Origin of the sequence: Sphingomonas rubra (assembly GCF_900115745.1) — a bacterium.
GTDB classification, from domain to species: domain Bacteria; phylum Pseudomonadota; class Alphaproteobacteria; order Sphingomonadales; family Sphingomonadaceae; genus Sphingomonas; species Sphingomonas rubra.
The window spans coordinates 219828-385993 of the sequence record NZ_FOXP01000002.1 but is presented as its reverse complement, the minus strand read 5'-3'; the positions used below and the strand labels follow the sequence as shown (position 1 = coordinate 385993).

Here is a 166166-nt window from a genome sequence, read left to right as displayed (position 1 = left end):
GCCGGCACCACTTCCTCGCCGGCTGCCGCGGCGGTCAACGCGCCCTGGTTCATCAGCCTGCGCCACGTGAAGACCTGGCTGCCGCTGATGCCATGCTGCCGGGCGACGAGCGACACGCTCATGCCGGGCAAATACGTCTCCTCGACGATCCGGACCTTCTCTTCCGGTGTCCATCGCCTCCGGCGCTGAACACCGGAAAGGACCTCGCCGTCATTGTAACGCCTGGTCGTACCGTCAGTCATATGCCTCACTCTTATCCAAGAGCGAGATCCTGTCAGGTCATTTAGGGGGCCACCTCAGGCGCTTTGCCCACGCTCGAGGGGCGAGTGTCGCGAGCATGTCGAGCGTCTGGCTTGTTGTTATCAGCATGGCTGTTCCGTTCACCCCGGCAGTTGACCACAGCGGCGCCGACCATTCGCCGGGAACTTCAGACATTCACAAAATGGAATGCGCTGGCGAGCCGCTCAATTCCGGTTCTCGCCCCCGTACAACCCGCGCTGGAACCCCAAGAACGTCGAGCGTATTTCCGCCACCGATCCAAGCTCGCGCACGGCATCCATTGGTGTGCCGTATTTCAGTTCCAGCAGCGCGGGCAGCTTACCGTCGTCCAGCTCGCTCTCGCCAACTACCGCATACTGCGCCAGCACGAAGTCGAGAAAGTCTCGCTGCTTGTCGCCGTATCGGGAAAGGATCGCGTCGCGGCGGGTGTTTGCCCGCTCGCTCCGTTTCAGCGGCGGGCGTGCATAGGCGATGAAGGCCAGGACGTCGAACAGGTCGCTATCCTGCGCGTCGGCAGCGCGGCGGATGCCGTCTAGCGCCTCGCCGGTAAAGCCGCGTTCGGCCAGCCCTTCGACAAGCTCGCGTCGCGTGTCCGGCTGGCTCCAGAGGGCGCGCAGCTCATCCTCATTGCGGAACAGGTCGGGTAACTGGCCGAACAGCTCTTCGATGAACTGCTGCGCGGACATAGGACGCCCGTCCACGCTCCAGAAAGTTGTGGCGCTAATATGCTGGAACGCGCGTTCCTTGCCGTCCGCCAGCCGGATCACCAGCTTGGACTTGGGCGGCTCAGGGTCCGGCCCGGGTTCGGGCAGCACCGGCGGATCGCCTTCCGGCTTCCCGTCGCGCGGTCCCTTGGGCGGCTCAGGGGCCAGCGGCTCGCCATCCCATTCGGGATCGTTGAAGTGCTCATAGGCCTTCACGAAATCGAGGATCGTGAAATAGTCCTTGCCGTCGAACAGGCGCGTGCCCCGCCCGATGATCTGCTTGAACTCGATCATCGAATTGACCGGGCGCATCAGCACGATGTTGCGGACGTTCCGCGCATCGACCCCGGTGGAGAGCTTCTGCGAGGTCGTCAGAATCGTCGGGATGGTCTTGTCGTTGTCCTGAAATGTGCGCAGCCACTGGTCGCCGATCGCGCCGTCCGAAGCGGTAACGCGGACGCAATAGTTCGGGTTGGTGCTGGTCTTCACCTGATTGATCAGGTCGCGGACGATGCCGGCATGTTCCTGCGTCGCGCAGAACACGATCGTCTTCTCGCGCTGGTCGATCATGTCCATGAAGGTGCGGACGCGGTACGCCTCACGCTCGCGGATTTCGATGGTGCGGTTGAAGTCGCCTTCGGTGTAGCGCTTGCCGTCCTCCACCTCGCCTTCGACCACGGCATCGTCGGAGGTATAGACATATTCGTCGATCGTCGTGCCGATCTGGCGGACTTTGAACGGCGTTAGATAGCCGTCGTTGATCCCCTCTTTAAGCGAGTAGGTGTAAACCGGCTGGCCGAAATACGCGTAGGTATCGGCGTTGTTCTTGCGCTTCGGCGTGGCGGTTAAACCGATCTGCACGGCGGGCGCGAAATAGTCGAGGATCGCGCGCCACTCGCTTTCATCCTTCGCGCCGCCGCGATGGCACTCGTCGATGATGATGCAGTCGAAGAAATCGGGCGGATAATCGCCGAAGTAGGGCGCGGGATCGCCGTTAGCGTCAGTGCCGCTGGTGAAAGTCTGAAAGATGGTGAAGAACACGCTTGCGTTCTTCGGCACCGCGCCCTTCTTCTTGATGTCGCTCGGCGTAATCCGCGCCAGCGCACCATCGTCGAAGGCGGAGAAGCTGTTGTAGGCCTGATCGGCGAGAATGTTACGATCGGCTAGGAACAGGATGCGCGGGTGCCGTGTCGGCTGGCCCAATGCCTTCCAGTCGGAGAGGTTCCAACGGGCATGGAACAGCTTCCACGCGATCTGGAAGGCGATGGCGGTCTTGCCAGTGCCGGTGGCGAGCGTCAGCAGCACCCGGTCGCGGTTCTCGCTGATCGCCTCCAGCACGCGCTCGATGGAGTTATGCTGGTAGTAGCGCGGCTCGAAGCGCCCGCCGCCGGTTTCGTAGGCGACGGCGGCGAAGCGGTCGCGCCAGCGGTTCGCCTCGGCAAAGGTGGCGTCCCACAGTTCCTGCGGTGTGGGGTAGGCATCGACCAGCCCTTCCGCGCCAGTTGACATGTCGATGCGGTAAATCTGCTTGCCGTTACTGGCATAGGCGAAGCGGCATTGCAGTCGGGCGGCATAGTCCTTCGCCTGCCCGACGCCCTCGGTATAGCTCTTGGTCGCCGCCTTGGCTTCGAGCGTCGCTAGCTTGGTGTTGCGATAGACCAGCACATAGTCGCAGGAGAGCGCGCGGGCGCGCTTTCCCTTGCCCATGAGCCGGCCGGGCGCGATCACCTCGCGTCGGGTACGGCTGCCATCGACCACACCCCAGCCGGCCTCGCGCAGCGCGGGGTCGATCAGTTCTGCGCGGGTTTCGGCTTCGTTCAAAGGAGCAAGGCCTCCTGCCCACCGACGCGCTTGGCTGTGCCGTCTGGCACGATGTTGTTGTTACGGATGAAGCGGATTGCGTCGTGGAACCTAGAGGGGTCGAAGCGTAGCTTGTCGCGATGCCATCTATCACGAGCAGCCAGCACGATGTCGTCATCCGTTGCTGCGCATCGGTCTATGATCAGGTTGTTCCACGCCGCATATGTCGTAGCAATCAACTCGGCAAAATCCCGGTCCATATCGACCAGCAACTCAATCGCTTTTTCGACGGCCGAGCCGGCAATGGCCGTTCTCGCTTCTTTGATCATTCCCGAATATGCCGACAGTTTCTCAAAATCATGGCCACCGCCGCTTCGTTTGTTGAAGCGAAAGAAATGCTGTGATCTTGCCCAGTCCCATGTGGCATGGCGGTGCGTTGCATCGTCGGGTCCTGCCGCCTCACGCGAAGGCTGGCGACCAAGATCAACGCTGCCAATCGCCTCAACCATGTGCAGGATTTTCTCCGCCTTCACGGTGCCAAAGTTTCGAACGCGATTTTTTGCGACGTGCCGTTCGTAAGCAAATGCAACGACTTTTGCAGCGAACGCCGGTGTTGCGAAGTCGCTATCCAACGCGGCAGCCGTTTTGGCCTTTGACGTCAGCTCGCCGGAAAATGCGCGGTGGAGAAGGGATTGCTTGAGAGCGGCCAAAGCCTCCAACCGTGTTTGTCGGTTGGCCTCCCATTTGCCAATCTGTTCAGCTAATTCATCCAGTTCGGCCACCAACCTTTCCCGCTGATCCATCGGCGGCAGAGGCACCGGTATCTGGTTCAGTGCTTTCTGGTTCAATTTGGGTTGGGCCATACCGCTCACCCATGGCGCGACGCTGATCGAGTTGATGTAAAACTCGACGAGCCGTTGCGTTGCCATGTCATCGAAGTTCAAGATGTGGGCGTGGTTGTTCACCCACGCCTTGCCCGTGATCGAAAAAGCGATGGGATAGGTGCGCATCAAAAGGTTTGCGCCATCTTCGGAAACCAGCAGTAGATCGTCATCGAAAAGATGGTCGCGAACGCTGTCTACCTGACCTGACGCGCCATAGTATGGAATATCACCGGCAATCCGATCGGATTTTGTGACGGGCCGCCGAAGGTAGTCCCAGTTTTCCGAAATGTCAGTAAGCCGATAGATCGCCCATCCGTCGTCAGTGTGATCAAAGCTTTCACGAAATGCCGCATCAAACAACTCCCGCGCGTTGGCGAGGTTCTGCTGGGCGTTGGCGCTTGCGATCGCGATGGCGGCGAACGCCTCATCCAGCACCGCCACAATCCGATGCTGTTCTTCGAGAGGCGGCAGGGGGATTGCCACCGTAGCCAAGGATTTCTGCGTGATCTGAGGCTGCGCTACGCCTGTGATTGTCTTGGCAATCGCGTCCGAACCGTCGAGGAAGTACCGCAGGAACTCCTTCGATAGCCGATGGTCTCTCGGCTTAATTACCATCGCGTTGCCAGTGATCCACGATTGCGGCTCCGAGACGTTCACCGAACCACATGAACCACGACAGCCTAGGAGTACTTCGCTCTCTTCGTGGTTGTAGGAGTGATAGCGGCCTATGACGCCGTTCGCGCCATAGACGGGGAACGCCCCGTCGTTGTCCATGTCCTTCCGCCCGATGGTTTGCGGCTGATATGCGCGGCAGACCTCAAGCAGCGGAATCATTTGCCATCCGCTCACAGCAGTTCCCTCACCCGCGCCAGAATCTCCGCGCTGTCGGCATCCAGCGCAGCGATCTCGTCGAGTATCTCCTGCGGGCTGCGCAGCGCCTCGGCTTCGGGCGCATTGGGATTGCGTACGGTCAGGTCAAAGGTCACGGGATCGAGCGTGTCCGCCGCCACGCTCCACGCGTTCGGTCCTTCGGCGAAGCTCGCCTGCCGTTCGATGAAATCCGCCATGTCGGCATCATTCAGCGGGTTGGTCTTGCCCATATTGCGGCCGGGGTCGAGCCGGTAATACCAGATGCTCCGGGTCGGCTCGCCCTTGTCGAAGAACAGCACCACGGTCTTGACGCCCGCGCCTTGAAAGGTGCCGCTAGGCATGTCGAGCACGGTGTGTAGGTTGCAGCTTTCCAGCAGTTCGCGGCGCAGCGCCACGCTGGCATTGTCGGTGTTGGACAGGAAGGTGTTCTTGATCACCACCGCCGCCGATCCGCCCGCCCGCAGCGACTTGATGAAGTGCTGGAGAAACAGATAGGCGGTCTCCCCGGTCTTGATCGGGAAGTTCTGCTGGATTTCCGGGCGCTCCTTGCCGCCGAAGGGCGGGTTGGCCAGGATGACGTCGAAGCGGTCCTTTTCCTGAATGTCCAGCACCGGTTCGGCCAGCGTGTTGGTGTGGACGATGTTGGGCGCTTCGATACCGTGCAGGATCATGTTCATCGTGCCTATGACATAGGCGAGAGACTTCTTTTCCTTGGCGAAGAAGGTGCGCTTCAGGAGCCGTTCGCGATCGGCCGTCGTCTTCGCCAGCGGCAGGAGATAGTCATAGGCTTCGCACAAGAAGCCACAGGATCCGGCCGCGCCGTCGTAGATTGTGTCGTTCAGCGTCGGCTTCACCACCTTGATCATCGCGCGGATCAGCGGGCGCGGAGTGTAATATTCCCCGCCGTTGCGACCGGCATTGCCCATGTTCTTAATCTTGGCTTCGTACAGCTCCGAAAGCTCGTGCTTCTGCGTCTGGCTGCCGAACGACAGCCCGTCGATGGCGTCGATCGCGTCGCGCAGCGAGTAGCCCGACTGGAACTTATTGCGGATTTCGCCGAAAATCTCGCCGATCTTGTATTCGATGGTGTCGGCGCTGGTAGCTCGTCCCTTGAAGCTTTCCAAATAGGGGAACAGCTCGCGGTTCACATAAGCGATCAGGTCCGGCCCGGTCTTCGCGCGGTTGTGATCGAGCCGGCCAGCGGCATCCTTCGGCGCGGCCCACAGGCCCCAACGATGCGCAGCGTCGATGATCGGCGTATAGACCTGTCCGCGCAGCTCGGCATCGGTGGCGCGAGCCGCCTCTAGGTCGTCAAGATATTTCAGGAACAGCAGCCAGCTCGTCTGTTCGGTGTAGTCCAGCTCGGACGCGCAGCCGGCCTCCTTCCGCAGAATATCGTCGAGGTTCTTGAAGGTCTGTTCGAACATGGCATGGGGCTAGCAGGGGCGGGCACTGGGCGACAAGCTCATCGCGGCCCGAACCGGCTTAGGTCGCGTGCCATCGCGGCCTTCACGAGCGCGTCCATGATGCTGCGCTGGATCAGCTCCGGGCAGATGCCCAGGTCGCGATGGTTCTGCGCTTCATCGAACTCCCACATGGCAGCGGCGGACAGCAGCAACTGATCCTCATCCGCCAGTCCGCTGGAGTAGGATGCAAGATATGGATATACGTCTTGCTCCCAAGCTGTGCGAAGCGGCCCATGCGGCCCCTCTTGCCACTCGTGGCAGAACTCATCCCAGCGAGTGCGATGGCCGGCATCTCCGTAGACGCCAGCAGCCTTGGCGCGGCGTAGCGTGTGAATGATTCTGTTGGCCGTCCTGCCGTTCAGCGCGCGTGCGTAGGCGCGTACCGCTTTGAACGCTTGCTCTTCAAGATCGTCGAGTTCCATCGCGTCCACTCACTATAGGTCGCTGCGGTGAGCGCCAAACCGGCGGCGCATCCAGCCGGTATGTCTCGGGACGACCGTCAAGCCGAGAAAAAAGGAAGGCACGTCGTCCAGAGCCGTGTCGCGAATTAGCAACTTTCGCAGCTTTAGCAGCCGCCTCCCGCTGATCACGCGCGGGCGCTGCCCGCCGCCAGCCGCACAACGTTGCCGGCATTGTCGCCGCAGAAGCTCGCCCAAGCGTCCATGAGCCCGCGTCGCTTGTTGAACAGGTCGCCGCGCCGGTATGCGGCTTCGGCCTTGTTCCCGATCGTGTGCGCCAGCGCCATTTCGCAAACCTCATGCGGAAAGCCGGTCGTCTCGCTTGCCCAATCGCGGAACGCGGAGCGAAAGCCGTGCGCCGTCACGGCCGAGCCCATCCGGCGCAACAGCATCGCCATTGCCATGCTCGACAACGGCTTGCCGCCCTTGGCGCTCGGGAACACAGGGTCGGTTGGCTTTGCCTTTGCGGCATCGCGGGCAGCATACAGGCCGCGCAGAAGCTCCACAGCGGGCGCAGAGAGGGGCACGCGATGTTCACGGCCCGCCTTCATGCGCCTAGCCGGCACGGTCCACACGGCGCCCTCCAGGTCAATTTCCGTCCATGTCGCCCCAAGCACCTCGCCAGAGCGGGCGGCAGTCAGGATCGCATATCCCAGCGCCCGCGCTGCCGTCGCCTCGCGCCCGCGTAGATCGGCCATGAAGGCTGGCACGTCCGCATAGGGTAGAGCCGTGTGGTGCCCGCGAGATAGCCGCTGCCGTTTTGGCAAGAGCTGATCAAGGTGGCCGCGCCAGCGGGCCGGGTTCTCGCCGGACCGCAGCCCCTTTGCCTTGGCCGCATCAAGCACGTTCTCAATCCGGCCCCGCAGCCGCTCCGCAGTCTCGGGCGTCCGTTGCCATAGCGGTTGCAGTACCTCCAGAATGTCGCGCGTGCTGATCGTCTCCACCATGCGCGGGCGGATAGGTGCGGCATACTTCGTGAGCGTCATCGCCCACTGAGCGGCATGCTTCGCGTTGCGCCACGATGGCCGCATGGCTTCCACATAGGCGTCGGCGACCTCGCCGAACGTCTGCCGTTCCTGCTTCTCGCGCGCGGAGCGGGGATCGCCGCCACTGGCGAGGATCGTCCGCAGCGTGCCGGCCTCCTTGCGTGCGTTCGCCAGCGACAGGTCGCGCCCGCCGCCAAGACCAAGCTCCGTCCGCTTGCCGTCGCGCGTGTACATGAACACCCAGCGGCGCCGGCCATTCGGATCGACCGACAGATACAGCCCGCCGCCATCAGAGTGCCGGCCGGGAGCCTTGATTGTCGCCGCCGTGCGCGGGTCCAGCTTGTTGAGGGTGCGCGTCGCCATGTCCGGTCCTACTCCGGCCCCACTGCCGGTCCCACTTTCTATGCCGGATTTAGGCGAACGTCCATAAGTGATGCTGGACAATGCAGCAGTGAAAACCGGTTCCTACAAGGAGATGGAGAGGCATAAGCGCACGTCAGCAACCAATCGCGGACAATAGGTTTGGCGGACACCCTCTCCGCCAGTTTTCCTCGGGGATATAACGCGTTAGCCTTCATTGGCAGCCATCGTGCCGACTACTGTGCCCATTGTTCGCTTGGCTGTGCGCGACCGTGGGCGATCATTCGAGAAAAGCTCAAAGCGCAGCTACTGCTTGTTCAACAACGGCAAGGCATGCGCGTCGCGACGTGGAACGGCTCCATACGCGAGCATTCATGGCGGAGTGCCGCCATTCCGCTTCCGGAGACACGGCAGCCCCCCCTACGTCCGGAACTGGCCGCCGATCGGCTGATCGCCGCGTGACCAATATCACCCGCTCCCCGAGCTTGTCGCTCTCCGCAAACCTCGCGGTTTTGAGAGGCTTGCTGCTTTCAGTCGGGAATAGGTTGCGGGAAAGTGAGCCTCCAGGGCGACTGGCCGCACGACCAGCAGGGGCGCCTCTCTCGTTGGGCGTTCCCAATCGGGAAACTCTCGGTCGTCTCGATCGCCCTTCCCAATCAGGAGGTCTGGTGTAGCCGGATCATCACGTATTTTGGGGCCTCGGCGAGTACCATGTTTTCCCTCATGGTTCCCAATTCTCCTTATGGTTCCCGGCTCAAGCTGCGGGGCTCGTCGTAACCTTGTCGATGACAGCTATGCAGACCCCGCCTCCATCCGCTTCCAATCCATCGGCGACGACGCCATGGTGGCGGGCTACGAAGAAGCCGGCCAGGGATTACCTTGTTGCGATAAAGCTTGCCGACCTCGCGATGCTGGCGGGCGTCTCGGTCTCCACGGTGTCACGCGCGATGGCAGGTTTTCGCGTAGGAAGATGCTTCGGCACCCTCCTGACTGATCTTGATCCAACCCTGATGCGTCCGGTCACCACAATCACGAGGTTCACGTGAACGAACGGCAGAAGTTGGCAAATGCGAACGAGAGATCCGAATGACCGAGATTGGGTCGGTCCGCCTATTCGGATGGGGCTATCAGTCCATTTCAGCGAAGTGGCTCTGGTACGTTTCCTCAACGAGGACACGGTCCCGCTCACTCGTCATTGCCGCCTTTGAGCGCTCTGCCGCATCGAAAGCTTCTTGTTTGATGAGCGGTCGGACCGGCTCGGCATGTCGAGCCAATGCAGCAAGAGCTTTTTGCAGCCTGATGCTGACTTCAACGATCGCCGCCCCATCGCGCGCGATCGGACGGCACCAGTCGTCGAACAGTTCGGCAAGGCGGATCGGCGGGACATGGACCCGTGCGGGCAGCGGTGTCCCCTCGCTCGTCCGATGATCAGCCAAACGTAACATCACGCGCGCGCTCGCTTCGATCACGGCAATAGCCGTTCCGGGATCGTTGACCGCCGGCGACAACGCGCGTGACGCGATCTCCGAGAGTACCACCAGGCCAAAGCGTGGATCGTGATCGAACGTGCGGTGGTGAGACAGGGTGAACGCCTGTCGGACCTTATCGACCGCGGTGTCGTCGCAACTGGCTGCCACCAGCGCGATCGGCCGTTCGGGTTCGACGAGCTTGCCGGGTAGTGCCAGGACATGGATATCCGCACCGATCGCCTGTGCCAGCCTTCCCAGCACCGCGACGTCGACATGGGTGACCCGCGCCATCGACCTCGGCATGACGGGCGTCATGCCGCGAGCATCGGGCTGCGTGTGCTCGGTGCCGAGCGCCAGCGGTACAGCAATCGTGTCGACCGCTGCCATCGCCGCCCGCTCGACCCGATCGATCGTGTCGGACACGCGTCCGAACCGCGCGATATGCTCGATCCAGCGTAGCAGGGTGACGACGATGAAAAGGATGACGGCGATCGTACCGACCAGGAGGATCACGCGGCCGGTCTCGCCATACAGACCCGTCGACAGCGCGATGATGCCAACGATGGCGAACAAGAAGCTGCCGAGGAAGGTCGCGAGCGTGTTCTGCGCCGTGCTGTCGTCGATCAGCAACTGGACCGCGCGCGGCGTGATCGTGCTGGTTGCGCCGGAATAAGCTGACACCATCGCGGTCAGCGAGAAGGTGGTCACCGCCAGCATGCTCGACGCCAGGATCGTCAGGATGCCATCGACCGATTTCGCGCCGATGGTTGCGGCAAACTGGTAGGAGATGCTGTGTCCAACCAACGCGCCTGCGAGTGCGAGTGCGCCCCCGAACGCGCTGACCAATGCCGCCCTGAACCACATCCTGCGTGTCAGCAGGCGGATGAACCACTGCCACCGCGTCAATGCCATTCCCCTTCAAGCATCCAAGCATCGGCGAGCTGCGCCGGTTCCGGGTGGGGCCGTCTCAACGCCCTGTCCTGGTCGATTCAGTCGGCCTCCAGCGGCGGAGCAGCTGTGGCATGATCACTCCTTGAGCAAAGATGGAGAAGGTAATCACGCCAAAGGTGATCACGACGATCTCACCCCCTTTGGCGACACTGGCGGACACCGCCAAGGCAAGCGCCAGCCCAACCGCGCCCTGCAGGCCTCCCCATACTAGGTGATGCTGATAAATCGCCGGAGGCCGCAGCCTAGATCGTGCGAACGGTAGGGAAAGTGGATAGACTGCCGTGCGCGACCGATCAGGGTAAGGATAATCGCGCCAACCAGAGGCAGCGATACCAATGCGATGGGTTGGTGTGCCTCGTGGCTGCCGATAAGCAGGAACAGGCAGGAGTTGGCGAGAAAGGCGGCATAGGCCCAGAAGTCCGGCACGTGCTGGCGGCCCCCGAAGCGGTCAGTGCCTCACCATCCGCGATGCCGACGAGGATCGCGAAGCCAACCGCGGCAACACCATCGTTGAGCAAGCTCTCGGGCTCGACCATCATGCTGAGCCGCGGTACCGCTTTCATCTCCTTGAACGCGGCGATCCCTGACACCGGGTCGATAGCGGCAATCCCGCTCCAAGCACATTTCAGTCCGGCAGCAGATGCCCGCCCGCCGTCACCACCGCCGCACTGATCGCCACACCGGCAAAGGCGAGCACGATCGTGAGTGGCATCTCCCCTGAAGATCACCGATCCCGTGTCGGTGTGGGCGATCCTCAACATGGATATTATCGCCAAGGTGGTCTACGCGTTCTACGCGGCCGGAACTTTGAGAAGGCACTGCACGAACACGCCCGGCAAGCGTAAACCGCGGCATCGCCTTGTTGATAGCGGGGGCGGTTGCGGTCGCTCCCGCCCCTTTGCCGGTCAAACTGGCGTTCGCAATCCTCGGCATCAGGGGTCGTGGGCGTAGTCCATCCCGCAGGCGACCTCGCCGTGGTTGAGGGTCGAAGGCGCCTTCTATTCCTAATTGCCTACGGGCTTGTCTCGACGGCGACGCTGCTATGGTGGATTTCCGACCCGGCAATTGAACTTCCCGCTTTTCTCGCCGCCTCCGCCTTCCACTTCGGCATAGGAGATGCGCCCGATGGTTCGATGGGAGAACGCATCGCGCGCGGCGTTGCGCTCGTCGCGGCGCCAGCGGCTCTTTACGGCCAAGAATGTGCCGCTCTGCTGCAGACGGCGCGAGGATCGTCCACCGACTAGACGGTCGCCGCACCGGTGCTGGCCCTCCTCGGAGGCGCGACCGGATCGATCCTGCTCGTTCTGGCGTGGCAACGCCGCGACGCACGCCTCGCCGTGGGCACAGGTTCGCTTCTGCTGGTGCCCCCTGATCGGATTCGCGGTCGGATTCCTAGTTCTCCACGCCCTGCCGCAGACGACCCAGCGTCGCGATCAGCTCGGGTGCCGCAGCACCATTGCCTATCTGCGTTCCATGCTGCCCGTTTTCTCGGCGGCTTTGATAATCTCAGGCGTCGTCGCCGGTATGCTGCTGCACGTCGATCTCAGCGACATACGCGGATTATTCGCAGGCATCGCGGCACTTGCGGTTCATCACCTGCTCGTGACCCTGTGTCTGGGGGGTGGGGAGGTGTTGCGTGGGCCGCCGCATCAAGCCATCGACATGCCAGCGCGTGACCGCGTCGCCAGACGTTCAGGAGCGGATGTGACGGACCAAGACCTCCTTCCCGGCAGCCTGCTGCGGCGGCCAGGCGAGATCCGAGCGGACGCCCGTTTCCGAGGCTGTCAGATCGATGACCCCCAGCTCGCGCGGGTGCTGTCGCCGGACGCACCGTTGCTGGTGCTGCACGCAGGCACGATCCACGCCGAAGGCCCGGCGTGGCAGGCATCGCACCGGCGGCTGCTGTTCTCCGACGTGCCGAACCGACGCCTGAATGCCTGGTACGAGGAGGACGCGCGCGTCGAGGTGGTGATCGACGCGACCTGGTTCATGAACGGGAACGCCGTCGCGGCGGACGGGTCGGTGTGGCACTGCGAGCATGGGCGCCGGTGCATCAGCCGATCGAATTCGGACTTCGACGGCGAGCCCGTGCCGATCGTTACCCATTTCGAAGGCAGGCGGCTCAACTCCCCCAACGACGTGACGGTGGCGCCGGACGGGTCGATCTGGTTCACCGATCCGATCTTCGGCATCGTCATGCCAAGCCAGGGCGCGCTCGCCCAGCCCGAGCTCGATCATCGCAGCGTATATCGTTTCGACCCCGCGCTCGACGAGCTGACCAGGGTTGCGGACTTCGAACAGCCCAACGGCGTCGCGCTGTCGGCCGATGGCGCGACGCTCTACGTGTCCGACACGTCGCTGTCGCTCGGCGAGGTGCCTGGCTTCTCGGCCGGGTCCAAGCACGAGGTGGAGCGCTTCACACGCCGGTCGGACGGCGGGTGGGGAGGACGGGCCCGCTTCTGCAGGACCGATCACGGCTATCCCGACGGCTTCGCGACCGACGAGAGGGGCTGGTTGTGGGTGAGTGCCGCCGACGGCGTTCACGTCTGGTCCGCCGAGGGGGTTCGGCTGGGCTTCGTGCCGATCGGCGCCACCGTGTCCAATCTATCCTTCGGCGGTTCCGATGGCCGCCGCCTCTTCATCGCGGCGGGCAGCCGTCTGCTCGCGCTCGACCTGGAAGCCGGAACATGACTTCTCCCATCGCGGACTACGCTCTGATCGGCGACGGGCGCACGGCGGCGCTGGTCTCGCGTGCCGGTTCTATCGACTTCCTGTGCCTTCCCCATTTCGACAGCGACGCGTGCTTCGCTGCGATGCTGGGCGATCAGGGGAACGGCTGCTGGCAGATCGCGCCCACCGGCTTCGTGACGGGGGTCGAGCGTCGTTACCGCGGCGACACGTTGATCCTGGAAACCGATCACACGACCGAGAGTGGCGCGGTGCGCGTCACGGATTTCATGCCGTGGCACGATGGCGATCCCATGGTGATCCGGACGGTCGAGGGCCTGTCGGGCGAGGTCGAGATGGCGAGCCTGCTGCGGCCGCGCTTCGACTACGGACGCGTGCCGCCGTGGATGCGATCGTTCGACGGTGGCTTGTGCGCCGATGCCGGCCCGCACCAAATTGTGCTCCACGCACTTTGTGCGCTCGAGGTCGCGAATGGAGATGCGCGCGCCACCTTCAGCGTGAAGAAGGGCGAACGGCTCGCGTTCGCGCTGTCCTACGCACTCTCCTACGCGGACCTGCCGAAGAAGCCGGACACGACGTCACTGCTGAAGCAAACCGACAAGGCATGGCGAGATTGGATCGGCCGGTTCGAGGCGCCCGAGCGCTGGGCCACGCCGCTCAAGCGTTCGCTGCTGACGCTGAAGGCGCTGATCGACCGACGCACCGGCGGACTGGTGGCGGCCGCGACGATGGGACTGCCGGAAGTCCCCGGTGGCGCGATGAACTGGGATTACCGCTTCTGCTGGCTACGCGACGCGACCTTCACGCTCACCGCACTGCTGAACGCGGGGTTCGGCAAGGAGGCGGTGCGCTGGCGCGACTGGATCCTGCGCGCGATCGCCGGCGACCCGCGCGACATGCGCATCATGTACCGGATCGACGGTGGGCGCCGACTGCGGGAATATGAAGCGACGTGGCTGTCCGGGCATGGGGGCGCGAAGCCCGTGCTGGTCGGCAACGCGGCGTCGGCCCAGACGCAGCTCGACGTCTACGGCGAGCTGATCGACAGCTTCCACGTCGGTGCCCGCGCGGGCGTCGAGCGCACGCCGCGCGACATCGCGGTGGAGATCGCGCTGATCGAGCATCTGGAGGGCGCCTGGGACAAGCCGGGTGCGGACATATGGGAGAGCCGCGGCGACCCGGGCTGTTACACCTATTCGCAGGCGATGGCGTGGGTCGGCATCAACCATTTCGTCGAGAGTGACATCATGCGCGCGGCGGCGGGCGAGGAGTTGGTCGGGCGGATGCGCGGGTTGAGGACGCAGATCCACCAGACCGTGTGCGAGCGAGGCTATTCATCCGGCGCAGGGCACTTCGTGCAGCGCTACGACGGCGAGACGCTCGATGCGTCGCTGCTCCTGCTGCCCCTGGTCGGATTCCTCCCAGCCGGGGACCCGCGTATCGCTGGCACGATCGCGGCTGTGGAGCGCGAGTTGATGGAAGGCGGGCTCGTTCGGCGCAAGGCGGCAAAGGGCGACGGTCATGATGAAGGCGCGTTCCTGGCCTGCTCATGCTGGCTCGCCGACTGCATGACGATGCAGGGGCGGCGCGACGAGGCAACGACGATCATCGACCGCGTGATCGGCCTCAGCAATGACGTTGGGCTTCTGAGCGAGGAGTTCCACGTCCCCACACGTCGGCTGATCGGCAACGTGCCCCAGGCGCTAACCCATCTGGGCGTGGTCAACTCCACCCTGTTCCTGTCACGCCCGGTGGTGCAGCGCGGCGCGGTCTGATCAGCCGCCGGTCTGATGCAGATGCCCGTTCGGGTCCCGCAGCAGCGCCGGCAACTCGCCGTGCCAGACGATCCGCGTCGCTGCGACGTCCTCGACCGCGACGGGCTCGGACGACGCGCCGGATGGTCGGCGATAGTGCAACAGTTCGACGTGAGGAGGAGCCGCGGTCGGCTTCATCGGCACGACATCGGCGACAGGGCTTTCCAGGCCGTCGAGTGCCGCCTGCTCGCCGCCCTGATTGACTGTGGCGTCGCCCCGGGTCAGGCCGTGAGCGGTGTAGAAGGCTTCGCTCGCGGCCCGGTCACCGGCGACGATCGCGCTGTGATCGATGCCGAGCATTCCGCGGCCGCGCCAGCCCTTCTCCGCTGCGTCGGGGAAGCTGAGCAGTTCGAGCGGGTGCCCTTCCGGATCACGAAACTTGACCGCGGTGACACCGCCCGAGGACCTGGGCAGGGTCACCGGTCCGGCATCACTGATCAGCGTCGCACCAGCCGACCGGGCGCGTGACCAGGCCGCCTCCACATCGTCGGTGACGAGTGCGAGGTGCTGGAAACAGATCGAGGCCGCATTCGCGTCGGGGGGATAGGCGCGGCCAGGCCGATCGTAGCGGTCGAGCTCAACCGTCGCCTCACCCAGCCGCATGGACCAGCGCACCCCTGCGCCCATGACACCGAGCATCGCCAACTCATCCGCGTCGATCGGTCGCGGATTACCGACGGTAAAGCCGAGCGCCGCGTAGAAGGCGACGAGGACCTCCGGCTGCTGCGTCACGAGGCGAAACGCCGCGATGCGTGCGAAGGTCATGTGAAATCGCACCGCCCGACCGGGTCGCGGTGTAGTTGCACCGTCATCAGGCGGCATGGCTCGTCCCCGATCGTGCCGGACTTGTGCCCCTTTTTGCCGTCCCTCTCGACGCAACCCTGATCGCCTCCGAAGGAGAATTCTCCTGGCCCCTGCTCGATGCGGGTGCCGTCCATCGCTTCGATCCACCAGCGGCCCGACAGCACGACGATCCACTGCGGCGCGGGGTTCTCGTGCCAGTCTCCAACCCAGCCCACCGGCTGGACGGTGAAGACGACGGTCGCCTCGCCACGCTCCATCTTGTCGTTCCACTGCGGATCGGCGGGCCCCACGCCCTTTAGCTCATAGTCGGTCAATGCGCACTTGCTGAACCGGCTGACGCCCTCGTCGTCGACGTACAGGTGCTGATAGGGAACGGAGGGCTTGGGACCGGCGTCGGACATCATGTTATCTCCCGTAACGATGACTGGACGCGAAGGGGGCGTCGAGGAACGGCTGGAGCCCCGATCCATCGGTGCCGACGACGAGGAGGAGGAAACCGGCGCCGAGCGACAGATTCTTGAGGAAGTCCCAGAACAGGGTGCGTCCCCTGCCGCCCGGATCGGCAAAGAAGTCGCCCGGCTTCCAGAACTGCTTGTAAAGGATCGCCGTCACCGCGCAGTAGCCTGCGACCACGAAGGCCGCGGCCCGGTCGGCGACGCCGAGCACGATCGCGCCGCAGCAGACGATCTCGACAAACAGGCCGACCATCAGCACGGCGATCGCCAGCTGACGCGGCGAGAAGACCTGCTGCGCCTGCTTCACGGCGTGGTTGAACGACAGGATCTTGTCGAGCGCACTGAACGGCAGGAACAGCATGACGATGCCGTAGCGCACGATCAGCGCGGCAACGGCCGCAGTGGTCACAGCCGCGCCTCGATGATGCTCGCGACCCGCAGCGCGTTGGCGATGATCGTCAAGGTCGGGTTGACCGCGCCGATCGAGGGAAAGAAGCTCGCGTCGGTGACGTAGAGATTGTCGACCTCGTGCGCGCGGCAGTCGAGGTTGAGGACCGAGGTCGACGGATCGGCGCCGAAGCGGCAGGTGCCTGCCTGATGGGCGGTCCCCGACAAGGGTATGTCCTTGCCGAGGTACAGCGAGCGCTCGACCAGCACCGCGGGCCAGCCGATGTCGGACAGTATCTGCTTCAGCTTTGCCTTGAGGCGATCAAACGATTTCTCGTTCGTCTCGGTCACGTCGAGGTGGACCTGCCCGTCCTGATAATAGACCCGGTTCTCAGAGATCGGCAGGTCCTCGGTCTGGAGCCAGAAATCCATCGAATGCCGCGCTATCTCGGCAAAGGGCATGTCGGGCAGATGCTTTACCAGCGCGGCCAGCGGTGCCTCGCCCTTGATCTGGTCGGCGTGGCTGGTGGCGCACATCTGGATAAGACCGAGCGGATGCGGATAGTCTGGGTCGCCGCTGTCAAAGTAGAAGTCGCTCAGCGCCAGCGTCTTCTGGAACACCGTCTCGTTGACGTGCTTCATCACCGCCATGACGATCGACATCTCGTGCCGCATATAATTTCGGCCGACCTGATCGGAGCCGTTGGCAAGGCCGTTCGGATGCTGTTCGTTGGCCGAACGCAGCAGCAGCAGCGCGGACGACAGCGAACCGCAGGCGACGACCACCGTGTCCGCGCTGTAGCGTTCCTGCCGACCGCCACGCTCCACCAGGACGGTTTCGACGCGTCGCCCGCTCGCGTCCGTCTCCAGTCGTTCCGCATAGGTACCGGTCAGCAGCGTCACATTCGGGTGATCCGGAGCATCGGATCGACGCACATCACCTGCGCGTCCGCCTTGCCGTTGAGCAGGCACGGGAAGCCGTCGAAGTAGGAGCAGCGCATGCACACGCTGGTGGGGGTGGCGAACCCGTCCTCCTTCTGGTCGAGCAGGATGCCGAGCGGCAGGTGGAACGGGTGCAGCCGCAATTGGGTCAGCTTGTCGGAAAGCTCCTGCACCTTGGGCTCGTGCCTGACCGGCACAAAGGGATAAGCGGTGCTGCCGGGATCGAGCGGGTCCTCGCCGCGGCGGCCGTGGACATGGAACAGCGCCTCCGCTTCGTCGTACCAAGGTGCGAATTCCACGTAGGAGAGCGGCCAGGCCGGCGATAAGCCGCCCGCGTGATGGACTTCCTCGATGTCGCGTTCACGCAATCGAAACAGCGCGGAGCCGTAAACCTTGGAGTTGCCGCCGACGTTGTAGTGGAGCTACGGCGCGAACGTTTCGCCGTCCTTGTTCACCCACTGCTCGTCGGCCTGATATTTGCCGTCGACGAACACCGCCTGCGCGCTCCAGTTCGCTTCCTCGCGCGGCAGGTAGTCGCCGCGCTCCAAGATCAGGATGCGCTTGCCCGTGGGTGCAAGCCGTTGAGCGAGCGCCGCGCCGCCCGGCCCGCTGCCGATCACGATGAGGTCGTAATGGGTGTTCTCGGCCATTCACGCGTCCGCTGCGAGGTGATGCCATCGTGGCAGAGCCGGAACCCCAGCGACGAAATGCTGTTCCCAACCTCGATCAATTAGGAGCGCAGCATGGGCAGAGTCGTCGTCGTCACCGGAGCTGGTGCTGGAGTAGGCCGCGCCACCGCCGAGAAGTTCGCGAGCGAAGGCTATGACGTCGCGTTGCTGTCGCGCGACCCCGATCGGCTGGAGCGCGCAGCCGAGCAGTTGCGACGCCACGGCGTGCGGGCGTTGCCGATCCCGACGGACGTCGCGGATGCGGCCGCGGTGGAGGCGGCGGCCGACCGCACGGAGCGGGAGCTGGGACCGATCGATGTGTGGGTGAACGTGGCGATGGCCACGGTCTTCGCCCCGGTCGCGAAGCTGACGCCGGAGGAGGTGGAGCGCGGCACCCGCGTCACCTATCTGGGGCAGGTTCACGGCATGATGAGCGCGCTCAAGCGGATGCGGACGCGCCGGGGGACGATCGTCAACGTCGGCTCCGCGCTGGCCTATCGGTCGGTCCCGCTCCAGTCGGTCTATTGCGGCGCCAAGGCAGCGATCCGCGGCTTCACCGACTCGCTGCGCTCCGAGATCATCCACGACAAGATCGACGTGCATCTGACGATGGTCGACCTGCCGGCGGTGAACACGCCGCAGTTCGATTGGGCGCTCAACAAGATGGGCAGGAAGGCGCGCCCGGTCGCGCCGATCTTCGAGCCCGAGGTGCCCGCACGAGCGATCTTCTACGCCGCCACCCATAAGCGCCGTGACGTGTGGCTGGGCTTCTCCTCGGTGAAGGCAATCCTCGGCAACCGGGTCGCACCGGGGCTGATCGACCGCTACCTCGCCAAGGCCGGTTATGCGGGGCAGCTGACGGACGAGCCGACGCCGGCGAACGCCCCGTCCAACCTGTTCGAGCCGGTACCCGGCGACTTCAGCGCGCACGGTCGGTTCGACGACAGCTCACGGCGGCGAAGCATCGAGTTCTTCACCGATCGCCATCGGATGGTCTTCGTCGCGGCCGTCACGGCGGGGCTCGGCTACCTGACCCACGGTGCGGCCAGGCGTCTGGACGTCTGATGCCAGCAGGGAAGGTCAGCGTTTCAGGAGGGTGATCTTCCCGGTCGGCCCGAGCGTGATCTGCGAGGCGTGCTTCTCGCTCGACATGGCTGGAGCGTCGCCTCACCGACGGGCAAACCTATCGGGAGAGGCGTTCCGCTGCACTGGCGGAGTGGCAGGTGCTCGCCGGCTAGGCCCCTGCCCTCAACGACCGATATGCATCGTGTGGAGAGCGGTTCGCACTAGACCGACAGCACCATCGTTGGCGATCGCAGGTGACCATCAGGGAACCACGGTAGATAGAGGGACACCCTCGCCGCCACCGGCCTGCCGGCCACGCCTGTCGAGCCGATCCCGCCAACTCTCGATGTGGCCCCGGCGATCGGCAGTCCGCGCCTGTTGCGCGACGACGTCGACAGCATAAAGGCAGTCGAGGCCGATTGACTTTGGCTGCGCAGCGACCTAACCGGCCCCTTCTTCCCCGCCCGGCACGTGTCGGGCGCGGGGCTACGCATTTGAAAGAGACAAAGGCCATGTTCGCAGTCGTGCGCACGGGCGGCAAGCAGTACCGCGTCGCCGCCGGAGACAAGATCGTCGTCGAGAAGATCGACGGGGATGCCGGGGCGTCGGTCACGCTGGGCGACGTGCTGCTCGCCGGCGAGGGTGCCGAGCTGAAGGCGGTGGCGGGTCTGACCGTCGCGGCCGAGATCGTCGCGCAGGCGAAGGCCGAGAAGGTCATCGTGTTCAAGAAGCGTCGCCGCCACAACTACCGCCGCAAGAACGGCCATCGCCAGAACCACACGATCCTCAAGATCGTGTCGGTAGGCTGAAGCGCGCGAACAGGAGTTACTCGACATGGCACATAAGAAAGCAGGCGGTTCGTCGCGCAACGGTCGCGATTCGGCCGGCCGTCGTCTCGGCGTGAAGAAGTTCGGTGGGCAGGAGTGCCGCGCCGGCAACATCCTGGTCCGTCAGCGTGGCACCAAATTCTATCCCGGCACCAATGTCGGCATCGGCACCGACCACACGCTGTTCGCGCTGGTCGACGGCCATGTCGCGTTCGCCAAGGGCAAGAACGATCGCAGCTTCTGCTCGGTCGTGCCGATGGCACAGGCAGCCGAGTAACATCGGGCAACCACACCGGGTTGCCCACCAGGGCACCCGGGGTTCCGGATCAGGAACCAACCAAGCAAGGGAGACCGGGTGCCCCGGCCTCCCTTTTTTCGTGCTCCTTTCATCCGCATTGTCGCCGGCCCGTCACCTTGGTGTGCCAGCGGCGACGCGACGCGAGGAGGAAGACACGAGATGTTCGCGCGGACGGAGAGACTGACGCTACGCCCGGCCTGGCCGGAGGACGCCCCCGCCCTGACGGCGGCGATCGGCCACGAGCAGGTCGCGCGCATGCTGGCGCACGTGCCCTACCCTTATACCTTGATCGATGCCGACGCGTGGATCGGCGCGCCGCGCGGCGCGCACGAACCGCGCTTCGTAATCGAGACCCGCGAGGGCGATCGGCCGCAGCTGGTCGGCGGCATCGCGATCGTCGACGAGGGCGGCGGACCCGAGATCGGTTACTGGTTGACGCCGGCGTGCTGGGGCCGCGGCTACGCCACGGAGGCGGGCCGCGCCGTGGTCGAGATGGCGCGCCATGCCTTGCCGATCCGCCGGCTGGGCGGGCGGCACTTCACCGACAATCCCGCGTCCGGCCGTGTCCTGCGCAAGCTCGGCTTTCGACCCACGGGGGTCGCCGCCACGCTCCACTCGCGCGCGCGCGGCACGTCTGCACCCAGCGTCGAGTATTTCCTGGATCTCGACGCCGACGCCGAGCCGCTGCCGATGGCGGCGTAGGCGTGGACCGCGAGGGTGGATCGACCTCCATCGATCCGTCCTCGCCCCTGGTCACCCTCCCCAGCCCCCGCGCGAGCTCGCCCGGCCACCGAAGCCGCCGCGCGACACGACGGAACTGCGCGTCTGGATTCGCGAGGTCGTCACCGGCGTCGTGATCGCGCGCGATCCGACCTGGTAGCGGTAGCCCCGTCCGCCATAGCCGCCATTGTACAGCCACGCGCCGGAGCCGGTGTAATAGCGATCGTCGCGCCGGTCGCGGTAGAGGCCGCCGTAACGGTAGCCACCCCCGTTCGCGAGCTGCCCGATCAGGAAGCCGGTGAGCAGCGGCGTGAAGAAGCTCTGATTGCCCTCCGTCCGCACGGCGCACGATCCGCTGCCAAACTGCTCCTCGCACACGTCCTGGTCGGCGAAGCGCGGGGCGGCGCGATTGTCGTCGTTGTTCGCGGTGCGCTGCGCATCCTCGCACTGCTGCCGGTTGTAATCACCGCTCGCGACGCACTCGCCGACGGAGGTGAAGGCGGCGACCTCGGTGGGCGCGCCGAATTGCCGACGGGAAAGCTCCTCGGGGCTCGGGTCGCAGCCGGACAGCATCGCGGCGGAGCCGATGGCGGTCAGGCCGGCGGCGGCGGAGCGCATGCGACGGGGCGTTTGGTGCATCGCGCCGTTCCTCAGTAGGTCATGCTAGCGGCGTTGAGCAGGCCGACGCCGATCGAGGTGGCACCAAGGTACACGCCGCTCGCCACGTTGCCCGCTTCGATCCGCGCGACCATGTCGCGCACCACCACGCGGCGCACGACGAGCGAGGCGAGCACCTGGACCACGCCGGCGAGCACCGCCCAGGCGACGAACTCGACCGGGTCCGCCGTCTCCGTCAGCGCGGAGGCGAGCGGCAGCGCGAAGCCGATGATGGCGCCGCCCAGCGCCAGTGCCGCGGCGACGTTGCCCTCCGCGATCAGCCGCGCCTCGTCGTACGGCGTGGAGATCTGGTAGAGCCGCTTGAACACCGCCAGCAGCAGGCAGGCAAGGCCGAAGGCGAGGACGAAATGCCCCGCCGCGTACAGGAACACGTCGGTATAATAGTTCATGCTTCCCCCCTCAGGCGCCGAACTCGGCCGGCCCGAGCGGCAGGCCGACCATGATCTCGTGCGTGTAGTCGCCGCCCTCCGGCTCCATCGCCAGCGCGAGCAGCAGTTCCAGTCCCGCGGGACGGAGATCGCGGGCGTAGAGCATGCAGGTCTGCCGGATGTGCCGGACCGGCTCGGCATCGCGGTCGTAGTAGACCGCTTCCCACAGTTGCACGGGCGGCTGCTCGCGATCGTCGTCCTCGTACCAGTAGCGGCGGAACGGCGGCAGGCCGTCCTGCTCCCAACGCGGTCGCGCCAGGCGACGCAGAAACGCCTCCTTGTCGCCGCGGTCCGCCGGATAGTCGCTCGACCATGGCCGAAACAGCGTGAAATCGTCCGCGTCCGATCCGTCGGCCTGCTGGCTCACCGCCTGCAGCATCAGCTCGTCGTCGGTGTAGAAGCGGTGCACGTGGCTGCCGTCGTCCAGCCTGACAATCCCTTGGGCGGTGATCTCCAGCGTGTCGCGGTCGAGCTGGAAACCGCTATTCTCCAGCATCCGCCAGGCGAGCGGGTCGAGCGTCACCGTGCGCCCGATCGTGATGTTGCGCACCTCGGCGAGACGCGACGGACGCGCGCGATCGCCGCTGCCGAACAGGGCCTTCCAGATCATGAAGCGAGCCGCTCCTTCGCGGGGAATAGGTGATCGACGTCGAAGCGGGACGGCCCATCGCCCGCGGCGAGGTCCGTCTCCCCTGCGCCACGTCCCGGCGCCCGGCCATCGGCATCGTGCTCCGCCATGTTGCAAGTGCTGCGGGGTCGTGCTTGGTGTGTCAAGCGACGAGCAGCGGGAAGGACGAAGCATTGGCGCAAAGTTGGACAATCGAGGAACTCGCCGACGCGCTGCGCGGTCACGGCGACGAGTTCGCAGTCGAGGCGGTCGGCGGCGACGAGCCGGTGCTGCACGTCGTCATGCGCGAGCACGGCGACCTCGCCGTCTTTCTCAGTGCCGCGGGCGACCAGATCGTCGTCTCCACGCTGTTGTGGCCGGTCGACGAGCAGCAGGACGCGGATGCCTTCAACCGCTTCGTCCTCAAGGCGCAGAAGGTCGTGCCGCTGTCGAATTTCGCGATCACGGAAGTGGATGGACGCGACTATTACGAGTTGGTCGGCGAATTGGCGGCGCAGTCGCCGATCGAGATGATCGTGCTGGAGTTGCGGGTGCTGGCCGACAACGCCATCTCCGCCGCCGACGATCTGCGCACCGCGTTCGCCGCCTGAAGGATCACCAACGCATGTCCATGTGGAATCAGCTCGTCACCCTGCTGCGCGGCAGCGCGCACGAGGCGGGGCAATCGGTCGTCGACAAGCGCGCGCTCGTCATTCTCGACCAGCAGATCCGGGATGCCCAGGCAGCGCAGGGCAAGGCGCGCGACGATCTAGCGACGCTGACCGCGCGACGCCGGCTGATCGAGAAGGACCTCGACGCCCTCACCGCCCAGCGCGGCAAGTACGAGGCATCGGCGCGCGCCGCCATGCAGCGCGGCGACATGGACCTGGCGCGCGAAGTGGCCGAGCGGCTCGCCTCCATCGAGTCCGAGCAGGCGACCAAGACGCCGCAGATCGCCGACATGCGCGGCGCCGAGGATCGTATCCGCGGCATCATCAAGCAATCCGACGGCAAGATCCAGGCGCTCGCCCGCGAGGTGGAGGTGGTCCGCGCCAACGAGAGCGTGCAAAAGGCGCAGGCGAGCGTCGCCGCCAGCTACGGCGGCACGATCTCGTCGATGGGCTCGGCGGCGGACAGCCTGAAGCGGATCAAGGAGCAGCAGGCGATCCGCGACGAGAAGTTCCGCGCCTCCGCCGAGCTGGAGGACATGCGCACCGGCGCCGACCTGGACGCCAAGCTGCGGAGTGCCGGCCTGCTGGAGGGATCGAGCAGCGCCGACGATATCCTGCGCCGGCTTTCCGGCCCGCAGGACGGAGGCGAGGCGACCCGCCTGCCGGGCGCGGAACCGCGCGCGCTCCCGCGCGAATAGCGCCGCCGTGGAACGCGTCGTCGTCGCGGAGCGCCCGGACTGGCGCGATACCGCGGAGCGGATGGGCTTCACCTTTCACCATCTCGGCGGCGAGCGGTACTGGGACGAACGCGCCTGTTATCGCTTCTCGCTCGACGAAGTGGAGAAGGAGATCGAAGGCCCGAGCGGCGAGCTGCACGCGATGTGCCTCGACCTGGTCGACGAGGTCGTGCGCAGCGAGTCGCTGATGGAACGGATCGCGATCCCTACAGCGCATCGCGACCTGATCACCCGCAGCTGGGCCGCCCCCGCGCCCTCGCTCTACGGCCGTTTCGACTTCAGCTATGGCGGGCATGGTCCGGCCAAGCTGCTGGAGTATAATGCCGACACGCCGACCAGCATCTTCGAGACGGCGCTGTTCCAGTGGCAGTGGCTGGAGGACATGATCGCGGCCGGCACGCTGCCGACCGATGCCGACCAGTATAACCGCCTGCACGACGCGCTGGTCGGGCGGATGGGCGAGATCCTGACGACGGGCAGCTTGCTCCACTTCGCCAGCGACGCCGACCATCCCGAGGATCGTCAGACCGTCCGCTACCTGGAGGACGTCGCCCGGCAGGCCGGATTGGAGCCGCAATTCGTCGCGGTCGACCGGATCGGTGTCGACGCCGATGGCCGCTTCGTCGACGAGGACCGCACGATCATCTCTGCGATCTTCAAACTCTATCCATGGGAGGACATGCTGCGCGAGCCCTACGCCGCGCACCTCGCCACCGCCCGCGCGCTGTTCCTGGAGCCGGCCTGGAAGGCGATCCTCTCCAACAAGGCGATGCTGCCGCTGCTGTGGGAGCGGCATCGCGGCCATCCCAATCTGCTACCGGCGGCCTTCGCCGACGATGACGCGGGCGTCGCGGCGATCGGGCCGCGATACGCGCGCAAACCCTTTTTCTCGCGCGAGGGCTGGGACATCGAGCTGGTCGACGGCGAGGCGGTGGAGCGCGGGCCGGACGGCGGTTACGGTGGCGAGGGTGCGATCGTGCAGGCACTCGCGCCGCTGCCGGTGTTCGACGGCTTCCGGCCCGTGGTCGGATCGTGGATCGTGGGGGCCGATCCCGTCGCGATGTCGATCCGGGAGGACGACGTCGCCATCACCCGCGACAAGGCCCGGTTCGTCCCCCACGTCATCACGTGATCCAGCGGCTAGCGATCGACCGGTCGGCGTTTCGCGGTTCAATGGCGGGCACGTGGCGGGAGCGTTGCGTCAGGAAAGCCAGCCGCCCGTGAAGCCCGCTCGCCGCAGACCGCGCCTGATGTCCGCCCGGTCGCGCATCGCCGACCAGACCAGACCGGAGCGAGCATTCTCGATCATCGCGACGATCGGGCCCTGGTCGATGCCAAGATAGTCGTCGTCCACCCAGCAGAGACCGGCGTGAACCCGGCCCTTGCGCACGGGCAGACGAGGATCGGTCAGCGTGGGATGAAAGCTGTCGAGGAAGCCGTAGCGGCTCCACACGGCCGCACCGTAACGCTGGCGGATGGTGGCGAGCGCCGGCTCGACCAGTTCCGGCGCGAACGGCAGCGATGCGGCGACGGCCGTCGCTGCCAGCGTGCCGTCGTCCTGCCCGTCCGGAAAGCCGACCGGGCCGCGCGCGCCGTAGCTGCCGATCCGGCGCTCGCGGCCACCTGCCGTCACCACGAGATCACCGGGGCCGTCGCACGCGGTCAGGCCCCAGACATTCTCGCCATAGCCCGCCCAGCCGCCGGGATTGCGGATCGCATAGTCGCGCTGCGCCCGCGTGGCGCGGCGGCTGTTCTCGAAATAATCGAAGCCCGCGTCCCGCATCGCCGCGTCGCGGATGCCGCGGAAATCGATCCAGACGTGGCTATACTGGTGCCAGAAATGCGGCGCGCCGGCGAGGTGGCGGGCGGTCCCCTGCCCTCGCCAACTGTCGGGATAGGTCGCGCACCAGGCAGTCCACGCGTCCGCCCCGACCGCGTGGCTCGGTGAGCCGAGCGCCAGCACGTAGAGCAGCATCGCCTCGGTATAGCCGTTCCAGCGGCGGGCGATGAAGCCGGTTTCCGGATGCCAGCCCATCGACAGGCGCGGGTCGTCCGCCCGGTCCTGCGCCCATCGCCAGTCGACGCGCGCGTAGAGCCGGTCGGCGAGTTCGCGGATCTCCCGCTCGGCCGAATCGGCGCGGTCGAACCAGGTGCCGGCGAACAGCACGCCCGCCATCAGTAGCGCGGTGTCGATGGTCGACAGTTCGCAGCGGGCGAAACGATGGCCGCGGGTCATGTCGAGGAAATGATAGAAGAAGCCCTTGTGGCCCGCCACGCCCGTGGCTGCCGGTCCTTGCGGCAGATCCCAGAGGAAGCGGAGCGTCGCCAGCGTGCGGTCGCGCGCCGCCTCCCTGTTCACCCAGCCGTTGACCACGCCGATCGGATAAGCGGTGAGCGCGAAGCCGATCGCCGCGATCGACGCGAAGGACGGCGTCGGCCAGCGATCGGGCGCCAGGCCGGTGCGCGCGTCGGTCGTGTCCCAGAAGAAGCGAAACGTCCGCTCTTCCAGCTCGACGATCGGGTCGGGCGTGCGGGCGAGCAACGCGGGTGCGGCCAGCGCCGCAGTGGCGCTCGCGAACAGGGTACGACGAGTGAGCATGATGATGGGGGGACGGCGTGCCACCGACACGCCGTCCGGACAACCTCCTAGAAGCGGTAACCGACGCGGAACTGGAAGCGTCGCGGCAGAGTGAGGAGACCCGTGGCGCTGGTCAGGTCGGCCGCCTGCAACTCGTCAAAGGCCTGCCCCGTGGCCGGGTTGACCTGATTGTTGAAGAATCCGTCGAAGCCCGTGTAGTTCTTGTTGTTGAACACGTTGAAGAAGTCGACCGCGAAGGTCACCTCGTTCTCACCGAATAACCGCTGCCTGTTCTGCAGCGTCAGATTGACTTCGCAGAAGGCGAACACACCCTTGATGCAGGTCTTGCGGGCGTAGCGCGATGTCACCCGGCCGCGAGTCGGATCGCTGGCATCGAACACCTGATATGCTTGACCGCTCCCGAAGGTGGACAGGGTCGAGAACTGGAAGCCGAGTGGCAGGTCGGCGATGCCCGACACGACGACGCGATGACGCTCGTCGCCGGCGCGCGGACGCCAGCCGTAATCGTCGGGCGTGATACCATCCAGGCTGAACAGGTCGCCACCGTTCTGCTCACCCTTGGAGAAGGTGTAGTTGAGGTTGAAGCCCCAGCCCGACGCCTCACTGTAGTTCTTGTCGAGCGTGAAGTAGAGTGCCTTGTAGCGCGTATCGAGCCCGTCATAACCGATCAGCGCGTTGGCGAAGCCGAACGGCTGGAGCGGCGCGGTGTTGCAGCAGCCGCCCAGGCCGTTGTTGGAGCGCGTCGCGAACAGATAGGTGTAGCCGTTCTTGCCGCGGATGTACGATCCGGTCAGCGACGCCTGGAAGACGCCGATCCGCTGGCGCACGCCGACCGAGAACTGGTCGGTGCGCGGCAGCTTGGCGTCGTTCTTGTTCGCGAACAGCTCGGGCAGGCCCGTCACCGCGTTCTGACGTAGTGCGGCGAGGTTGGCAGGATCGAGGTAGCTGCTGTTGAACACCACAGTCGGCAGCCCGGTGCCGGGAATGGCATTGCCGCTCGCGTCGGTGGACGGATTGCGCCGGTCTCCATCGCGCGAGAAGTAGAAGACGCCTGCCTGATACTGGTTGCGGAAGACTTCGTCCAAGCTCTGGTTGAAGACGTTGCGGTCGTAGTAGCGGCCCGCACCGCCGAAGATGACGGTCGACTGGTCATCCTTGATGTCCCAGGAGAAGCCGACGCGCGGCTGGAACGCCTTCCAGAATGGCTGGCGATCGTTGCCGTTGGTGATGTAGTCCTCGGGATCGAAGTAATAGGTTTTGGGCAGCGCGCGCAGTGCCGCCGCGGCCCGGTCGCTGGTCACGTAGCCGTTGTTGAACGGGTTGGTCTCGTAATCCCAGCGCAGGCCCAGGTTGAGCTGCACCGTCTCGGTCACGTCCCAATCGTCCTGGATATAGGCACCGATCTGGGTGTCGGAGGCGAACACGCGCGGGTTGCCGAGGCCGAGCCGCACTTCCGAGGGGAAGGTGAAATCGACGTCGTCGGCGATGACGTTGGGCGTGTTGTTGTTGTTCTGGCGGTAGATGTAGCGGCCGGCGGGCGCGTCGGTGCGGTTGATGGTGAAATCGACCACGCCCATACGCACGCCGCCCTTGATGACGTGACCGTCCAGGCCCGAATAGGTCAGATCCTCGCGGCCGGTCCACACCTCCTGCACGTACTGGCGCGTCGAGTCCTTGCCGCCGAAGGTGATGACGCCGTCAAAGAACTGGCTTGGCAGGTCGGGGTTGAGCGCCGCCGGGTTGAAGTCGGAATTGACGTAGGAGAGGTTCAGCTCGTTGACGAAGTCACCGCCCGTATAGGTCCATTTGCCCAGATAGCTGTCGACGTTGTTGCGCTTGTTCTCCGCCGCCTCGAACGCGGTCTGGCCACCGAAGCCCTGGATGTCGGTTTCCTTGCGCTTGGAATAGCTCAGGTCGAACACCTGGTTGTCGTCGGGCGTGAAGGTCAGCTTGCCGAAGTAGAAGTCCTGGCGGAACGGGCTGACGAACTGTCCCTCGAACCGGCCGAAGCGGGCGAGGTTCTCGGGCGTGCGATTGCCGACCCGGACGGTAAAGGCGCGGTTCTGGTCGTTGCCTTCATAGGCGCCGAAGAAGAACAGCCGGTCGCGAATGATCGGGCCGCCGAGCGAGAAGCCGTATTGCCGGCGCTCGAACTCGGGCTCCGGATTGCCGTCGCGCTTGTCGAAGATCGACTTCGCCGTGAGGCTGCGGTCGGTGTACTGAGCGAACGCCTCGCCGTGGAACTCGTTGGTGCCCGACTTAGTGATCGCGGTGACGATCGCGGCGCCCGCCTGCTCGTATTCGGCCTTAAAATTCTGGGTCAGCACGCGGAACTCGCCCACCGCCAGCTGGCCGAAGGGATTGCCGCGGCTGTCCTGCTGGCCGGCGACGCCGCCTTCCAGCACCTGGTTCTTCAGGCTGACGCCGTCGATGAAGACGTTGACGCCAGCGCGCGTCGAGGCGCCCGACTGGATGCCGCGGTTGGTCTCGCTGTCGACATATTGCACGCCGGGCGCGAGCGCCGCGAAGGCAAGGAAGTTGCGGTCGGTCTGGGGCAGCGTGCGGATCTGCGCCTGGCTGACGTTGGTCGCGACCTCGCTGGTGCGCGTCTCCACCAGGCGCGATCCGGTGACGACGATCTCGCCCGCCTCCGGCGTGTCGGCGGTGTCACCGGCGGCGGGCGCCTCACCCGCGGCCGGGACGGCGGGCGCGGTCGTGAGGCGCGCGTCGAGCGTCGCCGACTGGCCAATCGACACGATCACCCGCTGGCGGAACGTGCCGCCGTTCGCGCCGGTAACGGTGATCTCGTAGGTGCCGGGACGCAGGCCGTTCAGCGCGTAGTTGCCGCGCTCGTCGGCGGTAGCGCGCAGCGTCTGACCGATCGCGGCATTGACCGCGACGACGCTGGCCGCGGCGGCGGGTACGCCGGCGGCGTCGGTCACCTGGCCGCGGATGCTGCCGACGCTGGTCTGCGCCGCGACGGGCGCGACGGCGATGACGGTCGCGCCGAGCGCGGCGCTGCCGAGTAACAGGCGCAAGGCCATGGTCCTGGTCATGATCGTTCCCCTTGTTCGAGCCCGTTCTTCGGGCTTTCCTGATGCGAGACGGTGGAGCCGCGGACGACCAGCAGCGGCCGCCGCCACTCCAGCCCGGCGTCCGGCGCCTCGGCGATGAGGCCGCCGACCCGCTCCACGGCGCGGCGGCCGAGCGCATAGGCGTCGGCGCTCATCGTGGTGATGCCGGGGGAGACGAGGCGCGCGAGCGGCACGTCGTCGAAACCGCCGATTGCGATCTGGCGCGGCACGTCGACACCGGCGTCGCGCAGCGCGATCAGCGCGCCGATCGCCATCTGGTCGTTGGCGGCGAAGATCGCGTCCACCTGGTCGATGTCGTGGAGCAGCGTGGCGACGGCGGCGGCCCCCGCCTCCTCGCGGAAGTTGCCGGGCAGGACGCGCGTCGGCAGCCCCGCCGCCGCCATCGCCGCCTCGTAGCCGCGCACGCGCCCGTCGGCGTCGACGTTGCCGGCCGGCCCGGCGACGTGGACGATGCGGCGGCGGCCGAGGGCCAGCAGGTGGCGCGTCATCTCTCCTGCCCCCGCCTCGTTGTCGACGCGCAGTTCGGCGCGCGGCTCGTGATGCGGCGCGCAGTTGACCAGCACGGCGCTCACCCCCGGCGGCAGGTGCGAGAAGAGGATGTCCGGGTCGATCTGCGGCGCCATCACCACCACGCCGTCGACCCGCCCGCGCATCGATCGCAGGGCGACGCCGCCGCGGTTCGCGTCGGCATGCATCGTCGACAGCAGCAGTTGCAGCCCGCGCCCGGACGCCTCCACGTCCATGCCGCGCAACAGCTCGGAGAAGAACTCCCCGTGCATGTCGGGCAGGATCACGCCGATCGTATCGGTACGTGCCGCACGGCTGAGCATCCGCGCGCCCGCATGGGGAACATAGCCGAGCCGAGCGATCGCCTCTACGACCCGGTGACGGAGAGCGGGACGGACGTTGGCACCGCCCGACAGCACGCGCGACACGGACGCGACCGATACCGCGGCCTCGCGTGCGACGTCCCTGATCGTGGCCTGGGCCACCGCCCGTCCTCCCTCTCGGACGTCGCCGATCCAGCGGCGCCCTTGTTCTTTGTAACCGTTTACAGCAGAGTGGAACCGGTTACAAGCAGGCGTGCGATGGCCGTTGTCGCGGCCTGTGCTAGAGCCAGGGGCAGAGGAGACGGCATGCGCGAGGCACGGGTTACACGGCGGTCGGTGATCGCGGCCGCGGCGCTGGGTAGCGCCTGGGCGGCGACGCCGCTACGCGCGGCGTTGCAGGCGGTGGCGGGCACTCCCCTGCCCGCCGCGGCACGCGACGCGCTCGCACGGATGACGATCGCGGAGAAGGCGGGACAGCTGTCGATCATGGCCGCCGCCTGGGGCGGCAACGCCGCCGACGCGCTCAACCCGACCCGCCCGAGCGATGGCTTCGCCGCGCAACTCGCCGACGTGCGCGCCGGCCGGCTGACGGGCGTGTTCAACGGCAACGGGGTCGAGATGGCGCGGCAGATGCAGACCGCCGCCGTGCGGGAATCGCGCCTCAAAGTGCCGCTGATCTTCGCCGCCGACGTGATCCACGGCTTTCGCACGATCTTCCCCGTGCCGCTGGGCGAGGCGGCGAGCTTCGAGCCTGATCTGGCGCGGCGCACCGCGCGCGCGGCGGCGGTGGAGGCGACGGCGGCCGGCATCGACTGGACCTTCGCGCCGATGGTGGACGTCGCTCGCGACAGCCGCTGGGGCCGCACGGTGGAGAGTTCGGGCGAGGACGTGCTGCTCGGCGAGATCATGGGCGCGGCGCGCGTCCGCGGCTTTCAGGGCACGCGCGGCCTGACCGCCGACGACGCGGTAATGAGCTGCCCCAAGCATTTCGCCGCCTATGGCGCGGCCGAGTCCGGGCTCGACTACAACAGCGTCGACCTCTCGGAGCGGACGCTGCGCGAAGTGTATCTCGCCCCGTTCAAGGCGGCGTTCGACGCCGGCGCGGCGACGACCATGGCCTCGTTCAACGAGATCGCCGGCATTCCGGCGACCGCCAACCGCTTCCTGCTGCAACAGGTGCTGCGCGACGAGTGGCACTGGAGAGGGCTCGTCGTCTCCGATTATACCGGCGACCTGGAGATGGTCGACGCGGGCTATGCCAGGGATGCGCGCGATGCGGCGCGGCTGGCCTTCCTCGCCGGCGTCGACATGAGCATGCAGAGCGGCCTCTACCGCGACCATCTGCCCGCGCTGGTCGCGGCGGGCGAGGTGCCGATCGCCCGTGTCGACGAGGCGGTGACGCGCGTCCTCCAGCTCAAGGCCAGCCTGGGGCTGTTCGACGATCCGTTCCGCCGCATCGATGCCCGGCGCATGAAGACGCGCGTCCTCACCCCCGGCCACCGCGCGCTCGCCCGCGAGGCGGGGGTCAAGTCGATCGTGATGCTGAAGAATGACGGCGGGCTGCTGCCGCTGCCGCGCTCGGGCAAGCGGATCGCGCTGATCGGGCCGTTCGCGGCAGGCAAGCACGACCTGATCGGCCCGTGGAATGTCTACGGCACCGACGAGGAGGCGATCGACCTGGCGACCGGGGTGCGCGCGGCGATGGGCGCGAACGCGACCGTCACCGTCGCGGCCGGATCGGGGATCGAGGAGCCGATCGCCGGCGGCATCGAGGCGGCGGTGGCCGCGGCCCGCGCCGCCGACCTGGTGGTGCTCGCGATCGGCGAGAGTCAGGTCATGTCGGGCGAGGCGCAGTCGCGGCTCGACATCGTCGTGCCGCCACCGCAGCAGGCCCTGGCCGAAGCGGTGGCGGCGACGGGCAAGCCGGTCGTCGTCGTCCTGAAACACGGCCGCGCGCTCGCGCTGACCGGCGCAGTGCTGGAGGCGCCGGCGATCCTCGCGACCTGGTTCCTGGGCAGCGAGACCGGCCACGCGATCGCCGACGTGCTGTTCGGCCGCGAGAGCCCGTCGGCGCGGCTGCCGGTCAGCTTCCCCTATGCCAGCGGGCAGGAGCCGTATCACTACGATCACAAGGCGACCGGGCGGCCGAACGGGCCGGGACCGCTCCAGCCCTACAAGGCACGCTGGCGCGAGGCGCCCAACGCGGCGCGCTTCGCCTTCGGCCACGGGCTGACCTACGGTGACGTCGCCTATGCCGACCTCGACCTCGGCAGCGGCACCATGGCCTGGGACGGCGCCCTCACCGTGCGCGCGACGGTGACCAACCGCGGCCGGCGCGCCTGCGAGGAGGTGGTCCAGCTCTACGTCCGCGACGTGGTGGCCAGTGTCACGCGGCCGATCCGGCAGCTGCGCGGGTTCGAGAAGGTTCGCCTCGCACCCGGCGCGCGGCGGGTGGTGAGCTTCACCCTGCGTCGCGGCGACCTGTCGTTCATCGGCGTCGACAACAGGCCGGTGGTCGAGCCCGGCCGTTTCCAGCTTTGGATCGCGCCCTCGGGCGAGAGCGATGGCGTCACCGGAAGCTTCGAGTTGGTAGCGGCGTAGGTGACGGACGCCGATCCTGCTGCGGCGCAATCCATCGGCGGCATCCGCCGACACGACGGGATCGGTCGTGTCGGCGGATGCCCCTCGAACGGCGTCGCTCCGGGTTGATCGGTGGTGCCCCTGGCCGGACTCGAACCAGCACGCCTCGCGGCAACCGATTTTGAGTCGGTCGCGTCTACCATTTCGCCACAGGGGCAGCGGTGGGCACGGCTAGCCGGGTGAGCGGCGTCGCGCAAGCCGTCGCCGTCAGTTGCGCGGTGGCTGACGGCGATAGCTGAGCGCCTCGGCGACGTGGAGGCGCGTCGCCGCGTCGCTGCCGGCCAGGTCGGCGATCGTCCGGGCGACGCGCAGGATGCGGGTATAGCCCCGCGCGGTCAGCCGCATCGCCTCCGCGGCCTGGGCGAGCAGGCGGCGGCCCTGCTCGTCCGGGGTGGCGACGGCGTCGAGCAGGGGGCCGTCCGCTTCCGCGTTGGTGCGCACGGGGTGGTCGCGGTAGCGCTCCGCCTGCACGGCGCGGGCGGCCGCAACGCGGGCGGCGACCTCGGCCGATCCCTCGGCGGGCGGCGGCAGCACCAGGTCGGCGGCGGTGACCGCGGCGACGTCGACGTGGAGGTCGATGCGGTCGAGTAGCGGCCCCGACACCTTGGCCTGATAGTCCGCCGCGCAGCGCGGCGCGCGGGCGCAGGCGAGGCCGGGATCGCCGAGATGCCCGCAGCGGCACGGGTTCATCGCCGCGACCAGCTGGACCAATGCCGGGTTAACCATGAGCCGCCCTGAATAGCCGCTCTTGGGAGCGGCGCGGCAGCGCGCGAACGTCCGGTTGTGGTGGGAAGCGGACACTGGCGCGATCGCAAAATCCGGGTCCGCTAGGGTCAAAAGCGAACCCGCATCGGACAGATCATGCAGGAAAATGAATTCCGCATAGTTTGTTGCCGTCTGGATCGCGAAAATAGGCGAGTTCGACTGTCCCCAGCGATGCCGTATGACGCGGGCCGGGCGGGGCTTCGATCGAGGTGCCGCCGTTGGCGACTGCGGTATCATGAAGCTGCTTCACTTGTTCAGGCGAGTTGCACGAAAAGGCGACGGTGCTGCCGTTGGCGACGCTTGCCGGTTCGTCGTTAATCGGCTGGCTGACGATGAAGTTGGTTCCGTTGCCATTATTATAGATCAGCCGCGTATGGCCGCTGTCGGCGATGTTCCGCGTCCCTTCGCCTGCCCCCAAAGTGGCGAGCACCGTGTCGTAGAAGCGCTTCGACCGTTCAATGTCGTTCGAGCCGACCATGGTGTGAAAAAGCATGCGGGCTCTCCTTCGGGCTGATCGACTTCCGACCGCCACTAGCCTTCTCACCTAATCGGCCCATAGGACGCGGTCACCCCCCCCCGTCGTCCAAACGTCCGCAATTGGGCGTAAGCGGAACGTCCGCTTTTGCGCCCAAAAGCTGCAGAACGCACGTAAAAGTGCGACTTTCGCGCCCTGCCCTTCAGTTTACGTGCATTGCAGGCTTGACGCGGGGAAGAGAGACAAGAAGCGGCTCTTCGCAGCGCCCAACCCCCACGTTTAACCCGCTTCGCGTAAAAAAATCGCGTCACCAGTGTCACCCTATGGAATAGATCCCTTCACATTCTGTTATCTAACACCTAACTGACCCCACATGGAAGCTCTGCTCGACACACCTGCCTCCGATGCACCCGCGCCTTCGCCTGACGAGGCGACGCCCATCACCATCAAAGAAAAGTGGCAGGGCGCGGTGACGCAGGGCTCTGGCTTTGTTGCCGTGCCAGTCGCGCTGCTCAGGCTACAGTCCAAATACGACCTGACGCCCACTGACATGCTCGTGCTGATCAACCTCCTCGCGCATTGGTGGGACCCAGCACGAGCGGTCTATCCACGCTCCACCACGATCGCGAAGCGCATGGGCGTGGATAAGCGCACCGTTCAGCGCGCTACGCAGAAATTGGAGAATGCCGGCCTTCTTTCGCGCGACATTACCGAAGAAGGTCGCCGCGTTTTCAAGTTCGACCGTCTGGTCGAGAAGCTCGCCCGTGATGTCCCTGCCGCCTACGTGATCCAGGCGCAGGAAACCCACGGCTCGTAGATCGCGTGGCATCCGCCCCCGCCCCGAAGCCTCAACAGGAGGTAATTCCGGCCAAGCGGGCGGCGGGGAAACTCACGCCGGTGGAACGCGTCATCGAGCGCAGCGACATCAAGATCGACGTCGCAGCGTGCATTAGGAACACGTTCTATGGCGTAGCCCTGGTGATCTTCGCGGTCGGCTTCGTCATGTATCCTGAAACGCTATCGCTACCGAACGCGGCGCAGACGATCGCTCGCATCTTCGTCAGATAGCCACAGTTTTCTGCGATTTCCGACCGCTCCTTTTCAGTTTACGTGCGTTGCAGGCTTGACGCGCGCCGGAAAGGTCACGTGCGCGTTGGCGCGGGCGACGCTGACCGTGCCCGTTTCCAGCGGCTGGCGCAGCGAATCGAGCACCGTGCCGCCGAACTCGGGCAGTTCGTCGAGGAACAGCACGCCGAGATGCGCCAGGCTGACCTCGCCCGGCTTCACCTTCAGCCCACCGCCGGTCAGCGCCGCCATCGAGGCGCTGTGGTGCGGATGGCGGAACGGACGCGTCCGTGTCAGCCGGCCGCCGGTGAGCGTGCCGGCCACCGACTGGACCATCGACACCTCCAGCGCCTCGGCAGGGTCGAGCGGCGGCAGGATGCCCGGCAGGCACGCCGCCATCAGCGACTTGCCGGCGCCCGGAGGCCCGCACATCAGCAGATTGTGACCGCCGGCGGCGGCGATCTCCAGCGCGCGCTTGGCGGTTTCCTGGCCCTTCACCTGAACGAGGTCGGGGCCGTGCCCCGCCTCCTCCACCTCGCCCGCGGCGGGTGCGGGCAACAGGCCATGCCCCTTGAAGTGGTTGACCAGGGCGAGCAGGTCGGGCGCGGCGACGACCTCGACCGATCCGGCCCAGGCCGCCTCGGACCCTTGCGCCGCGGGGCAGACGAGCCCCAGCCCCTCCCCGCTGGCGTGCAACGCCGCCAGCAACACACCCGGCGACGGCGCGATGCGCGCGTCCAGACCGAGCTCGCCCACCACGACGTAGTCGGCGAGCGTTTCCACGTCGACGATCGCCATCGCGCCGAGCAACGCGAGCGCGATCGGCAAGTCGAAATGCGATCCCTCCTTGGGCAGGTCGGCGGGAGACAGGTTCACCGCGATCCGCTTGGGCGGCAGCGCCAGGCCGAGCGCCGCGATCGCGCCGCGCACCCGCTCGCGGCTCTCGCCCACCGCCTTGTCGCCCAGACCGACCACGTTGAAGGCGGGCAGCCCGGGGATCAGCTGCACCTGCACCTCGACCGCGCGCGCCTCCAACCCCAGATACGCCACCGTCCGGACGATCGCCGTCATGCCCTGCCCCCGTTCACGCGCGCGACCGTCGGGGCGGTCGATCCCCGAGTCAATCGAACGGCTCTTCGCAACAACGACCATATTGACCATATCGCCGTCATGCCCCGCCCCGTCCGCCATCCCGCCATGCGCCTGGGCCAGCTGTCGGCGGGCACCCTGCTGATCCTGCTGGCGCCGCTGACGGCGCCGCTGCCCGGCCCCGGCGCGACGGTCATGTTCGTCGCCGGGCTGGTGCTGGTGCTGCGCAATTCGGCATGGGCCCGGCGGCGGTTCGTGCGCGCCAAGCGGCGCTGGCCGCGCGCGGGGGCGTTGGCGGATCGGCTGATGCGCCGCGGCAGCGCGCTGCGACGTCGCGCGCGAGCGGCCCTACCGCGTTGACCCTGGCCCGCGTTGACTTGGCGGCGGAATTGCGCTTATGCGCTCCCAGCAAGGTCGCCCGTCGTGGCGGCCCTTTTCCGTTTGAACGAATTACCTGAGGAATGAACGATGAAGCGCACCTTCCAGCCGAGCAATCTGGTCCGCGCGCGCCGGCACGGCTTTCGCTCGCGGATGGCGACGGTGGGCGGCCGGGCGGTGATCCGCGCACGCCGGGCGCGCGGCCGCAAGAAGCTGTCGGCCTGACCGACCTGCCGGGCGTCGCGGTCGCGACGCTCACCCGCCGCAAGGATTTCCTGGCGGCGAACGCGGGCCGGCGACAGCCCATGCCGGGCTTCGTGCTGCTGGTCCGCGACCGGCGCGATGCCGATCCCGCCATGCGGGTCGGCTTCACCGTTACCAAGAAGATCGGCAACGCGGTCGTCCGCAACCGCATGAAGCGGCGGCTGCGTGCCCTGGCGCGCGAACTGTTGCCGACCGCCGGCCATGCCGGCGCCGACCACGTGCTGATCGGCCGCGATGGCGGCGTCGAGCGCGACTACGGGCTTCTCCGTGCCGAACTGACCAAGGCGCTTGCCAAGATCGGGCGCAATCCCGAAGGCGCATCGCGGCCGCCACGCGGCAAGCCGAAACGGTGATCGCGCGCCTGCTCATCCTCGTCGCGCGCGGGTGGCAACTGGGCCCGTCGCTGATCCTGCCGCCCTCCTGCCGCTTCCAGCCGTCCTGTTCGGCCTATGCAATCACCGCGCTTGCCCGCTATGGCGCGGTGAAGGGGGGCTGGCTGGCGGCGAGGCGCATCGCGCGCTGCCATCCCTGGGGCGGCTGCGGGCCGGACCCGGTACCCTGACAGATTGGGGCAAGTGACTTGAACAACGACCGCCAGAATTTCGTGCTGTTCGCGGTGATCGCGGCGCTGATCCTGTTCGGCTGGCCGCTGGTCCAGAACCGCTTCTTCCCCACCGCCAACCCGCCCGCGACCAAGATCGTCGATGGCAAGCAGGTGCCGCTGCCCAAGCCCGGCGCCGATCCCACCGCCGACACGCCCGCCGCGATCCGCGACCGCCAGGTCGTGTTGGCGGAGACGCCGCGCGTGCGGATCGAGACGCCGACGATGCGCGGCTCGATCAACCTGCGCGGCCCCCGCATCGACGATCTGGTGCTGGTCGACTACAAGGAAACGGTCGCTAAGGACTCGGCGCCGATCCGCCTGCTCTCCCCCGCGGGAGCGCCGGACGCCTATTTCGCCGGCTTCGGCTGGCGCGCGGACGGGCTGGCGACGCCGCCGGCAGGCACGGTGTGGTCCGCCTCGTCGCCCGTGCTGGCGCCGGGACGGCCGGTTACGCTCGATGCGACGGGCGCGAATGGCCAGCGCTTCCGCATCCAGCTGTCGGTCGACGACGGCTACATGTTCACCGTGCGCCAGACGGTGCTCAATGCCGGTGACCGGGCCGTTCCGGTCGCGCCCTACGGCTTCGTCAATCGTGCCGGCGTGTCCAAGGACCCGGACAGCTGGACGATCCATACCGGCCCCATGTCGGTCAACAACGGCGCGGCGCATTACGGCCCTAACTTCGAGGATCTCGACACCGGGCCCGAGCGCTTCACGACCAAGGGCGGCTGGCTGGGGTTCGCCGACAAATACTGGCTAACCTCGCTCGTCCCCGACCAGTCGGCGACCTTCGAGGGGCAGTTCCGGTCGACGCCGAGCAAGGGATATCAGGCCGACTTCACCGTGCAGCCGCGCGTGGTACAGCCGGGCCAGGCGCTGACCCAGACCTCGCGCTTCTTCGCGGGTGCCAAGGAAGTGCGGCTGCTCGACCGCTACACCGACCGGGAGAACGTCGCCCAGCTCGACTATGCGATCGACTGGGGCTGGTTCCGGATCGTCGAGAAGCCGATCTTCTATTATCTCGACTGGCTGTTCCGCATGGTCGGCAATTTCGGCGTGGCGATCATTCTGCTGACGCTGACGATCCGGCTCGTGATGTTCCCGATCGCGCAGCGCCAGTTCGCCTCCATGGCCGCGATGCGCGCGGTACAACCGAAGATGAAAGCGCTCCAGGAGCGGTACAAGGACGACAAGGTCCGGATGCAGCAGGAGGTGATGGCGCTGTACAAGGCGGAGAAGGTCAACCCGCTCGCCGGCTGCCTGCCGACGCTAATTCAGATCCCGATCTTCTACGCCCTCTACAAGGTGCTGATGCTGACGATCGAGATGCGGCACCAGCCGTTCATCCTGTGGATCAAGGACCTGTCCGCGCCCGATCCCGCGACGATCCTGAACCTGTTCGGCTACATCCCCGTCACGCTGCCGCATTTCCTGGCGATCGGCGTGGTGCCGGTGCTGCTCGGCGTGTCGATGTACTTCCAGTTCAAGCTCAATCCGCAGGTGATGGACGAGACGCAGGCGCAGATCTTCAAGTTCATGCCCTGGGTGCTGATGTTCGTGATGGCGCCGTTCGCGGTCGGCCTGCAAGTCTACTGGATCACCACCAATTGCGTGTCGATCCTGCAGCAGCGGCTGCTCTACGCGCGCCACCCGGGCCTGCAGCAGCCGGCGGCATGAGCTTCACCGACGAGGAGATCGAGGCCGCGCGGAAGACCTTCGCCGGCCCGGTCGCGTTCCTGAAATCCGCGCCGAAGCTGGAGCACCTGCCGCCGCCGGACGTACCGGAAGTGGCGTTCGCCGGCCGTTCCAACGTGGGCAAATCGTCGCTGCTCAACGCGCTGACCAACCGCAACGGCCTTGCCCGCACCTCCAACACGCCGGGGCGGACGCAGGAGCTTAACTTCTTCGACGTGGGCGACCCCCTCGCCTTCCGGCTGGTCGACATGCCGGGCTACGGCTTCGCCAAGGCGCCCAAGGACGTGGTGCGGCAGTGGCGTTTCCTGGTAAACGACTATCTGCGCGGCCGCGACGTGCTGAAGCGTGCGCTGGTGCTGATCGATTCGCGCCACGGCATCAAGGACGTCGACCGCGACATCCTGGGCATGCTCGACAAGGCGGCGGTGAGTTACCGCCTGGTCCTGACCAAGGCGGATAAGGTCAAGGCGACCGACCTCGCCGCCGTTCGCCAGGCCACCGCCGACGAGGCCCGCAAACGCCCCGCCGCGCATCCGGAGATCATCGCCACCTCGTCGGAAGGCGGCATGGGCATCGCGGAACTGCGCGCCGCGGTGCTGGAGGCGGTGGCGGCCTGAGGGCCGCCCCGCCCCGCTCTCAGATCGCACTGTCGTCGAGCGGCTCGGCGGTCGGACGTGATCGGAACGGGTCGAAGCTGTCGGGGAGCGACTCCAATACCGGCTGCGGCAGGATGCGCCCGACCTTTTCCACCGCGGCGCGCACGTCAGGGGCGGATCGTATTGCCTCCGCGACCGGCTCCGTCAGCTTCTCATAGGGAGTAAAGGCGTCGGGCTTGATCGGTTGAACGAAGCGCATCGCCCAGTCGCGGGTGCGTTCGTCTGCCAGGCGGCGGACGATCAATGCTCGGCCCATGGCGGCGTCGCGGTGGCAGAGGTGGAGCTGCATCGCCGGCCCGGGCATCACCGCCTCCGCGATCAGCACCCCGGCGGTATCCTCCTGCGCCTCGCCGGCACGACCCAGCCCGGCCAGCGCACAGGCGCGCATCGCGCGGACCTGCAACGTCGCCGAGCTGTTGATGCTGGAGCCCAGCTGCTTCGCCCGGGCCAGAAAGGCGTCGGCCCGGCTGAGCGTCGCTGCCCAGCCGAGCTGGTTGGCGTCGAGCATCATCCGGGCGGCGAGGATGTTCAGGTCGCTTCCGCCATTGTTCGTCGGCATCGCCGCGGCCACCTTGTCGAGCAGCGCACGCGCATCGGCCGGCCGACCCACCTTGACCAGCGAACGCGCGACCACCGGCGTCAGGAACTCGGTGCCCTCCCGGTACTCGCCGGGCACGATCCGGTCAAACATCGGCAGGAACAGCGACACGACCGCCGGATAGGCACCGAGGCTCGCTAGTTGGCGAGCGTAGGCCGTCGCCGTGTCGAAATCGTCGGCCGCCGTCCAGTCCGCGCGCAGCTCCTCCAGATAGCGGCGCGACTGGCCGTCGAGCGTCGGCGTCGCCCATTCCGCGATGCGCGGCCACAGGGCCTGATAGCGGCGGTCGACGTACAGCGTCAGCAGGTCGTCGGGATCGCCGATCGCGGTGACGCTCTGGATCGCGAGGTCGTCCCGCTTGGCCCGCACCTCGCCGTACGTTCGGGCGAGCGCGGCGCTGGACCGTTCGGGCGCGAGGCTGGTGGCGAAACCGATCTCGCCCAGCCGGGCGTTGATCCGCTCGGCCCGCTCGCGATCGCCCAGGTCGAGCAGGCGACCGGTCAGTGCCGACATGACGTAATGGTGGCTCAATCGCGCGCGCTCCGGCGACTCGCGGCTCGCCTGCATCCACAGGTCAGCGGCGCGCTGCGGCGATCCCGCGAAGGTCAGGATGTGCACGGCGAGGAGCTTGGGCCGAGGATCGTCGGGCAGGAGGCGCATCGCCTCCTCCACCGCGGTGACGGCGTCGCCGACCCGGTCCTTGCTGGCGAACACGGCCGCGCGCGCCGCCTGCACCATGCCGCGCAGCGGCGTCGGCCGCGGCAGCTTGGCGAGCACCGCGTCCAGCCGCGCCAGATCGGGCGGGTTGCCGGCGACGGCCGATGCCGCCTCCGCCATCACCGCGCGGTCGGCGGGATCGACCGTCATCTGCAACGGATCGTCGGGCTCCGCCGCGACGGGCGCCGCGACCGTCGTCAACAACAATCCCCCCAACCATCCGCCGACCCGCATATCGCTGCCCCCTTTCGCCCTTTGTGGCAGCAGACCATGGCTTGCCCCGCCTGTCCATCCCACCGTTGCCGCTGGCCCACGCAGGCGATAGGTCGGCGCGCATGAAGCTCATCATCGGCAACAAAGCCTATTCGTCCTGGTCCCTGCGCGGCTGGCTCGCCGTGCGGCAGTCGGGCCTCCCGTTCGAGGAAATGGTCGTGCCGATGTACGACGCCGACTGGAACCAGCGGCGGCAGGGCGATGAGTTCGCGCCCTCGTCCGGCAAGGTGCCGATCCTGTGGGACGGCGAGGCGGTGGTGTGGGACAGCCTGGCGATCGTCGACTATCTCGCCGACAAGGTCGGCCGCGACCGGTTCTGGCCGGCGGACGAGGCGGCGCGCGCGATGGCGCGGTCGATGGCGGCGGAGATGCATTCCTCCTTCCCCAATCTCCGGCGCGAGCATCCGATGAACATCCGCCAGGTGTTCGAGGGCAAGCGGCCGAGCGACGCGGTGCTGGTCGAGCTGCACCGGATCATGGAACTGTGGGCGCAGGCGCGCGCGCGGTTCGGTGGCGGCGGCGACTTCCTGTTCGGGGAGTTCGGCGCGGCGGACATCATGTTCGCGCCGGTCGTCACCCGCATCGTCACCTACCAGCTGCCGATCGCGCGTTTCGCAGCCGGGTACATGCAGGCGGTGCTGGGCCATCGTTTCATGCAGGACTGGATCGCGGGCGCGCAGGAGGAGGAATGGGTGCTCGAACAATATGAGCAGCCGGCCCAGTCGTGATGACCGATCCGGTCGCGCTGGCCGCCGCGCTGATCCGGGCGGAGAGCGTCACGCCGGCGCGCGGGGCGGTGTTCGACGTGCTGGAGGAGGCGCTCGCCGCGATCGGCTTCGCGGTCGAGCGTTTCGTCGCGGGCGAGGCGCCGGACGGGCCGGTCGAGAACCTGCTCGCCCTGCGCGGCGAGGGCGGGCGGCACCTGGCGTTCGCCGGCCATGTCGACGTGGTGCCGGCGGGCGAAGGCTGGACCGGGTCGCCCTGGTCGGGCGAGGTGCGCGGCGGGCTGCTCTACGGACGCGGCGCGGTGGACATGAAGGGCGCGGTCGCCGCCTTCGTCGCGGCGGCGGACCGGCAGCGCGGGGGCACGCTGAGCTTGGTCGTCACCGGCGACGAGGAGGGACCGGCGACGTTCGGCACGGTGGCGCTGATCGAGCGCATGGCCGCGCGGGGGATCAGGCCCGACTGGTGCCTGGTCGGCGAGCCGACGTCGGCACGGACGCTGGGGGACACGATCAAGATCGGGCGGCGCGGGTCGGTCAACATCTGGATCGAGGTGGCCGGGCGGCAGGGGCACGTCGCCTACCCGCACCTCGCCGACAATCCGGTGCCGCGACTGGTGCGGCTGCTGGCCGAGATCGACGCGGTGGTGCTCGACCGGCGCAATCGCTGGTTCCAGCCGTCGAACATCGAGGTGACCGACCTCCATGTCGGCAATCCCGCGACCAACGTCATCCCGGCATCGGCGCGGGCGCGGCTGTCGATCCGCTTCAACGACGAGCAGCGCGGCGACGCGCTGGTCGAGCGGATCGGCGCGCTCGCGGCGGCGCATGGCGGCACGGTGACCGCCCGCGTATCGGGCGAGGCGTTCCTGACCGAGCCGGGGCCGCTGTCGGACGTCGTCTCCGCCGCGATCGAGGCCAGGGTGGGGCTGGTGCCGGAACTGTCGACGACCGGCGGCACCTCCGACGCGCGCTTCCTGTCGCGACTGTGCCCGACGGTGGAGTTCGGGCTGCTCAACGCGACGATGCACCAGGTCGACGAGGCGGTGGCGGTGGACGACCTGCGCGCGCTGGCCGACATCTACGCCGACGTGATCGCGCGCAGCGTCACACTTGCTTGACTCGATTGACCCCTGGACGAAAACAGTTCGGGTCGACCGTTTCCGAATGAGCGATAATGAGAAAGAGCGAGCGTATTATCCGTACCGAGTATAAGCCGATCGGCGGCTGGTAGGACAGTGGAAAGACCCGTGTCGCTGCGCCCGCAGGAGCACCGCGCGGGCGGCATACCCAAGGCGGCACGTTTCGCGTAGAGCGGGGCCATGCTGATCCTGGGGCTGGAATCATCCTGCGACGAAACTGCCGCCGCGCTGGTAACCGGTGACCGACGCGTGCTCGCGCACCGGCTCGCCGGGCAGGAGGCGGCGCACGCGCCGTACGGCGGCGTGGTGCCGGAGATCGCCGCGCGCGCGCATGTCGAGGCGCTGCCGCCGCTGATCGAGGCGGTGTTCGCCGATGCCGGGCTGACGCTGGCCGACGTCGACGCGGTCGCCGCCACCGCCGGACCGGGGCTGATCGGCGGCGTGATGGTGGGACTGGTCACGGGCAAGGCGCTGGCCCACGCCGCGAACAAGCCGCTGGTCGCGGTCAACCATCTGGAGGGACACGCGCTGAGCCCACGGCTGTCCGATCCGGACCTCGACTTCCCTTACCTGCTGCTGCTGGTGTCGGGCGGGCATTGCCAGTTGTTGCTAGTCGAGGGAGTGGGCGCGTACCGCCGGCTGGCGACGACGATCGACGACGCGGCGGGCGAGGCGTTCGACAAGACGGCCAAGCTGCTGGGGCTCGGCTTTCCCGGCGGCCCCGCGGTGGAGCGGGCGGCGGCGCTGGGGAACCCGCACGCGGTGCCCCTGCCCCGCCCGCTGAAGGGCGCGGCCGAGCCGCATTTCTCCTTTGCCGGGCTGAAAAGCGCGGTGGCGCGCGCGGTGGGCGAGCATTCGTCCGAGGATCTGGCTGCGTCGTTCCAGGCGGCGGTGGTCGACTGCCTGCTGGACCGCACCGCCCGCGCGCTGGCGGCGGCACCGCAGGCGTCGACGCTGGTGGTCGCCGGCGGCGTCGCGGCGAACGCGGCGGTGCGGGGCGCGCTGAGCGACCTCGCCGCCGCGCATGGGCGCCGCTTCGTCGCGCCGCCGCTGTGGCTGTGCACCGACAATGCGGCGATGATCGCCTGGGCGGGAGCGGAACGGTTCGCGGCCGGGCTGGTCGATCCGCTGGACGTGGCGGCACGGCCGCGCTGGCCGCTCGATCCCGGCGCGGCGCCGGTCAGGGGCGCGGGGGTGAAGGCATGAGAATCGGCGTGATCGGCGGTGGCGCCTGGGGCACCGCCCTGGCGCAGGTAGCGGCGCATGGCGGGCGCGAGGTGCTGTTGTGGGCGCGCGAGGCGGAGGTGGTCGCGTCGATCACCGACGAGCACGTCAACCGGTCGTTCCTGGGCGGCGTCGCCCTGTCGCCGTCGATCCGCGCGACGGGGGAGCTGGGCGAGCTGGACGCGGTCGACGCGTTCCTGGTGGTGGCGCCGGCGCAGCACGTCGGCGCGGTGCTGGCCGAGACGCCGGTGCGCGGGCGGCCGCTGGTGTTGTGCGCCAAGGGGATCGAGGCGGGCAGCCGTCGGCTGGTCGGCGAGGTCGCGCGGGCAGCGCACCCGGATGCGGCCGTGGCGGTGCTGTCGGGGCCGACCTTCGCGCACGAGGTGGCGCAGGGATTGCCGACCGCGGTGACGCTGGCCTGCGAGGATGCGGGGTTGCGCGCGAGGCTGGCGGAGCGGCTCGCCAGCCCGCATTTCCGTCCTTACGCGTCCAGCGACGTGATCGGCGCGGAGATCGGCGGCGCGGTCAAGAACGTGCTGGCGATCGGCTGCGGCGTGGTCGAGGGCGCGGGCCTGGGCCAGAACGCGCGGGCGGCGCTGATCGCGCGCGGTTTCGCGGAGATGACGCGCTTCGGCCTGGCGCGCGGCGCGCGGGCGGAGACGCTGGCGGGACTGTCGGGACTGGGCGACCTGGTGCTGACTTGTTCCTCGACCAGCAGCCGCAATTTCTCGCTGGGGGTCGGGCTCGGCCAGGGACGGGCGGCTTCGGCGCTGCTCGCCGACCGGCGCACGGTGGCGGAAGGGGCGTTCACCGCGCCCGTGCTGGCGCAGGCGGCGGTGGAGGCGGGGGTCGACATGCCGGTGACCGAGGCGGTGTGCCGGCTGCTCGACGGCGCGGAGGTGGAGGCGGTGATCGGCGACCTGCTGGCGCGGCCGCTGAGGGACGAGGTGGCGTAGGCTCCTGCGAAGGGGGTGGTCGCGAAACTCCGCTCGTCTTCCCCGAAGGCCGGGGGCCAGAGGGGTGAGGTTTGCAAGTAATTCGATCCGTTACCCAGCTGGGCCCCGGCCTTCGCCGGGGAGGCGGAGAGAAGCTGCGGTATCGCAACGTCATACGTCGCCACGACGTGGATGCTTTAGCGCAGCGCCCTCGCCGCCAGTGCCGCGCAGTTGGCGTCGGTGGCGACGGGGCCGCTGTTGCCGCTGATCCGGTTGCCGATTGCCTTGAAGATGTTGCCGATCGACTTGACCTGCGGCGGCACGGTGAGCGTGGGCTGCTGGAGCGTGCCGCCGACCCGCACCGAGCCGGGGATGCGCAGGATCACCTCGCGCTTGGGCGCGCCGCGCAGGGTGAAGGCGAGCCGTTCGTCGGGGAAGGTCACGGTGCCGCTGCCGGTCAGCTGGCTGATCGCGGTGTCGACGATCACCGGGTCGCCGCGGCCGGTGCCGCCCCGCATGTCGAGCCGCGCGACCAGGCAGCGCAGGCCCGCGCGATCGCCCGCATCGGCGAGCAGCGCCCGCCCCGCGTCAAACCCCAGCGCGGCGGCGTAGCGCGCAGGCAGCGATCCGTCGCGCGCGACGAAGCCGAGCGAGCCGCTCGACCGGCCGACGGCGGCGCGGATGGTGTCGCCATCCCCCCGCAGCCGGGCGCGCGCCGCGATGCGGCCGGTGATCTGGCCGCCACCGGCGAAGGTCGCGACCCGTCCGTCGGCGAGGGCGAGGTCGAGCGTGAGCGTCGGCACCGCGCGGTCACCGCGCTGGTCGATCACGGCGCGCCCGGTGACCACGCCCTGCGCGATCCGCATGCGCAACGGCGCGAGGGTCAGCAGTTGGTGATCCATCACCATCACGCCGCGCATGTCGATCACGGTTTCCGACCCCTCGCCGATGATCGAGTGGACGCGAAAGGCGAGGCGACCGTCGGTGGAGTCGATCCCGCCGATGTCGATGCGCGTGTTGGGGACGAGACGCGGGCCGATCCGCGCCTCCAGCGCACGCCCCTCGGCGCGGCCTCTTGCCGAGGACAGGTCGTCGAAGGCGAAGCGGCGCGATTCCAGCGCGCCGTCGATCTTGTTGCGGCCGTCGACCTGGTCGACGGTGAGGCGGCCGGCGAGGTCGGAGCGACCGATCGTTCCCTTGAGGTCGGTGATCGTCCAGCGGCGGTCGTCGTGGCGGACGTGCGCGCGCATCGCGGCGGGGCGGGTGGCGAACAGCCCCGCCTCGATCACCGCGTCGATATATCTCAGGTCGGCGGCGCGGGCGGTGACGTCGAGCGTCATCGCGCCGGTGTCGAGCGCGCGGTCCATGGTGCCGCTGGCGCGCATGGCGAGCGCGTCGCCGTCGATCCGCGCCCGGAACGGCCAGGCGCCATCGCCGATCGCCGCGCCGGCGAGCGAGACGCGCACGGGGGCGCCGCGCACGGCCCCCTCCCCCGTCCCGCGCAGCCCGCGGACGGGATCGGCGGCGAGGCGCAAAGTGACCTGCCGGTCCTGCTTGGCATCGGCGTAGGAGACGATCGCGTCGCGGATCGTCAGCCCGGACAGCGAGGGGCGACCGCCGCCGCCCTGTTCCTCGCCCTTGCTCCAGTTGGTGCGACCGCGCGCGTCGCGGACCAGGGCGAGGCGGACGCCGTCGGCGACGACGTCGCACGGGCGGAAGGCGCCGATGAGGAGCGGCCAGACGGGGAAGGTGACGGTGACCGCGCGGACGCGCGCGAGGTCGCCCTGCCCCGCCCAGGCGGCCTGCGGCACGCGCACGTCGCGGATCGCGACGGTGGGGGTGAAGCCGAACAGGTCGACGCGCTCCATCGCGCCGATCGTCACCGGGCGACCGAACCGCTCACCCGCGCGCGCCTCGATCGTGGTGCGGAGCATGCCCCAGGGGAAGAAGCCGAGTGCCAACAACAAGACCAGCAGGATGCCGCCGATCCAGCCGGCGATGCGGGCGAGGCGCGGGGAAGAAGGCATCAAAGGCGGGACGCGCCGTGCCGCCGTTCGTTCCGGCAGCGATCCGGTTTTCTGCGGTGACCCGGAACACGAGAAAGGCGCGGCCCCAGGATTATCGTTCGCCCTGAGCGACGTCGAAGGGCATGAGTCTTACCTGTGCTGCACGTCGATCAGCACGAACGGATCAGGGTAGGCCACGCGGACGGCGGAGCACGATGTAGAGCGCGCCGTGACCGCCGTGGCGCGGATGGGCGCCGCGCACGGCGGCGATCGAGTCGGCGAAGCGGGAGGCGGCGAGCCAGTCGGCCACCGCCGCACGGATCGCGCCGCGCGCGTGCGGGCGCTCGCTCTCCGGCCGGGGCGGCTTGCCGGTGACGAGCAGCAGCACGCGGTCGCCGCGCCGGACCGCGCGGTCGAGCCCCTGGTCGAGCAGCGCGTGCGCGGAGGCGAGCGTGTGGCCGTGCAGGTCGATGCTGCTGTCGGGCAGCACCATGCCGCGGCCGAGCTTCTTGTCCCACGATCCGTCGAGCGTGTTCTGCGGTTGGCGGTCGGGTTTCTGCTTCGGTGCGGCGATCGGGGTGCGAATGATGGGAGGCGTGCGGACGCGCTGCGGGAAAAGCATCGCGGCGAAGGTCGCCCGGTCGCTGGGACCATCGCGGAAATCGCCCTCACCCGTCCCGCCCAGTCGTGCCGGACGTGGTACTTCCTGCTCGCGCTGAGGGAGCGAGACGGGGACGATGGCGGCTTTCAGCGGGCGGACGGAGGCCATCACCCGGCCCCAGGCCGCCGCCTCGTCAGGGTTGAGGCGGCGCAAGGCCCGCGCCCGGGTTGAGCCGCGCGAGCGTGCCCGCCGGCAGCAGCAGGAACGCCGTGCCGCGCCCGGACATGCCGCCCGCGGTCAGCTCCGCGTTCGGGCCAGCGCCCCAGAAGGTGTCGAAACGGTTGGCGCCCTTGATCGCGCCGCCGGTGTCCTGCGCCACCCACAGCCCGCTGGCGTCGGCCCGGTCGAGCGACAGGAAGACGGGCGCGCCGAGCGGCACGAACTTGGGATCGGCGGCGGCGCTGACCTGGCCCGTGACGGCGTAGCCCATCGCGCCCTGCGGCGGGCCGTCCAACTCACGGAAGAAGACGAAGCTCTTGTTCTCGCGCATCAGCGCGCGCCCCTGGTCCGGGTTGGCACGCAGCCAGGCGACGATGCCCTGCATCGACGCCTGTCCGGGTGCGAGCAGGCCCCGCTGACGCATCAGGCTGCCGATGCCGGTATAGGCGCGGCCGTTCTGCGTGTCGTAGCCGATGCGCAGCACCCCGCCGCCGTCGGGCAGCCGCAGCCGGCCGGAGCCCTGGATCTGGAGAAAGAACATCTCCACCGGGTCCGCCGCCCAGGCGATGACCGGCGCGGTGCGGGCGAGCGCGCCCTCCTCGATCTGCGTGCGGTCGAAATAGGGAACGAGGTTGCTGCCATCGACGCGGCCGCGCACCTTCTTGCCCTTGAGATCGTCGGAGAAGCGGCCGAGATCGACGTCGATCAGGTCGGTCGGGCGGCCGTAGACGGGCACCTCGTAGCCGGGGCGCCGCTCCAGCGAGCCGCGGATCTCCGGCTCGTAATAGCCGGTCGCGAAGGCGCGGCCGTCGCCGACCTGCACCGCCTCCAGATACTGCGCGAAGAAGGCACGCGCGTCGCTGCCGGCGCTGGCCGCGGCACAGGCGGGCCGCCAGTCGGCGCCGCGCGTCAGGCCCGACGTGTCCGTCCGCCGCATAAGCCCCGGACAGGAGCGCGCGAAGGCGATCCGCGCCGCCTCCGCCTGCGCAGGCGTGATCGGCAGCGAGGCGATCGGCGGCCCGGCGACCAGCCCGGCCGTGGCGGCCGTCGTCGCCCCGGCGACCGGGTAGACGGTTTGCGCCGCGATCGGCGTCGCCGCGACGATGCGGCCGTCCGATGGGCGCACGTTCTGCGGCTGATCGGGCCGGGCGAGGTAATGCACAGGACGCGCCGGCGGGCGGGAGGACGGGCGTACCGGCTCCGCCGTATCGGCGACCGTGCCGGGCGGCACGATGCGACCGCCACAGGCGGCTAGCGCGAGCGCCAGTGCGATGGTTCCGGTAAGGCGCCCTGCCCTGCTGCGCACGCCGCTCACGCCTCGTCGGTGTCGGCGAGCTTCCAGTTCGGGTCGGCGCTCTTCAGCGTCCGCACGAACGTCCAGGCGTCGTGCGTCTCCACCGCGTCGGTGAGCGAGCCGGCGACGACCTGCCCCTCGGCGCCGCGGGTCACGGCGGCGATGTCGGCGTCGAAGCGCACGGTGATGCGCGCCTCGCGGCCTTCCAACGTCGCGTCGGAAATTACCGCGCGCTCGATGCGGACCAGACGGTTATCCAGCGTCTCGCCCGCCTCGGCGCGCGCGGCGATCGCGTCGGCGAAGGCGGCGAGCACCGGCGCCTCGACCAGGTCGCGCAACGTCGCCTCGTCACCCTTCCAGAACGCTTCCAGGATCATCCGATAAGCGGACTGCGAGCCGGCGAGGAACTGCGCCACGTCAAAGCCGGGCTCCCCCGCGACGATCGCGCGCAAGCCGGCCTCGGCCGCAGGCTCGATGTTGCGGGTGGGCAGCGCGCGCGGCTCCGCCGTCGCCTCGATCGTGCGCGGGGCGGCAGCCACCGCCGGACGATCCTCGGCCGTGCGCGGCAGCGGCTGCTGCTCGTGCCCGGTGCGCTTGCCCAGCACCCCGTACAGACGCAGCGCCAGAAAGGCGGCGATCATCGCGAACACTACAACGTACAGCACCAGGCCTCCGATCTCGCCCGCAACATAGGCGCGTCGGCCCCGCGATACAAACCCGGCAGCGTTGAAACCGCGCGGAGGCGCTGCTAGGCGCGGGGCCAATCGAACCGAACGCGCGTCGCCGCCGGTTCGCTCCCTTTCTGCCCAAAGGAAAACGCTTCATGGACGCCAACACCCTCGACGCCGGGCAGCAGCCGCTGGCGAACGGCGCCGATACCGGCCCGGCGATCGGCCTGATCTCGCAGTACATCAAGGACCTGTCGTTCGAGAACCCGAACGCGCCCGCGATCTTCCAGGTGCAGAACGCCCCCGCGATCGACGTGCAGTTCAACATCGGCACCGGCCAGGTCGGCGAGGAGGTGCACGAGGTGGTGCTGAAGATCGACGTGCGGGCCGAGGTGGACGGCCAGGTCGCCTTCATCGTCGACCTGTCCTACGCTGGGCTGTTCGGCGTCCGCAACGTGCCCGACGAGCATCTCCAGCCGTTCATGCTGGGCGAGGCGCCGCGCCTGCTGTTCCCGTTCGCCCGCCGCGTGCTGGCCGACGCCGTGCGCGACGGCGGCTTCCCGCCGCTGCTGCTGGAGCCGATCGATTTCGGTGCGCTCTACCTGCAGCAGCAGGCGCAGGCTCAGGGCGGCCAGGCGGGTGAAGTCGGCCACGCGTAAGCCGCTCCTACCTTCGTCATGCCGGGCTGGACCCGGCATCCATCGTTCCGCAGGAGCAGCCATGTCTGGGTACGCGGAACCATGGACCCTGGATCAAGTCGAGACCTCTGCGAAACTCCTTCGTCATGCCGGACTTGTTCCGGCATCCACCGTGCCGCAAACCAATAAGCTGTTGATTTCTGGGCGCCATGGACCCCGGATCAAGTCCGGGGTGACGAAGAAGAATTATCCCTCGAGGAGTTTCGCAGAGATACCGATCAAGTCCGGGATGACGGAAGAATGAGACGGGTCGCATGAACCTCACCCGCGCGCTCGGCTCGGTCGGCGGGCTGACGCTCGCCAGCCGGGTGCTGGGCCTGGTCCGCGACACGCTGTTCGCGCGGTTCATCGGCGCGAGCTTCGCGTCCGACGCCTTCCTGATCGCCTTTCGCCTGCCGAACATGTTCCGCGCGCTGTTCGCGGAAGGCGCCTTCTCCGCCGCGTTCATCCCGATGTTCAACCACAAGGTCGCGGCGAAGGACGGCGGCGGCCTGAAGGACGGGGTGCGTTTCGCCGAGGACGCGTTGTCGGTGCTGCTGCCGGTGCTGATCGTGATGACGATCGCCATGGAGATCGCCGCCTGGCCGGTGACCTGGCTGCTGTCGGGCGGGTTCAACGATGCCAGCGCCGACGAGTTCGCCTTCGCGGTGGAGCTGTCGCGGATCACGTTCCCGTACCTGCTGTTCATCAGCCTGGTGTCGCTGCTCGGCGGCATCCTCAACTCGCTGCACCGTTTCTGGGTCAATGCGGCGGCGCCGATCCTGCTCAACCTGACGCTGATCGCGGCGCTGCTGCTGTTCCACAGCCACGAGCCGCTGTTCACCGCCCGCAACCAGGCGATCGCGGTGACGGTGTCGGGCGCGCTCCAGCTGCTGTGGCTGATCCACGCGTGCCGCCGGGCCGGCATCGTGCTTCGCCTCAAGCTGCCGAGCCTCAACCCCGACGTGAAGAAGCTGCTGTCGCTGATCTGGCCCGCCGCCGCGGGCGCGGGCGCGGTGCAGATCAACCTCGTCGTCTCCACCGCGCTCGCCGCGACGCTGCTGCCGTCCGGCTCGGTCAGCTACATCTATTACGCCGACCGGCTCAACCAGCTGCCGCTGGGGCTGATCGGCATCGGCCTCGGCACCGTCCTCCTGCCCACCATCTCGCGCCATCTCGGCCGGGGCGAGGAGGCGGAGGCGATGGCGACGCAGAACCGGGGCATGGAGCTGGCGCTGTTCCTGACGCTGCCCGCCACCGTCGCGCTGATCGTCTGCGGCGTGCCGATCATCGCGGCGCTGTTCCAGCACGGGCGCTTCGACGCGGTCGACAGCCTCTACACGGCGCAGGCGTTGGCCGCCTTCTCGATCGGGCTGCCGTCGTACATCCTCGTCAAGGTGCTGACGCCCGGCTATTACGCGCGCTCGGACACCAGGACGCCGGTGCGCTACGCCACCGTGTCGATGGCGGTGAACCTCGGGCTCAACCTCCTCTTCATCAAGCCGCTGGGGCATATGGGCCCGCCGCTGGCCACGGCGATCGCCAGCACGGTCAACGTCGTCCTCCTCTACCGCACGCTGGCGCGGCGCGGCCAGTTCGTCGCCGACGCGCAGCTGCGCCGCCGCGCGCCGCGATTGGCGGTCGCGGCGGTGCTGATGGGTGCGGTGATGTGGTTCCTCGATGTCCTGTTCGAGCCGTACGTCGTCGGCACCAGCGTCGAGCGCTGGGGCGCGCTCGTCGTGCTGGTCGGCGCGGGCGGGCTGGTCTACGCCGCCGCCACCGTCGTCACCGGCGCCGTGCGCGTCGCCGAACTGAAGCGGCTGCTCCGCCGCCGTTCCACCTGAAGGACCTGATCTTGCGCGTCGTCTCCGGCATTCAGCCCACCGGCAACCTCCACCTCGGCAATTATCTCGGCGCGATCCGCCAGTGGGTCGACATGCAGGACCGGGCCGAGTCGCTGTTCTTCCTGGCCGACCTGCACGCGCTGACCGTCGTGATCGACCCAAGGGAGTTGGCGTCGAACACGATCGAGATGGCCGCGACGCTGATCGCCGCCGGCATCGATCCGGACAGAGCGATCCTGTTCAACCAGGCGCGTGTTCCCGCCCATGCCGAACTGTGCTGGCTGCTCCAGGGCACCGCGCGGATGGGCTGGCTCAACCGGATGACGCAGTGGAAGGACAAGGCGGGCAAGAATCGTGAGGGCGCTAGCGTCGGGCTCTTCACCTATCCCGTGCTGCAAGCCGCCGACGTGCTCGCCTATCAGGCGACGCACGTGCCGGTCGGCGACGACCAGAAGCAGCATCTGGAGCTGGCGCGCGACATCGCGACCAAGTTCAACCAGGATTTCGGCGTGGAGCTGTTCACCCTGCCCGAGCCGTTCATCTCCCCCGCCGCGCCGCGCGTGATGAGCTTGCGCGACGGATCGGCGAAGATGTCCAAGTCCGATCCCAGCGACGCCTCGCGGATCAACCTGGTCGATTCGGACGACGTGATGGCGGGCAAGTTTCGCAAGGCACGCACCGATGCCGAACCACTGCCCGCCGAGATGGCCGGCCTCGCCGAGCGGCCGGAAGCGCGCAACCTCGTCACCATCTACGCCGCGCTGGCCGGGACGGGTGGCGACGCGGTGCTGGCCGAGTTCGCCGGCCAGGGCTTCGGCCAGTTCAAACCCGCGCTCGCCGACCTCGCGATCGCGACGCTCGGCCCCATCCGCGACCGGATGGTCCGGCTGCTCGACGACCGTGACCATGTCGCGGTGACGTTGGAGAAGGGCGCCGAGCGTGCCCGTACGCTCGCAGGCCCGACCTTGCTGGCGGCGCAGAAGGCGATGGGGCTCCAGGTCTGAACAGCAGGGCGACCGCGCGCCAGAGATAGACCAGCACCGCCCTCCACTGCCGGAGGGCGGCGCGGATCACGCTTCCAGTTCGCGCAGCAACACGCGTACCGCGGCGTCGATGTCGCGATCGGTGTCGCGCAGTTCCTCGACCTTGCGTACCGCGTGGATCACCGTCGAGTGATCGCGCCCGCCGAACTTGCGGCCGATCTCCGGCAGCGAGCGGGTCGTCAGCCGCTTGGACAGGTACATGGCGATTTGGCGCGGGCGCGCGACTGCGCGGCTGCGGCGGGCGGAGACGAGGTCGAGCGGCTTCAGCTCGAAATGCGCGGAGACCAGCTTCTGGATCTCCTCGATCGTCACCCGCCGCTGCGCGCCGCGCAAACTGTCACCCAGCGTCTGGATGGCAAAATCGAGGTCGATCCGGTCGCCCGTCAGCGAGGCATAGGCGACGACGCGATTGAGCGCGCCCTCCAGCTCGCGGACGCTCTGGTGGATGCGCGCGGCGAGCAGGTCGAGCACGTCCTCCGGCACGCGCGTATCGGGCAGGTCGGCGACCTTGCGACCCAGGATCGCCCGGCGCAGCGGCAGGTCGGCCTGCTTGATGTCGGCGACGAGACCGGCGCCTAGGCGGCTGACGATGCGCGGCTCGACCCCGTCGAGCGCCTGCGGACAGCGGTCGGCGGCGATCACCAGCCGCTTGCCGGTGCCGACGATCTCGTTGATCGTGTGGAAGAACTCCTCCTGCGTCGCGTCCTTGCCAGCGATGAACTGGAGGTCGTCGATGATAAGCAGGTCGGCCGAGCGCAGCCGCGCCTTGAAGGCGTAGGTGTCGCGCGCGCGCATCGCCGCGACGAAATCGAACATGAACCGCTCGGCCGACATGCACAGCACGCGCGCGGCCGGTCTTGCCGCCAGGAAGGCGTGCGCGATCGCGTGCATCAGGTGCGTCTTGCCCTGCCCCGTGCCGCCGTGGAGGAACAGCGGCGAGAAGCGCGGCGGGCCGGGCTCCGCGATCGTCATCGCGGCGTTGAACGCGACGCGGTTGGCGGCGTCGACGACGAATCGGTCGAAGGTGTAGCGCGGGTCGAGCGACGGACGGTCGACGGCGGCCTGCGCCGATGGCGCCGCGGGTGCCGGCGCGGGCGACTCGACCGCGGCCGGGGTCGCGATCGCCGCCGGAGCCTCGACCAGGGGCGCGGGCGCCGGCTCGGCGGTCAGCGTGGCCACCGGCGCGGCGATGCGCGTCTCGACGGTGCAGCTGCGCACGTGCGGCAGATATTGGCGGAACTCGAGCAGCAGCCGGTCGGCATAATGGCTGCGCACCCAGTTGGTCATGAAGGCGGACGGCAGCGCCAGGCGCACGGCGTCGGGCTCGTCGCCGGCGATCAGCTCGATCGGTTTCAGCCACTGGTCGAACAGCCGGGCACCCGCCTGGTCCCGCAGCGAAGCGCGCACGCGATCCCAGGCTCTCGCCTGCTCGCTTGCCACACCTCCCTGCCAATGCATCACGCGCGCGTTTCCCCGTTGGCGAAAGCACGATGCTCCGCCTGGCCTGGACCGACAGACAAAAAGCCCCCGAGGGCGGCCGACACGGCCTCCCGGCTCCTGCACATCTGGTTTGATGCGGGCGGTGGTCACCGCCTGCCCGACCTTGTTAGAGGCGGCCGGCGCGAACGATCAAGACGCGAAATCGTCACATTCGGCATTGACACGCGGAAACGCGTCGAAAATCTCACAAGCCGCTGTTTTCACTCATGTTTCTACAAACGTTCCGCCGTTCGGAGTCGGCTGAATCGATTAAAATGGCGGTTTTCCGCCATTGCCGAAACCGTTCCCGGCGAGCCGGCCGGGGGCACGAAAAAACCCGCCGGGATCGCTCCCGACGGGTCTCGATTTCCGCCGTGGCGGACCGGCTTAGGCGAGCCCGGTCACCGCCTTGGTCAGGCGCGAGAACTTGCGGCTCGCGGTGTTCTTGTGGAGCACGCCCTTGGCGACGCCGCGCTGCAGCTCCGGCTGCACCGCCGTCAGCGCTGCGGTGGCCGCCGCCTTGTCGCCCGACGCGAGTGCCGCCTCCACCTTCTTCACGAAGGTGCGGATGCGGCTGACGCGGGCGCCGTTGATCTCGGCGCGGCGCTCGTTGCGACGGATACGCTTCTTGGCTTGCGGCGTGTTCGCCATGCTGGTTCGGTCCTCAGGTATTCAATGGGATGGGAGGCGTCGGGAACACCCGGCACCTCGGCAAGGCGACGCCCTTAGGCAAATCGGCCCTGCGGGTCAACTCCGCTGGCATCTCGGACACCAGAAGGTCGAGCGCCCCGATTCGGCCCGCCGTTTCACCGCTCCGCCGCAGGCGCAGGGCTCGCCCTCGCGGCCGTAGACCAGGAACTGCTTGGAGAAATAGCCGAGCTCGCCGTCCGGCGCGGCGAAATCGCGCAGGGTGGAACCACCCGCCTCGATCGCCGAGACCAGCACCGCGCGCACCGCCTCCGCCAGCCGCTCGAGTCGCGGCAGCGAGATGCGGCCCGCCTCCCTCGACGGCGCGATCCGCGCCATGTGCAGTGCCTCGCACACGTAGATGTTGCCTAACCCTGCGACGATCCGCTGGTCGAGCAGCATCGCCTTGATCGGCGCGGCCCGGCCGGCAAGCGCGTCCAGCAGATAGGCGGCGGTGAAGTCGGGCCCGAGCGGCTCCGGGCCCATCGCCGCGAAGGGCGGATAGGCGTCCACCGCGTCGGTGCGCAGCAGATCGAGGAAGCCGAACCGGCGCGGGTCGTTCAGCGCCAGGCGGCGCCCGGCCTCCGTCTCGATCAACAGGTGATCGTGGGCGAGCGGCTCGGCCGGATCGACCCGCCAACGGCCCGACATGCCCAGGTGAAAGACCATGGTGTCGCCGCGGTCGGTATCGACCAGCCCGTATTTGGCGCGGCGGCCGAGCGCGGTCACCACCGCGCCCTGCATGCGCTGGCGCAGGTCGGGCGGGATCGCCTTGCGCAGGTCCGCGCGGCGCGGCTCGACGGTGGCGAGGCGCTGGCCGGCGAGCACGGGCGTCAGGCCGCGGACGGTGGTCTCGACTTCGGGGAGCTCGGGCATGGAGTGGGAGATAGGGCGTCAGCGGCGTGCGCGTCACCCCTGCCGCTTAACCGTCACCCCGGACTTGATCCGGGGTCCATCGTGCGGCGGGCGTAGCGGCTTGAAGCTAAAGCGTTGACCTCGTGGAGCCATGGACCCCGGATCAAGTCCGGGGTGACGAACGAGGGGAACGTGGCCGCGCCTCAAACCACCTTTGCCACCGCCCGCCCCGCCCGCTAGGGCCACCCGCATGACCGACACCGTCTCCTTCGGCTACGAAGACGTCGCACCCGCCGAGAAGACCGCCCGCGTCGGCGGCGTCTTCACCAGCGTCGCCTCCTCCTACGACCTGATGAACGACGCCATGTCGGGGGGCATGCACCGGTTGTGGAAGGACCGGTTCGTCCGCCGGGTGAAGCCGCGCGCGCACGAGCAGATCCTCGACATGGCGGGCGGCACCGGCGACATCGCCTTCCGGCTGGCGGCGAGCGGCGCGTCGATCACGGTGTCCGACATCAATCCGGCGATGCTGGAGGTGGGCATGGAGCGCGCCGCCAAGCGCCGGCTGGACGGGCTCGTCTGGTCGGAACAGAACGCCGAGACGCTGACCTTTCCCGACCGGTTCTTCGACGCTTACACGATCGCCTTCGGCATCCGCAACGTGACGGACATTCCCAAGGCCCTGCGCGAGGCGCACCGCGTGCTGCGGCGCGGCGGGCGCTTCTACTGTCTGGAATTCTCCACCGTCACCTGGCCGGGCTTCGCCGACGTGTACGATGCCTATTCGCATCACTTGGTGCCCAGGCTCGGCCAGTTGCTGGCGCGCGACGCCGACAGCTACCGCTACCTGGTCGAATCGATCCGCCGCTTCCCGGACATGCCGCGATTCGAAGGCATGATCCGCGACGCCGGGTTCGTGAACACGGCCGTGGAGCCGATCATGGGGGGCCTCGTCGCGATCCACTCCGGCTGGAAGATCTGACCGGCACGTGACCGCCTCCACCACCCATGTCTGGCGCCTGCTGCGCTGGGGTCGCATCCTCGCCCGCCACGGCGCGCTGAAGGGCATCGAGCGCGATCCCAACACGCCCCCGCCGCTCCGACGGCTGGTGCGGCTCGCCCGCGTCGGTGCGCGCGTACCCACGGTGCCGCGCTACGCGGACGCGTTCCAGGCGATCGGCCCCGCCGCGATCAAGCTCGGCCAGACGCTCGCCACCCGCCCCGACATCGTCGGCGAGGATGCGGCGCGCGACCTGCTGCGCCTGCAGGACCAGCTGCCCGCGGTGCCGTTCGAGACGATCCACGCCGCCATCTCCGCCAGCTACGGCCGCGATCCGGCCGGGCTGTTCCAGCGCATCGAGCAGACGCCGGTCGGTGCCGCCTCCATCGCGCAGGTGCACCGCGCCGTTACCACCGACGGGCGACAGGTGGCGGTCAAGGTGCTGCGGCCGGGCGTGGAGGAGGATTTCGCCCAGGCGATCGACACCTATCAATGGGCCGCCGCGCAGCTCGAGCATCTGAGCCCGGAAGCCAGGCGCCTGCGCCCGCGCCTGACCATCGAGAATTTCCGCCGCTGGAGCCTGCGCGAGCTCAACTTCCGGCGCGAGGCGGCATCGGCTTCCGAACTGGCCGAATCGATGACGGCCGAGCCCGACTTCGTCGTCCCCGCGGTCGACTGGGCACGCTCCACGGCACGCGTGCTGACGATCGAGTGGATCGACGGCATCAAGCTGTCGGACCGCGAGGCGCTGATCGCCGCCGGCTACGACCTGCCCAAACTCGCCCAGACGCTGGTCCGCGCCTTTCTGCGCCAGGCGATCGCCGAAGGGTTCTTCCACGCCGACATGCACCAGGGCAACCTGTTCGCGCTGCCCGGCGACAGGATCGCCGCGATCGATTTCGGCATCATGGGCCGGATCGACCGGCGCGCACGGGTGTGGCTGGCGGAAATCCTCTACGGCCTCATCACCGGCAACTACAAACGCGTGGCGGAAATCCATTTCGAGGCGGGCTACGTGCCGCCGCACCACAATGTCGCCGAGTTCGCCACCGCCCTGCGCGCCGTCGGCGAGCCGATGCGCGGCCTGCCGGTCAAGGACATGTCGATCGGCATGATGCTGGACGGGCTGTTCTCGATCACCCGCGATTTCGACATGGTGACGCAGCCGCACCTGCTGCTGCTCCAGAAGACCATGGTGATGGTGGAGGGCGTCGCGACCAGCCTCGACCCCGAGATCAACCTGTGGGATTCGGCCGCGCCCTTCGTGCGCGAGTGGATCAGGACCGAGCTGGGGCCGGAGGCCGCGATCGCCGACCGGCTGATCCTCGATTTCCGCACGCTCGCCGGCCTCCCCGACCTGATCCGCCGGATCGAGGCGCGCTACCCCGCGCCCGGCGGCGAGCCGCCTGCGCTCCCCTTGCGCGAGGTGGAGGTGGTGCGGCTGGGCGGCGGCTGGCGCTACGGCGTGGTCGCCGCGATCGCGGCGGCGGCGGGCGTGGCCGCGACGCTGATCTTTGGATGACGGCGCAGGCCCGCGCACCGATCTGGTCGACCGGCCCGACCCGCTTCGCCGGGCTGGCGCCGGTGCCCGCGCGGATCGTGCTGGTGCTGTTCGCGCTGCTGCTCGCCGCCTGCCTGTCGGCCGTCGATGCGCCGGGGCCGCGGCCGAGCACGCCGGGCGCCGCCGTCACGCCGGGGCGGACCGACCTGCTGCTCTACCAGTCGATCGTCGACGGCGTGCGCCAGGGTGGCGATTACTACGACGTCGCCGCCTCGGCGCAGCGGGTGGGCCATTATCCGCTGCGGCCGTTCTTCACGATGCGGCTGCCGACGCTGGCGGTGGTGCAGGCGAGCCTGCCGCCCCGGCTGGTGCGGACGTTGCTGCTGCTGCTCTGCGCCGCCACGGTGCTGGCCTGGACGCTGCGGCTCCGCCCCGCGATGGGCCGGCCGCTGCCGGTCGTTGCGGTGGCGCTGCTCGCGGTCGCGGGCCTCTACGTCAATCTCGACACGGGCCAGATCGTCTTTCACGAGGTCTGGGCCGGGCCGCTGATCGCCCTGTCGCTGGCGCTGCGCCGTCCCGGTGACGGGCTGGTCGCGATCGCGCTGGGGCTGTGCGCGATGCTGATCCGGGAGACGGCGCTGCTCTACGCGCTGGTCATGCTGGCGGCGGCGTGGCGCGAGGGGCGGCGACGCGAGGCGCTCGGCTGGCTCGCGTCGATCGCGGTCTTCGCGGTCGTGCTCGCCGCCCACGCGCGTGCCATGTCGCTGCTCGCCGGGCCCAACGACCTCGCGTCGCAGGGGTGGAGCGGGCTGGAGGGATTCGGCTTCTTCGTCCGGCTCGCCACCATCTCCTGCGCGCTGGACATGGTGGCGCAATGGCTCGCATCGCTGCTGATCGGCGCGGCGTTGCTCGGCTGGGCGGCGTGGCGCGATCCGACGGGCACGCGCGCGACGGCGACGATCGCCGCCTATGCCGCGCTGATCGCCCTGTTCGCGCGCAGCGACAATTTCTACTGGGCGCTGGCGATCACGCCGCTGCTGCCGATCGGCCTCGTCTTCGCACCCGGCGCGCTCCGCGATCTCGCCGTCGCCGCCGCGGCCCCGGCTACGGGCACGCGCCGCATTACGGTGACGCGTATTGTGCGGTAAGGAGGCGCGATGAAGCGCATCCTCCTGGTCGTCGGCGGCGGCATCGCCGCGTACAAGGCGTGCGAGCTGGTCCGCCTACTCCGCCGGCGCGGCCACGCGGTGCGCTGCGTGATGACGGAGGCGGCGCATCATTTCGTCACTCCGATGACGCTCGCCGCGCTCTCGGAGGACAAGGTCTACACGACGCTGTGGGACCTGAAGGACGAGGCCGAGATGGGTCATATCCAGCTCAGCCGCGAGGCGGACTTGGTGGTCGTCGCCCCCGCCTCCGCCGACCTGCTCGCGCGAATGGCGAACGGGCTGGCGGGCGACCTCGCCACCACGCTGCTGCTCGCCACCGACAAGCCGGTGCTCGCCGTCCCTGCGATGAACGTGCGGATGTGGGGCCACGCCGCCACGCGGCGCAACGTCGCGCAGCTCCGCGCCGACGGGGTGACGGTGATGGAGCCGGACGAGGGGCCGATGGCGTGCGGCGAATACGGTCCGGGCCGCCTGCCCGAGCCGGAGGCGATCGGGGCGGCGATCGACGCGATGTTCGCCCCCGCCGCCCATGCCCCCGCGCGAGGCCCGCTCGCGGGCGCGCACCTGCTCGTCACCGCCGGGCCGACGCACGAGCCGATCGATCCTGTCCGCTACCTCGCCAACCGCTCCTCCGGACAGCAGGGTTTCGCCATCGCGGGCGCGCTGGCGGCGCTCGGCGGACGGGTGACGCTGGTCGCCGGGCCGGTGGCGCTGCCGACGCCCGCCGGGGTGACCCGCATCGACGTGGAGACCGCGCGCGAGATGGCGGCGGCGGTCGACGCCGCATTGCCCGCCGACGCCGCGGTGATGGTCGCCGCGGTCGCCGACTGGCGCGTCGAGACTGCGGCGCAGAAGATCAAGAAGGGCGACGCGGCCCCTGCCCCCACCCTCGCCCTGGTGGAAAACCCCGACATCCTCGCCACCCTGTCCCGCTCGCCGCGCCGCCCGCGCCTGGTGGTCGGCTTCGCGGCGGAGACCGAGCGCGTGATCGAGCACGCCACGGCCAAGCAACGGCGCAAGGGGTGCGACTGGATCGTCGCCAACGACGTGTCGGGTGACGTGATGGGGGGCGACGCCAACGCCGTCGACCTGGTCACCGCCGACGGCGTCGAACACTGGCCGCGCGCGCCCAAAGGCGCGGTTGCGGAAAGGCTCGCGCATCGCATCGCCGATGCGCTAAAGGACTGACGCATGACGGCGATCACCATCGCGCTGCAACGGCTGCCGCACGGGGCGGACCTGCCGCTTCCCGCTTATGCCAGCGCGGGCGCCGCGGGCATGGACGTGGTGGCGGCGGAGGACCTGACGCTCGCCCCCGGCGCACGCGCCGCGGTGGCGACCGGCTTCGCGATCGCCATTCCCGATGGCTACGAGGTGCAGGTGCGCCCGCGCTCCGGCCTGGCGCTGAAGCACGGCATCACCTGCCTCAACACGCCCGGCACGATCGACCATGATTATCGCGGCGAGGTGAAGGTCATTCTGGCCAATCTCGGTACGGAGCCGTTCGCGGTGGTCCGCGGCGAGCGGATCGCGCAACTCGTTCCCGCCCCCGTCCAGCGCGCCGTGCTGGCGGAAGTCGCGTCGCTCGACGCTACGCAGCGGGGTGCGGGCGGCTTCGGATCGACCGGACGGTGATCGCCGCGATGCTCCTCCAGGCGGCGGTGGCACCGGCGCCGATGCCGCCGCATGACTGGGCGCCGCTGCCCGTCTTTCCGCTGCCGCGCGGTGCGACGACCAGCGACGGCGCCACCTTCGTGCGGGGCGAGGTGGCGGCGGGCCGCTGCGCGGTGCCGCCCGTGCACCCGGACGGCACGCGCATGGTCGCCCCCGTCGCGCTGCTGGTGGCGCCGGGCGGCACCGTGTCGCGGATCGTGCCGCGGGCGATCGGCTGCTCTACGGTGGAGCAATATACCGTCGGTTACCTCCTGTCGCTGACCCGCACCCTGCCCGCCGGCGCCGCGCCGCTCGCCCCCGGTTGGTACCGGGTCGCCGTCTCCTACCGGTGGTGACGCTCTCCGGCGTGCATCTCTCCGATGGGGAGCTTGCCCGCTACGCCCGCCACATCGTGCTGCGCGAGCTCGGCGGCGCCGGGCAGAAGCGGCTAAAGGCGGGCCGCGTCGCGGTGATCGGCTGCGGCGGCATCGGCGCACCCGCCATCCAGTATCTCGCCGCCGCCGGCGTCGGTCGCCTCGTGCTGATCGACGACGACGCGGTCGACGTCTCCAACCTCCAGCGTCAGGTGATCTTCCGCACCGCCGATCTCGGCGCGGGCAAGGCCGCCGCCGCCGCCGCCGCCGCGCGCGCGATCAACCCGCACGTCGTCGTGGAGCCGGCCCGCGCCCGCATCGACGCCGCCAACGCTGCGGCGTTGCTGGACGGGGTCGACGTGGTACTGGACGGCTGCGACAATTTCGCCACCCGCCTCGTCGTCGCCGACGCAGGCCTCGCCGCCCGCGTGCCGCTCGTCTCGGCGGCGGTCGGCCAGTTCGAGGGACAGCTCGGCGTGTTCCGCGGATGGGAGACGGCGCTTCCCTGCTACCGCTGCTTCGTCGGCGCGGAACCCGAGCGGCCCGAGGCGAGCTGCGCGGAGACGGGCGTGCTCGGCCCCGTCACCGGCGTGCTCGGCAGCCTCGCCGCGCTGGAGGTGCTGCGCGCGCTCGCCCCGTTCGGCGACGATCCCGCGGGCAAGCTCCTCCTCGTCGACCTCCTCGCCCTCCGCTTCCGCACCGTACGGTTGCCCAAGGATCCGGGCTGTCCGGCTTGCTCGTGAGGCGAGAGGTTCTCGCGCCGAGACGCGGAGAAGAATGGTTCACACGGAGGCGCGGAGACGCAGAGAAGAAACACCGAAGGCTGCCGCGCTCCTCGCCGCCGCAGGCCGCCCTTCACCGTACCGAATTTAAAAGGCGCGACAAGCACGCCAATCGCACCCCCTCCGCGCCTCCGCGTGAACCACCCTTCTCTTCTTAGCGCCTTGGAGGATGATGGCCACGAATTGCCCCCTCCACGTTCGCCCTGAGCGAAGTCGAAGGGCAGGCCGCAAGCGAGCGACTCGTGGCCTGTGCTTCGACTTCGCTCAGCACGAACGGTGAGGGTGGCGGATCAAGGAGCAGTCATCATGCTTCGCCCGAGAACGAACCACCTACCCCGCGAGCAACGCCGCCGCGAATCCCCGCACAGCCGGCCCGATATCCTCGCGCGCCAGCGCCAGCGCCAGGTTGGCCTGGATGTACCCCGCCTTGTCGCCGCAATCATACCGGTCGCCGACGAAGGTGACGCCGTGGAACGGCTGTTGCCCGATCATCTGCGCCATCGCGTCGGTCAGCTGGATCTCGCCGCCCGCGCCCGCCTCCTGCGCGTCGAGGATGCGCATCACCTCCGGCTGGAGGATGTAGCGGCCCGGGATCATCAGGTTGGACGGCGCCGTGCCCGCCTTCGGCTTCTCGATCAGCGCCGTCACCTCGGTCAGCGCGCCGTCCCGGGCACCGGGCGAGATGATGCCGTACTTGTCCGTCTCCTGGTCCGGCACTTCCAGCGCGCCGACGACGTTGCCGCCGACCTGCTCGTAGGCGGCGACCATCTGGTTCATGAAGCCGGGCGTGCCGACCATCAGCTCGTCCGGCAGCAGCACCGCGAACGGCTCGTCGCCGACGATCTCGCGCGCGCACCATACCGCGTGGCCCAGCCCCAGCGGTTCCTGCTGGCGGATGTAGACGGGGCTGCCCGGCTCCATGCGAATACCCTCGATTGCGCGCAGCGACTTGCCGCGCGCGCGCATCGTGTCCTCCAGCTCGTAGGCGATGTCGAAATGATCCTCGATCGCCGACTTGTTGCGCCCGGTCACGAAGATGATCTGCTCGATCCCCGCCTCCAGCGCCTCCTCGACCGCGTACTGGATCAGCGGCTTGTCGACGACCGTCAGCATCTCCTTGGGCATCGCCTTGGTCGCCGGCAGGAATCGCGTGCCCAGCCCCGCCACCGGAAATACCGCCTTGCGCACCCGCTTGATCGTCACTGAACTCTCCCTGTCTCTCTGGCTCGCGTAGCGTCGCGCCTATTCGGTCGCAACGATTGACCGGTCCTTAAATGGTCAACGGCTACTCCGGCTCCATGATCACCATCCTCCTCGTCTTCGGCACCCGGCCCGAGGCGATCAAGCTGTTCCCCGTCGTCCGCGCGCTGGCGGCGACGCCCGGCTTCCGCGTGCGCACCTGCGTCACCGCGCAGCATCGCGGGCTGCTCGACCAGGTGCTGGACCTCGCCGATCTCGTGCCCGACATCGACCTCGACCTGATGGAGCCGGGGCAGAGCCTTGATCGGCTCACCGCGCGCCTGCTCGCCGGTCTCGGCGAGGCGATAGACGTCGAGCGGCCCGACCTGGTCGTGGTCCACGGCGACACCGCCACGGCGATGGCCGGCGCGCTCGCCGCCTATTACCGGCGCGTTCCGGTCGCGCACGTGGAGGCGGGCCTGCGCTCGGGCGACATCCTCCATCCCTGGCCCGAAGAGGTGAACCGCCGCATCGTCGCCGCCATCGCCGCGCATCATTTCGCCCCCACCGAGACCGCCGCCGCCGCGCTGCTCGCCGAGACGATCGACCCCGCCACCGTCCACGTCACCGGCAACACCGTGATCGACGCGCTGCGCTGGACGGAGGCGCGCATCGCCGCCGATCCGTCGCTCGCCGCCGGGCTCGACGAGATCGCCGCGCGCTTCGCCCGCAAGCGGCTCCTCCTCGTCACTACCCACCGGCGCGAGAATTTCGGCGGGGGGATGGAGGCGATCGCGCGTGCCATCGGCCGCATCGCCGACCGGCCGGACGTCGCGGTCCTGTTCCCCGTCCACCCCAATCCGGCGGTCGGCACGGTGATGGAAGCCGTGCTGGGTGATCGCGCCAACGTCGCCCGCGTCGCGCCGCTCGATTACCCGCACTTCGTCCGCGCGCTCGGCCTGTGCACGCTGGTGCTGACCGATTCGGGCGGCGTGCAGGAGGAGGCACCCGCCTTCGGCAAGCCCGTCCTCGTCATGCGCGAGACGACCGAGCGGCCGGAGGGTGTCGCGGCCGGCACCGCGCGCCTGGTCGGCACCGACGAGGGCCGCATCGTCGCCGAGGTCACGCGGCTGCTCGACGACGACACCGCCTACGCCGCCATGGCGCGCGCGCACAATCCGTTCGGCGACGGCCAGGCGGCGACGCGGATCGCGGCGCTGCTCCGTCACGCTTATGTGCGCGACGACCCGGTAGTGGTCGAGCTGATCGATCCCGCCGCGCGCGCCGCGCCGCCGTCGATCGTCGTCGCGCGCGATTGTGCCCCGCAGCTGGTGCGCCTATAGGCCCCGCTCCCCCGAACAGTTCCGCGTGCCCGTGCTCAAGTCCTTTCTCCGCAAGAAGAAAACGCCCCAGTTCCGCGTGCCCGACGGCGAGCGCGTGTACGCGGTCGGCGACGTGCACGGATGTGCCGACCAGTTCGAGCAGCTGCTCGCTATGATCGACGCGGACGACGCCGCGCGCGGCCCTGCCGATACCACGCTGGTGCTGCTTGGCGATCTGGTCGACCGTGGGCCCGACACGCGCGGCGTGCTGGAGCACGCGATGCGGCGCGCCGCACACCCCCGCTTCGCGCTGCTCAAGGGCAATCACGAGGAGATGCTGCTGCGCGCCGCCGCCGGCCATCGCCCCTCGCTGCAACTGTTCAACCGCTATGGCGGGCGCGACACGCTGATGAGCTACGGCGTCGATCCGGTCGCCTATGACGAGGCTTCGTTCGAGGAGCTGGAGGCGCTGATCGTCGCCTCCGTGCCGGCCGCGCACCGCGCCTTCCTGGATGCCGGGCGACCGCATCTGACCGTCGGCGATTACCTGTTCGTCCATGCCGGCATCCGCCCCGGCGTGCCGCTCGCGGACCAGGTCGGGGCCGACCTGCGCTGGATTCGCGACCCGTTCCTCGGCCATCGCGGATCGCACGGCGTGATGGTGATCCACGGCCACACGATCACCGACGAACCCGACGTGCAATCCAACCGCATCGGTATCGATACCGGCGCCTATGCCGGCGGCCCGCTCACCGCGATCGGGCTGGAGGGCGAGGAGCGCTGGTTCCTGACGGCGTAGGTCGCCCGCCCTGCCGTCGATAGGCTGACGGACCGTTGCGAGAACGCCCTGCCATCGTGGGAACGGCTGGACGCTTCACACGCCCCCGGCCGTCACCCCATACCCTGCCGCCCCCAGCCGCTCCGCCAGATCGGCCAGGCACGCGTCGACCAGCGCCGCGTCCGGCCCGCGCACCACGAAGTTCGCGCCGACCCGGCCCTCGCGGAAGAAGGGGTAGCTGCCGATCGCGACACCGCCGCGGCCTTCGTCGTTCCACTGCTTCTCGCACGCGCGCAGCAGGTCGGCGACCTCGCTCTCCGCGATCCAGCCGCCGATCGATCTGGACACCACCGGGCGGCCGCCCTCCAGCGTGCCGGTCAGCGCGTCGAGCATCCCTGCGGTGATGTGCGGCACGCCCGCCATGATGAAGATGTTGTCGATCCGGATGCCCGGTGCGCCCGACACCTTGTTGACGATCAGCCCTGCTCCCTCCGGCACCCGCGCCATCCGCGCGCGCGCCTCCGTCAGCCCGCCGCGCGTCGCGTAGTAGCGCTCCAGCACCGCCATCGCCTCGGGATGATGGACCACGCCGACGCCCAGCGCCGCGGCGATCGCGTCCACGGTGATGTCGTCGTGCGTCGGCCCGATGCCGCCGGTGGTGAACAGGTAATCGTTGCGCGCGCGCAGCTGGTTCACCGCCTCGACGATCGCCTCCTCCCAGTCGGCGACCACGCGCACCTCGACCAGGCGGATGCCCTGCACGTTCAGCCAGGCGGCGACCTGCGCGACGTTCCTATCCTGCGTGCGGCCCGACAGGATCTCGTCGCCGATCACGGCGAGCGCGGCGGTCCAGATGCGTTCGGAGGGATCGGCCATGCCCCGTCGATAGCCTCGCAAAACCGCCGCCGCCACGCTATATCGCCGCCCATGACCGATTACGTCACCGTCACCTCCGACGCGCCGGACGCGCGCACCGGCGCCATCAAGCTCCACGGCCCCGCCGCCTTCGCCGGCATGCACGCCGCCGGCCGGCTCTGCGCGGAAACGCTGGACATGCTGGTGCCGCACATGGTGCCGGGCGTCACCACGGCGGAGATCGACCGGCTGATCTACGATTTCGTGCTCGCCCGCGGCGGCGTGCCCGCGACGCTCGGCTATCGCGGCTATACCCACTCGACCTGCATCTCGATCAACCACGTCGTCTGCCACGGCATCCCGAGCGACAAGCAACTGAAATCGGGCGACATCGTCAACGTCGACGTTACCCCGATCCTGGACGGCTGGCACGGTGATTCCAGCCGCATGTACCTGATCGGCGACGTGCCCTTGAAGGCGCGCCGGCTGGTCGAGGTGACGTACGAGTGCCTGATGATCGGCATCGAGCAGGCGCGCCCCGGCAACCGCATGGGCGACGTGGCGAACGCCATCCAGCGCCACGCGGAGAAGCATCGCTACGGCGTGGTCCGCGATTTCTGCGGCCACGGGCTCGGCCGCCTGTTCCACGACGCGCCGGAGGTCGTCCATGTCGGCAAGCCCGGCACCGGGCCCGAGCTGCGCCCCGGCATGATCTTCACGATCGAGCCGATGATCAACATCGGCCGCCCCGACGTGAAGCTGCTCGACGATGGCTGGACCGCCGTGACGCGCGACCGCTCGCTGTCGGCACAGTTCGAACACTCGATCGGCATCACCGAGACCGGCTGCGAGATCTTCACCGCCAGCCCGAAAGGCTACGACCAGCCGCCCTATAGCTGATGGACCCGCCGCTTGTTGGCGGGTTTCGCCGACTTTAGGTGCATATCACCAGTCGCTGGACAAGGCGGAAAACCGAAAATCCTGCTACACCAGTGTGTTACTCGACTGGCACACCTCCTGCAAAGCATCGGATACAGGCAGCCTCGCCTGACCGATCTGGGAGGAACCACCATGAAGACCATCATCCTGCTCGCCGTCGCTGCCACGTCCGTCGCCAGCACCGCCCATGCGAACGTCAAGTCGGTCGCACCGAAGAAGCCGCAGTATCACGCCACCTACGACGCGAAGCGCGACTGGTACTGCCTGACCGACAAGGCGAACCCGGTCACCACCGGCACCCGTATCCTGCCGCGCGAATGCCGCTCGGCCGATCGCTGGGCGGAGCTGGGCCTGACCGTGGAGCGCAAGCGCTGAGAGGTTGCGCGAGCCGCCAGGGGACGACGCCGGACGATCATCATCCGGCGTCTCACCCCACGATCAGCCGACCATGCGGAACGTGTAGCTATACTGCCGCTGCGCCGCCCCCGACACCTCGCCGATCGTGACCGTATACGACACCCCCGCCTGCAACCCCGCCACCTTCCACTGCACGTTGTTCGGCAGGCCGTAGCCGGCCGTATCGCTCGTCTGGTTCGACACCGCGAGACTGCCGTTCGGCCCGGTGACCGTGATCGTCGCGCGGCTGAAATCGACACCCGCATTGCCGCCGCGTCCGCTGGTGCTCGCCACGACCGAGAAGGACAGGTAATCACCCGCGCCGAAGTAACGCACCGGGTAATCGCCGTACGGATAGGCCACGAACCCGGGCAACCCGGTCGGCACCGCGGTCCCGCCGGTGAAACCGACCACCCTCAACGACGCCGCCTCCGACACGCCGCCGGAGCCTAGCTGCGTCACCCGGCCGTAGCTCGCCTTGCCGAGGAACGGGTCGAGCATCCAGCGGCGATGGCCGATGCTCGCCGACCCGCCCTCGCGCAGCCAGCCGGCGAGATAGTCGTCCTCGGTATAGGTGATCCGCGCCGCCGAGGAAAAGTTGGAGAACAGGTTGCTCGATCCCGCGCCGCCCGCGCCCGCCGCCGTGTAGCATTTCCACGTCGTCGGCGGCGTATGGCTCAGCTGGTTGTTGGCGACCATCATCAGCGACGATTCCGCCTCCGCCTGATCGTCCGCGTCGGAATAGGTGACCGCGGGCAACCGGTGCAACGCGCGGATAGCGTTCAGCCGCGCCAGCAGGTCCGCCTTCACGCTCGCCTTCAACGTCCCCGCACGACAGTTCGCCACGTCCGGCACCACGTCGTACAGATCGGCCAGCGTCCGCGCCCCCGATACAGGCGTCGGCGTGGGCGTCGGCGCGGGGGTGGCGGTCGGTGCCGGCGTGGGCGTGGGCGTCGGCGCGACCGCCGGTCCGGTGACCACGCCCACCGCCGACGACGCATCCGCCCCGCCGGATTCACCCCCACATGCCGTCAGCACCAGAATCAGGCCAGCGCCCGCGCACCGATAAGCCTGCCTCATCGTCCCCACCTCTTGACCCCAACCACGACAATCGCTTGCGCCACAATGATTTAGCATCGATGAACATGCTCGATCGCGGGCATGAGGCGAGGCGCGCGCGCGACGAACTGCTGCAATCGCGGCGAAGAGCATCCAAGATTGGCCGGGGTGACGCGGATCGGCAGGGTCGCTACAGCCGCGCCCATGACTGCAATCACGCCCGACATCGTCGCCGAGCACGGCCTCTCGTCCGACGAGTATGACCGCCTGCTCCACGCCCTCGGCCGCGAGCCGAACCTGGTGGAACTCGGCATCTTCTCGGTGATGTGGTCGGAGCATTGCTCCTACAAGTCGAGCCGCATCCACCTGAAGAAGCTGCCGACCACCGGCCCGCAGGTGATCTGCGGCCCCGGCGAGAATGCCGGCGTGATCGACATCGGTGATGGGCAGGCGGCGATCTTCAAGATGGAGTCGCACAACCACCCCTCGTACATCGAGCCGTATCAGGGGGCCGCGACCGGCGTCGGCGGCATCCTGCGCGACGTGTTCACCATGGGCGCGCGTCCCGTCGCCAACCTCAACGCGCTGCGCTTCGGCCGGCCCGACCATCCCAAGATGCGCCACCTGATCTCGGGCGTTGTCGCCGGCATCGGCGGCTACGGCAATTGCGTCGGCGTGCCGACGGTCGGCGGCGAGGTGAACTTCCACCCCGCCTATGACGGCAACATCCTGGTCAACGCGATGACCGTCGGCGTCGCCGATCAGGACAAGATTTTCTACTCGGCCGCGTCGGGCGTCGGCAATCCGATCGTCTATGTCGGCTCCAAGACCGGCCGCGACGGCATCCACGGCGCGACCATGGCCTCGGCCGATTTCGGCGACGATGCCGATGCCAAGCGCCCCACCGTCCAAGTCGGCGACCCCTTCACCGAGAAGCTGCTGATCGAGGCGTGTCTCGAACTGATGGCGACCGACGTGATCGTCGCCATCCAGGACATGGGCGCGGCCGGCCTGACCTCCTCCTCCGTCGAGATGGCGTCCAAGGGCGGCGTCGGCATCGAGCTGGTGATGGACGACGTGCCCCAGCGCGAGGAGGGCATGACGCCCTACGAGATGATGCTGTCCGAGTCGCAGGAACGGATGCTCATGGTCCTGAAGCCCGGCCGCGAGGCGGAGGCGGAGGCGATCTTCCGCAAATGGGAACTCGACTTCGCCGTCATCGGCCGCGTCACCGATACCGGCCGCATGGTGCTGCGCTGGAAGGGTGAGACCGTCGCCGACATCCCGCTCGGCCCCCTCGCCGACGAGGCGCCGCTCTACGACCGGCCGCACACCGCCCCGCCGCCACCCAAGGCGCTGGTGAACGTGCCCGAGAGCCGCGACATCGCCGCCGACCTCCTCACGCTGATGGCCTGCCCCGACCTCGCCTCGCGGCGCTGGATCTGGGAACAGTACGACCACATGGTCGGTGCCGACACCGTCCAGCGTCCCGGCGGCGACGCCGCCGTGGTCCGCGTCCACGGGACCGACAAGGCGCTGGCGATGACCACCGACTGCACGCCGCGCTACTGTTTCGCCGATCCGGAAGCGGGCGGGCGCCAGGCGGTGGCGGAGGCGTGGCGCAACCTGTCGGCGGTCGGCGCGACGCCGCTCGCCATCACCAACTGCCTCAACTTCGCCAATCCGCAACGGCCCGAGATCATGGGCCAGATCGTCGGCTGTCTCGACGGCATGGCCGACGCCTGCCGCGCGCTCGACTTCCCGATCGTGTCGGGCAACGTCAGCCTCTACAACGAATCCAAGGCGACCGGCGGCGGCTCCGCCATCCTGCCCACCCCCGCGATCGGCGGCGTCGGCCTGCTGCCCGACTGGAGCAAGTCGGCGACCATCGCCTTCAAGGGCTCGGGCGACATCATCCTGGTGATCGGCAAGCGCGGCGGCCATCTCGGCCAGACGCTGTGGCTGCGCGAGTGCCACGGCCGCGAGGAAGGCCCGCCGCCGCCCGTCGACCTCGTCGCCGAGCGGGCCGCCGGCGACCTGGTGCGCGAGGGCATCCGCTCCGGCGCGCTCACCGCCGTCCACGACGTGTCCGACGGCGGCATCGCGGTGACGATCGCCGAGATGGCGCTGGCCGGCAACATCGGCGCGATGATCGACCGCAAGCAGCCGTTCGACTGCGCCGGCAGCTTCTTCGCCGAGGATCAGGGCGTCTACATCGTCACGATCGAGGATCACGCGATGCTCGACTTCCTGGGCCAAGCGCACGCCGCCGGGGTCGAGGTCGAGCCGATGGGCCGCACCGGCGGCAAGCGGCTGATCTTCGAGCGGCCGAACCGCGACGACGTGGTGTCGCTGGGTGACCTGCGCGCCGCGCACGAGGGCTTCTTCCCCGCGCTGATGGCGGGCTGATGCGCCGGTTCGCCGCCGCGCTCCTCTGCCTGGCGGCGCTCGCCGGCTGCCAGGTGCGGCAGGGCGGCGGCGGCCTGACCTTCTCCGCGCCCGAGCCGCGCGCCGACGTACCCTATGTGCCGACCCCCGACGCGGTGGTCGCGGCGATGCTCGACATGGCGAAGGTCGGCCCCGGCGACGTGCTGATCGACCTCGGCTCGGGCGACGGCCGCATCCCGATCGCGGCGGGGGAGCGCGGCGCCCGCGCGCTGGGCATCGAGATCGACGGCGATCTAGTCGCCCGCGCCCGCGCCCGCGCGCGCGACCGGGGCGTGTCGGAGCGCGTCGATTTCCGCCGCGAGGACCTGTTCGGCGTCCGCCTGCGCGATGCCACGGTGGTGACGCTCTACCTGCTCCCCGCCGTCAACCAGCGCCTCCGCCCCAAGCTGCTGACTGAGCTTCGCCCCGGCACGCGCATCGTCAGCCACGCCTTCGACATGGGCGACTGGCCGGCCGAGGAGCACCGGCTGGTCGAGGAGAAGCACGTCTATCGCTGGACGGTGCCCGCCACCGCCGGCGGCGACTGGCGCCTCGTCACCGCCGACGGTCGCGCCCGCGCGCTCAACCTCGAACAACGGTTCAGCGCGGTGAGCGGCACGCTCGACGGCCGGCCGCTGACGGGCGCGACACTGGTCGGCACGCAGCTGAGCTTCACCGCGGATGGGCAGCGATACCGGGCGCTGGTCGGCGATGCGGCGATCGAACCCGATCCCGCCGCGTCGCCCGGCACCGTCCGCGGCTGGCGCGCCACCCGCGTCGAGGGATGAGCGGAACGCGCATCGCCTCGCTGGATTTCCTCCGCGGCGTCGCGGTGATGGGCATCCTGGTCGCCAACCTGCCCGCCTTCGCGCTGCCGCGGGCCGCCTATTTCTCACCGCTCGCCTGGGGCGGCACCGCGCCCGCCGACATCGCGGTCTGGTTCGCGACCTTCGTGCTGGTCGAGGGCAAGCTGCGCGGGCTGTTCTCGTTCCTGTTCGGCGCCTCGCTGCTGCTCGTCATCGACCGCGCCTGCGACGACGCGGCCGGCGTCCACTTCCGCCGCATGGCGGTGCTGTTCGCGATCGGCTGCGCGCACCTCTACCTCGTCTGGTGGGGTGACATCCTGGCCCATTACGCGCTGGTCGGCGCGCTCGCCTACATGGCCCGTCGGCTGTCGGTGCGCTGGCTGGTCGCGCTCGGCCTCGGCGTCCTCGCCTGGACGTGGATCGGCGACGTCGTCGGCACGGCGATACTGTGGCGGAGTGCCGCGCGCGCGACACCAGCGATGGTCGCGACGTGGGACGCGTTCGCGGCCAGCTTCGGCGTGCCGCCCCGCCCCGCGCTCCTCGCCGAGATCGCCGCCACCCGCGGCGACTGGGCGGACGCGCTCGCCTGGCGGTGGCGCCACGCCACCGGCCCGCTCGTCTCGCTGACGGTGGTCGGGCCGGAGACGATGAGCGCGGTGCTGCTCGGCATGGCAGGCTATCGCTCGGGGTTCCTGACGGGCACCTGGCCGCGCGCGCGGTATCGCCGCTGGGCGGTCGCCTGCCTGGCACCGTCGCTCATCGGCTACGCGATCCTCGGTCTCGCCACGCTCGCGCACGGCTTCGATCAGCGCTGGGTGTTCCTCGGCTCGGTCGGCGCCAGCCCGCCGCTGCGGACGCTGGGCTTCGTCGGCTACGCGGCGCTGCTGGTGCCGCTCGCGGGCGACGGCTGGTGGACGGCGCGTGTCGCCGCGGCCGGTCGCGCCGCCTTCACCAACTACCTCGCCACCAGCGTGCTGATGACCGCGATCTTCTACGGATGGGGCCTCGGCCAGTTCGCCGCCTGGCCGCGCGCGACGCTCACCGCGCTGGTGCCAATCGCCTGGGCGGGGATGCTGCTATGGTCGAAGCCGTGGCTCGACCGACGTCGCTACGGCCCGCTCGAATGGCTGTGGCGCAGCCTGGCCCGGGGTCGGCCGCAGCCTATGCGCTACGCCGACCGAAGCCGCCCACCGGCCGGCGCGTGACCAGCGGATTGGCCTCGCGTTCCAGCAGGGTCATCGTCTGGTCGAACAGCGGGCGCAGCCGCGCGACCAGCTCCACCGCCTCGTCCGGCGTGTCCTGATGCTCGACGCAGTCGCGCGCGATCCCCTCGATCTGCTCGGCCAAGAGAGCGAGCGGCTCGGCCCCGAACTGGCGCGCCTCGCCCTTCAGCGTGTGCGCGGGGATCACCATCGGCGCGGCCGAACACGCCCGCATCGCCGCCTCGACCGCCGCCACCGACTTCACGCCGTCCTCGCGGAAATAGCCCAGGATGCGCACGAACCCCGTGCCCAGCTCGGCCCGCGCGGCGGCGTAGACCGGCCAATCCACCAACGTGCTGCCTTCGAACGACACCGGCTACCTCGCATAGTGTTACGGCCGAGGCGTTAGCGCGGATCAGGTAAACAGGACGTTGTCGGAGTCCGTTCGGAAATGCGCTGAAGGCGCATTTCGGCGGCACGAAACTGGCTCTTTCGCCAATTTTCTAAAAAGCCTCTCAGCCCTTCGAATCGAACGGATTCTTCGGCGCCCGCAGCGACAATCGCACCGGCACCGCGCCAAAGCCCAGTTCCTTGCGCATCGAATTGACCAGGTACCGCTCGTAGCTGGCGGGCAGCTGGTCGACGCGGGTGCCGAAGATCACGAAGCTCGGCGGCCGCGTCTTCACCTGGGTGACGTAGCGCATCTTGATCCGCTTGCCGCCGGGCGCGGGCGGCGGATTGGCCTCGATCGCGCGCTCGAACCAGCGGTTCATCTCGCCCGTCCCGACCCGCTTCGACCAGGCGTCGCGCACCTCGACGGCGGCGCCCAGCAGCTGGTCGATCCCCTTGCCCGTCGCCGCCGACACGGTGATGACGGTGACGCCCTTCACCTGGCTGAGTCCGTCCTCCAGCGCGCGTTTGACGCCGTTGAACAGCGACGACGCGTTCTCCGCGATGTCCCATTTGTTCAGCGCGACGATCAGCGCGCGCCCTTCCTGCAGCACCTTGTCGGCGATCCGCAGATCCTGCGCCTCCAGCCCCAGCGTCGCGTCGAGCAGCAGCACCACCACCTCGGCGAAGTCGACCGCGTGGAGCCCGTCGGCGACCGACATCTTCTCCAATTTGTCCTGCACCTTGGCGCGCTTGCGCATGCCGGCGGTGTCGATCAGCTTGACCCGGTGGTCCTCGCCCTTCAGGTCGCGCCACAGCCAGTCGACCGCGATCGAATCGCGCGTGATGCCGGCTTCCGGCCCGGTGATGAGGCGGTCCTCACCCAGCATCTTGTTGATGAGCGTCGACTTGCCCGCGTTGGGGCGGCCGACGATCGCCAGCTTCAACGGCGCGTCGGGGCTGAACGCGTCCTCGTCCTCCTCCGGCTCGGCCTCGCCCTTGCCCTCCAGATGGGGCAGCAGCGCATCGAACAGGTCGCCCACGCCCTCGCCGTGCTCGGCCGACATCTGCACCGGATCGCCGAAGCCCAGGCTGAGCGACTCGATGATTCCCTGGTCTCCGGCGCGCCCTTCCGCCTTGTTGGCGGCGAGCACCACCGGCGTCGACGACTGCCGCAGCCAGCGCGCGATCTCCTCGTCGAGCGGCACGATGCCGGCGCGCGCGTCGAACAGGAACAGCGCCACGTCCGCCTGCGCGATCGCCGCCTCCGTCTGGAGGCGCATGCGGCCCGGCAGCGTCTGCGCGTCGTGATCCTCGTAGCCGGCGGTATCGATGACGCGGAAATCGAGCCCGACCAGATGCGCGTCGCCCTCGCGCCGGTCGCGCGTCACACCGGGCCGATCGTCGACCAGCGCGAGTTTCTTGCCGACCAGGCGATTGAACAGCGTCGACTTGCCGACATTGGGTCGGCCGACGATCGCGACCACGGGAAGTTTGGGCATGACCCGCGCCCTAGCGGACGTGCGCGCCTCCGTCACCCCGAGGATCATCGGCCCAGTACACGCAGGGCCATCGCAAACTACTCGTCACCCCGAACTTGATCCGGGGTCCATCGTGCCGCGTACTTATCAGCCGTTGATCTCGCGGCACCATGGATGCCGGGTCGAGCCCGGCATGACGGAAACGTTCTGCGAAAGGCTCGCCGTCCTCCGGGGAACACAGCTCGGCGAGCGGCCGATCATCTCACCGGAACGCCGTGACCTGCCCGCGCTGGTCCACCGTGTACAAGGTCGAATTCGCCACCACCGGCGGCAGCGCGAACGATTCGCCGGTCTCGATCGTCTGGCCGACCTGGCCGTCGGTCGGCGCGGCCGAGACGATCTGGCCGCGGCTGTTGGTCAGTACCAGCCGATTGCCCGCCAGTACCGGCCCGAACCAGGTGATCGCCCCCGTCCGCTTCTTCTCGTTGCGGAACCGCGGCAGCTGCGCGATCCAGCGCGCCTTGCCGCTCGCGCGCGACAGGCAGGCGAGCCGCGCATCGTCGGTCACCACGAACAGCCACTCGCCCGCGATCCACGGGGTGGAGATGCCCGCCAGGTTCTGCTCCCACAGACGCTGGCCGGTGGCGAGTTCCAGCGACACCATGCGCCCGCCCTGCCCGACCGCGTAGACGCGCCCTTCCTCGATCACCGGCGCCGCATCAATGTCGGCGAGGCTGGATACCGAGGTGGTGATCGACGTCCGCGACAGCGCGTCCTGCCACAGCACGCGCCCGTTCTCGTACCGATAGGCGCTGAGCTCCCCGCTGGAGAAGCCGGCGACCACCGACCCCTGGCTCGCCGCCGGCGCGCCGACGCCGAACACGCCCTGCGTCTCCAGCGTGCCCGACTGCGACCACTGCACCTTGCCGTCGGCCTGGTTCAGCGCGAACAGCTGATTGTCCTGGCTCAGCACGTACACCGTGCCGTTGGCGATCGTCGGGCTGCCGCGCAGCGGCCCGCCCGGCTTGGCCCGCCACAGCTCCTTGCCGTCCGCCGCGTTCAGCGCCACCACGTCGCCGACGCCGTCGGTCGCGTAGACCTTGCCGTCGTCGTAGCTGACGCCGCCGCCGAACCGCGACGGCCGGTTCGCGTCGGAGACGGTGATGTTGGTCGTCCACAGCGACGCGCCGGTGCCCGCGTCCATCGCGTGCACGGCGGCGTCGACGTCGATGATGAACAGCTTGCCCTCGGCGATCACCGGCGTCGCCGCCAGCCGCTCGCGCTGCGAGCCGCCGGGGATGGTCGCCCGCCACGCCTGCGCAGGCGCGGCGGCGAGCGCCAGATGCCCCATCGACTTGGCCGCATTGCCGCCCGGCTGCGCCCAGGCGTCGTTGGCCGCCGCGGCGGGCAGCGTCACGACGACGTCGGCCAGGCTCTTGTCCGTCTCGACGTCGTTCTCCGATGCCAGGATCGGCACGCGCTGGCCGACCGTCGGCGTCTTCTTCGGCCCGCCCTTGAAGATGCCGCAGGCGGAGAGCGCCATCAGCGCGGCGACCATCACGGGCGCGCGGAAATGCTTGGTCATCGGCTGGGTTCCTGGACGGCGGGGGGAGCGGGCACGGCGTCGACCCCCAATACGCCCGCCATCTGAACCGCGCGTTGACGCAAGGACGCGGGCGCCCCCTCGTCGCGGGCGATCTGCCCGAACAGCTGCCCCGCCGCCGCGCGCTGGCCCAGGCGCAGCTGCGCCACCGCCATCATCTCGCCCGCGCTGCCCAGCCAAGGGCTGCCCGGTACCGCCAGCGGGCGCATCCGCTCGATCACCACCTGCGGCTTCAGCGTCTCGAACTCGGCCGCGGTCTGGCGGATCAGCGCCAGGTTACGGAACGCGTCGTCGACGCCCGTGTCGTTGGCGACCGAGGCGAACTTCGCCGCGGCCCCCTTCAGGTCGTTCTTCTGGAGCAGGATGTCGGCCTGGGTGAAGATCGCCAGCACCCGGTATCCGTCACGCTTCGACTGTGCGAGCTCGGCCAGGGCCGGCTGCGCCTGCGCCGCCTGGCCCTGGCTCAGCTGGTCGAACGCCGCCTGCATCCGCTCGCCCTCGACGCCCGCCGCCTCGCGCTGGCGGTGCTGCCAGTACAGCCAGCCGCCGAACGCCAGCAACAGCACGACCACCGCCGCCGCGACCGCCTTGCCCCAGCGTTGCCAGAAACGCGCCATCCGCTCGCGGCGATATTCCTCGTCCACCTCGCGGATGAACACCTCGGTGCTGGCATTGGGCGGCAGGGCCAAGAAACGGCTCCGATTGGTTGATGGGACGTGAAACAACGCCGCATAGCCGCGCTCGCGGCGGAACGGAAGCGGGCGGACGATCAGTCCTTGGGCGCGTATACCTGATCGGGTCCGGGGAACTGGCGCGCCCTCACCTCCGCGGCGTAGCGCGCCGCCGCGTCGCCGACCCGCCCGGCGAGATCGTCGAAGCGCTTCACGAAGCGCGGCACCCGCTCGAACAGGCCCAGCATGTCCTCCGCCACCAGCACCTGCCCGTCGCACCGGGCCGAGGCGCCGATGCCGATCGTCGGGCAGGCGACGCTCTCCGTGATCGCCACCGCGATCGGCTCCACCACCCCCTCGATCACTACGGCGAAGGCGCCCGCCGCCGCCACCGCGCTCGCGTCCGCGACGATCTTCGCCGCCTCCGCCTCGCTGCGCCCGCGCGCGCCGTAGCCGCCGAGCGCGTTCACCGCCTGCGGCGTCAGGCCGACATGGCCCATCACGGGCACGCCCCGCTCCGACAGGAAGCGGACGGTCGGCGCCATCGCCTCGCCCCCCTCCAGCTTCACCGCCGCCGCGCCGGTCGCCTTGAGCAGGAACGCCGCGCTCTCGAACGCCTTCTCCGGCGACGCCTCGTAGCTGCCGAACGGCATGTCGATCACCACCAGCGCGTGGTAGCTGCCGCGCACCACCGCCGCCCCGTGCGCCGCCATCATCTCCAGCGTCACCGGCACCGTCGACGGCAGGCCGTAGACCACCTGACCCAGGCTGTCGCCGACCAGCAGCATGTCGCAGTGCGGGTCGAGCAGTTGCGCCGTCCTGACCGTGTAGGCGGTCAGCATCACCAGCGGCTCGCCCCCCTTGCGCTTGCGGATCGCGGGCACCGTTAGCCGTTTCAGCGGCGCGGGCGTCGGGTTGGCGCGGCTGGTCGCGGTGTCGATCGTGTAGGTCGTGGACATGGCTTATTTCTCCAGCGCCGCGGCGTAGCGATCGGGCGAGAAGCCGGCGAGCAGCGTCTCTCCCTCCTCCAGGATCGGCCGCTTGATCGCCGACGGATGCGCCAGCATCAGCGCCACCGCGCGCTCGGCATCGATGTCCGTCTTGTCAGGCTCGGGCAGCTTGCGGAACGTCTGCCCCGCGCGGTTGAGCACCGCCTCCCACCCGAGCCGCTCGACCCAGCCGCGCAAGGCTTCTTCCGGCACGCCGGCCTTCTTGTAGTCGTGGAACGCGTGTGCGCGCCCCTGCGCGTCGAGCCAGCTGCGCGCCTTCTTCACCATGTCGCAGTTCGGGATGCCGTAGAGGATCATGCGGGCGCTTTATCCTAGCCAGCCCCCACCGTCACCCCGGGCTCGTCCCGGGGTCCAGGGCCAAGCAGCGCCATCGTCCGTGGCTCTGGATGCCGGGATGAACCCGGCATGACGTCGATGGTGACATCCCCACCGCTCACGCGTTACCCCGCCACCATGTCCCATCCCTTCTTCTCGCTCCACCGCCAGCGCATGATCCGCGTCGCCGCCGCGACACCCGCCGCGACCGTCGGCGACGCCGCCGCCAACGCCGCCGCGACGATCGCGCTCGCCGCCCAGGCGCACGAGCAGGCCTGCGACCTCGTCGTCTTTCCCGAGCTCAACCTTTCCAGCTACGCGATCGACGACCTCCACCTGCAATCCGCGCAGCAGACCGCCACGCTCGCCGCAATCGAGTCGGTCCGCGCCGCCTCCGCCGATCTCAAGCCGCTCCTCCTCGTCGGCGCCGCGATCGAGCGGAACGGCCGCCTCTACAACACCGCCGTCATCATCCACCGCGGCCGCGTCCTCGGCGTCGTGCCCAAAACGTTCCTGCCCAACTACCGCGAATATTACGAGAAACGCTGGTTCGCGCCCGGCGCCGGCCTGACCGGCCTCTCCATCGGCCTGAACGGCGCGGAAATCCCCTTCGGCACCGACCTGCTGTTCGCCGCCGACGACCTGCCCTTCCTCACCCTCCACGCGGAAATCTGCGAGGATTACTGGGCGCCCACCCCGCCCTCGACGATGGGCGCGCTCGCCGGGGCGCTGGTCTGCTGCAACCTGTCCGCCTCCAACATCGTCGTCGGCAAGGCGCGCGAGCGGGCGCTGCTCGCCGCCTCGCAGTCGGCGCGCGCGGTGTGCGCCTATGTCTACGCCGCCACCGGCGTGGGGGAGAGCACCACCGACCTCGCCTGGGACGGCCAGGGCCTGATCTACGAACTCGGCGAACTGCTCGCGCAGAGCGATCGCTTCGTCCGCGGCGATGCCGACCGCCTGACGATCGCGGACGTCGATGCCGAGCGCCTGATCCAGGAGCGTACCCGCGTCGGCACCTTCAACGACGCCGCCGCCCTTGCCGGCCATCCCGAGACGCGCTTCCGCCGCATCGGCTTCACCCATGGCCTGGACGAGCGCGACACCGGCCTGCGCCGCGCCATCCGCCGCTTCCCCTTCATCCCCAACGACCCCGACAAGCGCGACGCCGACTGCTACGAGGCGTACAACATCCAGGTCGAGGGTCTCGCCAAGCGCCTGGAAGCGTCGGCCGCGAAAACGCTGGTGATCGGCGTCTCCGGCGGGCTCGACTCGACCCACGCGCTGATCGTCGCCGCCAAGGCCGCCGACCGGCTCGGCTGGGAGCGCACCCGCATCCTCGGCTTCACCATGCCCGGCTTCGCCACCGGCGAGGGCACCAAGGCGAGCGCCTGGGCGCTGATGCGCGCGCTCGGCATCACCGCCGAGGAGATCGACATCCGCCCCGCCGCGCACACCTTGCTGCAAGGCATCGGCCACCCCTTCGCCAGCGGCGAGCCGGTCTACGACGTGACGTTCGAGAATGTGCAGGCGGGGCTGCGCACCGATTACCTCTTCCGCCTCGCCAACCAGCGCGGCGCGCTGGTGCTCGGCACGGGCGACCTGTCCGAACTGGCGCTCGGCTGGTGCACCTACGGCGTCGGCGACCAGATGAGCCATTATGCCGTCAACGCCGGCGTGCCCAAGACGCTGATCCAGTTCCTGATCCGCTGGTGCATCCGGACCAACCAGTATGACGAGGCGACCGATCAGGTGCTCGCCACCATCCTCGCGCAGGAGATCAGCCCCGAACTCGTCCCCGCCGACGCGGAGACCGGCGCGCTGCAATCGACCGAATCGATGATCGGCCCCTACGCGCTCAACGACTTCTTCGCCCATTACGTGCTGCGCCACGGCCTCGCCCCGTCGAAGATCGCCTTTCTCGCGCATCACGCATGGCGCGACGCGGCGGCGGGGCGCTGGCCCGCCGACTTCCCCGCCGACGCGCGCCTCGCCTACGACCTACCCACGATCCGCCACTGGCTGGAACGGTTCTGCACGCGCTTCTTCCAGACCTCCCAGTTCAAGCGATCCGCGCTGCCCAACGGGCCCAAGGTCTCCGCCGGCGGCGCGGTCAGCCCCCGCGGCGACTGGCGCGCCCCCGCCGACGGCACCGCCCGCGTCTGGCTCGACGAGATCGCCGCCAACGTGCCGTAACTGTCGTCACCCCGGCCCCTTCGGCGAAGCTCAGGAGAGCCTTGTCCCGGGGTCCAGGGCCGCAATCGCAGCGCTCGCGGCTCTGGATGCCGGGACGCGCCCGGCACGACACCCGACTCCGTAACATTTTCGCCATATTGCCAAGCCCCCCGCTCACGCGCATGGAACGCCTCCGATGACCGTTCCCGCGCCGGACGGGTCGCGCGATCGGCGGATCGAGGACCCCTCCAATCTCTGGCTGATCCACCCGCTCGGCCGCCGGCTGCTGCCCGCCGCGCTGCGCCTGGGCGTGTCGGCCAACGCGGTGTCGATGATCGGCCTCACGCTCGGCACGCTCGCCGCCCTCGCTTATGCCGATTTCGAGCGCTGGCCGATGGCGGTGCTCGGCCTGGTCCTGTCGGTCGGCTGGCTGGTCGCCGACGGGCTCGACGGCATGGTGGCGCGCGCCACCGGCACCGCGTCGCCGCTCGGCCGCCTGCTCGACGGCTTGTGCGACCACGGCGTGTTTATCCTGATCTACGTGGCGCTCGCCTGGCGATGGGGCACCGCCGGCGGCTGGGCGCTCGCGATCGCGGCCGGCGCCGCCCACGCGGTGCAATCGTCATTGTACGAGGGGGAGCGCGCCCGCTTCCACCGCCGGCTGAAGGGAATAGCGCAACCGCGACCGCCCCGGTCCGCCGGCGGCGCGCTGCTTCGCGCCTATGATCGGCTCGCCGGCATTCCGGAACGGCTCGCCCGTCCCTTCGAGCACCACCTGGCGGAGGCGAGCGACCCGCGCGAGGTCGGTCGCCGCTACGCGGACCGCGCCGTCCCGGCGATGCGCCTGCTGTCGCTGGAAACCGCCAACGTCCGCGTCCTGGCCATCTTCGTCGCCTCGCTGCTCGGCGACCCGCGCATCTTCTGGTGGTTCGAGATCGTGCCGCTGTCGGCGATCGCCATGATCGGGCTTGCGTGGCACCGCCGCGTGGAGCAGGGGCTGGTCTTTTCAACACTTTCGCCCGCGGCCGACAATTCGGCGCGGCTTTTCGTCAAGGAACAGGGACAGTAATGGGCTCCATCCGCATCGCCATCGTCGGCATCGGCAACTGCGCCTCCAGCCTCGTGCAGGGACTGGAATATTACCGCGAGGGCACCAACGACACGGTGGGGCTGATGCACTGGGAGATGGGTGGCTACCGCCCCGCCGACATCACCGTCGTCGCCGCCTGGGACGTCGACAGCCGCAAGGTCGGTCGCGACGTGGCGGAGGCGGTGTTCGCCAAGCCCAACTGCACCGCCGTGTTCGCCGCCAACCTGCCCGCCACCGGCACGATCGTGAAGATGGGCGCGATCCTCGACGGCGTCGCCGACCACATGGCCGACTACAAGGACGAGCGTACCTTCGTGGTCGCCAACGACACGCAGCCGTCCAAGGAACAGGTCGTCGCCGAGCTGAAGGCGTCGGGCGCCGACGTGCTGATGAACTACCTGCCCGTCGGAAGCCAGAAGGCGACCGAATTCTACGCCGAGTGCGCGCTGGAAGCCGGCGTCGCCTTCGTCAACAACATCCCCGTGTTCATCGCCTCCAACCCGGAATGGGCGGCGAAGTTCGAGGCGGCGGGCGTCGCGATCATCGGCGACGACATCAAGGCGCAGCTCGGCGCGACGATCGTCCACCGCGTGCTGACCGACCTGTTCGCCAAACGCGGCGTGAAGCTGGACCGGACCTACCAGCTCAACACCGGCGGCAACACCGACTTCCTCAACATGTCCAACCACCGCCGGCTGGAATCGAAGAAGATCTCGAAGACCGAAGCGGTTCAGTCGGTCGCGGCTGAGCGGCTGGAGGACGACAACGTCCATATCGGCCCGTCGGACTACGTGCCCTGGCAGAACGACAACAAGGTCTGCTTCCTGCGCATGGAGGGCCAGCTGTTCGGCGGCGTGCCGATGAACCTGGAGTTGCGCCTGTCGGTCGAGGATTCGCCCAATTCGGCCGGTGTCGCCATCGACATGATCCGCTGCGCCAAGATCGCCCGCGACCGCGGCGTCGGCGGCGTGATCGACCCTGCCAGCGCCTATTTCTGCAAGCACCCGCGCACCCAGATGACCGACGACCTGGCGCAGGTCGAGGTCGAGAAGTTCATCGCCGCGGCGTGAGTGCCGACGCCGCCTTCTCCTTCGTCACCCCGGGCTTGTCCCGGGGTCCAGGGCCCCAAACGACATCGCCTGTAATCCTGGATACTGGGTCGAGCGCGGCATGACGGGGATCACCACCGCCGTGCTCCTCGCCGCCGGCGAGGGTAGTCGCCTGCGCGGGTCCGCCGCGTCCAAGCCGCTCTGCCCGGTCGCCGGCCGCCCGCTCATCGACCACGCGCTCGCCGGCCTGGCCGAGGCGGGCCTGACCCGTGCGATCGTCGTCCTCGGCTATCGCGCTGCGGATATCGAGGCGCACCTCGCCCGCCGCGCCTGGCCGCTCGCTGTGGAGACCGTCCGCACCCCTGACCATCGCCGCCCCAACGGCGTCTCCGTCCTCGCCGCCGCCGACGCGCTGGCCGGCGAGGATGCGCTGCTGGCGATGTGCGACCACCTCGTCTCCCCCGCCCTCTACGCCCGCGTCGCCGCCGCAGGCTCCGGCGAAGGCCTCACCCTCGGCATCGACCGCCGCCTCGGCCACCCCTGGATCGACCCGCTCGACGTCACCGCCGTCGCTACCGCCGGCGATCGCATCGACGCGATCGGCAAGGGTCTGGCGCCGTACGACGCCTACGACACCGGCGTCTTCGCGATCGGCCCCGCGTTGCTCGCCGCACTGACGACGCTTCCCGACCCGCAACTCACCGACGGCGTTCGCCTCTTGGCCGCGCAAGGCCGCGCCGGTGTCGTCGATTGCAGCGACCTCGACTGGATCGACGTCGACGACGCTCCCGCCCTGGCCAAGGCCGAGGCATGGCGCGTGGCCCTCGCCGCCTGAGTGCTCACGGCGGGCGTGAGAACTACCAGCTGACCCGCACCACGGCGCCGGAAGGTGCGTCCACCCCAGGAACCGCGATCACCGCCTCCCCCACCCGCACCATCCCCGGCCCGACCGCCTCGCCCACCACCTGTCGCACCGGCAGCATCGCCGCGGGAGATCCCTGTCCGACGACCCGTCCGTCCTCGATCCGGACGAGGTGATCGCCCAGCAGCCGCGCCTCGTCCTCGCTGTGCGTCACGTAGAGCATCGGCAGCCCGAACCGCTGTTTCAGCGCCGCGACGAAGCGGAGCACCTCCGCCCGCCGCCCCGCGTCCAGCGCCGACACCGGCTCGTCGAGCAGCAGCAGGTCCGGCTGGCTCAGCAGCGCCCGCCCGATCGCCACCCGCTGCCTCTCGCCGCCCGACAGGTCGCGCGGGGACCGGTCGAGCAGGTGCCCGATCGCCAGCACCTCGATCGCCTCGTCCCAGCCGATCCGCCGCTCGCCCGTCGTCCGCCGCCACCCGTAACGCAGGTTGCGCGCGACCGAGAGGTGCGGGAACAGCCGCGCGTCCTGGTGCACCACTCCGATCCGCCGCCGCTCAGGAAGCACGAACACGCGCGCGCCCGTGTCGGTCAGCACCCGTTCGCCCACCACCACCAGCGCGTCCGCCGCCCGCGCGATGCCCGCCACCACCGCCAGCGTCGCCGACTTGCCCGCCCCCGACGGCCCGAACAGTACGGTCACGCCGTCCGGCGGCCCCTCGAACGCCACGTCCAACGCGAATCCACCGAGCCGCTGCCGAGCCGCGACCCGGATCATCGCCCTATCCGGCGCCGCTGCACCCGCAACAACAGCTCCGACAGCAGCAGTCCGCCGAGCGCGACGGCGAACGAGATCGCCGACAAGCGGGCCGCCGCCCCCTCGCCGTCCGGCACCTGCAACGCGGCGTAGATGGCCAGCGGCAGCGTCTGCGTCTCGCCCGGAATGTTGGCCGCGAAGGTGATGACCGCGCCGAACTCCCCCAACGCCGCCGCGAAGCCCACCACCGCGCCCGCGACCAGCCCCGGCGCGGCGAGCGGCAACACGACAGTGAATGCCCGGTCCCACGGCCCTGCGCCCAGACTCCGCGCCGCTTCTTCCAGCCGCAGGTCGACCGCTTCGATCGAGAGCCGCACCGCGCGCAGCATCAGCGGGAACGCCGACACTCCCGCCGCCAGTGCCGCCCCCGCGCTGGTGAAGGGCAGTTGCACGCCCCAAGTCGCGTCCAGCCAGCGCCCGATCGGCCCCTGCGTCCCGAACACCAGCAACAGCACGAAGCCGACCACCACGGGCGGCAGGATCAGCGGCGCGTGCAGCACGGCGTCGAGCAGCACCCGCCCCGGAAACCGCGTCCGCGCCAGCAACCACGCGAACAGCACCGCCGCGACCAGCCCGAACCCCGTGGCCTGCCCCGCGATCAGGAGGCTGAGCCGCAGCGCCTCCCACTCCTCCGGTCGTAGCACGCTCAGCCGGGCACCCGAAAACGATACCGGCGGAAGGTCGCGCGTGCCCGTCGCCCTTGCAGGTAGCGGAAGAACGCGGTCGCCCCCTGCCCGCCGCCGCGCACCACCGCGGCCGGATAGACGATCGGCGCGTGGCTGGCGGCCGGGAACACGCCCACCACCCGCACCCGCCGCTCGGCCGCCGCGTCGGTCTCGTACACGATCCCCAGCGGCGCCTCGCCCCGCGCGACATAGGCGAGCGCCGCGCGCACGTCCTGCGCCGGCGCCAGCCGCCCCGCCACGCGGTTCCACACGCCGAGCCGGGTCAGCGCCTCCTTCGCGTATTTGCCCGCTGGCACCGAGGCCGGGTCGCCGACCGCCAGCCGCCCACGCGGCCCGAGCGCCGCCGCCAGGGGGAAGCCCGGCCGGACAGCCAGCCGGGTCGCGCTTCGCACCGGCGCGATCAGCACCAGCCGCCCACCCGCCACGTTCGCCCGCAGGCCCGGCTGCAACCGCCCGGCCTGCTGCAACCGATCCATCCACGCCGTGTCGGCCGACACGAACACGTCCGCCCGCGCACCCGCCTGGATCTGCTGCGCCGCCGTGCCGCTGGACGTGAACGAGAAACGCACCCGCTGCCCGGTCGCCGCCGTGTACGCCCGCCCGATCTCGCCCAGCGCATCGGTCAACGACGCCGCGGCGAACACCGTCAGCGGCGGCCTGTCCTGCGCCGCCCCCGGCACGGCGACCGCGGCGGCGAGGAGGCCGAGAAGCGACCGGCGGGTGAGCATGCGACCTCCTGCTATACGGCGCCGGCTATACCGCCCGCTCCCCTTGGCGCAACCAGGCTGGCAGGCCGCGCCCGATCACGGCTAGGATGGTGCCATGATCCTTGCCCTGCTCCTCGCCGCCGCCGCCCCCTCGCTCTCGCCCGCCGAGGCGACGATGACCCGCACCGTCGACGCCGAGTACGAGCGCTCGGTGGCGTTGCTGAAGGAGCTGGTCGACCAGAACAGTGGCACGCTCAACCTGCCCGGCGTGGAGGCGGTCGGCCGCACCATGCGCCGCGAGCTGGAGGCGCTCGGCTTTACCGTCAGCTGGAAACCGATGGCGCGGGTCAAGCGCGCCGGCCACCTCATCGCCGTCCACCGCGGCGCACCCGGCACCAAGCGCCTCCTGCTGATCGGCCATCTCGATACCGTGTTCGAAGCCGACTCGCCCTTCCAGCGCTTCGTCCGCCGCGGCGACGAGGCGGAGGGCCCCGGTGCCGGTGACGACAAGGGCGGCATGGTGGTGATGCTCGCCGCTCTCCGCGCGATGCAGGCCGCCGGCACGCTCAAGGCGGCCAATATCGAGATCGTGCTGACCGGCGACGAGGAGGATTCCGGCGATCCCAACGCCATTGCCCGCGCCGACCTGATCGCCGCCGGCAAGCGCGCCGACGCCGCGCTCGATTTCGAGGGACTGGCGGTGGAGGACGGCCGCGACATGGGCTCGATCGCGCGCCGCTCCTCGAACGGCTGGACCCTGACGACGACGGGCCGCACCGGCCACTCGTCCGGCATCTTCTCCGCTCCCGTCGGCGACGGCGCCGCGTTCGAGCTGACCCGCATCCTCCAGCGCTTCCGCCAGGAACTGCCCGAACCCAATCTCACCTTCAACGTCGGCCTGCTGGCGGGCGGCGCCACCGCCGCCCTCGACAAGGACGGCGTCCGCGCGACCGCGACGGGCAAGAGCAACATCATCCCCGCCACCGCCGTCGCCCGCGGCGATTTCCGCACCTTGAGCGAGGAGCAGACCGCGCGCGTCCGCACCCGCATGGCCGCGATCGTCGCCGCCCACGCGCCCGGCACCGGCGCCACCATCGTCTTCGAGGAAGGCTATCCCGCGATGCCGCCGACGCCCGGCAATCGCGCGCTGCTCGACCGCCTCAACGCCGTCAACCGCGACCTGGCGCTGCCGCAGATGGCCGCGCTCGACCCGCTGAAGCGCGGCGCGGGCGACATCTCCTTCGTCGCCGGCGACGTCGACGGGCTGGTCGGCCTCGGCCCATCCAGCCGCGGCGACCACGCGCCGGGCGAGACGGTCGACCTCGCCAGCATGCGCCGCCAGGCCAAGCGCGCCGCGATCCTGATGACGCGGCTCAGTCGCGAACGCCGGTGAAGATGGCCGCCCGCTCCCTCCGACGGACGCGAGACATGCAGATGGTTCGTCACCCCGGACTCGATCCGGGGTCCATCGTTCCACACACGCTGGAGCCGTTGGTCGCGCGGCACGATGGATGCCGGGTCAAGCCCGGCATGACGGAAGGTGTACAGGGATCGCCAGCGTGCGGCGGGATACCCGGATAGCGCCCTTCCCTTACGCCCCCGTCGCCTGCACCAGCGACAGCCCGCCGTCGATCACGATCTCCGCGCCGGTGATATACGCGCCCGCCGGCGAGGCGAGGAACACCGCCAGCTCCGCCACCTCCTCCGGCTTGCCGGCGCGCTTCATCGGAATGTGCGACTCCAACTCGCGCCGATATTCTTCGTCCTCCATCGCGCGCTCGTTCATCGGCGTCAGGATCATGCCCGGCGCGATCGCGTTCACGGTGATCCGGTCCGCCGCCACCTCGATCGCCAGCGTGCGGGTGAGCCCCGTCTGCCCCGCCTTGGCCGCGACATAATCCGCCCCGCCGCCGCGCACCGCGAAGGCATGGACCGAGGTGACGTTGACGATCGCCCCCGGCCGCTTCGCCCATTGCAGGTCGCGCACGAACCGCCGCGAGGTCAGGAAACTACCCGTCAGATCGGCACCGAGCACGCGCGTCCACTGCGCCGTGCTCATCCGCGACACCGGCACGCCGGTCATGTTGAGGCCGGCGGCGTTGACCAGCACGTCTGGCAGGCCGAGCGCGGCCCCGACCGCATCGAACGCCGTCTCCACCTCCGCCTCGACGCCCACGTCGGCGCTCACCACCATCGCACGCCGGCCGAGCGCCTCCACCGCCCGGCGACAATCCTCGCCCGACCCCGGATCGCCGTGCACGCCGATCGCCACATCCGCGCCCGCCCTGGCCAGCGCAAGCGTGCACGCCGCGCCGATCCCCGACGCGCCGCCCGTCACCATCGCCACGCGCCCCGACAATCCCGTATCCACCATCGTCTCTCCCGCTTGGATGACGGAACCCCGCAGAGGGGCGAAACGCTCCCGGTGGCGGGCCAAACCGGATAGACCCTCACCCGATCCTCCCCTGGCAGGGGAGGTGGCATGCCGCAGGCATGACGGAGGGGTGTCGCCGGTGGTTGACGGCGCTCCCCTTCGTACCGGGGACACTCCACCACCATCCCTCGGATGATCCCTCTCCACTCGCAGGGGAGGATCGACCCCGGACGCCGATCCCGCCTAGTAGCTGTACGCCTTGGGCAACGCCGCCTCGCCGGGCGTCAGGTAGCGGTCGCGCAACCGCGTCTGGCGCGACTGGGTCGGCTGCGCGCGGCCGTCGATCCAGATCGCCTGCGGCGCGGAGGCGAGTTCCAGCGGGTCGCCGCTCCACACCACCACGTCCGCGCGCCGGCCCGGGCGCAGCGAGCCGATCTCGCCGCCCATGCCCAGCACCTCGGCGGGGCGAGAGGTGATCGCCGCGAACGCCTGGCCCCAGTCGAGCCCGACCGATCCCGGCACCTTGGCGATCGCCACCAGATTGCCGGCATATTGCTTGATGATGTGCTCGCCCGGCGCGTCATTGGCGCCGATCGTCGAGATGGCCGTGACCACGCCCGCGCGCGTCAGCCGCCCGACGTTCGATTCGGTCGCCGCCACCTGCTCGAACGAGGCGGGCAGGTCGGCAAGCGCGGCGGCGATCACCGGCACGCGCGCGGCGGCGATCTCGGGCGCCACCATCCACGCCTCGGTCGCCCCGACCAGCACCAGCTTCATCCCCGGATAGGTGCGCGGCAGCGCCAGCACGGCGCGGATGTCGCTCGCCCGCTCGACATGGACCAGCAGCGGCGTCTTGCCGTCCAGCACGTCGAGCAGCCCTTGCACGTCGGCGCGCTTGACCAGCGCGTCGCGGCTGCGCCCGTCGAACGCCGCCGGATCGCGCCGGTAATCGCGCGCCTGGGCGAGCGCGTCGCGCAGGGCCGCATAGGCCGCCGGCCGACTGCCCCCCGCGATCCGTCCGCCCGCCTCGCCCAACTCGACATATTGGAACGCCCGCGCGCGCGTCACCGGATCGGGATCGGCGCCCAGGTCGATCACCGCGCCCTGCCCCGCGAAGATCGATCCCGCCGCACCCGGCGCGACCAGCGCACGGGTGACCCCGCCCAGCCGCTCGTTGCCGATCGCGATCGAATCGGGATTGATCGCCGCCGCCACGTCGATCCCGGCGTTGAAGGGAGAGGTGCGCGCCGATAGGTCGTTCGACTCCTCCACGCCGTCCGCGTCGAGCAACCCCAGATCGTTCGGCCCGGTGACGAGCCCCGGCGTCACCCATTTGCCGCGCGCGTCGACCACGGTCGCGCCGGCCGGTACCGCCACGCCCGCACCCGCGGCGACGATGCGGCCGCCCGCGAACACCACCGTGCCGTTCGGGATCGGCTGCGACCCGTCGCCCAGCGCGACGGTGCCGCCGGTGATGGCGACCGTTTGTGCGGCAGCGGGAGCCGCGACGAACGCGGCGGCGGCGAGCAACAGCGCCTTCACTTCACCTCTCCCGTCATGCGCGGATCGCGGCCCGGCTGGCCCAGCTCGAAATCGCTGATAGGTCGCCTTTTGGGGTCGAGTGCGTCGTAGAGCAGCGCACCGTCCACCCACACCTTCTCCGGCCGGGTGTAGACGCTGAACGGATCGCCGTTCCACAGCACCACGTCCGCCATCTTGCCCGGCTTCAGGCTGCCGGTCCGCTCGGCGATGCCCAGCGCCTTGGCCGGGCCGTAGCTCAGCCACTCCCACGCCTCCGCATCGGGCACGTCGATCCCCGCACGCCGGCCGGAGGCGAGCGCCTTGGCCACCTCCTGGTTCAACCGCTGGATGCCGTTCTCGTCGTCGGAATGGATCATCGCGCAGGCGCCCGCCTTGTGGAGCAGCGCCAGATTCTCGCCGATGCCGTCGTACGACTCCATCTTGAACCCGTACCAGTCGGCCCACACCGCCGCGCAGGTGTCGTTGGCCTTCAGCAGGTCGCCGATCTTGTACGCCTCCACCGCGTGGTGGAACGCCGTGACGCGGTATCCGAACTCCTTGGCCATATCCATGACGATGGCCATCTCGTCGGCGCGATAGCAGTGGTTCTGCACCCTGATCTCGCCCGACAGCACGCCGCGCAGCGTGTCCATCGCGATGTCGCGGTCGGGGGCCTTGCCGCCGTTGGTCTCGTACGCATCCCAGTCCTGCCGGTACTTGGCCGCCTTGGCCCAGGTCGCCCGGTCGACCGCGACGTTGCCCATCCGCGTCGAGGGCTTGCGGTTCTTGCCGCCATAGACGCGCTTGGGGTTCTCCCCGCACGCCATCTTCAGGCCGTAAGGCGCGCCCGGGAACTTCATGCCCTGCATCGTGCGCGCGTAGACGTTCTTCAGCACCACCGATCGGCCGCCGAACAGGTTCGCGGAGCCGGGCAGGATCTGCAGCGTGGTGACGCCACCATTGGCCAGCGCCTTGCCGAAGCCGGGGTCCTGCGGCCACACGCTGTGCTCCGCCCACACGTCGGCCGTCACCGGATCGGTCGCCTCGTTGCCGTCCGAATGCGCCTGTACCGAGGGCGTCGGGTAATCGCCCAGGTGGCTGTGGATGTCGATGATACCGGGCGTCACCCACTTGCCCGCGCCGTCGATCACGGTCGTGCCGGCGGGTGCGTCGACGTTCTGCCCGACCGCGACCACCTTGCCGTCGGCGAACAGCACCTGCCCGTTCTCGATCCGCCCGCCCTCGCCGTCGTAGATCGTGACGTTGCGCACCAGCGTCGGCACGCCAGGATAGGCACGATAGGTCGAGGGGAAAGGATCGTGCGAGTAGCCCTTGTTCAGCCCCGGCGCGCGCTGCTTCTCCGCCGCCACCTTCCTGCCGCTCGCGTCATTGTCGCCGGCACTCTGCGGCCGCGCGCCACTCTCGGCACACCCCACCAGCGCGAGCGCCATCGCCACGCCCGCCAACCCCGTCGCCCGCATCCCTGATCCCCCCGTGTCGTTGCGGGCGATCGTAGAAGCGGGACAGGGTTACGTCCACATGATGCGCATCAAGCAAAAGGAGCGCCGGTCACCCGACGCTCCTCTTATCTCATCATCGTCATGCCGGGCTCGTCCCGGCATCCAGGGTCACGAGCCATGACGCTGCTTGGCACTAGATGCCGGGACGAGCCCGGCACGACGGCGGATCACGCCGCCGCGCCGTCCTTCTGCTTCTCGGCGTACACCCGGATCGGCTCCTTGGTGCCCGCAACGACATCCTTGTCGATCATCACCTCGTCCACGCCCTCCATCGACGGCAGGTCGAACATCGTGTCGAGCAGGATGCCCTCCAGGATCGATCGGAGCCCGCGAGCGCCGGTCTTGCGCTCGATCCCCTTCTTCGCGACCGACACCAGCGCGTCGTCGGTGAAGCCGAGCTCCACGTCCTCCATCTCGAACAACTTCTGATACTGTTTCACCAGCGCGTTCTTGGGCTCCTTCAGGATCTTGACCAGCGCGGTCACGTCCAGATCCTCCAGCGTCGCGATCACCGGCAGACGACCGACGAACTCGGGGATCAGCCCGAACTTCAGCAGATCCTCGGGCTCGGTCTGGCGCAGCACCTCGCCCGTCCGCTTCTCCTCCGGTGCCGCCACGAACGCACCGAAGCCGATCGACTTGCCCTGCAATCGGTCGCCGATGATCTTCTCGAGACCCGAGAACGCACCGCCGCAGATGAACAGGATGTTGGTCGTGTCCACCTGCAGGAACTCCTGCTGCGGATGCTTGCGCCCGCCCTGCGGCGGCACGGAGGCGGTGGTCCCCTCCATCAGCTTGAGCAGCGCCTGCTGCACGCCCTCGCCGGATACGTCGCGGGTGATCGACGGATTCTCCGCCTTGCGGCTGATCTTATCGATCTCGTCGATATAGACGATCCCGCGCTGCGCCCGCTCGACGTTATAGTCGGACGCCTGGAGCAGCTTCAGGATGATGTTCTCGACATCCTCGCCGACGTAACCCGCCTCGGTCAGCGTCGTCGCGTCGGCCATCGTGAACGGCACGTCGAGGATGCGCGCCAGCGTCTGCGCCAGCAGCGTCTTGCCGCAACCCGTCGGCCCGACCAGCAGGATGTTCGACTTGCTGAGCTCGACATCGGCACCCTTGGCACCGTGGTTGAGCCGCTTGTAATGATTGTGCACCGCCACCGACAGCACGCGCTTGGCGCGCTTCTGGCCGATCACGTAATCGTCTAGGACGTTGCAGATCTCCTGCGGGGTCGGCACGCCGCCGTCCTTCTTGGAGACGAGCGCCGACTTGGTCTCCTCGCGGATGATGTCGTTGCACAGCTCGACGCACTCGTCGCAGATGAAGACGGTGGGACCCGCGATCAGCTTGCGCACCTCGTGCTGCGACTTGCCGCAGAACGAGCAGTAGAGGGTGCTCTTCGAGTCGCCACCGCTCAGCTTCGTCATTCAAACCTTCCCTGGGGCGAAGCGCCCCTGCCCTTGGTGGGCCGGGCATGGTAACCCGACCGATACGCAAACCACAATGCCCGAACAGGACTAACCGGCGTCAACCGACACCGGGTCGCCGCCTCAGGCCGCTGCCGCCAGATCGTCGGTCGGCACCGGACGCTTGTCGAATACCTGATCGATCAGGCCGAAATCCTTGGCCTCCTGCGACGACAGGAAAGTGTCGCGGTCCATGCGCCGCTCGATCTCCTCCAGCGGCTGGCCGGTATATTGCGCGTACAACTCGTTCATCCGCGCGCGGATGCGGAGGATTTCCTTGGCCTGGATCTCGATGTCTGACGCCATGCCCTGCGCGCCGCCCGACGGCTGGTGGATCATGATCCGCGCGTTGGTCAGCGCCACGCGCATGTCCTTCTCGCCGCTCGCGAGGAGGAAGCTGCCCATCGACGCCGCCTGGCCGATGCACACCGTGCCGACGCGCGGGCGGATATACTGCATGGTATCGTGGATCGCCATGCCCGCCGTGACGACACCGCCCGGCGAGTTGATGTACATGAAGATGTCCTTCTTCGGATTCTCCGACTCGAGGAACAGCAGCTGCGCGGTGATGAGGCTCGCCATGCCGTCCTCGACCCCGCCCGTCACGAACACGATCCGCTCGCGCAGCAGGCGCGAGAAGATGTCGAAGCTGCGCTCGCCGCGGTTCGACTGCTCGATGACGATGGGAACGAGCCCGGCCTGCGTCTGCTGCAAGCCCATGCCGGCGGACGCCAGCTTGCCTGCGAAGTCGCCGGTCTCGAACGGATTGTGCATGGGGAACTCGCTGATGTCTGGAAGAGGCCCCTATGTCGCGCGGGTGCCTGCCTAGTTCAAGCCCCGCGAACGGGGCGCCGGCAGCGACAGATAGGCGAGCCGCTTCACCTCGCGTCGCCCGCGCACCACCGTATCGAGGATCAACCCCGCGAACAGGTTGAGCGCCGCCAGGATCATCAGCCCGGTGACCAGGATCGCAGTGGGAAAGCGCGGCACCAATCCGGTTGCCACGTAGGTCACCGCCAGCGGCACCGCCAGCAACACCGCCAGTGCCGCCATCGCCCCGCCGATCCCGCCGAAGAACCACAAGGGCCGCTCGATCCGGTACAAGGTCGCGATCGTGCGCAGGATGCGGAACCCGTCGCCGTAGGTCGACAGCTTGGAGTGCGAGCCTTCCAGCCGTGCGCCATACGCCGTCTCCATCTCCGCGGTCGGCATCTTCAGCTCCAGCGCGTGGACGCTGATCTCCGTCTCGATCTCGAACCCGACCGACAGCACGGGGAAGCTTTTCACGAACCGCCTTGAGAACACCCGGTAACCCGAGAAGATGTCGGTGAAACTCCGCCCGAACAATCGCGCCAGAATGCCGGTCATCATCCGGTTGCCCAGCACGTGGCCGCGCCGATACGCCTCACTCTCGGCGTGGACCCGGCTGCCGACCACCATGTCGCACTGCTCGTCGCGCAACCGCGCCACCAGCGCCGGTGCGGCACCGGCGTCGTAGGTCGCGTCGCCGTCCGCCATGACGTAGATGTCGGCATCCACGTCGGCGAACATCCGCCGCACCACCGCGCCCTTGCCCTGGATACGCTCGGTCCGGACGATCGCGCCCGCCGCGCGCGCGACCTCGACCGTCCGGTCGCGGCTGTTGTTGTCGTAGACGTAGACGGCCGCCCCCGGCAGCGCCGCGCGGAACGCCGCCACCGTCTGCGCGATGGCGGCCTCCTCATTGTAGCAGGGCAGCAGGACGGCGATCGTCGGCTCGGTCATCGTCCCCCCTCTACGTCATGCCGGGCTCGTCCCGGCATCCAGGGCCACGAGCGTCGAACTGCTTGGCTCTGGATGCCGGGACCAGGCTCTCCTGAGCTTCGCCGAAGGGCCCGGCATGACGGAGACCGCTGTTACGCCTCGTCCGTCTTCGCCTTCTTGGCGCGCGGCTTCTTGGCGGGCGCCGCATCGGCGGCCTGCGCACCCTCGGCGCTCTCCGCGGCCTCGGGCGAGGCCTCGACCACCTGCGTCTCCGCCTCGATCGGCGCGCCCTTCTTCGCCTTCGCCTTCTTCGGCGCCGCCGGAGCCTCCTCGCCCTCGACACCGGCGTTGTCACCCTTGGCAGCGGGCTTCTTCTTCGCCTTGGGCTTCTCGCTCACCGCCTCGGCACCTTCGTGCGCGTGGTCGTGATCGCCATGGTCGTGGCCATGATCGTGACCGGCATGGTCATGGTCATGGTCATGATCGTGGTTGTGCACGTGCGTGCCGGTCGAGAACCCGTCCTCGCTCTCGATCGCCGCTTCCAGCTCCTCGCGCGTCGTCTCGCGGTCGGTCACCTCGGCGCGCTCGAACAGGAAGTCGACGACCTTGTCCTCGTACAGCGGCGCGCGAAGCTGCGCGGCCGCCATTGGCTCCTGCTGCACGTACTGGATGAAGCGCTGGCGATCCTCGGGGCCGTACTGCTGCGCGGCCTGCATGATGAGGCGCTGCATCTCCTGATTGCTGATCTCGACGCCGTTCGCCTGGCCGATCTCCGACAGCAGCAGCCCCAGCCGAACGCGACGCTCGGCGATCTTGCGGTAATCGTCGCGCTCCGACTCCATCTCGGCGCGCGCCGCCTCCGGATCGGCCTCGTGGGTCGCCTCATGCTCCAGCTGCGACCAGATCTGGCTGAACTCGGCCTCGACCATCGACGGCGGCACCGGGAAGTCGTGACCCTCGGCCAGCTGGTCGAGCAGCTTGCGCTTCATGTGCGTGCGCGTGAGGCCATTATGCTCCTGCTCGATCTGCCCCTTGATGAGGCCGCGCAGCTGCTCCAGGCTTTCCAGCCCCAGATTCTTCGCCATGTCGTCGTCGATGCGGCTCTCGCCGGCGGTCTTGACCGACTTGACGACCAGGTCGAACGTCGCCGGCTGCCCCGCCAGCTCCTTGGCCGGATATTCCGCCGGGAAGGTGACCGAGATCTGCTTCTCGTCGCCCGCCTTCACGCCGACCACCTGATCCTCGAAGCCCGGGATCAGCTTGCCCGACCCGATCTCGACGGCCATGTCGGTGCCGGTGCCGCCCTCGAAAGCGACGCCGTCCGCCGTCTTGCCGACGAAGTCGACGGTGACGAGGTCGCCCTGCTCGGCCGCCTTGTCGCCCGCGTCGTCCCAGCTCTTGTTGCCGGCCGCGAACTTCTCCAGCTGCTCGTCGATCGCGGCATCCGCGACCGGCACCGTCAGCCGCTCCAGCTTCAGCGCGTCGATCGCGGGGGCCGGCACGTCGGGCAGCACTTCCAGCTCGACCTTCACCTCGGCGTCCTTGCCGTTGGCATAATCCTCGCCCAGCTCCACCGTGGGCTGCATTGCCGGGCGCAGGCCCTGGTCGGCGATCAGCTGCTGCACGCCGTCGCGGATCGCGGTGTTCAGCGCGTCGGCGGCCAGCGCCTCGCCGTGCATCTTGCGCACCAGATTGGCCGGCACCTTGCCGGGACGGAAGCCGGGCATCCGCACCGTCGGCGCGACGCGGCGGACCTCGGCGTCGACCTTGGCGGTGATGTCGCCGGCCGTGATGGTCAGCGTATAGGCGCGCTTCAGCCCCTCGTTCAGCGTCTCGACAGTCTGCATTTCCGGCCTTCGATCTGGAGAAAATTCGCTGGCGACCCGCCGCGTGCGCCAACGGCGGGATTGGTGCGGGCGAAGGGACTCGAACCCCCACATCTTGCGATGGCAGGACCTAAACCTGCTGCGTCTACCAATTCCGCCACGCCCGCACGGACCCGCCGATGGGCGCGCGTCTATACCAGCCGACCGCGACTCGGCAAGCGTGCAAGGCAACCGGCCGCGTCGGCGATGCGTTGAGGGGCGGTAAGGAGAGCGAACCATGGCGACCCAGCCCCCCACCGAACTGCCCATCCCCGACAGCCAGCCCGCCGATCCCGGCGCGCCCCCGCCCGAGATCGCACCGCCCGGCCCGGACATCGACCAGCCCTCGCCCGGCACGATCGGCGATCCCGGCACCTCGCAACCGGCGGAGATCTGATCCATGACCGACGCCAATAGAGACGGGCGCGGCGAAGGCCGGCCGGAGGATCACGCGGGCACCGACCCCAACGCGCCGCCGGCCGCCCGCGACGACGACGCGCGCAGCGACATCGAACAGGCGGTCGAGTCGCGCGCCGACGCGGTCGAGCGCGGCGAAGGCGGCCCGGAGCCTGATCCCATGACCAAGACCGGCGACTATTCCGGCGTCAGCGGTGACGGCGGCGAGGTCAAGAACCAGGGCCTGACACAGCAGTAACGACGGTGGGAGTGGGAGGAGCGATCGGTCCTCCCACTCCTCCGTCATGCCGGGCGCGATCCGGCATCCAGCCGCTCACGAAGCCTCCGGATCACGATGACCGAACGGTCACCCCGCCCGGAATGGATTCACCGTCCTCAACTCACCTTGACCGAGGGTCCCGGGATCGTCGCCGTCGCCACCAGTGCCCGGTAATCCGCCAGGTTGCGGTCGAAATAATGGATCACCGGCGCCTCGTACGCGATCAGGTACAGTCTGCCCCCGACGATCGCCCCCGCGGCCTCGCCCTGCCGCTTCACCTCGTCGCCTTGCAGCGCGAAGCTGTAGCGGAAGCGGAAACCCGGATTGTCGGCGAAGCGTGCCGGTTCGATCCCGTCGATCTGGAACAGCGTCGACCCTCCGGCGATCCGGTAACTCTGCTCGAACAGCTGCGCCACGTCGGTCGCCAGCATGTTGGCGGCGAAGCGCGGCAACGGCTTGTTCTTCTTGTCGACCTCCTTGAACAACGTCTGGTCGCCCGCGATCCCGCCGTAGAAGGTGACCTCGTTGAGCGGCAGGCCGTCCAGCGTCCACGCCTCCGCGTTGCGGCCGGGACGCGACTGCGCGCGGTTCCAGTCGATCGCCGGCGTCACCGTCAGCACCGATTTCGCCACCGTCACCGGCTTGGCATGTTCGACCAGCTTGTACGCCCACCCCGGCGCCGCCGCGAGCGCGAGCGCCGCCACGACCGTCATCGACTTCTTCATCCCGCTTCCCCCGCCAGCATCGCGATCATCGCCCGGTCGCCCGCCTCCGGCCGCTTGGCCAGATAGGTCTTGAGCGCCGCCCGTCCCTCGTCCTCGCGCCCCGCGCGCAGGGCAGAAAGACCCAGCCCGCGCCACGCCTCCACCGGCGCATCGGCCAACGCCACCGCCTGCCCGTAGAACCCCGCCGCCTGGGCGAGGTCGTCGGGCCGCCCGCGCTGCCGGTACAGTTCGCCGCGCGCGTAGAGCAGCTCCGCCATCCACCCGTCCTCGGCCAGGTGGCCGAGCAGATATTCGGTGGCGCCGAAATCGTTGAGCTTGACCTGATCGTCGACCAGCTGCGGCCACCACGGCTTCAACGCCGCGCGATACGCCCCACGCCCGTCGGTGCGTTCCCCTGCCGGCTGCGCCGCGGCGAGCGCGCGCAGATTGGCGACGCGCTCGGCCGTCGGCGGGTGGCTCGCGAACAATCCGCCCGTTCGATCCTTGCGACTTTTCGTCCCGCGCGCCGCGGCGGTCGCGTCCTGCTCGGCGCGCAGCTGCTCCCACACCCGCGCCGCCTCGCCCGGATCGTAACCGGCCTTGGCCATCAACGGGATCGATCCCGCGTCCGCTTCCCGCTCCATGTCACGCGAGAAGGAGTAGACCGATCCCAGCACCCCGATCTGCACCGCGGTGACGGCGGCAGCGGCGGCATAGCCCGCGACCGGGATCATCGACAGCCACGCCACCGCGTTCGCCTTGGTCTTGGCATCGCGGAAATTCCGCAAGCTGTGGCGATACTGGTAATGCGTGAACTCATGGCCCAGCACGGCCGCCAGTTGCGCCTCGTCGCGCACGCGCAGCAGCAGGCCGGAATAGACCATCATCGTGCCGTTGGGCATCATCGCCGCGTTGAAGTCCGCCGTCCGCAGCAGGTAGATGCGCACGCCCGCGCATGCCTCTGCCCCCACCGTGCGACAGAACACGCCACGCACGTACGCGTTCAGCGCCGGGTCGCGCAGCAGGAAGTTGGACGTCTTCAACTGCCGCTCGGCCTCGTCGACCTGCATCCACAGCCCGCGCTCGTCCTTGTCCTGCGGCAGGTAGCCCGCCGCGACCGGTTCCTTCAGCCCCTGCCCCGCAGCGGGCATCGCGCCGAGCAGCGCCAGCGCCGCCGTCAGCGCCGTGCGCGCCCGTCTCACCGCGCTGCGACCGCGGCGGCGGGCGCCCCTTCCTTGGCGGGAAAGCTCTGGAGCAGTTGCCCGATCCGCTTGGTCGCGCCCTCGTCGGTGCGCGGGTCGCCGCCCGATCCCGGATCGACGTTGAACCAGACGAGATTGCCCGTCTTCAGGTCGACCAGCGCGGCGTAGCTGGCATGGACGCCCGCCGGCACGAACGCGCCGAACAGCCCCGCCATCACCGCCTGCATCACCTTGCGCCCGGCCGAGCCGTAGGCGTCCTTGGTCCACAGGAACAACGCGTAGTCCCCGCCCGCCACGCGGGAGAGCTGCGTCGCGCCCGGTCCCAGCGTCCAGTCGAACCGGTCCTTCTTGGTCGGCAGCTTGGCGAGCGGGTTCATCTTGTGCTCGACCACCGCACTCGCGACCGCGCGGAACAGCGACTGGTAATCGGCGACGAGCTGCGCATTCTCGCCCAGCTCGTCGGGCAGGAAGACGACTTCGTTGCCGCTCGCCTTTTGGTGCGTCGCCAGCGTCTGCGACAATTTGGTGCGCGCGGTCGCCGTCCACTCGGCATTGGGCTCCTGCACCCCGCCCATGCCCATCGTGCCGACCTCGACGTCGGGCCGGAACACGACGATCTTCGCCGGTTGTCCCGCCGGGAAGCGGAACGCCTTGTCCACCTCGACCTTGGCCTCGGCCGTGCCCGACACGGCGAACCCCGACACCGCGAGCAACGCCGCCGCGACCATCACCTTCCAACGCATGGCTACCCCCCGGTTGCCTCCCGATAACGGCAGGCTAATCCGAGGGCCTCGCGTCAGGCAAGCGCCTTCTTCAGCAGATCGTTGACAACTACCGGATTGGCCTTGCCGCCCATCGCCTTCATCGTCTGACCGACGAAGAAGCCGAACAGCGCCTCCTTGCCCCCGCGGAATTGGGCGAGCTGGTTGGGGTTCTTCTCCAACACCTCGGCGATCACCGCCTCGATCGCGCCGGTATCGCTGGTCTGCTTCAACCCGCGCTCGGCGACGATCACGCCCGGATGCTGGCCAGTCTCCAGCATGATCTCGAACACCTGCTTGGCCAGGCTGCCCGACAGCGTGCCGTCGGCGATCAGCGTCAGCAGCTCGGCCGCCTTCATCGGCGTCACCGGCGATTCGTCGATCCCCTTGCCCAACCGGTTGAGCGCGCCGAACAACTCCGACGTCACCCAGTTCGCCGCCTGCCCGCCCGGCGCACCCGCCGCCAGCAGCGCATCGAACCAGCGCGCGCTCTCCACCTCGGCGGTCAGCACCCCCGCCTGATACGCCGACACGCCCGTCGCCTCGTAACGGGCCCGCTTGGCATCGGGCAATTCGGGCAGCGACGCGCGGCATTCCTCCAGGAACGCCTCATCCAGCTCCAGCGGCAACAGGTCGGGATCGGGGAAGTAGCGGTAATCGTGCGCGTCCTCCTTGGACCGCATCGACCGCGTCGCGCCCGTATCCGGATTGAACAGCCGCGTCTCCTGGACGATCTGCCCGCCGTCCTCCAGCACCGCGACCTGCCGTTTCGCCTCATGCTCGATTGCCTGCATGACGAAGCGCACCGAATTGACGTTCTTGGTCTCCGTCCGCGTGCCTAGCGGCTCGCCGGCTTTCCGCACCGACACGTTCACGTCGGCGCGCATCGATCCCTGGTCCATGTTGCCGTCGCAGCTGCCGACGTAGCGCAGGATCGACCTGAGCTTCGTCAGGTAAGCCCCTGCTTCCGCAGGCGAAGCCATGTCCGGCCGACTGACGATCTCCATCAGCGCGACGCCCGACCGGTTGAGGTCGACATAGGACCGCGTCGGATGCTGATCGTGCATCAGCTTGCCCGCATCCTGCTCGACGTGGATACGCTCGATCCCGATCCGCTTCACCACGTCCGGGTTCTTGTCGTCGGGGCTGACGTCCAGATGCCCCTCGCCAACCAGCGGGTGGTACAGCTGGCTGATCTGATACCCCTGCGGCAAGTCGGCGTAGAAGTAATTCTTGCGGTCGAACCGTGACCAGCGGTTGATCTGCGCCTGGATCGCCATGCCCGTGCGCACCGCCTGGCGGATACACTCCCGGTTAGGCACGGGCAGCATCCCCGGCATCGCCGCATCGACCAGCGACACCTGCGTGTTCGGCTCCGCCCCGAACGCCGTCGCCGATCCGGAGAACAGCTTGGCGTTCGACATCACCTGCGCATGCACTTCCAGGCCGATCACGACCTCCCACTCGCCGGTGCGGCCTTTGATGCGGTAGCTGGTATCTGTCATCGGTCTGCGATGCCGCGACGGGCGTCCGTTTTCAATCGTGCCGTTGCCTGATGGTGCCGACCGTCATATCACGGGTGAGATGAAGATCGTCCTCGACACCGATGTGTTCGTCGCGGCGCTACGCAGCAGCACGGGGGCCTCGATCGAGCTGCTGCGGTTGGCGAGAGTTCGCAAGGTCGCCATCATCGTCTCGGTGCCATTGGTGATCGAGTACGAAGCCGTGGCTACCCGCGACACGCAGCTGACAGCATCCGGCCTGAGCGTGCACAACGTCAACGCCATCCTCGACGTGCTGGTGGACATGGCCGTAAGAACGGCGATCGACTACAGCTATCGACCGGCGACGCGCGATCCGAACGACGACTTCGTGCTGGAAGCCGCGGTGAATGGGCGAGCGGACGCGATCGTGACGTTCAATCGACGCGACTTCGGCGATGCTCCCAGCCGCTTCGGAATCGCGTGCCTCCTCCCTCGGGAGGCGCTGGAGAGAGCAAGGAGAGAATGAGATGAACGATCCGGCGACCTACCCACTGCGATTGCCGCGCTCCATCAAGGATGCTGTCGCCCGTGCCGCCCAGCAGGATGGCATCAGCATGAACCAGTTCATCTCCAGCGCGGTGGCAGAGAAGCTCGCCGTGTTCGAAACGCTTGGTTACCTTGAAAAGCGCGCTGCCCGAGCCGACTACGAAGCCTTCGATCGCTTCCTGAGCCGTTCGGGCGGCGAGCCCCCACGCGATGGTGACGAGCTACCAGACGGATACGTGTCGATCCGCTAAAGCCCGCTCACCACCACGCCGCCGGACGCTCAGTGAAGCCGGCGCGCTCCTCGATCGCCAGTCCCGCGTTCAGCACCCCTTGCTCGTCGAGCGCGCGCCCGATCACCTGCAGCCCCAGCGGCAGCCCGGCCGCGTCCAACCCACCCGGCACGCTCATCGCCGGCAGCCCCGCCAGCGACGATGGCACCGTGAACACGTCGTTCAGATACATCGCGATCGGATCGGCCGATTTCTCGCCCAGCGCGAACGCCGCCGACGGCGCGGTCGGCGTCAGCAGCAGGTCGCACTGCTCCCACGCCCGCTCGAAATCGCGCGCGATCAGCGCGCGCACCTTCTGCGCCTGCGTGTAATACGCGTCGTAGAAGCCGGCCGACAGCACATAGGTGCCGATCATGATCCGCCGCTTCACCTCCGGGCCGAAGCCGTCCGCCCGTGTCGCCGCGTACATATCCTGCAACCCCGCGCCCTCGGGCAGGTCGCGCAACCCGTACCGCACGCCGTCGTACCGCGCGAGGTTCGACGACGCCTCGGCCGGCGCGATGATGTAATAGGCCGGTAGCGCATATTTGGTGTGCGGCAGCGACACCTCGACGATCTCCGCCCCCGCGTCGCGCAGCCAGCCGATGCCACGGCTCCACAGCGCCTCGATCTCCGCCGGCATCCCCTCGACCCGATATTCCTTGGGAATACCGACCCGCTTGCCCTTGAGATCGCCGGACAATCCCGCTTCCCAGTGCGGCACGTCCAGGTCGAGCGAGGTCGCGTCCTTGGCGTCGAACCCCGCCATCGCCTCCAGCATGATCGCGCAATCGCGCACGTCGCGCGCCATCGGTCCCGCCTGGTCGAGCGACGACGCGAACGCGATCGTCCCCCAGCGCGAACAACGGCCATAGGTCGGCTTGATGCCGGAAATTCCCGTGAACGCCGCCGGCTGCCGGATCGAGCCGCCCGTATCCGTCCCCGTCGCGCCCGGACACAGCCGCGCCGCCACCGCCGACGAAGATCCGCCCGACGACCCGCCCGGCGCCAGCGGGGCATTGCCGCCGTCCGACCGCCGCCACGGCGAGATGACGTTGCCGAACGCCGACGTCTCGTTGGACGAGCCCATCGCGAACTGGTCCATGTTGAGCTTGCCCAGCATCCCCGCGCCCGCGTCCCACAAATTCTGCGACACGGTCGATTCGTACGGCGGCACGAACCCGCCCAGGATCTCGCTCGCCGCCGTGGTCGCCACGCCCTTGGTGCAGAACAGGTCCTTCATCCCGATCGGCACGCCGGCGAGGGGCTTCGCCTCCTCTCCCGCCGCGCGCGCCGCATCGGCCGCGTCGGCGGCGGCGAGCGCGTGCTCCGGCGTCTCGACCAGGAACGCGTTCAGCGCCTTGGCCTTGGCGACGTTGGCGTTGAACGCCTCCGCCACCTCGCGCGCGGAAAAGGCGCCCGAGCGGAACCCGTCGCGGATACCGGCAATGCCGAGGTCGGTGAGGTCGGTCATGCCAAGGTCCACATCGTCGAAGTCATGAAAGAAGCGCCGGCGACCGACACCCACCCGTCACCCCGGCCCCGTGCCGGGGTCCACCGTGCCGCGCATCCATCGATCGATGCTCCTGCGGAAAGGTGGATGCCGGAACGAGTCCGGCACGACGAAGAAGAGAGAAGACTGCCCCTCACTCGATCACCTTGGGCACCGTGAAGAACCCGTGCTCCGCCTGCGGCGCATTCGCCATCAGCGCCTCGCGGATGCCCCCACCGGTCAGCGGATCGGCGTTCACCACGTCGTCGCGCAGCCGCAGGTGGTTGGGGATCACCGCCGTCATCGGCTCCACCCCGCTGGTATCCACCTCGCCCAATTGCTCGATCCAGTGGAGGATGTTGTCGAGCTCGGGCGCGATGCGGGTCGCGTCCTCCTCGGTGATGGCGATGCGGGCGAGGCTCGCGATCTTCTTGACGGTGGCGGTGTCGACGGACATGCCCCGCGGCTAGCATCGCCGCCGCCCGCGGCGCAACCTCTGCCGACACGGAGCCTCCTTTGGCGCGCAAGTTCCTCTACGCGATGGTCGTCCTCATTGTGCTCGTCATCGCGGGCGCCCTGGCCTACCGCTTCTACGGCAACGACCTGATCCGCGCCGCGCTGGTCCCGGGCGAGCAGTTCCGCGCGCAGCCGTCGGTGGAGAGCCGCGCCTACGACGACAAGGCGATGTGGCTCGCCCGCCCCGACCTGCCCGCCAATCCCGCGCTCTGGGTTCCACAGGGTTACGCGGCCGGGGAGCCCGGCGACGGCGCCGCGATCTTCTTCATCCACCCCACCTCCTACGTCAGCCGCGATCATTGGAATGCGCCGATCGACGATCCCGAGACGAACGACCGCGCCGCCCTGTTCCTCCGCGGCCAGGCGAGCGCCTTCAACGCCGTTGGCGAAATCTGGGCCCCGCGCTACCGCCAAGCCACCTTCGGCGCCTTCCTGACCAGCGCCGCCGATGCCGAGCGCGCCCTCGCCCTCGCCTACCGCGACGTCACCGCTGCCTTCGACGCCTTCCTCCGCCAGGTCGCGCCCGATCGCCCGATCATCCTCGCCGGCCACAGCCAGGGCGCGCTTCACCTCACCCGCCTGCTGCGCGACCGTGTGGCGAGAGACCCCGCGCTCGCCCGCCGCATCGTCGCCGCCTATGTCGTCGGCTGGCCCGTCTCGCGCACCGCCGACCTGCCCGCGATGGGCCTGCCCGAGTGCAGCCGCGCCGACCAGTTCCGCTGCCTCCTGTCGTGGCAGACCTTCGCCGAGCCCGCCGACCCGTCGCTGATCGTCGACACCTACGACCGCACCACCGGCTTCACCGGCGTGTCGCGCAAATCCACGCCGATGGTCTGCACCAACCCCCTCACCGGCACGCCGAATGCGACCGCCCCCGCCGCCGCCAACCTCGGCACGCTCTACCCGGCCAAGGACCTCGCCACCGCCGCCATCACCGCCGGCCGCGTCCCCGCACGCTGCGCCGGCGATTTCCTGCTGATCGGCGAGGGCCCGGACGTCGGCCCCTATGTGCTGCCCGGCAACAACTACCACGTCTACGACTACAGCCTGTTCTGGGCCAACGTCCGCGCCGACGCGCTGCGAAGGGCGGGCGCGTTCGAGAGCCGTCGCGCGCGTCTCTACTGATGATCGCCGCCCCGCTCGTCACCCTGGCGGCCGCCGACTTCCGCACCGCGCTTCCACAAGGCGGCCGGCTCCTCGGCCTCGACGTCGGCACCAAGACGATCGGCACCGCCCTCTGCGACGCCGGCTGGAGCTTCGCCAGCCCCGCCACCCTCGTCCGCCGCACCAAGTTCACCGCCGACAAGGCCGCCCTCGCCACCCTCGTCGCGCAGCAGCAGGTAAAGGGCCTCGTCATCGGCCTCCCCCTCAATCTCGACGGATCGGAGAGTCCCCGCAGCCAGTCGAGCCGCGCTTTTGCCCGCAACGTCGCCGACCTCGCCCCCGTCCTCCTCTGGGACGAACGCTGGTCCACCGTCGCCGCCGAACGCGCGATGATCGCCCAGGACATGAGCCGCGCGAAAAGGGCGACCCGCATCGACAACCACGCCGCCGCCCACATCCTCCAGGCCGCCATCGACGCGTTGGTGGCGGCATAAAGGCAGGCCACCGACGGATCGATCGTCTTTACAGATCATGGCGGCTCTCCCTATCGTCCGGCGCCTCGCGCGACTGACGCTGAACGATGGCGCTCCATCGGGAAGCGCGAGGGTTACTGGCCGCGCGTCCGGACATCCTTCCTCGTGTGGAGAAGACGGTGTCGCAAGGCAGCGATGTGGTGGAGGCACGCGGACGGCCGTTCAAGACGGCGGCGTTCATCGCCTATCGAGTGCTCTGGGTCGTGCTGTTCGTCGGAGCGATCGTGTCCGTGTCCTACGGCGGCCTCACCTCCGAACTCGCGACACAGCGGCAGCAGAAGGCCGGCTTCGCGCTCGGCCTGTCGCCTTACCTGCAACCCTCGGCCGAAGGCATGCTGCTCGGGCCGCTCGGCAAGGAAGGGAGCCGCATCGGTTTTCGTGAAGGCGATCTATTGCTGGCCGTCGATGGAAAGCGGCTTCCGAGCGAGGATGATGCCAGGGTCGCGGCCCTGACCGGACCGGCCGGCGATGCGGTCCGTCTCACGGTCCGCCACCAGGACGGCATCATACGGACGATCGGCGTTGTTCGCGACCCCTATCGGCTTCAACGCAGCATGGCTGATTGGGGCATCGATTACGAGGTCCGAAGGTGGACCGCGTTCGCGATCTTCCTGATCGCCTGGTCGGCAAGCCTGCTGACGGCGCTGTTGCTGTTCCTTCGCCGTCCGCGGGAGAAGGTGGCGCAACTCCTTTCCTTCTCGCTAGTGCTGGGATTGGCGCCTGGCGTCGATCTTCAATATTCCCTCGCCACGATCGTCCTGACGCTTGCCGTTCTGTTGTTTGCCACCCGCCGCATCAGCACCGGGTGGCAGTGGCTTGCACTGGCCAGTGTATTGATCGGAGAAGCCTGTCGATCGCTGATGATATACGGCTTCCTGTCGTCTTCCTGGTTTCCGCTCGTTGCCGCCATCCCCCCTGCCGCTCTGTTGCTCGCGGTCATGCAGCAATTGCGGGTCACGCCGACGGGCATTGCGCGTCAGCAGATCAAATCGGTGCTGTTCGGCATCACCGCATTCTGCGTGCTCAGGCTCGCCAACTCGGCTTTGGTCTACCTGCAGGCGCACGTCGACGACCTCGCGCTCGGCAGCTGGATCATCCTCTTCTCCCACCTGACGTTCGCGCTGTCCGCGTTGGCGATTCCCGCCGGATTGCTGATCTCGCTGTTTCGCTTTCGGCTGTACGATGCCGAAACGGCGATCAGCCGATCCGTCGCGTTCGGCGCGCTGACGCTGATCCTGCTGGCGATCTTCGCCGCGTCCGGCAAGATCATCGAGGCGCTGGGCGAGCGGTTCCTCGGCGCCGAGATGGGCGCATGGTCGGGCGCGCTCGGCGCCGCGATCGCCGCCGTCATCACCGTGCCGGTGCACGGACGCGTGACCCGATGGGCGGAACGGCGGTTCCAGGGCGATTTGTTCCGGCTGCGACGCAGCCTGCCGGCCCTGGTCGCCGATCTGCGCGAAACGGCCGATCCGCAGGCGCTCGGACACGCCACGCTGGCGCGCCTGGGAACGGGCGTGCGCGCGGCCCATGGCGCGGTGACCGCCAACGGGCTGGTCATCGCCTCGCGCGGCGTCGAGCCGGACACCGTCACCGACTGGCTCCGCCATGCAGGGGAGGCTCCCGGCGACCACGATCGGCTCCATGCCGATCGCGGCGATCCGCTCTTCCCCCTGCGCGTCCCGCTCTACGCGGATGGTGTCGGCCTCGCGGGATGGCTGCTGCTGGGTCCCCGGCCGGATGGCAGTTTTTACGGCAAGGACGAACGCGAGACGCTCATGGAGATCGCCGACCCGGTCGCCCGCGCGCTGGCCATATCCTCACGCCGCCATTCGGAGGAAACGGCACGGGCCTCCGCCTTCGATCGGCTGACGCAACGCTTGACCGACCTCGAAACCCTCTTCGATCGGCTGGTCGCATCGAGGACGCCGATCGGCAGCGCCGTCACCTGATCGACGGCTCCCCGGACCGCCGCTGTCCTACAAACCTCGAATCAGCTATGATCCCGCTCACAGGATCACCACCGCTCTTTCTCATCGTCGCACAATCGGAAACGATCACGCCCGCACGTTTCCTTCCAGGGGTCAATCGAGTCAAGCAAACCGCCGCCACGCAATTTCCTGACTAAACTTAGCCGGAACTTCCGCCGCCACCCCCCGCTTGCCCCGCCCCGCCGCCGCCGCTACCCCGCGCCCTCGATGACCCGCTCGGACCACCGCCCCGCCACGCTGATCCCCGGCGGCGCCGTCTTCCCGCACCGCCACCTGCTCGGGATCGAGGGGCTCCAGCCGCACGAGATCGCCTTCCTCCTCGACGAGGCGGAGCGCTGGGTGGAGGCGAACCGCACCCGCGACCAGAGCGCGCAGCCGCTCAGCAACCTCACCCAGATCAACGCCTTCTTCGAGAACTCGACACGCACGCTGCTGAGCTTCGAGATCGCCGGCAAGCGCCTCGGCGCCGACCTCGTCAACATGCATGCCGCGCAATCCTCGGTGAAGAAGGGCGAGACGCTGATCGATACCGCGCAGACGCTGAACGCCATGCGCGCCGACGTGCTCGTCATCCGCCACATGTCCTCCGGCGCGGTGAAGCTGATCGCCGACAAGGTCGATTGCCCCGTCCTCAACGCCGGCGATGGCCGCCACGAACACCCCACACAGGCGCTGCTCGACGCGCTCACCATCCGTCGCCGCCGGGGCTCGGTCGCCGGCCAGCGCGTGGTGATCTGCGGCGACCTGCTCCACAGCCGCGTCGCCCGCTCCAACATCCTCTGCCTCACCGCCTTGGCCGCCGAGGTCCGCGTCTGCGCCCCCTCCACCCTCATGCCGCCCGCCATCGACCGCATGTTCGTGACGCCGTACACCGACTTCGACGCCGCGCTGGAGGGGGCCGACGTCGTCATGATGCTCCGCGTCCAGAACGAGCGGATGGAGGGCGGCACCATCCCTTCCCCGCGCGAATACCGACTCCGCTACGGCCTGACGCCCGAACGCCTCGCCCGCGCCGCGCCGCACGCCCTCGTCATGCACCCCGGCCCGATGAATCGCGGCGTCGAGATCGACTCCGCCGTCGCCGATGGCCCGCAGTCGGCGATCACCGAGCAGGTGGCGATGGGCGTCGCCGTCCGCATGGCCTGCCTCGACGTGCTGACGCGGCGAACGCGCAAGGTGGAGGGCTGGGCATGACGCTCCTTCTCAACAACGCCCGCCTGATCCTCGCGGACCGCGTCGAGCCCGGCGCGCTCCTCGTCCGCGACGGCATCATCGCCGCCATCGGCACGGTCGATGCGCCATCCGACGCCGAGGTGATCGACTGCCGCGGCAAGCTCCTTGGCCCCGCCATCGTCGATCTCGGCGTCTTCGCCGTCGACCGCGAGGCATGCCGCCGCGGCGGCATCGTCCGCGTCGCGCTGATGCCCGACGGCACGCCCCCGCTCGACGAGCCCGGCGCCGTCCAGCGCGCCGCGCTGATCGGCAAGCCCGACCTGTGGATTCACCCGATCGCCGCCGCCACCCGCGCGCTGGCGGGGCGGGACCTGGGTGAGATGGCCTTCTGCCAGGCCGCCGGCGCCCGCGCGGTCGGCACCGGCCGCGGCTGGATCGCCGACGCCGGCGTGATGGCGCGCGTCCTATCCTACGCCCGCGACCTCGACCTGCCCGTGATCGCCCATGCCGAGGACGCGGGCCTCGCCGCCGGCGCGGTCGCCACCGCGGGCGAGACCGCGACCCGCCTCGGCCTCCCCGCCGCGCCCGCCCTCGCCGAGGCGCTGGCGGTCGCCCGCGACCTGATGCTGGCGGAGGAAACCGGCGCCCGCCTCCACCTCCGCCAGGTGACCACCGCCCCCGCGCTCGACCTCGTCCGCGCCGCCAAGCGCCGCGGCGTCGCCGTCACCTGCGGCATCACCCCCGCCCACCTGCTGCTGTCCGACCTGGCGATGAGCGATTTCCGCACCTTCGCCCACCTCTCGCCCCCTTTGCGCGACGAGGCGGACCGCCGCGCCTGCCTGGCCGCGGTGGCGGACGGCACGATCGACGTGATCGCCTCCGGCCACGACCCGCAGGGGCCGGAAGCCAAGCGCCTCCCCTTCGCCGACGCCGCCGCCGGCATGGCGGGTGCCGAGACGCTGCTCGCTCTGTCGCTGACGCTGGTGCGCGACGGTCACGTCACGCTCGACCGGCTGTTCCGCCTGCTCGCCGCGCAGCCCGCACACATCCTCGGCCTCGACAGCGGTACGCTCGCCGTCGGCGCGCCGGCCGACCTGCTGCTGTTCGACGATGGAACACCCTGGCAGATCGACGGCGAGGCATTCGCCTCGGCCGGCAACACGCCCTTCGACGGTCTCCCTGTCCAGGGCCGCCCCTTGCGCGTCTGGAAGGGCGGCCGCCCTCTCCAGAATAGGATCACATCACCCTGACCCGTTCGTGCTGAGCGCAGTCGAAGCACAGGCCACGAGCTACCCCGCTCGCGGCCTGCCCTTCGACGTTGCTCAGGGCGAACGGTAATGGGTCGACATCTCGTCATCCCACTTCAAAGCGCGGCGACCCCGGTCCCACTCCGCAGCCATTGCGCGAGCATGTCGCCCGCCGGGCGGCGCACGAAACAGTCGCCTCCCTTCACCCGAACCGACCGGCACAAGCGCCACGCGCCGTTCCAGTCGAACCCACCGACCGACAGGAGGTAGAACGCCGCGCCGCCGCGGCGGAACGAGGTGCCTTGCGGCCGATGGTGGCCGATCGCCGGATGACGCGCGCCGATCCGCCGCCACGCATCGCGCGCCACCGCGGCATTCTCGAACATGCCCAGCTGGACGTACCAATCGCCGGAACCGATGGCGCCTGCCGTCCGCACCGGCCGGGCATCGTCACGAATTGTCGAGGCGGGCAACGCCTGCACCACCTCCCGCCGCGGCCCGAAAGTCACCCTCGGCACGGGCGCGATCGTGGGGGCCGTCTCGACGGCCGCTATCGGCGTTGCCGACGGCACGGCAGCGAGCGCCGGCGCCTCCCCCGGCGTCCCCAGCGCGATCGCCACCGGCTGCCCGGCATCGGCGACCGCCCGCACGCCCAGCAGCGCGGCGACCTGGTCGGACGCTGCGCTCGGCTGCACGAACTGCGCCCATTCGGCGATCCGTCGGTCGACCTCGGCTGGCGACATGTCCGCCGCCGCCACCGCGCGGGCGAGCGACCACTGACCCGACAGCGCCAGTGCCAGCGCCAGATTCTGCCGCGTCTTGGCCGATGCCCCCGGCTCGCGCGCCGCCTGCATCAGCACTGCGACGCCGCCCGCCGGATCGCCGGCCAGCGCCAGCGCCAGCCCGCGGTCCGCCGCGCCGATCTGCCCCTCGTTCGCCGCCAGCACGGCCCGCGCGCGCTGCCAGTCGCCCGTCGCGATGGTCGCCAGCACCAGGTTGAGCGCGCTGCGCCCGTCCGCCGGCCGCAGCCGCAGCGCATCGCCCGACGCATCGCGCGCAGAGGCGAAGCGCCCCGCCTGAAGATACGCCCGCGCCAGCAGCGCACGATAGTCCGCCTCGCCCGGCGCCGCCGCGACGGCCTGCTCCGCCAGCATCACCGCCGCGGCATCGTGCCGGGCCAGCGCCTTGGCGGTGCGCTTGGCGAGGTCGGCGGCCGACGGCGGCCGCGCCCCCGCACCCGCTCCCGCCATGGTCCCGCCCAGCACGAGCGCGACCGAGCCGATCGAGAGAAGCAGACGATTGTTCATCATTTCACCTCCGGTGCCGGCAGTTGCGCAGCGAGTGCCTCCACCTCCGGCACCGTGTCGAGGAACCGGTCCAGCGCCTCGGCGACCAGCGCCTGCGCCGATCGCTTCGCCACCACGGTGGCGAGCCGCAGCCGCAGGTGGCGCCCGGCGTCCAGCCGCAGCGTGAACGCCGCCTTGCCCCGCGCCGTCTGCGCCCCGCTCTCCCGGCCGATCTGCGCCAACACGGCCGGTGCCACCGCGTCCGGCGCCGGCGGGGTCGCGGGCCGCGCGACTTGGGCGATCAGCGCCTCACGCTCGACCAGCACCGGCGGCAGCGGTGCGGGCTCGGGTGCGACCGGTGGCGACGACGGTGTCGTTGCCTCGTACCCCATGTCGTTCCAGCCGAGATCGTCCAGCGACGCCGCCGGTCCCAGCATCTGCGGCCGCATCGCGGGCCGCGCCTGCCCTTTGCGCGCGAGCAGGCCGGAGCTGAGCGAGGCGAACGGCTTTGATCCCATCAGGCCCATCGCGATCACCCCGCGACCCGGCGGCCGAAGCCACCCGCCTGCCGCCCGGCGAAGCTCGGCGTGGCGGGCACCGCGAACACGGTGCGGCGGAATTTCTTCTCCAGCCGGTCGGCGATATAGGTCCACAGCGCCTGCACCTCGGCGGCCGACTTGCCCTTGGGATCGACCTCCATCACCGTTCGCCCGTCGATCATCGACGCGGCGTAGTCGGTGCGCTGGTGCAGCGTGATCGGCGCCACCGTGCCGTGCTGCGACAGCGCCACCGCCGCATCGGCGGTGATCCGCGTCTTGGGCGTGGCGGCGTTGACGACGAAGATCAGCGGCTTGCTGGCCCGGTCGCACAGGTCCACGGTCGCGCCCACCGCGCGCAGGTCATGCGGGCTCGGCCGGGTCGGCACCACCACCAGCTCGGCGACCTGGACGACGCTCTGGATCGCCACCGTGATCGCCGGCGGCGTATCGATCACCGCCAGCTTGAAACCCTGCTGGCGCAGCAGTTCCAGGTCGGTGGCGAGGCGTGCGACCGTGGTCTGCGCGAAGGCGGGAAACTCGGCCTCGCGCTCGTTCCACCAGTCGGCCAGCGAGCCTTGCGGATCGATGTCGATCAACACCACCGGTCCGTTGCCGGCGCGCTGCGCCTGCACGGCGAGATGCCCCGACAGGGTCGTCTTGCCCGATCCCCCCTTCTGCGATGCCAGTGCGACGACGCGCATTGCGGTTCTGTCTCCATCCCGTTCGGGCCGATCGGTGGCATGGACGTCGCTAAGATCGGGTTAACGAATCGCGGCCGGCGCCAAGTCGGACTTTGTCAAACCCGACGAACGACGCCATGATGGCGACCAACGGAGAGCGTAGATGGGATCGGCGTGGTGAAGATGATGAAGGGATCGCTGGCACTGGCGATGCTGGTGGCGACGCCTCCGGCCGCCGCGGACGTCAAGGCGGGGCTGGACGCCTGGAACCACGGCGAGTGGGCGCGCGCGATCGCCGAGTGGCGGCCCCTCGCCATCCAGGGCGATGCCGACGCGCAGTTCAACCTCGCCCAGGCGTACAAGTTCGGCCGCGGCGTGCCGGTCGACCTCAACCAGGCGCTCGCCTGGTTCAAGCGCGCGGCCGACCAGGGCCACCGCCAGGCCGAGGACAGCTACGGCATCGCGCTGTTCCAGAGCAACCGCAAGCCGGAGGCGTTTCCCTATCTCGACCGCTCCGCCCGCCGCGGCGAGCCGCGCGCGCAGCTCCTCCTCGCCACCATGTTGTTCAACGGCGACGGCGCGGCCATCGACTATCCGCGCGCCTACGCGCTGATGACGCGCGCGTCGCTGGCGAAAATGCCGTCCGCCGCGCAGTCGCTGTCGCAGATGGAGGCGTTCCTCACCCCCGCCGATCGCGAGCGCGGGCTGCAACTGGTCGAAACCTACCCCGCCCTGGCCGGGACCGCCGCCAAGGTCGCCGCCGCACCGACCAGCGCGCCCGCACCGCCCCTCGCCGCGCGCCAGCCGGCTGCCCCACGCCAGGCGGCGCCCCCGCGCCCCGCGCCGTCACCCCGAGCGGTCCAGGCACGCCCCGCCCCGCCCCGCGCATCGACCGCCAGCGGCCCCTGGCGCGTCCAGCTCGGCGCGTTCCGCGACCGTGCCAACGCGGACGCGCTCTGGAAGAAGGTGGGCGCCCGCGTCGGCGGCGAGCCCGCCTACGTGGCCGGCGGCGGCGTCACGCGGTTGCAGGCGACCGGCTTCCCCGACCGCGCCGCCGCCCGCCGCGCCTGCGCCGCCGCGGGCGTCAGCTGCGTCGTGATCGCGCCCTGACGGCAACGGGCGGCACGGTCGCCGCCCCTATCCTCACAGCGAGGCGACGAACCGCGTCGCGAAGAACACCGCCGCCGAGACCAGGCCGGCGGCGGGCAGCGTGATGAACCACGCCACCACGATGTTCGACGCCACGTTCCACCGCACCGCCGACAGTCGCCGCGCCGCGCCGACGCCGACGATCGACCCGGTAATGGTGTGGGTGGTGGAGATCGGAATGCCACCGATGTTGGCGATCGCCAGCGTGATCGCGCCGCCCGTCTCCGCGCAGAACCCCTGCGCCGGGGTCAGCCGCGTGATCTTCGACCCCATCGTATGAACGATCCGCCAGCCGCCCGACATCGTGCCGAGCGCGATCGCGCCGTAACAGGACAGCACCACCCACATCGGCACGTAGAACGTGTCGCCCAGCATCCCCTGGCTGAACAGCAGAACCGAGATGATGCCCATCGTCTTCTGCGCGTCGTTGCCGCCGTGCCCCAGGCTGTAGAGCGCGGCGGAGACGAGCTGGAGCTTGCGGAACCGCTTGTCGACGCCCAGCGGCGTCAGCTTCAGGCTGGTCCAGGCGACCGCGAGCACCAGCACCAGCGCCAGGATCATGCCCAACGCCGGCGCCACGAAGATGCCCGCCACCGTCTTGAAGATGCCGCTCCACACAATGCCGCTGAATCCCGCCTTGCTGAGGCCGGCGCCCAGCAGCCCGCCGATCAGCGCGTGGCTGGACGAGGACGGAATGCCCAGCAGCCAGGTGGCGACGTTCCAGAACACCGCGCCGCACAGCGCCGCCCAGATCACCGTCGCGTCGATCACGGCGGCGTCGACGATCCCCTTGCCCACCGTGTTGGCGACGTGCTCGCCGAACACGAACAGCGCCAGGAAGTTGAAGGAAGCGGCCCACAGCACCGCCCATTGCGGTTTCAGCACGCGCGTCGAGACGACGGTCGCGATCGAGTTGGCCGCATCGTGCATGCCGTTCAGGAAATCGAACAGCAGGGCGAAGCCGACCAGCGCGACCAGCAGGGTCATGGAGATCATCGGTGTGATGCCTCTCAGGCGTGATCGATCACGAGACCCTGGATCTCGTTGGCGACGTCCTCGAACCGGTCGACGATCCGCTCCAGGTGGCTGTAGATCTCGCGGCCGACGATGAAGCGCATCGGCTCGTCCTGATGCGCCTGGTACAGCGCCTTCAGCCCGCGGTCGTGGATCGCGTCGGCATGGCCTTCGATCTCGACCATCCGCTCGGTCAGCGCGTTCAGCCGGTCGCCGTTGCGGTTGATCGAGCGGAGCAGCGGGATCGCCTCCGCGGTGATCCGTGCCGCTTCCACCACGATGCCGGCGATGTCGCGCATGTCCGGTTCGAACTGGCGCACGCCGTAGATCTCGACGGTGCTGCCCGTCTTGTTCATCTGGTCGATCGCGTCGTCCATCACCCCGATCAGCTCGATGATCGCGGACCGGTCGAACGGCGTCACGAACACCCGGCGCACGTCGCGCAGCACGTCGCGGGTGATGTCGTCGGCCTCGTGCTCGTGGCGGACGATGGCGGCGATCTGCGTTTCCACCGGCCCCTCGCCGTGGAACAGCTTGGCCAGCGCATCGGCGCCCGCGACCAGCGTCGCGGCGTGCGCCTCGAACTGCTCGAAGAATCGCCCTTGCGTGGGCATCAGCGACTGGAACCAGCCAAGCATCGGAACTCGCTTTCCCTTTCTAGGCCCCGGCCCACCCTGGACGGCCGGAAGCACCCGTTCTGCGACCGTCAGTGGCGCAGCCGGAACCGTAAAGCCAGCTATGAGGCGCTTCAGTTGCGGTTCCGTGACACTCGCCGCCGCTTGGGCGAGCGGGAACCAGCGCGTGGTGCGCTGTCCCCTTTCGGGCCAGTCGGCCGCCTGCCGCACCACCGCCAGCGGATAGACCGCCACCGCCGCCTCCACCACGCCGCGCCGCCGCCGCTTGGGATAACGATACTCGCCCAGCGGCGCCGCGCAGACGTAGCCGGTCACGCCCGCCTCCTCCCACGCCTCGGCCGCCGCCGCCTCGTGCGGGGCGAGCCCGCGCATCGGGTTGCCCTTGGGCACCACCCAGCGCCCGGTATCGCGCGAGGTGATGAGCATCACCTCCGCCGCGCCGTCGTCGACGATCCGATACGGCAAGGCGCCGATCTGCCGGATCATCGCGCCGTCGTCACCCGCGGCGCAGCCGCCGGAACAGCCCCCGCCGGGAGAACGCCTCGAACATCTCCTCCGGCCCTTCCGGGTCCAGCACCTCGTTGTCCGCCAGCCATTCCTCCACCGCCGACAGGTCGGGCACCTCGTACGATCGCAGCGTCTTACCCTGGCCGCGCAGCCGCTCGATCGCCTCGATCAGCCCGTGCGCCCGCACCGCCTCCGCCACCTCATGGGGCTCGACGCCCAGATGCTCGGCGATCAGGCCGTCGCGGATCGCCGCCACGCACGCGCGCTGGTCGTCGTCACCCGCCTCGATCGTCAGGTCGCACTCGGTATCGAGCCGCATCGAGCGGTTGTTCATGTTGCTCGATCCCAGCCGCAAGACGATATCGTCGGCGATCAGGATCTTGGCATGGACGTAGATCGGCGTGCCCCCCGCCGTATAGGGATGGTACATGCGCAGCCGCCCGTGCCGGTCGCGCCGGCGCAGCGCCTCCATCAGCCGCGCCCGCGCCGTGTCCATCGCCAGCGGCTCCAGCCAGCCTTGGGCGGTCAGCGGGTTGATGACCACGATCTCCGGCCCGTCCGCCTCGTCCAGCCGCCGCGCGATCGCCTCGGCGATCCGGCGCGAGGCGAAATACTGGCTCTCGACGTACAGGTATCGCTTCGCCCCGGCGATCTGGCGCAGGAACAGTTCCTCGCTCTCGTGGATGCCGGGTTCGCCCGGCATCTCCGGCATGGTCCGCGCGATGCCGACGTCGATCCGCTCGAAATCGACCGGCAGCCCTTCGGGCCAGCAGGCACCGTGTTCCCCAAACTCTCCTGGATGATGCGCGTCGGGCAGCAGCACCGGCGCGCCGCCCGCCGCGCGCCATCGCTCGCGGAACAGCACGCCCAGCGCGTGCGCCACCGGTCCGGACACCGCGCTGATCGCGTCGTGCCACGGCTTGTAGCGGCGCCGGGTGGTCGGCCGCCGCCGCCGCGGATCGTCGTCCAGGTGCGCGCGCGTGTCCCAGCGGTCGCCGGTCATGTCGATGCCGCCGCAAAAGGCCAGGCAGTCGTCGATGATGACGATCTTCTGGTGGTGCGATCCCCCGGTCGGGTGATGACCGTCCAGCTTGGTGTGGATGCGCGGGTGCCGCATCCATTTCAGCACGGTGAACAGCGTCGATCCGCGCACCAGCGTCTTCAGCGCCCCCAGGTCCCAGCGCAGCAGGAACACTTCCAGCTCGGGCGTGCGCTCGACCAGCCCGTGGATGAACGCCCCCACCGCGCGCGGCTCGCGATCGATGTCCTGGTCCAGCACGATGCGCGCGTCGAAATCCCAGCCGATCAGCAGGATACGCCGCTTGGCCTGCAGCATCGCCCGGCGCGCGCTGCGGAAATAATCCTCCGCATCGACGATCACCGTCATCTTGTCGGCGCGCTCGACCCGCCACACTGCCCCGTCAGGCGTCATCCGGTAATCCTTGATAGTCGGGGGCTTCATGGCGCAGCGGCCCGCCCGCTGCAATCGCGGCCGCGCGCCGCTATGACGGCGCCATGGCCGAGGAGCGCCCGCGCAAGATCATCCACGTCGACATGGACGCCTTCTACGCGTCGGTCGAGCAGCGCGACGACCCCGCCCTGCGCGGCCGCCCTGTCGCGGTCGGCGGCAGCCGCGCGCGCGGCGTGGTCGCGGCGGCCAGTTACGAGGCGCGGGTGTTCGGCGTCCGCTCCGCCATGCCGTCCTCCACCGCGGTGCGCCGCTGCCCCGACCTCGTCTTCGTGCGTCCGCGCTTCGACGTCTATCACGCCATCTCGCAGCAGATCCGCGCGATCTTCGCTCATTATACCGACCAGATCGAACCACTGTCGCTGGACGAGGCCTATCTGGACGTGTCGGAGGATCGCCACGGCCTGGGCTCCGCGCGCGCCATCGCCGAGGCGATCCGCGCCCGCATCCGCGCGGACACCGGCCTCACCGCCTCGGCCGGGGTCAGCTACAACAAGTTCGTCGCCAAGCTCGCCTCCGACCAGAACAAGCCCGACGGCCTGTGCGTCATCCCCCCGCACAAGGGCGCCGCCTTCGTGCAGGGGCTGGCGGTGAAACGCTTCCACGGCGTCGGCCCGGTCACCGCGCGGCGGATGGAGGCGCTCGGCATCCTCACCGGGGCCGACCTGGCGGAACGGTCGCTCGCGTTCCTCCAGGCGCATTTCGGCAGCTACGCCGCCTATCTCCACGGCGCCGCCCGCGGCATCGACCACCGCCCCGTGCGCGCGCACCGCGTCGCCAAATCGATCGGGGCCGAGCGCACCTTCGAGCACGACCTGTCCGACCCGGCCGAGCTGCGCGACAGGCTCGCCGTCGTCGCCGACGCCGCCTGGGCCCGCGTCGAGCGTCACGGCGCGCGCGGCCGCACCGTCACGCTGAAGCTCCGCCACGCCGATTTCCGCACCATCACCCGCGCCCGCTCGCTGACCGCGCCCGTCGCCACCCGCGATGCCTTTCTCGGCATAGGCACCGACCTGCTGCACCAGCAACTTCCCGTCGCCGGCGGCATCCGCCTGCTCGGCCTGACGCTCTCGGCATTCGGCGGCGAGCCGGCGGAGGAACAGCCCTCGCTCCCGCTTTAACGCCCCATTTTCTCCTTGCGGCCAACCGTTGCCACGCCCCCGCCCTTCCGCCTCCCCGGCGAAGGCCGGGGCCCAGTTGGGCAACCTTTCGAACTACTTGCGAAACCTCCCCATCTGGGCCCCGGCCTTCGCCGGGGAAGGCGAAAGGAATGGTGCGACGGTCCTCCCAAAGCTGGGGATCGATGGGACATGGACCTGTCTGAACACCCGGTTTACCATCCCGCCATGGGGGGAACGGACATCCTGCTGGCCACGGCCCTGGCGCTCAATCTCGCCGGCTACGCCACCTACCTGGTCGGCCTACGCCGCCACCTGGTAGAGCCCAACCGCGCCTCCTGGCTGATCTGGAGCGTCGCCACGGCGGTGGAGGCCGCGACCTACGCCGCGATCAACCCCGGCGCGCCGCAGGCGCTGGTCTTCGCGCTCTCCGCCGCGGCCTGCCTGGTCGTCACGCTGGTCATGTGGCGCCGCTCGCGCTGGCGGGCACCGACGCCGCTGGAGAGTTCGTGCATGGGCGCAGCGCTCGTCGCCATCCTGCTGTGGCTCGCCCTTCACCAGGCATTCTGGGCGCACATGCTGGTCGTCGCGGCCGTGCCGGTCAGCTTCTGGCCGACCTGGGCGAGCGTGTGGGAGGACGTCCGGCGCGAGCGGTCTCCCGCCTGGGGCCTGTGGACGCTCGGCGATCTCGCCACGCTGCTCGTCGCCGCCCGCGTCGCCGGCACGGCCACGGGCGAGTACGCCTATATTCTGGTCGAATTCGGCTGCCACGCCGCGGTGTGGTTGATGATCGGGCTCGCCAGTCTCAACCCGGCGCGCTCGCTCGGCGTGCGGCGCGGTGCCTTCTACCTGCTCGACGCTTATCGCACCCCCGCCAATCCCTTCGCGGTGGGCGAGAGCCATCTCGGCCGCGCGGTGTTCGCCGCGCGGGGCTTCGCTGCGGGCGACCTCCTGATCCGCTTCAGCGGCCCGCGCGTGCGCGCCGATCGCCTACCCACGAGCCTGCACGGTGCCGCCGACCGTTTCGTGCAGATCGCCGCCGGCGAGTATCTGGGCCCGTCGGGCCGGATCGACGACCTCGTCAACCACAGCTGCGATCCCAATGCGGGCATCCGCTTTCGCGCCGACGGCATCTTCCTGGTCGCGCTGCGCCCGATCGCGCCGGGGGAGGAGATCGCCTGGGACTATGCCACCACCGTCTCCGACCCGTCCTGGCGCATGCCCTGCGCCTGCGGCAGCCCCGCCTGCCGCGGCGTGATCGGCGCGTTCGACACGCTGCCCGACGATCGCCGACGCTGGTACCGCGCCCACGACCTCGTCGCGCCGCACCTGCGCGAGCAACCACCGGCCGATCGCGCCGCCTGACTTCCCGTCACGCCGCGTGCGCCAGCGCCTCGCCCGCCGCCGGCAGCGTCAGCACCGCCTCCGCGCCCAACCCCTTGCCCGCCGATCGCAGCGCCAGCGTGCCCCCCATCGCCGTCACCGAATTGGCGCACCAGTGCAGCCCCAGTCCGCCCGATTTGTGCTGCCGGGTGGAAAAACCGCGCTGGAACAGGTTGGGCGCCCGATCGGCATCGAACCCCTCGCCATCGTCGCCGATCACGATCACGACGTGTCCGTCCTCTTCCGCGATCGTCACGCCGATCGAACCACTGCCGGTCCCCCGCGCCGCGATCGCTTCCGCCGCATTGCCCAGCAGATTGCCGACCACCTGGCTCAGGATCACGCGGTTCGCCAGGGCGACGTGCGGCCCCGCCGGGAACGAGAAGGCGATGGAGGCGAGCTGCGAATAGCGCGCGATTGCGGCATTGCGCGCCACTATCTCAGCAACATCCACCCCCTCCACCTCCGGCCGCTCGTGCGCGCTTTTCTGCTGCTGGCCGATGATCTCCAGCACGTGCGTCATTGCCTCGCGCCCGACCTGCAACTCGCGTCGCGTTGCGTCGCGCGCCAGCCGCTCCGCTTCGAACGCCGCCGCGACGAAGGTGGTCAGCCTGGCGCGCCGGGCTGCCGGCACGTCGTCCCGCGCCAGCTCGGCCATCGCCCGGTCCAGCGTCGCGCGCTCCACCGGGGGCGCCTGCGCGACGCCCTGACTCAGGATGGTGCTGATCGGGTTCAGCGCGTTGCGCACGTTGTGCATCACCGCCACCGCACTCTCCGACCGGCCGAGCGCGAAGCTCTGCACCTGGATCTGCTCGCGCAGATCCTTCAGTTGCGCCAGCATCGCGTTGAAACTGCGCCCCAACGATCCGATTTCGTCGTCGCGCCCCTCCTCCTCCAGCAGCGACAACGAGCCCGACGCGCGCACCCGCTGCATGTGCCGCTCCACGCGCGCGAGCGGTGCCAGCACCAGCCGGGCGATCACCCGGCGCAATACCAGCAGCACGATCAGCAGCAGCAGCGTCGATCCCGCGATCGCCAGCAACAACATTCGCCGCCCCAGCATCGACACCTCGCGCGGCACCGCGAACCGAGCCGCCGCCACCGCGTGGCCGTCCGCGCCCCGCAGCGGCACCGCGATCTGCGTGGTGGCGCGGCCGGGGGACACAATGTCGGTATCGCCCGCCGGCCGCTCGATTCGGGCCGGCACCACCAACAGCTCGGCGAGCTGCGCCGATCCGATCGCGCGGGCCATCAGCACGAAGCCGCGCGGGCTGCCGCTGCCATCCGACCGTCGCACCCGCGCCAGCCCGATCGCGGCAACCTCGTCGCCCACCCGCGCGAAGAACCGTCCGGAACTGCCGCCGCGCAGCGCTCGCTCTAGGTCGGTCGCCGCGATCGCGCGGATCAGCGCCGCGCGCATCGCCGGCCGCTCGGCACCGTTCGCGCCGATCCACCGCGCGATCACCACATGGCGGTCGGGCGCGACGTACGCCATGCCCTGCACGCCCAGATTGGCCATGGCCAGCGACGAGAAGCTCTCCCGCTCGAACCAGACCGACGGATGCGCCATGTAATCGTAGCTGTCGTTCCAGTCGCCGTAATCGCGTACCGCGCTCTCGACCTTGGCGGCATAGTCGGTCAGCGCCGCCTGCGTCCGCTCGACATGGCCGCGCACCGCCTTGGCCTCCAGCCCGTTGAAGCTCGGGGTGATGATCGCGGCCAGCAGCACGGTAATGGCCAGCGCGCCGGCGACGCCCACCGCGGTCAGGATCAGCACCAACTTGGCGCCCAAGGACCGCGGCCGTCCCTGGTGGGCACGGATCATCCGTTGGTTCCGGTCGCCGCCACCGGCTCCTCGCCGATTCGACCGCGCGCCGCCAGGTCGCGGGCGATCGTCGGCATCACCGGCCGCGACAGGTAATAGCCCTGCAGATACTGCGCGCCGGCGATGCGCAGCGCCTGTACCTGCGCCTCCGTCTCGACACCTTCCGCCACCACGCCCAGGCCCAGCGCGCGGCCGAGATGGATGATCGAGTGGACGATCGCCGCCGACTCGCGCTCCCGGCCCATGCCGTCGATGAAGCTCTTGTCGATCTTCAGGCAATCGAGCGCGAACTTGCGGATGTTGTAGAGGCTTGAATAGCCCGTGCCGAAATCGTCCAGTGCGATGCGGAAGCCCATCTGTCGCAGCTTGTACAGCGTCTCCGCGGCGCGCTCGGCATCGTCGAAGATCGCCGTCTCGGTGATCTCGATCTGTACCCGCGTCGGCGATACGCCCGCGCGCTGCACGCTTTCCATCACGTGGCCGACGAAATTGTGCCGCCGAAACTGGCGCGGACTGAAATTGACGGAGACATACTGGTCGGGCCAGTGCTGCATCTCTGCCAGCGCCTTGCCCAGCACCCAGTCGCCCAGCTCGTGGATCAGGTTCGATTCTTCCGCGATCGGGATGAACACCGCCGGGCTCATCGGTCCGTACTCGGCCGTGTTCCAGCGCAGCAGCGCCTCGAAGCCCAGCACGTCGAACGCGTCGCGCCCGACGATCGGCTGATAGACCAGGCTCAGCTCGCCCCGCGCGATCGCCTCCGACAGGCCACCCTCGATCCGGCGGCGAAAGCGGATGCCCTCGTCCATCCCCTCGTCGAACACGTGCACCACGCCGCGACCGGCGCGCTTGGCATCGTTCAGCGCTAGGTCGGCGCGGCGCAGCACGTCCACGGGCTCGCGCCCCTCGCCCCCTTTGGTCACCACCACGCCCGCCGACGATCCACCCTGGACCGAGTTCCCGAAGACGGAGATGCTGGTCGAGCACGCCGCCACCAGCCGCTCGCACGCCATCACCGCGGCCTGCTCGCCCAGTGTGTCGAACAATACGCCGAACTCGTCGCCGCCCAGCCGTGCGACCATCGCCCCGTCGGGCGCGTGCGCGTGCAAGATGGCGCAGATCTCCTGGATCAGCTTGTCGCCCGCCAGATGGCCCAGCGTGTCATTGACCAGCTTGAACCGGTCGAGGTCGAACATCGCCGTCGCGAACTGGCCCGGCCCGCGCACCCGCTCGCCCAACGCGCGCAGAAAGGCGAGGCGGTTGGGTGCATCCGTCAGCGAGTCGTGCGTGGCGATGTGGATCGCGCGGCTCTCGTTGGCGGCCAGCTCCAGCTTCTGCTCTTCGAGGAGGAGGACTTGGGCTGAGAGGGTGGCGCGCGCCGTTGCCAGTTCGCGGTCGACGCGCCAGCGTTCGCCCAGTGCGGTCGCGGTCTGGACGATCTCGGCCACCTCGAACGGCTTGGCGATGTAGAAGATCTTGTCCGCGGGGCCCGCCACCCTGGCGATCTCCACCGGCGAGAAATCGGAATAGCCGGTGACGATGACGAGGTTGACCGCGGGGTCGAGCGAGCGGATGCGCCGCGCCGTCTCGCGCCCGTCGATGCCCGGCGGCATGCGGATGTCGATGAACGCCACCGCGTACGGATCGCCCGCGGCCAGCGCACGCTCCACCTCGGCGACCGCGTCCAGCCCTTGCGACCGGTGGGTCAGCGCGAAGGCGGGGCCGCCCGCCGCCACCGCGACGTCGTCGAACAGCGCGGCGGCCATCGCGTCCAGCGCCTGCTCACCCCGGTTGCGCGTCGGCGCGAAGGACCGACGATAGCTGTCGTGCATCGCCGGTTCGTCGTCGACGATCAGGATACGAACGGCTTCACTCATCGCGCACAGGCTCCACCAACACGGTTGCCCGGAGGTAAGCGCGTTAAGTTAAGCGGCCGTAAACGAACTCGACAGCTCGGCCCCCAGCGCCTGCGCGCCGAGTACCACCGCGCCCAGCGGCCCGGCATTGCCGCCCAGCGCCGGCGGCACCACGAAGGTCTCCGCGTCCGCCACCTCGGGCAGCGCGACGTAGCCGGCGAGACTCCGCGTCATCGCGCGGCGCACCCGCGGGAACAGGTGATCGTTGCCCACCATCACGCCCCCGCCCATCACGATGCGCCGCGGCACGCCGGTCACCACCAGCGTGTGGAGCAGCTGCCCCAGCGTGTCCGCGACCAGGTCCCAGGCGGGATCGTCGGCGGCAAGCTCCGGCCCCGGCGTCCCCGTCCGCGCCTGGATCGCCGGCCCCGCCGCCAGCCCCTCGACGCAGGCGCCGTGATAGGGGCAGACACCGACCCAGTCGTCGCCCGCCGTCCGCACCGGGCGAAAATGGCCGAACTCCGACGCGGTCAGCCCGTCGACCGGCTTCCCGCCCGCGATCAGCCCCGCGCCGATCCCCGTGCCCACCGTGACATAGGCGATGTCGGCGATCCCCCTGGCCGCGCCCCAGCGCGCCTCCGCCAGCGCGGCGCCGACCACGTCGGTGTGGAAGCCGGTCGGCACGCCCGTGTGCGCGGCCAGGCGGCGACCGACGTCCTGCCCCGCCCAGCCGGGTTTGGGCGTGGAGGTGATGTGGCCGTAATCGGCGGACCCATGGTCGATCGACACCGGCCCGAAGCTCGCAATGCCGAGCGCCGAATAGCCGCTCCATCGGTCGAGCACCGCCTCCAGCGCCGACAACGTCTCTTCCGGCCGGGTGGTCGGCAGCTGCACCCGATCCTCGATCTCATCGGGTCCGCGCGCCAGGATCGCGATGCACTTGGTGCCGCCCAGCTCGATGCCCGCGATCAGCGGCCGTCCCTTCGCCATCCTCGTCCTCTCCTGCTCGTCACCGGCGGTCATGGCACGCAGCGGAACGCCGGTCACCTCCCGCGTCGGCTGCGCCCGCGCGTCATCGGATCGGGCCGGGGCGGCGGCGTCCATCCCGGCGGCGGCTCGACCTGCTGCCGGCTGGTGCCCAGCCCCATCGCGCCCGGCCGCTGCCGCGTCAGCCCGCCGGTGTCGGCCTGCGCCGCCGCCTGCCCGCTCGCGCCGCCGCGGATCAGCGCGATCCGATCGCGAAGCGCCCGCGCCTGCTCGAAATCGAGCGCCGCAGCGGCCGCGTCCATGCGCATTTGAAGATCGTGGATGTCCTCCGCCATGCCGCACCAACGCGCCCGCATGGAAGCGTGTCCGACGGTCTCCCTCCTCCGTCACCCCGGACTTGATCCGGGTCCATGCTTCCTCAAGAGCAACAGGCCGTTGCTTACGCTGTACGATGGACCCCGGATCAAGTCCGGGGTGACGAAAGGGTGGAGGCGCCCACCCGCCGCGCTCCTTCGTCACCCCAGGCTCATCCCAGGGTCCAGGGTCAAGCAGCGCGGTCGCTCGCGGCCCTGGATGCCCGGACGAGCCCGGCATGACAGATGACCTTCACCGCGGCTGCTGCGGAAGCATGGACCCCGGATCAAGTCCGGGGTGACGAGAGGGTGAGGCGTCCACCCGCCGCGCTCCTTCGTCACCCCGGGCTCGTCCCGGGGTCCAGGGTCAAGCAGCGCGGTCGCTCGCGGCCCTGGATGCCGGGACGAGCCCGGCATGACGGATGACCTTCACCGCGGCTGCTGCGGAAGCATGGCCCCCGGGTCAAGTCCGGGGTGACGAGAGGGTGGAGGCGTTCACCCGCCGCGCTCCTTCGTCACCCCGGGCTCGTCCCGGGGTCCAGGGTCAAGCAGTGCGGTCGCTCGCGGCCCTGGATGCCGGGACGAGCCCGGCATGACGGATGACCTTCACCGCGGCTGCTGCGGAAGCATGGACCCCGGATCAAGTCCGGGGTGACGAGAGGGTGGAGGCGTCCACCCGCCGCGCTCCTTCGTCACTCCGGGCTCGTGCCGAGGTTCAGAGTCAAGCAGCGCGGTCGCTCGCGGTCTTGGATGCCGGGACGAGCCCGGCATGACGGATGACCTTCACAAATGCCGCTTCTCCAGCTTTCGGGCGAGGGTCCGCCGGTGCATCCCCAATCGTCGCGCCGCTTCCGACACGTTGAAGTCCGCGTCCGCCAGCGCCTGGTGGATATGCTCCCACTCCACCGTGCGCAGCGACGCCGACGGTCGCATCGCCTCGTCCGCCTCCGGCAGGGTCGCGCTCGCCCCCGCCTCGAACGCCGCCTCGATATCGTCGGTATTGGCCGGCTTGCTCAGGTAATTGGTCGCCCCCAGCTTCACCGCCTGCACCGCGGTGGCGATGCTCGCGAAGCCGGTCAGCACCACGATGGTCACCTCGGGTGCCAAGGCGTGCAGCCGCTCCACCACCGCCAATCCGGACGCACCGCCCAGCCGCAGGTCGACCACCGCGTGGCTCGGCGCGAAGCCCGCGATCGCCTCCTCCAGCCCGTCCGGCCCGGCCAGGTGGTGGACCGCGTAGCCGCGCCGCTCGAACGACCGCAGCAGCGTGCGCGCGAACACCGCGTCGTCCTCGACCAGCAGCAGGCGGCGTGCTTCACTCATGGTCGCTCACTCATCGATCGCCCCGTCCGCGATGGTCAGCACCACCAGCCCGCCCCCATCCGGCGGGTTCGACGCCGCCAACGTGCCGCCCAGCGTCCGCACCACGTTGCTCGCCAGGAACAGTCCCAGCCCCGCGCCGCGCCGCGCCTTGGTGGTGCGGTACGGCGCACCCACCGTCGCCAGGATCTCGGCCGAGAAGCCGCGCCCGTCGTCGCGCACCGCGATCGTCGTCGCGCCATCGTCGTGCCCCGCCGTCACCACGATCCGCCGTGCCCCCGCCTCGCCCGCATTGTCGAGCAGGTTGGCGATCGTCTGGGCCAGCGCCGCGTCGCCGACGATGCGGCGGCCGTCGACGCCGTCCGCGTCCAGCGTCACCGCCACGTCGTGGCTCTCGCGCCAGCCATCGACGATGCCGCGCAGGAACGCGGCCAGCGTCGTCCGCCGCGGCGAGCCGCCGCGCACCTCGCCCGACGCCAGCAGCACGCCGTCGATGATCGCCTTGCACCGCCCGACCTCGGCACGCATCGCTTCGACGTCGGCGAGCAGGTCGGGCCGCGCCGTCACCGCCGGGTCGCCGCGCCAGTCGCCCAGCATCACCGCGATCGACGACAGCGGCGTGCCCAGTTCATGCGCCGCGCCGCTCGCGAGCAGGCCCATGCGGACGATATGCTCCTCCTCCGCCACCCGCTGCCGATACGCCGCCAGCCGCGCATCCCGCGCCGACAGGATGCGCACCACTCGCCCGACGAACCACACCAGCAGCGTCGCCGCCAGCGCGTAGTTGAGCCAGCTCGCCGCGACGTAGGAGTGCGACAGGATCGAGGCATAGGCGGGCGGCAGCGGAAAGGCCGGTGCCGCCCAGGCCAGCCAGCCGAAGAGCAGCGTCGTCAGCCCGGCGAGCGCCCAGCTCGGCCAGCCGGGCAGCAGCACCGCGGCGATCACCACCTGGAGCAGGTAGAGCGACACGAACGGATTGCCGACGCCGCCGCTGACGTAGAGCTGCACGGTCAGGCAGGCGACGTCGATCAGCAGCGTCGCGAACAGCTGCCCCTCGCTCGCCGGCCAGCGCCCGCGCGTGAGCATCGTCGCCCCGTTGAGCGCGGCGAGCGTCGCCAGCGCACCCAGCATGATCGGTAACGGCAGCGCGATGCCCAGGCCGAAGCGCGACCCAAGGATCGTCAGCAACTGCCCGCCGACCGCCATCCAGCGCAGCTGGACGAGCAGCGCGACGTTGCGCCGCGTCGCCTCCGCGGCGTCGCCCGGCGGCTTCAGCGACGTGGTGAGCGCCATGCCGTCCACGCGAAGAAGAGCGCCATCGCCGACAGCGCGAACCAGGTCAGCGCGTAGACCAGGTGATTGTCCGGGAAGGCGATCACCGTCAGCCCGCCCCGCGGGCCGCCGGCCGGCGCGCCGGCGGCATCCTGATCGACGAAGAAGGGTGCGACCCGGCCCAGCCGCTTCGCCGCCGCGATCGCCGGGACGTCGCGCGAGTACCAGCGGTCGGCGGCAGGGTCGTTGCTGCGCAGGAACGCGCCGCCCGGCTCGCTCAACCGCAGCAGTCCGGTGACCGTTACCGAGCCTGGCGGCGGCGGCGCCTTGCCCTTGCGCTCGGCCGGCACGAAGCCGCGATTGACCAGCAGCGTCCGCCGGCCGGTGTCGAGCGGGCTCACCACCCACCAACCCGGTCCGTACGCTGTCACCGCCTGCACATAGGTGTCGGCACCGATCCGGTAGCGCCCGCGCGCGCGCACCCGCCGATAGGCGTCGTCGGCGCCCACCGCCGCGATGCCGTCGACCGGCACCGGCGACGCCGCCAGCTTGCGCTCGACCGAGGCGACCAGCGCGTGCTTCCACGCCCGTCGCTCGACCTGCCACACGCCCAGCGCGGCGGTCACCGCCGCCACCGCCAGCGCGAGCAGGCCGAGCCAGGGGCGGCGCCCGCTCACATGCCGCCGCTCGTCATCGTCGCGGTGTCCGGCCCCATGCCGGGCATCATGTTGGTGTTCATGTTGTACATGACCCAGATCGACCCGCTGATGGTGATGACCACGACGATGATCGTGAAGATCAGCGCCATCATCGTCCATCCCTCCTCCGACTTGGTGCTCATGTGCAGGAAGTAGATCATGTGCACCACGATCTGCACCACGGCCGCGGCGATCACGATGCCGGCGGTGATCCGCGCATCGGCGATCACCCCCGTCATGACCAGCGCGAACGGGATCGCGGTCAGCACCACCGACAGCAGGAACCCGGTGACGTAGCCGCGGCGGCTGCCGTGCGGCGCGCCGCCATGATCGTCGTGGCCGTGATCGTCGTGCGAATCGGGCGCGGCGTGAAAGGCTTGGTCGGCGGCGCTGCTCACTTCAGCACTCCCATCAGGTACACGAAGGTGAAGACGCCGATCCAGATCACGTCCAGGAAATGCCAGAACAGCGACAGGCATTGCAGCCGCCGGACGTTGGCCGGCTCCAGCCCGCGGCGCAGCACCTGCACCACCAGCACCGCCAGCCAGATCAGCCCGAACGTCACGTGCAGCCCGTGCGTGCCGACCAGCAGGAAGAAGGACGACAGGAACGCGGACCGCTGCGGCCCCGCGCCCTCGTGGATCAGGTGCGAGAATTCATACAGCTCGATCGCCAGAAACGCCGCGCCGAACAGCGCCGTCACGCCCAGCCAACCGATCGTCGCGCCCTGCCTTTTCTCGTCGGTCGCGATCATCGCGAAGCCGTAGGTGATCGAGGACAGCAGCAGCATCGCCGTGTTGGTCGCCACCAGCGGCAGCTCGAACAGCTCCGCCGCGCCCGGCCCGCCCGCGGTGCTGTTGCCGTACACCGCGTAGGCGGCGAACAGCATCGCGAAGATCAGGCAGTCGCTCATCAGGTACAGCCAGAACCCGAACAGCGTGCTGGCGCCGGGCGGATGCGGATGCTCCTCCAGCTCGTAGAAGACCGGCTTCTCCTCCGCGCCTGGCGGGGTGGTGGCGTCCATCGTGGTCGCGCTCATCTGCTTATACCCCCGCCCGCGCCAGCGATTCGGTGCGCGCATCCTCGCCCCGGCGGATGTCCTCCACCGGGATGTGGAAGTCGCGGTCGTAGTTGAAGGTGTGGACGATCGCGGTCGCGATCAGCGCCACCAGCGACAGCGCCGCCAGCCACCAGATGTACCAGATCATCGCCAATCCGAAGACGGTCGCGATCCCCGCCAGCACGATCCCCGCCCAGGTGTTGCACGGCATGTGGATGGCGTAATAGCCCTCGGTCGGCTGCTCCACCTTCTGCGACTTCATGTCGTACCAGGCGTCGAGATCGCGGATGACGGGCGTGAAGGCGAAGTTGTACGCGGGCGGCGGCGACGAGGTCGCCCATTCCAGCGTGCGGCCGTCCCACGGATCGCCGGTATGGTCGCGCAGCACCTCGCGGTTCCGCCAGCTGACGAAGAACTGCATCATCATGCACGCGATGCCGCCCGCGATCAGCAGCGCGCCGACGCCCGCCACGATGAACCACGGCTGCAACGTCGTGTCGTCGAAGTGGCGCAGCCGCCGCGTCACGCCCATCAGGCCGAGCACGTAGAGCGGCATGAACGCCACGTAGAAGCCGACCACCCACAGCCAGAAGCTGCGCGCACCCCACTTGTGGTCCAGCTTGAAGCCGAACGCCTTGGGGAACCAGTAGTTGAGGCCCGCGAACATCCCGAACAGCACGCCACCGATGATGACGTTGTGGAAATGCGCCACCAGGAACAGCGAATTGTGCAGCTGGAAGTCGGCCGGCGGCACCGCCAGCAGCACGCCCGTCATCCCGCCGATGGTGAACGTCACCATGAAGGCGACCGCCCACATCATCGGCAGCTCGAACCGGATGCGCCCGCGATACATGGTGAACAGCCAGTTGAAGATCTTCGCCCCCGTCGGGATCGAGATAATCATCGTCGTGATGCCGAAGAAGCTGTTGACCGTCGCGCCCGACCCCATGGTGAAGAAATGGTGCAGCCAGACGAGGTAGGCCAGGATGCAGATCACGATCAGCGCGTAGACCATCGACGTATAGCCGAACAGACGCTTGCCCGAGAAGGTCGACACCACTTCGCTGAACACGCCGAACGCCGGCAGGATCAGGATGTACACTTCCGGGTGGCCCCAGATCCAGATCATGTTCACGTACATCATCGGATTGCCGCCGCCGGTGTTCGTGAAGAAGTTGGTGCCGACGTACCGATCGAGGCTCAGCATCGCCAGTACCGCGGTCAGCACCGGGAAGGCGGCGACGATCAGCACGTTGGTGACCAGCGCCGACCAGGTGAAGATCGGGATCTTGAACATCGTCATGCCCGGCGCGCGCATCTTGACGATGGTGGCGATCAGGTTGACGCCCGACAGCAGCGTGCCGACACCCGCGATCTGGAGCGCCCAGATGTAGTAATCGACGCCGACATCGGGCGAATAGTCGAGCCCTGACAAGGGCGCCATCGCCAGCCAGCCGGTGCGCGCGAACTCGCCCACGAACAGGCTCGCCATGGTGATGACGGCCCCGCTCGCCGTCATCCAGAAGCTGAAATTGTTGAGGAACGGGAAGCTCACGTCGCGCGCGCCGATCTGCAGCGGCACCACGTAGTTCATCAGGCCGGTGACGAGCGGCATCGCCACGAAGAAGATCATGATGACGCCGTGGGCGGTGAACACCTGGTCGTAATGGTGGGCGTTGAGATATCCCTCGTTCTGCCCGAACGCCATCGCCTGCTGCCCGCGCATCATGATCGCGTCGGCGAAGCCGCGCAGGAACATCACCAGCCCCAGCACCATGTACATGATGCCGATGCGCTTATGGTCGACGCTGGTGAACCACTCGTGCCACAGATACGTCCACACCCGGTAATAGGTGAGCGCCGCCACCAGCGCGCCGCCCAGCAGCGCGACGACGACGAAGGTGGCGAGCACGATCGGCTCGTGGATCGGGAAGCTGTCGAGCGTCAGCCGCCCGAAGATCGTCTTGAGAAGCGTGTCGGACATGGTTCCGGTCCTCAGCCCTGCGCCGCCGCGGCCGCGAAGGGCGCGGGCGGCACGAGCATGGTCATGTTACGATTGGCGTCGGTGCCGGGATCGTTGGCCCCCGGCGCCTTGCCCCGCGGGGCGTTGAGATGCGGGCTGGTGCCGAGTTCGGACGGGTCGCGGGTCAGCGCGCCCTTCGCCTCGTCGGGACGCTGCGGCCGGTCGTTGGCCGGCGCGCGCACCCCGTGCGACTGGCCCATTCCGTGCTCGCCGCATTGGGTGCCCGGCCGCGTGCACATCGCCACGATCCGCGCGAACAGCCGCGGGTCGACGCGTCCGAAGCCGTAGGGCTTCACATTCTCGCTGGGCGCGGCGATCCGGTTGTAGGTCGCGATGTCGAGCGTCCCCGGCCGGCGACGGACGCCCGCCACCCACTGCTCGAACCGCGCATCGGGCACCGCGTAGGTCCAGAAGGTCATGCCGGAGAAGCCGGCGCCGCTGTAATTGCCCGACCGCCCCTCGAACTTGCCGGCCTTGTTGAGCACGCCGTGCAGCGCGGTCTCCATGCCCGGCATGGTGTAGATCATGCCCGCCATGGACGGAATCCACAGCGTGTTCATCACCGAGGACGAGGTCATGCGGAACTTCACCGGCCGGTCGACCGGCACCACCAGCTCGTTGACTGTGGCGATCCCCTGTTCGGGGTAGATGAACAGCCATTTCCAGTCGAGCGAGACGACCTGCACCTCCAGCGCGCGCGTCGCCGGCTCCACCGGCTTGCCGAGCGCCACCCGCGACAACGGCCGATAAGGGTCGAGCAGGTGCGTGCTGACCCAGGTCAGCGCGCCCAGCGCGATGATGATCATCAGCGGCGCCGCCCAGATGACCAGCTCCAGCCCGGTCGAGTGATCCCAATCGGGCTCGTAGGCCGCGTCCTTGTTGCCCGCGCGATACTTCCACGCGAACAGCAACGTCAGGATGATGACCGGCACGATGATGAGCAGCATCAGCCCGGTCGACCACCAGATCAGCCGCGCCTGCTGGCGCGCGACGTCCCCTGCCGGGTCCATCACCACCGTCGAACAGGCACCCATGAGGAGGGGCAGCACGGCGGCCACGACCTTGAGCGGCGCACGGATCGGGGTTCGAAGCATGATCCGGCAGCTAGTCTCCCTGCCGCGATACGGGAATAGGACAATTTGCCCCATGGCCCTCGAACGTTAACCCCGGTAGCGACGTTTCCCGAGGCTCCGCGGGGCCGTTCCGGGATACGCATGCATGGCCACCAGCTCTTCCGCCACGATCGAACAGGACGCCCGCGTGATGCACGCGCGCGGCCCCCACGAGGTGAAGCCGGCGGAGATCGCGATCGGCGTCATCATCGGCCGCACGTCCGAATTCTTCGACTTCTTCGTCTACGCGATCGCCTCGGTGGTGGTGTTCCCGGCGCTGATGTTCCCCTTCGTCGACCGGATCACCGGCACGCTCTACTCCTTCGCGCTCTTCCCGCTCGCCTTCATGGCGCGCCCGATCGGCACCCAGATCTTCATGAAGATCGACCGCCGCTACGGCCGCGGGACCAAGCTGACCCTCGCCCTGTTCCTGCTCGGCACCTCCACGGTGATGGTCGCCTTCCTGCCCGGCTACGGCACGCTCGGCCTCGGCTCGGCCATCCTGCTCGCCGGCCTGCGCGTCGGCCAGGGCCTCGCGCTCGGCGGCGCGTGGGACGGGCTCGCCTCGCTGCTCGCGCTCAACGCCCCGGAAAAGCGCCGCGGCCTGTGGGCGATGGTGCCGCAGCTCGGCGCGCCGCTCGGGCTGATCGTGGCGAGCGGCCTGTTCGCCTTCTTCCTGTCGGTGCTTCCCGCCACCGACTTTCTCGCCTGGGGATGGCGCTACCCCTTCTTCGTCGCCTTCGCGCTCAACGTCGTCGCCCTGTTCGCACGCCTGCGCATCGTCGTGACGCCGGAATATACCGAGCTGTTCCAGTCGCGCGAACTCACCCCCTCGCGCGTCACCGCCACCGTCAAGGCGCAGTGGCGCAACATCGTCATCGGCGCCTTCGCCCCGCTCGCCAGCTTCGCGCTGTTCCACATGGTGACGGTGTTCCCGCTGTCCTGGGTGACGCTCTACACCGACGAGAGCATCGCCCGCTTCCTGCTGATCGAGATGGCGGGCGCCGGCCTTTGCCTGCTCGCCATCCCGATCTCCGGCCTGCTCGCCGACCGGATCGGCCGGCGCAGCGTGCTCGGCTACTCGGCCGCCGCGATCGCCGCCTTCAGCGGCTTCGCGCCGCTGCTGCTGAGCGCGGGTGCGGCCGGCGAGGCGGCGTTCATGGGCCTCGGTTTCGTCCTGCTCGGCCTGTCGTTCGGCCAGTCGTCGGGCGCGGTCACCAGCAATTTCCCGAAGCGCGCGCGCTATACCGGGGCCGCCCTCACCTCCGACCTTGCCTGGCTGTTCGGTGCCGGCTTCGCGCCCTTCTGGGCGCTGTTCATCACCCAGTATTTCGGCCTGGGTGCCGCCGGCGCCTACCTGCTGTCCGGCGCCGTCGCGACCCTCGTGGCGCTCGGCCTCAACAAGGAACTGGCACGCAGGCTCGACTGACGTCCCCCCATCTTTCACCCCGGGCTCGACCCCGGGGTCGGTGCCTCCGCGCACATAACGGTCGGTTACTCGTGCGGAACGATGGACCCCGGATCAAGTCCGGGGTGACGGATCACGTGGGAAACGTCCCCCTACCCGTCATGCCGGGCTCGTCACGGCATTCCGGGCCACGAGCGCGCCGCAGCTTGCCTCCGAGCAAAGGCCGACCAACAGTGATCGCCCTCTAGGGCGGATCGACATTCAACGCTTCGCCTCATCATCCACCCCGGCGAAGGCCGGGGTCCAGCGGGGAGACGCGAATGGTCCGTCGTCGCACCTCTTCCACGACCTTCCCGACTGGACCCCGGCCTTCGCCGGGGTGGAAAAATGTCGAATGTCGATCCGTCCTAGCCCCCCGACAAGGCCCCGCGCAGCACCTGCACCTGCCGTGTCAGCATCTGCGCCTGTTCCACGCCCAGCCCGGTGCGGGCGAACACCGCCTCCGCCAGGCAGTCGGCCTCCGCCCGCAGCGCCTCGCCCGCCTCGGCAAGCCGCACCCGCACCTGCCGCTCGTCCTCCGTGCCCCGCACGCGCGAGACGAACCCGGCCACCTCCAGCCGCTTGACCAGCGGCGTAATCGTGCTTGATTCCAGCGACAGCCGCTCGGCAATCGACCCGATCGTCCGGCCATCCTCCTCCCACAGGCTGTGGAGCACCAGATATTGCGGATAGGTGATGCCGAGCCGGTCGAGCATCGGCTTGTACACCCGGTTCATCGCCATGGAGGCGCCGTACAAGGCGAAGCAGAGCTGGCTGTCGAGCGGCAACGGCGTGCGGGGGTGGGTCATGACAGATGAAACTATACGTTTCCGCCGCAGACCCCAACAGATTTGGGGACAAATCCGCGAAATGGGATGGAAACCGAACCATTATGGTTCTAGTTAGTTATCGCGATAATCTTTCCTGTAAGGAGTTCACCATGGCTGTCGACGTCAAATACACCACCACTGCCCACGCGACCGGCGGTCGCGACGGGCACGCGCAGACGGAGGACGGCCGCTTCGACGTCAAGCTCTCGACGCCGCGCGAACTCGGCGGCGCCGGCGGCGACGGCACCAACCCGGAACAGCTGTTCGCGGCCGGCTATTCCGCCTGCTTCATCGGCGCGCTCAAGGTCGCCGCCGGTCAGGCCAAGGTGAAGTTGCCCGAGGATACCAAGGTTGCCGCGCAGGTCGGCATCGGCCCACGCTCGGAAGGCGGCTTCGGCATCACCGCCGACCTCACCGTCTCGCTCCCCGGCCTCGACGCCGATCAGGCGAAGCAGCTCGTCGACGCCGCGCACGCGATCTGCCCCTATTCCAACGCCACCCGCGGCAACGTCGACGTCGGCCTGACGCTCGCCTGATCCGACGGTCGCAACCCTGTCGGGGGTCGGTCGTTCTCCCGCCGACCCCCGACACGGAGCCTTTCATGACCTTGACCGGCAAGACCATCGCCATCCTCATCGCCCCGCGCGGCACCGAGGAACCGGAATTCGCCCAGCCCAAGGCCGCGGTCGAGCAGGCCGGCGGCACCGCCGTGGTGATCTCGCTCGCCACCGACGACGCGCAATCCGTCAACAACGACCTCGATCCGGGCAAGACCTTCCCCGTCGACAAGGCGATCGGCGACGTCTCGGCGTCCGACTTCGACGGCCTCGTCATTCCCGGCGGCAGCGTCGGCGCGGACAAGCTGCGTGGCTCGAAGGAGGTGGTCGCGTTCGTCGCCGACTTCTTCGCCGCCGACAAGCCCGTCGCCGCCATCTGCCATGCTCCCTGGACCCTGGTCGAGGCAGGCGTGGTGAAGGGCCGCACGCTGACCTCCTTCCCCACGCTCCAGACCGACATCCGCAATGCCGGTGGCACCTGGACCGACCAGGAAGTGGTCGTCGACGGCAAGCTCGTCACCAGCCGCAACCCAGACGACCTTCCCGCCTTCTGCGCGAAGCTGGTCGAGGTGTTCGCGTAAATGGCCCGCTTCACCGGCAAGGTCGTCGTCGTCACCGGTGCCAGCTCCGGCATCGGTGAGGGCGCCGCCCGCCGCTTCGCCGCCGAGGGCGCGAAGCTCGTCCTCGGCGACAAGGACGAGACCGCGCTCAAGCACCTCGCCGCCGACCTCGGCACCGAGATCGCCTATGCCGAGTGCGACGTGTCGCAGCTCGCCGACTGCGAGGCGCTGGTCGACCTCGCCCTCCAGCGTTTCGACACGATCGATGTGCTGGTCAACAACGCCGGTGTCGATCACTTGGGCAAGCTCGACGAGGGCGACTTCTCCGCCTTCACCAAGGTGATCGAGACCGACCTCTACGGCGTCGTCCAGATGAGCCGCGCCGCCATTGCCGCGCTCCGTCGGTCGAAGGGGTGCATCGTCAACGTCTCCTCCGTCTCCGGCCTGGGCGGCGACTGGAACCACAGCTTCTACTGCGCGGCGAAGGGTGCCGTCACCAACTTCACCCGCGCGCTGGCGATGGACGAGGCGAAGGCGGGTGTCCGCGTCAACGCGGTCAACCCCTCGCTCACCTATACCGCACTCACCGCCGGCATGAAGGAACAGCCGGACCTGATCGCCGCGTTCAAGGCGCGCATCCCCATGGGCCGGGGGGCCGAGGTCGCGGACATCGCCGGCCCCATCCTGTTCCTGGCCAGCGACGACGCCCATTTCATCACCGGCGTGAACCTGCCCGTCGACGGCGGCCTCTCCGCCTCGAACGGCCAACCCCCGCTCAGCTGAGGAACATCCCATGCCCGATTACGCCAAGACCGACGAGGCGATCGCCCGCCTCACCCCCGAGCAGTTCCACGTCACCCAGCAGAGCGGCACCGAGCGGCCCGGCACCGGCGAGTATCTCCACACCAAGGAGCCCGGCCTCTACGTCGACATCGTTTCCGGCGAGCCGCTCTTCGCCTCCGCCGACAAGTTCGACTCGCACTGCGGCTGGCCCAGCTTCACCAAGCCGATCGAGCCCGCCGCCGCGCGCGAGATCAGCGATCACAGCCACGGCATGGTCCGCACCGAGGTCCGCTCCACCCACGCCGACAGCCATCTCGGCCACGTCTTCCCCGACGGCCCCCGCGACCGCGGCGGCCTGCGCTACTGCATCAACTCCGCCGCCCTCCGCTTCGTGCCCAAGGCGGACATGGAGGCGCAAGGCTATGGCGACTACCTCGATCAGATCGAATAGTCCCTCTCCCTCGTGGGAGAGGGAGGGAGCCGCGAAGCGGCGGAAGGGTGAGGGCGAACCCGTGCCACCGTCATGCCGGGCTTGTCCCGGCATCCAGGGCCAAGCAGCGGAACCCGAAATCCCAACCTACCGGCCGGCAGCAAGAACCTCCACCCGCCGCGGCAACGCCGCGTGGTCGAACGGCACGGGTGGCGGCGAGCCCGCCCGGCCGTCGGCCGGGTTGGCGCTAGTCCTCGCCTAACTCCCGGATCGCTACGCGATCCACTCGTTAGCCTCGGGCGCTGCGCCTACGCCTCATCCCCCATCCGGAGCGCCGCAATGAACGCCTCCTGCGGGATCTGCACGCTGCCGTACTCGCGCATCTTCAGCTTGCCCTTCTTCTGCTTTTCCAGCAGCTTGCGCTTGCGGGTCGCGTCGCCGCCGTAGCATTTGGCGGTCACGTCCTTCCTCATCGCGCTGATCGTCTCGCGCGCGATCACCTTGCCGCCGATCGCCGCCTGGATCGGGATCTTGAACAGGTGGCGCGGGATCAGTTCCTTCAGCCGCTCGCACATGCCGCGCCCGCGCGTCTCGGCGGTGCCGCGGTGGACGATCATGCTGAGCGCGTCGACCGGCTCCTCGTTGACCAGGATCGACATCTTGACCAGGTCGCCCTCGCGGTTGCCGATCTGGTGATAGTCGAAGCTGGCATAGCCCTTCGACAGCGATTTCAGCCGGTCGTAGAAATCGAACACGACCTCGTTCAGCGGCAGCTCGTACGTCGCCTGCGCGCGCCCGCCGACATAGGTCAGGTTCTTCTGGATGCCGCGCCGGTCCTGGCACAGCTTGAGGATGGAGCCCAGATACTCGTCGGGGACGTAGATCGTCGCCTCGATCCACGGTTCGGCGATGGTCGCGATCCGGTTGGGATCGGGCATGTCGGCCGGGTTGTGCAGATCGATGTGACCGCCGTTGTGCGTCAGCTCGATCTGGTACACCACCGACGGCGCCGTGGTGATGAGGTCCAGGTCGTACTCGCGCGTCAGCCGCTCCTGGATGATCTCCAGGTGGAGCAGCCCCAGGAATCCGCAGCGGAAGCCGAAGCCGAGCGCGGCGCTGGTTTCCATCTCGAACGAGAAGCTGGCGTCGTTCAGGCGAAGCTTCGAGATCGACTCACGAAGCTTCTCGAAGTCGTTGGCATCGACCGGGAACAGCCCGCAGAACACCACCGGCTGGACCTCCTTGAAGCCCTCCAGCGCCGCCGCGGCGGGCCGCTTGGCATCGGTCAGCGTGTCGCCGACGCGCGCCTGCGCCACGTCCTTGATCTGCGCGGTGATGAAGCCGATCTCGCCCGGCCCCAGATCCTGCAACTGCTCGATCTTGGGGCGGAAGCATCCCACCCGGTCGACCAAGTGGGTGGTGCCCGCCTGCATGAACTTGATCTGCTGGCCGCGGCGGAGCGTGCCGTCGATCACGCGGACGAGGATGACGACGCCCAGATACGGATCGTACCAGCTGTCGACCAGCATCGCCTTCAGCGGCGCGTCGGCATCGCCCTTGGGCGCGGGGATCTTGGTGACCACCGCCTCCAGGATGTCGGCGATGCCGATCCCCGACTTGGCCGAGGCGAGCACCGCTTCGGACGCGTCGATGCCGATCACGTCCTCGATCTCGCGGCGCACCTGCTCGGGCTCGGCGGCGGGCAGGTCGATCTTGTTGATGACGGGCACGATCTCGTGGTCGTGCTCGATCGACTGGTACACGTTGGCGAGCGTCTGCGCCTCCACCCCCTGCGCCGCGTCGACCACCAGCAGCGCGCCCTCGCACGCCGCCAGGCTCCGCGACACCTCGTAGGCGAAGTCGACGTGCCCCGGCGTGTCCATCAGGTTCAGCGTATATTCGATGCCGTCGGCCGCGGTGTAGGCCAGGCGCACCGTCTGCGCCTTGATGGTGATGCCGCGCTCCTTCTCGATGTCCATGTTGTCGAGGACCTGCTCGCTCATCTCGCGCGCGGAGAGACCGCCGGTCTGCTGGATCAGCCGGTCGGCGAGCGTCGACTTGCCATGGTCGATATGGGCGATGATGGAGAAATTGCGGATGCGGTCGAGCGGTGTGGTCATGTCGCCCGCCCTGCTAGCAGAACTGCCTCACCGCCGCCAATGCCGCCGCGTACCGCGCCTCGCCCTGCCCACGGATCGTCACGAACGGCAAGTCTCGCGCGACCAGCTGCGCCCGCGACACGTCGAAGAACCGCCGCCGCTCGGCCGCCGTGCCGAACATCCGCGTCCCGTCCTCCACCCAGGGCAGGTCGACGTCGAACAGCAGGTACAGGTCCGCCGTTCCCGTCCACGCTTCGAACCACGGGTCGACCCGACCGAACAGCATCTCCGCCCACGCCGCCGTCATCAGCGGATCGGTATCGAGCACCACCGGGAAGCGCCCCTGCCGCATGGCCGCGCGCGCGGCCGCGTCATGCCCCTCGGCAATGGCGACCAGGTCCGCCATCGAGAAGTCGGTGCCGTGCTCCTCCGCCCATGTCCGCCCGTATTCCGCCACGTAGGGTACGCCCAGCTCGGCAGCGAGGCGCGGGCCCACCGTCGACTTGCCCGTGCTCTCCGGTCCGTGCAGGCACAGCGATCGGATCACGGTCTTGGTTATAGTGGCCCCGGTCACAGCGGCCCCGGCCCGACCGCGTGCCTTGCCCGCCGCCAGTCGATCAGCCCCCACACCGCCAGCACCAGATATACCGCGTAGAGCCCCGCCGTGATCCACAGACCGCGCGCCAGGAACAGCGGCACCGCCGCCAAGTCGACGGCGATCCACACCACCCAATTCTCCCACCAGCGCCGCGCCATCATCAGCTGCGCGGCGACGCTCGCCGCGGCGATCGCGGCATCGGCGAAGGGAAAGGCGGCGTCGGTATGCCGCTGCATCACCCAGCCCCAGGCCGCCGCCGCCGCCAGCGCCGCGGCTGCCCAGCCGACGCGTTGTCGCGCGCGCATCGCATCGACCACCACCTCGCCCGTCGCGCCGATCGAGCGCTGCCACTCCCACCAGCCGTACAGGTTCGCGCCCGCGAAGAAGAGCTGCAAGCCTGCGTCGCTGTACAGCCGTGCATCGAGGAACACCGCGCTCAGCAGCAGCACCGCGCCCACGCCGTACGGATAGGTCCACAGCGACCGCCGGACGCCGAACGCCACGCAGGCCAGCCCCAGCAGCGCGGCGACGATCTCGATCCCGGTCATGTCCGCCCTGCCACGCCCCCGCCTAACGCCGTACCCACGCGCACGATAGCCCTTGCGGCCCCCCGAACCGCTGGCTATAGGCGCGCCTCCAAGCACCGGCGAGGCCCCGCAGGCCCGCGACCCGGTACTCCGTCGGGGAGTAGCTCAGCCTGGTAGAGCACTGTCTTCGGGAGGCAGGGGCCGGAGGTTCGAATCCTCTCTTCCCGACCATTATCCACCCTGTCCTGCCACGAGCAGGTCGCCACGCCGGCCCGTGGGTGTCGGAGCAGTTGATCGCGGTTGATCCGCAGCCGCTCCACCGCACTGCTTCTCTCGCGCCCGCGGCATTCCTTAGAGCAGGAGTGTGACGCTACGAGCGTTCGCTGGAAATTATAGTCCGCGATCCGAGATGGTGTTCGCCGACATCCGCTCCGTCGTCTGCCGGTCGTTGAACTCCCGCGCGTCCCAATCCGCCTTGGATGCACACACGCGTTTTCCGCCAAGGCGGCTGCCGGTAGTGCCGACGGTGCGGCAGATCATCTTGGGCGGCGCGGCTTTGACCGTTGTCGGCTGAGCCGGTGCGGCGGACTGAACGGCTTGCAACAGAAGTGCCACGGCGATCATCATGGTTCGGCTCCCAAGGTGTCGGGATCATGACCGATGGCAGGCGAGAGTCAACGGCAGGGCGGCTCCTCGAGTCCCTCCCAACCTCTTCCGGTATGGAGCGCAAGGGTGCACCAACCCGACAAGCTCAGCCCCTCCTCAGGGCGACCAGTAGTAGGTCGGCTTTCGCGCTCGATGCTCTAGGACGGGTCGACATTCGGCATTTTCCCACCCCGGCGAAGGCCGGGGTCCAGTCGGGAAGGTCGTGGAAGAGGTGCGACGACCGACCGTTCGCGTCTCCCAGCTGGACCCCGGCCTTCGCCGGGGTGGATGATGAGGCGCAGCGTTGAATGTCGATCCGCCCTAGAACAGACCTCATCCGCCGACCCACTCCGCCCGCGCGATCCCCTGCGCGTAGAGCAGTGCCGACAGGTCGCCATGCTCCACCCTCGCCCCCGCCGCCGCCGCGACGATCGGCTTGGCCCGGTACGCCACCCCCAATCCCGCCGCGCGGATCATCGGCAGGTCGTTGGCGCCGTCGCCGACCGCCAGCGTCGCCGCCGGATCGATCCCGCGCTCGGCCGCCACCACGCGCAGCGTCGCCTCCTTGGTCGCGGCATCGACGATCGGCTTGGCCACCCGGCCCGTCAGCCGCCCGCCCTCGGCGAGCAGCACGTTGGCGATCGCCCAGTCGAAGCCGATCCGCGCCGCTACCGGCTCCGCGAAGCGCGTGAACCCGCCCGACACCAGCACGCAATGCCCGCCCCGCGCCCGCATCGTCCGCACCAGCAGTTCGGCGCCCGCCATGATCCGCACCCGCTCCGCCAGGCAGCGGTCGATCGCCCCCTCGTCCAACCCGGCGAGCAGCGCCACCCGTGCGTCGAGCGCACCCTCGAAATCCAGCTCGCCGCGCATCGCCGCCTCCGTGACCGCCGCCACCTGCGCCTTGATGCCCGCATAGTCGGCCAGCTCGTCGATGCACTCGACGGTAATCATGGTCGAATCCATGTCGGCGACCAGCAGCCGCTTCTCGCGCCCGGCGGCGGGCTGGACGATCACGTCGACCGGCCCCAGCGCCCCTTCCAGCGCCGTCCGCGCCGTTGCCGGTTCCCGGTCGAAGGGAATGTCGGCCGCCTTGCCCGCGTCGAGCCACGCGGCCGGCGCCGGATCGCATCCCGTGCCGGCGAGCAACCCGCCCGCCCGCGCGACGACTTCCGGCCCCAGCGTCTCGGCTGCTATCAGCGTGGCAATGAACACGTCCGTCCTCCCCAGGGTCGCGCTCATCGCAGGCCCCACCGCCAGCGGCAAGTCCGCCGCCGCGCTGGCCCTGGCGGAGGCGAGCGGCGGCACGGTCGTCAACGCCGACGCCAGCCAGGTCTATGCCGACCTGCGCATCCTCTCGGCTCGACCGAGCATCGCGGAGGAGGCGCGCGTGCCGCACCGTCTGTTCGGGCATCTCGACGGTGCCGAGCACGGCACGGCCGCCCGCTGGGCCGCCGATGCCGCCGCCGCGATCGACGCCGCCCACGCCGCGAACAGCCTGCCGATCCTGGTCGGCGGCACCGGGCTTTATCTGCGCACGCTGCTCGACGGCATCGCCCCCGTGCCCGCCATCGACCCCGCGATCCGCGCCGAGGTCCGCGCGCTGCCCGTCGCCGCCGCCCATAAGCGGCTGGGCACGGTGGACCCCGCCGCCGCCGCGCGCCTCCACCCCGCCGACACCAGCCGCGTCGCCCGCGCGCTGGAGGTGGCGCTGTCCACCGGCCGCCCGCTCGCCGCCTGGCAGGCCGACCGCATCGGCGGTATCGCCACGCGGATCGCGCTCGACGCGGTGGTCGTCCTTTCCGATCGCGACACGCTGGTCGCCCGCTGCGACGCGCGGCTGGCGGAGATGTTCGACGGCGGCGCGATCGAGGAGGTCGCCGCCCTGCTCGCCCGCGACCTGCCGCCCGACGCTCCCGTGCTCCGCGCGATCGGCGTTCCCGAGATCGCGGGCTATCTGGCCGGAGAGTGGACCCGCGACGAGGCGCTCGCCCGCGCCCGCCTCGCCACGCGCCGCTACGCCAAGCGGCAGGTCACCTGGTTCCGCCACCAGCCACCAACATCGTGGCGGAGAATAGAAAGTTTCTTGAATAGTGGCACAGACGAAATAAACTTTCATTCGGGTTGACGCGTCGTTGCTCGGTCCGTAGGGCAGCGCCTCCACCACCCGGAGAAGCACAGTGACCGAGCGAAGCGGAGCGGACATCCTGGTCGAGGCGCTGTGCGATCTCGGCGTGGAGGTCGTGTTCGGCTATCCCGGCGGCGCCGTGCTGCCGATCTACGACGCGATGTTCCGATCGGGAAGGATCAGGCACATCCTGGTCCGCCACGAACAGGCCGCCACCCACGCCGCGGAGGGATACGCCCGCTCCACCGGCAAGCCCGGCGTCGTCCTCGTCACCTCCGGTCCCGGCGCGACCAACGCGGTCACCGGCATCACCGACGCGCTGCTCGACTCGATCCCCATGGTCGTCATCACCGGCCAGGTGCCGACCGCGCTGATCGGCACCGATGCCTTTCAGGAGGCGGATACGGTCGGCATCACCCGCCATTGCACCAAGCACAACTACCTGGTGAAGGACCCCGCCCTTCTCGGCGCGACGATCCACGAGGCGTTCCACATCGCCACCTCCGGCCGCCCCGGCCCGGTCGTGGTCGACATCCCCAAGGACGTGCAGGTCGCCACCGCCCGCTACAGCAAGCCCGGCCCGATCCAGCACAAGACCTACCGCCCGCAGGTCAAGGCCGACCGCTCGGCGATCGAGGTCGCGGTGGAGATGCTCGCCGCCGCCGACCGCCCGATCCTCTACACCGGCGGCGGCATCATCAATTCCGGCCCCGCCGCGTCGCAACTGCTGGCGGAGCTGCAGCGAATCACCGGCGCGCCCGTCACCTCGACACTGATGGGCCTGGGCTGCTTTCCGGCCAGCCACGACGCGTTCCTCGGCATGCTCGGCATGCACGGCACGTTCGAGGCGAACATGGCGATGAACCAGGCCGACCTGGTGGTCGCGATCGGCGCGCGCTTCGACGACCGGGTCACCGGCCGGCTGGACGCGTTCAGCCCCCACAGCCGCAAGATCCACATCGACATCGACCGGTCGAGCGTCAACAAGAACGTCCGCGTCGACCTCGCCGTCATCGCCGACGCCGGTCACGCCATGGAGGACATGGTCCGCGTCTGGAAGTCGCGCCAGCTACCCAGGAACGACCTGTCCGACTGGTGGCAGCGGATCGCCGGCTGGCGGGCGAAGGACAGCCTCGGCTTCCACGACCAGCCGACCGAGATCATGCCGCAACGCGCCGTCCGCGCCTTGTGGGAGGCGACACACGCGCGCAACCCGATCATCACCACCGAGGTCGGCCAGCACCAGATGTGGGCCGCGCAGCATTTCGGGTTCGAGAAGCCCAACAAGTGGCTGACCTCCGGCGGGCTGGGCACGATGGGCTACGGCCTGCCCGCCGCGATCGGCGCGCAGCTCGGTAACCCCAACGCGCTCGTCATCGACATCGCCGGCGAGGCGTCGATCCAGATGAACATCCAGGAACTGGCCACCGCCACCCAATACCGGCTGCCGATCAAGGTCTTCATCCTCAACAACGAATATATGGGCATGGTTCGCCAGTGGCAGGAACTGACCTACGAGAGCCGCTACGCCGAAAGCTACAGCGATTCGCTGCCCGATTTCGTCCGCCTGGCCGAGGCTTACGGCTGGAAGGGCATTCGCATCGAGACGATGGATCAGCTCGATGGCGGCATCGCCGACATGCTCGCGCATGACGGCCCGGTGATGGTTGACTGCCGCGTGTCGAAGCTCACCAACTGCTTCCCCATGATCCCGAGCGGTGCGGCGCACACCGACATGATCCTCCAGGCCAACGAGGTATCCGGCACGATGGACGACGAGGCCAGGGCGCTGGTGTAGCGCAACATGCTCCCCTCCCTGTCAGGGAGGGGCTGGGGGTGGGTGGAGTGCTCGCGCGACGGCAATCGTCGCGCCCCTCTCTCCGTACATCCCCGGACGCAACCCACCCCCCGACCCCTCCCTGACAGGGAGGGGAGTGAGGTTCGAATGCATATCCGAGAAGAAACCGCCACCCGCCACACGCTCGCCGTCGTCGTCGACAACGAGCCCGGCATCCTCGCCCGCATCGCCGGGCTGTTCACCGCGCGCGGCTACAACATCGAATCGCTCACCGTGTCCGAGGTGACGGAGGACAAGGCGGTCAGCCGCATCACCATCGTCACCTCGGCCTCGGCGCACGTGATGGAGCAGATCATCGCGCAGCTCGACCGGCTGGTGCCCGTCCACCGCGTCACCGACCTGACCGTGCAGGGCGCGCATGTCGAGCGCGAGCTGGCGCTGGTGAAGGTCGCGGGCGCGGGCGACCACCGGATCGAGGCGCTCCGCCTCGCCGACGTCTACCGCGCCCGCGTCGTCGACGCGACCACCGCCAGCTTCGTCTTCGAGGTGACGGGCGGCCGCGAGAAGATCGACACCTTCGTCACGCTGATGGCGGAAGTCGGCCTGGTCGAGGTCGCGCGCACCGGCATCGTCGCCATCGCCCGCGGCCGCGAGGCCGCCTGACGCCGACCGCCATGCTCCTGCGAGCGCAGGAGCCCGGGATCAAGCAACACCGGTCTCCTGCGGTCGCAGGAGCATTTCATCGAAAGGGAACTAGGAAATGCGAGTCTACTACGATCGCGACGCCGACCTGAACCTCCTCAAGGGCAAGAAGATCGCCATCGTCGGCTATGGCAGCCAAGGCCATGCCCACGCGCAGAACCTGCGCGATTCCGGCGTCGAGAACGTCGCCGTCGCGCTCCGCGGAGGCTCCGCCACCGCGAAGAAGGCCGAGGCCGCCGGCTTCCCCGTCATGTCCAACAAGGACGCCGCCGCCTGGGCGGACCTGGTGATGATCCTCGCCCCCGACGAGCACCAGGCTGCGATCTACGCGGACGACCTGCACGCCCATCTGAAGCAGGGCGCCGCCATCGCCTTCGCGCACGGACTCAACGTCCATTTCGGCCTGATCGAGCCGCGGGCCGACCTCGACGTCGTGATGATCGCCCCCAAGGGCCCCGGCCATACCGTCCGCTCGGAATATCAGAAGGGCGGCGGCGTCCCCTGCCTGATCGCGGTCGACCAGGACAAGTCGGGTAACGCGCACGAACTCGCCCTCGCTTATGCCAGCGCCGTCGGCGGCGGCCGCTCCGGCATTATCGAGACCAACTTCAAGGAAGAGTGCGAGACCGACCTGTTCGGCGAGCAGGCGGTGCTGTGCGGCGGCATCACCCACCTGATCCAGGCCGGGTTCGAGACGCTGGTGGAGGCGGGCTACGCGCCCGAAATGGCCTATTTCGAGTGCCTGCACGAGACCAAGCTGATCGTCGACCTGCTCTACGAAGGCGGCATCGCCAACATGCGCTACTCGATCTCCAACACCGCCGAGTACGGCGACATCACCACCGGCCCGCGCATCATCACGCCCGAGACCAAGGCGGAGATGAAGCGCGTCCTCGCCGACATCCAGGGCGGCCGCTTCGTCAAGAACTTCGTTCTCGACAACCGCGCGGGCCAGCCCGAGCTGAAGGCCGCACGCAAGGCGGCGGCGGCGCACCCGATCGAGAAGGTGGGCGCGGAATTGCGGGGAATGATGCCGTGGATCGGCAAGAACGCGCTCGTCGATCGCGAGCGGAACTAAGCGAAGCTTAGCTTCGCTCGCGGAGCGCGTTCTTGCCCGGCCGGCACGGCGAAGCCGGTCCATAGGACACGGCTTCGCCGGGTCCGACGGGCCGGCGTGCGAGATGCCCTCCCTAAGTCGTCACCCCGGACTTGATCCGGGGTGACGGAAGAGATCGGGACCGACGGAAGAGGTTGCGGCATGACAGGGCGAGTAAGCAGAAACGCACCGTCGCCACGCCCCCGTTTGACGCGCGCGCGCGCCTCCCCCACTCTGCCGCGCATCAAACAGGGAGTTCCCACCACCATGCGCCCGATCCTCGCCACCGCCCTCCTCGTCCTCGCCGCCCCGGTTCTCGCGCAAGGTGCGCTCCCCGGCGCGCCGCAGGCGTCGCGCATCGCCGCCGGCACCTACCCGGTCGATCCCGCGCACACCCAGGTGACCTGGCAGGTCAATCACATGGGCTTCTCGATGCTCCAGGGTCAGTTCGGCGCCTCCGCCGGCCAGATCACCATCGATCCGGCGAAGCCGAACGCCACCAAGGTCGAGGTCACCTTCCAGACCGACCAGCTGACGACCACCGCCCCGCGCTTCACCGATCACCTGAAGTCGAAGGACTTCTTCGACGTGGCGAACCATCCCACTGCGCGCTTCGTCTCCACCGCCGTCCGCGCCACCGGCGACAAGGCGACGATCACCGGCAACCTGACGATCAAGGGCATCACCAAGCCGGTGACGCTGCAGGCGACCTTCGTCGGCGCCGGCGCGAACCCGATGAACAAGAAGCTGAACTTCGGCTTCCGCGCGACCGGCACGATCAACCGCAGCGACTTCGGCCTCGGCATGGCGACGCCCGTCGTGTCCGACAAGGTCGACCTGACGATCAACGCCGCCTTCGCCGCGGCCTGACGGATCAGGCGGCGCGGCGCGCCGCCACCAGGCCCCGGAACGTGCCGCGCACGCTGTCGGACGCGCCCGACAGCAGCCGGTCGAGCCGGGCATCGAACGCGTCCTCGTCGTCGGTGTCCTGAGGACGCGCCATCGACCAGTCGCCGAACTCGCGCGTCGTGACCGTGCGGTCGGACAGGATCACGACGGCCCGGTGGCGCGGGTCCGCCTTGATCCGCGCGAACGTCTCGTCGACCGCGTCCTCCGGCCCCTCGATCACCTGCAGGAAACGCGTGCCGTCGGTGTAGAGCAATCCCGTCACGCCCGCCGCGCCGTTGTTCCGCCTCGACTGGTGGAGGATGTCGCCGATGTTGACGGCGATCCGCATGGGCCTGGAGCTGACGTAGAGTAATTGGCGCATGGTTCGCTTCCGTTGACCGACGCGATCGCCGTTGCGCTCTGAATGGTTTCATCCTCGCTAACGACGCGCCGGTTCGCCCCGCCTTTCCGTCGCGCTGGACAAGCCGGCCGCGGATCGGCAGAGCGTGGCAACGATGACCGACCACCGACTTATCCGCCCCTAGGGGCGCACGTTCGGCCCCGCGCTCCTGGGGGTATCACCCGGCCGTTCCCTGTTTTCGAGGACCGACCATGTTGCGCGACCCATCCGTCAAATACCGCCCGTTTACGCCCATCGCCCTGCCCGACCGGCAATGGCCCGGCCGCACGATCACGCGCGCCCCGCGCTGGCTCTCCACCGATCTGCGCGACGGCAACCAGGCGCTGATCGATCCGATGGACGCCGAGAAGAAGCGCCGCTTCTTCGACCTGCTCGTCCGCGTCGGTCTGAAGGAGATCGAGGTCGGCTTTCCCAGCGCCGGCGCGACCGAGTTCGACTTCATCGCCGGCCTGATCCGCGGCGGCCACGTTCCCGACGACGTGACGATCCAGGTGCTGACCCAGTCGCGTCGCGACCTGATCGAGACGAGCTTCGCCAGCCTCGACGGCGCGCGCGCGGCGATCGTCCACGTCTACAACGCCGTCTCCCCCGCCTGGCGCCGCATCGTCTTCGGCATGACCCGGCCGGAGATCAAGGCGATCGCCGTGGAGGGCGCCAAGATCCTCCGCGATGAGGCCGCCCGCCGCCCCGACACCGACTGGACCTTCCAGTACAGCCCGGAAACCTTCTCGACGGCGGAGGTCGACTTCTCCGTCGAGGTCTGCGCCGCCGTCATGGACGTGCTGCGCCCCACGCCCGAACACCCGATCATCCTCAACCTTCCCGCCACCGTCGAGTGCGCGACGCCCAACGTCTACGCCGACCAAGTCGAGCTGTTCTGCCGCATGCTGCCGGACCGCGACGCGGCGGTGATCTCGATCCACACCCACAACGATCGCGGCACCGGCGTCGCCGCCGCCGAACTCGGCCTGATGGCGGGCGCCGACCGGGTCGAGGGCTGCCTCCTCGGCAATGGCGAGCGCACCGGCAACTGCGACCTCGTCACCGTCGCGCTCAACCTCTACACGCAAGGCGTCGACCCCGACCTCGACCTGGCCGACATCGACGAGGTGGTGAACACGGTGCAATATTGCACCAACATCCCCGTCCATCCGCGCACGCCCTATGCCGGCGACCTCGTCTTCACCGCCTTCTCCGGCAGCCACCAGGACGCGATCAAGAAGGGCTTCGCCGCGCGCCAGGCGCAGAATGACGAGATGTGGGAGGTGCCCTATCTCCCCATCGATCCCGCCGATCTCGGCCGCAGCTACGAAGCGGTAATCCGCGTCAACTCGCAGTCGGGCAAGGGCGGCGTCGCCTGGGTGATCGAGCAGGATCGCGGCCTGAAGCTGCCCAAGCGCCTCCAGGCCGATTTCAGCGCCCACGTCCAGGCGCTTGCCGACGAGACCAGCCGCGAACTCGGCGCCGCCGATATCTGGGGCCGGTTCGAGGCGACCTACCTGCCCAGCCCCGACGATCGCTTCGTGCTGCGCGATTACGAGGAGACCGGCACGATCGGCGATCGCCTGTTCGTCGGCCGCGTCGCGGTGGATGGCGAAGAACGGTCGATCGCCGGCCGCGGCAACGGCCTGATCTCCGGCGTGATCGCCGCCCTCGGCGAGACCGGGTCCGCGCTCGACGTGATCGACTATAACGAGCACGCGATCGGCCACGGCGCCGACGCGCAGGCGGCCGCCTATGTCGAGTGCCGCACGGCCGACGGCCGCACGGTGTTCGGCGTCGGCCTCGACACCGACGTCGCCACCGCCTCGGTCCGCGCCGTGCTCAGCGCCGCGAACCGGGCATAGAAGGAGGTCCCATGGGCAAGAAGACCGACGACCTGCAACGTGCCCTGGTCGAGATGCAGCTCGCCGCCGCCCATTCCGGCGAGCGCACCGTGGTGATCTTCGAGGGCCGCGACACCGCAGGCAAGGACGGCGCGATCAAGCGGCTGACCGAGCATCTCTCCGTCCGCCTGACCCGCGTCGTCGCCCTGCCCAAACCGTCCGACCGCGAGCGGACGCAATGGTATTTCCAGCGCTACGTCCCCCACCTCCCCGCGGCGGGCGAGCTCGTAATCTTCAACCGCTCCTGGTACAACCGCGCCGGGGTGGAGGTGGTGATGGGCTTCTCCACCACCGCCGAGCAGGCCGAGTTCCTGCGCGACGCCCCCGATTTCGAGCGCATGCTGGTCGAGAGCGGCATCCGCCTGGTCAAGCTATGGCTCGACATCTCCAAGGACGAGCAGGCCCACCGGCTGGAGAAGCGGCGCAACGACCCGCTCAAGCAGCTCAAGGTCTCCGACCTCGACAAGGTCGCCGAAGCCAAGTGGGACGCCTACACCGCCGCCCGCGACACCATGCTGACGCGCACCCACACGCCGCTGGCGCCCTGGACCTGCATCCGCGCCGACGACAAGCACGAGGCGCGAACGGCGATCCTCCGCCACCTCCTCCACCGCACCGCCCCCGCCGACATCGCCCACGACGTGCCGCTGCCCGATCCGGACATCCTCTTCCCGTTCGAGGCGGAGGCGCTGAGCGACGGCCGGCTGGAACGCTGACGCCCCTACCCCGCATCTCCATCTCCGCTCCCGGGCGAAGGCCGGGGCCCTGTCAGGTTCGGGGTGACGAAGACGCCCGCACCACCTCGCACCCCACGCGCGCGTCCGGGTAGACGTCCAGCTTCATCGACCCGACCCGCACCTCGCGCACCCGCGGGTCGGAGAGGCACAGCGCCGCTACCGCGTCGCACAGGCTCTCCTGCAACGCGAAGCCCGGCCCCTCGGCCATCGCCAGCACGCCGGCGCGCACGAAATCGTAGTCGAGCACCTCCTCGATCCGGTCGCCCGACACCGGCGCCGGATAGGCAACCGTCATCCGCACCGACAATCGCACCCGCTGCGGCGCCGCCTCGTGCGGGTGGATGCCCAGCCGCATCGCCACGTCCAGCCGGTCGAGCACGATCGTGTACTCAGTCATCGAACATCACGTCGCGCGCGGCCTTCACGAACCGCTGTCCCGCGTCGACGAACACCGTCTGCCCGGTGACGCTCTCCGCCCCCAGCAGCCACGCCACCGCCGCCGCGACCCGCTCCGCCCCGACCGGATGCCGGAGCAGGTTGGCCGACGCTACGCCCGCGAATTGCTCCGCGGTCTGGTCGCCGCTCGGCAGCGTCAGTCCGGGCGCAACCGCGTTGACGCGGACCTGGGGAGCGTGCGCCTGTGCCATCAGCACCGTCGCCTCCGCCAGCGCCGCCTTGGACAAGGTGTAGGAGAAGAAGTCCGGGTTGGGATTGGCGAGCTTCTGATCGAGGATGTTGACCACCGCACCTTCCACCCCTTGCGCGGCCAGTGCCTGCGCCAGCAGCGTCGGCATCGTGCAGTTGACCGCGGTGAGCCGCGCCGCCAGCGCCGCATCCACCGCCCCGGGCCGGTCATACTCGAACAGGCTCGCCGAGTTGACCAGCCCCTCGATAGGCCCGCCCGCCACCTCCACCGCGCGCGCGAACAGGTCCGCCGCGGTCTCCACCGCGGCGAGATCGCCCTGCACCGTGCCGGCCGCGCCGACCTCGTCGGCCAGCGCGCGCGCCTCCTCGCGCGAGCGGCCATAGTGGATCACCACCGCGTGCCCGTCCGTCGCCAGCCGCCGCACGATCGCCGCGCCCAGCCGCTTCGCACCACCGGTGACCAGGATTCTCACAGGGACACCCTCACCCCTTGTTCATCCCCATCAGCGCCAGCACCTCGCGCCGGCTGCGCTCGTCGTCGCGGAACACGCCCATCATCCGGCTGGTCGTCATCGACACGCCGGGCGTCCGCACCCCGCGCGCGGTCATGCAGGCGTGCGTCGCCTCGATCACCACCGCGACGCCGACCGGGCGGAGATGGTCCCAGATACAGTCCGCCACCTCGGCGGTCAGCCGTTCCTGCACCTGCAACCGCCTGGCGAACCCGTGCAGCACCCGCGCCAGCTTGGAGATGCCGACGACGTGGTCCTTGGGCAGATAGGCGATGTGCGCGCGCCCGATGATCGGCGCCATGTGATGCTCGCAATGCGACTGGAACGGGATGTCGCGCAGCAGCACGATCTCGTCGTAGCCGCCGACCTCCTCGAACACGCGCGACAGGTGGCGGGCCGGGTCCTCGCCGTACCCCGCGCAATATTCCTTCCACGCGCGCGCCACCCGCTTAGGCGTGTCGAGCAATCCCTCACGCGCCGGATCGTCGCCGGCCCATTCGATCAGCGTCCGCACCGCCTCGGCGACGTGCGGCGGCACGGCGACCTTGCCGTCATCCTCCACCAGATCGCTCATGTCGTCCTCCAGAGCCGCTCGGCGTGGTAGGCGACGTGGTCGCCCATGAACGTCGAGACGAAATAATAGCTGTGGTCATATCCCGGATGCAGCCGGAGCGTCAGGTCGATCCCCGCCGCCTCGCACGCCTCGGCAAGCAGTTCGGGTCGCAGCTGTTCCGCCAGGAACTGGTCGTCCGCCCCCTGGTCGACCAGCAGCTCCGCCAGCCGGGCCCCGTCCTCGATCAGCGCCACCGCGTCGTGCCGCCGCCACGCGGCGCGATCGTCGCCCAGATAGCCGCCCAACGCCTTCTCGCCCCACGGCACCTGCGACGGCGCGACGATCGGCGCGAAGGCGGAGACGCTGCGATACCGATCGGGGTGGCGCAGCCCGATCGTCAGCGCCCCGTGCCCGCCCATCGAGTGGCCGGTGATCCCCTGCCGCGCCATGTCGGCGGGGAACTCCGCCGCGACCAGCGCCGGCAGCTCGTCGGTGACGTAGCTCCACATCCGGAAATGCGCGGCCCATGGCTCCGCCGTCGCGTCGACGTAGAAGCCCGCGCCCTGCCCGAAATCCCATGCTGGGTCGTCGGCCACGCCCTCGCCCCGCGGGCTCGTATCCGGCGCGACCAGGATCACCCGCCCGGCCGCGCACGCTGCGCGATACTCGCCCTTGTCAGTCACATTGGCGTGCGTGCACGTCAGCCCCGACAGATACCACAGCACCGGCAGCACCTCGCCCTCGTCATGCGCCGGCACGAAGACGGAGAAGGTCATGTCCGTGCCCGTCGCCGACGAGCGATGCCGGTACACGCCCTGGCATCCCCCGTGCGCGCGCGCGGTGGAGATCGTCTCCATCACCGTCAGCCCGGCATCCGGTGCAGCGCGCACAGCTTGTTGCCATCCGGATCGCGCAGATAGGCGAGGTAGAGGCTGCCCATGCCGCCCGTCCGCACGCCCGGCGTGTCCTCGATCGCGGTGCCGCCCGCCTCGGTGCCGGCCTTGTGCCATGCGTCCGCCTGCTCAGGGCCGGTCACCGCGAAACCGATCGTGCTGCCGTTGCCGGACGTCGCCGCCTCGCCGTCGATCGGCTTGGTCACCAGGAACACGCTGCCGCCGTGCAGGTAGACCAGCCGTCCCCGGTCGTCGAACCGCCCCGGCTTGCCGCCCAGCGCCGCGAACGTCGCGTCGTAGAAGCGCTTGGACCGATCCATGTCGTTCGACCCGACCATCATGTGACTGAACATCGTGGTTCCTTCTTCATCGTCATGCCGGGCTCGTGCCGGCATCCAGGGTTACGAACGTCACGCTGCTTGATCCCGGATGCCGGGACAAGCGCGGCATGACGATGGTGTCAGTAAATCACCACGCTGCGGATGCTCTCCCCCGCGTGCATAAGGTCGAACCCCTTGTTGATCTCCTCCAGCGTCAGCCGGTGGGTAATCATCGGGTCGATCTCGATCTTCCCCTCCATGTACCAGTCGACCACCTTGGGCGTGTCCGTCCGCCCCCGCGCGCCGCCGAACGCCGTCCCGCGCCAGTTCCTGCCCGTGACCAGCTGGAACGGCCGCGTCGCGATCTCCTTGCCCGCTTCCGCCACGCCGATCACGATCGACGTCCCCCAGCCGCGGTGGCACGCCTCCAGCGCGGTGCGCATCACCTCGGTGTTGCCCGTGCAGTCGAAGGTATAGTCCGCGCCGCCGTCGGTCATCGCCACGATGCGCTGCACCGTCTCGTCGCGGCTCATCCCCGTGGAGTTCAGGAACTTGGTCATCCCGAACCGCCGCCCCCACTCCTCGCGGTCGGGGTTGATGTCGACGCCGATGATCCGCCGCGCTCCCGCCAGCCTGGCACCCTGGATCACGTTCAGCCCGATTCCGCCCAGCCCGAACACGACCACGTTATCGCCCGGCTCCACCTTGGCGGTGTTGACCACCGCACCGACACCCGTCGTCACCCCGCAACCGATATAGCAGCTGGTGTCGAAGGGGGCGTCCTCGCGGATCTTCGCCACCGCGATCTCCGGCAGCACCGTGAAGTTGGAGAAGGTCGAGCAGCCCATGTAATGGAAGATCGGCTGCCCCTTGTAGCTGAACCGCGTCGTCCCATCGGGCATCAGCCCCTTGCCCTGGGTGCTGCGGATCGCGGTACACAGGTTAGTCTTCCGGCTGAGGCACGACTTACACTGCCGGCACTCGGGCGTGTAGAGCGGGATCACATGGTCCTCCACCGCGACCGAGGTCACGCCCGCCCCGACCTCGCGGACGATCCCCGCCCCCTCGTGCCCCAGCACGCTCGGGAACAGCCCCTCCGAATCGAGGCCGTCCAGCGTGTAGGCGTCGGTGTGGCAGATGCCCGTCGCCATGATCTCGACCAGCACCTCGCCGGCCTTCGGCCCTTCCAGGTCGAGCTCGACGATCTCGAGCGGCTTCTTCGCCTCGAACGCGACGGCGGCGCGGGTCTTCATGGAACACTCCCTTCAGGAAACTTCCTCGCCCTTGCCGCGCTTCACCCCCGACAATCAAGGAGATGGAACGATGGCGGATCCCAAGAAGGGCGACAAAGTCACCTGGAACTCGCACGGCGGCAAGGCTCACGGCACCGTTGAGAAGAAGGTGACGGCCGACACCAAGGTTTCGGGCCATCAGGTCCGCGCCTCCAAAGACGATCCGCAGTTCATCGTAAAGAGTGACAATGGTGGAAAGGCGGCGCACAAGGCGGGCGCGCTCCACAAGGCGTGAGTCCCCCAGGGCGACACGGTCGTCCTGCCGGGGGCGAAAAGGGACAACAGGAAGGATCACCCATGGCCACTGCGAAGCAGGAAGCCGGCGCCAAGAAGGCCGCCACCAAGCAGACCACCGCCGGCACGGGCATTCACGCCCCCGTCAAGCCCTCGGCCGATCTCGGCGCAATCGTCGGCAGCGACTCGCTGCCCCGCAGCGAAGTCATCAGCAAGGTCTGGGACTATATCAAGAAGAACGAACTCCAGAACCCGGAGAACAAGCGCGAGATCCTCGCCGATGACAAGCTGAAGAAGGTCTTCGGCAAGGACAAGGCGACGATGTTCGAGATGAACAAGTACATCTCGGCGCACCTCACCAAGGCCTGATTCTGTTCTTTTCCCTCTCCCAGCGGGAGAGGGAGGGGCCCGCCCGGCGCAGCCGGGTGGGAGGGTGAGGGCAGCGTAGTTCTCTCACGGCAAGTCCCGACGACGGTGGCCAGCCCAAGTTCGACTATGGGCCCCACGCCGAGTCCCAGCGGCGGCTACCGCCGGCGGGTGACGAAGCCGCGATCATCCCCCGGATGATCGCGAGTCTTCCTCACTCCCACTCGATCGTCCCCGGCGGCTTGGACGTGTAATCGTACGTCACCCGGTTCACCCCCCGCACCTCGTTAATGATCCGCGTCGTCACCCGCGACAGGAAATCGCCCGGAAACTGGAACGCCTGCGCCGTCATCCCGTCGACGGAGGTCACCGCCCGCAGCGCCAGCACCGAATCGTACGTCCGCGCGTCGCCCATCACGCCGACGGTGCGCACCGGCAGCAGCACCGCGAACGCCTGCCAGATCGCGTCATAGAGCCCCGCCAGCCGGATCTCCTCCAGGTAGATCGCGTCCGCCTTGCGCAGCACGTCGCACCGCTCCTTGGTCACCTCCCCCGGAATACGGATGGCGAGGCCCGGCCCCGGGAACGGATGCCGCCCCACGAACACGTCCGGCAGCCCGAGTTCGCGGCCGAGCGCGCGGACCTCGTCCTTGAACAGCTCGCGCAAGGGTTCGACCAGCTTCATGTTCATCCGCGCCGGCAGCCCGCCGACATTGTGATGGCTCTTGATCGTCACCGACGGTCCGCCGGTGAAGCTGACGCTCTCGATGACGTCCGGGTACAGCGTTCCCTGCGCCAGGAACTCCGCGCCGCCGATCTTCTTCGCCTCCGCCTCGAACACGTCGATGAAGGTCGCGCCGATGAACTTGCGCTTGGCCTCCGGGTCGCTGAGGCCCGCCAGCCCGTTCAGGAACAGCGTCTCCGCGTTCACGTGCACCAGCGGGATGTTGTAATGGCCGCGAAACAGCCCCACCACCTCGTCCGCCTCGCCCGACCGCATCAGCCCGTGGTCGACGAACACGCAGGTCAGCTGGTCGCCGATCGCCTCGTGGATCAGCACCGCCGCCACCGCCGAATCGACCCCGCCGGACAGGCCGCAGATCACGCGCCCGTTGCCCACCTGCGCCCTGATCTCGGCGATCTTGGCGGCGCGGAACTCCGCCATCGACCAGTCGCCGCTGAGCCCGCATACGTGGCGGGCGAAGTTGCAGATCAGCTTGGCCCCGTCCGGCGTGTGGACCACCTCCGGGTGGAACTGCATCGCGTAGATCGCCCTCGCATCGTCGGCGATGATCGCGAACGGGGCTCCCCGGCTCGACGCCACCGGGCGGAAACCGGGGGCGAGCTCCGCGACGTGGTCGCCATGGCTCATCCACACCTGATGGCGGCTGCCCTGCTCCCACAATCCGTCGAACAGCGCGCAGGTGTCGTCGACCTCGACGAACGCCTCGCCGAACTCCCCCGACACGCCCCGCTCGACGCGCCCGCCCAGCTGGTGCGTCAGCGCCTGCTGCCCGTAACAGATGCCCAGCATCGGCAGCCCGCTCTCCAGGATCTCCGCCGGGATGCGCGGACTGTCCTCGTCCACCACCGACGCCGGCCCGCCGGACAGGATGATCCCCTTCGGCCGCATCCGCGCGAACGCCTCGGCGGCGTGGTGGAACGGCGCGATCTCGCTGTACACCCCCGCCTCGCGCACCCGCCGCGCAATGAGCTGGGTAACCTGGCTGCCGAAATCGACGATGAGAATGGAATCTGGATGCTGCATGCCCGCGCGGATAGCCGGGCGTTCCGCACAACGAAAGAGGCCGCGCTTCCTCTCGGAAACGCGGCCTCCTCAAACCTCAAGCAAAGGCGATTACGCCGCCTCGTCGAAATCCTCGTCCGACTGGACCGGGCCGGAGTCCTGCCCCTTGGCGGAAACGTCGCGGTCGACGAACTCGATGATGGCCATCTCGGCGGCGTCCGACTGGCGCGGCCCCATCTTGATGATGCGCGTGTAACCGCCATTGCGGTCGGCGTAGCGGGTGCCGATCGTCTCGAACAGCTTCACGAGCTGCGCGTCGTCGAGCAGGCGGGCATGCGCCAGCCGCCGATTGGACAGGCCACCCTTCTTCGCCAGCGTCACCAACTTCTCGATATAGGGGCGCAGCTCCTTCGCCTTGGCGAGCGTGGTGGTGATCTGCTCGTGCTTGATGAGCGCAGCCGACATGTTGCGGAACAGGGCCAGACGGTGAGCCGAGGTACGCTGCAGCTTACGGCCGCCGACGCGATGACGCATGATTTCAGTCCTTCTTGGGTTCGTCCGGCCGCCGTGCGAGGTACGACCGGCCAGGCGGAAGGCCCGCCCGGAAGCCGGCGCTAAGACCCGAAACTCCCGCCATAGTCAAGCCCCGGCGTGACCGCCTGCACATCCCCGTTCGGGCACGCGCGCGCGATGGCAGGGTAGCGCGCGACGACATAAAGAAACCCCGCCGCTTGCGCGACGGGGTCGTCGGACGGGTCGAGGTTGCGGCGATGCCGCTCCCCCACCCGCCGGCCGGGCTGGCCACGTCTCCGACGCTGGCACTCGCCAGCGTCGGTGAGCGACTCACCCCATGATTTCCTGTTCGAGCTTCTTGGCCATTTCCTCGATGTTCTCGGGCGGCCAGCCGGGGATTTCCATGCCGAGGCGCAGGCCCATCGACGACAGCACTTCCTTGATCTCGTTCAGCGACTTGCGGCCGAAATTCGGGGTGCGGAGCATCTCCGCCTCCGTCTTGCCGACCAGGTCGCCGATATAGATGATGTTGTCGTTCTTCAGGCAGTTGGCCGAGCGCACCGACAATTCCAGCTCGTCGACCTTCTTCAGCAGGTAACGGTTGATCTGCTGCGTGTCGCCCTGGGGCTCCGCACCCGCCTGCGGCACCGCCGCCTGGCCGATCGGGGCCGAGCGGGAAACCGACGAGTCGTCGAAGTGCACAAACAGCGCCAACTGGTCCTGCAGGATGCGGCCGGCATAGCCCACCGCGTCCTCCGGCGTGACGGTGCCGTCGGTCTCGATCGACAGCGTCAGCTTGTCATAGTCCAGGTCCTGGCCGACGCGGGTCGGGTCGACCTTGTAGCTGACCTGGCGCACCGGCGAGTAGAGCGCGTCCACCGGGATCAGCCCGATCGGCGCGTCGGTCGGCCGGTTGGCGGTCGCGGGGACGTATCCCTTCCCGATGTCGGCGGTCAGCTCCATGTTGAAGGTCGCGCCCTCGTCCAGGTGGCAGATCACCAGGTCCTTGTTCATCACCTCGATGTCGCCCGACACCGCGATGTCGCCGGCCTTGACCTCGCCCGGGCCGGTCGCAGACAGCTGGAGCCGCTTGGGGCCTTCGCCCTGCATGCGGATCGCGATCTGCTTCACGTTGAGCACGATATCGGTCACGTCCTCGCGGACGCCCGCCAAAGACGAGAATTCGTGCAGCACGTTCTCGATCTTGATCGAGGTCACGGCCGCGCCCTGCAGCGAGGACAGCAGCACGCGGCGCAGCGCGTTGCCCAGCGTCAGGCCGAAGCCCCGCTCCAGCGGCTCGGCGACGAACGTCGCGCGGCGCTTGCCGTCGCCGCCCTTCTTCTCCAGGCCGCTCGGCTTCTTCAGTTCCTGCCAGTTCTTTGCATTGACAGCCACGGGGTTCCCCTGGGTTGGAGGCGACGTCCGGTCGTCGCCTCAATATGGAAAAGGAGCGCCGGCCCGTCGGCCGGCGAGCCTGGCAGAATCAGACGCGGCGGCGCTTGGAGGGACGTACGCCGTTGTGCGGGATCGACGTCACGTCCCGGATCGAGGTGATCTGGAAACCGACCGCCTGCAGCGCGCGCAGCGCGGATTCGCGGCCCGAGCCGGGGCCCTTGACCTCGACCTCGAGCGTGCGGACGCCGTGCTCGGCCGCCTTCTTGCCCGCGTCCTCTGCCGCGACCTGCGCCGCGTACGGGGTCGACTTGCGCGAGCCCTTGAAGCCCATCATGCCGGCCGACGACCAGCTGATCGCATTGCCCTGCGCGTCGGTGATGGTGATCATCGTGTTATTGAAGCTGGCGTTGACGTGGGCAACGCCCGCCGTGATGTTCTTGCGCTCGCGACGGCGAATGCGCTGAGGAGCCTGTGCCATTAAGTTAATCCTGACCTTTTAGTCCTGGTACGGAGGCCGGGAGGCAATCTGCCTCGAACCTGTCTCCGACGGAGAAGAAGTGAAAAACAGTCCCCCGGACTGTCTTTTACTTCTTCTTACCGGCAATCGGCTTGGCCTTGCCCTTGCGGGTGCGCGCATTGGTGTGCGTGCGCTGGCCGCGAACGGGAAGACCGCGACGGTGCCGAAGACCGCGATAGCAGGCCAGGTCCATCAAACGCTTGATGTTCATCGCCACGGTGCGCCGCAGATCGCCCTCGACCGAGTAATCGGCGTCGATCGTCTCGCGGATCTGGAGGACCTCCTGATCGGTCAGGTCCTGCACCCGACGCTCGGACGCGATGTTCAGCTTCTCGACGATCGCCTTGGCGTTGGCCGGGCCGATGCCATGAATATAGGTCAGCGCGATGACCACGCGCTTGTTCGTGGGAATGTTAACTCCCGCAATACGTGCCATGTTATGTGATCTCCTAGCTCCACGGTGCCCGGCATGGCCGCACGGTCACCATCTCGACGCGTTGGCCCTGAACGCAAGAACGCGGCGAGCGCCAACAAGCGCCGCCGGGAACCGGTGTTACGGGGTATTGGCCAGTTAGGACGCGCGAAACGTCAAGTCAAGCGATCGGTTCCGCCCGCGCCTTGGTCCGCAAACCCACCCAACGGCGCAGCGCGACGACGAACCATATCAACTCCACCGCGCCGAACGGCCATGCGCCCTGGAGAAAACCGTAGGCCGACCCCATCAGGCAGCCGAGCGCGAACAGAAAGGTCCAGAACGGCGCCCTATCCTCCAGCACGTAGCAGACGAGCATGAAGGTGACCGCGAAGAGACCAAAGGCAGTGAGCGCGTCCATTGGAGGTCTAGTGCCAGCGTCGATGACGATCGGCCAGCAAGAACTCAGGATCAGCTAAGGCATCATGGCCTCGTCTCGGATCAGCGCGGCAAGACGATGCCCGCGATCAAGCCCGGCGCGTTGTTGGCCAGTTCCACCCGGCCGCCATGCAGGTGCGCGACGGCCTCGATCAGCGCCATGCCGAGGCCGGCGCCAGGCTTGGTACGGGCTACGTCGAGGCGGCCGAAGCGACGCATCGCCTCGACGCGATCGGCCGCGGCGATGCCGGGACCGCGATCCTCGACGCGAATGGCGATGTCGGCGGGGGTGACGGTGAGCCGCAGCGTGACGACGCCACCGGCCGCGCCGTACTTCAGCGCGTTGTCGATCAGGTTGCCGACCGCCTGGCTTACCAGTTCGCGGTGGAGCGGCACCGGGGGCGGGCGCCCCTCCACCGCGACGAGGAAGCGGAGCCCCGAGTCCTCGACAAGGGGCTCGTAGAGGTCGGCAATCTCCTCGACCAGTTCGGCAGGCTCGACGGGGGTGAAGCGGGTGCGCGACACCGACTCGGCACGGCTGATCTCGATCACCATGGTCAACATGCGCATGACCAGGTCGGTCTCGACCAGCAAGCCGCCGAGCGCGGCGTCGCGCTGCGCGGAATCGGTGACCATCAGCGCCTGCTCGGTCTTGGTGCGCAGCCGCGCGAGGGGCGAGCGGAGGTCGTGCGCCAGACTGTCGGTGACGATGCGCAATTCGCCCATCAGCCGCTCCACCTTGCCGAGCATGGCGTTGAGCCGTGCGGCGAGACGGTCGAACGCGTCGGCTCGCCCGGCCAGCGTCGGCACGCGGCGCGACAAATCGCCCTCGCCCGCCGCCTCGATCACCCGCGCGATGCGGTCGAGCCGCGCACCGACGTATCGGGCGAGCACCAGGCCCGCGGCAATGCCGAGTGCGAGCGACAGGGTGACGGCGAGCGCCAGGGCGCGCTCGATCGCGTGCTGCTCCGCCTCGATCACGTCGAGGTTGCGGCCGACCAACAGCCACCGGTCGCCGATCGGGGTGAGGACGTAGCCGGTGTCGTGATCGGCCCAGCTTCCCTCCGCCGCAAGATGGGCGACGCGGAACGGGGTGGCAGTGATGGGCACGGCAACGCGGGGCGGCGCGTAGCCCAGGCGACGACGGCCAACGGCGTCGAGAATAGCGATGACCAGCGAGGGGTCGCCGGGCGGGCGATCGTCGACCGCGGCGGCGAGTTCGCGCAGACCTTCCTCGCGCCAGATGTCGAGCAGCGCGTCCGACTGCTCCACCATCTCGCGCCGGGTGGCGGCCAGCGCCACGTCACGCGTATGCTTCCAGACGAAGCCGACCAGCACCAGGTTGGAGACGAGCGCCAACAGGATCGCGAGCAGCGCGATGCGGGCGGTGACCGACAGGCGGAAGGAACGCCTCAGACCGGTGCCTCAGACGTCGGACGCGAGCTTGTAGCCGGCGCCGCGCACGGTGTGGAGGATCGGCGTCGCGAACCCCTCCTCCAGCTTGCGGCGAAGCCGGCCGATATGGACGTCGACGACGTTGGAGCCGGGATCAAAATGGTAGTTCCAGATCTTCTCCAGCATCATCGTGCGGGTGACGACCTGTCCGGCGTGCCGCGCGAGGAACTCCAGCAGGTTGAACTCGCGCGCGCCGAGCGGGATGACGCGGCCGGCGCGGGTAACCTGCCGCGCGAGCAGATCGATCTCCAGGTCGCCGACCGACAGGCGCGTTTTGAGCGGCTCGATCGCGGCGCGATCGGCACGGCGAACGAGCGCCTCGATCCGGGCGGACAACTCGGCGAAGGAGAAGGGCTTGCAGAGGTAATCGTCGGCGCCCGCGCGCAGGCCATCGACACGATCGTCTACGCTGGCGAGCGCGGACAGGACCAGCACGGGCGTCCTGACCTTAGCGGCGCGCAGTGCGCCGACCATGCCCAAGCCGTCCAGGCCCGGCAGCATGCGATCGGCGATGATGAGGTCGAAAATGCCTTCGCTGGCCAGGAACAGTCCGTCGCGTCCGCTGGATGCCAGCTCGACCGCGTAACCTGCCTCACCCAGTCCCTTGGCCAGGTAAGCGGCGGTGGACGCGTCGTCCTCGACGACCAGGATCTTGCGGCTCACGCTGCCTCCGCGCCCCGGACATAGGAAGGCCGGTGGAAAGCGTCCCTTCCACCGGCCCTACGGCACCCCCGGGAGTGACGGGCGCCGATCTCGCGAACTCGTTCGATCGAGAGGCTGTTGCCGTCACCGACCGTGAGAAGAGAGATAGCGCAGACGGTGGCCAGGGGTGGTGAAGCGATCATGACAAATACTTCATGCGCCGGTCGTGAGCGAAAGCTCGCATGGGTTTCGTCGTCACCTCGGATCGCGTCCGGGATGAACCAGAGAGATATGCCTACCCTTCAACCCTCCAGCACGGCCGCGATCTGGACACCGACAGCGTCCATCTCGGCCATGCCGTCGACGCGGCGGACCAGCCCCTTCTCCTCGTAGAACGGCAGGATCGGCGCGGTCTTGGCGCGGTACTCGGCCATACGGGTCGAGACGGTCTCGGCATTGTCGTCCGGGCGACGCTTGAACTCGGTGCCCGCGCACACGTCACAGACGCCGGCGACGACGGGCGTCTTGAACCGGTCGTGATAGCCCGCCCCACAGGTCGCGCAGGTATAGCGTCCGACGATCCGCTCGATCAGCGCCGCCTCGTCCACCTCCAGCTCGATCACCCAATCGAGCGTCTGGCCACGCTCGGCGAGGATCACCTCCAACGCCTCGGCCTGCGCCGCGGTGCGGGGATAGCCGTCGAAGATCGCGCCCTTCTCGACCCCCTCGTCGAGCCGCTCGCCGATCAGCGCGGAGACGATCGCGTCGGACACGAGCTCCCCCGCCTCCATCACCGCCTTGGCCTTCAGCCCGGCGGGGGTGCCCGCCTTCACCGCGGCGCGCAGCATGTCGCCGGTGGAGAGCTGGACCATGCCCCGCTCCGACACCAGGCGTGCCGCCTGCGTGCCCTTGCCCGCGCCCGGAGGCCCTAGAAGGATGATGTTCACGGCCGAACGCACTCCATTCGTTCAGGTCAGATCAGCGGGCGCGGGCGCCGCGCAGCTTCGCCTTCTTGATGAGGTCGCCATACTGGTGCGCCAGCAGGTGCGACTGGATCTGCGTCACCGTGTCCATCGTCACGTTGACGACGATCAGCAGGCTGGTGCCGCCGAGATAGAAGGGGATCGACAGCGCCGACACCAGATACTCCGGCAGCAGGCAGATGATCGTCAGATAGGCGGCACCGATCACCGTGATGCGCGTCAGCACATAGTCGAAGTAGTTCTCCGTGTTCTTGCCCGGGCGGATGCCGGGGATGAAGCCGCCATGGCGCTTCAGATTGTCCGCCGTCTCCTCCGGATTGAAGACGACCGCGGTGTAGAAGAACGAGAAGAACACGATGCCCGCGCCGTACAGCAGCATGTACACCGGCGATCCGTGCTGGAGATACTGGTTCAGCGAGATGATGAAGTCACCCCAGGCGCTCTCGCCGGCCACGCGCTGACCCGCGAACTGCGAGATGGTGAGCGGCATCAGCAGCAGCGACGAGGCGAAGATCGGCGGGATCACGCCCGCAGTGTTGATCTTCAGCGGCAGATGGCTGCGATCGGCCTGCATGCCACGCTGCGTCGCCCGCTTGGGGTACTGGATCAGGATGCGCCGCTGGGCACGTTCCATGAAGCAGATGAACAGGATCAGCGCGACGACCGCGACGAGAATGCCGATCAGGCGCAGCGGGTCCAGGCTGCCCGAGCGACCGCCCTCCAGCAGGTTGATGAGCGTCGTCGGCAGGTGGGCAACGATGCCCGCCATGATGATGAGCGACACGCCGTTGCCGATCCCGCGGCTGGTGATCTGCTCGCCCAGCCACATCAGGAACATGGTGCCGCCGATCAGCGAGATCACCGCGGCGATGCGGAAGGTCATGCCCGGCTCGATCACCGCCTGCAGGCCGTTGGTGGCGCCGAGCGTTTCCAGACCGACCGCGATGAAATAGCCCTGGATCGCCGTCAGGCCGACCGTGCCGTAGCGGGTGATCTGGTTTAGCTTCTTGCGGCCCGACTCACCTTCCTTCTTGATCGCGGCGAGCTTGGGGCTGAGCGACGTCGCCAGCTGCACGACGATCGACGCAGTGATGTAGGGCATCACGCCGAGCGCGATCAGCGACATGCGGCTGAGCGAGCCGCCGGAGAAGGTGTTAAAGAAATCAAGCACGCCGCCCGTCGTGCGCTGGCTCAG

Annotated in this window: 166 protein-coding genes, 3 tRNA genes, 2 pseudogenes and 1 riboswitch (1 of these 172 only partly in view); of the genes and pseudogenes, 72 read left to right on the top strand and 99 right to left on the bottom strand. The window is 69.0% G+C overall.

Going from position 1 to position 166166, the window contains the following annotated elements:
• From BM145_RS04415 to BM145_RS16315, 9 genes are all read right to left on the bottom strand, one after another.
• On the bottom strand, positions 1–242 hold a 242-nt coding region (locus tag BM145_RS04415; protein WP_143090102.1), incomplete at its 3' end, for a transposase.
• A 222-nt stretch (positions 243–464) separates the two neighbouring features.
• Positions 465–2804, bottom strand: coding sequence for an EcoAI/FtnUII family type I restriction enzme subunit R (gene hsdR / locus BM145_RS04410; RefSeq protein WP_093331703.1), 2340 nt, complete (start codon positions 2802–2804; stop codon positions 465–467).
• A complete protein-coding gene (locus tag BM145_RS04405) occupies positions 2801–4501 on the bottom strand; it encodes a restriction endonuclease subunit S (protein WP_093331701.1) in 1701 nt (566 codons plus the stop codon). Before BM145_RS04405 ends, hsdR begins: the two co-directional genes overlap by 4 nt.
• Positions 4502–4512: 11 nt before the next feature.
• Positions 4513–5964 carry a class I SAM-dependent DNA methyltransferase gene (locus BM145_RS04400; RefSeq protein WP_093331699.1) on the bottom strand — a complete coding sequence of 484 codons (1452 nt, stop codon included), beginning with the start codon at positions 5962–5964 and terminating at the stop codon, positions 4513–4515.
• Positions 5965–6002: 38 nt separating this feature from the next.
• Complete coding sequence (locus tag BM145_RS15585; protein WP_143090101.1) at positions 6003–6425, bottom strand: hypothetical protein; 423 nt, start codon at positions 6423–6425, stop codon at positions 6003–6005.
• Positions 6426–6589: 164 nt separating this feature from the next.
• Positions 6590–7810 (bottom strand): tyrosine-type recombinase/integrase, encoded by a 1221-nt coding sequence (locus BM145_RS04395; protein WP_093331696.1) that lies wholly within the window; start codon positions 7808–7810, stop codon positions 6590–6592.
• A gap of 1124 nt (positions 7811–8934) precedes the next feature.
• Positions 8935–10182: a DUF2254 domain-containing protein gene (locus BM145_RS04380; RefSeq protein WP_245739061.1), complete on the bottom strand. Its 1248-nt coding sequence runs from the start codon at positions 10180–10182 to the stop codon at positions 8935–8937.
• A gap of 61 nt (positions 10183–10243) precedes the next feature.
• Positions 10244–10468 (bottom strand): cation:proton antiporter domain-containing protein, encoded by a 225-nt coding sequence (locus BM145_RS16320; protein ID WP_342741795.1) that lies wholly within the window; start codon positions 10466–10468, stop codon positions 10244–10246.
• Positions 10469–10520: 52 nt separating this feature from the next.
• Positions 10521–10790 carry a hypothetical protein gene (locus BM145_RS16315; RefSeq protein ID WP_245739067.1) on the bottom strand — a complete coding sequence of 90 codons (270 nt, stop codon included), beginning with the start codon at positions 10788–10790 and terminating at the stop codon, positions 10521–10523.
• 378 nt (positions 10791–11168) lie between these two features.
• Between BM145_RS16315 and BM145_RS16595 the strand changes: the two genes are divergently transcribed.
• From BM145_RS16595 to BM145_RS04365, 3 genes are all read left to right on the top strand, one after another.
• The gene (locus tag BM145_RS16595; protein WP_425441078.1) at positions 11169–11471 is read left to right on the top strand and encodes a Brp/Blh family beta-carotene 15,15'-dioxygenase; all 303 of its coding nucleotides are present in this window, start codon (positions 11169–11171) and stop codon (positions 11469–11471) included.
• A gap of 280 nt (positions 11472–11751) precedes the next feature.
• Positions 11752–12918: an SMP-30/gluconolactonase/LRE family protein gene (locus tag BM145_RS04370; RefSeq protein WP_245739059.1), complete on the top strand. Its 1167-nt coding sequence runs from the start codon at positions 11752–11754 to the stop codon at positions 12916–12918.
• Positions 12915–14690, top strand: coding sequence for a glycoside hydrolase family 15 protein (locus tag BM145_RS04365; RefSeq protein ID WP_093331690.1), 1776 nt, complete (start codon positions 12915–12917; stop codon positions 14688–14690). The genes BM145_RS04370 and BM145_RS04365 overlap by 4 nt, the downstream gene beginning before the upstream one ends.
• On the opposite strand, the gene BM145_RS04360 is transcribed toward BM145_RS04365, so the two are convergent.
• The 6 genes from BM145_RS04360 to BM145_RS16185 all read right to left on the bottom strand — a co-directional run bounded on the left by BM145_RS04360 (position 14691) and on the right by BM145_RS16185 (position 17967).
• Complete coding sequence (locus BM145_RS04360) at positions 14691–15494, bottom strand: VOC family protein (protein WP_093331688.1); 804 nt, start codon at positions 15492–15494, stop codon at positions 14691–14693.
• Positions 15491–15937: a cupin domain-containing protein gene (locus BM145_RS04355; protein WP_218149608.1), complete on the bottom strand. Its 447-nt coding sequence runs from the start codon at positions 15935–15937 to the stop codon at positions 15491–15493. Before BM145_RS04355 ends, BM145_RS04360 begins: the two co-directional genes overlap by 4 nt.
• 1 nt (position 15938) lies before the next feature.
• On the bottom strand, positions 15939–16397 hold the full coding sequence (locus BM145_RS04350) for a DoxX family protein (RefSeq protein ID WP_093331685.1): 459 nt from the start codon (positions 16395–16397) through the stop codon (positions 15939–15941).
• A complete protein-coding gene (locus BM145_RS16195; RefSeq protein ID WP_218149607.1) occupies positions 16394–17278 on the bottom strand; it encodes a GMC oxidoreductase in 885 nt (294 codons plus the stop codon). The genes BM145_RS04350 and BM145_RS16195 overlap by 4 nt, the downstream gene beginning before the upstream one ends.
• A complete protein-coding gene (locus BM145_RS16190) occupies positions 17275–17616 on the bottom strand; it encodes a hypothetical protein (RefSeq protein WP_218149606.1) in 342 nt (113 codons plus the stop codon). Before BM145_RS16190 ends, BM145_RS16195 begins: the two co-directional genes overlap by 4 nt.
• A gap of 123 nt (positions 17617–17739) precedes the next feature.
• Positions 17740–17967: an NAD(P)-binding protein gene (locus tag BM145_RS16185; protein ID WP_218149605.1), complete on the bottom strand. Its 228-nt coding sequence runs from the start codon at positions 17965–17967 to the stop codon at positions 17740–17742.
• A gap of 93 nt (positions 17968–18060) precedes the next feature.
• On the opposite strand from BM145_RS16185, the gene BM145_RS04340 reads away from it, so the two are divergent.
• From BM145_RS04340 to BM145_RS04325, 4 genes are all read left to right on the top strand, one after another.
• Positions 18061–19050, top strand: a complete 990-nt coding sequence (locus tag BM145_RS04340) for an SDR family oxidoreductase (RefSeq protein WP_093331682.1) — start codon at positions 18061–18063, stop codon at positions 19048–19050.
• A gap of 512 nt (positions 19051–19562) precedes the next feature.
• Positions 19563–19859 carry a 50S ribosomal protein L21 gene (rplU, locus tag BM145_RS04335; RefSeq protein WP_093331679.1) on the top strand — a complete coding sequence of 99 codons (297 nt, stop codon included), beginning with the start codon at positions 19563–19565 and terminating at the stop codon, positions 19857–19859.
• 25 nt (positions 19860–19884) lie between these two features.
• Positions 19885–20154 carry a 50S ribosomal protein L27 gene (rpmA, locus tag BM145_RS04330; protein ID WP_093331677.1) on the top strand — a complete coding sequence of 90 codons (270 nt, stop codon included), beginning with the start codon at positions 19885–19887 and terminating at the stop codon, positions 20152–20154.
• A gap of 180 nt (positions 20155–20334) precedes the next feature.
• Entirely contained in the window at positions 20335–20877 is a 543-nt protein-coding gene (locus tag BM145_RS04325) for a GNAT family N-acetyltransferase (protein ID WP_245739057.1), read from the top strand.
• A 51-nt stretch (positions 20878–20928) separates the two neighbouring features.
• On the opposite strand, the gene BM145_RS04320 is transcribed toward BM145_RS04325, so the two are convergent.
• The 3 genes from BM145_RS04320 to BM145_RS04310 are packed head-to-tail and all read right to left on the bottom strand — an operon-like array spanning position 20929 to position 22611.
• A complete protein-coding gene (locus BM145_RS04320) occupies positions 20929–21534 on the bottom strand; it encodes a DUF1190 domain-containing protein (protein WP_093331674.1) in 606 nt (201 codons plus the stop codon).
• 11 nt (positions 21535–21545) lie between these two features.
• The gene (locus tag BM145_RS04315; RefSeq protein WP_093331672.1) at positions 21546–21962 is read right to left on the bottom strand and encodes a DUF350 domain-containing protein; all 417 of its coding nucleotides are present in this window, start codon (positions 21960–21962) and stop codon (positions 21546–21548) included.
• 10 nt (positions 21963–21972) lie between these two features.
• Positions 21973–22611 carry a DUF2491 family protein gene (locus tag BM145_RS04310; protein ID WP_093331669.1) on the bottom strand — a complete coding sequence of 213 codons (639 nt, stop codon included), beginning with the start codon at positions 22609–22611 and terminating at the stop codon, positions 21973–21975.
• Between the two features lie 191 nt (positions 22612–22802).
• Here BM145_RS04310 and BM145_RS04305 point away from each other — a divergent pair, with 191 nt between their 5' ends.
• The 3 genes from BM145_RS04305 to BM145_RS04295 are packed head-to-tail and all read left to right on the top strand — an operon-like array spanning position 22803 to position 25148.
• On the top strand, positions 22803–23219 hold the full coding sequence (locus tag BM145_RS04305; protein WP_218149604.1) for a YjfI family protein: 417 nt from the start codon (positions 22803–22805) through the stop codon (positions 23217–23219).
• Between the two features lie 14 nt (positions 23220–23233).
• Complete coding sequence (locus BM145_RS04300; protein WP_093331663.1) at positions 23234–23977, top strand: PspA/IM30 family protein; 744 nt, start codon at positions 23234–23236, stop codon at positions 23975–23977.
• 7 nt (positions 23978–23984) lie between these two features.
• Complete coding sequence (locus tag BM145_RS04295) at positions 23985–25148, top strand: glutathionylspermidine synthase family protein (protein WP_093331661.1); 1164 nt, start codon at positions 23985–23987, stop codon at positions 25146–25148.
• A 69-nt stretch (positions 25149–25217) separates the two neighbouring features.
• Here the strand turns inward: BM145_RS04295 and BM145_RS04290 are convergent, their stop codons facing one another.
• From BM145_RS04290 to BM145_RS04280, 3 genes are read right to left on the bottom strand one after another with little or no spacing between them, the layout of a single operon-like run.
• The gene (locus BM145_RS04290; protein WP_093331659.1) at positions 25218–26615 is read right to left on the bottom strand and encodes a glucoamylase family protein; all 1398 of its coding nucleotides are present in this window, start codon (positions 26613–26615) and stop codon (positions 25218–25220) included.
• Positions 26616–26662: 47 nt separating this feature from the next.
• Positions 26663–29671, bottom strand: coding sequence for a TonB-dependent receptor (locus BM145_RS04285; protein ID WP_093331658.1), 3009 nt, complete (start codon positions 29669–29671; stop codon positions 26663–26665).
• A complete protein-coding gene (locus BM145_RS04280) occupies positions 29668–30702 on the bottom strand; it encodes a LacI family DNA-binding transcriptional regulator (protein ID WP_093331655.1) in 1035 nt (344 codons plus the stop codon). The genes BM145_RS04285 and BM145_RS04280 overlap by 4 nt, the downstream gene beginning before the upstream one ends.
• Positions 30703–30846: 144 nt before the next feature.
• Between BM145_RS04280 and BM145_RS04275 the strand changes: the two genes are divergently transcribed.
• Positions 30847–33141 carry a glycoside hydrolase family 3 N-terminal domain-containing protein gene (locus BM145_RS04275; RefSeq protein ID WP_093331652.1) on the top strand — a complete coding sequence of 765 codons (2295 nt, stop codon included), beginning with the start codon at positions 30847–30849 and terminating at the stop codon, positions 33139–33141.
• A gap of 112 nt (positions 33142–33253) precedes the next feature.
• Here BM145_RS04275 and BM145_RS04270 read toward each other — a convergent pair.
• From BM145_RS04270 to BM145_RS04260, 3 genes and pseudogenes are all read right to left on the bottom strand, one after another.
• Positions 33254–33337 (bottom strand) — tRNA-Leu (locus tag BM145_RS04270).
• Between the two features lie 50 nt (positions 33338–33387).
• Positions 33388–33897: pseudogene (locus BM145_RS04265) on the bottom strand (magnesium chelatase subunit ChlI family protein); the annotation flags it as partial.
• 142 nt (positions 33898–34039) lie between these two features.
• Entirely contained in the window at positions 34040–34438 is a 399-nt protein-coding gene (locus BM145_RS04260) for a VOC family protein (protein WP_093331649.1), read from the bottom strand.
• A 355-nt stretch (positions 34439–34793) separates the two neighbouring features.
• Between BM145_RS04260 and BM145_RS04255 the strand changes: the two genes are divergently transcribed.
• Positions 34794–35237, top strand: coding sequence for a helix-turn-helix domain-containing protein (locus BM145_RS04255; protein WP_093331647.1), 444 nt, complete (start codon positions 34794–34796; stop codon positions 35235–35237).
• 5 nt (positions 35238–35242) lie between these two features.
• Positions 35243–35488, top strand: coding sequence for a hypothetical protein (locus tag BM145_RS15570; protein WP_143090097.1), 246 nt, complete (start codon positions 35243–35245; stop codon positions 35486–35488).
• Positions 35489–35524: 36 nt separating this feature from the next.
• Here the strand turns inward: BM145_RS15570 and BM145_RS04250 are convergent.
• Positions 35525–36556, bottom strand: a pseudogene (locus tag BM145_RS04250) (YifB family Mg chelatase-like AAA ATPase); the annotation flags it as partial.
• Positions 36557–36655: 99 nt separating this feature from the next.
• Here BM145_RS04250 and BM145_RS04245 point away from each other — a divergent pair.
• The 6 genes from BM145_RS04245 to yihA all read left to right on the top strand — a co-directional run bounded on the left by BM145_RS04245 (position 36656) and on the right by yihA (position 40132).
• On the top strand, positions 36656–36934 hold the full coding sequence (locus BM145_RS04245) for a hypothetical protein (RefSeq protein WP_177200076.1): 279 nt from the start codon (positions 36656–36658) through the stop codon (positions 36932–36934).
• A 108-nt stretch (positions 36935–37042) separates the two neighbouring features.
• Positions 37043–37177 carry a 50S ribosomal protein L34 gene (gene rpmH, locus BM145_RS04240; protein ID WP_017978410.1) on the top strand — a complete coding sequence of 45 codons (135 nt, stop codon included), beginning with the start codon at positions 37043–37045 and terminating at the stop codon, positions 37175–37177.
• A gap of 80 nt (positions 37178–37257) precedes the next feature.
• A complete protein-coding gene (rnpA, locus tag BM145_RS04235; protein WP_245739055.1) occupies positions 37258–37569 on the top strand; it encodes a ribonuclease P protein component in 312 nt (103 codons plus the stop codon).
• The gene (gene yidD / locus BM145_RS04230) at positions 37566–37778 is read left to right on the top strand and encodes a membrane protein insertion efficiency factor YidD (protein ID WP_218149603.1); all 213 of its coding nucleotides are present in this window, start codon (positions 37566–37568) and stop codon (positions 37776–37778) included. Before rnpA ends, yidD begins: the two co-directional genes overlap by 4 nt.
• An 18-nt stretch (positions 37779–37796) precedes the next feature.
• On the top strand, positions 37797–39497 hold the full coding sequence (gene yidC / locus BM145_RS04225) for a membrane protein insertase YidC (protein ID WP_093331639.1): 1701 nt from the start codon (positions 37797–37799) through the stop codon (positions 39495–39497).
• The gene (yihA, locus tag BM145_RS04220) at positions 39494–40132 is read left to right on the top strand and encodes a ribosome biogenesis GTP-binding protein YihA/YsxC (RefSeq protein WP_093331636.1); all 639 of its coding nucleotides are present in this window, start codon (positions 39494–39496) and stop codon (positions 40130–40132) included. The genes yidC and yihA overlap by 4 nt, the downstream gene beginning before the upstream one ends.
• Before the next feature lie 19 nt (positions 40133–40151).
• Here yihA and BM145_RS04215 read toward each other — a convergent pair whose 3' ends face one another.
• Complete coding sequence (locus BM145_RS04215) at positions 40152–41687, bottom strand: hypothetical protein (RefSeq protein WP_143090096.1); 1536 nt, start codon at positions 41685–41687, stop codon at positions 40152–40154.
• A 134-nt stretch (positions 41688–41821) separates the two neighbouring features.
• On the opposite strand from BM145_RS04215, the gene BM145_RS04210 reads away from it, so the two are divergent.
• The 4 genes from BM145_RS04210 to BM145_RS04195 all read left to right on the top strand — a co-directional run bounded on the left by BM145_RS04210 (position 41822) and on the right by BM145_RS04195 (position 45803).
• Positions 41822–42487 carry a glutathione S-transferase gene (locus BM145_RS04210; RefSeq protein WP_093331630.1) on the top strand — a complete coding sequence of 222 codons (666 nt, stop codon included), beginning with the start codon at positions 41822–41824 and terminating at the stop codon, positions 42485–42487.
• The gene (gene dapE / locus BM145_RS04205) at positions 42487–43602 is read left to right on the top strand and encodes a succinyl-diaminopimelate desuccinylase (RefSeq protein ID WP_093331629.1); all 1116 of its coding nucleotides are present in this window, start codon (positions 42487–42489) and stop codon (positions 43600–43602) included. The genes BM145_RS04210 and dapE overlap by 1 nt, the downstream gene beginning before the upstream one ends.
• A gap of 201 nt (positions 43603–43803) precedes the next feature.
• Positions 43804–44829 carry a tRNA (adenosine(37)-N6)-threonylcarbamoyltransferase complex transferase subunit TsaD gene (gene tsaD, locus BM145_RS04200; RefSeq protein ID WP_093331626.1) on the top strand — a complete coding sequence of 342 codons (1026 nt, stop codon included), beginning with the start codon at positions 43804–43806 and terminating at the stop codon, positions 44827–44829.
• On the top strand, positions 44826–45803 hold the full coding sequence (locus BM145_RS04195) for an NAD(P)H-dependent glycerol-3-phosphate dehydrogenase (RefSeq protein WP_093331624.1): 978 nt from the start codon (positions 44826–44828) through the stop codon (positions 45801–45803). Before tsaD ends, BM145_RS04195 begins: the two co-directional genes overlap by 4 nt.
• 176 nt (positions 45804–45979) lie before the next feature.
• On the opposite strand, the gene BM145_RS04190 is transcribed toward BM145_RS04195, so the two are convergent.
• The 4 genes from BM145_RS04190 to BM145_RS04175 form a co-directional block, all read right to left on the bottom strand.
• Positions 45980–47809, bottom strand: coding sequence for an AsmA family protein (locus BM145_RS04190; RefSeq protein WP_093331621.1), 1830 nt, complete (start codon positions 47807–47809; stop codon positions 45980–45982).
• Positions 47810–47972: 163 nt separating this feature from the next.
• Complete coding sequence (locus BM145_RS04185) at positions 47973–48557, bottom strand: Smr/MutS family protein (protein ID WP_093331816.1); 585 nt, start codon at positions 48555–48557, stop codon at positions 47973–47975.
• A 25-nt stretch (positions 48558–48582) separates the two neighbouring features.
• On the bottom strand, positions 48583–49923 hold the full coding sequence (gene mltA / locus BM145_RS04180) for a murein transglycosylase A (RefSeq protein ID WP_093331620.1): 1341 nt from the start codon (positions 49921–49923) through the stop codon (positions 48583–48585).
• A complete protein-coding gene (locus BM145_RS04175) occupies positions 49920–50567 on the bottom strand; it encodes a Tim44/TimA family putative adaptor protein (RefSeq protein WP_143090095.1) in 648 nt (215 codons plus the stop codon). The genes mltA and BM145_RS04175 overlap by 4 nt, the downstream gene beginning before the upstream one ends.
• 158 nt (positions 50568–50725) lie before the next feature.
• Here BM145_RS04175 and secB point away from each other — a divergent pair, with 158 nt between their 5' ends.
• The 3 genes from secB (at position 50726) to trpS (ending at position 54095) form a co-directional block, all read left to right on the top strand.
• A complete protein-coding gene (secB, locus tag BM145_RS04170; RefSeq protein ID WP_093331617.1) occupies positions 50726–51229 on the top strand; it encodes a protein-export chaperone SecB in 504 nt (167 codons plus the stop codon).
• 293 nt (positions 51230–51522) lie between these two features.
• The gene (gene murJ, locus BM145_RS04165) at positions 51523–53091 is read left to right on the top strand and encodes a murein biosynthesis integral membrane protein MurJ (protein WP_093331615.1); all 1569 of its coding nucleotides are present in this window, start codon (positions 51523–51525) and stop codon (positions 53089–53091) included.
• 11 nt (positions 53092–53102) lie between these two features.
• The gene (gene trpS, locus BM145_RS04160) at positions 53103–54095 is read left to right on the top strand and encodes a tryptophan--tRNA ligase (RefSeq protein WP_093331613.1); all 993 of its coding nucleotides are present in this window, start codon (positions 53103–53105) and stop codon (positions 54093–54095) included.
• Positions 54096–54161: 66 nt separating this feature from the next.
• On the opposite strand, the gene dnaA is transcribed toward trpS, so the two are convergent.
• The 3 genes from dnaA to mutM all read right to left on the bottom strand — a co-directional run bounded on the left by dnaA (position 54162) and on the right by mutM (position 57176).
• Entirely contained in the window at positions 54162–55592 is a 1431-nt protein-coding gene (dnaA, locus tag BM145_RS04155) for a chromosomal replication initiator protein DnaA (RefSeq protein ID WP_093331610.1), read from the bottom strand.
• 408 nt (positions 55593–56000) lie between these two features.
• Positions 56001–56264: a 30S ribosomal protein S20 gene (gene rpsT, locus BM145_RS04150; RefSeq protein ID WP_093331608.1), complete on the bottom strand. Its 264-nt coding sequence runs from the start codon at positions 56262–56264 to the stop codon at positions 56001–56003.
• A 96-nt stretch (positions 56265–56360) separates the two neighbouring features.
• Positions 56361–57176, bottom strand: coding sequence for a bifunctional DNA-formamidopyrimidine glycosylase/DNA-(apurinic or apyrimidinic site) lyase (gene mutM, locus BM145_RS04145; protein WP_093331605.1), 816 nt, complete (start codon positions 57174–57176; stop codon positions 56361–56363).
• 229 nt (positions 57177–57405) lie between these two features.
• Between mutM and BM145_RS04140 the strand changes: the two genes are divergently transcribed.
• The 7 genes from BM145_RS04140 to BM145_RS04110 are packed head-to-tail and all read left to right on the top strand — an operon-like array spanning position 57406 to position 63595.
• Positions 57406–58137 carry a class I SAM-dependent methyltransferase gene (locus BM145_RS04140; protein WP_093331602.1) on the top strand — a complete coding sequence of 244 codons (732 nt, stop codon included), beginning with the start codon at positions 57406–57408 and terminating at the stop codon, positions 58135–58137.
• 7 nt (positions 58138–58144) lie between these two features.
• The gene (gene ubiB / locus BM145_RS04135) at positions 58145–59677 is read left to right on the top strand and encodes a 2-polyprenylphenol 6-hydroxylase (RefSeq protein ID WP_093331600.1); all 1533 of its coding nucleotides are present in this window, start codon (positions 58145–58147) and stop codon (positions 59675–59677) included.
• Positions 59674–60804 carry a hypothetical protein gene (locus BM145_RS04130; protein ID WP_093331597.1) on the top strand — a complete coding sequence of 377 codons (1131 nt, stop codon included), beginning with the start codon at positions 59674–59676 and terminating at the stop codon, positions 60802–60804. Before ubiB ends, BM145_RS04130 begins: the two co-directional genes overlap by 4 nt.
• 9 nt (positions 60805–60813) lie before the next feature.
• Complete coding sequence (coaBC, locus tag BM145_RS04125; RefSeq protein WP_093331595.1) at positions 60814–62013, top strand: bifunctional phosphopantothenoylcysteine decarboxylase/phosphopantothenate--cysteine ligase CoaBC; 1200 nt, start codon at positions 60814–60816, stop codon at positions 62011–62013.
• Between the two features lie 3 nt (positions 62014–62016).
• On the top strand, positions 62017–62460 hold the full coding sequence (gene dut, locus BM145_RS04120) for a dUTP diphosphatase (protein ID WP_093331592.1): 444 nt from the start codon (positions 62017–62019) through the stop codon (positions 62458–62460).
• Complete coding sequence (locus BM145_RS04115; protein ID WP_093331589.1) at positions 62457–62834, top strand: hypothetical protein; 378 nt, start codon at positions 62457–62459, stop codon at positions 62832–62834. The genes dut and BM145_RS04115 overlap by 4 nt, the downstream gene beginning before the upstream one ends.
• Positions 62835–62845: 11 nt before the next feature.
• Entirely contained in the window at positions 62846–63595 is a 750-nt protein-coding gene (locus tag BM145_RS04110; RefSeq protein WP_093331811.1) for a HesA/MoeB/ThiF family protein, read from the top strand.
• A 369-nt stretch (positions 63596–63964) separates the two neighbouring features.
• On the opposite strand, the gene galU is transcribed toward BM145_RS04110, so the two are convergent.
• A complete protein-coding gene (gene galU / locus BM145_RS04105; RefSeq protein ID WP_093331585.1) occupies positions 63965–64837 on the bottom strand; it encodes a UTP--glucose-1-phosphate uridylyltransferase GalU in 873 nt (290 codons plus the stop codon).
• A 95-nt stretch (positions 64838–64932) separates the two neighbouring features.
• Between galU and wecB the strand changes: the two genes are divergently transcribed.
• The gene (gene wecB / locus BM145_RS04100) at positions 64933–66156 is read left to right on the top strand and encodes a non-hydrolyzing UDP-N-acetylglucosamine 2-epimerase (RefSeq protein ID WP_093331808.1); all 1224 of its coding nucleotides are present in this window, start codon (positions 64933–64935) and stop codon (positions 66154–66156) included.
• Between the two features lie 25 nt (positions 66157–66181).
• Positions 66182–66934: a metallophosphoesterase family protein gene (locus BM145_RS04095; RefSeq protein ID WP_093331582.1), complete on the top strand. Its 753-nt coding sequence runs from the start codon at positions 66182–66184 to the stop codon at positions 66932–66934.
• A 75-nt stretch (positions 66935–67009) separates the two neighbouring features.
• On the opposite strand, the gene BM145_RS04090 is transcribed toward BM145_RS04095, so the two are convergent.
• Positions 67010–67789: a competence/damage-inducible protein A gene (locus BM145_RS04090; RefSeq protein WP_093331579.1), complete on the bottom strand. Its 780-nt coding sequence runs from the start codon at positions 67787–67789 to the stop codon at positions 67010–67012.
• 51 nt (positions 67790–67840) lie between these two features.
• Here BM145_RS04090 and map point away from each other — a divergent pair, with 51 nt between their 5' ends.
• Entirely contained in the window at positions 67841–68668 is an 828-nt protein-coding gene (gene map / locus BM145_RS04085; RefSeq protein ID WP_093331576.1) for a type I methionyl aminopeptidase, read from the top strand.
• A 171-nt stretch (positions 68669–68839) separates the two neighbouring features.
• Positions 68840–69082 (top strand): hypothetical protein, encoded by a 243-nt coding sequence (locus tag BM145_RS04080; protein ID WP_093331574.1) that lies wholly within the window; start codon positions 68840–68842, stop codon positions 69080–69082.
• 63 nt (positions 69083–69145) lie between these two features.
• On the opposite strand, the gene BM145_RS04075 is transcribed toward BM145_RS04080, so the two are convergent.
• Positions 69146–70183, bottom strand: coding sequence for a CAP domain-containing protein (locus tag BM145_RS04075; protein ID WP_143090094.1), 1038 nt, complete (start codon positions 70181–70183; stop codon positions 69146–69148).
• Positions 70184–70366: 183 nt separating this feature from the next.
• On the opposite strand from BM145_RS04075, the gene purL reads away from it, so the two are divergent.
• From purL to BM145_RS04060, 3 genes are read left to right on the top strand one after another with little or no spacing between them, the layout of a single operon-like run.
• The gene (gene purL / locus BM145_RS04070; protein ID WP_093331568.1) at positions 70367–72571 is read left to right on the top strand and encodes a phosphoribosylformylglycinamidine synthase subunit PurL; all 2205 of its coding nucleotides are present in this window, start codon (positions 70367–70369) and stop codon (positions 72569–72571) included.
• Positions 72571–73377 (top strand): methyltransferase domain-containing protein, encoded by an 807-nt coding sequence (locus tag BM145_RS04065; RefSeq protein WP_093331566.1) that lies wholly within the window; start codon positions 72571–72573, stop codon positions 73375–73377. The genes purL and BM145_RS04065 overlap by 1 nt, the downstream gene beginning before the upstream one ends.
• Positions 73374–74600, top strand: a complete 1227-nt coding sequence (locus BM145_RS04060) for a DUF418 domain-containing protein (protein WP_093331563.1) — start codon at positions 73374–73376, stop codon at positions 74598–74600. Before BM145_RS04065 ends, BM145_RS04060 begins: the two co-directional genes overlap by 4 nt.
• Here the strand turns inward: BM145_RS04060 and BM145_RS04055 are convergent.
• The 6 genes from BM145_RS04055 to BM145_RS04030 form a co-directional block, all read right to left on the bottom strand.
• Positions 74557–74970 carry an Hpt domain-containing protein gene (locus BM145_RS04055; RefSeq protein WP_093331561.1) on the bottom strand — a complete coding sequence of 138 codons (414 nt, stop codon included), beginning with the start codon at positions 74968–74970 and terminating at the stop codon, positions 74557–74559. The two genes, BM145_RS04060 and BM145_RS04055, sit on opposite strands and share 44 nt — an antisense overlap.
• A 142-nt stretch (positions 74971–75112) precedes the next feature.
• The gene (der, locus tag BM145_RS04050; protein ID WP_093331806.1) at positions 75113–76489 is read right to left on the bottom strand and encodes a ribosome biogenesis GTPase Der; all 1377 of its coding nucleotides are present in this window, start codon (positions 76487–76489) and stop codon (positions 75113–75115) included.
• Between the two features lie 241 nt (positions 76490–76730).
• Positions 76731–78053, bottom strand: a complete 1323-nt coding sequence (locus BM145_RS04045) for a PQQ-like beta-propeller repeat protein (RefSeq protein ID WP_093331558.1) — start codon at positions 78051–78053, stop codon at positions 76731–76733.
• Complete coding sequence (locus tag BM145_RS04040; protein ID WP_093331556.1) at positions 78050–78760, bottom strand: tetratricopeptide repeat protein; 711 nt, start codon at positions 78758–78760, stop codon at positions 78050–78052. Before BM145_RS04040 ends, BM145_RS04045 begins: the two co-directional genes overlap by 4 nt.
• A gap of 80 nt (positions 78761–78840) precedes the next feature.
• Positions 78841–79701 carry a 3-methyl-2-oxobutanoate hydroxymethyltransferase gene (gene panB / locus BM145_RS04035; RefSeq protein WP_093331553.1) on the bottom strand — a complete coding sequence of 287 codons (861 nt, stop codon included), beginning with the start codon at positions 79699–79701 and terminating at the stop codon, positions 78841–78843.
• 3 nt (positions 79702–79704) lie between these two features.
• A complete protein-coding gene (locus BM145_RS04030) occupies positions 79705–80049 on the bottom strand; it encodes an arsenate reductase (RefSeq protein WP_093331551.1) in 345 nt (114 codons plus the stop codon).
• 156 nt (positions 80050–80205) lie between these two features.
• On the opposite strand from BM145_RS04030, the gene BM145_RS04025 reads away from it, so the two are divergent.
• The 4 genes from BM145_RS04025 (at position 80206) to BM145_RS04010 (ending at position 85213) form a co-directional block, all read left to right on the top strand.
• Positions 80206–82260, top strand: coding sequence for an NAD(+) synthase (locus BM145_RS04025; protein ID WP_093331803.1), 2055 nt, complete (start codon positions 80206–80208; stop codon positions 82258–82260).
• A gap of 175 nt (positions 82261–82435) precedes the next feature.
• Positions 82436–83308: a CDP-alcohol phosphatidyltransferase family protein gene (locus BM145_RS04020; protein ID WP_093331548.1), complete on the top strand. Its 873-nt coding sequence runs from the start codon at positions 82436–82438 to the stop codon at positions 83306–83308.
• Positions 83308–84399, top strand: coding sequence for an inositol-3-phosphate synthase (locus BM145_RS04015; RefSeq protein WP_093331546.1), 1092 nt, complete (start codon positions 83308–83310; stop codon positions 84397–84399). The genes BM145_RS04020 and BM145_RS04015 overlap by 1 nt, the downstream gene beginning before the upstream one ends.
• Positions 84400–84499: 100 nt before the next feature.
• Positions 84500–85213 (top strand): phosphocholine cytidylyltransferase family protein, encoded by a 714-nt coding sequence (locus BM145_RS04010; RefSeq protein ID WP_093331543.1) that lies wholly within the window; start codon positions 84500–84502, stop codon positions 85211–85213.
• Positions 85214–85235: 22 nt separating this feature from the next.
• Here the strand turns inward: BM145_RS04010 and BM145_RS04005 are convergent, their stop codons facing one another.
• Genes BM145_RS04005 through modA form a run of 3 tightly spaced genes read right to left on the bottom strand, consistent with a single transcriptional unit; the run spans position 85236 to position 87468 of the window.
• Entirely contained in the window at positions 85236–86015 is a 780-nt protein-coding gene (locus BM145_RS04005; RefSeq protein ID WP_093331541.1) for an ATP-binding cassette domain-containing protein, read from the bottom strand.
• Positions 86012–86698 (bottom strand): molybdate ABC transporter permease subunit, encoded by a 687-nt coding sequence (modB, locus tag BM145_RS04000; protein ID WP_093331538.1) that lies wholly within the window; start codon positions 86696–86698, stop codon positions 86012–86014. Before modB ends, BM145_RS04005 begins: the two co-directional genes overlap by 4 nt.
• A 2-nt stretch (positions 86699–86700) precedes the next feature.
• Positions 86701–87468 carry a molybdate ABC transporter substrate-binding protein gene (gene modA / locus BM145_RS03995; RefSeq protein ID WP_093331536.1) on the bottom strand — a complete coding sequence of 256 codons (768 nt, stop codon included), beginning with the start codon at positions 87466–87468 and terminating at the stop codon, positions 86701–86703.
• 94 nt (positions 87469–87562) lie between these two features.
• On the opposite strand from modA, the gene BM145_RS03990 reads away from it, so the two are divergent.
• Positions 87563–88840: a M20/M25/M40 family metallo-hydrolase gene (locus BM145_RS03990; protein ID WP_093331533.1), complete on the top strand. Its 1278-nt coding sequence runs from the start codon at positions 87563–87565 to the stop codon at positions 88838–88840.
• Between the two features lie 198 nt (positions 88841–89038).
• Here the strand turns inward: BM145_RS03990 and BM145_RS03985 are convergent, their stop codons facing one another.
• The 8 genes from BM145_RS03985 to BM145_RS03950 all read right to left on the bottom strand — a co-directional run bounded on the left by BM145_RS03985 (position 89039) and on the right by BM145_RS03950 (position 98070).
• Positions 89039–89821 carry an SDR family NAD(P)-dependent oxidoreductase gene (locus tag BM145_RS03985; RefSeq protein WP_177200075.1) on the bottom strand — a complete coding sequence of 261 codons (783 nt, stop codon included), beginning with the start codon at positions 89819–89821 and terminating at the stop codon, positions 89039–89041.
• A gap of 243 nt (positions 89822–90064) precedes the next feature.
• On the bottom strand, positions 90065–91363 hold the full coding sequence (locus BM145_RS03980) for an amidohydrolase family protein (protein WP_093331528.1): 1299 nt from the start codon (positions 91361–91363) through the stop codon (positions 90065–90067).
• On the bottom strand, positions 91360–92823 hold the full coding sequence (locus BM145_RS03975) for an amidohydrolase (RefSeq protein WP_093331525.1): 1464 nt from the start codon (positions 92821–92823) through the stop codon (positions 91360–91362). Before BM145_RS03975 ends, BM145_RS03980 begins: the two co-directional genes overlap by 4 nt.
• 206 nt (positions 92824–93029) lie before the next feature.
• Positions 93030–94295, bottom strand: a complete 1266-nt coding sequence (gene clpX, locus BM145_RS03970) for an ATP-dependent Clp protease ATP-binding subunit ClpX (protein WP_093331523.1) — start codon at positions 94293–94295, stop codon at positions 93030–93032.
• Between the two features lie 123 nt (positions 94296–94418).
• Complete coding sequence (locus BM145_RS03965; protein ID WP_177200074.1) at positions 94419–95108, bottom strand: ATP-dependent Clp protease proteolytic subunit; 690 nt, start codon at positions 95106–95108, stop codon at positions 94419–94421.
• A 51-nt stretch (positions 95109–95159) separates the two neighbouring features.
• Positions 95160–96098 (bottom strand): glycosyltransferase family 2 protein, encoded by a 939-nt coding sequence (locus tag BM145_RS03960; protein WP_093331521.1) that lies wholly within the window; start codon positions 96096–96098, stop codon positions 95160–95162.
• Positions 96099–96229: 131 nt separating this feature from the next.
• Complete coding sequence (gene tig, locus BM145_RS03955; protein ID WP_093331519.1) at positions 96230–97924, bottom strand: trigger factor; 1695 nt, start codon at positions 97922–97924, stop codon at positions 96230–96232.
• 61 nt (positions 97925–97985) lie between these two features.
• A tRNA-Leu gene (locus tag BM145_RS03950) sits at positions 97986–98070 on the bottom strand.
• 110 nt (positions 98071–98180) lie between these two features.
• Here BM145_RS03950 and BM145_RS15945 point away from each other — a divergent pair.
• Together BM145_RS15945 and BM145_RS03945 are read left to right on the top strand one after the other, a co-directional pair.
• Positions 98181–98339 carry a hypothetical protein gene (locus tag BM145_RS15945; protein ID WP_177200073.1) on the top strand — a complete coding sequence of 53 codons (159 nt, stop codon included), beginning with the start codon at positions 98181–98183 and terminating at the stop codon, positions 98337–98339.
• 3 nt (positions 98340–98342) lie between these two features.
• Entirely contained in the window at positions 98343–98597 is a 255-nt protein-coding gene (locus BM145_RS03945; RefSeq protein ID WP_093331516.1) for a hypothetical protein, read from the top strand.
• Positions 98598–98734: 137 nt separating this feature from the next.
• On the opposite strand, the gene BM145_RS03940 is transcribed toward BM145_RS03945, so the two are convergent.
• From BM145_RS03940 to gatB, 4 genes are read right to left on the bottom strand one after another with little or no spacing between them, the layout of a single operon-like run.
• A complete protein-coding gene (locus BM145_RS03940) occupies positions 98735–99343 on the bottom strand; it encodes a hypothetical protein (protein ID WP_093331512.1) in 609 nt (202 codons plus the stop codon).
• The gene (locus BM145_RS03935; protein WP_245739052.1) at positions 99340–100524 is read right to left on the bottom strand and encodes a M48 family metallopeptidase; all 1185 of its coding nucleotides are present in this window, start codon (positions 100522–100524) and stop codon (positions 99340–99342) included. Before BM145_RS03935 ends, BM145_RS03940 begins: the two co-directional genes overlap by 4 nt.
• Positions 100521–101267 (bottom strand): hypothetical protein, encoded by a 747-nt coding sequence (locus BM145_RS03930; RefSeq protein WP_093331510.1) that lies wholly within the window; start codon positions 101265–101267, stop codon positions 100521–100523. Before BM145_RS03930 ends, BM145_RS03935 begins: the two co-directional genes overlap by 4 nt.
• A 53-nt stretch (positions 101268–101320) precedes the next feature.
• On the bottom strand, positions 101321–102790 hold the full coding sequence (gatB, locus tag BM145_RS03925; RefSeq protein WP_093331507.1) for an Asp-tRNA(Asn)/Glu-tRNA(Gln) amidotransferase subunit GatB: 1470 nt from the start codon (positions 102788–102790) through the stop codon (positions 101321–101323).
• A 79-nt stretch (positions 102791–102869) separates the two neighbouring features.
• Here gatB and BM145_RS03920 point away from each other — a divergent pair, with 79 nt between their 5' ends.
• Together BM145_RS03920 and BM145_RS03915 are read left to right on the top strand one after the other, a co-directional pair.
• Positions 102870–103295 carry a putative toxin-antitoxin system toxin component, PIN family gene (locus BM145_RS03920; RefSeq protein WP_093331504.1) on the top strand — a complete coding sequence of 142 codons (426 nt, stop codon included), beginning with the start codon at positions 102870–102872 and terminating at the stop codon, positions 103293–103295.
• A 1-nt stretch (position 103296) separates the two neighbouring features.
• Positions 103297–103566: a toxin-antitoxin system HicB family antitoxin gene (locus BM145_RS03915; RefSeq protein ID WP_093331502.1), complete on the top strand. Its 270-nt coding sequence runs from the start codon at positions 103297–103299 to the stop codon at positions 103564–103566.
• Positions 103567–103573: 7 nt separating this feature from the next.
• On the opposite strand, the gene gatA is transcribed toward BM145_RS03915, so the two are convergent.
• Both gatA and gatC read right to left on the bottom strand, forming a co-directional pair.
• The gene (gene gatA, locus BM145_RS03910; protein ID WP_093331499.1) at positions 103574–105058 is read right to left on the bottom strand and encodes an Asp-tRNA(Asn)/Glu-tRNA(Gln) amidotransferase subunit GatA; all 1485 of its coding nucleotides are present in this window, start codon (positions 105056–105058) and stop codon (positions 103574–103576) included.
• Positions 105059–105230: 172 nt separating this feature from the next.
• Positions 105231–105533, bottom strand: coding sequence for an Asp-tRNA(Asn)/Glu-tRNA(Gln) amidotransferase subunit GatC (gene gatC / locus BM145_RS03905; protein WP_093331497.1), 303 nt, complete (start codon positions 105531–105533; stop codon positions 105231–105233).
• Positions 105534–105592: 59 nt separating this feature from the next.
• Here gatC and BM145_RS03900 point away from each other — a divergent pair, with 59 nt between their 5' ends.
• The 5 genes from BM145_RS03900 (at position 105593) to BM145_RS03880 (ending at position 111640) form a co-directional block, all read left to right on the top strand.
• Positions 105593–106717, top strand: coding sequence for a DUF3089 domain-containing protein (locus BM145_RS03900; protein ID WP_093331494.1), 1125 nt, complete (start codon positions 105593–105595; stop codon positions 106715–106717).
• Positions 106717–107190, top strand: coding sequence for a Holliday junction resolvase RuvX (gene ruvX / locus BM145_RS03895; RefSeq protein ID WP_093331492.1), 474 nt, complete (start codon positions 106717–106719; stop codon positions 107188–107190). Before BM145_RS03900 ends, ruvX begins: the two co-directional genes overlap by 1 nt.
• Before the next feature lie 59 nt (positions 107191–107249).
• Positions 107250–107331, top strand: a riboswitch (ZMP/ZTP riboswitch).
• Positions 107332–107336: 5 nt separating this feature from the next.
• Complete coding sequence (locus BM145_RS03890; protein ID WP_093331489.1) at positions 107337–109178, top strand: PDZ domain-containing protein; 1842 nt, start codon at positions 107337–107339, stop codon at positions 109176–109178.
• 246 nt (positions 109179–109424) lie between these two features.
• Positions 109425–110411 (top strand): aspartate carbamoyltransferase catalytic subunit, encoded by a 987-nt coding sequence (locus BM145_RS03885; protein WP_093331486.1) that lies wholly within the window; start codon positions 109425–109427, stop codon positions 110409–110411.
• On the top strand, positions 110408–111640 hold the full coding sequence (locus BM145_RS03880; protein WP_093331484.1) for a dihydroorotase: 1233 nt from the start codon (positions 110408–110410) through the stop codon (positions 111638–111640). The genes BM145_RS03885 and BM145_RS03880 overlap by 4 nt, the downstream gene beginning before the upstream one ends.
• A gap of 113 nt (positions 111641–111753) precedes the next feature.
• Here BM145_RS03880 and BM145_RS03875 read toward each other — a convergent pair whose 3' ends face one another.
• The 3 genes from BM145_RS03875 to BM145_RS03865 are packed head-to-tail and all read right to left on the bottom strand — an operon-like array spanning position 111754 to position 114163.
• Positions 111754–112947: an SPOR domain-containing protein gene (locus tag BM145_RS03875; RefSeq protein ID WP_245739050.1), complete on the bottom strand. Its 1194-nt coding sequence runs from the start codon at positions 112945–112947 to the stop codon at positions 111754–111756.
• Positions 112944–113450, bottom strand: a complete 507-nt coding sequence (locus tag BM145_RS03870; protein WP_093331796.1) for a hypothetical protein — start codon at positions 113448–113450, stop codon at positions 112944–112946. The genes BM145_RS03875 and BM145_RS03870 overlap by 4 nt, the downstream gene beginning before the upstream one ends.
• Positions 113451–113455: 5 nt before the next feature.
• A complete protein-coding gene (locus BM145_RS03865; protein ID WP_093331479.1) occupies positions 113456–114163 on the bottom strand; it encodes a ParA family protein in 708 nt (235 codons plus the stop codon).
• A 162-nt stretch (positions 114164–114325) separates the two neighbouring features.
• Here BM145_RS03865 and BM145_RS03860 point away from each other — a divergent pair, with 162 nt between their 5' ends.
• Complete coding sequence (locus BM145_RS03860; protein WP_093331794.1) at positions 114326–115252, top strand: SPOR domain-containing protein; 927 nt, start codon at positions 114326–114328, stop codon at positions 115250–115252.
• A gap of 33 nt (positions 115253–115285) precedes the next feature.
• Here BM145_RS03860 and BM145_RS03855 read toward each other — a convergent pair whose 3' ends face one another.
• The 3 genes from BM145_RS03855 to BM145_RS03845 are packed head-to-tail and all read right to left on the bottom strand — an operon-like array spanning position 115286 to position 118909.
• The gene (locus tag BM145_RS03855; RefSeq protein ID WP_093331476.1) at positions 115286–116287 is read right to left on the bottom strand and encodes an inorganic phosphate transporter; all 1002 of its coding nucleotides are present in this window, start codon (positions 116285–116287) and stop codon (positions 115286–115288) included.
• 14 nt (positions 116288–116301) lie between these two features.
• Entirely contained in the window at positions 116302–117423 is a 1122-nt protein-coding gene (locus BM145_RS03850) for a DUF47 family protein (RefSeq protein WP_093331790.1), read from the bottom strand.
• 13 nt (positions 117424–117436) lie between these two features.
• Complete coding sequence (locus BM145_RS03845) at positions 117437–118909, bottom strand: phospholipase D-like domain-containing protein (RefSeq protein ID WP_245739048.1); 1473 nt, start codon at positions 118907–118909, stop codon at positions 117437–117439.
• Positions 118910–118962: 53 nt separating this feature from the next.
• On the opposite strand from BM145_RS03845, the gene dinB reads away from it, so the two are divergent.
• A complete protein-coding gene (gene dinB / locus BM145_RS03840; protein WP_093331474.1) occupies positions 118963–120036 on the top strand; it encodes a DNA polymerase IV in 1074 nt (357 codons plus the stop codon).
• Between the two features lie 189 nt (positions 120037–120225).
• Positions 120226–121398: an SET domain-containing protein gene (locus BM145_RS03835; RefSeq protein ID WP_245739047.1), complete on the top strand. Its 1173-nt coding sequence runs from the start codon at positions 120226–120228 to the stop codon at positions 121396–121398.
• Positions 121399–121405: 7 nt separating this feature from the next.
• Here the strand turns inward: BM145_RS03835 and BM145_RS03830 are convergent, their stop codons facing one another.
• The 11 genes from BM145_RS03830 to cyoA form a co-directional block, all read right to left on the bottom strand.
• Positions 121406–123208 (bottom strand): ATP-binding protein, encoded by a 1803-nt coding sequence (locus tag BM145_RS03830; RefSeq protein ID WP_342741793.1) that lies wholly within the window; start codon positions 123206–123208, stop codon positions 121406–121408.
• A 29-nt stretch (positions 123209–123237) separates the two neighbouring features.
• On the bottom strand, positions 123238–125118 hold the full coding sequence (locus BM145_RS03825; RefSeq protein WP_093331467.1) for a putative bifunctional diguanylate cyclase/phosphodiesterase: 1881 nt from the start codon (positions 125116–125118) through the stop codon (positions 123238–123240).
• A gap of 48 nt (positions 125119–125166) precedes the next feature.
• Positions 125167–126087, bottom strand: a complete 921-nt coding sequence (locus BM145_RS03820; RefSeq protein ID WP_093331788.1) for an ROK family protein — start codon at positions 126085–126087, stop codon at positions 125167–125169.
• Between the two features lie 53 nt (positions 126088–126140).
• Entirely contained in the window at positions 126141–126440 is a 300-nt protein-coding gene (locus BM145_RS03815; RefSeq protein ID WP_245739046.1) for a UvrB/UvrC motif-containing protein, read from the bottom strand.
• Between the two features lie 780 nt (positions 126441–127220).
• The gene (locus tag BM145_RS03810) at positions 127221–127760 is read right to left on the bottom strand and encodes a response regulator transcription factor (protein WP_093331462.1); all 540 of its coding nucleotides are present in this window, start codon (positions 127758–127760) and stop codon (positions 127221–127223) included.
• A gap of 6 nt (positions 127761–127766) precedes the next feature.
• Positions 127767–129050 (bottom strand): ATP-binding protein, encoded by a 1284-nt coding sequence (locus tag BM145_RS03805; RefSeq protein WP_093331786.1) that lies wholly within the window; start codon positions 129048–129050, stop codon positions 127767–127769.
• On the bottom strand, positions 129029–129706 hold the full coding sequence (locus tag BM145_RS03800; protein WP_093331459.1) for an SURF1 family protein: 678 nt from the start codon (positions 129704–129706) through the stop codon (positions 129029–129031). Before BM145_RS03800 ends, BM145_RS03805 begins: the two co-directional genes overlap by 22 nt.
• Positions 129703–130125, bottom strand: coding sequence for a cytochrome o ubiquinol oxidase subunit IV (gene cyoD / locus BM145_RS03795; protein ID WP_245739045.1), 423 nt, complete (start codon positions 130123–130125; stop codon positions 129703–129705). Before cyoD ends, BM145_RS03800 begins: the two co-directional genes overlap by 4 nt.
• Positions 130122–130766: a cytochrome o ubiquinol oxidase subunit III gene (gene cyoC / locus BM145_RS03790; RefSeq protein ID WP_093331783.1), complete on the bottom strand. Its 645-nt coding sequence runs from the start codon at positions 130764–130766 to the stop codon at positions 130122–130124. Before cyoC ends, cyoD begins: the two co-directional genes overlap by 4 nt.
• 4 nt (positions 130767–130770) lie before the next feature.
• Positions 130771–132771, bottom strand: a complete 2001-nt coding sequence (gene cyoB, locus BM145_RS03785; RefSeq protein ID WP_093331454.1) for a cytochrome o ubiquinol oxidase subunit I — start codon at positions 132769–132771, stop codon at positions 130771–130773.
• Positions 132772–132782: 11 nt separating this feature from the next.
• On the bottom strand, positions 132783–133904 hold the full coding sequence (gene cyoA / locus BM145_RS03780; RefSeq protein ID WP_093331452.1) for a ubiquinol oxidase subunit II: 1122 nt from the start codon (positions 133902–133904) through the stop codon (positions 132783–132785).
• A gap of 124 nt (positions 133905–134028) precedes the next feature.
• Between cyoA and BM145_RS03775 the strand changes: the two genes are divergently transcribed.
• The gene (locus tag BM145_RS03775; RefSeq protein WP_093331449.1) at positions 134029–135351 is read left to right on the top strand and encodes an MFS transporter; all 1323 of its coding nucleotides are present in this window, start codon (positions 134029–134031) and stop codon (positions 135349–135351) included.
• A gap of 386 nt (positions 135352–135737) precedes the next feature.
• On the opposite strand, the gene BM145_RS03770 is transcribed toward BM145_RS03775, so the two are convergent.
• The gene (locus BM145_RS03770) at positions 135738–136178 is read right to left on the bottom strand and encodes a MarR family winged helix-turn-helix transcriptional regulator (RefSeq protein WP_093331446.1); all 441 of its coding nucleotides are present in this window, start codon (positions 136176–136178) and stop codon (positions 135738–135740) included.
• 131 nt (positions 136179–136309) lie between these two features.
• On the opposite strand from BM145_RS03770, the gene BM145_RS03765 reads away from it, so the two are divergent.
• From BM145_RS03765 to msrB, 4 genes are all read left to right on the top strand, one after another.
• Positions 136310–136735 carry an organic hydroperoxide resistance protein gene (locus BM145_RS03765; protein ID WP_093331444.1) on the top strand — a complete coding sequence of 142 codons (426 nt, stop codon included), beginning with the start codon at positions 136310–136312 and terminating at the stop codon, positions 136733–136735.
• A 65-nt stretch (positions 136736–136800) separates the two neighbouring features.
• Positions 136801–137337 carry a type 1 glutamine amidotransferase domain-containing protein gene (locus BM145_RS03760; RefSeq protein ID WP_093331441.1) on the top strand — a complete coding sequence of 179 codons (537 nt, stop codon included), beginning with the start codon at positions 136801–136803 and terminating at the stop codon, positions 137335–137337.
• Positions 137338–138099, top strand: a complete 762-nt coding sequence (gene budC, locus BM145_RS03755) for a meso-2,3-butanediol dehydrogenase (protein ID WP_093331439.1) — start codon at positions 137338–137340, stop codon at positions 138097–138099. It begins immediately after the preceding gene.
• 10 nt (positions 138100–138109) lie between these two features.
• Positions 138110–138550 (top strand): peptide-methionine (R)-S-oxide reductase MsrB, encoded by a 441-nt coding sequence (gene msrB / locus BM145_RS03750; protein WP_093331436.1) that lies wholly within the window; start codon positions 138110–138112, stop codon positions 138548–138550.
• A 287-nt stretch (positions 138551–138837) separates the two neighbouring features.
• Here the strand turns inward: msrB and lepA are convergent, their stop codons facing one another.
• Genes lepA through pnuC form a run of 3 tightly spaced genes read right to left on the bottom strand, consistent with a single transcriptional unit; the run spans position 138838 to position 141774 of the window.
• Positions 138838–140649 (bottom strand): translation elongation factor 4, encoded by a 1812-nt coding sequence (lepA, locus tag BM145_RS03745; protein ID WP_093331434.1) that lies wholly within the window; start codon positions 140647–140649, stop codon positions 138838–138840.
• Positions 140650–140662: 13 nt separating this feature from the next.
• Positions 140663–141172, bottom strand: a complete 510-nt coding sequence (locus BM145_RS03740; protein ID WP_093331780.1) for an AAA family ATPase — start codon at positions 141170–141172, stop codon at positions 140663–140665.
• 26 nt (positions 141173–141198) lie between these two features.
• A complete protein-coding gene (pnuC, locus tag BM145_RS03735) occupies positions 141199–141774 on the bottom strand; it encodes a nicotinamide riboside transporter PnuC (RefSeq protein WP_093331431.1) in 576 nt (191 codons plus the stop codon).
• Positions 141775–141907: 133 nt separating this feature from the next.
• Between pnuC and BM145_RS03730 the strand changes: the two genes are divergently transcribed.
• Positions 141908–141984: transfer RNA gene (locus tag BM145_RS03730), tRNA-Pro, on the top strand.
• Positions 141985–142143: 159 nt separating this feature from the next.
• Here BM145_RS03730 and BM145_RS03725 read toward each other — a convergent pair.
• Both BM145_RS03725 and serB read right to left on the bottom strand, forming a co-directional pair.
• Positions 142144–142380: a hypothetical protein gene (locus BM145_RS03725; RefSeq protein ID WP_093331428.1), complete on the bottom strand. Its 237-nt coding sequence runs from the start codon at positions 142378–142380 to the stop codon at positions 142144–142146.
• 351 nt (positions 142381–142731) lie between these two features.
• Entirely contained in the window at positions 142732–143613 is an 882-nt protein-coding gene (gene serB / locus BM145_RS03720) for a phosphoserine phosphatase SerB (protein ID WP_245739044.1), read from the bottom strand.
• Between serB and miaA the strand changes: the two genes are divergently transcribed.
• The 5 genes from miaA to BM145_RS03695 all read left to right on the top strand — a co-directional run bounded on the left by miaA (position 143606) and on the right by BM145_RS03695 (position 148992).
• Positions 143606–144526 carry a tRNA (adenosine(37)-N6)-dimethylallyltransferase MiaA gene (gene miaA / locus BM145_RS03715; RefSeq protein WP_093331426.1) on the top strand — a complete coding sequence of 307 codons (921 nt, stop codon included), beginning with the start codon at positions 143606–143608 and terminating at the stop codon, positions 144524–144526. The genes serB and miaA overlap by 8 nt on opposite strands.
• Positions 144527–144578: 52 nt before the next feature.
• Positions 144579–146324 (top strand): biosynthetic-type acetolactate synthase large subunit, encoded by a 1746-nt coding sequence (ilvB, locus tag BM145_RS03710; protein WP_093331423.1) that lies wholly within the window; start codon positions 144579–144581, stop codon positions 146322–146324.
• A gap of 147 nt (positions 146325–146471) precedes the next feature.
• Positions 146472–146987, top strand: coding sequence for an acetolactate synthase small subunit (gene ilvN / locus BM145_RS03705; protein ID WP_093331421.1), 516 nt, complete (start codon positions 146472–146474; stop codon positions 146985–146987).
• 97 nt (positions 146988–147084) lie between these two features.
• The gene (gene ilvC / locus BM145_RS03700) at positions 147085–148104 is read left to right on the top strand and encodes a ketol-acid reductoisomerase (protein ID WP_093331418.1); all 1020 of its coding nucleotides are present in this window, start codon (positions 147085–147087) and stop codon (positions 148102–148104) included.
• A 285-nt stretch (positions 148105–148389) separates the two neighbouring features.
• Positions 148390–148992: a YceI family protein gene (locus BM145_RS03695; protein ID WP_093331416.1), complete on the top strand. Its 603-nt coding sequence runs from the start codon at positions 148390–148392 to the stop codon at positions 148990–148992.
• A gap of 4 nt (positions 148993–148996) precedes the next feature.
• Here the strand turns inward: BM145_RS03695 and BM145_RS03690 are convergent, their stop codons facing one another.
• Positions 148997–149392 carry a BLUF domain-containing protein gene (locus tag BM145_RS03690; RefSeq protein ID WP_093331413.1) on the bottom strand — a complete coding sequence of 132 codons (396 nt, stop codon included), beginning with the start codon at positions 149390–149392 and terminating at the stop codon, positions 148997–148999.
• A 230-nt stretch (positions 149393–149622) separates the two neighbouring features.
• Here BM145_RS03690 and leuA point away from each other — a divergent pair, with 230 nt between their 5' ends.
• Both leuA and ppk2 read left to right on the top strand, forming a co-directional pair.
• Positions 149623–151278: a 2-isopropylmalate synthase gene (gene leuA, locus BM145_RS03685; RefSeq protein WP_093331411.1), complete on the top strand. Its 1656-nt coding sequence runs from the start codon at positions 149623–149625 to the stop codon at positions 151276–151278.
• A gap of 11 nt (positions 151279–151289) precedes the next feature.
• A complete protein-coding gene (ppk2, locus tag BM145_RS03680; protein ID WP_093331408.1) occupies positions 151290–152033 on the top strand; it encodes a polyphosphate kinase 2 in 744 nt (247 codons plus the stop codon).
• 52 nt (positions 152034–152085) lie between these two features.
• Here the strand turns inward: ppk2 and BM145_RS03675 are convergent, their stop codons facing one another.
• From BM145_RS03675 to BM145_RS03650, 6 genes are all read right to left on the bottom strand, one after another.
• Positions 152086–152451: a dihydroneopterin aldolase gene (locus tag BM145_RS03675; protein ID WP_093331406.1), complete on the bottom strand. Its 366-nt coding sequence runs from the start codon at positions 152449–152451 to the stop codon at positions 152086–152088.
• Positions 152444–153172 (bottom strand): SDR family NAD(P)-dependent oxidoreductase, encoded by a 729-nt coding sequence (locus BM145_RS03670; protein ID WP_093331403.1) that lies wholly within the window; start codon positions 153170–153172, stop codon positions 152444–152446. The genes BM145_RS03675 and BM145_RS03670 overlap by 8 nt, the downstream gene beginning before the upstream one ends.
• 10 nt (positions 153173–153182) lie before the next feature.
• Positions 153183–153785 (bottom strand): GTP cyclohydrolase I FolE, encoded by a 603-nt coding sequence (folE, locus tag BM145_RS03665; protein WP_093331401.1) that lies wholly within the window; start codon positions 153783–153785, stop codon positions 153183–153185.
• Positions 153782–154621 (bottom strand): S-formylglutathione hydrolase, encoded by an 840-nt coding sequence (gene fghA / locus BM145_RS03660; protein ID WP_093331774.1) that lies wholly within the window; start codon positions 154619–154621, stop codon positions 153782–153784. Before fghA ends, folE begins: the two co-directional genes overlap by 4 nt.
• Positions 154622–154626: 5 nt before the next feature.
• Positions 154627–155010, bottom strand: coding sequence for a VOC family protein (locus BM145_RS03655; RefSeq protein ID WP_093331398.1), 384 nt, complete (start codon positions 155008–155010; stop codon positions 154627–154629).
• Between the two features lie 107 nt (positions 155011–155117).
• The gene (locus tag BM145_RS03650) at positions 155118–156230 is read right to left on the bottom strand and encodes an S-(hydroxymethyl)glutathione dehydrogenase/class III alcohol dehydrogenase (protein ID WP_093331396.1); all 1113 of its coding nucleotides are present in this window, start codon (positions 156228–156230) and stop codon (positions 155118–155120) included.
• Positions 156231–156300: 70 nt separating this feature from the next.
• Here BM145_RS03650 and BM145_RS03645 point away from each other — a divergent pair, with 70 nt between their 5' ends.
• Together BM145_RS03645 and BM145_RS03640 are read left to right on the top strand one after the other, a co-directional pair.
• Entirely contained in the window at positions 156301–156504 is a 204-nt protein-coding gene (locus BM145_RS03645; protein ID WP_093331393.1) for a hypervirulence associated TUDOR domain-containing protein, read from the top strand.
• 62 nt (positions 156505–156566) lie between these two features.
• Positions 156567–156872 (top strand): SWIB/MDM2 domain-containing protein, encoded by a 306-nt coding sequence (locus BM145_RS03640; RefSeq protein ID WP_093331391.1) that lies wholly within the window; start codon positions 156567–156569, stop codon positions 156870–156872.
• Positions 156873–157083: 211 nt separating this feature from the next.
• Here the strand turns inward: BM145_RS03640 and guaA are convergent, their stop codons facing one another.
• The 10 genes from guaA to secY all read right to left on the bottom strand — a co-directional run.
• Positions 157084–158637, bottom strand: coding sequence for a glutamine-hydrolyzing GMP synthase (gene guaA, locus BM145_RS03635; RefSeq protein WP_093331388.1), 1554 nt, complete (start codon positions 158635–158637; stop codon positions 157084–157086).
• 90 nt (positions 158638–158727) lie between these two features.
• On the bottom strand, positions 158728–159150 hold the full coding sequence (gene rplQ / locus BM145_RS03630; protein ID WP_093331386.1) for a 50S ribosomal protein L17: 423 nt from the start codon (positions 159148–159150) through the stop codon (positions 158728–158730).
• A gap of 309 nt (positions 159151–159459) precedes the next feature.
• Positions 159460–160524, bottom strand: a complete 1065-nt coding sequence (locus BM145_RS03625; protein ID WP_093331383.1) for a DNA-directed RNA polymerase subunit alpha — start codon at positions 160522–160524, stop codon at positions 159460–159462.
• A gap of 88 nt (positions 160525–160612) precedes the next feature.
• Complete coding sequence (rpsK, locus tag BM145_RS03620; RefSeq protein ID WP_019516037.1) at positions 160613–161002, bottom strand: 30S ribosomal protein S11; 390 nt, start codon at positions 161000–161002, stop codon at positions 160613–160615.
• A gap of 106 nt (positions 161003–161108) precedes the next feature.
• On the bottom strand, positions 161109–161477 hold the full coding sequence (gene rpsM, locus BM145_RS03615; RefSeq protein WP_093331380.1) for a 30S ribosomal protein S13: 369 nt from the start codon (positions 161475–161477) through the stop codon (positions 161109–161111).
• A gap of 157 nt (positions 161478–161634) precedes the next feature.
• A complete protein-coding gene (locus BM145_RS03610) occupies positions 161635–161874 on the bottom strand; it encodes a hypothetical protein (RefSeq protein ID WP_093331378.1) in 240 nt (79 codons plus the stop codon).
• Positions 161875–161954: 80 nt separating this feature from the next.
• Complete coding sequence (locus BM145_RS03605; protein WP_245739043.1) at positions 161955–163250, bottom strand: sensor histidine kinase; 1296 nt, start codon at positions 163248–163250, stop codon at positions 161955–161957.
• Positions 163251–163316: 66 nt separating this feature from the next.
• On the bottom strand, positions 163317–164009 hold the full coding sequence (locus BM145_RS03600; protein WP_093331372.1) for a winged helix-turn-helix domain-containing protein: 693 nt from the start codon (positions 164007–164009) through the stop codon (positions 163317–163319).
• A gap of 281 nt (positions 164010–164290) precedes the next feature.
• Positions 164291–164935 carry an adenylate kinase gene (locus BM145_RS03595; RefSeq protein ID WP_093331370.1) on the bottom strand — a complete coding sequence of 215 codons (645 nt, stop codon included), beginning with the start codon at positions 164933–164935 and terminating at the stop codon, positions 164291–164293.
• Positions 164936–164966: 31 nt separating this feature from the next.
• Positions 164967–166166 carry the 3' portion of a preprotein translocase subunit SecY gene (gene secY, locus BM145_RS03590; protein ID WP_093331367.1) on the bottom strand. It continues 165 nt past the right edge of the window, so 1200 of the gene's 1365 nt are visible here — the last part of the coding sequence; its start codon lies beyond the right edge, outside the window; it ends in the stop codon at positions 164967–164969.

Excerpts from the sequence above, each read along its gene's own strand:
- BM145_RS04260 (WP_093331649.1), bottom strand. The coding sequence starts at position 34,438 with ATGCTTTTTCACACCATGGTCGGCTCGAACGACATTGAACGGTCGAAG.
- BM145_RS15585 (WP_143090101.1), bottom strand. The coding sequence starts at position 6,425 with ATGGAACTCGACGATCTTGAAGAGCAAGCGTTCAAAGCGGTACGCGCC.
- BM145_RS04355 (WP_218149608.1), bottom strand. The coding sequence starts at position 15,937 with ATGATGTCCGACGCCGGTCCCAAGCCCTCCGTTCCCTATCAGCACCTG.
- BM145_RS03695 (WP_093331416.1), top strand. The coding sequence starts at position 148,390 with ATGCGCCCGATCCTCGCCACCGCCCTCCTCGTCCTCGCCGCCCCGGTT.
- dinB (WP_093331474.1), top strand. The coding sequence starts at position 118,963 with ATGGCCGAGGAGCGCCCGCGCAAGATCATCCACGTCGACATGGACGCC.
- ilvC (WP_093331418.1), top strand. The coding sequence starts at position 147,085 with ATGCGAGTCTACTACGATCGCGACGCCGACCTGAACCTCCTCAAGGGC.
- msrB (WP_093331436.1), top strand. The coding sequence starts at position 138,110 with ATGCCCGATTACGCCAAGACCGACGAGGCGATCGCCCGCCTCACCCCC.
- BM145_RS04210 (WP_093331630.1), top strand. The coding sequence starts at position 41,822 with ATGAAGCTCATCATCGGCAACAAAGCCTATTCGTCCTGGTCCCTGCGC.
- BM145_RS03820 (WP_093331788.1), bottom strand. The coding sequence starts at position 126,087 with ATGGCGAAGGGACGGCCGCTGATCGCGGGCATCGAGCTGGGCGGCACC.
- BM145_RS03835 (WP_245739047.1), top strand. The coding sequence starts at position 120,226 with ATGGACCTGTCTGAACACCCGGTTTACCATCCCGCCATGGGGGGAACG.
- miaA (WP_093331426.1), top strand. The coding sequence starts at position 143,606 with ATGAACACGTCCGTCCTCCCCAGGGTCGCGCTCATCGCAGGCCCCACC.
- BM145_RS04190 (WP_093331621.1), bottom strand. The coding sequence starts at position 47,809 with ATGCCTTCTTCCCCGCGCCTCGCCCGCATCGCCGGCTGGATCGGCGGC.
- BM145_RS03865 (WP_093331479.1), bottom strand. The coding sequence starts at position 114,163 with ATGCGCGTCGTCGCACTGGCATCGCAGAAGGGGGGATCGGGCAAGACG.
- BM145_RS03775 (WP_093331449.1), top strand. The coding sequence starts at position 134,029 with ATGGCCACCAGCTCTTCCGCCACGATCGAACAGGACGCCCGCGTGATG.
- BM145_RS03915 (WP_093331502.1), top strand. The coding sequence starts at position 103,297 with ATGAACGATCCGGCGACCTACCCACTGCGATTGCCGCGCTCCATCAAG.
- ruvX (WP_093331492.1), top strand. The coding sequence starts at position 106,717 with ATGATCGCCGCCCCGCTCGTCACCCTGGCGGCCGCCGACTTCCGCACC.
- gatB (WP_093331507.1), bottom strand. The coding sequence starts at position 102,790 with ATGACAGATACCAGCTACCGCATCAAAGGCCGCACCGGCGAGTGGGAG.
- BM145_RS04075 (WP_143090094.1), bottom strand. The coding sequence starts at position 70,183 with ATGAGGCAGGCTTATCGGTGCGCGGGCGCTGGCCTGATTCTGGTGCTG.
- BM145_RS03770 (WP_093331446.1), bottom strand. The coding sequence starts at position 136,178 with ATGACCCACCCCCGCACGCCGTTGCCGCTCGACAGCCAGCTCTGCTTC.
- purL (WP_093331568.1), top strand. The coding sequence starts at position 70,367 with ATGACTGCAATCACGCCCGACATCGTCGCCGAGCACGGCCTCTCGTCC.
- clpX (WP_093331523.1), bottom strand. The coding sequence starts at position 94,295 with ATGACGAAGCTGAGCGGTGGCGACTCGAAGAGCACCCTCTACTGCTCG.
- BM145_RS03985 (WP_177200075.1), bottom strand. The coding sequence starts at position 89,821 with ATGGTGGATACGGGATTGTCGGGGCGCGTGGCGATGGTGACGGGCGGC.
- rpsK (WP_019516037.1), bottom strand. The coding sequence starts at position 161,002 with ATGGCACAGGCTCCTCAGCGCATTCGCCGTCGCGAGCGCAAGAACATC.
- rpmH (WP_017978410.1), top strand. The coding sequence starts at position 37,043 with ATGAAGCGCACCTTCCAGCCGAGCAATCTGGTCCGCGCGCGCCGGCAC.
- BM145_RS04005 (WP_093331541.1), bottom strand. The coding sequence starts at position 86,015 with ATGATCCGGGTCGCGGCTCGGCAGCGGCTCGGTGGATTCGCGTTGGAC.
- rplU (WP_093331679.1), top strand. The coding sequence starts at position 19,563 with ATGTTCGCAGTCGTGCGCACGGGCGGCAAGCAGTACCGCGTCGCCGCC.
- map (WP_093331576.1), top strand. The coding sequence starts at position 67,841 with ATGACCGATTACGTCACCGTCACCTCCGACGCGCCGGACGCGCGCACC.
- cyoC (WP_093331783.1), bottom strand. The coding sequence starts at position 130,766 with ATGAGCGCGACCACGATGGACGCCACCACCCCGCCAGGCGCGGAGGAG.
- BM145_RS04195 (WP_093331624.1), top strand. The coding sequence starts at position 44,826 with ATGAGAATCGGCGTGATCGGCGGTGGCGCCTGGGGCACCGCCCTGGCG.
- BM145_RS04185 (WP_093331816.1), bottom strand. The coding sequence starts at position 48,557 with ATGGCCTCCGTCCGCCCGCTGAAAGCCGCCATCGTCCCCGTCTCGCTC.
- BM145_RS04245 (WP_177200076.1), top strand. The coding sequence starts at position 36,656 with ATGCCCCGCCCCGTCCGCCATCCCGCCATGCGCCTGGGCCAGCTGTCG.
- rpmA (WP_093331677.1), top strand. The coding sequence starts at position 19,885 with ATGGCACATAAGAAAGCAGGCGGTTCGTCGCGCAACGGTCGCGATTCG.
- BM145_RS04300 (WP_093331663.1), top strand. The coding sequence starts at position 23,234 with ATGTCCATGTGGAATCAGCTCGTCACCCTGCTGCGCGGCAGCGCGCAC.
- BM145_RS04060 (WP_093331563.1), top strand. The coding sequence starts at position 73,374 with ATGAGCGGAACGCGCATCGCCTCGCTGGATTTCCTCCGCGGCGTCGCG.
- modA (WP_093331536.1), bottom strand. The coding sequence starts at position 87,468 with ATGCTCACCCGCCGGTCGCTTCTCGGCCTCCTCGCCGCCGCGGTCGCC.
- wecB (WP_093331808.1), top strand. The coding sequence starts at position 64,933 with ATGATCACCATCCTCCTCGTCTTCGGCACCCGGCCCGAGGCGATCAAG.
- BM145_RS03610 (WP_093331378.1), bottom strand. The coding sequence starts at position 161,874 with ATGGACGCGCTCACTGCCTTTGGTCTCTTCGCGGTCACCTTCATGCTC.
- BM145_RS04310 (WP_093331669.1), bottom strand. The coding sequence starts at position 22,611 with ATGATCTGGAAGGCCCTGTTCGGCAGCGGCGATCGCGCGCGTCCGTCG.
- BM145_RS03860 (WP_093331794.1), top strand. The coding sequence starts at position 114,326 with ATGATGAAGGGATCGCTGGCACTGGCGATGCTGGTGGCGACGCCTCCG.
- BM145_RS04360 (WP_093331688.1), bottom strand. The coding sequence starts at position 15,494 with ATGACCTTCGCACGCATCGCGGCGTTTCGCCTCGTGACGCAGCAGCCG.
- BM145_RS03870 (WP_093331796.1), bottom strand. The coding sequence starts at position 113,450 with ATGGGCCTGATGGGATCAAAGCCGTTCGCCTCGCTCAGCTCCGGCCTG.
- BM145_RS03640 (WP_093331391.1), top strand. The coding sequence starts at position 156,567 with ATGGCCACTGCGAAGCAGGAAGCCGGCGCCAAGAAGGCCGCCACCAAG.
- BM145_RS03725 (WP_093331428.1), bottom strand. The coding sequence starts at position 142,380 with ATGATGATCGCCGTGGCACTTCTGTTGCAAGCCGTTCAGTCCGCCGCA.
- BM145_RS04065 (WP_093331566.1), top strand. The coding sequence starts at position 72,571 with ATGCGCCGGTTCGCCGCCGCGCTCCTCTGCCTGGCGGCGCTCGCCGGC.
- der (WP_093331806.1), bottom strand. The coding sequence starts at position 76,489 with ATGCCCAAACTTCCCGTGGTCGCGATCGTCGGCCGACCCAATGTCGGC.
- BM145_RS03765 (WP_093331444.1), top strand. The coding sequence starts at position 136,310 with ATGGCTGTCGACGTCAAATACACCACCACTGCCCACGCGACCGGCGGT.
- fghA (WP_093331774.1), bottom strand. The coding sequence starts at position 154,621 with ATGGAGACGATCTCCACCGCGCGCGCGCACGGGGGATGCCAGGGCGTG.
- BM145_RS03655 (WP_093331398.1), bottom strand. The coding sequence starts at position 155,010 with ATGTTCAGTCACATGATGGTCGGGTCGAACGACATGGATCGGTCCAAG.
- rplQ (WP_093331386.1), bottom strand. The coding sequence starts at position 159,150 with ATGCGTCATCGCGTCGGCGGCCGTAAGCTGCAGCGTACCTCGGCTCAC.
- rpsM (WP_093331380.1), bottom strand. The coding sequence starts at position 161,477 with ATGGCACGTATTGCGGGAGTTAACATTCCCACGAACAAGCGCGTGGTC.
- dut (WP_093331592.1), top strand. The coding sequence starts at position 62,017 with ATGACGGCGATCACCATCGCGCTGCAACGGCTGCCGCACGGGGCGGAC.
- pnuC (WP_093331431.1), bottom strand. The coding sequence starts at position 141,774 with ATGACCGGGATCGAGATCGTCGCCGCGCTGCTGGGGCTGGCCTGCGTG.
- BM145_RS04255 (WP_093331647.1), top strand. The coding sequence starts at position 34,794 with ATGGAAGCTCTGCTCGACACACCTGCCTCCGATGCACCCGCGCCTTCG.
- BM145_RS03675 (WP_093331406.1), bottom strand. The coding sequence starts at position 152,451 with ATGACTGAGTACACGATCGTGCTCGACCGGCTGGACGTGGCGATGCGG.
- BM145_RS03805 (WP_093331786.1), bottom strand. The coding sequence starts at position 129,050 with ATGGCGCTCACCACGTCGCTGAAGCCGCCGGGCGACGCCGCGGAGGCG.
- BM145_RS04030 (WP_093331551.1), bottom strand. The coding sequence starts at position 80,049 with ATGATCCTCTACGGCATCCCGAACTGCGACATGGTGAAGAAGGCGCGC.
- BM145_RS04010 (WP_093331543.1), top strand. The coding sequence starts at position 84,500 with ATGACGGGGATCACCACCGCCGTGCTCCTCGCCGCCGGCGAGGGTAGT.
- BM145_RS03945 (WP_093331516.1), top strand. The coding sequence starts at position 98,343 with ATGACCGACGCCAATAGAGACGGGCGCGGCGAAGGCCGGCCGGAGGAT.
- BM145_RS03825 (WP_093331467.1), bottom strand. The coding sequence starts at position 125,118 with ATGAGTGAAGCCGTTCGTATCCTGATCGTCGACGACGAACCGGCGATG.
- BM145_RS15945 (WP_177200073.1), top strand. The coding sequence starts at position 98,181 with ATGGCGACCCAGCCCCCCACCGAACTGCCCATCCCCGACAGCCAGCCC.
- BM145_RS04140 (WP_093331602.1), top strand. The coding sequence starts at position 57,406 with ATGACCGACACCGTCTCCTTCGGCTACGAAGACGTCGCACCCGCCGAG.
- gatC (WP_093331497.1), bottom strand. The coding sequence starts at position 105,533 with ATGTCCGTCGACACCGCCACCGTCAAGAAGATCGCGAGCCTCGCCCGC.
- BM145_RS04340 (WP_093331682.1), top strand. The coding sequence starts at position 18,061 with ATGGGCAGAGTCGTCGTCGTCACCGGAGCTGGTGCTGGAGTAGGCCGC.
- BM145_RS03815 (WP_245739046.1), bottom strand. The coding sequence starts at position 126,440 with ATGCGGGCGCGTTGGTGCGGCATGGCGGAGGACATCCACGATCTTCAA.
- ppk2 (WP_093331408.1), top strand. The coding sequence starts at position 151,290 with ATGGGCAAGAAGACCGACGACCTGCAACGTGCCCTGGTCGAGATGCAG.
- secB (WP_093331617.1), top strand. The coding sequence starts at position 50,726 with ATGGACGCCAACACCCTCGACGCCGGGCAGCAGCCGCTGGCGAACGGC.
- BM145_RS04025 (WP_093331803.1), top strand. The coding sequence starts at position 80,206 with ATGTCCCATCCCTTCTTCTCGCTCCACCGCCAGCGCATGATCCGCGTC.
- rnpA (WP_245739055.1), top strand. The coding sequence starts at position 37,258 with ATGCCGGGCTTCGTGCTGCTGGTCCGCGACCGGCGCGATGCCGATCCC.
- BM145_RS04315 (WP_093331672.1), bottom strand. The coding sequence starts at position 21,962 with ATGAACTATTATACCGACGTGTTCCTGTACGCGGCGGGGCATTTCGTC.
- BM145_RS04275 (WP_093331652.1), top strand. The coding sequence starts at position 30,847 with ATGCGCGAGGCACGGGTTACACGGCGGTCGGTGATCGCGGCCGCGGCG.
- BM145_RS04020 (WP_093331548.1), top strand. The coding sequence starts at position 82,436 with ATGACCGTTCCCGCGCCGGACGGGTCGCGCGATCGGCGGATCGAGGAC.
- BM145_RS04320 (WP_093331674.1), bottom strand. The coding sequence starts at position 21,534 with ATGCACCAAACGCCCCGTCGCATGCGCTCCGCCGCCGCCGGCCTGACC.
- yihA (WP_093331636.1), top strand. The coding sequence starts at position 39,494 with ATGAGCTTCACCGACGAGGAGATCGAGGCCGCGCGGAAGACCTTCGCC.
- BM145_RS03690 (WP_093331413.1), bottom strand. The coding sequence starts at position 149,392 with ATGCGCCAATTACTCTACGTCAGCTCCAGGCCCATGCGGATCGCCGTC.
- BM145_RS03810 (WP_093331462.1), bottom strand. The coding sequence starts at position 127,760 with ATGAGTGAAGCACGCCGCCTGCTGCTGGTCGAGGACGACGCGGTGTTC.
- tig (WP_093331519.1), bottom strand. The coding sequence starts at position 97,924 with ATGCAGACTGTCGAGACGCTGAACGAGGGGCTGAAGCGCGCCTATACG.
- coaBC (WP_093331595.1), top strand. The coding sequence starts at position 60,814 with ATGAAGCGCATCCTCCTGGTCGTCGGCGGCGGCATCGCCGCGTACAAG.
- BM145_RS03880 (WP_093331484.1), top strand. The coding sequence starts at position 110,408 with ATGACGCTCCTTCTCAACAACGCCCGCCTGATCCTCGCGGACCGCGTC.
- BM145_RS03885 (WP_093331486.1), top strand. The coding sequence starts at position 109,425 with ATGACCCGCTCGGACCACCGCCCCGCCACGCTGATCCCCGGCGGCGCC.
- ilvN (WP_093331421.1), top strand. The coding sequence starts at position 146,472 with ATGCATATCCGAGAAGAAACCGCCACCCGCCACACGCTCGCCGTCGTC.
- BM145_RS04285 (WP_093331658.1), bottom strand. The coding sequence starts at position 29,671 with ATGACCAGGACCATGGCCTTGCGCCTGTTACTCGGCAGCGCCGCGCTC.
- folE (WP_093331401.1), bottom strand. The coding sequence starts at position 153,785 with ATGAGCGATCTGGTGGAGGATGACGGCAAGGTCGCCGTGCCGCCGCAC.
- dapE (WP_093331629.1), top strand. The coding sequence starts at position 42,487 with ATGACCGATCCGGTCGCGCTGGCCGCCGCGCTGATCCGGGCGGAGAGC.
- murJ (WP_093331615.1), top strand. The coding sequence starts at position 51,523 with ATGAACCTCACCCGCGCGCTCGGCTCGGTCGGCGGGCTGACGCTCGCC.
- BM145_RS04400 (WP_093331699.1), bottom strand. The coding sequence starts at position 5,964 with ATGTTCGAACAGACCTTCAAGAACCTCGACGATATTCTGCGGAAGGAG.
- mutM (WP_093331605.1), bottom strand. The coding sequence starts at position 57,176 with ATGCCCGAGCTCCCCGAAGTCGAGACCACCGTCCGCGGCCTGACGCCC.
- BM145_RS03940 (WP_093331512.1), bottom strand. The coding sequence starts at position 99,343 with ATGAAGAAGTCGATGACGGTCGTGGCGGCGCTCGCGCTCGCGGCGGCG.
- BM145_RS04090 (WP_093331579.1), bottom strand. The coding sequence starts at position 67,789 with ATGGCCGATCCCTCCGAACGCATCTGGACCGCCGCGCTCGCCGTGATC.
- rpsT (WP_093331608.1), bottom strand. The coding sequence starts at position 56,264 with ATGGCGAACACGCCGCAAGCCAAGAAGCGTATCCGTCGCAACGAGCGC.
- BM145_RS04015 (WP_093331546.1), top strand. The coding sequence starts at position 83,308 with ATGGGCTCCATCCGCATCGCCATCGTCGGCATCGGCAACTGCGCCTCC.
- cyoB (WP_093331454.1), bottom strand. The coding sequence starts at position 132,771 with ATGTCCGACACGCTTCTCAAGACGATCTTCGGGCGGCTGACGCTCGAC.
- BM145_RS16315 (WP_245739067.1), bottom strand. The coding sequence starts at position 10,790 with ATGAAAGCGGTACCGCGGCTCAGCATGATGGTCGAGCCCGAGAGCTTG.
- guaA (WP_093331388.1), bottom strand. The coding sequence starts at position 158,637 with ATGCAGCATCCAGATTCCATTCTCATCGTCGATTTCGGCAGCCAGGTT.
- BM145_RS03645 (WP_093331393.1), top strand. The coding sequence starts at position 156,301 with ATGGCGGATCCCAAGAAGGGCGACAAAGTCACCTGGAACTCGCACGGC.
- BM145_RS04045 (WP_093331558.1), bottom strand. The coding sequence starts at position 78,053 with ATGACCAAGCATTTCCGCGCGCCCGTGATGGTCGCCGCGCTGATGGCG.
- BM145_RS03855 (WP_093331476.1), bottom strand. The coding sequence starts at position 116,287 with ATGATCTCCATGACCCTGCTGGTCGCGCTGGTCGGCTTCGCCCTGCTG.
- BM145_RS03760 (WP_093331441.1), top strand. The coding sequence starts at position 136,801 with ATGACCTTGACCGGCAAGACCATCGCCATCCTCATCGCCCCGCGCGGC.
- BM145_RS16185 (WP_218149605.1), bottom strand. The coding sequence starts at position 17,967 with ATGGCCGAGAACACCCATTACGACCTCATCGTGATCGGCAGCGGGCCG.
- cyoA (WP_093331452.1), bottom strand. The coding sequence starts at position 133,904 with ATGCTTCGAACCCCGATCCGTGCGCCGCTCAAGGTCGTGGCCGCCGTG.
- BM145_RS03960 (WP_093331521.1), bottom strand. The coding sequence starts at position 96,098 with ATGACCGAGCCGACGATCGCCGTCCTGCTGCCCTGCTACAATGAGGAG.
- gatA (WP_093331499.1), bottom strand. The coding sequence starts at position 105,058 with ATGACCGACCTCACCGACCTCGGCATTGCCGGTATCCGCGACGGGTTC.
- BM145_RS03845 (WP_245739048.1), bottom strand. The coding sequence starts at position 118,909 with ATGAAGCCCCCGACTATCAAGGATTACCGGATGACGCCTGACGGGGCA.
- BM145_RS04130 (WP_093331597.1), top strand. The coding sequence starts at position 59,674 with ATGACGGCGCAGGCCCGCGCACCGATCTGGTCGACCGGCCCGACCCGC.
- BM145_RS03975 (WP_093331525.1), bottom strand. The coding sequence starts at position 92,823 with ATGCGGGCGACGGGGTTGGCGGGCGTGGCGATGGCGCTCGCGCTGGTG.
- budC (WP_093331439.1), top strand. The coding sequence starts at position 137,338 with ATGGCCCGCTTCACCGGCAAGGTCGTCGTCGTCACCGGTGCCAGCTCC.
- lepA (WP_093331434.1), bottom strand. The coding sequence starts at position 140,649 with ATGACCACACCGCTCGACCGCATCCGCAATTTCTCCATCATCGCCCAT.
- BM145_RS04405 (WP_093331701.1), bottom strand. The coding sequence starts at position 4,501 with ATGATTCCGCTGCTTGAGGTCTGCCGCGCATATCAGCCGCAAACCATC.
- BM145_RS03875 (WP_245739050.1), bottom strand. The coding sequence starts at position 112,947 with ATGATGAACAATCGTCTGCTTCTCTCGATCGGCTCGGTCGCGCTCGTG.
- BM145_RS04370 (WP_245739059.1), top strand. The coding sequence starts at position 11,752 with ATGCTGCTGCACGTCGATCTCAGCGACATACGCGGATTATTCGCAGGC.
- tsaD (WP_093331626.1), top strand. The coding sequence starts at position 43,804 with ATGCTGATCCTGGGGCTGGAATCATCCTGCGACGAAACTGCCGCCGCG.
- BM145_RS04325 (WP_245739057.1), top strand. The coding sequence starts at position 20,335 with ATGTTCGCGCGGACGGAGAGACTGACGCTACGCCCGGCCTGGCCGGAG.
- BM145_RS03965 (WP_177200074.1), bottom strand. The coding sequence starts at position 95,108 with ATGCACAATCCGTTCGAGACCGGCGACTTCGCAGGCAAGCTGGCGTCC.
- panB (WP_093331553.1), bottom strand. The coding sequence starts at position 79,701 with ATGTCCACGACCTACACGATCGACACCGCGACCAGCCGCGCCAACCCG.
- BM145_RS03990 (WP_093331533.1), top strand. The coding sequence starts at position 87,563 with ATGATCCTTGCCCTGCTCCTCGCCGCCGCCGCCCCCTCGCTCTCGCCC.
- BM145_RS03920 (WP_093331504.1), top strand. The coding sequence starts at position 102,870 with ATGAAGATCGTCCTCGACACCGATGTGTTCGTCGCGGCGCTACGCAGC.
- BM145_RS04290 (WP_093331659.1), bottom strand. The coding sequence starts at position 26,615 with ATGCTCACTCGTCGTACCCTGTTCGCGAGCGCCACTGCGGCGCTGGCC.
- BM145_RS04395 (WP_093331696.1), bottom strand. The coding sequence starts at position 7,810 with ATGGCGACGCGCACCCTCAACAAGCTGGACCCGCGCACGGCGGCGACA.
- BM145_RS04365 (WP_093331690.1), top strand. The coding sequence starts at position 12,915 with ATGACTTCTCCCATCGCGGACTACGCTCTGATCGGCGACGGGCGCACG.
- BM145_RS03930 (WP_093331510.1), bottom strand. The coding sequence starts at position 101,267 with ATGCGTTGGAAGGTGATGGTCGCGGCGGCGTTGCTCGCGGTGTCGGGG.
- BM145_RS03650 (WP_093331396.1), bottom strand. The coding sequence starts at position 156,230 with ATGAAGACCCGCGCCGCCGTCGCGTTCGAGGCGAAGAAGCCGCTCGAG.
- dnaA (WP_093331610.1), bottom strand. The coding sequence starts at position 55,592 with ATGCATTGGCAGGGAGGTGTGGCAAGCGAGCAGGCGAGAGCCTGGGAT.
- leuA (WP_093331411.1), top strand. The coding sequence starts at position 149,623 with ATGTTGCGCGACCCATCCGTCAAATACCGCCCGTTTACGCCCATCGCC.
- BM145_RS04080 (WP_093331574.1), top strand. The coding sequence starts at position 68,840 with ATGAAGACCATCATCCTGCTCGCCGTCGCTGCCACGTCCGTCGCCAGC.